At 53.7% G+C, this 193,741-nt stretch carries 160 protein-coding genes, 3 tRNA genes, 1 other RNA gene and 1 pseudogene (1 of these 165 cut by a window edge); 80 read left to right on the top strand and 85 right to left on the bottom strand.

The features are described 5' to 3' along the window. Positions 1-11,570 (bottom strand): LEPR-XLL domain-containing protein (locus BR04_RS02695; protein WP_496354439.1); only part of this gene is annotated, 11,570 nt, incomplete at its 3' end. A gap of 510 nt (positions 11,571-12,080) precedes the next feature. Between BR04_RS02695 and BR04_RS02690 the strand changes: the two genes are divergently transcribed. The 5 genes from BR04_RS02690 to BR04_RS02670 are packed head-to-tail and all read left to right on the top strand — an operon-like array spanning position 12,081 to position 21,092. Next, positions 12,081-14,231, top strand: coding sequence for an SH3 domain-containing protein (locus BR04_RS02690; RefSeq protein WP_496354438.1), 2,151 nt, complete (start codon positions 12,081-12,083; stop codon positions 14,229-14,231). Further along, on the top strand, positions 14,215-15,057 hold the full coding sequence (locus BR04_RS02685; protein WP_496354437.1) for an efflux RND transporter periplasmic adaptor subunit: 843 nt from the start codon (positions 14,215-14,217) through the stop codon (positions 15,055-15,057). The genes BR04_RS02690 and BR04_RS02685 overlap by 17 nt, the downstream gene beginning before the upstream one ends. Next, a complete protein-coding gene (locus BR04_RS02680; RefSeq protein WP_496354436.1) occupies positions 15,057-16,886 on the top strand; it encodes an efflux RND transporter periplasmic adaptor subunit in 1,830 nt (609 codons plus the stop codon). The genes BR04_RS02685 and BR04_RS02680 overlap by 1 nt, the downstream gene beginning before the upstream one ends. A gap of 12 nt (positions 16,887-16,898) precedes the next feature. Continuing rightward, positions 16,899-19,067: a hypothetical protein gene (locus tag BR04_RS02675; protein WP_496354435.1), complete on the top strand. Its 2,169-nt coding sequence runs from the start codon at positions 16,899-16,901 to the stop codon at positions 19,065-19,067. 18 nt (positions 19,068-19,085) lie between these two features. Next, positions 19,086-21,092 (top strand): preprotein translocase subunit SecA, encoded by a 2,007-nt coding sequence (locus tag BR04_RS02670; RefSeq protein ID WP_496354434.1) that lies wholly within the window; start codon positions 19,086-19,088, stop codon positions 21,090-21,092. A gap of 17 nt (positions 21,093-21,109) precedes the next feature. Here the strand turns inward: BR04_RS02670 and BR04_RS02665 are convergent, their stop codons facing one another. Both BR04_RS02665 and BR04_RS02660 read right to left on the bottom strand, forming a co-directional pair. Further along, a complete protein-coding gene (locus BR04_RS02665) occupies positions 21,110-21,865 on the bottom strand; it encodes a DNA alkylation repair protein (protein ID WP_496354433.1) in 756 nt (251 codons plus the stop codon). Then, on the bottom strand, positions 21,862-22,554 hold the full coding sequence (locus BR04_RS02660; protein WP_496354432.1) for a GNAT family N-acetyltransferase: 693 nt from the start codon (positions 22,552-22,554) through the stop codon (positions 21,862-21,864). The genes BR04_RS02665 and BR04_RS02660 overlap by 4 nt, the downstream gene beginning before the upstream one ends. Positions 22,555-22,660: 106 nt before the next feature. Here BR04_RS02660 and BR04_RS02655 point away from each other — a divergent pair, with 106 nt between their 5' ends. The 3 genes from BR04_RS02655 to BR04_RS02645 are packed head-to-tail and all read left to right on the top strand — an operon-like array spanning position 22,661 to position 24,782. Further along, the gene (locus BR04_RS02655; RefSeq protein ID WP_496354431.1) at positions 22,661-23,017 is read left to right on the top strand and encodes a translation initiation factor Sui1; all 357 of its coding nucleotides are present in this window, start codon (positions 22,661-22,663) and stop codon (positions 23,015-23,017) included. An 8-nt stretch (positions 23,018-23,025) separates the two neighbouring features. Further along, positions 23,026-23,949 (top strand): cation diffusion facilitator family transporter, encoded by a 924-nt coding sequence (locus BR04_RS02650; protein ID WP_496354430.1) that lies wholly within the window; start codon positions 23,026-23,028, stop codon positions 23,947-23,949. Then, positions 23,946-24,782 carry a M55 family metallopeptidase gene (locus BR04_RS02645; RefSeq protein WP_496354429.1) on the top strand — a complete coding sequence of 279 codons (837 nt, stop codon included), beginning with the start codon at positions 23,946-23,948 and terminating at the stop codon, positions 24,780-24,782. The genes BR04_RS02650 and BR04_RS02645 overlap by 4 nt, the downstream gene beginning before the upstream one ends. A 73-nt stretch (positions 24,783-24,855) precedes the next feature. Here the strand turns inward: BR04_RS02645 and BR04_RS02640 are convergent, their stop codons facing one another. The 3 genes from BR04_RS02640 to BR04_RS02630 form a co-directional block, all read right to left on the bottom strand. Then, positions 24,856-25,386 carry a hypothetical protein gene (locus BR04_RS02640; RefSeq protein WP_496354428.1) on the bottom strand — a complete coding sequence of 177 codons (531 nt, stop codon included), beginning with the start codon at positions 25,384-25,386 and terminating at the stop codon, positions 24,856-24,858. A gap of 347 nt (positions 25,387-25,733) precedes the next feature. Further along, positions 25,734-29,309: a bifunctional proline dehydrogenase/L-glutamate gamma-semialdehyde dehydrogenase gene (locus tag BR04_RS02635; RefSeq protein WP_496354447.1), complete on the bottom strand. Its 3,576-nt coding sequence runs from the start codon at positions 29,307-29,309 to the stop codon at positions 25,734-25,736. Further along, complete coding sequence (locus BR04_RS02630) at positions 29,209-30,114, bottom strand: FadR/GntR family transcriptional regulator (RefSeq protein ID WP_496354427.1); 906 nt, start codon at positions 30,112-30,114, stop codon at positions 29,209-29,211. The genes BR04_RS02635 and BR04_RS02630 overlap by 101 nt, the downstream gene beginning before the upstream one ends. A 489-nt stretch (positions 30,115-30,603) precedes the next feature. Between BR04_RS02630 and BR04_RS02625 the strand changes: the two genes are divergently transcribed. The 3 genes from BR04_RS02625 (at position 30,604) to BR04_RS02615 (ending at position 37,465) form a co-directional block, all read left to right on the top strand. Then, entirely contained in the window at positions 30,604-31,929 is a 1,326-nt protein-coding gene (locus BR04_RS02625; RefSeq protein WP_496354426.1) for a M23 family metallopeptidase, read from the top strand. Positions 31,930-32,182: 253 nt separating this feature from the next. After that, positions 32,183-34,333 (top strand): ATP-binding protein, encoded by a 2,151-nt coding sequence (locus tag BR04_RS02620; protein WP_496354425.1) that lies wholly within the window; start codon positions 32,183-32,185, stop codon positions 34,331-34,333. A 63-nt stretch (positions 34,334-34,396) separates the two neighbouring features. Next, the gene (locus BR04_RS02615) at positions 34,397-37,465 is read left to right on the top strand and encodes a PAS domain S-box protein (RefSeq protein ID WP_496354424.1); all 3,069 of its coding nucleotides are present in this window, start codon (positions 34,397-34,399) and stop codon (positions 37,463-37,465) included. 52 nt (positions 37,466-37,517) lie between these two features. Here the strand turns inward: BR04_RS02615 and ilvY are convergent, their stop codons facing one another. Next, positions 37,518-38,417 carry an HTH-type transcriptional activator IlvY gene (gene ilvY / locus BR04_RS02610; RefSeq protein WP_496354422.1) on the bottom strand — a complete coding sequence of 300 codons (900 nt, stop codon included), beginning with the start codon at positions 38,415-38,417 and terminating at the stop codon, positions 37,518-37,520. Between the two features lie 152 nt (positions 38,418-38,569). Between ilvY and ilvC the strand changes: the two genes are divergently transcribed. Then, the gene (gene ilvC / locus BR04_RS02605; protein ID WP_496354421.1) at positions 38,570-40,033 is read left to right on the top strand and encodes a ketol-acid reductoisomerase; all 1,464 of its coding nucleotides are present in this window, start codon (positions 38,570-38,572) and stop codon (positions 40,031-40,033) included. 226 nt (positions 40,034-40,259) lie between these two features. Here the strand turns inward: ilvC and BR04_RS02600 are convergent, their stop codons facing one another. The 6 genes from BR04_RS02600 to BR04_RS02575 form a co-directional block, all read right to left on the bottom strand. Further along, positions 40,260-41,954 carry a potassium channel family protein gene (locus tag BR04_RS02600; protein WP_496354420.1) on the bottom strand — a complete coding sequence of 565 codons (1,695 nt, stop codon included), beginning with the start codon at positions 41,952-41,954 and terminating at the stop codon, positions 40,260-40,262. A gap of 51 nt (positions 41,955-42,005) precedes the next feature. Next, on the bottom strand, positions 42,006-43,040 hold the full coding sequence (locus BR04_RS02595; RefSeq protein WP_496354419.1) for an extracellular solute-binding protein: 1,035 nt from the start codon (positions 43,038-43,040) through the stop codon (positions 42,006-42,008). Continuing rightward, positions 43,037-43,819 (bottom strand): spermidine/putrescine ABC transporter permease PotC, encoded by a 783-nt coding sequence (gene potC / locus BR04_RS02590; protein ID WP_496354418.1) that lies wholly within the window; start codon positions 43,817-43,819, stop codon positions 43,037-43,039. Before potC ends, BR04_RS02595 begins: the two co-directional genes overlap by 4 nt. Before the next feature lie 15 nt (positions 43,820-43,834). After that, positions 43,835-44,692 carry a spermidine/putrescine ABC transporter permease PotB gene (gene potB / locus BR04_RS02585; RefSeq protein WP_496354417.1) on the bottom strand — a complete coding sequence of 286 codons (858 nt, stop codon included), beginning with the start codon at positions 44,690-44,692 and terminating at the stop codon, positions 43,835-43,837. Beyond that, positions 44,682-45,776: a spermidine/putrescine ABC transporter ATP-binding protein PotA gene (gene potA / locus BR04_RS02580; RefSeq protein WP_496354416.1), complete on the bottom strand. Its 1,095-nt coding sequence runs from the start codon at positions 45,774-45,776 to the stop codon at positions 44,682-44,684. The genes potB and potA overlap by 11 nt, the downstream gene beginning before the upstream one ends. 220 nt (positions 45,777-45,996) lie before the next feature. Then, a complete protein-coding gene (locus BR04_RS02575; RefSeq protein WP_496354415.1) occupies positions 45,997-46,998 on the bottom strand; it encodes a tRNA dihydrouridine synthase in 1,002 nt (333 codons plus the stop codon). 161 nt (positions 46,999-47,159) lie between these two features. Between BR04_RS02575 and BR04_RS02570 the strand changes: the two genes are divergently transcribed. After that, complete coding sequence (locus tag BR04_RS02570) at positions 47,160-48,872, top strand: acyl-CoA dehydrogenase family protein (RefSeq protein ID WP_496354414.1); 1,713 nt, start codon at positions 47,160-47,162, stop codon at positions 48,870-48,872. A 191-nt stretch (positions 48,873-49,063) separates the two neighbouring features. Further along, a complete protein-coding gene (locus BR04_RS02565; RefSeq protein ID WP_496354413.1) occupies positions 49,064-49,588 on the top strand; it encodes a peptidylprolyl isomerase in 525 nt (174 codons plus the stop codon). A gap of 144 nt (positions 49,589-49,732) precedes the next feature. Here the strand turns inward: BR04_RS02565 and BR04_RS02560 are convergent, their stop codons facing one another. Beyond that, positions 49,733-51,388, bottom strand: a complete 1,656-nt coding sequence (locus BR04_RS02560) for a Na/Pi cotransporter family protein (RefSeq protein WP_496354412.1) — start codon at positions 51,386-51,388, stop codon at positions 49,733-49,735. A gap of 364 nt (positions 51,389-51,752) precedes the next feature. Between BR04_RS02560 and BR04_RS02555 the strand changes: the two genes are divergently transcribed. The 4 genes from BR04_RS02555 to BR04_RS02540 all read left to right on the top strand — a co-directional run bounded on the left by BR04_RS02555 (position 51,753) and on the right by BR04_RS02540 (position 55,360). Next, entirely contained in the window at positions 51,753-52,451 is a 699-nt protein-coding gene (locus BR04_RS02555; protein WP_496354411.1) for a hypothetical protein, read from the top strand. Between the two features lie 301 nt (positions 52,452-52,752). Next, positions 52,753-53,643 (top strand): LysR family transcriptional regulator, encoded by an 891-nt coding sequence (locus BR04_RS02550; RefSeq protein ID WP_496354410.1) that lies wholly within the window; start codon positions 52,753-52,755, stop codon positions 53,641-53,643. Beyond that, positions 53,640-54,350 (top strand): RluA family pseudouridine synthase, encoded by a 711-nt coding sequence (locus tag BR04_RS02545; protein ID WP_496354409.1) that lies wholly within the window; start codon positions 53,640-53,642, stop codon positions 54,348-54,350. The genes BR04_RS02550 and BR04_RS02545 overlap by 4 nt, the downstream gene beginning before the upstream one ends. Then, complete coding sequence (locus BR04_RS02540; RefSeq protein ID WP_496354408.1) at positions 54,347-55,360, top strand: MBL fold metallo-hydrolase; 1,014 nt, start codon at positions 54,347-54,349, stop codon at positions 55,358-55,360. The genes BR04_RS02545 and BR04_RS02540 overlap by 4 nt, the downstream gene beginning before the upstream one ends. On the opposite strand, the gene BR04_RS02535 is transcribed toward BR04_RS02540, so the two are convergent. Both BR04_RS02535 and BR04_RS02530 read right to left on the bottom strand, forming a co-directional pair. Next, complete coding sequence (locus BR04_RS02535) at positions 55,323-55,655, bottom strand: hypothetical protein (protein WP_496354407.1); 333 nt, start codon at positions 55,653-55,655, stop codon at positions 55,323-55,325. The genes BR04_RS02540 and BR04_RS02535 overlap by 38 nt on opposite strands. A 226-nt stretch (positions 55,656-55,881) precedes the next feature. Further along, entirely contained in the window at positions 55,882-56,040 is a 159-nt protein-coding gene (locus BR04_RS02530) for a hypothetical protein (protein ID WP_496354406.1), read from the bottom strand. A 215-nt stretch (positions 56,041-56,255) separates the two neighbouring features. Between BR04_RS02530 and BR04_RS02525 the strand changes: the two genes are divergently transcribed. The 14 genes from BR04_RS02525 to BR04_RS02460 all read left to right on the top strand — a co-directional run bounded on the left by BR04_RS02525 (position 56,256) and on the right by BR04_RS02460 (position 74,482). Continuing rightward, positions 56,256-58,331, top strand: coding sequence for a methyl-accepting chemotaxis protein (locus BR04_RS02525; protein ID WP_496354405.1), 2,076 nt, complete (start codon positions 56,256-56,258; stop codon positions 58,329-58,331). 145 nt (positions 58,332-58,476) lie between these two features. Then, a complete protein-coding gene (locus BR04_RS02520; RefSeq protein WP_496354404.1) occupies positions 58,477-59,262 on the top strand; it encodes a substrate-binding periplasmic protein in 786 nt (261 codons plus the stop codon). A 102-nt stretch (positions 59,263-59,364) separates the two neighbouring features. Beyond that, positions 59,365-62,385 (top strand): ATP-binding protein, encoded by a 3,021-nt coding sequence (locus BR04_RS02515; protein WP_496354402.1) that lies wholly within the window; start codon positions 59,365-59,367, stop codon positions 62,383-62,385. Then, positions 62,375-64,762 (top strand): ATP-binding protein, encoded by a 2,388-nt coding sequence (locus BR04_RS02510; protein ID WP_496354401.1) that lies wholly within the window; start codon positions 62,375-62,377, stop codon positions 64,760-64,762. Before BR04_RS02515 ends, BR04_RS02510 begins: the two co-directional genes overlap by 11 nt. Next, positions 64,759-65,148 carry a response regulator gene (locus BR04_RS02505; RefSeq protein ID WP_496354400.1) on the top strand — a complete coding sequence of 130 codons (390 nt, stop codon included), beginning with the start codon at positions 64,759-64,761 and terminating at the stop codon, positions 65,146-65,148. Before BR04_RS02510 ends, BR04_RS02505 begins: the two co-directional genes overlap by 4 nt. After that, positions 65,138-66,805, top strand: coding sequence for a diguanylate cyclase (locus BR04_RS02500; protein WP_496354399.1), 1,668 nt, complete (start codon positions 65,138-65,140; stop codon positions 66,803-66,805). Before BR04_RS02505 ends, BR04_RS02500 begins: the two co-directional genes overlap by 11 nt. A gap of 18 nt (positions 66,806-66,823) precedes the next feature. Then, positions 66,824-67,168, top strand: a complete 345-nt coding sequence (locus BR04_RS02495; RefSeq protein WP_496354398.1) for a DUF4160 domain-containing protein — start codon at positions 66,824-66,826, stop codon at positions 67,166-67,168. Next, on the top strand, positions 67,158-67,409 hold the full coding sequence (locus BR04_RS02490; RefSeq protein WP_496354397.1) for a DUF2442 domain-containing protein: 252 nt from the start codon (positions 67,158-67,160) through the stop codon (positions 67,407-67,409). The genes BR04_RS02495 and BR04_RS02490 overlap by 11 nt, the downstream gene beginning before the upstream one ends. A gap of 69 nt (positions 67,410-67,478) precedes the next feature. Continuing rightward, complete coding sequence (locus BR04_RS02485) at positions 67,479-69,023, top strand: acetolactate synthase large subunit (protein ID WP_496354396.1); 1,545 nt, start codon at positions 67,479-67,481, stop codon at positions 69,021-69,023. A 123-nt stretch (positions 69,024-69,146) separates the two neighbouring features. After that, a complete protein-coding gene (locus BR04_RS02480) occupies positions 69,147-70,034 on the top strand; it encodes a lysophospholipid acyltransferase family protein (RefSeq protein WP_496354395.1) in 888 nt (295 codons plus the stop codon). Between the two features lie 30 nt (positions 70,035-70,064). Next, on the top strand, positions 70,065-70,832 hold the full coding sequence (locus BR04_RS02475) for a M90 family metallopeptidase (protein ID WP_496354394.1): 768 nt from the start codon (positions 70,065-70,067) through the stop codon (positions 70,830-70,832). 128 nt (positions 70,833-70,960) lie between these two features. After that, the gene (locus tag BR04_RS02470; RefSeq protein ID WP_496354393.1) at positions 70,961-71,590 is read left to right on the top strand and encodes a hypothetical protein; all 630 of its coding nucleotides are present in this window, start codon (positions 70,961-70,963) and stop codon (positions 71,588-71,590) included. Positions 71,591-71,878: 288 nt separating this feature from the next. Further along, the gene (locus BR04_RS02465) at positions 71,879-72,529 is read left to right on the top strand and encodes a LysE family translocator (protein ID WP_496354392.1); all 651 of its coding nucleotides are present in this window, start codon (positions 71,879-71,881) and stop codon (positions 72,527-72,529) included. A gap of 246 nt (positions 72,530-72,775) precedes the next feature. Further along, on the top strand, positions 72,776-74,482 hold the full coding sequence (locus BR04_RS02460) for a cation:proton antiporter domain-containing protein (RefSeq protein WP_496354391.1): 1,707 nt from the start codon (positions 72,776-72,778) through the stop codon (positions 74,480-74,482). Between the two features lie 40 nt (positions 74,483-74,522). On the opposite strand, the gene BR04_RS02455 is transcribed toward BR04_RS02460, so the two are convergent. Genes BR04_RS02455 through lptF form a run of 6 tightly spaced genes read right to left on the bottom strand, consistent with a single transcriptional unit; the run spans position 74,523 to position 81,237 of the window. After that, positions 74,523-75,641: a glycosyltransferase family 4 protein gene (locus tag BR04_RS02455; protein WP_496354390.1), complete on the bottom strand. Its 1,119-nt coding sequence runs from the start codon at positions 75,639-75,641 to the stop codon at positions 74,523-74,525. Further along, positions 75,623-76,591 (bottom strand): ELM1/GtrOC1 family putative glycosyltransferase, encoded by a 969-nt coding sequence (locus BR04_RS02450; RefSeq protein ID WP_496354389.1) that lies wholly within the window; start codon positions 76,589-76,591, stop codon positions 75,623-75,625. The genes BR04_RS02455 and BR04_RS02450 overlap by 19 nt, the downstream gene beginning before the upstream one ends. Then, complete coding sequence (gene lpxK, locus BR04_RS02445) at positions 76,588-77,670, bottom strand: tetraacyldisaccharide 4'-kinase (RefSeq protein WP_496354388.1); 1,083 nt, start codon at positions 77,668-77,670, stop codon at positions 76,588-76,590. Before lpxK ends, BR04_RS02450 begins: the two co-directional genes overlap by 4 nt. Continuing rightward, positions 77,667-78,953, bottom strand: a complete 1,287-nt coding sequence (locus tag BR04_RS02440) for a 3-deoxy-D-manno-octulosonic acid transferase (protein ID WP_496354387.1) — start codon at positions 78,951-78,953, stop codon at positions 77,667-77,669. The genes lpxK and BR04_RS02440 overlap by 4 nt, the downstream gene beginning before the upstream one ends. 53 nt (positions 78,954-79,006) lie before the next feature. Then, positions 79,007-80,086, bottom strand: coding sequence for an LPS export ABC transporter permease LptG (lptG, locus tag BR04_RS02435; protein WP_496354386.1), 1,080 nt, complete (start codon positions 80,084-80,086; stop codon positions 79,007-79,009). Beyond that, a complete protein-coding gene (gene lptF, locus BR04_RS02430) occupies positions 80,083-81,237 on the bottom strand; it encodes an LPS export ABC transporter permease LptF (RefSeq protein WP_496354385.1) in 1,155 nt (384 codons plus the stop codon). The genes lptG and lptF overlap by 4 nt, the downstream gene beginning before the upstream one ends. A gap of 224 nt (positions 81,238-81,461) precedes the next feature. Between lptF and BR04_RS02425 the strand changes: the two genes are divergently transcribed. Both BR04_RS02425 and BR04_RS02420 read left to right on the top strand, forming a co-directional pair. Next, positions 81,462-82,163 (top strand): TetR/AcrR family transcriptional regulator, encoded by a 702-nt coding sequence (locus BR04_RS02425; protein ID WP_496354384.1) that lies wholly within the window; start codon positions 81,462-81,464, stop codon positions 82,161-82,163. Positions 82,164-82,268: 105 nt separating this feature from the next. Then, positions 82,269-83,078, top strand: coding sequence for a S1 family peptidase (locus BR04_RS02420; protein ID WP_496354383.1), 810 nt, complete (start codon positions 82,269-82,271; stop codon positions 83,076-83,078). A gap of 18 nt (positions 83,079-83,096) precedes the next feature. Here BR04_RS02420 and BR04_RS02415 read toward each other — a convergent pair whose 3' ends face one another. The 3 genes from BR04_RS02415 to BR04_RS02405 all read right to left on the bottom strand — a co-directional run bounded on the left by BR04_RS02415 (position 83,097) and on the right by BR04_RS02405 (position 86,324). Next, positions 83,097-84,665 (bottom strand): Na+/H+ antiporter NhaC family protein, encoded by a 1,569-nt coding sequence (locus BR04_RS02415; RefSeq protein ID WP_496354382.1) that lies wholly within the window; start codon positions 84,663-84,665, stop codon positions 83,097-83,099. 106 nt (positions 84,666-84,771) lie between these two features. Continuing rightward, complete coding sequence (locus tag BR04_RS02410; RefSeq protein ID WP_496354381.1) at positions 84,772-85,446, bottom strand: amino acid ABC transporter permease; 675 nt, start codon at positions 85,444-85,446, stop codon at positions 84,772-84,774. Positions 85,447-85,574: 128 nt separating this feature from the next. Then, the gene (locus BR04_RS02405; RefSeq protein ID WP_496354380.1) at positions 85,575-86,324 is read right to left on the bottom strand and encodes a basic amino acid ABC transporter substrate-binding protein; all 750 of its coding nucleotides are present in this window, start codon (positions 86,322-86,324) and stop codon (positions 85,575-85,577) included. Positions 86,325-86,672: 348 nt separating this feature from the next. Here BR04_RS02405 and BR04_RS02400 point away from each other — a divergent pair, with 348 nt between their 5' ends. From BR04_RS02400 to moaA, 4 genes are all read left to right on the top strand, one after another. After that, positions 86,673-87,227: a hypothetical protein gene (locus BR04_RS02400; protein WP_496354379.1), complete on the top strand. Its 555-nt coding sequence runs from the start codon at positions 86,673-86,675 to the stop codon at positions 87,225-87,227. 79 nt (positions 87,228-87,306) lie between these two features. Beyond that, the gene (locus BR04_RS02395) at positions 87,307-87,681 is read left to right on the top strand and encodes a molybdenum cofactor biosynthesis protein MoaE (protein ID WP_496354378.1); all 375 of its coding nucleotides are present in this window, start codon (positions 87,307-87,309) and stop codon (positions 87,679-87,681) included. Continuing rightward, a complete protein-coding gene (gene moaC / locus BR04_RS02390; protein WP_496354377.1) occupies positions 87,678-88,160 on the top strand; it encodes a cyclic pyranopterin monophosphate synthase MoaC in 483 nt (160 codons plus the stop codon). The genes BR04_RS02395 and moaC overlap by 4 nt, the downstream gene beginning before the upstream one ends. Further along, on the top strand, positions 88,157-89,146 hold the full coding sequence (moaA, locus tag BR04_RS02385; RefSeq protein ID WP_496354376.1) for a GTP 3',8-cyclase MoaA: 990 nt from the start codon (positions 88,157-88,159) through the stop codon (positions 89,144-89,146). The genes moaC and moaA overlap by 4 nt, the downstream gene beginning before the upstream one ends. Positions 89,147-89,171: 25 nt before the next feature. Here the strand turns inward: moaA and BR04_RS02380 are convergent, their stop codons facing one another. Then, complete coding sequence (locus BR04_RS02380; protein WP_496354375.1) at positions 89,172-89,828, bottom strand: endonuclease III domain-containing protein; 657 nt, start codon at positions 89,826-89,828, stop codon at positions 89,172-89,174. A gap of 57 nt (positions 89,829-89,885) precedes the next feature. Between BR04_RS02380 and BR04_RS02375 the strand changes: the two genes are divergently transcribed. Next, entirely contained in the window at positions 89,886-90,131 is a 246-nt protein-coding gene (locus BR04_RS02375; RefSeq protein ID WP_496354374.1) for a hypothetical protein, read from the top strand. 210 nt (positions 90,132-90,341) lie between these two features. Here the strand turns inward: BR04_RS02375 and BR04_RS02370 are convergent. Beyond that, positions 90,342-90,418: transfer RNA gene (locus BR04_RS02370), tRNA-Arg, on the bottom strand. A 14-nt stretch (positions 90,419-90,432) separates the two neighbouring features. Continuing rightward, positions 90,433-90,508, bottom strand: a tRNA-His gene (locus BR04_RS02365). A 215-nt stretch (positions 90,509-90,723) separates the two neighbouring features. On the opposite strand from BR04_RS02365, the gene selB reads away from it, so the two are divergent. Further along, positions 90,724-92,664 carry a selenocysteine-specific translation elongation factor gene (selB, locus tag BR04_RS02360; protein WP_496354373.1) on the top strand — a complete coding sequence of 647 codons (1,941 nt, stop codon included), beginning with the start codon at positions 90,724-90,726 and terminating at the stop codon, positions 92,662-92,664. 39 nt (positions 92,665-92,703) lie between these two features. After that, complete coding sequence (locus BR04_RS02355; protein WP_496354372.1) at positions 92,704-93,885, top strand: DUF2333 family protein; 1,182 nt, start codon at positions 92,704-92,706, stop codon at positions 93,883-93,885. 81 nt (positions 93,886-93,966) lie between these two features. On the opposite strand, the gene hemW is transcribed toward BR04_RS02355, so the two are convergent. Both hemW and BR04_RS02345 read right to left on the bottom strand, forming a co-directional pair. After that, the gene (gene hemW / locus BR04_RS02350) at positions 93,967-95,106 is read right to left on the bottom strand and encodes a radical SAM family heme chaperone HemW (RefSeq protein WP_496354371.1); all 1,140 of its coding nucleotides are present in this window, start codon (positions 95,104-95,106) and stop codon (positions 93,967-93,969) included. Beyond that, entirely contained in the window at positions 95,106-96,329 is a 1,224-nt protein-coding gene (locus tag BR04_RS02345) for a radical SAM protein (RefSeq protein WP_496354370.1), read from the bottom strand. The genes hemW and BR04_RS02345 overlap by 1 nt, the downstream gene beginning before the upstream one ends. Before the next feature lie 160 nt (positions 96,330-96,489). Here BR04_RS02345 and mltG point away from each other — a divergent pair, with 160 nt between their 5' ends. From mltG to BR04_RS02330, 3 genes are read left to right on the top strand one after another with little or no spacing between them, the layout of a single operon-like run. Then, on the top strand, positions 96,490-97,512 hold the full coding sequence (gene mltG / locus BR04_RS02340; RefSeq protein ID WP_496354369.1) for an endolytic transglycosylase MltG: 1,023 nt from the start codon (positions 96,490-96,492) through the stop codon (positions 97,510-97,512). 4 nt (positions 97,513-97,516) lie between these two features. Then, positions 97,517-97,957 (top strand): hypothetical protein, encoded by a 441-nt coding sequence (locus tag BR04_RS02335; protein ID WP_496354368.1) that lies wholly within the window; start codon positions 97,517-97,519, stop codon positions 97,955-97,957. 14 nt (positions 97,958-97,971) lie between these two features. Further along, complete coding sequence (locus tag BR04_RS02330) at positions 97,972-98,982, top strand: glycoside hydrolase family 3 N-terminal domain-containing protein (protein ID WP_496354367.1); 1,011 nt, start codon at positions 97,972-97,974, stop codon at positions 98,980-98,982. Positions 98,983-99,113: 131 nt separating this feature from the next. Here the strand turns inward: BR04_RS02330 and BR04_RS02325 are convergent, their stop codons facing one another. From BR04_RS02325 to argC, 18 genes are all read right to left on the bottom strand, one after another. After that, positions 99,114-99,545, bottom strand: a complete 432-nt coding sequence (locus tag BR04_RS02325; protein ID WP_496354366.1) for an ACT domain-containing protein — start codon at positions 99,543-99,545, stop codon at positions 99,114-99,116. A 58-nt stretch (positions 99,546-99,603) separates the two neighbouring features. Next, on the bottom strand, positions 99,604-100,905 hold the full coding sequence (locus BR04_RS02320; RefSeq protein WP_496354365.1) for a phenylacetate--CoA ligase family protein: 1,302 nt from the start codon (positions 100,903-100,905) through the stop codon (positions 99,604-99,606). A 339-nt stretch (positions 100,906-101,244) separates the two neighbouring features. Continuing rightward, a complete protein-coding gene (locus tag BR04_RS02315) occupies positions 101,245-102,036 on the bottom strand; it encodes an enoyl-CoA hydratase/isomerase family protein (RefSeq protein ID WP_496354364.1) in 792 nt (263 codons plus the stop codon). A gap of 155 nt (positions 102,037-102,191) precedes the next feature. Then, on the bottom strand, positions 102,192-103,223 hold the full coding sequence (locus tag BR04_RS02310) for a glycosyltransferase family protein (RefSeq protein WP_496354363.1): 1,032 nt from the start codon (positions 103,221-103,223) through the stop codon (positions 102,192-102,194). Further along, complete coding sequence (gene wecB / locus BR04_RS02305; RefSeq protein WP_496354362.1) at positions 103,220-104,362, bottom strand: non-hydrolyzing UDP-N-acetylglucosamine 2-epimerase; 1,143 nt, start codon at positions 104,360-104,362, stop codon at positions 103,220-103,222. The genes BR04_RS02310 and wecB overlap by 4 nt, the downstream gene beginning before the upstream one ends. A gap of 1 nt (position 104,363) precedes the next feature. After that, positions 104,364-105,455: a glycosyltransferase family 4 protein gene (locus BR04_RS02300; RefSeq protein WP_496354361.1), complete on the bottom strand. Its 1,092-nt coding sequence runs from the start codon at positions 105,453-105,455 to the stop codon at positions 104,364-104,366. Positions 105,456-105,464: 9 nt separating this feature from the next. Beyond that, entirely contained in the window at positions 105,465-106,664 is a 1,200-nt protein-coding gene (locus BR04_RS02295; protein WP_496354360.1) for an O-antigen ligase family protein, read from the bottom strand. Between the two features lie 213 nt (positions 106,665-106,877). After that, positions 106,878-107,738 (bottom strand): alpha/beta fold hydrolase, encoded by an 861-nt coding sequence (locus BR04_RS02290; RefSeq protein WP_496354359.1) that lies wholly within the window; start codon positions 107,736-107,738, stop codon positions 106,878-106,880. Between the two features lie 187 nt (positions 107,739-107,925). Beyond that, on the bottom strand, positions 107,926-108,627 hold the full coding sequence (locus tag BR04_RS02285) for a transglutaminase-like domain-containing protein (RefSeq protein WP_496354358.1): 702 nt from the start codon (positions 108,625-108,627) through the stop codon (positions 107,926-107,928). Positions 108,628-108,638: 11 nt separating this feature from the next. Then, the gene (locus BR04_RS02280) at positions 108,639-110,066 is read right to left on the bottom strand and encodes an exonuclease domain-containing protein (protein ID WP_496354357.1); all 1,428 of its coding nucleotides are present in this window, start codon (positions 110,064-110,066) and stop codon (positions 108,639-108,641) included. A gap of 9 nt (positions 110,067-110,075) precedes the next feature. Next, the gene (gene aat / locus BR04_RS02275) at positions 110,076-110,792 is read right to left on the bottom strand and encodes a leucyl/phenylalanyl-tRNA--protein transferase (protein ID WP_496354356.1); all 717 of its coding nucleotides are present in this window, start codon (positions 110,790-110,792) and stop codon (positions 110,076-110,078) included. A gap of 4 nt (positions 110,793-110,796) precedes the next feature. Beyond that, entirely contained in the window at positions 110,797-113,061 is a 2,265-nt protein-coding gene (gene clpA, locus BR04_RS02270) for an ATP-dependent Clp protease ATP-binding subunit ClpA (protein ID WP_496354355.1), read from the bottom strand. Next, positions 113,061-113,381, bottom strand: a complete 321-nt coding sequence (locus BR04_RS02265; RefSeq protein WP_496354354.1) for an ATP-dependent Clp protease adaptor ClpS — start codon at positions 113,379-113,381, stop codon at positions 113,061-113,063. Before BR04_RS02265 ends, clpA begins: the two co-directional genes overlap by 1 nt. Positions 113,382-113,526: 145 nt before the next feature. Further along, a complete protein-coding gene (secA, locus tag BR04_RS02260; protein WP_496354353.1) occupies positions 113,527-116,052 on the bottom strand; it encodes a preprotein translocase subunit SecA in 2,526 nt (841 codons plus the stop codon). Positions 116,053-116,496: 444 nt separating this feature from the next. Then, positions 116,497-117,420, bottom strand: a complete 924-nt coding sequence (locus BR04_RS02255) for a M23 family metallopeptidase (RefSeq protein WP_496354352.1) — start codon at positions 117,418-117,420, stop codon at positions 116,497-116,499. A 341-nt stretch (positions 117,421-117,761) separates the two neighbouring features. Further along, entirely contained in the window at positions 117,762-118,676 is a 915-nt protein-coding gene (folD, locus tag BR04_RS02250; protein WP_496354351.1) for a bifunctional methylenetetrahydrofolate dehydrogenase/methenyltetrahydrofolate cyclohydrolase FolD, read from the bottom strand. Positions 118,677-118,764: 88 nt separating this feature from the next. Then, positions 118,765-120,216, bottom strand: coding sequence for a sodium:solute symporter family protein (locus BR04_RS02245; protein ID WP_496354350.1), 1,452 nt, complete (start codon positions 120,214-120,216; stop codon positions 118,765-118,767). Between the two features lie 27 nt (positions 120,217-120,243). After that, on the bottom strand, positions 120,244-121,281 hold the full coding sequence (gene argC, locus BR04_RS02240; protein ID WP_496354349.1) for an N-acetyl-gamma-glutamyl-phosphate reductase: 1,038 nt from the start codon (positions 121,279-121,281) through the stop codon (positions 120,244-120,246). Positions 121,282-121,663: 382 nt separating this feature from the next. On the opposite strand from argC, the gene BR04_RS02235 reads away from it, so the two are divergent. From BR04_RS02235 to BR04_RS02225, 3 genes are all read left to right on the top strand, one after another. After that, a complete protein-coding gene (locus BR04_RS02235; protein ID WP_496354348.1) occupies positions 121,664-121,972 on the top strand; it encodes a hypothetical protein in 309 nt (102 codons plus the stop codon). 148 nt (positions 121,973-122,120) lie between these two features. Beyond that, positions 122,121-122,384 carry a hypothetical protein gene (locus BR04_RS02230; RefSeq protein WP_496354347.1) on the top strand — a complete coding sequence of 88 codons (264 nt, stop codon included), beginning with the start codon at positions 122,121-122,123 and terminating at the stop codon, positions 122,382-122,384. 294 nt (positions 122,385-122,678) lie between these two features. Beyond that, positions 122,679-123,155 (top strand): hypothetical protein, encoded by a 477-nt coding sequence (locus BR04_RS02225; RefSeq protein ID WP_496354346.1) that lies wholly within the window; start codon positions 122,679-122,681, stop codon positions 123,153-123,155. A gap of 157 nt (positions 123,156-123,312) precedes the next feature. Here the strand turns inward: BR04_RS02225 and ispD are convergent, their stop codons facing one another. The 5 genes from ispD to BR04_RS02200 all read right to left on the bottom strand — a co-directional run bounded on the left by ispD (position 123,313) and on the right by BR04_RS02200 (position 127,979). Continuing rightward, positions 123,313-124,014, bottom strand: a complete 702-nt coding sequence (ispD, locus tag BR04_RS02220; protein WP_496354345.1) for a 2-C-methyl-D-erythritol 4-phosphate cytidylyltransferase — start codon at positions 124,012-124,014, stop codon at positions 123,313-123,315. Positions 124,015-124,216: 202 nt separating this feature from the next. Next, entirely contained in the window at positions 124,217-125,404 is a 1,188-nt protein-coding gene (locus BR04_RS02215) for an HPr family phosphocarrier protein (protein ID WP_496354344.1), read from the bottom strand. A 271-nt stretch (positions 125,405-125,675) separates the two neighbouring features. Further along, positions 125,676-126,051: RNase P RNA component class A (gene rnpB, locus BR04_RS02210), an RNA gene on the bottom strand. A 94-nt stretch (positions 126,052-126,145) separates the two neighbouring features. Then, a complete protein-coding gene (locus tag BR04_RS02205; RefSeq protein ID WP_496354343.1) occupies positions 126,146-126,865 on the bottom strand; it encodes a zinc ribbon domain-containing protein in 720 nt (239 codons plus the stop codon). A 76-nt stretch (positions 126,866-126,941) separates the two neighbouring features. Next, positions 126,942-127,979: a Nif3-like dinuclear metal center hexameric protein gene (locus BR04_RS02200; RefSeq protein ID WP_496354342.1), complete on the bottom strand. Its 1,038-nt coding sequence runs from the start codon at positions 127,977-127,979 to the stop codon at positions 126,942-126,944. Positions 127,980-128,895: 916 nt separating this feature from the next. Between BR04_RS02200 and BR04_RS02195 the strand changes: the two genes are divergently transcribed. Both BR04_RS02195 and BR04_RS02190 read left to right on the top strand, forming a co-directional pair. Beyond that, positions 128,896-129,810: a tetratricopeptide repeat protein gene (locus BR04_RS02195; RefSeq protein ID WP_496354341.1), complete on the top strand. Its 915-nt coding sequence runs from the start codon at positions 128,896-128,898 to the stop codon at positions 129,808-129,810. 57 nt (positions 129,811-129,867) lie between these two features. Further along, positions 129,868-131,058, top strand: a complete 1,191-nt coding sequence (locus BR04_RS02190) for a TraB/GumN family protein (RefSeq protein ID WP_496354340.1) — start codon at positions 129,868-129,870, stop codon at positions 131,056-131,058. Positions 131,059-131,061: 3 nt separating this feature from the next. Here BR04_RS02190 and purN read toward each other — a convergent pair whose 3' ends face one another. After that, positions 131,062-131,877 (bottom strand): phosphoribosylglycinamide formyltransferase, encoded by an 816-nt coding sequence (purN, locus tag BR04_RS02185; protein ID WP_496354339.1) that lies wholly within the window; start codon positions 131,875-131,877, stop codon positions 131,062-131,064. Between the two features lie 224 nt (positions 131,878-132,101). Here purN and BR04_RS02180 point away from each other — a divergent pair, with 224 nt between their 5' ends. The 5 genes from BR04_RS02180 (at position 132,102) to rpmB (ending at position 135,944) form a co-directional block, all read left to right on the top strand. Beyond that, complete coding sequence (locus tag BR04_RS02180; RefSeq protein WP_496354338.1) at positions 132,102-133,313, top strand: EAL and HDOD domain-containing protein; 1,212 nt, start codon at positions 132,102-132,104, stop codon at positions 133,311-133,313. 237 nt (positions 133,314-133,550) lie between these two features. After that, the gene (gene trxA / locus BR04_RS02175; RefSeq protein ID WP_496354337.1) at positions 133,551-133,880 is read left to right on the top strand and encodes a thioredoxin; all 330 of its coding nucleotides are present in this window, start codon (positions 133,551-133,553) and stop codon (positions 133,878-133,880) included. A gap of 7 nt (positions 133,881-133,887) precedes the next feature. Next, positions 133,888-134,814 carry a thioredoxin-disulfide reductase gene (gene trxB / locus BR04_RS02170; RefSeq protein WP_496354336.1) on the top strand — a complete coding sequence of 309 codons (927 nt, stop codon included), beginning with the start codon at positions 133,888-133,890 and terminating at the stop codon, positions 134,812-134,814. Between the two features lie 152 nt (positions 134,815-134,966). Further along, positions 134,967-135,614 carry an outer membrane protein assembly factor BamD gene (gene bamD / locus BR04_RS02165; RefSeq protein ID WP_496354335.1) on the top strand — a complete coding sequence of 216 codons (648 nt, stop codon included), beginning with the start codon at positions 134,967-134,969 and terminating at the stop codon, positions 135,612-135,614. A 138-nt stretch (positions 135,615-135,752) separates the two neighbouring features. Then, the gene (rpmB, locus tag BR04_RS02160; RefSeq protein WP_496354334.1) at positions 135,753-135,944 is read left to right on the top strand and encodes a 50S ribosomal protein L28; all 192 of its coding nucleotides are present in this window, start codon (positions 135,753-135,755) and stop codon (positions 135,942-135,944) included. A gap of 169 nt (positions 135,945-136,113) precedes the next feature. On the opposite strand, the gene BR04_RS02155 is transcribed toward rpmB, so the two are convergent. From BR04_RS02155 to ispG, 3 genes are all read right to left on the bottom strand, one after another. Further along, positions 136,114-138,264 carry a RelA/SpoT family protein gene (locus BR04_RS02155; protein ID WP_496354333.1) on the bottom strand — a complete coding sequence of 717 codons (2,151 nt, stop codon included), beginning with the start codon at positions 138,262-138,264 and terminating at the stop codon, positions 136,114-136,116. A gap of 85 nt (positions 138,265-138,349) precedes the next feature. Continuing rightward, positions 138,350-139,861 carry a proline--tRNA ligase gene (gene proS / locus BR04_RS02150; RefSeq protein WP_496354332.1) on the bottom strand — a complete coding sequence of 504 codons (1,512 nt, stop codon included), beginning with the start codon at positions 139,859-139,861 and terminating at the stop codon, positions 138,350-138,352. Further along, complete coding sequence (ispG, locus tag BR04_RS02145; RefSeq protein ID WP_496354446.1) at positions 139,848-140,960, bottom strand: flavodoxin-dependent (E)-4-hydroxy-3-methylbut-2-enyl-diphosphate synthase; 1,113 nt, start codon at positions 140,958-140,960, stop codon at positions 139,848-139,850. Before ispG ends, proS begins: the two co-directional genes overlap by 14 nt. A gap of 286 nt (positions 140,961-141,246) precedes the next feature. Here ispG and mltF point away from each other — a divergent pair, with 286 nt between their 5' ends. Both mltF and BR04_RS02135 read left to right on the top strand, forming a co-directional pair. Continuing rightward, positions 141,247-142,647 carry a membrane-bound lytic murein transglycosylase MltF gene (mltF, locus tag BR04_RS02140; protein ID WP_496354331.1) on the top strand — a complete coding sequence of 467 codons (1,401 nt, stop codon included), beginning with the start codon at positions 141,247-141,249 and terminating at the stop codon, positions 142,645-142,647. Between the two features lie 92 nt (positions 142,648-142,739). Further along, the gene (locus BR04_RS02135) at positions 142,740-142,862 is read left to right on the top strand and encodes a hypothetical protein (RefSeq protein WP_496354330.1); all 123 of its coding nucleotides are present in this window, start codon (positions 142,740-142,742) and stop codon (positions 142,860-142,862) included. 19 nt (positions 142,863-142,881) lie between these two features. Here BR04_RS02135 and BR04_RS02130 read toward each other — a convergent pair whose 3' ends face one another. From BR04_RS02130 to rpmF, 13 genes are all read right to left on the bottom strand, one after another. After that, complete coding sequence (locus BR04_RS02130) at positions 142,882-143,508, bottom strand: MBL fold metallo-hydrolase (RefSeq protein WP_496354329.1); 627 nt, start codon at positions 143,506-143,508, stop codon at positions 142,882-142,884. A gap of 59 nt (positions 143,509-143,567) precedes the next feature. Continuing rightward, the gene (nusB, locus tag BR04_RS02125; RefSeq protein WP_496354328.1) at positions 143,568-144,011 is read right to left on the bottom strand and encodes a transcription antitermination factor NusB; all 444 of its coding nucleotides are present in this window, start codon (positions 144,009-144,011) and stop codon (positions 143,568-143,570) included. Continuing rightward, complete coding sequence (gene ribH / locus BR04_RS02120) at positions 144,011-144,484, bottom strand: 6,7-dimethyl-8-ribityllumazine synthase (RefSeq protein ID WP_496354327.1); 474 nt, start codon at positions 144,482-144,484, stop codon at positions 144,011-144,013. The genes nusB and ribH overlap by 1 nt, the downstream gene beginning before the upstream one ends. Before the next feature lie 68 nt (positions 144,485-144,552). Beyond that, the gene (locus BR04_RS02115; protein ID WP_496354326.1) at positions 144,553-145,770 is read right to left on the bottom strand and encodes a bifunctional 3,4-dihydroxy-2-butanone-4-phosphate synthase/GTP cyclohydrolase II; all 1,218 of its coding nucleotides are present in this window, start codon (positions 145,768-145,770) and stop codon (positions 144,553-144,555) included. A 58-nt stretch (positions 145,771-145,828) separates the two neighbouring features. Further along, entirely contained in the window at positions 145,829-146,494 is a 666-nt protein-coding gene (locus BR04_RS02110) for a riboflavin synthase (RefSeq protein ID WP_496354325.1), read from the bottom strand. 32 nt (positions 146,495-146,526) lie between these two features. Next, entirely contained in the window at positions 146,527-147,633 is a 1,107-nt protein-coding gene (ribD, locus tag BR04_RS02105) for a bifunctional diaminohydroxyphosphoribosylaminopyrimidine deaminase/5-amino-6-(5-phosphoribosylamino)uracil reductase RibD (protein ID WP_496354324.1), read from the bottom strand. Beyond that, positions 147,630-148,094, bottom strand: coding sequence for a transcriptional regulator NrdR (gene nrdR / locus BR04_RS02100; RefSeq protein ID WP_496354323.1), 465 nt, complete (start codon positions 148,092-148,094; stop codon positions 147,630-147,632). The genes ribD and nrdR overlap by 4 nt, the downstream gene beginning before the upstream one ends. Continuing rightward, the gene (locus BR04_RS02095) at positions 148,094-148,633 is read right to left on the bottom strand and encodes a deoxycytidylate deaminase (RefSeq protein ID WP_496354322.1); all 540 of its coding nucleotides are present in this window, start codon (positions 148,631-148,633) and stop codon (positions 148,094-148,096) included. The genes nrdR and BR04_RS02095 overlap by 1 nt, the downstream gene beginning before the upstream one ends. 36 nt (positions 148,634-148,669) lie before the next feature. Beyond that, on the bottom strand, positions 148,670-149,914 hold the full coding sequence (glyA, locus tag BR04_RS02090; protein ID WP_496354321.1) for a serine hydroxymethyltransferase: 1,245 nt from the start codon (positions 149,912-149,914) through the stop codon (positions 148,670-148,672). 27 nt (positions 149,915-149,941) lie between these two features. After that, on the bottom strand, positions 149,942-150,388 hold the full coding sequence (gene rpiB / locus BR04_RS02085) for a ribose 5-phosphate isomerase B (RefSeq protein WP_496354320.1): 447 nt from the start codon (positions 150,386-150,388) through the stop codon (positions 149,942-149,944). Next, entirely contained in the window at positions 150,385-151,653 is a 1,269-nt protein-coding gene (fabF, locus tag BR04_RS02080) for a beta-ketoacyl-ACP synthase II (protein ID WP_496354319.1), read from the bottom strand. The genes rpiB and fabF overlap by 4 nt, the downstream gene beginning before the upstream one ends. Before the next feature lie 20 nt (positions 151,654-151,673). Further along, positions 151,674-151,901, bottom strand: coding sequence for an acyl carrier protein (gene acpP, locus BR04_RS02075; protein WP_496354318.1), 228 nt, complete (start codon positions 151,899-151,901; stop codon positions 151,674-151,676). Between the two features lie 143 nt (positions 151,902-152,044). Further along, a complete protein-coding gene (gene rpmF, locus BR04_RS02070) occupies positions 152,045-152,227 on the bottom strand; it encodes a 50S ribosomal protein L32 (protein ID WP_496354317.1) in 183 nt (60 codons plus the stop codon). 332 nt (positions 152,228-152,559) lie between these two features. On the opposite strand from rpmF, the gene gltX reads away from it, so the two are divergent. From gltX to BR04_RS02035, 7 genes are all read left to right on the top strand, one after another. Continuing rightward, positions 152,560-153,981: a glutamate--tRNA ligase gene (gene gltX / locus BR04_RS02065; RefSeq protein ID WP_496354316.1), complete on the top strand. Its 1,422-nt coding sequence runs from the start codon at positions 152,560-152,562 to the stop codon at positions 153,979-153,981. A gap of 72 nt (positions 153,982-154,053) precedes the next feature. After that, a tRNA-Gln gene (locus BR04_RS02060) sits at positions 154,054-154,127 on the top strand. Positions 154,128-155,148: 1,021 nt separating this feature from the next. After that, the gene (locus tag BR04_RS02055; protein WP_496354315.1) at positions 155,149-155,715 is read left to right on the top strand and encodes a porin family protein; all 567 of its coding nucleotides are present in this window, start codon (positions 155,149-155,151) and stop codon (positions 155,713-155,715) included. A 277-nt stretch (positions 155,716-155,992) separates the two neighbouring features. After that, positions 155,993-156,418, top strand: a complete 426-nt coding sequence (locus BR04_RS02050) for a MarR family winged helix-turn-helix transcriptional regulator (RefSeq protein WP_496354314.1) — start codon at positions 155,993-155,995, stop codon at positions 156,416-156,418. Positions 156,419-156,492: 74 nt separating this feature from the next. Then, complete coding sequence (locus BR04_RS02045) at positions 156,493-157,146, top strand: YkgJ family cysteine cluster protein (RefSeq protein ID WP_496354313.1); 654 nt, start codon at positions 156,493-156,495, stop codon at positions 157,144-157,146. A gap of 114 nt (positions 157,147-157,260) precedes the next feature. Beyond that, complete coding sequence (gene recJ, locus BR04_RS02040; RefSeq protein ID WP_496354312.1) at positions 157,261-159,027, top strand: single-stranded-DNA-specific exonuclease RecJ; 1,767 nt, start codon at positions 157,261-157,263, stop codon at positions 159,025-159,027. 220 nt (positions 159,028-159,247) lie between these two features. After that, complete coding sequence (locus BR04_RS02035) at positions 159,248-159,586, top strand: Rossmann-fold NAD(P)-binding domain-containing protein (protein ID WP_496354311.1); 339 nt, start codon at positions 159,248-159,250, stop codon at positions 159,584-159,586. Positions 159,587-159,681: 95 nt separating this feature from the next. Here the strand turns inward: BR04_RS02035 and BR04_RS02030 are convergent, their stop codons facing one another. Next, positions 159,682-161,037, bottom strand: a complete 1,356-nt coding sequence (locus BR04_RS02030) for a KamA family radical SAM protein (protein ID WP_496354310.1) — start codon at positions 161,035-161,037, stop codon at positions 159,682-159,684. 677 nt (positions 161,038-161,714) lie between these two features. After that, the gene (locus BR04_RS02025; protein WP_496354309.1) at positions 161,715-164,327 is read right to left on the bottom strand and encodes a PEP/pyruvate-binding domain-containing protein; all 2,613 of its coding nucleotides are present in this window, start codon (positions 164,325-164,327) and stop codon (positions 161,715-161,717) included. Positions 164,328-164,526: 199 nt separating this feature from the next. Between BR04_RS02025 and BR04_RS02020 the strand changes: the two genes are divergently transcribed. The 6 genes from BR04_RS02020 to xerD all read left to right on the top strand — a co-directional run bounded on the left by BR04_RS02020 (position 164,527) and on the right by xerD (position 171,584). Then, positions 164,527-165,684 carry a hypothetical protein gene (locus tag BR04_RS02020; RefSeq protein ID WP_496354308.1) on the top strand — a complete coding sequence of 386 codons (1,158 nt, stop codon included), beginning with the start codon at positions 164,527-164,529 and terminating at the stop codon, positions 165,682-165,684. Continuing rightward, positions 165,681-167,090, top strand: coding sequence for a vWA domain-containing protein (locus BR04_RS02015; RefSeq protein ID WP_496354307.1), 1,410 nt, complete (start codon positions 165,681-165,683; stop codon positions 167,088-167,090). The genes BR04_RS02020 and BR04_RS02015 overlap by 4 nt, the downstream gene beginning before the upstream one ends. Before the next feature lie 26 nt (positions 167,091-167,116). Next, on the top strand, positions 167,117-167,941 hold the full coding sequence (locus BR04_RS02010; RefSeq protein ID WP_496354306.1) for a hypothetical protein: 825 nt from the start codon (positions 167,117-167,119) through the stop codon (positions 167,939-167,941). A 159-nt stretch (positions 167,942-168,100) separates the two neighbouring features. Beyond that, entirely contained in the window at positions 168,101-169,381 is a 1,281-nt protein-coding gene (locus BR04_RS02005) for a hypothetical protein (RefSeq protein ID WP_496354305.1), read from the top strand. Positions 169,382-169,515: 134 nt separating this feature from the next. Then, positions 169,516-170,628: an aminopeptidase P family protein gene (locus BR04_RS02000; RefSeq protein ID WP_496354304.1), complete on the top strand. Its 1,113-nt coding sequence runs from the start codon at positions 169,516-169,518 to the stop codon at positions 170,626-170,628. After that, positions 170,625-171,584 carry a site-specific tyrosine recombinase XerD gene (xerD, locus tag BR04_RS01995; protein WP_496354303.1) on the top strand — a complete coding sequence of 320 codons (960 nt, stop codon included), beginning with the start codon at positions 170,625-170,627 and terminating at the stop codon, positions 171,582-171,584. The genes BR04_RS02000 and xerD overlap by 4 nt, the downstream gene beginning before the upstream one ends. Positions 171,585-171,593: 9 nt before the next feature. Here xerD and BR04_RS01990 read toward each other — a convergent pair whose 3' ends face one another. Genes BR04_RS01990 through map form a run of 4 tightly spaced genes read right to left on the bottom strand, consistent with a single transcriptional unit; the run spans position 171,594 to position 174,177 of the window. After that, a complete protein-coding gene (locus tag BR04_RS01990) occupies positions 171,594-171,845 on the bottom strand; it encodes a YHS domain-containing protein (protein ID WP_496354302.1) in 252 nt (83 codons plus the stop codon). 26 nt (positions 171,846-171,871) lie between these two features. Next, positions 171,872-172,756, bottom strand: a complete 885-nt coding sequence (locus tag BR04_RS01985) for a 1,4-dihydroxy-6-naphtoate synthase (protein ID WP_496354301.1) — start codon at positions 172,754-172,756, stop codon at positions 171,872-171,874. Beyond that, entirely contained in the window at positions 172,746-173,246 is a 501-nt protein-coding gene (locus BR04_RS01980) for a YchJ family protein (protein WP_496354300.1), read from the bottom strand. Before BR04_RS01980 ends, BR04_RS01985 begins: the two co-directional genes overlap by 11 nt. Positions 173,247-173,256: 10 nt before the next feature. Further along, on the bottom strand, positions 173,257-174,177 hold the full coding sequence (gene map / locus BR04_RS01975) for a type I methionyl aminopeptidase (protein ID WP_496354299.1): 921 nt from the start codon (positions 174,175-174,177) through the stop codon (positions 173,257-173,259). A gap of 153 nt (positions 174,178-174,330) precedes the next feature. On the opposite strand from map, the gene BR04_RS01970 reads away from it, so the two are divergent. From BR04_RS01970 to BR04_RS01920, 11 genes and pseudogenes are all read left to right on the top strand, one after another. After that, positions 174,331-175,338, top strand: a complete 1,008-nt coding sequence (locus BR04_RS01970; protein ID WP_496354298.1) for a phosphotransferase enzyme family protein — start codon at positions 174,331-174,333, stop codon at positions 175,336-175,338. A 187-nt stretch (positions 175,339-175,525) separates the two neighbouring features. Continuing rightward, entirely contained in the window at positions 175,526-176,074 is a 549-nt protein-coding gene (locus BR04_RS01965) for a nitroreductase family protein (RefSeq protein WP_496354297.1), read from the top strand. Beyond that, positions 176,059-176,925: a prolipoprotein diacylglyceryl transferase gene (gene lgt, locus BR04_RS01960; protein WP_496354296.1), complete on the top strand. Its 867-nt coding sequence runs from the start codon at positions 176,059-176,061 to the stop codon at positions 176,923-176,925. Before BR04_RS01965 ends, lgt begins: the two co-directional genes overlap by 16 nt. 51 nt (positions 176,926-176,976) lie before the next feature. Continuing rightward, positions 176,977-177,450 carry a hypothetical protein gene (locus tag BR04_RS01955; protein WP_496354295.1) on the top strand — a complete coding sequence of 158 codons (474 nt, stop codon included), beginning with the start codon at positions 176,977-176,979 and terminating at the stop codon, positions 177,448-177,450. A gap of 332 nt (positions 177,451-177,782) precedes the next feature. Continuing rightward, positions 177,783-177,879, top strand: a pseudogene (locus BR04_RS01950) (pilin); the annotation flags it as partial. 166 nt (positions 177,880-178,045) lie between these two features. Next, positions 178,046-178,387 (top strand): hypothetical protein, encoded by a 342-nt coding sequence (locus BR04_RS01945; RefSeq protein ID WP_496354294.1) that lies wholly within the window; start codon positions 178,046-178,048, stop codon positions 178,385-178,387. 483 nt (positions 178,388-178,870) lie between these two features. Beyond that, positions 178,871-180,310, top strand: coding sequence for an O-antigen ligase family protein (locus BR04_RS01940; RefSeq protein WP_496354293.1), 1,440 nt, complete (start codon positions 178,871-178,873; stop codon positions 180,308-180,310). Continuing rightward, positions 180,307-181,227, top strand: coding sequence for an ABC transporter ATP-binding protein (locus BR04_RS01935; RefSeq protein WP_496354292.1), 921 nt, complete (start codon positions 180,307-180,309; stop codon positions 181,225-181,227). Before BR04_RS01940 ends, BR04_RS01935 begins: the two co-directional genes overlap by 4 nt. Further along, entirely contained in the window at positions 181,228-182,028 is an 801-nt protein-coding gene (locus BR04_RS01930) for an ABC transporter permease subunit (RefSeq protein WP_496354291.1), read from the top strand. Continuing rightward, on the top strand, positions 182,025-182,876 hold the full coding sequence (locus BR04_RS01925) for a tetratricopeptide repeat protein (protein ID WP_496354290.1): 852 nt from the start codon (positions 182,025-182,027) through the stop codon (positions 182,874-182,876). Before BR04_RS01930 ends, BR04_RS01925 begins: the two co-directional genes overlap by 4 nt. Before the next feature lie 236 nt (positions 182,877-183,112). Then, on the top strand, positions 183,113-184,183 hold the full coding sequence (locus tag BR04_RS01920; RefSeq protein WP_496354289.1) for a DUF933 domain-containing protein: 1,071 nt from the start codon (positions 183,113-183,115) through the stop codon (positions 184,181-184,183). A gap of 419 nt (positions 184,184-184,602) precedes the next feature. Here BR04_RS01920 and BR04_RS01915 read toward each other — a convergent pair whose 3' ends face one another. The 9 genes from BR04_RS01915 to uvrC form a co-directional block, all read right to left on the bottom strand. Continuing rightward, positions 184,603-185,730 (bottom strand): Rpn family recombination-promoting nuclease/putative transposase, encoded by a 1,128-nt coding sequence (locus BR04_RS01915; RefSeq protein ID WP_496354288.1) that lies wholly within the window; start codon positions 185,728-185,730, stop codon positions 184,603-184,605. 483 nt (positions 185,731-186,213) lie between these two features. Beyond that, positions 186,214-187,461, bottom strand: coding sequence for an acyl-CoA dehydrogenase family protein (locus BR04_RS01910; RefSeq protein WP_496354287.1), 1,248 nt, complete (start codon positions 187,459-187,461; stop codon positions 186,214-186,216). Positions 187,462-187,475: 14 nt separating this feature from the next. Further along, positions 187,476-187,892: a MerR family transcriptional regulator gene (locus tag BR04_RS01905; protein WP_496354286.1), complete on the bottom strand. Its 417-nt coding sequence runs from the start codon at positions 187,890-187,892 to the stop codon at positions 187,476-187,478. Between the two features lie 113 nt (positions 187,893-188,005). Further along, on the bottom strand, positions 188,006-188,893 hold the full coding sequence (locus BR04_RS01900) for a MinD/ParA family ATP-binding protein (protein WP_496354285.1): 888 nt from the start codon (positions 188,891-188,893) through the stop codon (positions 188,006-188,008). Between the two features lie 25 nt (positions 188,894-188,918). Further along, a complete protein-coding gene (locus BR04_RS01895) occupies positions 188,919-189,680 on the bottom strand; it encodes a hypothetical protein (RefSeq protein ID WP_496354284.1) in 762 nt (253 codons plus the stop codon). A 59-nt stretch (positions 189,681-189,739) separates the two neighbouring features. Next, on the bottom strand, positions 189,740-190,225 hold the full coding sequence (locus tag BR04_RS01890) for a hypothetical protein (protein WP_496354283.1): 486 nt from the start codon (positions 190,223-190,225) through the stop codon (positions 189,740-189,742). Then, positions 190,222-191,088, bottom strand: coding sequence for a substrate-binding periplasmic protein (locus BR04_RS01885; protein ID WP_496354282.1), 867 nt, complete (start codon positions 191,086-191,088; stop codon positions 190,222-190,224). Before BR04_RS01885 ends, BR04_RS01890 begins: the two co-directional genes overlap by 4 nt. Positions 191,089-191,105: 17 nt before the next feature. Next, on the bottom strand, positions 191,106-191,894 hold the full coding sequence (locus BR04_RS01880; RefSeq protein WP_496354281.1) for a substrate-binding periplasmic protein: 789 nt from the start codon (positions 191,892-191,894) through the stop codon (positions 191,106-191,108). Positions 191,895-191,990: 96 nt separating this feature from the next. Further along, positions 191,991-193,741, bottom strand: the 3' portion of a protein-coding gene (gene uvrC, locus BR04_RS01875; protein ID WP_496354280.1) for an excinuclease ABC subunit UvrC. The gene runs 154 nt beyond the window's last position; the window shows 1,751 of its 1,905 coding nt (coding positions 155-1,905); its start codon lies beyond the right edge, outside the window; its stop codon occupies positions 191,991-191,993.

Below are 193,741 nucleotides of genomic sequence, written 5' to 3'. Positions count from 1 at the left end.
ATCACTTCCTGGGCGCTGATACCGGCAAGCCCTTCAATCCCCGCCGCAAAACTGCCGTTTTTCAGCTCAAAGGCCGTCTTGCCGCTTCCTGCGATGAGACCGAAATCCGCATCATCGAGACGCACATACACTGGCCCTGCCTCAAGGCCTGCGCTCACATTGTTGCCCACGGCAACGATGTCCGCCCCCACCTTCTTGAAGCCAAGATCTCCGCTTAAACTCACAAAGTCCGCAACATTCGCGGCAAAGCCCTTCACACCGAAGGCCACCGTATTGGCGGCTATAGCCTGCGCAAAGGTGTAGTCCACACCCAGAACCGACACTGTGGTACCTGCAAGAACCGAAGTCCTGGCATTGGTGTACTGAACCAGCACTTCTTCCGCCCCAAAACCGGCCAGTCCGCTGATTCCCGCAGAAAAGACCCCATGGGACAGTTCAAAGGCAAAATCCCCCTCACTGTTACCAAACAGACCAAAGCGGGCATCACTGAGGCTCACATGAACCGCATCCCCCGCAGCCAGACGGGCGGTGACGGCACTGCCCACTCCCACAAACTGCTCCTCAGCTCCCTGCTTCTGTGTACTGAACCCGAACCTACCGGAAAGCTGCACAAAGCCCGCAACATCAATGGTGAGATCCCCCCGGACTTCAAGGAGTTCTCCACGAGTTCCGTCCATGGTGAGGGTGAAGACATCGGTCTCCAGCGCTCCGTTACGGACATGAAGCTCTGTGGCCCCTTCGCTGTAATCCACCACCAGGGTGCGTTCGGGCAGGGCTTCCTTGATATGGGTAAAGCCTTCAACAAGCTGCACCACTTCCGGCGTGAAGGTGCGCGAAACAGGGGTGACTGTAAAGGAAGGCAGATCCTGTCCCAGGAGGCTGCCCCCAAAACGCAGCTGCACTTCCTTGCCGCTCCAGAACAGCACTTCCGCCGTTGCGCCCTCAAAGGAGGCCATGGCCGCATCCACAATAGCCTGCACCTCGGAGCGGGTCATGGTGGTGGCAATCTCCGCCGTTACAGCGGTTTTGCCGTTGTGGGTCAGAGAAAGGGTGTAGGAGGCCTCACGGGCTGCCGTGCTCACCACAATACGCTGCACCTCACCGGTCCGGCCTTCGCCCTGCACCACATTGAACGGCCGTACCACGCCAAGGCTGAGATCTCCGAAATGGCTGGTCACATTGGCCACATCCGTATGCGAGAGATCCCCGGTGAAGGTAAGAAGGAAGGTGGATCTGCGGCCACTGCTTTCTTCCGCATCCAGACTCACCAGCACATTGCCCGCACCAAAGAGACCGTCCATGGCCGTCTGAAGACTGTTTCGCAGAACGGCCTTGTCCGTGCTGTAGGCAATGGGCGTGGAAAGCACCCCGTCCACAGAAATACGGAAGCTGCCTTCCGGCAGTTCCGGATTCACATCCACACGGCTGACCCTTAAGGCCTCAGCACTCACATCCCCAAGCCCGCCGCCAAAACTCACTGTGTAGCGATCCACGGATCCGCCAATGGTCAGAGTCCCCACACTGTCCAGACGGCTGCCGTCTCCGGCCTTTGCCGCCTGAAGGGCTGCCTGAAGGGCGGCTGTGCTGGCTCCGAAGGCAATGGCTTCCGTGGTGTACAGTTTGCCATTGTGGCTGAGACTCAGGACAAAGGTTCCCTGGGTATCCTGGGCCCGGTCCACCACCAGCTGCTGCACGGGATCCACGGTAGCGGCTCCGTTTTTCACGGTGCGCAGGGACAGGCTGGCATTTTCGAGGAGATTCTGGCTGAAGGTGATGGCCGCCACATTCTGGTTGGCAAGCGTCCCTTTAAAAAGGATATCCAGACCGATCTGGGAACCGTTGGACTGGGCCGCATTGTAGAGAACCGCCACATTACCGGTACCAATGTTGCTCAGCCCTGACAGGGCCGTCTGCACCCGCTGGGCCAGAACCGCACCGTCCTTGCTGTAGGCGATGGAACCTGTAGTCTGGCCACCAAAACTTAAGGTAAAGCTGCCCGCAGGTGCCGCCTGGGCACTGGTCAGCCCCACCTGAAGGGCGGCAAGATTCTCACCGGAGAGACCACCGCCAAAGGTGATGACATAGGTTCCGGACTGGCTGCTCGTCACCTCCACCGAACCGGCCTGTCCGAAAGCGGCATTCAGGGCATAACGCACCGTCGCCGCACTGGCTCCGAACTGCATGGCCGTTGTGGTATAGGTCTGACCGCCATGGGCAAGGCTCAGGGTGAAGGAGCCTGCACCCGTATTCCGGATCTCCACCTTCTGCATTTCATTCTGCCCGCTTCTGCCCTGGCGGGTATTGACATTGCTGAAGGTGCCGGATTCGGAACGCATCCCAATGGCCTTCACATCCACACCGGCAAGGCTGCCCACAAACTCGACTTTGTAGCGGTTGCCCTGACCCGTGTAAGTATTGTCCCGCACCACCTGGATATCGTCCTTGGTGACCGTGCGGCCTTCATACCCGTTGAGGAGCTTGGCGTAGGCCGTTTTCAGTTCATCAATGGTTTTGGTCACATCTTCGGCATAATTGTGGCGATAGGTAACGGGCAGAATGCCGTCGGACACGAAGTAGAGCTTAAAGCCCTGATAGCCGAAGCGCTGGGTAAAGGTGAGGAGATACCCCTCATTCCGGGAGGCACCGCCACCGTCCGCAAGGCCGGTGACCGTAGCCGTGGCCGTAGCAGGCTGGGCTGTGGTGTCTCCGGTCACAACAAGCCGCTGCACCTCACTGACACCCGCAGCACCGCTTCCGATGCTTTCTGTGGTGACGGTTACAGGATCCGGCTCAGACCTCAGGGCCTGCACCACGATCTCTTTGATCTCGTTCACACCGGGATTGGCGGCCTCCCGCTCCTGCACCTCCACATCCACAGCCGTCCAGATAAACTCCGCTGTAATGTCATGCACGGAGACACCGGCAAGGCTTCCTGCAAATTCAAGAATATAGCCATCAAAGCGGTTACCGCTGATCTGTACATCCCCTGCTTCAATCCCCTCAAGGGACTCAAGCGCCGTCTTCAGCTTCGCCATCACCTGGGCATTGGTATCCCCCGCAGCAATCTCAAAGGAAGCGCTGCTGGCCGGATGCTGCTGGTCTCCCGTACCGGCTGCCCGGTTCAGGATCAGGGTACCCACCAGATCCATGGGAAGATGCAGCCCAAGCTCCGTGTTCACACGGGTGATCACTTCCGGTTCGGCAGCCAGGGTGATCCCCTGGTTGAGATTGACCACAAGCTCTTCCACCTGCACGGTCAGACCGTCAATGCCCACAAACCCCGCAGTGGAGGCCGTGGCCTGAAGGCTTGTAAACTGACGCGCCGCATTGTCCGGATCCTGGATCAGGGCCAGACCAAAATCCAGCTCCCCAAGGGCAAGCCCCACCTGATCCGCAGTGCCCCCGTTAATCCCGGCAAAGGCATCCACCCCGCTGCCGCCAATGGTGATGAGCTGGGCCTGATCCACGGTGGAGCCATCGGAAAGGGTCACCGTCTGACTGCGCTGTTCTATGCCAAAACCGCCAGCAACCCTCATGAAGCCAAAGAGATCGATTTCAAGAGTACCCGCAGCTTTGAGGGTTTCTCCCTCGGAACCGGCAAGGCTCAGGGTAAACGCCTCCGCACCCGTGGCAACGCTGAGTTCCGTGGCCCCTTCTCCGGCATACGTGACAACGCTGTCCCCCTCCTTTGCCGCCTGGTTGATGGCAATGGAAAGATCCGTAGCTGAAGCCGTAAGGCCCTCCATACCCACAAAACCCAGCTGGCTGGCGCTGGCCTGCATACTCGTCCATTTGCGGCTGCCGTCCGTGCGGTCGGTGAGCAGGGCCAGACCAAAGGTGGTATCCTCCAGCGCAAAACCGATACGGTCTGCCTCCATGCCGTTGATGCCCACAAAGGCACTCACCTCACTGCCGCCCAGGGCCAGAAGGCTGGCCTGCACTTCCTCACCGCTCGCAAGAACAATGGTGGTGGAAGACTGCTCAAAGGCCAGATAGCCGTCCAGAGTGACAAAACCAAACACATTCACCAGCATGTTGCCCGAAGCGCGGGTCAGATTCCCCAGAGCACCGTCACTGTCGAGACTCACCCAGGTATCCGGCCCGGCCAGCACCTCAAACTGCCGGAAACTGTGATCCAGCACCACGTCCAGAGCACCGTCCATACCGGCGATCCCCCGGTTGATCTCCACCCTGAAATCCGTGGCCTGAACGGCAAAGCCCTCAAGACCCACAAAGCCCACAGAATCCGCACGGGCGGAGAGAGTGGTGAACTGACGCAGGGCCTGTCCTTCAGCTCCAAGCTCACTCACCAGAGCCAGACCAAAATCCACCCCTTCAAGGGCCAGACCCATGGCATGGGCTGTGCCGCCATGCATCCCTGCAAAGGCATCCACCCCGCTGCCGCCGATGGTCAGAACACGGGCATCGATACGCGTGGCGGGACGGGCAGTCTCCGGCTGATTCTCATCCGCCAGCACTCCGTCGTTCAGGTAAAAGTCCGCTGTACGGCTTTCAACGGCAAAACCGCCGGATACCTGGAAGAAACCGAAAACGTCCAGAGCCAGATTGCCTGAAGCCCGCAGCAGTGCCCCTTCCTCCCCCTTCATGCTCAGCTCAAGGCTGCTCTCCGGGCCGGTGGCCAGGGTAAGGGAGGTTCTGCGCTCCGTGTCACTGCCGGACTGCAGGCCGTAGTCCACCACAGCATCCCCGTCCCGGCCTGCCTGATTCACCTCAATGGACAGGGTATCGCCCATGAGGGTCAGCCCCTCAACCCCCACAAAGCCCGCACTGGAAGCCGTGGCCTGAAGGCTGGTCCAGCTCCGGGTCTCCGTCGCCGTATCGCTCAGAAGGGCAAGACCGAAACTGACTCCCGAAAGCTCAAGGCCAATGGCCTTGTCCGTGCCGCCATGCATCCCGGCAAAGGCCCGCACATTGGAAGCCCCCAGAAGCAGGGCCTGGGCCTCTGCCGTACTGCCGTCGGACAGGGTGAGGCTGACGGGCGCTTCGGCTTTTTCCAGGGCAAATCCACCGGATACCTGCACAAAACCGAACACATCCAGCGTCATATTGCCCGCAACCTGCATGAGTCCGCCCTTGCCGCCGTCCATGCTGAACTTCAGCTGGCTGGCCGGCCCGGTCAGTACGGAAAGATCCGTGGCCCCTTCACTGTAATCCACCACCGTACCGTCTGCGGCACTGCGGTTGATGGCCACATCCAGGGTGTCCACACCTAAGGTAAAGCCGTCCACCCCCACAAAGCCCGCAGCCCCCACAGAAGCCTCAAGGCTGGTCCACTTCCGGGCCGTGGCTCCGCTGTTTAAGGCTTCCGCACTCAGTTTTTCTCCCTGAAGGGCCAGGGCAAACTGCACATCCTCTAAATTCAGACCTAAGGCATTGGCCCTGCCGCCGTTAATACCGGCAAAGGCGGAAAGCCCTGCACCACCGATGAGAAGCTGATCCACCGCAACAGTACTGGCTTCTGTGACAACAAGACCGTCTGCATCCAGAACGGCATCATTGAGCACCACATCCCCGGTTTTTTTCTCCAGCCCCAGATCTCCGGAAACCTGGAAAAATCCGAAGACATCCAGTTCCATGGAGCCGGTCACACGTAAGAGCTCCCCTTCACTGCCGTCCATGCCCAGCGTGAGGGAGGCCGGTGCTTCCTGGGTACCGGTAAAGACCGTCATGCTCCGGGCTTTGTAATCCACCAGGCTGCCGTCCGAAGCCGCACGGTTGATCTCAACACTTAAGGTGTCTGCGGAAAGACTGACACCTTCCACACCCACAAGACCAACAGTACCCGTTGTGGCCTGAAGGGATGTCCAGCTCCGGCTCGTATCCTGAGCATCGGAGAGCAGGGCCAGGGCCAGGTTCACCTGTTGCAACCCGAGGCCCACAGCCCCCGCAGCAAGGCTGCCGTCTTCATTCAGGGCACCCTGCATTCCTGCAAAGGCCGTGAGGTTATGGGCCCCCAGAAGAAGGGCCTCTGTCTGCACCACCTCTCCCGTATCCAGCACCAGCTCTTCAAGGGAACGGGTGACACTCAGCCCGCCACTTGCAAGGAAGAAACCGCTCACATCCAGATGGATCTCACCATAGGCCTCCAGCAGATCCCCGCGATCCGCCGCCATGTTGAGGGTGGTTTCCAGACCAGGGCCAATGCCCAGGGTCAGGGCCTTGTCACCTGAAAAATCCACAAGGGAACCATCCGCCGCACTCCGGTTGAGGGTCAGGGCAAGGTTTTCTCCGGAAAGAGCCAGGGCATCCACACCCTCCAGCCCAAGATAATTGGCCACGCCCTGAAGGGATGTCCACTGCCGGGCTTCAGCCCCTTGCGCAGTTCCGCGCTCAGAGAAAAAGGCCAGTACAAAATCCAGCTCTTCCAGGTTCAGTCCCGTCTGATCCGCCGTGCCACCGTCAACGCCCATGAAGGCATCAATGCCCGCACCGCCCACAACAAGCCTGTCCACGGCCACATCCTGCTCCTGACCGTCAGCTGCCCGTACCGTCACCGTGTCAACGGATTTTTCAACACTGAAGGCTCCGTCCACACTGAGGAATCCGAACACATCCAGAGCCATGCTACCGCTGATGCGGGTGAGAGCCCCCTGAAGCCCGTCCATATCCAGCGTAAAGGCGGTTCCCGATCCCGTCAGCACTTCGAGATTCCGTACTCCGAAATCCACCACAAGGTCAGGATCCACATCGGCAATGAGATCCGGAAGCACCACACGCTCACCCTGCTGCATTACCGTAAACCCTGCGGCAGGGGCTTCAGGCCGGGTTGCAATTTCAAAAGAGGCCACATCCTGGGCACCAAGGCTTCCCCCAAAACGGATGTCCCATACCCCGGCACTCCGGGAGATCACCTCAAAAACCGCTCCGGTACCTTCAAAGGCAGCATCCAGCACAGCTTTCACTTCAGCAGCACTGGCATCAAAGGCAAAAAATGCCGTTTCAAAGGTCTGGCCACCATGATCCAGCTTCAGACTCAGGCTGCCCTGACCCTCAGAAACAACAGCAACCCGCTGCACTTCATGGATACCCGGTGCCGTGACCGTCACCGCTTCACTGCGGGTTTCCCCCCGTTGCAGCACAAAAAGCCCCGCAGTGGCATCCACAGGTGTGGCCTGAAGAGAAAGAAGGGCCAGATCCTGACCTGTAAGGCTGCCCTGGAAGGTCACCAGCCAGGAACCCGCACTGCCCGAAACCACAACACTGGCTCCTGAGATGGAAGACAGGGCCTGATTCAGGGCTGCCTGCACCTGGGAAGCACTGGCCGTGAAGGCAAGGGCGGATGTGGTATGGGTCAGGCCGCCATGGCGCAGGGAAAGGGTAAAACTGCCTTGAGTATCGCTTTCCAGCCGTACCCGCTGCTGCTCCGCCACCTTTTCCACAAGGGCCGTACGCACAAGCCCGCTTCCCTGTTTCTGGGTGGTGATGGTAAGCCCCACATTCTGGGCGGCAAGTACGGTAAGCTGAGGCACATCCTGATAGGCCAGATTTTTCGTGAAGGTGATGGTGTAACGGGGATCCTTTGCCGTGGATTTCTGATCAAACACCACCTGGGCATTGCCCTTGCCCAGCATCTGATCCAGGGCATCCTGAAGTACTGTGGCGTTGTAGCCGGGGCTGCTGTTGGAAAAATCTAAATTCCCCGTGCTTTTTGCCCCAAAGCCCAGACGGTAATGCACGTTGGTTTTGAAGGAAGATCCGGCAAACTGGATGACCTGTACTTCCTTGATATTACTTCCCGTCTGGGAATACCCCGTAATCTGCTCTGAACCCTTTTCCACCTCCGTCACGCCCTGAAAAAGGGCGGAAGGGGTGAGGCTCACGCCAAGATCGCTGAAATCCCTGCCTGCGGCACTTCCCCCGAAGACGAGAACAAAACCGGAAGCCCGGCTGCCCGTTACCGTGACATCACCGCTTCCAAGGCTGCTGAATCCCTCAAGAAGGGCCTTCAAGGCCAGAGCGAGAGCCGCATCGCCTGTAGCGGTATCCACCTCCAGACTGCGCGTTTCACCCCGGAGGGTAAAATTCAGGGTTCCCGCGTCCAGATTCATGCCAAGGCGCAGTTCCGTATTCCGGGATACGGGTTCAAAGGTGACATTGTCTTTTGCGGGCAGCCCGCTGCGGACTTCCGTGACACGAACCTGAACCTCAGGACTTAAGGCCTGTACCTGAAGGGTGCTGAAATCAAGACCCGCCAGATCTCCACCAAAATTTAAGGTAAATCCCTCCTCACGGGTACCCGTGATCCGCACATTTCCAGCCGCATTGGTATGACCCGCTTCCAGCAGCAGAGCCTCAATCTGCTCCGTGAGCGCCCTGCGCCAGTCCGCATTGCTGCGGCCCTGAGAAAGACTCAGGGTCGCCTGATGGGCCCCGAAGGTAAACACAAGGGCACCCGCCACCAGATCCGTTTCCAGATGCAGCACCGTTTCCACAAGACGATCCTCTTGAGGAAGAGCATCGCCCTGGGTGCTGAGATTGCGATTGATTTCAAGATTTAAGGTTTCCACAGAGGCGGTGAAGCCGTCAATTCCCGAAAAGGAGGCTCCGGCCACCGTACTCTGCAAAGCCAGCCACTTGCGGGAGGCATTGTCCACATCGCTCATCAGGGCCAGGGCAAAATCCATATCCTCCAGATTGAAGCCCAGGGCATCGGCTGTACCGCCCTTCAGACCGGCAAAGGCAGTCACCTGGGAAGCCCCCAGGGTCATGAGGTCGACCTTCACTTCCTGACCATTGGAAAGCATCACCTCCGCAAGGGACTTTTCAAAACCAAAGGAACCCTGAATCCGGAAGAAGCCCGCAACCTCCAGAATCAGATCCCCGGCCGCCCGGACAAGCTGGCCTTTGGCAGGATCAAAATCCATGGAAATGACCAGGTCTCCGCCCGTTGCCACGTCCAGAGGGCTTGCGGCAAAATCGATGAGAAGGGCCCCTTCGGAAGCAAAATTGATTTCAAGGAGAATGCGCTGGGTACTTAAGCTCAGTTCCGGAATACCCGTAAGACTCACCTCTTCCGCACTGCCCTTCAGGGCCAGCCAGGAATGCCCGCTGCTGCCCTGATCCGCCAGCATCACCATGCCGAAGGTCAGATCTCCCAGTACAAGCCCCATCCTCTGGGAAGCCACGTCCCCCATGCCCGCAAAACCGGAAAGACCGCTGCCGCCAAAGATCAGGCCTGCAACGGAAACACTGCCACCACCGGACAGGGGAAGATCTCCGGCATAATCCCGGATGGACAGGCTGCCCTCAATCTCCACAAAGCCCTGCACCGTGAGGCGGGCATCCGTAAGGGATATGCCCCGGGTATCATTTGCGGAAAGTTTTTCGTAGGTATAGCTGAGGTCTCCGGCCACAAGGCTTTCACCCGCAAGGCCTGTCCCCCTGTCGTTGTAATAGGCATGGGCTCCTGCGGCAGAAAGACCCACAGCGCCACCCAGATCCGCAAAGAAGCCCCCCCGCAGTTCAAGGGCAAGGCCCTTTTCATCCGCAACCAGTCCCAGAAGACCATTCTCAATCCCCACAGCAAAGGAACCTGTCCCCATGCGGGCCGTGGCATCCCTTGCAATGGCCACAATGCGGTCTCCCAGCTTGTCAAAACCAAAGAAACCCTGAATCTCAAAAAGATCTCCGATGTGCAGGTCGAGAAGACCGGAAATGCTGAACCCCAGATCCTTCAGATTGAGATCCAAATCAAGATCCGGGGTGGAAAGCCTCAGCTCGGGAAGCTCAAATTCCGGAAAATTCAGATCCAGAGAGCCAGGATCCAGTCCGGAAAGACTCAGATCCAGATAAGGAAAAGCCCCAAGAGCCAGAGAGATGTCCGGAAGGGAAAGATCCACATCCATTCCGAGATCAAAGAGATTGAAGGCAAAGGGAAAATCCTGGGGCAGGAGATCCAGGCCGGGTACAAGGGGCGTGATGCCATCCCGCTCCGTCAGGGCCACGGTTCCCACCTTCAGCATACCGGCAGCCCCTTCCTTGCCAGCAATATTGCCGATGAAGGCAGCCCCCTGCATCCCCCCGAGGGTCAGCATGGCGCCTGCATCCGGACTGCCAGCGGCCAGAGAGGTTTTGCCCCTGTCCACCGTCAGAAGGATGCCCTTCAGATCCGCACCGCCATCGGGAGACGTCACGGTCGTATGGGAAAAGGTAAAATCACCAGACAGGGCATAGGCCATTCCGGCAACACTTACCCCCAGATCCAGATCCCCCCTGAGGGTGAAAAAATCGTGGTAAAGGTCGGAGGAAAAATCAAAATAGGTGGAACCGGCAAGCCCCTGCACAGCCCGGCCCGTGGTGTTGAAGGCCAGCTTGAGATCCCGGATTTCCCCGATCTCAAGACCGGGGATGGGATCTCCGGAAGCCCCCTTCAGAGCGAGACTGCCCACCTCCAGCACACCGGCCATACCATCGCTGCTCAGAAGAAAGGCACCTTCAATGCCGCCTGCGTGGAGACCAAGACCCGAAGCCTCCCCTCCGGCCATGAGGGAAAGACTGCCTTCCCGAACTTCAAGGGTGATGGCCTCCAGCGGTTCCTCGGGAAGGGTCAGGCGGATCTGGCCGGTGAGGGTGCTGCCTGCAAGATCGAGAGATCCATCAATATCCAGGGTAATGAGGCCGGATGCTGGGACATAGGCAAGTTCCAGATCCCCTGCAATGCTGACCCCACCAAGATCCAGACTGCCACTGAACCCCAGAATATCCGGAGGCCCGAAGTACTCAAAATTGAGGAACTCCCCCAGCAGATCTCCCGTACCGGCCGAAATTGCCTCCGGGGAAAGAAAAAGCCCTGCTCCCAGTCCGGGAGCCAGCTCACGGGTGACAAGGCGCAGACTGCCCTCCCCCTGGAGAATCTCGAAATAAAAGCCCCCGTCCGTGCTGAACAGCCCCGAACCTGTGGCAAAGCGGCCTTCCACATCCCCATAGGTCAGAATCTCAAAGACGTCCCCCTCCTTTGGGGTAAAGTCGTTGATGAGGGAAACTTCAAGGCCGCCATCCAGACGGGCAAGGTTTTCCACCTGAATCTGATCATAGCCTGTACCGGGTGCATACCCGCCGATCTCGATTTCCAGGGTACCCGTGTCCGTCTGGACAAAAGACTCCACATGCTGCATACCGGGTGAATAGCCGGGGCTGACCTTACCCTGATTGAGGAGAATCACGTTGAGGCTGCCGCTGCCGCCAAGGGTTTCGTCAGGCGCCACGGTAAAGGCATTGTCCATAAAGCCCTGACGCTGCTCCAGCACCGCCATGTCAAAGGCGGCCCCATCCACGGAAAAAGCCGGGGGCAGAGATTCTATTCCCACATGCTGGGCGCTCTGCTGCAGGGCTGCGGGTCGGGTCTGCTGGAACACAGCGTTGAAGTGCTGCCTTTCGGAATGATGCAGGGCGTAGAGGTCATCCTGGTTATGCAGCATCAGGGCCTGGGCCGTACCCAGGGCACCATCCGCAGAAAGCAGAATACGAGGCTCCAGGGCTTCCAACCGGAAAAGAGAACGCATGGATCGGCTGACTTTATCTTTCAGTTTTCTGGTCACGTTACGTCTCATGATGGAACCTCCCGCTATGGTCATCCCGAAAATTCAAGAATATAGATCGTTATCTGAAAAAACAGCGTTTATATATACTATATAATACTATTGACCCGCAAGGTAAAATAGCGCATATACTGGATTAAATACTGAAAGCAGACAGCCTGCCTGACCCGTAACAAAAAACAAACACACAAGACCTTATGGCCTCACAAAAATCCAGAATCATCAGCACAATCAAAAAGATACAGTATACCTGCGACCGTATCCCCCTGGAGGGGGGGGGGGGGGGGGACAGACATCCGAGAGCGTTTCCATATCTTTTTCTTTAGATATTCATGTAAATATATTTTCATGGATTTTTTATCTTAAAAAAATATTAGAAGCTAAAGCCGGAATAGATTTCACAGGGCTTGCCACTCGGTGTCAGATTCTTGCTCCGGATATTCCAGAATCCCCTTAACACAAATATGCATCCAAACTGATTCCACATGGCTTTCAGTAACCCCACGCAAAGGGAGCCTTCAGATGAAATTTTTCCAGAAAACTTCCCTGGCCTTCTGCCTTTCGGCACTTACAGCCCTCAGCTTTTCACCCCATCCATGGGCAGACGAATCCCTTCTTCTTCCCCAAGATCTTGTCCTTGATACCAACGCAACAGGATCCGTTGAAGAAACGAGGATCGTAGACGTAGAAGCTGATGCGACGGAATCCCGCGAAGAAACCATGCCCGTCAGCAATTCCGCAAGCGTGGAGGCAGGCCGTTTAAATGTACGCAGTGCGCCGGGACAAAATGCTCCTGTTGTCATGATCCTGTCCAGAGGGGACAAGGTGCAGGTTCTGGACGAGGTGGATGGATGGGTGAAGGTTACATTCGGAAACCGTGAAGGGTATCTGAGGGACAGACCTGTTTATATCAAAAGATTATCCGCTCAGGATGAAGATGTCGATACGGTAGAAACAGATACAGAATCCATGACTGTGGAAGAAGCCATCGTTGTGGAAGATGCAGCCCAGGAAGCCTCTGAAGAAGTCATCGCTGCGGAAGATGCAGCCCAGGAAGCCTCTGAAGAGGCCGTCGTTGTGGAAGATGCTGCACAGGAAGCCTCTGAAGAAGGCATCGTTGTGGAAGATGCAGCCCAGGAAGCCTCTGAAGAAGTCATCGTTGTGGAAGATGCAGAACCAGAGTCCCCTGTGGAAGCCGTCCTGCCATCCCTTCCCTTGCAGGGAAGCCATACCCTCTTTCCCAGAGACCTCGCCCAGCTTGCGGTAAAAACCAATGCTGAAGCTCTTTACGCAAAATTACAGGGGCAGGCCGCAGCGCAGCAATTTGCTGCCGACTCCGTGATCTACCAGCCCTTTCTCTTCGGCAACCTCATGTACGAAGATAACTTAAGAAAACGCAGCGCAGAAGAAACCATCTATTATCCCACCCTCAATGAAAACCGGGAAAAAACAGAAAGTGCCGAACTGGGCGTACGCAGCAAAATTCCCGGAGGGGGAGAGCTGTCCCTGGGATACAATCTGAAGGGCTTGAGCAGTGATCTCATTGAATTCTCCACAGGAAAAAAGGAGGATTCGGAATATACGGGCAAACTCACCCTTTCCCTCAAGCAGCCCCTTCTCAAAGGACGGGGAAAACAAGCCACGGAAATTGAAAAACGCACCGCAGAAATTGACTACAAAATCAGTCTTGAACAGTATAAAGATCAGTTACAGAAACTTGCAGGAGAGGCCACGCGGGCCTTCTGGATGCATTACCGGGCCTGGCAGCTCCTCACGATCCGCAAAGATGCCATGGAAAAATCCGCTGAACTGCTCCGGGATATTGAGCAGCGTGTGGAACGGGGGCGTCTTCCCGCCACCGAGGCTCTGGAGGCCTCCATTGCCCTTGCATCCCGGGAAGCCGACCTGATCCGTGCCCGTCAGGGGCTTTCTGAAACCGATGCCGCCATCAAAACCCTCCTGGATCTCTCCGGAACACAGTACAGCGCACTTTCCTTCATACCGGGCGAAGAGGATACCCCCCTGTATGCCGACCAGGATGCTCAGATGGCCATCTCTGTTGCGGAACGCTATGAACGGGCCATACAGACATGGCCAGCCTACCGTATTGCCCTGCTGCGACGGGAAGCGGGGATGGAAAAACGGGATTTCGCCCGGAATCAGAAACTCCCCCAGCTGGATATGCTCCTGGGCTACAGCCAGAACACCCTGGATCGCAGCCTGGATGATGCCGCCACACGAACCTTTGAAAACGAATATTCCGGCTGGTATGTGGGGCTGAATGTGGAAATGCCCATCGGACAGAGCAAATCCAATGCCAAGATTGCCGTGGAACAGACCCGCATCGCCCAGGCCGATGTGGAGATCCGCAACATTGCCAACGGTCTGGCAACGGCTCTGCAAAGTCGTACCGATCAGCTCTGGCAGGCCTATCAGGAAGTGTATAAACTCGAGAAAACCGTTCAGCTCAGGGACATGCTGCTGCATGGGGATCTGGAACAGTATCATCTTGGAAAAGTGCGCCTCTTTCAGCTCATCCAGCGTGAAGATGACCTGATTGAAGCCAGACAGCGCTACATTGAAGGCCTTGTACGCCTCGAAATGGCCAAAACAGCACTGAAAATGGCCGATGGATCTTTACTTCAGGAGTATGGTATTGAGATGGATATGTAAAAGGGGCTGCGGCTTTTATCATGCCGCAGGACTGCTGCTGATACTGCTTTTTCCGGGATTCGCAGCCCAGGCTCTGACCGAAGACTACATGGGGGTTCTGGAACCCCTGCATGAGCTTAACCTCAGCGTTGGGATTGGCGGTATTGTCTCCCACCTGCCCTTTCAACCCGGCGATACGGTTCAGAAAGGCGATCTCCTGCTTCAGCTTGAAGATACCCTGCAACATCTGGAAGCGGAAAGACGTCGGCTTATCTTTGAAAATGAAACGGATCTCCGTGTGATCCGGGAAAATATCCGCATTCTGGATATCCTCGTGGGCGACGCTAAAATTCTCTTTGAACAGAGCCGTTCCATCAGCCGGGACGATCTCATGAAACTTGAAATGGAACTGGCCACAGCCCGTGGAACCCTGGACAACCTCATCATCCAGAAACAAAGGGAAAAGCTGGAATACCAGATCAGCGAAAAAGAAAAATCCATGCGGCGCATCACAGCCCCCATCAGCGGGGTGATCACACAACTGGAAATTGAGGAAGGTGAATGGGCCCAGCCCGGTGAACCCGTCTTGCAAATGATTGATGCCTCCATCTGCGTATTGCGGATCAACGTCCCGGAACGTTTTGCCCGTACCCTGCAATCCGGGCAACGCATCCCTGTCCATCTTGATGACTTTGACCAGCCCTTTCAAGGCCATATCCGCTATATTGCCCCCATAGCGGATCGCGGCAGCGGTCTTGTGGAAGTGAAGATCGAAATTTCCAACAGCGATCTTGGCATACGGCCAGGCATCAAAGGTATCCTCCATCCCCCTGCAACGGACTTCTAGTGGACGCCCAGAACCTTATCCAGTCATTGCATGCCCTGCGCCATGAAACCCAGCATACCCGGGAGTACTGGCAACGCATGGCCGATGCCTTTGCCCTGCTCACCCGGGCCACATCCGCCCTCCTGCTGGCCTTTTCAGAGGAAAACAGGGGCTGGTTCCTGCTCAACGAAGAGCCGGAAGACCTGTGGCTGCAAACCAGCTGGCCGGAACGCATCCGGGAGATGGCAGAACGCACCCAGGCCCGGGGTTTTGCCATGGAGCCTCTGCGGGATACCCTGGGCAGGGGGCATCTTTTTGCCTGTATCCGTATACAGCACCCCTCCTTCCCGATCCTGCTGCTCCTCGATATCCCTGATCGGGAAAGAAGTCATTTCAATGAGCTGGTTCTGCGGGCCCAGCTTCTCTCCGATCTTCCCCTCAGCAGCCAGTCCCCCTCCCCTGCAGCACAGGATTCCGGCGACCACTTCCTGCCGGAGATGCTCGAAATGATCGTGCGTGTCATGCAGGAAAAGCATTTCGGCGCAGCAGCCCTCACCCTGGTCAATCATCTTGTGGCCGATACCCATGCCGCCCAGGTGACCCTGGGCTGGACGGAAGGCGTGTATGTACGCTGCAAGGCCATCAGCCATCTGGATCGTTTTGAAAACTACAGTGACAATGTCCGGCTTCTTGAAGCCGCCCTTGAGGAAGCGGCAGATCAGGAGACGGCCATTGACTACCCGGCGGATGCCGAAAACCATACGGGCATCATCACCCTCGCCCATGAAAAACTCTGTCAGGCCCTGGGCTACCGTCAGGTGTATACCCTCCCCATACGTCCGGGGACGGAAAAACCCCTTGCCGTCCTGCTTCTGGCCGTATCCGGTCAGGAAAACCTGAATCCTCAGCAGCTTCAGGCCCTCTCCATTGCCGCAGGCCTTCTCCTGCCCTGGCTTGGGGAACGCTATGCGAATGACCGCTGGTTCGGTGCCCGCCTCTGGCACAGAAGCCGTAAAACCCTGGAAGATTTTCTCGGCCCCCACCATCTTCTCCAGAAACTGCTGGCCCTCGGCGTCTCCCTTCTGACCGCCTATATCCTGCTGGGCACCTGGCCCTACAGGGTCAATGCAACGGGACACCTGGTCACGGACAGTGTGCGGGTCATCAGTGCTCCCTTTGAGGGGTATCTGGATCATGTCTACGTCAATGCGGGAGATGAAATCCGCGAAGAAACGCCCATGGCCCTCCTGGGACGTGAGGAACTGCTGCTCCAGGAATCTGAAATCCGCTCCGAAATCCGGCGTTACCAGTCCGAAGCGGACAAGGCCCGTGCCGCCTACAATGCAGCGGACGTTGAAATTTCACGGGCCATGCTCAGTCAGGCCCAGGCCCGTCTGGAACGGGTTTTATACCGGCTGGACAAAGCGGAAATCCGGGCTCCCTTTTCCGGTGTGGTGGTGGAAGGGGAAAAAATGGAGCTTCTCGGTGCGCCCGTGACTCTGGGTCAGGGCCTTTTCAGACTGGCCCGCATTGAAGGCCTGTATGTGGAACTCCATATCCCTGAAAATGACATCCACCTGGTTCATGCGGGCAGTACGGGAGAAATGGCCCTTGTCAGCCAGCCGGACAAAGCTTTTGCCTTTACCATCGAAGCCATCATTCCCCAGGCAAAGGTCAAGGGAACGGCGGGCAACCATTTTGTGGCAAAGGCCCGCCTTCTGGAAAATGCGGCAGACTGGTGGCGGCCGGGAATGAGCGGGGTCACCCGCATTGATGTGGGAGACAAGCCCATCTACTGGATTCTGGGACGCCGCACCCTGGATGCCCTGCATCTGAAATTCTGGTGGTGAGGGGATGCAGGCATGACAGGATCCACGTTCAGTGAAAGCTGGCACAGAATTTCCGGGGCAAAAGTCGGCCTGCTGCCCACGGTGGAGGTACACAAGCAGGATTTCCGCAATGAACCCTGGTATGTGCTCAAGGATACCTACAGCCAGCGTTTCTACCGTATCAGCCCCGCAGCCTATGCCTTCATCGCCCGCCTGCGTCCGGATCGGACCGTTCATGAGGCCTGGGAGGAATGTCTGAATGCCCATCCGGACAGCACACCGGGACAGGAAGATGTGGTACAGCTTCTCGCCCAGCTGCATCAGGCCAACATGCTCTACTTCCGCAGCCATCCGGACAGTGCCTCCATCTTCAAACGCTACCGCAGCCAGAAGCAGAAAGAGTTCCGGGGAAAACTCCTCTCCTTTCTCTATATCCGTATCCCCCTGTGGGATCCCGATGACTGGCTGAACACCCAGAAACCCCTCATCCGCCTGCTCACTTCTCCCTTCATGGGATTTCTCTGGCTCATCATCGTGCTGACCGGTGCCACGGCGGTTTTCCAGTCTCTGGATGCCCTCAGGGATCAGACCCAGGGGTTTCTCTCCATGGGCAACCTTCCCTGGCTCTACCTCTGCATGATTTTTCTCAAAATCGCCCACGAATTCAGCCACGCCTTCATGTGCAAACGCTTTGGAGGTGAGGTTCACAGCCTCGGACTGATGTTTCTTGTGTTCATGCCCCTCCCCTATGTCGATGCCACAGCCACATGGGGCTTCAGGGAAAGAAAAAAACGGGCTTTAACCGGTGCTGCGGGCATGATCGCAGAAGTCTTTCTTGCCGCCCTGGCTGCCCTGATCTGGCGGTACACAGGGACGGGGCTTCTCAACAGCCTCGCCTTCAATGTCATGCTCATCGGCTCCGTTTCCAGCCTGCTTTTCAATGGCAACCCCCTCCTGCGTTTTGATGCCTACTATATCCTCAGCGATCTTGTCGATATCCCCAACCTCTACCAGAAAGCCAACCAGCAGTGGCTTCATTTTGCCGATAAATACCTTCTGGGAACCCAGCTCAGTGAAAGCCCTGCACAGGATTCCCATGACTGGTGGTGGATGACCCTCTACGGTTTTTTGAGTTTTTTCTACCGTTTCATCATCATGATGGGCATCCTGCTCTATATCAGCAGCCAGTGGTTCATGCTGGGAGTCGTTTTTGCCCTGGTGTCCGTGTACATCTGGCTCCTCGTACCCATAAAAAAGCTCTGCAGCCACCTCATTTCCCCCGGACTTTACCGCAACCGTAAAAGGGCCATCCTCGTCACCCTCTGTATCGCCGTCAGCCTCTCAGGCTTCATTCTGTTTCTTCCCCTTCCCCATTCCCTGAAAGCACCCGGTGTCCTGGAAGCAGAACAGGTCTCCACCCTGCATGTCAGTAGCGAAGGGGAGCTGGAGGCACTGTTCCCCAAAAACGGAACCTGGGTGGAAAAGGGCGATCTCCTTGCCGTTTTTCACAACCAGGAACTGCTGTACCAGATGCGTATCGCCCAGGGACAGATCGCAGAAACCCGCATCAGCCTGAGGCAGGCCGCCCACAAATCCCCTGCGGATCTTGCCCCCCTGCAGCGCCGCCTGGAAGTTCTGATCAACCATATGGAAGAACTCAGACGCCGCCAGCTCCTGCTCAGCATCCGTGCACCCCACCCTGGCTACTGGATCATGGAAGCCCCCCTTCACGAGCGGCTGGGAACCTGGTTTACACGCGGAGAAACCTTAGGCCAGATCATTGATACCCGCAGCTATCACTTTACCGCCGTTGTTCAGCAGCATCAGGCCAGCATCCTTTTCCAGGAATCTCCCGGAACCAGCCATGTCCGGCTCAGGGGACAGGCCCATCATTCCCTGCAACTCCTTGAATTCAGCCTTATTCCCTACTATCGCCAGAAACTGGCTTCCCCCGTACTGGGCTGGGCCGGAGGGGGGGACATCGCCATCCGTCAGGATCAGAAGGGAGAAGAGATGGCTGCGGAAGGGTTTTACGAATTCAAGGCCGCCGTTCTCCCGCCATCGGATCCGGAGTCCGCCGCATCCATCCGGCTGCTCCACGGTCTTTCCGGAAAACTGCGCATCCCGCTGAAACCCGAGCCCCTTTTCTGGCAAATCAAACGCAGGGTACAGCAGGAACTCCAGAAGCGTTACACCCTTTGACCCCGCAGGTGACAGACCATGCCGGAAGCACCCTGGTATCCGCCCAAAAACCCTGAAATCCCCATGTACAAGGGGTGGGCAGGGCTTCACCGTCAGACCCTGCATCTCGGAAGCGTCTGGCAACGACGCCAGAAGCTTGAGGTTCATGCAGCCCTTGTCCGTTTCCAGGAACTTCGCAGCCTTCCGGATGCGGATCTGGAACTGAAGCTGCGCCAGTGTCAGGGACTTTTCCGCTGCAACGGTCATATCGCCCAGGGCCAGACAAAAGACCTCCGCCATGTACGGGAGGAAGCCCTGGCTCTCATCGCCATCGCCCTGGAACGCAGCCTCTCCATGACTCCCTATCCCGTACAGATGCAGGCTGCCCTTGCCATGTACGATGGCTTCATCGTTCAGATGGCTCCGGGAGAGGGAAAAACCCTGAGTATCGCCATGGCTGCCGTACTCTACGGATGGAGCGGACACCCCGTACACATCATGACGGCAAACGACTATCTGGCCCGGAGGGATGCGGAACAGATGTCTCCCATGTACCAGTTCTGCGGCCTTTCTGCGGGTTTTCTCCTGCCGGAAATGGATCCGGCTGAACTGACAAGACAATACGGCAGCGCCATTGTCTATGCCACGGGCAAGCAGGTGCTGGCGGATTATCTCAGGGATCAGCTGATTCTGCTGGGGGCCAATGATCCCCTGAGGCGACAGTTGTGGCTCCTCAGACAAAAGGGCCTGGCAAAACGAACCCCGGTGATGCGGGGGCTGTATACCGCCCTTGTGGATGAGGCGGACAGCGTTTTAATTGACGAAGCCACCACGCCACTGATCATTTCCGCACCGGAAAAAAACCCCATGCTCACGGATGCGGTGACCATTGCCCGCTCCCTGGTGGATGCCCTGGAAAAGGGCAGGGATTATCTCGATCCGGAACACACGCGGGACGTCCGCTTTACGGAAGAGGGAGAAAAAAAGCTGGCTGCTCTGACCCCTAAGCTTCCCCCCCTCTGGCGGGTTCGGGAACGCTGCCACGATCTTCTGGCCCAGGCCATCATGGCAAGGGACGTTTTTCAGCGGGATCGGCATTACGTCATTGATGAGGACAAGGTGGTGATCATCGACGAGAATACCGGCCGCATGATGCCCGGACGCTCCTGGAGTTACGGACTGCACCAGGCCATTGAAGCCAGAGAGGGGGTGGAGATCACCCACCCTTCCCAGACCCTGGCCCGCATGAGCTTCCAAAGATTTTTCTGCCATTATCACCGCCTTGCCGGAGCCAGCGGTACCCTTCAGGGCATCGAACGGGAACTCTGGCGCACCTATGGCCTGCTCACCCTCCGCATTCCCCACCGACTGCCTTCACGCCTTCGGGTAAAGCCCTATCGCCACTTTCCGGGACGTAGCGCAAAGCTTGCCGCAGTGCTGGAAGAGACCCGCAGGCTGCATGACAGCAAGCTCCCCGTGCTGCTGGGGACACGCCGCATATCCGACAGTGAAATCCTTGCGGAATGCCTCCGGGATCAGGGGCTTCACTGCGATGTGCTCAATGCCAAGGAACATCTGAAAGAAGCGGAAATCATCGCCATGGCAGGACAGGCGGGAAGAATCACGGTGGCAACCAATATGGCGGGCCGGGGAACGGACATCCATGTCCTCGCGGATATGGCCCGGAAGGGAGGCTTGCAGGTTCTCATGCTGGAACCCCACGAGTCCGCACGGGTGGACTGGCAGCTCTTTGGCCGTGCGGGCCGACAGGGTGCCCCGGGATGCGCCCAGCCCTTCGTTGCCCTGGACGATGACCTGCTGCGCCGTCATCTGCCCTTCTGGCTGAAGCCCCTGTACTGGCTGGCCGATATTCCCATCTTCAGGGGGGCCTGCATCCGTCTGCTGCTGCCCCTGGCCCAGCAGCAGGCCCAGTGGCAGGCCTGGTTCATGCGCAAACAGATCATGAAAAGGGAAAAACTCTTAAATGAGCAGCTTTCCTTTGCCGGGGAGGAGGATCTTGCCGCAGACCTGCTCCTGAAGAGATAAGGGGTCTCCGCCTGTTGTCATGCCCCCCCGCCAGACGACGGTTTTCCAGCAAGGTAGGCCCTGCGTTCTTCTTCCGGGAAATGTTCCAGGCTGTAACGGAGAAGCACCCTGGGCAGGCTCCGGCAGCGGGGAGCCAGAAAGGCCCGAAGAACAAAGGGATTCTGTTTTCCCACTTCCCGCAGCATCCAGCCTGCGGCCTTGTGCATGAGGGGTTCTTTGTCGCCCGCGGCCAGATCCGCAAGGTGCAGGATCTCCTCAAATTCCCCTTTTCGGATGAAGGCCAGGGTAGAAACCATGGCAATGCGGCGATCCCAGAGAAGATCCGAGGCCGCCAGCCGGTACAAGTCTCCCCTGTCACGGGTCAGCAGGTGGGTTCCCACAATGGCCGCTGCGGAAACATCCACAAGATCCCAGTTGTTGATCCGCTCCGTGTGGGCAAGATAGGCGGAAAAAATACCCTCCCGCCGGGCTTCATCCCCTCTCCTGTAACGCTGCACCCAGAGCAGAAGAGCAAACATGCGCACCTCATGCCAGTCCGAGGCCAGAAGCTTCGGGATCTCCTCCTCCGGGAGATTTTTGCAGAAACCCAGATGCCTGCGCAGTTGAGGCACCCGGATACCGAGAAAACAATCCCCGTATCCGTAGCTTCCGGGCTCGGTTTTAAAAAAACGGAGGAGGCTTCGGGCATAGGTCTCATCCTGAAGTCCGCACAAACCGGAGATCACCGCGTCTGCATGGGGCCACAGCCCTTCCTCCCTTTCCATTTCCTTCATGGCAGTTCCTTTCCAAAACTCTGACGGTACAGAGCCTCCAGCATTCCGGGGTTCAGACCGTTCACTCTCTGGTATTTTTCCCTGTACAGGGCAGCAACCACGGCCTCAGAAGAAAGCGAAGTTTTCCCGTCCGTCAGGAGCCGCATGGGCAGGATATGCGTATCCGGAGACAACGCCGGTTGCAGATACCCGTCATACAAAGGCGTCAATCCGGATTTCTCAAAAAAACGCAGCCGCTTTTCCCGGACAATCCGGTTTTCTTCCGTTTCTGCAAGATCCGGATGCTCCACTTCCAAAACCCTGCACACGGGCCTGGGAAGACCGGCTGCGGCAAAAACCCCTGCATCCGTAACCGCCGCCAGCAGGCTGGAACCCAGCCCCTGCCCCCGAACCCCCGCATCCAGGGCCAGATACACGATAAAGGCCGCAGCGATGGAAGGGAGCACCTGAAGGGTGCAGAACCCGACGGTTTCCGGTTTTCGCCCCGGAAGCCAGGGCCTGCGGAATGTCAGCGCAAGGCCAAGGGGATCTTCTGCCGTAGCCAGAATCACCTCCTCAGGCTCCCTCTCCTCAATGGGAAAGGAGGCCTGATAAATACGCCAGAAAGCCCCATCCTCTTTAAGGCTTCCGGAATCCTCCGAAGGCAGCCAGACACCATCTTCTCTCTGCAACAAAACAAGGGCAGCCATTTTCCTTCTTCTCCTGCATGGAAATCCATGCTGATATGGGCTATGCTGTTTTCCGTTGTTCCACGCTTCCCCTCTGAAACCATCCCCGGACAGGAAAGCCGTATCCATGAAAGACCGGAAAAACAATCATCAGGCCGTCTATTCTTCTGAATATGGGCGTCTTTGTCCAGCCTGTGAAAGGCCGGAAAAAAACTGCATCTGCAAACAACAGCAAAGCCGTCCCGCAGGAGACGGTATCCTCCGTGTCAGCCGGGAAACCAAGGGACGCAAGGGCAAAGGGGTCACCCTGGTCAGTGGCGTTCCGGATGCCCTTCTTCCTTCCCTTGCAAAGGAAATGAAACAGCGCTGCGGCAGCGGGGGAACGGTGAAGGAGGGACTCATCGAAATTCAGGGGGATCACAGAGACATCCTTCTGAGCTGGCTGCTCGAAAAAGGCTACAAGGCCAAAAAGGCGGGAGGATAGCAAAGCCCATGTCCGAAGACGCCTTCAAGCGCATCCGTCGCATCACCCTTGTCGGGCTTGTCATCAACCTCATCCTGGTAGGCGTAAAATACGGGGCTGGCTGGTGGGGCAACAGTGAGGCCCTCATGGCCGATGCCGTCCATTCCGCAACGGATGCGGTCACAGACCTTGCCGTCATTGCCGGGGCAGCCATCTGGACAAGGCCTCCGGACGCGGATCACCCCTATGGACACCAGCGCATGGAAACCCTGGTCACCCTTTTCATCGGAGGCCTGCTGCTGGTGGCGGGCATCGGTATCGGTGTGGAAGCGGCCAGAAACCTTCTGGCCGGTCAGCGCTGTCAGCCCCTGCCCCTGGCCGCCTACGCCGCAGCCCTTTCCATCTTTGTCAAGGAAGCGCTCTACCGCTGGACCCAGAGGCTGGGCCGTCACCTTGCAAGTCCTGCGGTAATGGCCAATGCCTGGCATCACCGCCTTGACGCCTTAAGCTCCATACCCGCCTTTCTTGCGGTCTCCGCGGCCATTTTATTCCCGAATCTGCTGTTTCTGGACAGTATCGGCGCTCTTGTGGTATCGGTTTTCATCGCCCAGGCCGCGACCCGCATCCTCTGGCCCAACCTTCAGGAACTCATGGCCACGGGCGCATCCCCGGAAACCTGCCGCCGTATCGCTGGTCAGGCCTGCGCCCATCCCGCCGTACTGGATGCCCACCACATCCGGACCCGTTACCTCGGAACACGGATTTTTGCGGATATCCATCTTGTACTGGACGGGGATCTCACGGTACGGGAAGCCCATAAAATCGCAGAAGACGTCCGCCAGATGCTGATGCACTGCAACAGCAATATGGAAGACGTGGTCATCCACATTGAACCCCCAGATCCCCTGATCCCTCCCCACCATCCCCTCAACCCGAAAGGAGATCCTCCATGACCCCTTCCCCGAAAACCGCCCTGATCCTTGCGGACATTGAGGGCATCACCGGCGTCTTTGAAAAATGTCAGTGTAAACCCCTGAGTCCGGAATGGAAGGAAGCCCGCCACCTCATCACGGCCGATGTCAGTGCAGCCATTGCAGGACTCAAGGATGGGGGGGTGGATACCATCCACATCCGGGACATGCACGGAACAGGCTTCAATCTCCTGCCCCATCTTCTCCCCGAAGACCACATCCACCTTTCCCAGGGCCATCGCTGGTACCCCATTCCCCTGCTCGGCGAACTTCCCGAAGCGGATGTTGCCCTCATGATCGGCTGGCACGGTGCGCCGGATCAGATCGATGCCTTCAGCCCCCATATCTTCCACCGGGATATCGACTGGGTTCGTCTGGATGAAAAAGCTGTGACCGAGGTGGAAATCATGGCTGCGGTTCTGGCGGAAGCCGATATTCCCGTTGCCATGGTCACGGCGGATCATGCGGCATGCAGGCGGATTCTTGCCAACCTGCCCTGGCTTCTCTCTGTCGAAATTCCCAAACGGGCTGTCCCTGCAAAGGAAATGGCCAACATCCACCGCCGTATCCGGGACAATGCCAGAAAAGCGGGCAAAGGAAGCCGTACTTTCCCCCTGTATAAAAAAGGCCCCTGGCTGCTGGAAAGCAGCATCCGGGGCAAGGTGCGCAAGGGCTATTTTCCTTCAGCCCAGGCCGTACTGGGAACCCTTTTGCGGCAAAGTGTCTTCAGGGGGATCCCGGCCACCATGATTCCCTCCATTCTCCATGGATACCGCTGGATGGGATTCTGGCAGAATCTTCTGAATTTTCCCTGACACTCCAAAAAGCAGGGGGCCTTCTCACCGAAAGCCCCCCCACAAAAAAAAACCTGCTCATCCTGATCCGATATCAGAGACTCTGATCCCTGAACCCTTCCCGGATCACCCGGAATGCCCCGGTTTCCGTATTCAGGTCATAGATATTGAAGTTTGTACGGATATCAAAACCCTCGTAATGCACGGCGAGGTTCAGGGAAGCGGAGCCCTTTTCCCCGCTGCGGATTCTGTGAAACACGTTCACAGGCCAGACCAGCATGGCGCCACCTTCATACAGAACCTGACCATTTTTAAGAATTCTGTCCGGCGTTACCACAAAGGTCTCCACCCTGCCATGGGCAACGGAATAAATATCCACCGTTCTCTCACCAAAAAAAACCATGAGATTGTCCGCCTGATGGGGGTGCATGTACCAGGGTCTGTCCACGTCTCCGACAGGCCCCGGCGATACGGCCCCTCCCTGATGCAATACCCTGTCCATGGAATGGATATCGGGCATGGCCTCATGGGGAAGAATATCAAAACGTACCCCTGGGGTCTGCCTGAAGGCTTTCAAAGCGATAATCTGATACAATCCCGGAACTTCTTCCACAATATGGCCCATTGTACTTTCCCTTTCCAGTTACCGGTTCATCCTGAGCACGGGCTTAAAATTCCCGTTAACCCGCCCTGACCCCATCCTGTCCGGCCTGCCTGTCATGCAGGCGGGACAGGGGGAAAACGGACTCATACGATAACGCATGAAAATACATACAACCATCTTTTTTTCCCGATCCAATTCTACAGTCAGGCTCTCAAGCGTTCACCTGGAAACTCTTTCACGGAGTATCCCTTTGCTTCCGCTATGGTTTTTTATCGTTTCCATACGCCAGTGCCGGGATCATCGCTTATCCGCTCTTTTCGAAGGGGCCTGACCCAAAATGCCAGCCCCCTCTTTAAAGCCTGAACGCCCTACAAAAGCCCCCGCTCCCCCAGGTTACCGTAGCGGTGATAATTGTGGCAGATGCTCTGTTCTTTCAGATATTGCAGAAGCTCTATGCGGCCTTCCATGAAAACCGGAGTCCGCGCCACATAGAATCCCGTTTCCGCAGCCTTTTCCAGCAGGGCAGACGGCACCCGCTCTTCCCCGGCATAGCGGATGCGGTCCACGCAACCCATGCGGGCCATGAGGGCCTTGTCCGTCTCCAGGCTGACACGCCCCTCTCCCAGAAGCTCCTTGCCCCAGTGGCCCGCCAGAAAATCCCACGCCCGGTTCCGGCAGGAAGGATCCATGCTGAGCTCAAAGGATGCGCCCGTAATCCGGCAGGCGGCAATGCGGGCCAGCACCTCAAAGAGGCTGTCTTTTTCATGGATACGGATCAGCACCCGGCCCACGGGCCTGTAGCGCACAAGGTTGTCCTGCCCCCTCAGGCGGAAAGCGTCTTTTTCCTTTGAAAATTCCTCCTGCCACCAAAAGAGATAGCTTTCCACGGCACGGGCAAAGCGCAGGATATCCTCCTGATCCTCCCCGAAAAGGCCCCATCTGGCCCTGGACTCCAGATCCTGGGCCAGACGGAGGACGGCATGATCCGAAGCCAGAGGCCCGGCAGCAGGCCAGCCCTTTTCCTCAAAGGTCATGAACTGGCTCACATAGTTAGGCCCCCCCGCCTTGATGCCGCAGCCCAAAGCCGATTTTCCCATGCCGCCAAAGGGCTGCCGCAGAACAATGGCACCGGTGCTGCCCCGGTTGATGTAGAGATTGCCCGCCCGAAGGGTCTCCTTCCAGCGCTTCTGCTCCCGCACATCCAGGCTTTCCAGGGCAGAGGTAAGGCCATAGCCCGTGGCGTTCACGATGGAAATGGCATGCTCCAGATTCTCCGCCCGCATGACGCAGAGAACGGGCCCGAAAAATTCCGTCATGTGGGAATAACTTCCCTCCTGCGTGCCGTATTTGATGCCGGGCGTCCAGAGATAGGGGTTGTCACCCACCTGTTTTGGCTGAAGAATCCATTCCTCCCCAGGCTCCAGGGTGGTCAGGGCACGGAGAAGATCTCCGGAAGGGGGCCGCACCAGAGGCCCCATTTTGGAACGAAAATCCCAGGGACTGCCCACATGCCAGCTTCTGGCCGCATCCACGAGCTGCTGGCGGAATTTTTCATCCTCGTACACATCCTTTTCGAGAATGAGCAGGGAGGTGGCGGAACACTTCTGCCCCGTATTGCTGAAAGCCGAATGGATGACATTGGAGATGGCCGCATCCCGATCGCTCATGGAAGAAACGATGGTGCCGTTCTTCCCGCCCGTTTCCGCACAGAGGAAAAGGCCGGGCCTGTCCTTTAAAATCCGCAGCCCCGTTTCCGTGCCCCCCGTCAGGATCACAAAATCCACATCCGGATGGGTGACAAGACCTGCGCCCACCTTTGATCCGGAACCGGGAAGAAACTGGAGGGTATTGCGGGAAATCCCCGCCTTCCAGAAGGCCTGACAGAGTATCCATGCAGAAAGCACGGCATCGCTGGCGGGTTTGAAAATCACCGTGTTGCCTGCGGCAAGGGAAGCCACAAGCCCGCCACAGGGAATGGCCACGGGAAAGTTCCAGGGAGAAACCACAACGCCGACCCCCTTGCCCCGCACCGCGACACCGGGCAGACGGGTGAAGGCTTCCGCAGACCAGGGATAATATTCGGCAAAATCAATGGCTTCACTGATCTCAGGATCGGCCTCGGAAAAGAGTTTTCCCGTGTTGGCGGCCGCAGCCCCCATGAGATCTCCCCTTAAGGCCCGGAGTTCGGCGGCCACACGGGAGAGTTTTTCATGACGCTCCCCAAAGGAAAGGCTGCGCCAGCCGTCGGGATCCGCCTTCGCAATCCGCACGGCCTTTTCCACATCCTCCGTTGTGCCCAGGGCAAAAAGGGCGGCCACACGCCGACGGTCTCCCTGAGCGCTGGCCTGAGCGCTGGAAGGATCTTCCTGCTTTTCAAGGCTTCTGCCTTCAAGAATTTCCTCACCGCCAATGACAAGGGGAATGCGCAGCGCCTCTTTTCCTTCCCGCACCTCCCATTTTTCCCGAACGGCCTCGGCCCACCTGCGGTTGGCTTCCAGGGAAAAATCCGTATCCGCCTCGTTAACAAAACGCTTCTCGTGGAAAGTTCCCTTCGGAAGGCCTGCATCCTCGGTATTGCGGTTCTGGCTGCGGTGGGTGAGAACCGCAGGTGCTTCTTTTTCCCGGCAGGAGGCAAGGTACTGGCCTTCGAGGAATTTCCATTCCTCTGAGGCTGTGGAAAGCCTGCAGGCATAGCGCAGGAAGTTTTCCGGCCCCGTATTTTCATCCAGCCTGCGGATCAGGTAGGCAATGGCATTGATAAACTGTTCTTTTCCCGCCACAGGGGCGTAGTACAGCACTCCGCCCGTCATCTCCTGGATGGCCCGGCGTACATGGTCGGCCATGCCTTCAAGCATCTCAAACCCGATGAAGTCCGTTACCCCGTTGGCGCTGGCCCGCTCCCAGGCATAGGCCAGTTCAAAAAGGTTGTGGGAGGCGATGCCAAGCCGGACGGCCTGCATGTTTTCAGGCCTCATGCCGTAGTCCACCATGCGCTTGTAGTTGGCATCCACGGAAAGCTTGTTGTCATAGGGCGCAAGGGGCCAGTTGTGGAGAGCGGCATCCACCTGTTCCATTTCCATGTTGGCCCCTTTGACAATGCGGATCTTGATGGCCGCCCCACCTGCTTCCACCCGCTTTTTCGCCCAGTCCGTAAGCTGGTTCTGCATGGGCCAGGCATCGGGCAGATAGGCCTGAAGTACAATGCCCGCCTCCAGATGGAAAAAGGCCTCCTGCTCCAGGGTACGGCAGAAAGCCGCCGCCGTGATGGAAAGATCCCGGTATTCCTCCATATCGAGGTTCACGAACTTGGTGCTGCGCCGTCCGTCCGGATGACGGTAGAAGTGAGTGGCGGCGGTACGGTAAAGAAGGGAAAGCCTTTCCACCAGAACGGCCACGGTCTCCTCAAAGGCCAGGGAATTGATCTGGGAATAGATGGTGGAAATCTTGACGGAAATGTACTCAATATCCGGATCTTTTAAGTCTTCCACATAGGTCTTGAGCCGCTCCTGACATTCGGCCTCGCCCAGAACGGCCTCGCCCAGGTGGTTGATGTTCATGCGGACCCCTTCCGCCCTGCGCCGCGCCAGATGGCTGCGGAAGGCCCCGGCTTCTCCGGGCACAATGGCCCGCCCGCTCTGTTTGCGGATGGCATCCACCAGCTTCGGGACGGACACGCCCGGCACATGGCGGCCCGCCAGGGTGAAGAGCAGGGCCAGCATCTTTTCCGGAAGGCTGAAGAAACGGGGAATGCCGTCCGTATCGAGAATGCGCGCCACCTGATCCGCCACCCGGGCGCAGTCCGAAGACCGGAAACTCCGGTCAATGAGCTTGGTCAGAATGACCTTATCTTCCGGACGGTTCAGAAGGGCTGCCATCTGGTTCTGGATGCGCCGCTCTTCCGCCGTCAGGAGGCTGTTTGCGCGGTTTTGCCACCGTGCGGCCAGGGCTGCGGCCCGGTGAATGACCAGATCCCCTTGTTTTTTTTCCATATTTTTCTCCCGTACTTTGCATGGATCCGGCGGAGGGGGTTTCCTGCCCCCCTTCACCGGCCTCTTCAATATAAAGGTCATACCGCGCCAGATGGGCCTGCATGGCCTCACTGGCCCCTGTCTCGTTTCTTGAGGCCACGGCCTCCACCACCCGGCAGAGATCCTGATAATTGCCCTCCAGGGTGGCCTTGTCCCTGGGAACATAGCGGTCAAAATAGGGATGGATATTGGCATGGATGGTGGCCTGAATGGTGCGGTACACCGCATTGCCCGCCATCTCTCCAAGGCTTAGGTGCACCCGGTTGTCCGCAGCGATCACGGCCTCCCAGTCAAAGGGATCTTCCAGCGCTTCGGCCATATCCCGCAGAAACTCCCGCAAAAGGGCAAGATCCTCTTCGCAGACCCGTCTTGCCGCGAGGGCCGCGATACCGCCTTCCAGATCCTTTCTGAATTCCGCAAGCTCCCGTGCGGATACCCGGTGCCTGCGGAGAAGAAGCCCTAAGCCTTCGGTTACAGGCCCCGTGGCCACTTCCCGGACAAAGGCCCCGCCGCCCACACCAAGGCGGATTTCAATCAGCCCCTTTTGCTCCAGCACCCTCAGGGCTTCCCTCAGGGTTCCCCGGCTGACCTGGAAGGTTTCCTTCAGCTCCCGTTCCGGCGGCAGCTTGTCGCCCTGGCCCATGCGGCCTTCCAGAATGGCATCCTGAATCTGATCCACCACATCCTGAAACATCCTGTTCTGCTTGGCTTTTTCAAACATTGTTCCCTACCTGCATCCCCTTGCCCTTTTCCATGTCCGGAAAAGATGTAATGGTTAGACCTTTATACAGATCCTGGGTGACCCTCGTCAATCCCGGATTTTCAAAACAGCTCACCAGAGGTTCTTTTTCAATCGGATACCCCCCTTGCTTCATCTGTCCCTCCCATGTTTAAGGCGTGGGAAGGACGGGGTCAATGCTGTATGGGTAACATGCACGCGCATTCTCTCCTTTCAGGGGAAGGGCATGAAAGCAAAGGAACTCCTGAAACGGCATGGCTGAGTCAGGATAGAAATCAGATTTTTTTTTTCACAAGAGAACCGCATCATTCAAAGAAATCTTTCCCGAAACAAAAAAGAGCGCCGAAAGAACTTTGACAGTCCCCTCTCCCCATGTTAGAGAGCTTTTTCAGCACTGTTTTTCATCGCGATTTAAAAATGCGAAAGTTTTTTATCTCAAAACGACAGAAAAGAAAAATTAAATATAACATAATGAAAAAATTTATCATTCCCATCAGCCTTCTCCTCACTGGCCTTTTTCTGCTCCATTCCGGTCTCTCATCCAATGCGGACTCCAGCATCCTGAAAAACCAGAATCCCCCCCCTGCCAGTTCCGGGAATGAAGAAAAGCTTGAAGCCACAGACCCCGAATTCAGCGAGCATCTGGTAAGCCCTCTGCCCCCTCTGCCCGAAGAAGAAATCCATACCCATACAATCCGTCCCGGCGACACGGCAAGCCGTATCCTCAGTCCCTGGCTGACACCGGCCCAGATCCATGAACTGTCCCGTACCTGCAAGCCCGTCTTTGACCTCAGAAAACTGCGCACAGGACGGGATTACCAGGTCATCACCGAAAACGGCACCTTCTCCAGCTTCGAATACACCGTGGACGCTACCCGCGTTCTCCGTATTGATGCGGATGAAGAAGGATTTCAGGCAAATATCCATGCCATCCGCCATGATATTGAAATCGCCCATCTGCACGGCAGCATCCGCAGCAGCCTTTCCGAAGCCATGAAAACCCCGGAAGACATGGTTCTTGCTGTAAAACTGGGAAATATCTTTGGCTGGGAAATTGACTTTCTGCGGGATCTGCGCCAGGGAGACACCTTTTCCGTTCTGGTAGAAAAGCGTTTTCACCACGGTGCCTTTCAGGGATACGGCAATATTCTCGCCGCAGAATTCCATGTTCAGGGCAAATGCTTTGATGCCTACCGATTTGAAAACAGCGATGGCAGTGCCGATTATTACACGGCATCGGGCGAAAACCTGAACCGTATGTTCCTCAAAAGTCCCGTCGCCTTTGCACGCATCACATCGGGCTTTTCCCTGCGGCGCTACCATCCCGTCCTCAAAAAGTATCTGCCCCACTATGGTGTGGACTATGCCGCTCCCGTCGGCACCCCCATCTATGCCGCAGGGGATGGCACCCTGGTTCTTGCTGCCAAAAATGCCAGCTCTGGCCGGTATATCCGTATCCAGCATGGCAATGGCTATGAAACGGCTTACCTCCATATGTCCGGATTCGCACGGGGGATGCGGACCGGCAGAAAAGTCAAGCAGGGAGAGGTGATCGGCTATGTGGGCCAGTCCGGTTTTGCCACAGGCCCCCATGTCTGTTTCCGCATGCGAAAGGATGGTCAGCCCGTGGATCCCACCGGCATTGAAGCGCCCAAGGCCAACCCTCTGCATGAAGATCGCAGGCAGGAATTTGCCGCCCTTGTGGCCAGCCTCCAGCCCCGGCTGGATATCCGCTATGCGAAAACTTCCGGATCTCAAAAAGAAAAACCTGAAGAACGCAAAAAGGGTGCCCTCTGACACCAGAACGCCGTATCGCCCAGGCAACTGGCCTGACTGGCATCGGTATGACACCCCCTAAAACAAACGCCCCAAAAATCCTGTCAAATCCATCTATTCCATAAATATTATTGCGATTTCACGCCTGATACGGTACATATACTCGTTCCTTGCCGGTCTCTGCCTGCTCCGCAAAAGTACCTGTTCCCATACAGATCCTCAAAAAAAATATCCTGATATCTTTTAAAACGAATCCGTAAAGAAGGAAAAAACCATGCCTTCTGAAAACCCTCGCTCTCGGAATTCTCCGGATTCCCATCAGGAAAAATCCGAACTCCAGAATATGCTGAAAAAACTTAAAAAAAGTGAAAAAATCTACAGGGAGCTTTTTGAAAAAGCCCCCATCGGCATTTTCCGTACCAGCTCCAGCGGAAAGCTTCTCTTTGCCAATGCGTCCATGGCAAGCATTCTGGGGTTTCCATCGGTTCAGGAACTCATGACCCATTACCCCGCTCTCGCCTCCGAGCAGTATCTCCACAGTGAAGGACGACAGGCTTTTCTGCATCTTTTGCAGGAAAAACGGGCAGTGGAAAATTTTGAATACGAGACGAAGACCCTGGATGGAAGACCCCTCTGGCTGCGTATGAACGCCCGCATACTGGAGGATGAAACGGGCAACACCTTCTGCATTGAAGGCTTCACCACAGACATCACGGCCCAAAAAAAAACGGAAAAAGCCCTGTTCCATCAGTCCCGCCTGCAACAGCTTCTCATGGAAATCGCCTCCCGCTGCATCAATTTGCCCCTGGAAGAGATGGATACCGTTATCCAGCAATCCATGGAAGACATGGCCTGTTTCGTGGATGCGGACAGGGCCTATATCTTCACCTATGATTTCCAAAAACAGATCTGCACCAACACCCATGAATGGTGCAGGAAGGGCATCGCAGCCCAGATAGACCACCTCCAGGCGGTTCCCTTTTCCGCCATGGAAGACTGGATTGAGGCCCACACGGAAGGCAGAAGGGTGTATATCCCCGATGTCTCCACCCTGCCCTGCGGGGGTGTCCGGGATGTACTGGAACCCCAGAATATCCGGAGTCTGCTTACCGTTCCCATGATGCACAAGGCAGCGTGCCTCGGTTTTATCGGCTTTGACTCCGTCCGGTATCAGCACACCTATTCCGATACAGAGCAACAGCTTCTCACCCTGTTTGCCCAGATGCTGGTCAATGTCAGCCTGAGAAAGGAGGGGGAGGAAGCACAGCAGAAATTGCAGGCCCAGCTCATGCAGGCCCAGAAAATGGAATCCGTGGGACGTCTTGCGGGTGGGGTCGCCCACGACTTCAACAATATGCTCAGCGTCATCATCGGACATGCGGAGCTGGCCCTGGAAGACCTGGGAGCCGACCATCCCATCGCCATGGATCTCCAGCAGATTCATCAGGCTGCCCAGCGCTCCGCAGATCTGACCCGCCAGCTCCTCGCCTTTGCCCGCAAGCAGACCGCCATGCCCAGGATACTGGATCTCAATCAGACCATAGGCGGTATGCTCAAAATGCTTCAGAGACTGATCGGAGAGGACATCCTGCTGTCCTGGCTGCCGGGTGAGGCGCTCTGGCCCGTTATGCTGGATCCGGGGCAGATTGACCAGATCCTTGCCAATCTCTGCATCAATGCACGGGATGCCATTGAAGGCACAGGCGAAATCCGCATCCGGACACAAATGGGCTCCTACGGCACGGAGTACACCCGGGATCACAAGGGCTTCATTCCCGGTGACTATCTGGTCTTTTCCGTTGAAGATACGGGACATGGCATGGACGCGGAGGTGATGTCCCGGCTGTTTGAACCCTTTTTTACCACCAAGGCCCTGGGAAAAGGAACAGGACTGGGACTCGCGACGGTATATGGTATTGTCAAACAAAATGGCGGCTATATTCATGCAGAAAGCATAAGGGGCCAGGGATCCCGCTTCACCGTTTATCTGCCACGCCACCAGAGTCCCCTCCCGGAAGCTCCCCAGGATTCCCAGGAAACGGTCTCCGGAAAAGCCCATGAGACCATTCTTGTCGCAGAAGATGAACCTGCCATCCTGCAAATGGCAAAGAGAATGCTGGAAAACCTTGGGTATGGCGTGCTGGGTGCCTCTTCTCCGGAAGCCGCCCTGCACCTGGCACACACCCATGCCGGAAAACTGCATCTTCTCATAACGGATGTCATCATGCCCGGCATGAACGGAAAGGATCTTGCCCATGCCGTCACAGCCCTCCATCCGGATATCAAAAAACTGTTCACATCGGGCTATACGGCGGATGTCATTGACAGGCATGGCGTCCTGAACCCGGGTGTACACTTCATACAAAAACCCTTCAGCCGCAAGGCACTTTCCCAAAAAGTCCGGGAAGCACTGGATGCACCCTGAAAAAAAATCCGTCCATGCCCCATCTTCAAAAAAACATTCCGGCCAGCCATCAGGGATCGTCATATGAAAAAATTCCTTCAAAAAATCCTGCGGGTTCCTCCCATGATCCCGCTTCTCCTCATGATGACCGTTACCATTTTCGGGACAGGAATTGTCTATCATTATAAAACCCTGGATACCATCCACGAGGTCATGGCCCAGCTTTCCGCAGAAACCAGTCTCCGGATCACCGATCACCTCAAAAACTTTCTCTTTCTTCCCAAACTGGTCAATGAAATCAATGCCGATGCCCTGAGCCGGGGCCTGCTTCCCGTTCTGGATCAGGAAAGCCTGGAAAAACATTTTTTCAGACAGCTCCCCCTTTTTCCGGAACTCAGCAGTATCTATTTCGGCAACACCCGGGGCGGGCTTGCCCACAGCGGCCGGGAACATACCAGTCCAGCCACCTATTTTATCGCCACAGATCAGTTCGAAGCGGGCTTTTTCACAAGGTTCATGGCAACGGAAGACGCCCGGAGGGGAGAGGTACAGCTGCGCCTTCCGGGATTTGACAGCCGCAAACGGCCCTGGTACAGCAAGGCCATCCTCGAAAACAAAACCGTATGGAGCGCTATCTACCTGCTCTTCAGCACGGATAAAATGGCCATTTCTGCCAGCAGGCCCGTATGGACCCCGGAAAAGGAGCTTCTGGGTGTCGTCTCCGTGGATGTTTTTCTGGGCCACATCGAAAAATTCTTAAAAAGTATGCCCATCGCGAAAAGCGGCACCGCCTTTATCATGGAAAAATCCGGCTTTCTCGTTGCCTCTTCCTGCCCCATGGATGAAAAAACCCTGATGGATGAACGGGGAAACCCCAGAAGAATCCTGGCAAGCGAAAGCCTCTCCAAAAGAACCCGGCAAGCCAGCCTTGCCCTCCTTGGCCAGACGGGAGAGCTTGAAAAACTGGAGGGTATCAGGACACTCCGCTTCCGTACGGAAGAAGAAAACCTGATCCTGCACGCCTCTTCCCTTCAGGATGACGGCGGCATTGACTGGGTGATCTGTGTACTCATTCCGGAAGCAGACTTTACGGATGAAATTCTCAAAGCCCAGCGCAACACCTTTTTCATCATCGCCACAGCCCTGCTCCTCTCCCTTGTGGCAAGCCGGCTCATCCGTGGAAGAGAAAGTAATTTCCGAAGTTTCTTCGACAGTTTCACCGATCCCGTGGCCGTCACACGACCCCGTGGCCGTATTCTCTTTACCAACAGGGCCTTGCAGAAAAACCTTGGCTACAGCCCCAAAGAATGTCACGGCATGTCCATTGTGGATCTCTATGAAAAAGAAAAACAAAAAGAAGTCATCCACCATCTGGAGGCCACCCTGGAAGGCAGGGAAGACTGCTGCCGTCTGCCCCTCGTTCAAAAAAATGGAGGCCTTATTCCCACGGAAACACGTCTCTTTCGGGGAGAATGGAACGGGAGGGAATGTGTTTTCGGCATTGGCAAGGATATCCGTACGGAAGTGGAGGCCCAGCAGCGTTTTGAGGGCATCTTCCGCAACAATCCGGCCCTCATGACCCTCTCTTCCCTTCCGGACTACCGTCTGCGGGATATCAACGAAACCTTCCTGGAAAACCTCGGCTACAGCCGAGAGGAAATTCTTGGAAAAACGCCTGAGGAAATAGGACTTTTCCGGGAAAAAAACCAGCTGAACAGGCTTGTGAAAATCTTTTTAAAAGAAAACAGAATCCGCAATATGGAAATCCAGCTGCAAACCCGGGATGGACTGATACGTCATGGCATCTATTCCGGAGAAATCATCCAGAGCCACAATGAAAACTACCTGCTCAGCGTCATGGTGGATATCACCGAGCGCAAGGAAACGGAAACCGCCCTGCACCATTCCAGGGAAGCCCTCAAGGAAACCAACAGGGCGCTGGAAGAATCCATAGACCGGGCACAGGAAATGGCGCTTCAGGCAGAAAAGGCCAACAGGGCCAAAAGTGAGTTCCTGGCCCACATGAGCCACGAAATCCGCACCCCCATGAACGGGGTCATGGGCATGACGGATCTGCTTCTGAAAACAGACCTGAAGGAAAAACAGCGCCATTATGCGGAAACCATCCACAGCAGTGCAGAAGCCCTGCTTGACATCATCAATGATATTCTCGATCTCTCCAGGGTGGAAACGGGAAAACTGACGCTGGAAAATCTGAACTTCAACCTGGATCAGCTTCTGGACACCCTTACCCGGGTGATGTCCATACAGGCCCAGACCAAGGGGCTGGACTTCGCCTGCATACGCCATCCTTCGGTACCTGTTTTCCTCAAGGGAGACCCCGGACGGCTGCGTCAGATTCTCACCAACCTGACGGGCAATGCCATCAAATTCACTCCCAGGGGCCGGATTGACATCAGCGTCACCCTGGTTTCCCAGGAGAAAACACAGGCTCTGCTGCTCTTTTCGGTGCAGGATACGGGAATTGGTATTCCTGAAGACAAACGCGATCTCATCTTCGACAGCTTCACCCAGGCCGATGTCTCCACCACAAGGCAATACGGCGGCACGGGTCTCGGGCTGGCCATAGCCAGACAGCTCACCCTGCTCATGGGCGGAGAGATCGGAGTCAGCAGTCAGGAAGGCCATGGCTCGGAGTTCTGGTTCACGGCCACATTTGAAAAGCAGAACCGGACGACCACGTCAGCCCCTTCCCCTCCTCCCAGGGAAGGCAGCAGGGAAGAGATGGCTGCCCAGGCGGGTGCCCGTATCCTTCTTGCGGAAGACAATGCCATCAACCAGCTGGTTGCCGTGGAGTTTCTTCAGTCTGTGGGACTGGAAGCCCATGCGGTATCCAATGGTCTGGAAGCCCTGACCGCCCTGCAAAATACGGACTATGACCTTGTACTCATGGATGTGCAGATGCCCCTTATGGACGGACTGGAAGCCACAAAAAGACTTCGTGATCCGGCCTCCGGTGTGCGCAACCCAAGGATTCCCGTTATCGCCATGACGGGATACGCCATGGAGGAGGACAGAAAAAAATGCCTTGATGCCGGTATGAATGCCTATGTGACCAAACCCCTTGATCCCGGAGCACTCTGTGCGGCACTGCTGCAATGGTTGCCGTCTGCGGAGAAAAACTGTGAATGAAAATGCCTGAGCATCCGTACGGCATCCACACCGCTGTCCCTTCGTCAAAAAATCAGACGCTGCCTCCCCTGCCCTGATGCAGGGAATATGTCCGTGCCGTTTCCCAGAAAGCCCTGGTCACAGCGTTGCCAAGGCTTTTTTTGTTGATGCAGATACCGATGACATAGGGCTTCAGGGGCGGACTCACGTCCATGGTGGTGATGGTGTGGATGACCGGGCTTTTTTCCAGCACCATCTCCGGCACAAGACCGATACCGCAGCCCAGATGCACCATGGCAATGATGGCCTCGTTCCCCGTCACCTGGGCATAGATTTTCGGCTGAATCCGCATTTCCTTACGCCAGCGGTCAAAACGCATCCTGGCGATCCCCTGCTTGGGCAGAATCAGCGGGGTTTCCTGCCAGTCGATGTCCGGAAGGGCGCAGGCCTCATTTTTGATGGAACGAATCCAGACCAGAGGCGTCTTCGCCACCTGCATGGCATCCATATGATCCGGCATCTGCTCCGGAATGGCGGCAATGACGATATCCGTATCCCCTTTCTGAAGCTGTTCCAGAGCACTTTCCGCATCTCCGGTACGCAGTTTGATATGCACCTGGGGATAGGCCCTCCGGAAACCGTCCAGAATTTCAGGCAAAATACCATAGGCTGCGGTGACGGAGCAATAAATGGCCAGCTCTCCGGAAATCAGCCCTTTTTCAAGGGAGAGGGCCTGCCTGCTCTCCTTCCAGATTTTCAGCATCTGCTCGGCGTAGGAGCGAAACACAAGCCCCGAAGGGGTCAGGGAAACACTGCGGTTGCTGCGCTCAAAAAGGGGCTCTCCCACCTGATTTTCCATGCGCTGAATGGCACGGGAAAGTGCCGATGGGCTGATATTGCTCTGGACGCTGGCCTTCTGGAAGTGCCGTGTCCGGGCAAGGGTCAGAAAAAGCTCCAGTTCCTCGATGTGCATATTTCCCTCATCCTCCGGCCAGTTGTTGCGTAAAATGCAATTTATACTTTCCCTTAATTCACTTTACGCAATGTGGCAAATGGAATACAGTGCCCTGCATATTGGATGCAGACCTTTGAATACAATCCCCTATCCCAAGCAGGAGCCAGACAATGAATTATTTTTCTTCCCTGACTTTCCGTGAAAAAATCAAACAGCTTGGCCAGTGCCGCTTCATGGCCCCCTCCGAGTTCAATGGCGTTGAAAAGCTCAAAGGTAAAAAGATCGTCATCGTGGGCTGCGGCGCCCAGGGCTTTCACCAGGGCCTCAACTTGAGAGACAGCGGTCTTGATGTCACCTACGCCCTTCGGGATGAGGAAATCTCCCAGAAGCTGCTTCCCTGGAAACTGGCCTCGGAAAACAACTTCGCCTACGGCACCTATGAGGAAACCATCCCCAAGGGCGACCTTGTCCTGAACCTCACCCCGGACAAATACCACACCCCCGTGGTGTCACGGGTCATGCCCCTCATGAAAAAAGGCGCCTGTCTTTCCTACTCCCACGGCTTCAACATCGTGGAAGAAGGCATGAAAATCCGTGAAGACCTCACCGTCATCATGGTGGCTCCCAAGTCTCCCGGCTCCGAGGTGCGGGCCGAGTATGTCCGTGGCTTTGGCGTGCCCACCCTCATTGCCGTGCATACGGAAAACGATCCCAACGGAGACGGCCTTGAAATCGCCAAAGCCTACTGCGCCGGTACGGGCGGTGACCGCGCAGGCGTGCTGCACTCCTCCTTCATCGCGGAAGTGAAGTCCGACCTCATGGGCGAGCAGACCATCCTCTGCGGCATGCTCCAGACCGGCTCCCTCCTCTGCTTTGACAAGATGGTGGAAAAAGGCATCGACAAGGCCTATGCGGCCAAGCTGGTTCAGAAGGGCTGGGAGGTCACCACCGAAGCCCTGAAGCACGGCGGCATCACCAACATGATGGATCGCCTCACCAACCCCGCCAAGGTGAAGGCCTTTGAACTGGCCGAAGAACTGAAGACCCTCATGCGTCCTTTGTACGAAAAGCACATGGATGACATCCTGGAAGGCGTTTTCTCCGAAACCATGATGAAGGACTGGGCGGACAACGACAAAAATCTTCTCACATGGCGTGCGGAAACCGGAGAAACAGCCTTTGAGAAGTGCCCCATCCAGGAAGCCCCCATTCCCGAGCAGGAATACTTCGATAACGGCATCCTCATGATCGCCATGGTCAAGGCCGGTGTGGAGCTGGCCTTTGAAATCATGACCGAAGCCGGTATGCAGCCCGAATCCGCCTACTACGAATCCCTGCATGAAACCCCCCTCATCGCCAACACCATCGCCCGCAACAAGCTCTATGAGATGAACGTGGTGATTTCCGACACGGCGGAATACGGCAACTACCTTTTCACCCAGGCCTGTGTTCCCCTGCTCAAAGACTTCATGGCAAAAATTGACACGGACGTGATCGGCAAGGGCATGACCTTCACCAGCAACGGCGTGGACAACAAAAAACTCATTGCCATCAATGAGGCCATCCGCAACCATCCCGTGGAAAAAATTGGCCAGACCCTGCGTCACTACATGACCAGCATGAAAGCCATCTAAAAGTCTTCCCGAAAAAGCAGGGGTATCCGCTGATAAAAAAAATCCCGCTGTGAGCCATTCAGGTCACAGCGGGATTTTTTTCAAAACGCACTCTGACTTCACCACTTTGCTTCAGCCATCGTTCCCATACTCCAGCGTGGGAAGGATGGAGTCAATGCGGCATGGACAAAATCTGCGAGTGCATGGGGATAAGTCAGGGGAGAAATCAGATTTCTTATTTACCGGTTCAGTTTTTTTCCGGATAACGTCGTCTGTACGTGCTTTCCGCCTCGAAATTTCCCATAAGAATCAGTTCTGTATCCTTTTCTATATGTTTAAACGGATCCGGACTGATCTCCATCTCCCCGCCCGTGACCATGGCAATGACATTGCACCCCGTATCCTTTCGTATACCGCTTTCCATCAGGCTTTTTCCCCAAAGGCTTTTATGACTGTGAATACGGAAGATATTCAGACCTTCGGTGAGCATCAGCACCTTGCCGGGGCTTAAAAGGTTGAAAAGGGTGTTGCCCGCCAGGGCAGCATAGGACATGACCAGATCCGCACCTGCGGTATGGAGAATACTGATGTTGCGATCCAGGGTAGCCCGACTGATGATCTGAATATCCGGCCTCAGTTTTCGGCAGTAGAGGGTAAGGTAAATATTCATGTCATCGGAGTGGGTGGTGATGAAAACGGAAGGGGCACGCTGGATACCCGCATCCAGCAGTACATCAAGATCCGCCGCACTGCCCAGAACCATGTGGGGGGTCCGGGAAGCCATCTTGGGGTTTTTCTCCACAATACGATAAGCAACCCCCCGTGATTCCAGAATATTCGCAGCCGCCTGCCCTACCCGGCCTCCACCCAGAATCAGCACAGGATCCGAAGGGGCTTCCAGTTTTCCCACAAAACGTTCATACACAAGAACCTGTTCCATGGAACCCACCAGAACCAGAACGGTTTCCGATTGAATCCGGCTTTCCGGCCTGGGCAGGGCAAAAACCCCCCTTTCCCAAAGTCCCACCACCGTCATGCCCGTAGCCTGACGCAGGCCAGATTCCAGCAGAGTTTTTCCCACAAGGGGCGTACGCATGGCAGGGGCTTCCACAATCACCAGTTTCTCAAAACGGCCAATGACGGCGGATTGCAATCCTGCCCCCACAATGCGGCGTGCCAGAAAGCCCCCCAGCATCTTCCGGAACTGGAATACATGGCTGGCCCCGGCAAGACGGAGAATATCCACAGAATCATCATTTTCCGCAGTCACCACAATGGGGATGTCCCTGGAAAGCTCCCGGAGTGTAAAGGCGATGTTGGTATTTTTCATGTCATCGGTAAGTGCCAGCACCATGACAGCGTTTTCAATACGGAGACGGCGGTAGGTATCCGGATCGTCCAGCTCGCCTGCAAGTGCCTTGTAGCCCTGATCCCGCAAGGCAAGAGCCTCCGGTACTTCCGGCACCAGGAGAACATAGTCCCGTCCATATTTGGCAAGCCTTGCGATAAGGCTGGTCGCCACAGGGTCAAAGCCTGCAATAATCACATGGTCTTTCACATCCTCCGGCAGACTCTGACGGGCACGGGACTGGGTTTCCGCCTCCAGCCAGGGGGCATAGAAAAACTGGATGAAGGTAAAGGGCAGCATAACCAGAAGAAAAACAATACCGGAAAGCAGCACCACAATGGAAAAAATCCGGCCCAGATCGCTCTGAAAGGTAATGTCGCCAAACCCAAGGGTGGACATGACCGTGAGCGTCCAGTACACGCCTGTGGCCCAGGAGTGCTCCTGGCCTTCCATCAGCATAAAGGCATGGAACAGAATACTGTACAGGGCGATAATGACAAGCAGCAGCAAAATGAAACGAGAAAGAAGACGGATATTGCGCCGTGCCCTGCGATCCTGCATGAGAAACATGAGCTGGGAAGAAATGAATTTCACAAGCGGCTTCTCCCTGGAAATTTATGGGTGTGCTGCTTCCGTCACTTCCTTTCAGCGTCCGGTCTTCAACCTTTCCCAGTAGCGCTGGTAAATCAGAATGGCATCGCCCACATCATTCTGAAACTCACCATTCTGAACCAGCTCCGCATCCGGATACACCGTGGGATTGGAAGCCACCTCAGGAAGAAGCAGGGCTTTTGCCGCCCTGTTGGGAGTGGCATAACCGATTTCTTCGGTAATCATCTTTGCAATTTCCGGTCTCAGAATAAAATCGATGAACCGGTGGGCACCTTCCGGGTTGGCGGCCCCCTTGGGAATGGCCATGGAGTCCACCCAGAAAACAGCCCCTTCTTTGGGATAGACATAGCGGATATCCGGGTTCTCCTCCGCTGCCATATAGGCCTCACCATTCCAGATGGCCCCGATCACCGCCTCACCACTGAGCAGCACCTGCTTCTGATTTTCTGCGGCAAAAAGCCGGAGGTTGGGCATCAGCTCCCGGAGTTTTTCATAGGCGGCAGCAATTTCCGTTTCCTGGATGCTGTTGCCCGAATACCCCAGAACATGCAGGGCCAGACCAAACACCTCGCGCATGTCGTTGGTGAGCATGACCTGTCCCTTGTACTCGGGTTTCCAGAAATCGGCAAAGGCCGTTACCTTTGTGGCATCCACCATACCTGCATGGACACCAATGGCCGTGGATCCCCAGAGATAGGGAATGGAATACCGGTTTTCCGGATCATAGGATTTGTTGAGAAGGGAGGCGTCAAGCTTGTCCATCCCCGGCAGAAGGCTTTTGTCCAGAGGCAGCAGCAGCCCTTCTTTTCGCATCTTGTCCACATAATAGGTGGAGGGAAAAATCAGGTCATAGCCTTTGCCATCCAGGAGTTTCACCCGGGCATACATGGCTTCATTGGCGTCAAAGGTGGTGTAAACCACCTTGATACCCGTCTCCTTTTCAAACAGAGCAATCACCGCTTCGGGCATATACTCCGACCAGTTGTACACAAAAAGGCTCTCTTTTGCCTGGGCAGAACCCGCCAGCAGACACAGCCCGGCAACCAGGGCCACCAATCCTTTTCTCATTCTTTTTTCTCCTTGATCATCCATTGGGAAACCAGCACGGAAACCAGCGTGATGGCAAACATCAGGGTGGAAAGGGCATTCACTTCCGGTTTCACCCCAAGACGTACCATGGAATAAATACGCAGCGGCAGAATTTCATAGGCAGGGCCTGTCACAAAAAAACTTACAATCACATCATCCACGGAAAGGGTGAAGGACAAAAGCCAGCCGGAAAGTACCGCAGGCATGATCATGGGCAGAATCACCCGCCGGAAAGTCTGGAATTCGTCAGCTCCCAGATCTTTGGCCGCCTCAATGACATTGCGGTCAAACCCGGAAATCCTTGCATAGACCGTCACGACCACAAAGGGCAGACAGAAGGTGACATGGGCGATGACCAGGGTGACAAAGCCCACGGGCAGCCCCAGGAGAATAAAAAGGATGAGAAGGGAAATCCCCATCACAATATCAGGGCTCATCATGACAATATACACCAGGGTATAAAGCACCTTGCGCCCCACAAAACGGTAGCGGTAAAAGGCCAGGGCCGCAAGGGTTCCGATGAGGGTGGCAATGCAGCTGGAGATCAGCGCCACCTCCACCGTATGAAAGGCCGCTTCCAGAAGCCTCGGATTGTTCACAAGGCTTTTATACCAGCCCAGGGTAAAACCCGTCCAGGCGCTGCCGTAGCGGGCTGCATTGAAGGAATAGACGATAAGAATCACAAGGGGCGTATACAAAAAGCCATACACCAGCCCCATATACAGGCTCCGGCCAAGGCGTTTTTCCCGTTTTGCCATGCACCCTCTCCCCTATCAGCGGATAATGCTTTCGTTGAAACGTTTCATGCTGCGCCAGTAGGCCAGCAGCAGCAGGGCCATGACCAGGGTGAGCACCACGCTGGCCGCCGCACCAAAGGGCCAGTTTCTTGCGGTGAGGAACTGATCCCGGATGAGGTTGCCCACCAGCATGCTGCGGGAACCGCCCAGAATGTCCGGGATATAAAAAAGCCCCATGGCGGGAAGAAAAACCAGAATGGAACCGGCAATGATGCCGGGAAGGGTCAGGGGCAGCACCACCCGCGTAAAACGCTGGAAACGGTTGGCTCCCAGATCCTCTGCGGCCTCCAGCAGTTTTGGATCCATTTTTTCAATGGCGGCATAGAGGGGCAGAATCATAAAGGGCAGAAGGTTGTAGACAAGCCCGAAAAGCACAGCCCCTTCGGTATAGAGCATGGTAAAGGGTCTTTCGATCAGGCCCAGATCCAGAAGCCAGGTATTAAGAAGACCATTGGCCCGCATCAGCATCATAAGGGAATAGGTACGCACCAGAGAGCTGGTCCAGAAGGGAATGATCACCAGAACCAGGAGAAAACGCCGCCATCTGCGGGGCGCGCGGGCAATGCCATAGCTGAAGGGATAGGCAGCCACAAGGCAGACCAGGGTCACGGTGAGGGAAATCCGGAAAGAGGCCAGAAAAATGCTTAAGAATACCGGATCGAAAAGGGTTTTGTACGCTTCCAGAGAAAGGTGGGAACTGACAAAATGGGCGGCATCCCGCTCCAGAAAGCTTGTGATCAGCACCAGGATGTTGGGCATGAACACAAAAATGCCCAGCCAGAAGCAGACCAGCAGGATCACGCCGTTTTTGAAAAGGCTTCTTTCATTCTGCATGGGAAAAAACCACCTCCCATCCTTCGATCCAGCTGACACAGACCTTCTCACCTTCGGCATAAAAAATGTGCTCGGCATCCTCATTGAAAAATTCTGTGACAAAGATCTGTTCTCCGGAATCCAGACGGATCACAAGATCCACAGTGGATCCTTTGTAGAGAAGTTCCTCCACCACGCCAGGCAGATAAGGCGGGGCACAGCCATCGGAAAGACGTTCAATCTTGAGGTCTTCAGGCCGCAGCAGAATCCGGACATCCGCGTTTTCCTCAAAGATTTTTTTCGTGCTCAGGGGAAAATCCATCTTCCCCATACGGCAGAGATACCCGCCCCCTTCCCGGGCCTTGACGATACGGCCTTCGAACACGTTGATCTGCCCCACAAACCGGGCCACAAACATGTTGACGGGTTCCTCGTAGATCTCCTGGGGCCGTCCCATCTGCTCAATCCGGCCACCGTTCATCACCACCACCCGATCGCTCATGAACAGGGCTTCTTCCTGATCGTGGGTCACAAAGATGAAGGTGATCCCCAGATGCCGCTGCAACCGTTTCAATTCTAGCTGCATGGTCTTTCTCAGCTGGTAATCCAGGGCGGAAAGGGGCTCATCCAGAAGCAGCACCAGAGGACGGTTGACAATGGCACGGGCCATGGCCACACGCTGCTGCTGCCCGCCGGAAAGCTGATGCACCCTGCGGTGGGCATATTCCGCAAGCTTGACCATGGAAAGGGCTTCCTGAACCCGCTCCTGAATCTCCTTTTTCGCTGTTTTTTTGAGCTTGAGGCTGAAAGCCACATTGTCGAACACGCTCATATGGGGAAAAAGGGCGTAGGACTGAAAGACCGTATTCACGTCCCTGCGGTTGGGCGGTACCTGATTCACGCAGCGTCCGGCCAGAATCACCTCCCCTTCCGAGGGCTGCTCAAACCCTGCCAGAAGACGGAGCACCGTGGTCTTGCCACAACCGGAAGGCCCCAGAAGGGTCAGAAACTCTCCGGGGTAAACATCCAGACTGAAATCCACCACTGCGGTTTCATCGTGAAAACGTTTGCTGACATTCTTAAGCTGAATCACCGGCTGTGTCATAGGGCATGGGGCCCTCCTTTCGGACATGATATCGACAAAACAAAGGGGGAAAAACTCCCCATCCCGGGAAGGCTTCCTCCAGGGCCGAAAAGCAGGACGCCAAAAGCCTTTATCCCAAAAGCTTTTGGCGCAGCCGTCATATAAAAAACAAGGACAAGGCTGTCAATGATAACAAGCATTTTCATAAAAAAGCCCAGCTAACGCCCTGTCCTCAAAGGGTTTATTCCCAAGGCTTTTCCACCCCCTCCTCCACCCAGCCTCCGGTTTGCAAAGGCTGCCACTGCGGTCTCTGATCCCAGAAAGCCTGAACAGCACCCCGGAAGGCTTCGATATTTTCTATTTTCCTGATTTTTTTAAAAAACGCATCGCCGCCCGCAAAGCTCTGGTGAAAACAGGCCCACCAGCCCTTCATACGGGCAAGAAGATGGGAAGGCCCGGAAAGCCTTTCCGCGTAGGCCGCCTCAAGATCCGCATAAAACGCCAGAAAACGTGCAAGAGCACTCCCCTCTCCGGATACAAAAAGCCCCCGAATCCGTTCCGGAAGAAAAGGATCTGCCAGAAGCCCCCTGCCCAGCATCCAGGAAGAGACTCCGGGATACCGCTTTGAAAGGGCCATAAAATCTTCTTCAGACCAGATATCTCCATTGTAGACCACAGGATGACGGCAGGCCGCAAGAAAACGGGTAAAGGCCGCAAGATCCGGTCTGCCGGTATACATCTGGGTACCGATGCGGGGATGCACCACCACCCGGCTCAGGGGATAGCGGTTCAGAACAGGAAGAATGGCCTCCATTTCCTCCCTGCGCTGACGTCCCAGCCGGATTTTGACGGAAACCGCCAGGGGAGCGGAGGCACAGACCCGTTCCAGAAAGGCATCCACCCGGTCCGGATGGCAGAGAAGACCCGACCCCCGGGCTTTTTTGGCGACCATGGGAAAGGGACATCCGAGATTCCAGTTCAGCTCCCCGTAGCCCTGATCCGCAAGCAGGGCAGCAAGGTCAATGAAGGCATCGGGCTGATTCCCCAGCATCTGGGGGGTCACCGGTAAAGGGGAAGGGCTTCGGGGGACGAGATCCCCAAGTGTCTTCAGGGAAACCTCGGAGGCCTTGTGCAGGGAAATAAAAGGGGCCATGGCCTCATCCAGTCCCCTGAAATGCCGACCCCATACTGCCCGGTAAATGGTGTCCGTGTACCCCCGCATCGGCGCCATAATTACATACATAAGCATCCTTTTTCTATGGAAATTCATTCAAAATGAAACACTTCTGAAATTTTATCTTGTATACAAAGTAATAAACCGTTATGCTCTCTGCGTCTTTCCCTGAACCGGCAAAGACCGCATTATCCTTAAACCCTATTGTTATGATCCGCAAAGGAGGCCCCATGGTGCTGTTCAATCCCAAAAACTACAAAGACCGCAATTACCCGGATGCACGATCTGCGGAAATTATGAAAAAGACCATCGATTTTTTTGAGACCAAAGGTCTTGCCAAACTGAAAGAAGATTTCCACAGCCGGGAATTCACCTACGATTTTGCGGAATTTGTCAAAAAAGAGCGGATCTTTGAAACCCTTTTCCTGCCCAAAGGCTACGGGGAAGATCCCAACCAGTACTACTCCACCTACCGCATGTTCGAGTTTTCCGAAATCCTTGGTTTCTATGGCTCTGCCTACTGGTATATGTTCCATGTATCCACCCTGGGCCTTGACCCTGTCCTTCTGGGGGACAACGAGGAAGCCAAACACAAGGCTGCCGCCAAACTCAAGGAAAACCCCCTCTGCGCCTTTGGCCTTTCCGAGCGGGCCCATGGTGCGGACATCTACTCCAGTGAAATGAAGCTTTACCCCCAGGCCGATGGCACCTACCTCGCACGGGGTTCCAAATACTATATCGGTAACGGCAACCTTGCGGGCAGCGTCACCGTATTCGCCAAAATGGCGGATACCGATGAATACGTCTTTTTCGTGGTGGATTCCAGCCATGAAAAATATGAGTGCATCAAGAACGTCATTGCCCAGAACCAGATGTATGTGGCGGAATTCGCCCTCCATGACTATCCCATCACGGAAGCCGAAATCCTCTCCCGTGGCCAGAAAGCCTGGGATGACATGCTGAACACCATCAACATCTGTAAGTTCAACATCGGCTCCGCCTCCATCGGCCTTTGTGAGCACTCCCTCTACGAGACCCTGAACCATGCCGCCAAGCGCAACCTTTTTGGCAAGTATGTTACGGATTTCGCCCACATCCAGCAGCTCTTCTTTGACTCCTGGTGCCGCATCGTGGGCATGAAACTCTTTGGTCTGCGGGCCACGGACTATCTGCGGGCCGCCAATGCCGAAGACCGCCGCTACCTCCTCTTCAACCCCCTCATGAAAATGAAGGTGGCCACCCAGGGTGAGCTGGTCATGGAACTGCTCTGGGACATTCTGGCAGCCCGCGGCTTTGAAAAGGACATGTTCTTTGAGCAGGCCGCCGTGGAAATCAAGGGTATGCCCAAGCTTGAAGGTACCAAGCATGTGAACATGGCCCTCATCGCCAAGCTCATCCCCAACTACATCTTCAACCCCAAGGCCTACCCCGAAGTGCCCCGTATGAATGGTGGTCAGAACGACGACTTCCTCTTCAACCAGGGACCCACCAAGGGCTACGGCAAGATTCAGTTCCACGACTACATGCCCACCTTCAAGGCTCTCTCCCACCTGCCCAACGTGGCCGTCTTCATGGAGCAGATCGAAGCCTTCAAGGAATTCCTCATGGGTTCCGGCATGGATCTCATGGAGCAGATGAAGAACTTCGACTTCCTCTATGCCCTGGGCGAATGTTTTTCCGTGGTGCCCTACGCCCAGCTCATCTGTGAGTCCGCAAAGATTGAAGGTCTCTCGGATGACACCCTGGACTCCCTCTTTGACGTCTTTGTACGGGATATGTCCACCTATGCCATGAACCTGGCCATGAAGCAGGCCACCAGCGACAAACAGCAGGAACTGTGCACCAAAATGTACAGAAAACCTGTTGTGAATCTGGAGCGTTACAAGCGCATCATCGAAAATGAAATCTACAGCCTTGTGGATGCCTACCACATGAACCCCTGAAAAAGGACTCCCTGAAAGGCTCAGACTCCGGCGTCCTTCTGTCTGGGCCTTTCACGCCGGTTCCCACAGCTCCCCGGATTCCGGGGAGCTTTTTTTCTTTTCAGCTTCATGACGAACTGCTACAAGGCCTTGAAACGAAAAGCCGATTCCATCGGCATTCTGCGAACCCATCCTTCCATCAAGGAGAAACAATGCTGAAAAAATCCGACTACAAAGAAGATGTTGCCGGTCTCACCGCCCTTTTTGAAACCAGCATGGGAAATTTTGAAATCCAGCTTTTTGTCAAGGAAGCACCGGAAACGGTGTGGAACTTTGTCAATCTTGCCGAAGGTCGGCAGCGTACCCTGCGTCAGGGGAATTTTTACGATGGTCTCATCTTCCACCGGATCATTGATGATTTCATGATCCAGGGCGGCTGCCCCATGGGAACAGGCACGGGAGATCCCGGCTACCGCTTCAAAGATGAGTTTCACAAGGATCTCAAGCACAATGCCCCCGGCATCCTTTCCATGGCCAATGCCGGCCCCGGTACCAACGGCAGCCAGTTTTTCATCACCCTGGCTCCCACTCCCCACCTGAACAACCGTCATACGGTTTTCGGCATGGTCACCAAGGGTCTGGATGTGGTGCAGACCATCGGCAAGGTCAAAACAAACAGCCAGGACAAACCCCTGGAACCCGTTGTCATCCAGAAGGTGACCATTCAGCGTTCCTGAAAATCCTGTGGAAAATCCCGTGATGTGATCAGCGCCAGAAACACGACAGGCGGTCTCCCCGTAGCAGGGGAGAACCGCCTGTTCTTCTGGCAATTCAGCCGTTTCCCTGTCTCCACCCCATCCGGGGCAGATCCCTGGTCTTCCTTACCCCAGTTCCCGCTGCACCAGCACCTGGGCAATGTTAAAGGCGTTGTCTCCCACCTTTTCCAGTTTGTTCAGAATATCCACAAAAAGCATCCCCATGGTCACACTGCACACTCCGGAACTGAGACGATCCATGTGATTGTTCTTGAACTGGATTTTCATCTGGTCGAGCAGATTCTCATCCGCCGTATCCACCCAGATGCCATATTTTCCCGTATTGTAGCCATCAAACACATGGGTACAGAAACGGATGGCCACATCAAAGATTTCAGCCATTTCTTCCCGGGCCCCATCGGAAAAAGTCATCTTTTCCTGAATCATCTTTTCCGCGTACCGGGCAATGGACTCGCTGTAATCCCCTATTTTTTCAATATCGTGCAGCACATGCATCATACTGTTGATATATCTTGAATTTCTTTCCGTCATGGGCGTCTGGTAAAGCTTGACAAGGTAGGTACCAATTTCCTTTTCCATGCGATCCACCTTGCTTTCCAGCTCATAGATCCGGTTGATGATCTTGAGATCCCGCTCAAAAAAAGCCTTTTTCGCCAGCATCAGCATTTCCAGCGCAGTGCGGCTCATGCGCTCCACCTCTTTGCGTGCCTGACGCACAGCCATGTCCGGCGTTTCAATCAGGCTGTCGTCAAGAACCGTGGTACGGATATCCGGGGCATCCACACCCGGAATGAGGCGTTCGCAGAGCAGGGCTAGAAAACCGATCATGGGCAGGAAAACCAGAATATTGATGACATTGAAAAGGGTGTGCACGTTGGCGATGTGGCGGGCCACATAGGGATGGAAGCCATCCGCATTGACAAAATTGGCTTCTCCGGGTGTGATGGCATCCACAAACTCCGTGAAATAGGTCAGGAGAACCAGCATGTACGCCACACCAATGGCGTTAAAGAGAAAGTGTCCCAGAGCCGCCCGTTTGGCGGTTTTGTTGGCACCAATGGCCGCAATATTGGCAGTGATGGTGGTTCCGATATTTTCCCCCAGCACAAAGGCGGAAGCAGCATAAAAATCAATGAGTCCCGTACTCGCCAGAGCGATGGTGATCCCCATGGTGGCGGAGCTGCTCTGTACCAGCATGGTGAGGATGGCACCCGCAAAAGCGGCAGCAACGGGATTCACGGAAAAGTAAACAAAGGCCTCCCGGAACATGGGACTCTGACGCAGGGGAACAAAGCTCTTGGTCATAACTTCAAGGCCAAGGAAGAGCAGACCAAAACCGACAATGACCTCTCCCCAGTACTGCAATTTGGGAACCCGTGAAAAAAGACGTAAAAAAACTCCCACGCCAATGGCGGGGAGTGCGACTGCTGAAATTTTGAAAGCAATAAGCTGGGCCGTCACCGTTGTGCCCACATTGGCGCCGAGCACCACACTCAGGGCCTGGGTGAGGTTCATCAGCCCCGCATTCACAAAACCTACCACCATCACCGTTGTGGCGGAACTGCTCTGGATCATAGCCGTCACCACAATCCCGACCATGGCTCCGATCACCCGGTTGGAAGTGAGCTTTTCCAGAATGCTGCGTAAAGAATCTCCGGCGGATTTTTGCAGACCATCGGACATCATGCGCATACCCAGCAAAAAAAGTCCCAGTCCGCCGAGAAGCTGAAAAGTAAAGGTTATCCAGTTGATATCATGCATTATTATCTCCCTCTCGCCCCTGTTTTCCTGCCTGCATGCGGACGCACGTCCACCCTTCCAGGCGTCAGATCAGGTTTTTTCCCGTCAACGTGCCGGATTCCCCCTCCAAAAAAACAGACAGATACCTTCTCCCCTGTATAAGGTACGGCTTTCCAAAACCGCGTCTGTCAATCGGGGTTTTTATACACGACATCCCCCTGCTGTCAATGCGAATGGTCATCCAATGGTCATCCATTGCTGACACCGGACTTGATTCCTGTCCGCCAATGGTGGTATTGCCTGCATTCTACAGGAGAAAAGGGAGCGCATCTTTTTTTCAAGCCCCCTTTCAGCCCTACAGAATACCCCAAAACTGGACAGCACCATGCACTTTCCCGGAATGAATTTTTTCATCGAAAACCCCTTCAGCCAGACACGCCACCTGACAGCCCTTCTCAGGGAATGCGCCTTTGCCTTTCAGCAGGCCATGGAATGTATCATCTCCAAAAAAATGGAAATGGCTCTTCCCTTTAAGAATGATGTGTTCCGCCTGCGCCAGGAAATTCAGCGCCTGGAAGGGGATGGGGTACTGAAACCCCGATTTTTCCGCAGACTCACCATCCGGCCCACCCTCTGTCACCTGTATATCCGTGCCCATGGCCGCATTGCCCTGCACATGGAAAAGGTGCTGGAATGGGTACTTGTGCGGGAGGACGCCGTTGTGGATCCCCTGGAGACGGAACTCTTTCTTCTGGCGGATGCTGCGGGTGAAACGGTGGAGGCCTTGGAAAAACTCTCCCTGGCCGCAGGTTTCTGGATGAAGAAACCCCAGGCCAGAAACAAGAAAAAAGCCCTGGCCGCCGCCCAGGAAATTCTGGATAAAACGGACAAGGCCCAGACCATTGCCCGGAGAACCAAACGGAAAATTCTGGAAAGCGGTACCAGCACGCCATCCATGATTCACCTCATGGAACTTGCCAGCCTTGTGGAAAGAATCACGGAAGATTCCGATGAAAGCACACGCGTCGTGGTCTTTATTCTGAACTCCCTGTTTCAACCCCTCCTATCCGGTAAAAGCACATAAAGGAAACGCCGGACTTTGTCCGGCGTTTCCTTAAGGGGAAGGTATTGCTTCTGATGGAGGTAGGGATGTGTGCCACGTAAGCGGGCATATCCGGAAAATTCAGGGAGTCCCTTCGTGTCAGAGGAAATTTCCGGATAACCCCATACGTTTTTAAAAGGTATAGCGTTCAAAAGATGAAAAAACAAATTGATAATTCTGGACAAACTCATAAAATTTTTTTATTGGTTTTCTCCGTAAACCTGTTTCACCTGAAATACCGCCTGGCCGAAAAAAACAAAACGGTACACCTTACGGAGATCCCATGACCTTTCGCCAACTGGAACTCTTCCTTGCCCTGTCCCTCACCCCCCATGTCCGAAAAGTAGCCGAACAGCACTACCTTACCCAGGCCGCCGTCTCCAGTGCCCTGAAGGAACTGGAAAATGAGGTGGGGGTTCCCCTCTTTGACCGTCTGAACCGCCGTCTGGTTCTCAATGAAAATGGCCGGGCACTTTCCGAGCGGCTGGCTCCCCTCATGCAGCAGTTCCATGACACCATCGGTCTCTTCAAGGGAGAGCGCATGAGCGGGCATATGCACATCGGTGCCTCCGCCACCATCGCCGACTACGTGCTCCCCCATATTCTTTACCGCTTCAGGGATCTGTATCCCGATGTCTCCATCACCACCACCTCGGCCAACTCAAGTGAGATCACCCAGAGTGTGGAAAATGGAAAACTGGATATGGGCTTTGTGGAAGGCGAAGTACAGAGTGCTGTGGTCATGTCCGCACCGATCGGGGAAGAGGAAATGATTGTGGTCTCCTCCAATCAGGACTTTGCCCGCAAAGGTCCCTATACCATGGACTCCCTTCTCCGCCACCGATGGCTGCTGCGGGAACCGGGATCCGGCACCCGGGATACCTTTCTCCAGGGGCTTGGCGATCAGGCCGTCCATCTCCATGTGTTTTTAGAGTTTGACCACACGGAATCCGTCAAAAAAGTACTGCAAAATCCCGATACCCTGAGCTGCATGTCCCCCTATGCCATTGAGCCGGAAATTCAGCAGGGAAAACTTTTCCCCGTAGCCCTCAGCAATATGCGTTTTCCCAGAAAATTCTACAGGCTGCTCCACCGGGACAAATACGAAACCCGCCCCATGGAGACCTTTTCTTCCATGGTCAGCACAGTCCTCCGCAGGGGGGGAAAAAAATGACCCGTTCTCCCCTTCTCACCGCTTCGGGTGTCGGATGGCTGGTAATGGAAAAACCCTGCGGCATGAGTGTGCACAACCAGCCCGGGAAGGATCTCCTCTCCCTTTCCCTGGCCCTTGTCCAGTCCGCGCCAGAGAATGCCTTTCAGGGCTGGGATCCGGATTTCGGTGTGCACCCTGTGCACCGGCTGGATGCTGAAACCAGCGGCCTTGTGCTTCTGGCCCTGAATGCCGGGGTTTTTCACAGTCTCAGCCAGCAGTTTGAAGAAAAAACGATCCAGAAAGAATACCTTGCTCTGGTGCATGGTTCCATGCCGGAACGGGAAGGACTCTGGAAAACGCCCCTTTCCACCAAAGCAGAAGGCCGCCAGAACCCCCAGGGGGCAGCACCGCTCGTCGATTGTGAGACCCGCTATGCCGTCTCCGCATCCTCGGCCCGGTATACCCTGCTGCGCTGTTTTCCCCTTACGGGCCGTACCCATCAGATCCGCCGCCATGCGGCCCTGTCCGGTCATCCTCTGGTGGGAGACCGGCGCTATGCTCCTGCCCGTGCCCTGCGTTTTCTGGAAAAAAACTGGCCGGAAATGCGTCTGGGACTGCATGCCACAACCCTGTCCTTCCAGCCACCGGAAGGCAGCACCTTTCTTTCCGTGGAAAGCCGATGTACACCTGAAGCCTTTGACAGACTCATGGAAAGGGATCGCCCATGATTCAGGAAGTGGAAAAAAATCTTTTCCGGATTCAGCTGGCATCCAGGATTCCTCTTCTGAAACCGCCGGTGAATCTCTACCTCTTTGCGGGCGAAGACGGACTGCTCTGGGATGCGGGATATGGTACAAGGTGGGATATCCGGCGGGTTGCGGAAGACCTGAAAAGAATCCAAAGCATCATGGCCCATCGGGGAGAGACATGCCGTATCCGCCACATCCTCATCAGCCATGGTCATGGAGATCATTTTGCCGGTGCCCGCAGCCTGCGCACCCTCACCGGCGGACGCATCCTCCTGACAGCGCAGATGGCCGAAAAAATCGCCTCTGCCGAGCACTACCGCAGGGCCTGGCAGGAAGGGCCGGAAGCCCTCAGGCCCATGGCTCCTGCCCTGCTGCGCCTGATCCTGCCCTTTCTTGAATGGATGCAGAACCAACTTTTTGGCATGCACTGGATACCGGATCCGGATCTCCTGATTCCCGAAACCGGTACGATCAGGGCGGGAAACCGGATCCTGCACCATTTTCCCCTGCCCGGACACGCGGAAGACCACCTGGGACTGTACTGCCCGGCGGAAGGTTTTCTCCTGTCCGGAGATCATGTCCTCCGCCGCATCACTCCCTGGATGGGCCCCCCGCGCAGCAGCATCGACGCCTATGAAGCCAGCCTCGAAAAACTGCTGTCCATGTCCCCTCTGAACCGGATCTTCCCTGCCCACGGCTCCCCCGTGGAAGAGCCCGTAAGCCACCTTGAAGCGGCCCTGAACCATTCCCGTAAACGAACCCTGCGTGTCCTCCAGGCCGTCCGTGAAGCGGGAGACAGGGGAATCTCCTTTTATGCCCTGCTGCGGCAGCTCTATCCCTCAGCCCCTTCCGTCACACGGATCAGCGCGGAAGGCTGGGTACTCCTCACCCTGCGTATGCTCATGGAGAAAGGGCTGATCCATAGCCGGAGGGAAAGGGGGAAATGGCGGTTCAGGGCTGTGTCCCCTGCTCCTTCAGCCCTTCCCTGACCCCCATGTCGTGGAAGGGCGGCCCGCCCCTGCGCATCAGGGTGGCATTGCGGACATAAAGCAGCAGATCACAGACCACCATGCCACCGTTCAGCACATACAGCCAGATGACGGCATCATACTGATAAAAAACCTTGTGCAGAATCCCCGCCACATAGCCCACACAGACAATCACGAGAAAAACGGGGCTTTTTCCCCCGTTGGTTCTGGAATGCCAGGATTTCCAGATAGAAACGGGCCAGGCAAACCCAAAACACAGCAGCATCATCACTTCAAAAACACTCAGATCCGGCATCAGGACTCCTCAGCACTCCACGCTTCATGGAAAAAGAACAAAAAAACAGTAAAAAAACAAAAATCCCAGACGCTCTTTACGCCTTTCGAAAAAAAGCTTCAATACCAGGCCATGTACCTTTCTCCTGAGGGCCAGAAAAAACGGCACCGTTTCGCCCGGCAGCATTGATCCCCCCACGTGGAAACCATGGCTGAGGTAAGGTGATAATCAGAAAAAAAATTTCCAATCAATTTTTAACACCTTTCCAATCCCTGCCCAACAGAGTCATGGTGATATGGGTTCCCAGATCCGGAGCGCTCTCTCCCGCACGGTTCCGGATCTTCTCTCCCTCTGCGGTATCCGGGAACTCCCCATTCCGTATACCGCGCCCCATCTCCAGCAACATGACCGTTCTCCCTCCTCCGAAGGTTTTTCCGGATACTCCGGTATCCGGAAAAACCCTCCCAACCCCAGCGTATGGATCGCATACAAAAAATGTTTTTATAAAAGGGCTTCATGCTTTATAGTACACAATATCTTCCCCACAGGGAGCCATCCCCCATGCAGCTCCCTTATTCCCCACCCGAACCGTCAACATTTATTCCCCTGATGAGGTTTCCCATGCTGAACCACATGCGCCTTAAAACCAAAATGCTCCTTGCCGTATGCAGTGTGGCCTTTCTGGCCTTTGCCATCACCATCTTCAGTATCGGACAGATGGCTGCCGAGCAGCTACAGCAGAATGCGGAAACCCTGGCTGCGGAAGCGGCCCACCGCCACGGCGGAGAGGTTCGGGCCAAAATGGAAGAGCCTCTGGACGCAGCCCGCACCATGGCCCAGATGCTGGGAAGTGCCATGGCTTCCGGCGAAAAACCTTCCCGCGCCATGGTAGCGAGCCTCATGCGGGGGGTTCTTGCAGACAATCCGGAATACTGGGGAGCCTGGGCCGTGTGGCACCCGAACGCCTTTGACGGTCAGGACAAGAACTTCATCAGTACACCGGGCAGCGATGACAAGGGCCAGTTCATGCCCTACTGGCACAGGAGCAACGGCGCTCCGGAACTGGATATCACCGGTGCTTACGGAGAAAATGATCCGAATGGTACATGGTACTGGAAACCCTACCGCAGCGGTAAAGAATTCATCACCCCTCCCACGGAATACGAGATTGCAGGCAAAAAAACCATGCTGGTTTCCGGCTGTGTGCCCATCAAGGTCAATGGCAGAACCGTAGGGGTTGCGGGCGCAGACATTTCCATGGATCGCATGGCCAGCATCATCGCCCAGGTCACACCCTTTGGCAAGGAACACAGCTATGGCTTTCTCTTATCCAACGGAGGCATCGGCGTGGCCCACCCCATGGCAAAGGCCATTGGTGCCCACATGCGTGATTTCGGTATCGGAGAAGACATCATCCGGGCCGTCAAAGAAGGCCGCAGCACCATGGAATATGGCCGTTCCGCCCTGCTCGGAGGCAAAAGCTTCACCGTCTATGCCCCCATTCAGATTGGCAGAAGTGATGCCCCCTGGAGCCTCGCCGTGGCCGTCTCCATGGACAAGGTGCTGGAAGGCTCCAGACATCTTCGCAATGTGAGCATGGGCATCGGCGGCATCTCCATCCTCCTGCTCTTTGCCGTGGTCTATCTCATTGCGGAACGCATGATTGTCCGGCCTATCCGGAACGTGGCCGAAAATCTCAAGGAAATTTCCGAAGGGGAAGGAGATCTGACCAGCCGCCTGCCCGTCAGCGGAAGGGATGAAATTGCCCTGCTCAGTCTGCGTTTCAATACCTTCATGGAAAAGCTCCAGACCATGGTGTCCCAGATTCAGACCAACGCCCAGGCTCTGGGAAAATCCTCTTCCGGACTGAATACCATCGCAACACGTATGGCCGGAGAAACCGAAGGCACGGCCCAGAATGCAGGCCGTGTGGCAGCAGCGGCCCATGAAATGAGCATCAGCGTCCAGGCTGTGGCATCCGCCATGGAAGAGGCCAGCACCAACATCAATATGGTGGCTACCGCAACGGAAGAAATGACCTCCACCATCACGGAAATTGCCCTGCATTCGGAAAAGGCCCGGAGCATTTCGGAAAAAGCGGTTCAGACCGGTAAAACCGTATCGGAACGCATGAAGGCCCTGGAAGGAGCCGCCCGTCAGATTTCGACGGTCACCGAAACCATCACGGAAATTTCTGAACAGACCAACCTTCTGGCCTTAAACGCCACCATTGAAGCGGCACGGGCGGGCGATGCGGGCAAGGGCTTTGCCGTTGTGGCCGGAGAAATCAAGGAGCTTTCCCGCCAGACCAGCAGCGCCACCCAGGAAATCCGCAAAAGCATTGAAGGGGTACAGCACCTTACGGCGGAAACCATCCAGGCCATTTCCGAGGTGGTACGGGTGATTGGCGACATTTCCGACATCAACGCCACCATTGCCACAGCCGTGGAAGAACAGAGTGTGGCCACGCGGGAGATTGCAGGCAACATCTCCCAGGCCTCCGCAGGTACCCAGGAGGTCAACAGCAATGTCAACCAGCTTTCTTCCGTTTCTTCCGAAATTTCCGAAGACATTTCCGGAGTGAACAGCAAAACCGAAAGCCTGAAAAAGGAAGGCGGTGCGGTCATGGCCAGTGCTGCGGAACTGGCCCGGCTGGGCAGTTCCCTCAGCGATCTTGTGGGACGGTTCCGGGTATAAAAATTCATAAGCCCATAAACTATTCTGATTCCCCCCCTTAATCAGTTCAGCTATCGTTCCCATGCTGGAGCGTGGGAACGATGGGTTCAATGCTGTATGGGTCAAATGAACGGCTGTTTTCCTCCCTCAAATGAAAGGAATTGCCATGCAGACACTCCGTTTTCTCACCGTATTCCTTCTTCTCCTCTCCACAACGGTATGGGCCAAAACCCCTGTCACCGTGTACGGGGATCACAACTATCCTCCCTATGCCTACCTTGAAGGCAAGGAGGCAAAGGGGATTTATACGGAAATCCTCAGAAAAGCCTTTTCGAGAATGCCGGACTACGCCGTCACCATCGAACTGGTACCCTGGGCCAGAGGCCTGAACTTCATTGAAACCGGAGAAGGCTTTGCCATCTTCCCTCCCTACCACCATCCCGCAGCCAGACCCTGGATCAAGCCCTATTCCGTTCCCATTCTGGAGGAAAGCGTGGTGGTCTTCTGCACCCAGGATACCCTGCCCAAATCCGGAAACCGCTGGCCTGAGGACTACTATGGCCTGACCATCGGTCTCAACCTCGGCTTCAAGCTGGGGGGAGACACGTTCTGGAAGGCCGTGGAGGAAAGAAAGATCCGGCTTGAAGAGGCCACGGGAAGCCGTCCCAATATCCTCAAGCTTGGCGCAAACCGCATTGACTGCTACATGAACGACAGACTTTCCGTGCTCTTTGAGCTGGACAGATTGAAAAAAAGCGGAGAATACAAGGGGGCAGCCTTTGTGGAAGGTGCCCTGGTTTCTTCCGAAAAGGGCTACCTTGGCTTCACGGACATGGATAAGGGGAAATTTCCCTTCAAGGAGGACTTTGTAAAAAAATTCAATGCAGAAATCCTCAGGATGCAGGCTTCCGGAGAACTCCAGAGCATTATTGACAGCCATATCAGCCGTTAAGGGATTCCGTTTTTCACCTGATCAGAAATTCAACACCGCAGGCCATCCTTAATTCGCCTTTCTAGGGATGTGCCTGCTCTATCTTTTTTCAAGGTGCTGACCATGCAAACACAACGCCGCCGGTTCCGAACCTCCCCAAGCCTCACCCGCAGAATCCTTTTCATTACGGCGGGCAGCCTTTTTACGGCCATGGTGCTGCTGACCCTTCTCACGGCAAGGATTCTGCTGGACGAATTGGAAAAAAGCCTCGTGCAGCAGCAGGAGGAGCGGGTGGACATGGTGGCAAGACGCATGGACAACGAACTCAGAACCCGGGCCAGCACTCTGGAAGGCTTTTCCCGCCATATCCATGATGGCGGGAAACTCTTTGCCACCCCGGACATTGAAAGGCTTCTTTCCACCCGCGTTCGCCTCCTCGAATATTTCAACGGCGGCATCGTGGTGGCGGATCAGAATGCCGTGGTCATCGCAGAAAGCATTTTTGTACCAGGCCGCATCGGTACAGGCTACAATGACAGGTCCCATGTGCAGGAAGCCAGGACAAATAAAAAAAGCATCTTCACACGGCCCTACATGGGAAAAGTCACAAAAACCCCCTTAAGCACCATCACCGTCCCCATCCTCTCCAGATCCGGCGAGGTTCTCGGCTTTCTCTTCGGCAATACCCTCCTTGCAGAAGACAACCTGTTCAGGGACATCAGTGAGGAAACCCTCGGACAGAGGGGAAAAACCCTGATTATTGATGCGAAACTGGGTCTTGTGGTCACGGCCTCGGACACGTCCATGGCCATGCAGCCTTTGCCCGAAAAAGGGGCTTCCGCCGTTCTTGATGCCGTTCTTTCCGGTGCTTCTGCCGGAAAGATCCGCGAACATACGGGAGACTCCCTGCTTTATGCCACAGCCCCCCTCGACAAAATGGGCTGGCAGGTCATTCAGATGCTCCCGGCAGAGGGAACCCTGGGGAAAGGGGCTTCCCTGATTTTTAAAATTTCCCTTCTGATCACATCCACCATGGTGCTGATTTCCCTCCTCATTCTTTTGTATCTCCGGAAAGAGCTTTTCCCCCTCAGAAAAGCGGCGGATACCATCAACGCCATGGCCGAAGGCCGGATGCCCGCCCAGCCCCTTCCCCTTGTCCGCATGGATGAGGTGGGAAAACTCTGCCTGGCCTTCAACCGCCTCCACACCCTGAGGGAGGAAAAGGTTCAGGAGCTGAAGGAGGAACGGGATTTTCTCAAAAGCCAGTTTCTCCAGTCTTCCGACGGCATTGCCCTTCTCGATCCGGAAACCTTCCATATTCTGGAATCCAACCCAAGGCTTTCGGAAATTCTGGGACTTCCCCATGCCTCCCTCAGGGATCAGTCCGTACTCACCCTGCTTGATACGGACAGACAGAGCCTGGAGCAGCACTTCAAGAAAGTTTCCAGCCTTCCGGACAGCGCGCCTGTGGAATACAGCATCCTCAACCCCGAAGGCCACAGCATCCATGTGATGATCAGCGCCACACGGGTACGCAAGGGGGAGCTGACCTGCATCATGGCCAATGTCCGCGACATCACGGAACAAAAGCAGAGCCTTCTGATGAAAAACGAATTTGTCTCCACGGTCAGCCACGAGCTGCGCACCCCGCTCACCGCCATCAGCGGGGCCCTGGGCCTGCTCATGGGGGGTGCCCTGGGAACGCTTCCCGAAAAGGCCGAAGGCATTCTTAAAATTGCCCACAGCAACTGCCGTCGCCTGTCCATGCTCATCAACGATCTTCTGGACATGGAAAAACTGAGTGCCGGCAAGCTGCGTTTTGATTTTTCGGAAGTGGATCTTCTCCTCCTTGTGAAAAAGTCCCTCGAAGAGAATACCGCCTATGCGGAAAAATTCGGGGTCACCCTGAGACTGGAAGGCCCTCCGAACCCCATCCCTGTGTATGTGGATCCCCAGCGTCTTCTTCAGGTACTGGCCAACCTCCTCTCCAATGCCATCAAATTTTCCCCCAAAGGCGAAGAGGTACGGATCCAGATCAGCCATCCGGACGGCCTCAGGGTGCGCCTTGCCGTTGAAGACCGGGGAGAAGGCATTCCGGAAAAATTCCGGCCCAGAATTTTTGAAAAATTCAGCCAGCTTGATGCCACGGACAGACGCAGCAGGGAAGGTACGGGGCTTGGTCTTGCCATCTCCAAGGCTCTGGTGGAAACCATGAAGGGCTGCATCGACTTTACCTCCGAAGAAGGAAAGGGCAGTATTTTTTATTTTGACCTTCCCCTTCTTACGGAAAAAGAAGCACCCATGGACTGCCTGCCTCCGGAAACCCTTTTCTCATCCTTCCCTTTGATGGACAGAAATGAAGCGATACGCCTGTCTTTGCAGAAAGAGGAACCGACAAAAAAACCCCGTCTCCTTGTGGCCGAAGAGGACAGGGATGTGGCCCTCCTGCTCCAGGATTTCCTGGAAAGAGCGGGCTATGCCGTCCATCGGGTCACGGATCACACAGAAATCAGAAAAGAACTGAAGAAGGGCTCTTATGCAGCCCTCATCCAGGATCTTCTCCTTCCCGACGGAAAGGGCCTGGATCTGATCCGCCAGCTCCGCTCCGACCCTGAAACCCGCGCCATCCCCATTGTGGGCATATCCGCCTCCGTGGAAGAGGGACGCCTTGTGCTGCGCGGGGCCTTCAACACCATCGACTGGCTGGAAAAACCCTTTGATCCGGAAAAGCTTCTGAAAATTGTGGAAAAGGCCATCCGGCAACATAAGGGGATCAAACCCCGTATCCTCCATGTGGAAGACGACCCGGATCTTGCCCAGATCCTTGCCACCATCGGTGAGGATCTGGCCGTCTTTGACCTGGCCCCAAGTCTTGCCCAAGCCAGGGAAAAACTGGGCCAGCAGTCCTATACCCTCATCATCCTGGATATTGCCCTGCCCGATGGTTCCGGATGGGAGCTGCTTCCCCTCCTGAAAACGCTTCAGCCCGTTCCGCCCGTGGTTCTGCTCTCTTCTTCTGAACCGGGGCACAGCCAGTCCCAGGCCGTGGAAGCTGTCCTGACCAAGGGCAAGGTCAGCAACACGGACATTCTCGAAACCCTGAAAGCCATCCTGAAAAATCCGGAGTCTTCCCATGAGAGCTGAGGGCTTTTCCCTGCGTGTCACCCTTCTTATCCCCCTGCTGCTGCTCACGGGCCTTACCATTGCAGGTGCATGGCCCATCTACCATTTCGGGGCCAGCGCATCCGTTGAAAAGGCCGCAAAACAGCTCCAGGCGGAACTCTCCACACGAATCTCCACCCATCTGCGCCATTTTCTCTCTCTGCCCCAGCGCATCAATGCTTCCAACGCCTCCCTTCTCATGGACGGCCTGCTGCCTCCGGAAAACCAGAGAATACTGGAAAGACATTTTGCCAGTCAGGTTCAGGAATTTCCCGAAGTGAGCAGCATCTATTTCGGCAATACGGAAGGTGGCCTTGCCAACAGCGGCAGGGAGCATGAGGGCGACGGAAGATATTTCATTGCCACAGATCATTTTCAGGCAGGCCCCTTCACCAAATTTGCCATGGCAGAAGACAGACAGCGGGGAGCTGTCCTGCTCCGCCTGCCCGGATTCGACAGCCGCATACGGCCCTGGTACACCAAGGCCGAAAATACGGGCAAAGCCACATGGAGTGACATCTATTTTCTTTTTAAAACGGAACAGATGGCCATTTCCGCCAGCAGACCCGTCTGGGCCCATGAGAATCAATTTTTAGGGGTTGTGGCCGTGGATCTTTTTCTCTCCCACATTCATGCCTTTCTGAAAGACCTTCACATCGGGAAAAAGGGCCATGCCTTTATCATGGAGCGCTCCGGACGCATGATCGCCTCCTCCCATCATGAAAATGATCTCTTCTATGATGAAAACAAGGTGCCCCAGAGGGTGGCAGCCATCCACAGCCCCTGTCCCGTGACCCGGGCCATCGCCCGCTTTGTCAGTGACAGAACGGAAGGCTTTCGGAATATCCCGGATGAAGGCCTGAAGATGAGCTTCACCCTGGAAAGGGAAAAACTGTACCTTTCCTTCACGCCCTTAAAGGATGCCTTTGGCATCGACTGGCTCATCTGCGTGGTGCTTCCGGAAAAGGACTTCATGGAAGAAATTGAAAAGGCCCGTAAGACCACCTTTGTCTTCGTCTGTATCGTGTTTTTTGCTGCCCTTCTCTTCACACTGACCCTCACGGAAAAAATATCCCGCCCCATTCTGAAGCTCCATGACTCCGCAGCCCACCTTGCGGAAGGAAAGGAACCTGAACCCTTCAGCCTGAAAAAAGCCCCCCGCGAAATCCGGGAACTGGCCCTGGCCTTTCTTCACATGGATACGTCCTTACGCCGCCATATGCAGGATCTCACCCATGAGATCCACGAAAGAAAAAATGCCGAAGAGACCTTACGGGAAAACGCCCGGCACACCCAGGCCATCCTGGACAATGCCCTGGACGCCATTATCACCATGGACAGTTTCGGCAACGTGGCTTCCTTCAACAAAGCTGCCACAAAAATTTTCGGGTATGAGGCCGATGAGGTGATCCACCACAACATCAAAATGCTCATGCCCGAACCCTACCACAGCGAACACGACGGCTACCTCGCCCGCTACCGGAACACCCGGATTCCAAAGGTGATCGGCATTGGCCGGGAGGTTTCGGGAAAACGCAAAAACGGGGAAACCTTTCCCCTGGATCTTGCCGTATCCGTTCTGGAAAGAAAAAATTCCCTGCTTTTTATCGGGATTCTGCGGGATATCACGGAAAGAAAGCGCATGGAAAACATGAAAGATGCCTTTGTCTCCACGGTGAGCCATGAACTCCGAACTCCCCTCACCTCCATCCGGGGAGCCTTGGGCCTGGTTACGGGCGGCGCCCTGGGGGCACTGCCCGACCCTGTGCAGCGCCTGTTGAGCATTGCCCTCAGCAACACCACCAAACTCACCCTGCTCATCAACGATCTCCTTGACATGGAAAAGCTCATTGCAGGGGAAATACACTTTGATCTCCAGACCCAGCCCCTGCTGCCCCTGGTGAAAAAATCCCTGGAAGACAACCAGAGCTATGGGGAAAAACATGGGGTTTCCTTTGTACTCCACGCAGACAGGGAGGATGTTCAGGTCCGTACCGATACGCTGAGGCTCCAGCAGGTGCTGGCCAACTTCCTGTCCAATGCGGCCAAATTTTCCCCGGAAGGCAAAAAGGTGGAAGTCTTTGTTCAGACCGAAGAGGATGAGCGGGTGCGGATTTCCGTAAAGGATGAGGGGCCGGGTATCCCGGAAGATTTCCGGTCTAAAATCTTTGAAAAATTTACCCAGGCCGATGCCTCGGACGAAAGACAGAAGGGTGGAACGGGTCTTGGTCTTGCCATCAGCCGGGAGATTGTGGCACATTTGGGGGGCGAAATCGGATTTGAATCCACGGAAGGCGAGGGAGCCACATTTTACGTCTCCCTTCCCCTTGTGAAAGAAAGAACGGAGACCCCGGTATGACGGCTTTGAAACGCATTGCCTATGTGGAAGATGAACCGGACATCCAGGAAGTGGCCCGTCTGGCCCTGGAGCTGGTGGGCGGTTTTACCGTAGCCCTGTTCTCCTCGGGCCAGGAGGCCCTGGACGGCATGGCGGCCTTCAGGCCCCAGCTCATTCTTCTCGATGTCATGATGCCCGGCATGGACGGGCCGTCCACCCTGATCCGCCTGCGGGAACAGGAAACCCTGAAGGAGGTCCCCGCGGTTTTCATGACCGCCAAGGTACAGACCCATGAGGTGGCCCATTACAAAGACCTTGGAGCCGTATCCGTCATTGCCAAGCCCTTTGACCCCATGACCCTTGCGGAAGAATTGCGTACCCTCTGGGAGCGATGTCATGAACCATGAAGATCAGGCCCTTTTTGCCAGGGAAATGGAGCTTCTGCGTCAGGGATACCGGGAAAAGCTTGTCACCCAGCTGAAGGATCTGGAAGCCCTGGCCGCAGACCTTCCCTTCAATCCGGAGGCTGCGCTACTGCTGGAAAAGCTCATCAGTGGTCTGCATAAAATTGCAGGGGGGGCGGGAATTTTCGGTATGCCCGAACTGGGGAAAAAGGCAAAAATCCTGGAAATTCAGGTGAAGGGAATGCGGGATCGCATGCTGCATTCTGCCCAGTGTACCCCGCCCGCTGGGGAGCTTCTCAGCGCCATCCAGACCCTCACCCTCCAGGATGTTCACCCCATAATCCCACAGGAGGAGACTTCAGACCCGCCCATGAAAAATCCTTCCCCCATTGCCGGAAGCACAGCTTCCCCTGACCCCCATGTCCTCATTCTGGATGCCAACACCCGTTCCGCAAAGGAGCTGGGACTCTCCTTAAGAAATTTCGGTTACATTCCCAGATACATGCGCACCCTCTCCCTTGAGAGGGAAGACGCTTCCGGCAAAGAACCCGCCGCCGTTCTCCTTGCCATGGAAGGGGATGGAAGCAGGGAGGGGGAGGAAATCCGATCCCTTTTTCAAGGCACCCCCCCCCTCATCGCCATAGCCGACAGTGCGGATTTCTCCCTGCGCCTTGCCGCTGCACGGGCCGGAGCCAAGGGCTTTTTCACCCGTCCCCTGGATGTGCCTAAGATTGTGGACTGTCTGGAACACCTCATCCGCAAAGAAGAAGCTGTTCCCTACCGGGTGCTCATTGTGGATGACGATCTTCTGCTGGCGGAGCACTTCCGCCTTGTCCTGAAAGCTGCGGGCATGGAAGTCCATACGGAATCCCAGCCGGAAAAGGTACTGGACAGGCTTTCCACCGCAAGGCCTGAGATCCTTCTCATGGATGTGCACATGGAAGGCTGTTCCGGGCCGGAGCTTGCCAACATTATCCGCATGGAGGAAGAGTGGGTGGGCATTCCCATCCTCTATATTTCCGGAGAAAAGGACATGAACGCCCAGATCCGGGCACTGGAAAGCGGAGGGGATGATTTCATCACCAAACCCGTGGAGGATGCCTACCTTGCAGCCACGGTTTCCGCCCATGTCTCCAGGGCCCGCAGGCTTTCCGAACTCATGGCCAAAGACAGCCTCACAGGCCTTTTAAAGCACATCCGCATCAAGGAAGCCCTGGAAGTGGAGATGAGCCGCTGCAACCGGGATGGCTCCTCCCTCTGTGTCATCATGCTGGATCTCGATCACTTCAAAAGGGTGAATGACACCTGGGGGCACAGCACGGGAGACCGGGTGATCAAAGCCCTGGCCCATCTTTTAACCCGCAGGCTGAGGCGAAGTGACAGCATTGGCCGCTACGGCGGTGAGGAATTCATGGCCGTACTGCCGGGATGCGGAACGGAAAAGGCAGAAGCTCTGATGGAAGAAATCCGCCTGAATCTGAAAAACATCCCCTTTCAGGCCAAGGGGGAAAACTTTACGGTGACGTGCAGCATCGGCATGGCCTGCTCCTGTCTTGGAGTTTCTGCGGAAGAACTTCTCCAGGCCGCAGACAAGGCCCTCTATCAGGCCAAGGAAGAAGGCCGGGATCGTATCTGCATCGCGCCCATGTTCTGCGCCTGAGGGCTTTTGTATGCTGACATGACTATCCCGCGCTTTTGGAAAATCATCAGGAATCGTCTTCTAAATATCCATAATATTAACAGAGATTTTAAAATGCCTGTTTTATCAATCTTTTTCGGTATTATTATCAGGATGAGGCACGATGATCACCCGCCTCCCCACATCCATGCAGCCTATCAGGGCTTTGAAGCCCTGGTAGAAATCAGAACCGGAATGATCATCAATGGCGATCTTCCCAAAAAAGCCGCAAAAATCGTTAAAGATTGGTGCCTTACACATCAGAACGAACTGCTGGATAACTGGGAGAGGGCGCAGCGTTTTGAACCCTTGGAACGCATACAAGGAGCTGACTATGATGATTAAAATTACAGAAGCAAAATATATTGGCGACTATCAGATAGAACTCTCTTTTTCCGATGGTGTGAAAGGTCTTTTTGATGGAAAAACCCTTATTCAAAAAAAGGGTTCCTTATTGGAGCCGTTAAAAGATCTTATTTTTTTTCAACGGTTTTTCATAGATTCTGGAGCACTCAGCTGGCCCCACGGCCTGGAACTGTCACCGACAAAACTTTATCAAAGCTGCAAACAGCATGAAGCTGCATGACTGTGATAAAGAAAATAGTCTAAGCTCGGAAGCCAAAAGATACAGTTCAAAAAATGGGGAAAACAATCCATGAATGTTTCGGAATTTCTGCTGCAAAGTTTTTCAAAAGCAGGCACAAGCCTTTGCTACGCCAATCCCGGCACCACGGAAATGCCCCTTGTGGCAGCCTTTGACAAATCCCAGGGGATGCGGCCCGTACTCTGCCTCTTTGAAGGGGTGGCCACGGGCGCTGCGGACGGCTTTTCCCGTATGTCCGGAAAACCCGGTCTGACCCTTCTCCATCTGGGGCCGGGATTTGCCAACGGCATTGCCAACCTCCACAACGCCAGACGGGCCAAAAGCCCTGTCATCAATCTTATCGGCGATCATGCCACCTGGCACAGGGGAGCCAATGCCCCCCTCACCATGCCCATTGAAGATCTGGCCGCCTCCCTCCCCGGATGGGTACGCCATGTCCACAGCCCGGAAACCCTGGCCCAGGATGCCACAGATGCCTGGGAAGCAGCCCTTTCCGGTCAGATCGCAAGCCTTGTCCTGCCCCACGATGTACAGGCCATGGAGATGACCGGAACCCAGATTTCCCTCTCCTCCCCTTCCCCTGCCCGCACCCACACCAGCCTTCTCGAAAATGTGGCAAGCTGCCTGAACAAGGCGGCAAAGCCCGCCCTCATTCTGGGAGGCAGGGCACTCAGTGCGCGGGGCCTTCTGGCAGCGGCAGCCATCTGTGCCAAAACCGGGGCCAGTCTTTTCATGGAAACCTTTCCCTCCCGGCTGGAAAGGGGGCAGAACCTGCCCGCACCGGAACGTATTCCCTATTTTCCTGAAGCGGCCATTGAAAGGCTCAGGAATTTTGACACCTTTCTCCTGGCGGACACCCCTGCGCCCGTAGCCTTTTTCGGTTATCCCGGCATCCCCGGAGAAATCCTGCAAGCGGATCAGAAACGGATTTTTCTTTCCGATTCCGGAGAAGACCCGGTTTTTGCCCTGGAAATGCTGCAAAAAATCCTGGAAGCCCCAAGGGAAGACATCCTCCTGCCCCATTCCCCCCTCAAAGGTGCAGAACCGGGGGACAAACTGGATATGGTTTCTCTGGGACTTCTCCTTGCAGCCAGCCAGCCTGAAAATGCCATTGTGGTGGATGAGGGCATCAGTTCGGGATTCTTCTATAATTTTTATGCCTCAGGTGCTCCCAGACATACGGCCCTCTCCATTACCGGAGGCGCCATCGGTTTTGGCCTTCCCTGTGCCATCGGTGCGGCCATGGCCTGCCCGGATCGCCCCGTCATCGGGCTTCAGGCCGACGGCAGCGCCATGTACACCTTTCAGGCACTCTGGACCCAGGCCCGAGAAAAACTGCCCATCACCACCATCCTCTGTGAAAATGGCGGCTACAATATTCTGGACATTGAAATGGCCCGTGCCGGTATGGCACATGGCCCCATGGCAGCCAGTCTCACAACCCTGAAAAATCCCGGTATCGGCTGGATGGGCCTTGCGGAAAGCCTGGGCGTTCCGGCCATGGAAGTCCGGACACCGGAGCAGCTCCAGAAAGCCCTGTCCGAAAGAAATTATATGGATGGCCCCCTCGTCATTGTGGCAAGGCTTTCTTCATGATAAGCAAAAAATGTGCGTGCCTGAGGGGTTTTAAATGATACAGACCTCCCTGTATCCGGTCTTTCCCGGGGAAGACCCATAAAAAAAGCACCTGTTTCCATTCCCATGAAAAAAGGATTTCCCATGAATTTTCAGGAAAAACTCATCTACCACCTGATCTATGGTCTTATGTGGATTCTGGGAGGATTCCCAAAATCCTGGCGTTTTGGAATGGCGGATGCCATTGGCCGCATCTGGTACAAGCTGGACAAAAGGCACCGCAGTCTGGCTCACAGAAACCTTGCCATGGTTTTTCCGGAAAAATCCGAAAAAGAAATCCGAACCATGGTGCTGCACACCTTCCAGCACTGGGGCCGCATGTTCTTTGACATCGGCTGGGGGCTGCACCTGGATGCCCGGAACATCTACCAGTACCTGGATATCGAAGGCATGGACAACTTCAGTACGGCCTACCGAAAAAGAAAGGGGATGATTCTCATTACAGGCCACATCGGCACCTGGGAAATCCTGCCCGCCTGCCTGGAACGTATCCGCCTTGCCAACAACACCATTTACCGCGTCATGGATTTCAAACCCCTGGATGCCTTCTTCCTCCGTGCCCGGACACGTCTCGGAGCCAACATGATCCCCCTGCGGAACTCCATCCCGGAAATCCATGCCAAACTGGCTGAAGGCGAAAGTATTGCCATTTTCATTGATCAGAACGCCAATACCCGAAACGGAGTTTTCATTGACTTCATGGGCCGCGATGCCTGCGCCTCCAAAGGCCCGGCCCTCCTCTCCCTTGCCACGGAAGCCGCTGTGGTTCCCGCCCTCATCGCCAGGGAGCAGGATCGCTACAAGATGATCTTTTATCCCGAAATTTCCCTGATCCGTACCGGTAATCCGGAAGAGGACATCCGTATCAACACCCAGCGTTACAACCAGGCCATTGAACAAATGGTTCTCCGGTATCCGGAACAGTGGCTCTGGGTACATGACCGCTGGAAAACCCAAAGACAGGTCGCCTGAAAACAGATTCCCGGGGAAAAAGGAAAGGCCATGTGGACAAAAATTCGGGAATGGCACAGAAAACGCATTCTGGAAAAGGTGCGCATGGATCGGGATCTTTGGGAAAGTGTGCGTACGGATCTTCCCATACTGGACACCATGGATCCGGATACCGCCTCAAAACTCCGGGATATGGCCTCCCTTTTCTGTCATGAAAAAAATTTTGAGGGCATCCACGGTCTTGAAGTGGATGCCTTCATGCGGGTCTATGTGGCCACGCTGGCCTGTCTGCCTGTCCTGACGCTGGGACTGTCCCACCTGGATACCCTGACCTCCGTCATCCTCTATCCGGCGGAATTCATCCCCAACCGTGAAGAGCAGGACGCCTCCGGTCTGGTTCATCAGCACAGAAATGTTCTTGCCGGAGAAGCCTGGAAGAACGGCCCCGTCGTTCTGTCCTGGGAAGATGTCCATGCTTCGGGCCAGGGAAGTGGATACAATGTGGTCATTCACGAAATCGCCCATATCCTCGATATGGAAAATGGCGAAGCCAATGGCTTTCCTCCCCTGCACCGTTCCATGGATGCCCGTGTCTGGACCCAGACCTTTCAGGCTGCCTGGCAGGATATCCACCAGCGGATCAAAAAAAATCTTCCCCTTGCCATCTCAGCCTATGCCGCCGAATCTCCAGGAGAATTCTTTGCTGTGTGCTGCGAATACTTCTTTGAGTGCCCCGCCCTCTTAAAAAGCCATTGGCCCGGTGTCCTGGAACAGCTCAGCCTTTTCTTTCATCCGCCCCTGAATGACAAACTCCATTAGGGAAGCGGAGAGATACCCATTGCCAAAAAAAATATTCTGACGTATTTCAGACAAGTTTCCCTTTTTTGGTGTGCCGTGTTCCAAAGACCGGCTTGATGGAATGGTGCTTATTTTTTAAGGAGAAGGTCATGAAAAAATGTGTTTATGGGCCTGTAGTCGCGTTCTGTCTTGTCCTGCTTTTCACATCTGTTCCCATGATGGCCAGAGCCGACGATGTGCTCGACAGCATCAAGGAAGCTGTGGACTTCTACAAAGAGGGCAGCTATTCCGAAGCCGTATCCAGCCTGAACTATGCAAGCCAGCTCATTTCCCAAAAAAAGGCCGGGGTTCTGGAAGGTCTTCTCCCTGCTCCCCTGGATGGATGGATCCGTGAAAATACGGAATCCCAGGCCGTAAGCAGCTCCATGTTTGGCGGCGGTATCGGTGCCAATGCCAACTATGCAAAAAAAACAGGACAGGATGATGAATACGATTTCCCAAGGGTTCAGATCAAAATCGCCGCAGACTCCCCCGTACTCCAGGGCATGATGGCCATGATGAGCAACCCCATGTTCATGGGGAGCGATGGTGGCAAGCTGGAACGTATCAAAGGCCAGCAGGCCGTTGTCAAGTATGATGCCCAGAATCTCTCCGGGGATATCAACATCACCGTTTCCCAGCGTTTCCTCGTTACCCTGGAAGGCAACAATGTCACCAAGGAAGACCTCATGGCCTATGCCAATTCCATAGACTACAAAAAACTGGCAACCCTGCCCTGATTTTACAGATCCGCAAACAGGGGACAGACACGCAGAAACTCCTCCCCTACAGAATCCGGGCAGAATCCGGCCTGGTTCCCGCAGGGGAGGATGTGGACAAACTGAGGTGCAGGGCGTATCTCCATCTTCTGCCTCACGGCAGTTTGTCTTTTACGGATTACCATCCTGCTTCAGTGATCGTTCCCATGCTCCAGCGTGGAAACGATGGGATCAATGCTGCATCAGCAAAATCTGCAACTGCATGGCTGAGTCAGGGGGATAATCAAATTTCTTTTTACGGAAAAAGTCATGGCTGACACATCCCTTCTCACCTGTCTGTTTGCTCTGCTCCTCCTCACCCTGGCTCCCGGAGCGGATACCCTCCTTGTCATCCGCAACACCCTCAGGGGAGGCTGGCGGGAGGGAGACGTCACCTCTCTGGGAGTCTGCTGCGGCCTTTTTGTCCATGCAGGACTTTCGGCCTGTGGCATTTCCCTCATTCTCCTGCGTTCGGCCAACGCTTTTTTCCTGCTGAAAACCCTGGGTGCCCTCTATCTCATCTGGCTTGGGCTGAAAAGCCTGTGCACCGCCCTGAAAAAAGAAAATATTTCCCCCCCCATCCGTTCTGAAAAAAAACAGAGTGTTGCTTTCGCCCCTCCGCTGAAGGCCTTTCAGGAAGGATTTCTGTCCAATGTTCTCAATCCCAAAACCGGGGTCTTTTACATGGCCTTCCTGCCCCAGTTCATCCGCTCCGAAGATCCCGTCCTCAGTCAGTCCCTCTTTCTGGCAGGCCTGCATTTTATCATGGCCCTTTCCTGGCTTTGCCTTGTGGCCCATGGGCTGCATCACCTCCGCCGTTTTTTTCAGAATCCCGCCTGCACGCGCTGGATGGAAGGCGTCAGTGGCGGACTTCTTGTCGGACTGGGGCTCCGTCTGGGGTTGGGGAAAATACTGCACTAAAGAACTGAAGCCCCTCTGTCCTGCCCGACCTTTTTTGGCTCTCAGACAAAACGCAAAAAAAATTTTGCTTTGCAACAAAAAAAAGCTGAACTGTCTGTGCTTTTGTTCTAAGATCCACCTCAGGTTTCTGTAATCAGGGGTCCAGACAGACAGCCGGTTTCACCTTTAAAGTTCTCATGCCCTGCAACCGGTAACGGTTTCCCACATGCCATGCCCTATTGACGCCTCTTGCCAGGAAAAAATGCCATGGAAACCCTCTCCGCCCACAATGTTCTCGTTATGCTGCTTTCCCTGGGAACACTTCTGGCCGCAGCCAGAATTCTGGGAGAACTGGCCCAGCGTTTCCGCCAGCCTGCGGTTCTGGGGGAACTGCTGGCCGGTGTGCTGCTGGGGCCGACCATACTGGGTTCCCTTGCACCGGAACTCAGCCTTCTTCTCTTTCCTCCCACAGGTCCCAATGCCATCGCCCTGGACACCATTGCGACCCTGGCCATCATCCTTTTTCTCATGGTCGCGGGGATTGAGGTGGATCTGTCCACCATATGGAAACAGGGCAGTACGGGCATCCGTGTAGGAATCATGAGCCTCTGCATCCCCTTTGTGCTGGGTTTTGCCGCTGCGTGGTTACTGCCTGGAACGCTGGGGTGCGAAGAAGGGGCCTCTTTCCTTGTTTTCGGTCTCTTTTTTGCCATCGGAATTTCCATTTCCGCCCTGCCCATCATTGCCAAGACTTTGATGGACATGGATCTTTACCGCAGCGATCTCGGCATGATTGTGGTCAGTGCCGCCATTTTCAATGATCTTGTGGGCTGGATGATCTTTGCCATTATCCTGGGACTGCTGGACACCACCACCCTGCGGACCGCATCCATCGCCATGACCATCTTCATGACCCTCACCTTCTCCATCACCATGCTGACCCTGGGCCGAACCCTCATTCACAGAATGCTTCCCTTTGTACAGGCCTATACCCGGTGGCCCGGTGGGGAACTGAGTTTTGCCCTGGTACTTGCCCTGCTGGGAGCCGCCTTCAGTGAATGGATCGGAATCCATGCCATGTTCGGTGCCTTTCTGGTGGGAGCCGCTTTAGGAGACTCCGCTCACCTGCGGGAACGTACCCGCTTTACCATCGACCACTTTGTTTCCTATATTTTTGCACCGGTATTTTTTGCCAGCATTGGTCTCAAGGTCAACTTTCTGGCCCATTTTGATCTGAAACTGGTTCTCATCGTGCTGAGCCTGGCCTGCTGCTGCAAAATCACAGGGGGCTACATCGGGGCCCGATGGGGGGGGATGCCTCCCAGAGAATCCTGGGCTGTAGGCTCTGCCATGGTTTCCGTCGGAGCCATGGGAATCATTGTCGGCGTACTGGCCCTGAATGCCGGTATCATTGAAGAGCGTCTCTTTGTCGCTCTGGTGATCATGGCCATGCTCACCTCCATGATCAGCGGGCCCATGATCCGCGGCATCCTCCAGTATCCCCACAGAATCCGCCTGCCCGATATGCTGATTTCCCGTTTTTTTCTTCAGAGTCTGAGCGCGACAGATCGCAGAATGGCCATACGTGAAATGCTTTTACCCCTCTCCCAGAGCCAGGGGCTGGATGCCCTTCTTCTGGAAGCTGCGGTATGGGAAAGGGAAGAGGCTCTCAGTACGGGGATCGGCAAGGGAATTGCCATTCCCCATGCCCGTATTGAGGGCCTGAAGCAGAGCCTCGTTGTGGTGGGAATTTCCTCTGGAGGCATAGACTTTGATGCACCGGACGACAAACTCGCCCATATCCTTTTTCTGATCCTGACCCCTGCTTCGGATCCTGGCGCACAGCTTTCCATTGCTTCGGAAATAGCAGGAATTTTTCGCAGGGAAAATATGCTGGAACGGGCCTTGAAAACAAAAAATTTCACGGATTTTCTGGCCTTGATGAGTACCTCTTCGGGAAAAGTTCACACCTGACAAGGCTTCAGAAATCAGGGCATCCATCCACCTTCTTCCATCACCTGCAATGCGCCCTGTAAAGTTCCAGGGTTCTTTCACACATCACCTCTGTGGTGAAATGGGTCAGCATACGGTGTCGTCCCATGAGGCCCATACGCTGCCGCAGCTCCGGGTTTTCCAGAAGTATCCGGAGCTTTGCCGCAAGATCCTGTCTGTCCTCCGGTATAAAAAAGAGCCCTGTTTCCCCTTCCACCACAATTTCAAGACTGCCCCCATGGGCAGAGGCCAGCACAGGTTTTCCCATCATCCCTGCTTCAGCCAGAATACGGCCAAAGGATTCGGGTTTCCGGGAAGGAGAAACCAAAAAATCCGAAGCTGCCAGAAGTTCCGGCATGTCCTTCCGGTACCCGGCAAAAATCACCCGGTTCCCGAAGGGGGTCGCCTGGGACTGAAGACTTTGGGCATAATCGGGATTTTCCGCAGGATCCCCCACAAAAATCAGCTTCCATGGAAGATGCTGCACGCTTTCCAGGGCGTCAAGCAGCAGATCCTGGCCCTTGATGCGGGAAAAACGGCCAGGCATCAGAATCAGCGGGGTGTCCGGGTCACATCCCCAGGCCCTGCGCAGATTCTCCCGTGTTCCGGGAAGAAGGGCTTCGGGGTCAAAACGTCTGCTGTCCGCGCCTCTTGGGATACAGACCAGCCGGTCGGGATCCATGGCATAATTCTCCAGAATATGGTTTTTTATGCTCTCGGATACCGCAATCACCCGCTCGCCACGGGTCATGATGGCACTGTAGGCATTGACGGAATAGACCCCATGAAAGGTTGTCACCAGAAGGGGACGTTTCTTTTCCGGAAGACTCTTCCAGGCCAGATACCCGGCCCAGGCCGGAACCCGGGAACGCAGATGCAGCACGTCCGCATCCTGAAAAAGACGGCGCAGGGCCGGAAGATGAAAAAGGGGCCTTGGCGATTTTTCTCCGATGAAGGCCATGGGAATGTGGGTGCTTCCCCCGGTTTCCAGATCCTTCACCATGCGGCCTCCCCTTGAAATCACAAGGGATCTGTGGCCATGGGCCACAAGATAGTTGCCCAGCTCCAGGGTTCCCTGCTCCACACCGCCGGTTTCAAGATCCGGCAGCATCTGCACCACGTTCAACGTTCTCTCCACCATCGTTGCACGGCCTCCCTTGCCGCACGGCCTGCCTCATCCAGCAGCACCTTTTTTTCGGTTCCCTCTTCCCCCGGATAAAAAATCCAGCCCTCCCTGTGCAAAAGCTCAAGGCTTTTTTCAAACTTGTTGCCGGGCCGCTTCCAGTTCACGGGCAAGACCCCCACCCGGCATCCGGCACTTAAGGCTTCATAGACCATGGACATGCTGTCTGCGGAAATCCAGGCCTCTGCACTTCTGGCATAGGCCGCTTCCACCCATCCCGGAGCGGTTTCCGAAAACGGAAAAAAAGAAGCATGGGGAAAGGCTGTCACAAGCGTCTTCAGGGCAGCTTCCGTCTCCTTCGGTGTCCTCGGGGAAGAACTGATCTCCCAGAAGGCCCTTCTGCCGCTCTCCAGCAGGCTGCGGATCTGGACAAGAAGTCTGTCGCTGTCCCAGACATGGCTGGAAGCATCCAGACCGCCCACAAGAATCAAACCAAGCTCCTTGCGCCGCTCACCTCCCAGACCCTGTCTGCAGGGTGGCCCCAGGGTTCCCAGCACATTTCCACCGGATACCCTGCCATCGTGGAGGGGGGAAAGCACCAGATCCACATGATGCCGCACCCAGAGATCCGGCGTCATGCAGACAAGGCTTCTTGCCCCGAAATGCCGGGCAAAAAGCAGAAGCGCCCCGTGGGTGTGGCTGCCCGCAGCCATGATCAGATGAGGGTAAAAATCCTCTGCCTCCCATCCCCATTTCCGGAGAAGACCCCGCCTCTGAAAAGGAAAAATCCGGGTATACCCTTCCTGAAACCGTGAAAAAAAAGCAAAAGCTCTGCCTTCCGGAACCCGGAACCAGCAGCTTTCCACTTCTGCCATGCGGCCAAAGGCCTCCACCATGGCTAAAGTCTGCTTTTCGTGACCGGGTCTGCCGTCTCCGATGCAGAGAATACGAAGGGGCTGGGGTATCATGATGTCCTTTCCGCTGCACCGGCAGCCAGAAAACCAAGCTTCTCCTTCAGCCAGGAGTCAAAGGCTTTTCCGAAAAAAACCATATCCACATCCAGCACATGGAGTTTCAGGGGCCAGAGGGACGCATCGGGCAGCTTCACCGCATCCTTGGCCGTGGTGACAAGGGCCTCTGCTCCTGCCTTCCGTGCCGTCTCCACCAGGATGCGCATATCCCCGGAGCGGTAGGAATGATGATCCGGAAAGGCAAGGGATGTGGCAAGCCTCCATCCGGATCGGCTCAGGCCCTGGGCAAAGCCTTCTGGATCTGCAATACCGGAAAAGGCCAGTACCCTTTCCGGGGGAATGCTTCCCCCGTCTGCCCGGGGCCAGGCAACACTCCGCCGGGCACTACGGAATACGGGAAGGTGTCCGGAAAAAAGGGATGCCGGAAGGTCGCCTGGCCCGTTCTCCTCCTCCGGACAGTGGGTCAGAATCAGGCCATGGGCACGCAGCAGGGCAGACGGTTCTTCCCGCAGGCTTCCTCTCGGCAGCAGGCGGCCATTTCCCAACGGACGGCGGGTGTCCAGAAGCACAAGATCCAGATCCCTGTAGAGTTTTCTATGCTGAAAACCATCATCGAGCAGCACAATCCCCGCCCCTTCCGCCACAGCCCGGAGGCCGCTCCGGTAACGATCCGAACCGACATAGACCGATGCCGTCGTGGTTTTTGCCAGCAGAAAAGGCTCGTCTCCCGCCTGTTCCGGGCCAAGGAACAGATTTTTTCCGTCGGAAACCCGTCCTCCCCGTTTTTCCAGCGCACCGCCATATCCCCGGCTCAGGATGGCCACATGAAGACCTTCTGCCCCGAGCATCCGGGCGAGAAAACGCACAAAGGGGGTTTTGCCTGTCCCCCCTGCCACGATATTGCCCACGGAAATCACGGGAACCGGAAGACGCTCCGGGATCCTCTCATCAAAACGGCGGTTTCTGTAACGGATGGCGCCTCTGTACCCCTTCTCCAGAAGACTCAGCAGGCTATCCAAGCCGTCGGCATCCCTGCCCGATCGCAACAGGCGTTTCGTCATTTTATCGCGAATCATCGCTTCTCCAGATTTTCCAAAACAAAGGAAACAGCCCGTGCCACAGCCCCCTTCCCTTCCAGAACAAAGGCCTTACCGCAGTCTCCCGCCCTCTGTCTGGCCCCGGCATGTCGCATCCAGTAAAGAAGCTGGTCTGCCATACCTGTGGCATCCCGTATCTCAAAGGCGGCTCCCCGGTCACAGAGTCCCCGCCAGCTTTCCGTGAAATCCTCCGTATGCGGCCCCATGAGTACGGGAATCCCGGCCATGGCAGGCTCCAGGGGATTGTGCCCCCGAAGGGGAACCAGACTGCCCCCCACAAAGGCGGCATCTCCCAGAGCATAGAGATCCGCAAGCAGGCCCATCTGATCCACAAGGATGAGGGAAGCCGCTTCCGGAGGGTGTGCGGAAAAAATAAAGGCCTCCTGTCCTCCTGCGGCAAACCCCTTTTCAAGCAGAAGACTTTTATCCGGATGCCTTGGCACCACAAGGGTCAACAGATTCTCATTTTTGAGAAGCCCAAGGGTTTGCGCCACAATCCCTTCTTCTCCGGGATGGAGGCTGCCGCAGATCCATATGAAGTCGGCCCTTCTTTTTTCTATGAAACACCGCAGCTCCGAAAGATCCGGATTTCTGGGATCGGGCAGTGCCCTGTCATGCTTGGCATTGCCCCAGGGCAAAATCCGGGACGGGGGAAGGCCCAGACAGGAAAGCCGTCTGGCATCCTCGGGACTCTGGGGCATCACGGCCCGAAACCGGGCCATGGCTGGATACATGAGAGAGGAAAACCGGGCATACCCTGTCAGGGTTTTGTCCGATATTCTGACATTCATCCAGAGAGAAGGAATGCCTTTTCGCCCGAGACGGTACATGAAAAAAGGCCAGAGATCCGTTTCCACCAGCACAAAAAAATCTGGAGAAAGATCCCGCAGTATCCGGGAGACGGCCAAGGGATGATCCAGGGGAAAATACCGCAGGGCCTCAACCTTTCCGGAAAGCGCCCGGGTGGCGGCCTCCATCCCGCTGCGGGTGGAAACCGTCATCACAAGACGCAGACCGCGGACGGTATGCAGCGCCTCCATGAGGGGAAGGGCGGAAAGAACCTCACCAAGGGAAAGGGCATGTACCCAGACAAGAGCGCCCTCTTTCGGGTGCAGGGGCTGGGAAACGGGCCAGAAACGCTGTCGGAAACGGGGGGGCAGAGAAAAACAGAGAGACAAACAGAAAAAAAAAGGAAGAAGAACAAGGGCAAGCGATCCCGCAAGAAGGGCATACAGCATCAAGCAAAGGAAGGTACCGCACATCTTCATACTCCACGCCTTTCCCAACGCGTCAGCCACCACCCCGTAAACCCTGTCTAGTCAAGATCCAGCAGGCCATATACCCCGAGACTGCCAAACAGCAGGTTGGGCATCCAGGCGGCGAATACCGGGGGCAGAATACCACCGTAGCCCAGAGACATGCTGAAGCTGTAACATATCCAGTAGAGGAAGGCGATACCCAGCCCGTATCCCAGACCGATGGCCATGTTTTTTTTCATGGAAGGCCGCAGGGCCACGGCCATGGCCAGTGCAGCCAGCACAAAGGCGGCAAAGGGGAAGGCAATTTTACCAAAAAAATCTACCCGGTAGGGTGTGCTGTCATAGCCCTCCCTCTGGATCTTCCGGATGTAATGCCAGAGGGCACGGATACCCATCTCATGGGCGGCGTCACGGGTACGCTCAAAATCCGAGGTATCCAGATCTACCTTCAGCATCCACAAGGGATAAAAACGGCTGGAAAACGCCCCTGTTGCCCCATCATAATCCTGCACCAAAGCCCCTTCCAGCATCCAGCCGCCGGGAACAAAGGATGCTTTTTCGGCAAGAACACGACGTCTGGGAACAAAGCCCTTCTCCCCAAGCTCAAGAATACGGATACCGTATACCGCCTCATTGTCCACATCGACTTCGCGGATATGAATAAAAAGGGCATCCTGACGAATTCGGATATTTTCCCTCTGACTGGTGCGCACAGCGCTGGGATTCAGCTCCCCATAGCGGATACGGTTCACCTCCCTCACGGAAAAGGGCGCAATGATTTCGACAAAAAGCAGACCAAGCGCACAGACAAACACCGCACTCAACATGACGGAACGCAGCAAAATACCCGGCCCGATCCCTCCCCCCTTGATGGCCACAAGCTCATTGGAACGGTTCACCATCCCGAGGGCTGTCAGAATACTGAGCAACAGGCAAAGCGGCAGCAGCTGGGCCATCTCCTTGGGAAGCCTCAGAACCACATACATCAGTGCCCTCTGAAAGGGCAGCCCTGCCGCAAAAAATTTATCCGCATTGCTCAGGTAGTCCACCACAACAAAAATAACGACAATCAGGAGCAGAATAATGAAAAAATACCGGAGAATCTCCCCGCTCATATAACGATCCAGGCGGGTCATTGTACGCGTCTCCTTCGCCCGTAATCCGGAAAAATACGGGGCATCAGGGGTTTTTCCCCGGCCCTCCTCATCAGCAGCCAGCATGCCAGAACACCGACGACCCCATTGGGTGTCCACATGGCAAGCCCTGGTGGAAGCACTCCGCTTTCCCCAAAGGACCAGCCCATGGTGAGCAGCATGTAATAAATGAGAAAATATAAGAGGCCGCTGCCCAGTCCTGAGGCGCGACGTCTTTCAAGGGGCCGGATGCCAAGAGGAAAAGCCAGAAGCCCCAGAACAAGGCAAGCGGTGGGCAGGGAAAATTTCTCATGAAACTTCATTACAGCGGCATTATACGCTTTTGTTTTCTCAGGAAGTTGGCGAATATACTCCCGCAGTTCATGAAAAGACATTTCTTCCTTGTCCTTTCCCTTCCGCATCAGGGCGTGTTCCTTTTCACGGGCAAGATCCAGACTGAGATCATAGTCCTCAAAAGAAATGGCATGTACTTCCGAATCCCGGGCACTTCCCCGCAGAATCATCCCCTCGGAAAGATGGAGGTGGGCAAGGCCTGCCGCCACATCCATGCGCAGTGTCCCTTCGGGAGCCAGCACCGTTCCCATCCCTTCCGGCCTGTGATCCTCAATGAAAATATCCTTTATTTTTCCCGTATTCCGGTCAATTTCCCCCACATAAAGGGTCACGTCCGCAAACATTTCGTTGAAAACCATGGGCTTCAGAGCCATACTGCCATGCTGCATGGCAAGCTCCGTAATCAGTCGCCTTGATTCCTGTTTTCCCCAGGGCAGCCCATAAAAGGTCATTCCCATCGTGAGACAGGCACCGAGACCACAGAAAATAAAAACCGGTGGCAGAAGACGCAGGATACTGTACCCCCCTGCCGTGAGGGCGAGAAGTTCCCGGTCTCCGGAAAGTCGGAGAAAGGTCACCAGCACGGTCACCATCACGGCCATGGGAACGGTAAACTGAAGAAAAAAGGGAGCGGCACAGATCAGAAGCCTCCCTACGGAAGCCAGCCCTACCCGATAATTCACCACCAGATCCGCTATCTCCAGCAACTGACTGACAAGAAACATGAAGGTAAAAAAAAGAATATTGAGAACAAAGGGAAAAAGCATCTGCAAAAAAAGATATCTGTCAATTCTGTGCATAGGCCCCTGTCCTTTCCAGATGCGCATTGCGTCCTGAAACCATCTCTGTTTCCGGGTGGTTTTTCCTTAGCGGATTTCCTGTCCGTATACAAGAAAAGACTCTCCTCTTCTCCCCCGCCATCCCCGCAAAAAAACAGCGTTCAAAACATAGAATTGACAAACGTATAAAATACGTGTTGTATAGAGAGAAACAAGGTACCCATAAACCAGCGGAGATTCTGACCATGCCCGCCATTTCCTCCTCCCTTTCCCGTAAAGAACGGGAATTCATCCAGCGTCGCGAATCCATCCTGAATACCGCCCTGCATCTTTTTGCCGAAAAGGGCTTTCACAAGGTCTCCATGAGCGAGATCGCCAGGGATTCCGAATTTTCCGTAGGCTCACTCTACAATTTTTTCCCCAACAAGGAAGCCCTTTACAAGGCCATGATCCTTGAAAAAACAGGAGAACTCTGTCGCCACCTGGACAGGGTGCTGCATTCTGACTGCGATGAAGTCAGTAAAATCTGTCAGTGGGTGGCAAGAAAAGTGGATCTTTACAGGGAAAACATCGGCATTTTCCGACTTTTCTTCTCGGAAACCATGGGAATCAATGCCATCGCCCGCACACGGATATCCAGTCTTCTCAAGGAAAAACAAAAAAAACTCCGCGTGGATCTTTCCTCCCTTTTTGCCACAGCCATGCAGAAAAAACTGCTCCCCCCCATGGGAGATCCCATGGTACTGGCAACGGCCCTCGACGGTATCTGCAATGCCCTGCTCAATGCCGAAGAAGAAAAGGATTTCAAAGATCCCATCACCGCAGACACCATCCTCAACATCTTCTTCGCCCAGGTTTCCCTGCCACAGGACAGATTCCAGAATAAAAGAACATCCGCCTCCGTCAGCAGAAAAAAAATTCTTCCATCCCCTTCCATCAGCCCTTAATCCTTTACCTGTGGCCTGTTTCAAGGTTAAATTCATGGGCGATGGAAATCCGGCTGTCCAAGATCAAATGCCGGGCAGGATGTTTCCCCCAGCCTCTGGAGAACCATGACCCTACAGGAACACTATCCCTTTATCCGACCTGCCATTTTCGCCTTTGTCCCTAAATACAGCCCATCCGAAACCAGAAACAGCCTGCCCCCTGTACTGGGAACCGGTTTCTTTGTCCGGGAAGATGGTCTGGCCATGACCAATGCCCATGTCATAGCAGCTTTCCGGGATGTATTTCGTCCTGAGGGGACAGAGGAGAAGGACTGGGCTGTCCAGGGACTCTTTTTTGTGCCCGAAGGGGAAAAAATCATAAGCATACGCATTGATGTCCTGGCCGTTATCCAGCCAGGAACTTTTCTGCTGGGCTCTTCCTCGCCACTGTCCGCAGCACCGGACATCGGTCTTGTGCAGATGGATGTCTCTGCCGCCCCCTTTCTTCCCCTTGCGGAGGAAGATACGGTGAAGGAAGGTATGGATGTTGCCACATCAGGCTTTCCTTCGGGACGTAGAGCCCTGGAGAGTCCTGGAGGTATACAGTTCGGGCCAACCCTGCAAAGGGGAATCGTCAGCGCCATCCTCCCCTTTCCCATGTCGAGACCCCGTGCCTTTGCCATCAACATCATGACCCATGGAGGCGCCAGTGGTTCTCCCGTCTTTGACCCTGAAAACGGAAAAACTCTGGGCCTGCTCTTTTCCAGCCTTCAGGATGTGGGAATCCTCGACCATGGCGCAGATACCTATGCCATGCCCACAAGCATCACCTACGCCCTTCCCCATCACTATCTGAAAAAGGTACTGAAAATGGCCCCGCAGCATACCGCCACAGGGCCATCCTTTACAGAGCATATCGCAAGACATCGGGGCTGAAAAACCGGATGTCCTGTTTCAATTTGCCAGCGTCCCGCCTGCCCTGCGTATCCACAGAGCACCGCTCAGGCCAAAAAGCAGGCTTCCCGCAAGAAGCCCCATGGCCACACTGCCCGTAAGCCCCAGCACAAGATAGGAGACAGCCGAAATAAAGGCTGCCGCCATGGCATAGGGCAACTGGGTCATTACGTGATCCATGTGGTGACAGGCGGCACCTGTGGAACTGAGAATGGTGGTATCGGAAATGGGAGAGCAATGATCTCCCAGAACGGCTCCGGCCAGTACTGCGGCCAGTATGGGCAGAAGAAGCTCAGGAGCAACCTTTGCCGCAATGTCACCGGCTATGGGAAGCATAATGCCGAAGGTGCCCCAGCTGGTTCCTGTGGCAAAGGCCATGATGCCGGAAATAAGAAACACCAGCACGGGAATCAGGGCAATGGGGACGTTGCCATCCATGAGACCTGCCAGAAAAATCCCTGTTTTCATGGCCTTGATGATGACAATAATTGTCCAGGCAAAAAGCAGGATACAAATGGCCGGCAGCATGGCCCGCGTCCCCCCCAGAAGGGCTTCTCCATATACTCTGGCAGGATGCCCCGCTACCAGCATACGCCCAAAGGTGAGGGCAAGACCGGCAAGTCCGCCATAAACAAGGGACTTGGCCACATCCGTATTTTCAAAGGCCCCGAGAAGGGTAAAGGGAGCATCCCCAAGTGCTTCGGCCCCCGTCCAGATCATGGCCGCCGTGGTGGCTACAATGAGCAGGACAATGGGCTGAATCAGATCCTGAACCGAACCCCGGCCATGATCCTCCTCAGTCTCAAGACCTCCTCCAATGGGAGGACGATCCGGGTTGTAAAGTTCCCCCTTAGCCGCCCTCACCTCGTGCGTCCGCATGGGGCCGAAATCAAGACCTGTCCAGGAAATGAAAAAAACCAGCATCAGAGAAAAAATGGCATAGTAATTCATGGGAATCATGGACATGAACGTTCCCAGAGGCGTGTGGGGAACCACAAAGGCATGGGCTGTGAGCACACCGCCGATAAGGGCGATGATGTAGGCCCCCCAGCTGGAGACGGGAGAAATGACACAGACAGGAGCTGCCGTGGAATCCAGCAGATAGGCGAGCTTGGCCCGGGATACCCCATGCCGATCCGTTACAGGTCTGGAAATGGAGCCTACGGCGAGGCTGTTAAAATAATCATCAATAAAAATGAAAATACCCAGAAATGCCGTGAGCATACGGGCTCCACGGGGGGATCCCACCCTTGCCATGGCCCAGTCTCCAAAAGCCCGGCTACCACCGGAAAGGGCGATGCAGCGTGTCATGATTCCCAGAAGAATCAGGAAAAAAATGATAAACACATTCCAGGTGTTCAGTGCCCCCTCATCCCAGATCAGGGAAAAAACAACTCCCCACAGATAACCCAGGGTCTCCGCCGGAGAAAAATTACAGAGCATGAAAGCCCCCACCACAATGCCAAGCCCCAGGGAAATCAGAACCCTGCGGGTCAGAACGGCCAGCAGAATAGCAATGCCAGGCGGCAGGAGCGACCAGGCCGAAGTATCATAACTAAGAAGTTCCATAAAGAAATCCTGAACCGCCCGGAGCGGCTGCGTTTTTCCATTCTATTAAGGTATGGATGTTGATTGAAATCACGATGGGTGTACAACAGGATATGGCTATGCCCTGCTACGCCACCTTCACTTTACGCTCCAGCCGAGCCAGAAGTCTTGAAATCACAAAGGTCAGCAGGAGATAAATCAGGGCCGCCCCCACCAGAAACTGTACATAATCGTAATAGCGGGCTCCCATCACCCTGGCCGAATACATGAGCTCGCCCGCACCGATGACGGAAACAAGGGAAGAGTCTTTAAGAAGGATAATAATTTCATTCCCAAGGGGGGGAATGATCCTCCGGAAAGCCTGGGGTAGAATGATATGGCGCATGGCCTGTCCATGGGTCATCCCCAGGGAGCGGGCAGCTTCCATCTGTCCCCTGGCAATCCCTTCAATGCCGGAACGGACGATTTCGGCCACATAGGCTCCGGAATTGAGTCCCAGGGCTATCACCCCGGCAACAAGAGGATCCGGTGTCATGCTGTTGCCCGTAAGTGCCATATAGATCTGGGGAACACCAAAATATACAAAAAAAATCTGCAACAGCATGGGCGTGCCCCGCAGAACATAGACATAAATCCCGCTGATGCCCCGGACAATACCATTTCTGGAAACCCTGCCAATACCGGCAAGGCAGCCCAGCACAAAACCCAGCAGAACGGCTCCCAGAGTAAGCTGAACCGTTACAAGCGCCCCCTTGACCAGAAACATACGATGCTGCCAGAGCAGCGCGAAATCCAGCTCCATCCTCTGTTTACACCCCTCTTATGACTTGAACACAACCTTCTGAAGAGACCGGAACCCGTCAGAAAACCCTGCCGGTTCAGAAAAAAAACTCCCCGATTTCCGGCAGGGCCGCATTTCTCCCAAAAAAATCAGACGCCCCACTTCTTACGAAGCTCTTCCACTTTTCCCGAAGCCAGAATCTTTCCAAAGGCTACGTTCAGAGCAGCCAGAAATTCAGGACAGTCCTTGCGTACAACCGCAGCCACTTCTTCGTAGTTCAGGGGTTCGTCCAGCTGGGCAAAACCAAATTTTGTCACATAATTTTCCGCAATAGCCACATCAAGAACCGCACCCTGGGCGGCCTTGTTCCGCAGCATCATGACAGCAGTACTGGCATCATCCACAATGCGGGCCGTAGCCCCCTCAATGGCCTGGGCTGCATCGGCGCTGGTGGAACCAATCTGGGCTGACACCACCTTGCCTTTGAGATCTGCCACCGTGCGGATACCGGAATCCGGGTTCACAATAACCACCTGACCGCTCTTGTAATAGGGAATGGTAAAGTCCACACTCTGTTTGCGCTCTTCCGTGACGGAAAAACTGGACATCCCCAGATGCACCTGGCCACTGCGCACAGCAATCAGGATAGAATCAAACCCCATACCCTGAAAACGGACATCAAGACCCATTTCTGTGGCAACCGCCCGGATCAGATCAACGTCAAAGCCAACGATATTCCCCTTGTCATCAATGCTTTCAAAGGGAGGATAATCCGGGCTTGTGCCCACAGTAAAAAATCCGGCCTCCTGAATCTGCTGCCAGGCCCGACAATCCGCCATGGCCGCACTTGTCCATGCCAGAACCACCCATACGGCCATCACCACCATTTTTTTTGTCATGTCATCTCCTTTTTGTGCAGGGGAAGCAAAGACGGCCTCCCATCCTCTTGAATCCTTACGTTTTTTCCATTTGCCTTTTTTATCCATAAAAGGCCTTAACTAAGCGCAGCACAGGGACTTGTCAAGCCACTTTCGATGCATATACCAAAGTATCGGGGAAAAGGTCTAACCTTTTTAAAAGCCTCCAGCCCTGTAGGCGTCAGGTGTATCCGAATGTTTTATTTTTCACTCCCCTCCAAATTGATTCTTGATTTTTTTCTCCCTGCCCGTACACTTCTAGCCTGAAATGTCCGTCCCCGGCCCAGGGGACTCCCGCCCCGTTTTCCTTCTCACACCCATGGAGGTTCCATGCAGACTCAATCCCAGAATGTTCTTTACACCAGCGGTTACCAGGGTACGGAAAGTGAATTTGGCCGTATTGCAGCAAGTTACGGTATCCAGGAAGTCCATTTTTCCTGGACAGGCCGGGAAATTGAACGCAGTCATGCCATACAGATCCTCAATGCGGAAACCCTGGCCAAAGGCGATGTCAGCATGGAAATTGTGTCCAAACGCATGGGCAGAAGCTATTCCAAGGTGGATACCATCCGCAAGGTCATGCAGCTGCTTTTCCACACCATCAACAATGGGCATCAGGTCTTTGCCGTAGGCTGGATACAGGAGGATGGCACAGTCAAGGGCGGCACGGGCTGGGGTGTAGAGCTGGCCAAATTCTTCAACCGCCCTCTTTCCGTCTATGACCAGAAAACCATGTCCTGGTACACCTGGAAACAGATGAAATGGGAACAGGACACCCCCGTCATCAGCCATGCCACCTTTGCCGCCACAGGTACCCGTAACCTTACGGAAGAAGGCAGAACCGCCATCGCGGATCTCTTTGCCCGCTCCTTTAAAAATACCTGAACCCCCGGAGTTCAAAACTCTCCCTGCCATTCTGCCCTCCCCTTTTTGAATGGGGGAGGGATAAATCCGTGAGGCAATCATGTTCCAGACCCTTGAAGCACTGATGCACAGTGTTAAAACCCATCCTGATTTTCCCCGGGCCGGTATGCTTCTCTGCCACAATGGTGTTGTGCGGGAAAGCAGCCGCAATGGCCGCAGGGTGCGGGGGCTGCGGATTTCCGTAAATCATGACCGCCTCTCGGAAATCCTCCTCAGAACAAGGCAGATGCCCGGCATCGTGGATATTCAGGTCTCTATCCAGGAAGAAAAGGATCTTTGCATTGGTGAGGATGTGATGTTCCTTGTGGTGGCCGGAGATATCCGGGAGCATGTGATCGCTGCCCTTTCCAGAGCCCTTGACGCCATCAAATCCGAAGCTACACAAAAAACGGAATTTTTTGAGGACAGCCCATGAACAGACTGACCCATCTGGACGGGGAAGGACGGGTGCGTATGGTGGATGTCTCCGCCAAAGAGACAAGTCAGCGCCGTGCCCTGGCCACAGGCCGGATACACATGACACCCGATACCCTGATGCAGATCCTTCAGGGGCAGGGCAAAAAGGGCAATGCCCTGGAAACCGCCCGTATTGCCGGAATCATGGCCGCCAAACGCACAGCCGACCTGATTCCCCTGTGTCATCCCCTCATGCTCACATCGGTACAGGTGGATTTTACACCCGACATGGTCGGCAACAGCATCCACATCACAGCGGAAGTACGAACCTCGGGCAAGACCGGGGTAGAAATGGAAGCCCTGACCGCCGTAACCGTGGCGGCCCTCACCCTTTATGACATGGCAAAAGCACTGGACAAAACCATGGAAATTTCTGAAATCCGGCTGATGGAAAAGGAAGGCGGCAAGTCCGGGGGCTTTGTCCGGGAATCCATTTGAACGATCCGCTTACGGACGGATGTGGCCGCCCTGTCAGTTATATGCGCGTTTCGGTGACAGACCACTGCAATTTTTCCTGCTGCTACTGCACACCAGCGAGACCGGAACCCAAACTCTGCCATGATGATATTCTCCGCTTTGAGGAGATCCTTGTTCTTGTCCGCACAGGGATTTCCCTTGGCATAAAAAAAATACGCATTACCGGTGGAGAACCCCTGATGCGGAGGGGACTTTTCCCCTTTCTCGATCAACTGGGGCACCTCCCCGGGCTGGAACGTCTGGCCCTTACCACCAACGGCCTGTTGCTACAGAAGGCTCTCCCCTTTCTTAAAAAAGCCGGAGTGCAGCAGCTCAACATCAGTCTCGACACACTCAATCCGGAAAAATTTCATAAAATCACAGGGGTAAACGCTTTTCACACCGTATGGCATGCCATAGAGACCGCCCTGGATATGGGGGGCTTTACCATCAAACTCAATGCCGTTGCCCTTCGGGGAAACAATGAAGAAGATCTTCTGCCTCTGGCCCGTCTCGCTGAAAGCTGGCCCGTCAGTGTCCGTTTTATTGAAGAAATGCCCATTGGACACGGGCGTAAAAACGGCACCCCCCCTCTGCTCATGCCGGAAATCCGTGAGCGACTGGCTTCCCTCGGCCCCCTCATCCCCCTCAATGGTGAAGAGATGGACGGCCCGGCCCAGCGTTTCTCCTTTCCTGGAGCAAATGGCGAGCTGGGCTTCATTCCTGCCCTGAGCCGCCATTTCTGCAAAACCTGCAACCGGTTGCGCCTCACAGCTCATGGCAGGCTGAGACCCTGTCTTCTTTCGGATGACAGCACGGACATCAAAACGGCTCTGCGTAACGGTGCGGATAGGGAAGAACTCCGGGAAATCTTCAGACTCAGTTTAAAATGCAAGGGAGCGGAACATACCTTCGATCCGGGAAGCGAGGGACAGGTGGATACGGCCATGGCCCGCATCGGCGGATGAAAAGGCTGACGCCCTTTCCCCATCTTCAGCGGGAACGCCCCACACCGATACGGGGGCACATTACGGCCACGGGACAGCGACTGCACCAGGGGGACAGAGGACGGCACAGTACCTGCCCGAAAGCAACCAGCATTTCATTGTAAGAGGCCCAGTACTCCAGGGGCAAGGTGGCTCTCAGAACCATTTCAGTCTGTTCCGGGGTCTGGGTACGGACATACCCCAGACGGTTGGAAATACGATGCACGTGGGTATCCACACAAATGGCGGGGATACCATAGCCTTCCACCAGAACCAGGTTGGCGGTTTTTCGGCCAACGCCGGGAAGTTCCAGAAGGGCGTCCAGAGAATCAGGGACTCTTCCCTGATATTTTTCCAGAAGCAGGATACAGATCTCCACAAGACGCCGGGCCTTGGTCGGATAAAATCCAACGGGAAAAATCAGCTCCCGTATGGCATCTTCCCCAAGAAGCAGCATGGCTTCCGGCGTATCTGCCCTGGCCAGAAGCCTTCGGGCCGCGACTTCCGTGACTTCATCCTTGGTTCTCAAGGATAACAGTGTGGCCACCAGCACCCCGAAGGGGGTCGCTCCCGTTGCCGCCATAAGCGTAATGACAGGCGCATTCCATTTCGGGTAGGCCTCTTTCAGGATCTTTATGAACCGATGAATACAGAATGCAGACATTGCGGGCACCTCATCCAGAATATAAAAAATAACACCCAGACCCCAGAAAAGAACGTCATGAACCTCCCCGCCCTTTCCGGTATCCGGATTTTTTACGGCCTTCTCAGCCTGGTTTCCTTTGCCTTCACCCTTTTTGGTGTACATGTGCTGCGCATGGCCTATTACCTGGAAGAACCGGGCTATTTCATCCTTTTTTTCTTTGCCGCCAATTTTATCATTCTTTTCAGTCTGACCTTTGCTCTGATCTTTATTTTCCGCATGCGGGGGCAAAATTCCCCAAGTGACACCGATAAAGAAGAATAAATTCAAAACCCATCTGTTCCGGATCCATCTATTCCGGTCAATACAAAAACGAATGCCCCCGTTGCTTCAACTGTCCTTCCCATGCTCCAGTGCAGGAATGACGGGGGGAATTACGTTTGGTCTCAGCTCTCAGGTGAGGAGAGTTATCAGAATACAAAAAGCCGCAAGACAAGGGAGTTCCCTTTCCTGCGGCTTCTGATGTTTGATAGCTGGCGCGCCCGGAGGGATTCGAACCCCCGGCCTGCGGATTCGAAGTCCGATGCTCTATCCAGCTGAGCTACGGGCGCAGCAAATTTTTTTATGGGGTGAGTAGAGGGGCTCGAACCCTCGGCCCCAAGGACCACAACCTTGTGCTCTGCCAACTGAGCTATACCCACCATAAAAACGAGACTGCTTTTATCAACACGCTCCTCAAAATGCAAGTTTTTTTTTCGTATGCAACAAAAAAAAGAAAAGGACTGAAAGGAAATGTTGACCCCGAAGGCCTTATGCACTAATTCTTAGCGGATCATCACGGCAAAGGAAGGCTTCCTGCGCCAACAAAACATCTGAAAACAGGAGTTCCGGCTTATATACGGAATTTCCGGGAGTCATGGCTATCTTGAAAGAAATTATTCTGGGTACAGCCGGTCACATTGACCATGGTAAGACAAGCCTGGTACGTGCCCTCACGGGAACGGATACGGACAGGCTTAAAGAAGAAAAAAAGCGTGGAATCACCATAGAGCTGGGATTTGCCGCCCTGGATCTTCCCGATGGAAAAAGACTGGGCGTGGTGGATGTTCCCGGCCATGAAAAATTTGTCAAGAATATGGTGGCGGGGGCTACGGGAATTGATATTGTCGCCATGGTGATCGCCGCAGATGAGGGCATCATGCCCCAGACCCGTGAACATCTTGAAATCTGCTCCCTCCTTGGCATCCGCCACGGTCTGGTGGTACTCACCAAAAAAGACATGGTGGATGCCGAATGGCTGGAAATGGTCACGGAAGATGTCCGGGATTTTCTTTCTGAGAGCTTTCTGTCCGAAGCCCCCATCATCCCCGTATCTTCTCATACCGGTGAAGGCATGGAAGCCCTGGTTTCCGCCATTTCCGACATGACGGCCAAGATTCCAGACATTCGGAATACAACGGTTTTCCGGCTTCCTGTGGATCGGGTTTTCACCATGAAAGGTTTTGGAACGGTCATTACCGGTACGCTGGTTTCCGGCTCCGTCAATACCGGAGATACCGTCATGGTCTACCCTTCCCTGACCCAGTCCCGGGTTCGGGGTCTCCAGGTTCACAACCAGAGCGTACAGACAGCGGTATGCGGTCAGAGAACAGCCATGAACTTTCAGGGACTGGATCTCTCGGAGGTACAGAGGGGAGATGTCATTGCCCCGCCGGATGCCCTGAAAACAACCTTTATGGTGGATACGGATTTTCACTACCTTGCCAGCAATGACAAGCCCCTGAAAAACCGTACCCGCGTACGTTTTCACACAGGTACCAGTGAAATTACCGCCCTGGCCATCCTTCTGGACAGGGACAGTATGACTCCCGGGGAAAAGGCCCCCGTACAGTTCCGTTTCGATACCCCCATGGTCTGTGTCCGGGATGACCGTTACGTGGTGCGCTCCTATTCTCCTGTGCGTACCATTGGTGGCGGTGCCATTCTCAATCCCGTACCCCAGAAGCATAAACGGTTTCAGGAAAAAATTATCGCAGGCATCACCCATCTCAGTGAAGCAGGGAGCGAAGAGGCCGCAGCCTTCCACCTGCTCCAGGCTGGCCCTGCGGGTGCCAGCATGGCCGATCTCAGGCTGGTCACAAATCTTTCGGAAAAACAGCTTGCCGTTATTGTGCAGAAACTTCTTTCCAGCAAAACCCTCCTGGTAACGGACAAGGAAGCCAGATCCTACATCCACTGGGATGTTTTTGCCCAGCTGTGCAGCTTTGCCACAGACTACCTTTCAGACTACCACAGAAGCAATCCCCTGAAGGAAGGTCTCTCCAAGGAAGAGCTGAAAAGCAAGTTTCCCGCCTATATCCAGGGACGTCTCCTGAATCAGGTGCTGAACCAGCTTGTCAAAGACGGTGAAATGGTGCAAGAAGGGGATCTTGTACGTCTCAGCACCCATAAGGTGGCCCTTCAGGTGGATCAGGAAGCCCTGCGCAGGCAGATTCTTGATGTCTACGAAAATGCAGGTATTACGCCTCCCTATTTCCGGGAGATTATCCGGAATCTGGATCGGGGACAGGCCCTGGCGGCTCCGGATGTCATGCAGCTTCTGATCCGGGAAAAAGAAATGGTACGGGTCAAGGAAGATCTCTTTTTCCACCGCCCTGCCCTGGATGCCCTCCAGAAAACCATCACGGATTTTCTTTTGCAAAACGAAGAAATGAACCCGACACAGTTCAAGGAAATCTGCGGCGGTATTGCCCGTAAATACGTGATACCGCTTATGGAATATTTTGACGGTATCCAGCTGACCATACGCATCGGCGATACCCGTAAACTCCGAAAACGGGATATTCGGGAAACCTGACCCGTCTGCCCCGAAACCACCATCCATAAGGACTTGCCCATGCACCCAGAAAATAAAGAAGAAATCCCGGAATGCAGGCCCTCAGACACCCAGAAAACATCGCGGTACAAACTCGGCATGGCCTTTTTCACAACGCTCTTCTGTATATGGCTTGTGGTCACCCTCATTGGCCTGCTCTCTCCTGATCCGGAAACCCTGCACACTCTCCAGAAAACTGCAGACCCCGGACTCAAGGCAGAGGCGGAGCAGACCATCCGGCCGGGCGAGGACGGGCATGTCAAAATTGTAGCCCCTGCAGAGGAAAGTGCTCCCGCCAAAATACCTGCTGCTGCCAAACCCCATGCCTCTGCCACCAAGGAACACGCTGAACCGGTACCGACGGCCTCCTCCCATGGTGCCGCCGTGGAGCCTCCCGCATCCGCGGTCAAAGTTCAAAAAGAAAAGGCTGAACCGCCCAAGGAATATCCCCATATTGTAGGATGGAGCTTTGTCCGTGCCGCCATGAAACCCATGCACCATGAACTTTACGAACGCTTCTGGGGATGGCAGCCCAATGATCTCCTGAGACCTACGGACAACGTCAACAATTTCCAGCTGGGTGTTCTCGAAGTCACGCGGCGTACCGCCGTAAAACTGGCTGAAGATATCTCCCGTACAGGTAGCACGGCCTCCTTTGACCCCAACCTGGAACAGGCCATGAACTGGTTTATGATCCGGCCTGAAAAATTCTGGTTCCCGTCTGCGGAATCCAAATACAAGGCAGGCCTTCAGGAACTTTCGAAATATCAGGAAAAACTGATCCAGAAAAAAGGAAGCTTTTACAACCGTTCCGACAATCTCATTCCCCTGCTCATCGCCTATAAAAATCTTTTGGGAAGCTGTGATGAAAACCTTGTAAAGGCCTATGAAAATGATGGCACCAAAGTAAGCTTTTTCAAAGCGGATGATTATTTCTACTATGCCCAGGGAGTTGCCAGTGCCATGGCAACCATCCTTGAAGCCGTAGAACATGATTTTCATCCCATCCTGCAAAGCCGTAACGGTCTGGATGTACTGCACCATGCCATCAAGTCCTGCCAGAAGGCCAAAAAACTGGATCCCATCATCATCCTTAACAGCGATCTGAACGGTCTTCTGGCCAACCACCGGGCCAACCTTGCCACCCATATTTCCCATGCCCGCTTCTACATCGGTGTGCTCATCACCACCCTTTCCACCTGATCCACACCCTGCACCCCTGCATGAAAAAGGGGCGGCCCGATCCGGGCTGCCCCTGTAAATTCAAGTTTGGCCTTCCTTTTTTTAAAAAAGCGCCACAAAATCTGCGGTAATGGCATCCAGAAAGACCATGCCTTCCTCCGTCAGGCGGCAGTAGCCCCCTTCAAGGCAGAGAAAGCCCTGATGTACGTACCGTGACAGCAGGTTTTCACAGGTTTTCACGAAATCCCCCCCCGTCTGATGGTCAAAGGCCGCCACATCCACCCCCCTGCGGGTTCTGAAGCCCAGATAAAGGGCCTCGGTGCGAGCCGCCTCCAGATCAATCACTTCTTCCATCTCCCTGGCCGGACAAGCGTTCCCCATACTGCGGATATACGTATCCAGATCCCTTGTATTGGCGTAACGGAGAGGGGGAAGATAACCATGGGCTCCCGGCCCCAGACCGAGCCAGGGCCTGCCCTCCCAATATCTGCGATTGTGCCGGGACTGAAAATCCGGATGTTTTGCAAAATTGGACACCTCATACCAGGGATAGCCCGCTTTTTCCGTAAAAGCGAAGGTGAAACGCAGAAGATCGGCCACCCCGCCGTCATCGGGAGCTTCCATGTGGCCTGATGCAAGATCTCTTCCCATGGGGGTGCCCTCCTCAATACTGAGCATGTAAAGGGAAAGATGCTCAGGTGCGAGATGAAAGGCCCTTTCCAGATCCTTGCCCCAGCTTTTTCTGTCCTGACCCGGAAGGCCATAGATGAGATCAAGGCCCATGTTGGTAAATCCGGCTGCCCTACCCCCCTCCCAGGCCCGGAGGGCTTCTTCCACCGTGTGTCCCCTTCCAAGAAAAATGAGATTGCGATCATCCAGACTCTGTACCCCAAGGCTCAGGCGGTTCACCCCAAGGCTCCGGAGAGCCTTCAAACTTTCCCGGTTCACGGTTCCGGGATTGGCCTCCAGGGTGATTTCCGCATCCTTTTCAAGACCATAGTGCTGATCCAGGGTATGGAGAATGCGGCCCACATCCTCCGGAGCCAGCAGGGAAGGGGTTCCCCCTCCAAAATACACGGTGTCCAGAGATGCTCCCCGGCAGGGACTGAAAGTAATTTCCCTTTCCAGAGCCTCCACATAGTCACGGATCCGGGCTTCCTCCAGAGTGGAATAAAAATCACAGTAACGGCAGCGACTCCGGCAGAAGGGCACATGCACATACACGCCAAGGGAAGTCTCCATCAGATAAAACGCCGCATGAGGTCATCCATCACCTGTTCCAGATTATCCGGACGCACCTCATAACGCATACAGGCCTCCTCCACCCGTCTGCGGCGGGAAGGATCCTGGAAATCCCCCATGCCCCGGTAAAGCCCCATGCGCCGCCCTACCTGATAAAACATGCGTTCCTTCTCCGGAAGGTCGAGAAAGGACTGGATTTCTGCAACCATCTGGGGCTTGGCTTCGGGAAGTCTCCCGGATACGGTCTCAAAAAGATTGAGGATGTGGTCGCTGGTCACAGTGCTGGTAATGCCCTCAAGTGCCAGAATGAAGCCAAGGGTCTCCCGCGCCACATCTTCCCCGGTGCAGGGTGTAAAGAGTCCCGCCTGCCAGTCTTCATAAAGCTCCGTATGCCGGGGCAGGGCCAGGGTTCTCAGGCGAATAAAATCCGGATTGATCTGATTCAGGGCATCCGCCGTGTCCAGGGCATGGGCCTCGGACAGCTCCTTTCCCCCAAGGCCGGGCATCACGTATTCGGAAAGGGACATCCCCGCAGCCTTCACCTTCTGGCCAGCAAGGATATGCACGTCCCGGGTGACCCCCTTTTTCACCCTCTCCAGCACCGCATCACAGCCCGACTCCATGCCCACATGGATACGATTCAGTCCTGCATCCGCCATCTTCTTAAGGTTGATATCGGAAATACCTTTGAGGGTCTGAGATCTGGCATAGGACGTGATCCGCTGAATCCAGGGAAAACGTTTTCTGAGATGACCGAGAACCCGGAGCAGCTCTTCGGGTTTCATGATGAGAGTGTTGGCGTCCTGGAGAAAAACGGATTCCATGCCATGGGCCATCCAGTTCAGAGCCGCATGCAGGGCGTCAAGATCCGGCCTGGAAAGTCCTTCTCCTGCCCGCACCACCATCTCCCGTGTGAGAGGCCCGCCTGCGGCATCTGACTGAAGGCGCTGGACATGTCCATGCACCGCATCAATGTCCGCCAGCACATGGTCAAGGGGCCTTAAGGAAAAACGCTCCCCCTTGTACACCGGGCAGAAACGGCAGCGGTTCCAGGGGCAGTTGCGGGTCACACGGATAAGAAGACTCGCCGCTTCGCTGGGTGGGCGGATGGGCCCCTGTTCAAAACCGGCATAGACAGGGAACACTTTCCCGGCTCTGGAAACCGCCCCCTCACCGTCCTCCAGAGGAGCCATACGCCCATCCTTCTTTTTTTCTTCCATCATGTTTCCTCCTTATGACACCGGCCTGTCTGACCGGCAGTGGCTTTTCAAAATAGGGATCTTCCCGCAGATGGCAAGTCCATCGAACGGGTTCCTCTTTTGACAGCGCTTTTCAATCAGGCTATAGAAAAGTGCCAGATGACCGTCATGGAGATTTCTTTTGATGAAAGTTTCATTTTTTTCCGTTTTTTTCCTCATCTTTTTTCTCTTCATTGCCACAGGACTGGTTCTGCGGGACGGACTGCGCCACTATGCCTGCACGCCAATGGACGCCGGTGGGCAGGAAAAAATTATCACGATCCAGCCGGGAGAAGGCTTCCGGAACATCGCTGAGCGCATGGAAAAGGAAGGTATTATCGAAAAGGCCCTTTTGCTGCGTATCCTTGCCCGTCTCCAGAAAAGGGACACCCGCGTCCACTCCGGGGAATACCCCATGTCCCCGGCCCTCAGTCCCCAAGCCCTTCTGGACATGATGGTGGAAGGCAGGGTCAGGCGCTACCGCCTCACACTGCCCGAAGGACTGCGCATCACAGAGATTGCCCGACGCGCGACCGAAACGGGTCTCGTGACGGAAGAGGCCTTTCTTGCCATCGCCCTGGATCCGGAATTTGCAAAAACCTTAGGGATTCCCTCAGCAAACCTCGAGGGGTATCTGTTTCCGGACACCTATTTCTTCACCAAAACGGACAATGCCCGTTCCATGATACGTACCATGGTACAGCACTTTCAGCATGTTTTTGATGCAAAAAAAAAACAGCGGGCACAGGACATCGGCCTGTCCCTCCATGAGGTGGTGACCCTGGCCTCCCTCATTGAAAAGGAAACAGGACATCCCGATGAAAGACCCCTCATCGCATCGGTATTTCACAACCGTCTGGCACGGGGAATGCGCCTGGAAACGGATCCCACCGTCATCTACGGCATCCCGGACTATGATGGCAGAATCACCCGCACCCACCTGCGCACAGCTACCCCCTACAACACTTACAGAATCAAGGGACTGCCGCCCGGCCCCATTGCCTCACCGGGAAAGGCTTCCCTGGAAGCCGCCCTCTGGCCCGCAGACACCCCCTATCTGTTTTTCGTTTCCAAAAATAACGGCTCCCACCATTTTTCAAAAACTCTCACGGAACATAACCGCGCCGTCAACCACTACCAGCGTAACAGGGGAACGGTGAACCGATAAGGTGATGGATCAATCTCTCCTCTATCAGTCCATGTGCCGGAAAGCCCGGGAAGTTCAGGAACAATGGTCTCCCGCAAGGGGAGACGTGTATCTTCTCACCGGAGACAACCGGATACATTTCTGGCTTCATGAAACAGGATCCCAAACTTTCAAAAAAGGATTTGCCATTCTCCATGAAAAAAATATCATCCGCCTGGAAGCCCGGATCTGGTTACCCCGGCAAAACCAGCTCATGGATCTGGCCCTGACTCCAGGTGTCCGCTTTCAGGACATGGGGTTTCGTTTCCACAGCTTTGCCGGAACCCCATCGGATCGGGATAAGGATCCTGAGCTACGCCGCTTCTCCACCCTGGAACAGCTGTGGCTGGCCTTCGTCATGTGCAGCCGTTTCGGTAAACGCTGGGACAACCACAACTGGGTTCCCATCACCAATCCAACCCCATGATCAAGAAAGCCTCCATGTCCCTGTTTTCTCCCGAATCCTGGAATCCGGAAACCCTTGCCGGTCAACGTCTGATGCTGGGCTTTGAAGGCCCCGTATGCCATGGAGGGATCCGCAGCACCCTGGCCCGCATCCGGCCCGCAGGCATTGTTCTTTTTGCCACCAATATCCGTAACAGAGATCAGCTCGGCCAGCTGACCGCCGATCTTCAGGCCGCAGCCAGGGCCGAAGGGCTGCCCCCCCTCATTATGGCCATTGACCAGGAAGGTGGCCCTGTCGCCCGGCTGCGGGCACCGGCCTTCACGGAACTTCCCGGTATCACCACCCTGCAAAACTCCGAAGAAGCTGTTTCCCATGCCGATGCCATGGCCAAAGAACTCCTCCCCCTGGGAATCACCATGAACCTCGCGCCTGTACTGGATGTGGCAACCCCCCATCCGGACAGCATCATGAAAAACCGGGCCTTCCAGGGAAACGCCGTCCAGGTGAGCGCCATGGGTCTTGCCATGATCCGGGCTTACCAAAAAAGGGGTATTGCCACTGTAGCCAAACATTTTCCCGGTATTGGCCGTACGGTGCTGGACTCCCACCATGTACTCCCTCTGCTGGATACGCCAAAAGAGCTGCTGATTCAAAGCGACCTGCTTCCCTTTCGGGCAGCCATGGATGCAGGGGTGGAAGGCATAATGATTTCCCATATCCTGTATCAGATGCTGGATGCAAAATGGCCTGCCAGCCTGTCCACCATCATATCCAAAGACCTTCTGCGGCGGGAAATGGGCTATGAAGGCCTTGTCATGAGCGATGACCTGGACATGAAGGCCATCCGGCTTCCCATGCCCCTTGTCATGGAACGTCTTGTGGAAGCCGAGGTGGATCTGGGGCTGATCTGCCATGAAGGCCCTGCCATTCAGCACGCCTTTGAGGTTCTGCTGCGTATGGCAAAACATCCGGAAAAACGGGCTCTTTTTATCCGATCCGCCTACCGGACACTTGCATTGAAATCCAGGGGCAATCCCGCCGGGTAAGGATTCTGAAAACGGGCGATCACAGGATAAGCCTGCACACGGATAAAATGGGAAGGATCAAAAAACAAAAAACTCCGTTCTTTCCAAAAAGAAAAAACGGAGTCCTGTCTGCACAATTATGGAGACTGAGATCAGAGGGAATAAAGGCGTTTCCCGGAAACAATCACCATTCCCCTTGCAGAAAGCTGGGTAATGGCGGCATCCACGTCATCAAACCTGAAAATCATCACGGCCCTGTCTCCGCTCTGCTGCACAAAGGCGTACATGTATTCCACATTGATGTTTTTTTCCCGCAGCACTTCAAGGATATCATGCAGACCGCCGGGGCTGTCCATGACCTCCACAGCCACCACCTCAGTTTTTCCCACGGTAAATCCGGCATTTTTCAGGGCAAGATCGGCCTTTTGCGTATCATTGACAATCATACGCAACACACCAAAATCCGCCGTATCCGCAAGGGAAAGTGCCCGTATGTTCACGCCGGATTCCTTGAGGATCGCCGTTACTTCCGCAAGACGTCCGGCCTTGTTCTCCATAAAAATCGAAATCTGTTCCACCTTCATCAGCACTCCTCCTTGTCACCGTCGTGAATGATCATGAAACCCGGAGGCCATACTAACGTCATATGCGCCGCCGATCAATAACCCGCACCGCCTTTCCTTCACTCCTGGCAATGCTTTTGGGTTCCACAAGGCGGACTTTGGCTGAAATTCCAAGATATTCCTTAATATTCTTCGCAATCATGCGCTCCAGGTTCTGAAGCCCCCTCACCTCATCGGTAAAGAGTTTCTGACTGATCTCCACCTTGACGGTCAGAATATCCAGGCTGTCCTCCCGATCCACTTCCAGCTGATAATGAGGCTCCACCTCAGAAATCATCATGAGAACAGACTCAATCTGGGAGGGAAAAACGTTTACCCCCCGAATAATGAGCATGTCATCCGTACGTCCGGAAACCCGCTCCATACGGATCATGGTTCGGCCACAGACACAGGGCTCTGCCATGAGTCTTGTAATATCCCGGGTTCTGTAGCGGATCACCGGGAAGGCTTCCTTGGTGATGGAGGTAAAGACCAGCTCCCCCACCTCTCCCAGGGGCAGACGTTTTCCCGTCTCCGGATCAATGATTTCAGGAATAAAATGATCCTCAAAAATATGCAGTCCGGCCTTTGCCTCATGGCATTCCACGGCTACCCCAGGCCCCATAACCTCGCTCAAGCCATAGATATCCACTGCGGAAAGCCCCAGATCCCCTTCTATCTGACGCCGCATGGCCTCGCTCCAGGGCTCCGCCCCGAAAATCCCATGACGGAAATTCAGATCCTTGAAATCCACACCCATCTCCCTGGCCACTTCGGCAAGGTGCAGGGTATAGGAAGGTGTCGCCGTCAGAATGGAAGGCCCGAAGTCCTTCATGATGGTGATCTGACGTTTGGTGTTGCCGCCGGAAACGGGAATCACCGTTGCGCCAAGCTTTTCGGCTCCGTAATGCACTCCGAGACCACCGGTGAAAAGGCCATAGCCATAGGCGTTGTGGATAATGTCCCCTCGCCGTGCACCTCCTGCGGAGAGAGCTCTCGCCATGAGACTGGCCCAGGTTTCAATGTCTCGTGCCGTGTACCCCACCACCGTGGGTTTACCCGTAGTACCGGAGGAAGCGTGGATACGCACCACATTCTCTTTGGGAACGGCAAAAAGCCCGAAGGGATAATTGTCCCTTAAATCCTGTTTGACAAGAAAGGGCAGCTTTTCCATATCATCCAGACTACGGATGTCCGTCGGCAGAACCCCATATTCCCGGAAACGATCCCTGTAAAAGGGAACCGTGGCATAGGCCCGTTGCAGTGTGGCCTGAAGACGTTTCAACTGTATGGCTTCCAGAGCCTCCCTGGGCAGGGTCTCAAACTCCATGTCATAAATCATGAACATCTCTCCTTTGGTCCTAATCCCGGGCAGGATTCGCCCCATACAAAAAAAGCTGCGGGAGCGATCCTCCCACAGCTTATGGTTACTCAGGTTCCATGGGCGGTATCGACGGGGTACGTCTGCCCATGGGAAGATGGCCGGATTCTTATAATCCGAGATCCGCTTCGTTATGGGCAGACTTACAAAACATAAAAGCTGCCCGATAATATATGCGACCCTGCACCTTGCGCCTCCCCCATAGATTCGAGGGCGAATGTAGCCGCAGGCAGCCCCCTTGTCAAGCCCATTTCCCGAGTCCATTTTCTGACAGACTCCGGCATGGCGGGTCTGAACACCCTAGCCCTTCAGACCCGCCGTGAAGCTGGGCTTGCGTTTCTCGAGAAAAGCCGTCGTCCCTTCCTTGGCGTCGGGACTTGCCATGCACAGGGCAAAGGCATCGATTTCCATGCGGCAGGCCGTGGCCAGATCCACATCCATGCCCGCATTGACCACAGACTTTGCCGCACGCAGGGAAACCCGGCCCTTGGCCGCAATGCCCTTGGCCGTCTTCCGTACGGCATCCATCAGTTCTTCGGGCTTGCAGACTTTATTCACCATGCCAATGGCAAGGGCCTCTCCTGCGGAAAGCATCTTGCCGGTGAAGATCATCTCCTTGGCCATGTTTTTCCCCACAAGCCGGGGCAGACGCTGAGTACCGCCAAAACCGGGAATGATACCGAGGGTAATTTCCGGCAGACCGAACATGGCGGCTTCCGAGGCATAGATGAAGTCACAGGCCAGAGCCATCTCGCTCCCCCCGCCCAAGGCAAAGCCATTGACTGCGGCAATGACGGGAATGGAGAGGGCCTGGAGTTTTCCGATGGCATCATGGCCCAGCTGGCAGAAAAACTTGGCATCCAGAGACCCCAGGGTAGCCAGCTCGGAAATATCCGCACCAGCCACAAAAGCCTTGTCGCCACTACCTGTCAGGATAAGGACGCGCACATTCTCATCCTGGTCGATGGCATCCAGACACTGGGCAAACTCCTTCAGAAGTGCCGCGTTCAGGGCATTCAGGGCCTTGGGCCGGTTGAAGGTCAGGGTTGCGATACCATCCGCGCATTCATAAACAATGTTCTCGTAGTGCATGTTTACCTCCATATGGACATAAAAAAACCCGTTTCAATTGGGATACCCGATCCAAAACCATAAATGATGATGGTCTCAGCGTTATCCCAAAGAAAGGGGCTTGTCAAATCCTATATGCGGCGTTGCGACAAAAATGAGGGAGGACAGAACCGGCTTCAGTACATTTCTGAAATCCACTCATAGGGAGAACTCCAAGGCTGCCCCCAGATGGCTTCCAGCATGAATCGGGTCACACGGGCCGCATTGTAAGCCCCATGAACCCTCTCCCAGCCCTTCCGGGCAATCTGGCATCGCAGGTCATCCTCGCGGGCATAGAAAAAAATTTTCTCAATAAGGTCTTCATCATTTTCATAGTAAACCAGCTCTTCTCCGGTAAAAAGCCGATCCATCCCCGGAGTTTTCGGACAAAAGGTCAGAAGACCGCAGCCCGTCAGCTGGGCGATACGGTCTGAACTGTAAAACGGGATGTCCTCCCTGTGGCTGAGGTTCAGACCACAAGCCGCTTCGGAAAGCTTTTCATAGTAAGCCTGCCCCGTGAGAGCCGGACGGCCGAGGCACCCCCAGACTTCATGGCGTATTGCCCCCATCTTTGAACAAAGGATCGCAAGACGGGCTGTACGCTCCGGACTGTACCCCCGACCGCAATAAAGAAAATCAAGGGAAAGCGCCTCCCGTGAGCGCTCAAAATTGCGGCTGGCCTCCATGGAAAACTCTGCAATATTGGGAAAAAATGCCACCCGGTTTTCCTGGGTTTTCAGTTTTTTCAGCACATCCCCGCCCGTTGTGGTGAAGACCCAGTCCATCCGCGCAGCCCGTTCCCGAAGCTGCCGTTCCTTATCCGGAAAAACATAGCTGTCCACATACCACATGGCAAAACGCAGCTCCGGAAAACGCCTGCGAAGACCATCAAGGGTGGCAAGATCCACGGTCTCACTGTGCCCGAAAAGCAGCAGTTCCGGCTGAAAAATATCGATGGCGTCCTGAAGGCGTCGGTTCATACGCCCCTTGCCCATGCGGGAAGTACGGAAAAAATTCTCCCAGCGGCTGATCTCCCGATAACTGAATTCCAAAGCCATATGACCGTTCTGCACAAGGCCATTATGAATCTTTCTGTCCATGGCATAAAAAGAAGTTCCGTAACGGAAAAAATTGAAATTGGCCACATGGAGAATACGTTTTGGCATCATGCGTTCACCCTGTCCGCAAGAAATTCAGCGATACGCAGCGCCGCCCTTCCATCTCCATAGGGGTTGGGACGTTCCGCCATCTCCCGGTAAAATCCGCTGTCCTGAAGCAGACGATCCACGGACATAAAAATCCGATCCGGATCCGTGCCTGAAAGCAGGACAGTTCCGGCCTCAAGGGCCTCAATGCGCTCCGTTTCCTGACGCATGACGATGGTGGGTTTTCCAAGGGAAGGCGCTTCCTCCTGTATGCCACCGCTGTCTGTCAGAATCAGATGACTTTCCATCATCAGAAGCACAAAGGCGGGATACCCCAGAGGCCGTATGCAGTACACGTTTTCAAGGCCTCCCAGAGCTGCATGCACGGGCCCCTGGACGCTGGGGTTGAGATGTACCGGATACACCAGATCAAAGCCGGGGTACGCTTCCCCGATCCTGCGGACCGCTTTGCAGATATCCACAAAACCCTGTCCGAAATTTTCCCGCCTGTGGCCTGTGATGAGGATAAAGGGGCGGCTTTTATCCCTCTTTTCCCAGCCTGCCGCCACAATTTCCCGCCTCGCAGCCGCCCGCACATCCGCGTTGCACACAAGACGTTCCTTCATCCACAAAAGGGCATCCACAACCGTGTTCCCCGTCACCACAATCCGCTCTCCGGGAACCCCTTCGCCAATAAGGGCTGCACGGTTTTTATCCGTGGGAGCAAAATGACAGTCGGCAATTCTTGAGATCATCTGACGGTTCAGCTCTTCCGGGTAGGGCGAACGGATATTACCCGTTCTCAGACCCGCCTCCACATGCCCCACGGGGATCTGCATATAAAAGGCGGCAAGGGCTGTGGCAAAAGCCGTGGTCGTATCCCCGTGAACCAGCACAAGATCCGGCCTTTCCCCTTCGAGCACCCCCTTCATGCCCGACAGAATTCCCGCCGTTAGCCCGGAAAGATCCTGTCCCGGCCGCATGAGATCCAGATCCTGATCCGGTGCTATCCCAAAAACCGCCAGCACCTGATCCAGCATTTCCCGATGCTGAGCCGTTACGCAGACCCGAACCTCCAGCAGCTTTTTTTCTCCAAGGGCATGCACAAGGGGGGCCATTTTGATGGCTTCCGGTCGCGTGCCAAATACCACAAGAATCCGCACCTCAGACCTCCTTGTATGCGGCAAGGGTCTTTTCCCCGATGCGCAGCCAGTCAAATTCCTCTTCCACCCGCCTGCGTCCTGCCATGCCCATGGTTCTCATATCCAGGGTCTGAAGACGCAAAATCGCCTGTGCCAGACTCTCAGGATCGGCAGGTTCACACAGCAGCCCTGTTCTGCCCTCTTCAATCAGATCCGGGATTCCCCCCACACGGGTGCCCACCAGAGGGAGACCAAAAGCCATAGCCTCAAGGCCGCTGATGCTGGTGGCCTCCATAAGGGAAGGCAGCACCGCGAAATCCGCTGCAGAATAATAGGGAAGAATTTCTTCATGGCGAAGGCTTCCCGTCATGACAAAACGGCCCTCAAAAAATCGGGTAAGAAGGGTGCGTACCCGGTCTGCTTCGGATCCGTCTCCCACAAGGATAAAACGCAGCCCCTCATCAGTCCGCAGCTGTTCGCAGGCCTCGGCAAAATAGGCCACACCATTCTTCTCCACCATACGGCGGGTAAGAATCCCCACACGGTGCTCCGGCTGAAACCCGAGATCCCGGCGCACTCGCTCCCGGTCTTTTGCATCAAACCGGTAACGTTCGCTGGCCACGCCATTGGGGATATAGCGCAAGAGTCCCGGCACAGGAAAAGGAATCTCAAGCAACTCGCGGCTTGGCGCCAGAATCAGATCGGGTTTTCTCAAATGTCTCCGAAGAAAAAACATCCGGCGCAGCCCGCCTTTGCGAATACGGGCAAGGTACCCGGAGGTATGGTTGGTGTACACAAGGGGCAGGGAAAGGGGTCGCAGCCATTCCAGCGGAGCCATGCCATGAATATGCACAAGATCCGGACAAAAACTGTCCGCCAGACGACGGATGGCCCTGTCCGTGGACAGGCCGTAAAAGGGAGCAGCCCCGAAAAGCCCGATACGACGGATCTGCATCCCCAAAATCTGCTCCGCTTCGGCAAAACCTTCCACCTTACGGGTTAAGACCATAACCTCATGACCAAGGCGCACCATGGCCCTGGAAAGTTCATGGACATGGGCTGCAATCCCCCCCACCGTGGGAGGAAAATCCAGAGAAACCATCAAGATCCGCATAAAAAACCCCTAAGAAAAAGACTTTCCCACGGCTCCCGGATGGGCCCAGACAAGGGCCACAAGGAGATACCAGCAGGAAAGATAAATTTTGTCGGTGACCATGGTGCTGCCGAACTGCCCGTATACCAGAAAAACGGTAAAAATCCCCAGAAAAACAGGACGAAACCTTTGGTTTTCAGGAAAATAAAGAATTCGCCAGATTATCAGGCCAAAAAAGAAAAGGTAAGAGAGCAGTCCAAGAACCCCCAGCTCCAGCAGGATAGAAATAAAAATATTATGGGGAGAACTTATATCCGCATAAACCCGCTCCATCCGGGCATAAGCCCCAATACCATGCCCCCACAGCGGACTTTGCAGGAAATATCTCCAGCACTCCTGCCAGACCTCTGCCCGATAGCTGGTATTTCCAGCGAGCATGGCCAGCATACGTTCCTGAAAAAGGGCATTGGTTCTGAAAAGAAGCCCGAGAAAACCGGAAAAGAGAAGCGCAGAAATCAGGGTGCTTTTGCGCCACCAGAAACCGGGGATACAGCATCCGGCCAGCATCAGCCCCCCCACAGCTCCCAGCCAGGCCCCCCGGGATCCACTCTGCAGCAGCGTCCAGAAAGCGAGAATAAAAAAGCCCCCATAAAATACCTGCACCCATGGGGATGCTTTCGAGTCTGCCGACCGTTTGTCCCCCCCCAGGGCAAAGGCCATCACCACACCAAGGGCCATGAGAAACCCATAAAGATTGGAGTTATATACAGCTCCCCTGAGACGATCCTCCCCCCAGGCCACTTCCAGAGGAGGACGACCGAAAAGATCAAAGCCCCAGAAAAACTGCACTATACCGTTGGCCGCATGAAAAAAAAGGGCAAGCGTGATCACCTTTCCCAAAAAATCTGCTGAAACCCATTTTTTTCTTGAAAAATAAATCGTTGCCAATAAAAAAGGCCAAAAGCGTGCCACGTGTTTGGCCATTTCTTCCCAGCCTTCCCTGCCGCTGATACCCAAAGCACTGGAAATTCCCATGGAGCAAAACAATCCTGCCAGAGCCACAGGCAGCCAGGCCAGGTTTTTCAAAAAAAGAATCCCCTCCTTACGACGCACTATGACAAACAGAAAAACAAGATTGATCAGGCCAATGGAAAGCTGAAAGACAACATTTTTAAAGGGGATGGAAAACAAAAAAATGGCATAGAGTGCCATTAAAATCTTCTGCAGCATGACAGACCTTCTCTCTGGAAAACACTTTTGGGAAAGGATTTACTTTAGTAATCCTCCATTGTTTTCGTACGACACTCCGCATGTCCATTTTTGAAACACTGGCGACAGCATAAAAAAAGCTGTCGCCAGTTCGGTTGAAATTTTTCAACGGTTGCACTGTTACCGTTTGGAGTATGACCTATCCAAAATGTTCCCGACACAGCAATCATTGCTTCAAATCTGATCGGACGGCATAAAAACGCCTTGAATCTCTACCAATATCCACTGTTTATTAAGAGAAAATGAAGATTTCAGAATTTTAAACACTGCAAATTTGGAAAGGTGCTCAAGAAAAGGATAATGACTGACATCATCAATCAGAATCAATGTTCCGGGTTTAAAATTTTTAGCAAAGTATGCAAAAGCCAAACTTCTTCCATTACCATGAGGCCCATCAACGACGAGTACATCAATCAGGCCATCAGCATCAGGAAGGTTATTTTTTCCTATAAGATCATAAAAAGAATTATGAATACGGGTTCGGTTAACATCTTTCCCGACAACAGTATTTTTTTCCGAGTTCCGCAGATTTTCTGCAAGTATCTGTAAGCTATCCGAAAAAAAGATCCTGTCCCAATCATCATCAGAAACAGTAACAAGATCAAATTGTTGAACAGAGATATTTGGACTGGTAATCTTCTCTTTCAATGAAACTGTAAAAACAGGGTCATGCTCTATGGTCGTTACATAAAAAGCAAAATCCTTACAAAAAGCGGAAAGCCTGTCCCAAAAAAGAGTTGATTTCCCTCCTCCAAGCTCAACAATTTTAAAGTTATCTCTGGAGCTAAGATGCAACATATGGTACACAAGATACCTTAAAGCACTTCTGGTTAAGGCCCATTTCCCAAAATCATTGTTCAGCTCATCAAAAACCGCCCCCATTATTCTATCAAGTGCTACATTCTTTTCCTGTAAAAATTGAATCGATTGGAGATCCTCTGCGTGATCCCCAGTGATATCAAAGTCAAACTCCAGAAAATCGGGCTTGAAAAAATATCTTCTGAATTGTTTTTTTGCTTTCTGCATAAAGGTCATAAAATTTCCTTTTCCAATAATGCCTGCTCATAAAAATATTTGAGGATGACGGCCTTGACCGCAGAAACGCCCGATGCTGTGTCTCCAGCCCTGAAGCAGGGAAACACCAACTGAAACAAGGTGGCAATCAGATATTTTTTAAATCATTATTTTTAATAAGAATCTGTAGGGTTTGCAAAAAAATATCTCAACCCATTCTCCCTGCCTCTTCCTGGAAATCCCCTTCCACCCCACCCTTTGCAAGAGAAGCCATCATCTTGGGATAGGCCTTCAGGGATGCCGTCACAATGGCATTCACGGGAAGATCCTGAAACAGCCCATGATCCCTTTCATAACTCATGTGCTGCTTGCCCTCCGCATCAAAGGGATGCAGGAGGGCATCGGTCTTTCCATCAAAATCCAAAGGAAGAATGCCAAAGCGCTCACACAGCTCCCGGTTAAAGGTGGGCGTGGCCTTCACCCACTTTCCCTCAAGAAAAAGTGCTGAATACCCATGGTAAACAAAAAGATCCGTGCCCATGACCTCCCGCAGCCTCTCCGTGGACAGGTGGTTACGCACATCAGCAAAGCCCAGACGGGCGGGAATGCCTGCGGCCCTCGCAAGGGTGGCCAGCAGTACGGCCTTGGCCACACAGTAACCATAGCCCTGCCTGAGAGTGGTCGAGGCTTTCATCCCATGAGCGGAAAAATCTATCCTGTAGGGATCGTAGCGGATTTCATCCCGCACCGCCGTGTATAAGGCAATAGCTGTTCCCCTCGGATCACCGGATTTTGCATATCTATCGCAAAAAGCCTGGATATCTGGATGCTCGGTATCCATAAAGGCTGTGGGAGCAAGATCCTGGGGATGGGGCGGTACATCGGCCCCCATGGCGTACTGGGAAGGCATGGCTTCTCCTTTCATGCTGGGGAAAAAAAACGACGCTGTACATCCTTTTCCAGGACATTCAGAAGCTGCATCTGTTCTGCATCCAGCCCCCCCTGTTCCCGCAGTTCAGCGATTTCCTTCACAACACTGGCTGCGGTTCTGCGCGGATTCCCTCGCCAGTCTCTGGGGATACGCTCTTCTTCCTGGATCAGCAGGTTCTGGATCTGTGCCGCTGCCACTTCCCGCACCAGAGCATTTTCTTCTCCCAGGCCATTGCGGTACAGAAGACGTGCAGCCAGCACCCGGAGAGATGGGGGAAACTCCGTCAGCATTGCCACCTTTTCCGGGGTATCTCCTCCGTGAAAACGACGACAGAGGAGTTCTTCCGCCTTTGACGGAAAACCGTTCTGGTAAAGAGCGGCATCGGGATCCAGACCTTCTATGTCCGGATAGCGGTAATTCCGGTAATAATGCCCCAGAGCTTCCAGAACATCGGGCCGGGACTTAAGCCAGCCCATATTTTCTTCGGCAAGTTGACGCTTCTCCTCCCCCGGCTTCTCCCAGAAACGGGCGGCAGGAGGCAGGATAAAGGGCGATTCCCCGTTTCTTTTGCGCACCACAAAGCTTGTTGCTTCCGGATTCAGAGGATCCGTTTTCTGCAAGTCCTCCCCGTCAAGCCGCAACCAGAGGGTCTGATTCCCATAAGGGACGGAACGCCCCAGGCCCAGAACCGGAGCGAGATACCCGGAACGCGACCGCATCTCCGGCCCGCAGAGCAGACCGTAGGGATGGATCCCCAGAGAAGAACGGAAGGCCTCGGGCAATTTTTCCAGACGCAGACCATCGCTTTTTTTGTCAAAACCCGCCAGAAGATAGGCCCACATTTCCTTTTCCGATACCAGCATACGGGACAAAGCCAGGGTCGCTTCCACATCCACCATGGCATCATGGGCCATCCCCTCGGCCAGATGGTTTTCCCTGCTCAGATTTTCCAGCTTGAGACTTACGCGACCCTCCACCTCAGGCCAGCGCAGCACTTCCGGTCGAAAAAGATGAAAAAAAACGGTGAGGGGAAAAATATCCATGCGGGAACAGCCAGCGGCAAACTGGTGGGTATAGGCGGGCAGCAGATTTCTGAAAAAGGAAAATCGTAAAAAAATATCATCAAAATTAAGACTGTTATATCCAAGGGAAACGGTACCCGGTGTGTTCAGAAGGGCATGGATACGGCAGATGGCCCCGTATTCCCCTTCCCCGTGCAAAAGGCTGTCAGGCTCTATCCTGTGGGTAATGAGGGCACCGGGAGACATCAGGACATCGGGACGCAGGCGGATACGGATTTCATGACGCTCAGTCTCTCGGAAAGAACAATCCGTGCGGATGGCGGCAAATTGCAATACCTGATCAAAGGCGGGGTTCAGGCCGCTGGTTTCAAGATCATAAAACAGATAGCTCTGCATGAAATTCCTTCACGTCCGATCCGCCCCGGAAGTCAGGGAAGCATCCAGGATCCAGGGGCCTTTGAGGGTGGGATGGCTGAGACTTTCTTTCAGGATTGCCAGGAAACGCCGCCGGTTCATGGACACGGCTCCCATGGAAAGAAGATGGGCCGTTGCCACCTGACAGTCAATGAGATCAAATGCCCAGAGGTCAAGCTGTCTTACCAGTGCTACCAGTGCCACCTTGGAGGCATCGGAAACCCGGGTAAACATACTTTCACCAAAAAAGACCCTGCCAAGACTGACGCCGTAAAGGCCACCGCAAAGACGCCCCTCCCTGTCCCAGGTTTCGACGGAATGGGCATACCCTGCCTCGTGCAGTTTCTGATAAGCCCTTGCCATTTCCGGCAGGAGCCAGGTTCCCTCCCCCTTTTCCGTACGCACCCCTGCACACTGGTTCAGAACTTCAGAAAAGGCTTGATCCATGGTCACGGAAAAATCCCCACGACGCAAACGTTTTTCAAGACTCCTGGATACATGCAGGGCTTCCGGGTAAAGCACCAGCCTTGGATCCGGAGACCACCAGAGGATGGGATCCCCCTTGCTGTACCAGGGAAAAATTCCCTCTCTGTAGGCCAGCAGCAGGCGGGGGAGGCTAAGGTCTCCCCCCACGGCAAGCAGACCGCTGGCATCGGCATAGGTGACAGGAGGAAACTGGAGGGCCCGGCCCAGCTGAAAAACAGGCATGGGATCAGGCGTCCACAGATCCGGTGGCTTTAAAACGAAAACTTAAGGCATCTTGTTTGACACCAATGGAAACCGTTCCACCGGAAACCAGTTCTCCAAAAAGAAGGGCATCGGCCAGCTTATCCTTCACCTCCACCTGAATCAGACGATCCAGTGGACGGGCACCGAACTTGGGATCATACCCCTTTTTCGCCAGCCATTCCCGGGCTTTGGCGCTGAGCCTCAAACTCACCTTGCGTTCGGCAAGCTGGGATCGTAAAAGCCCTATGAATTTTTCCACCACCTGTTCCATCACCTTCTGATCCAAAGGCAAAAAAGCCAGGGTCGCATCCAGACGATTACGGAATTCCGGAGAAAACATGCGGTTCACGGCATCCTTCCCCTTGCCCGCATCATCCCTGCCGGAGGCACTGAAACCAATGGTAGCCGTGGCCATTTCCCTTGCCCCCACGTTGGAGGTCATGATGAGAATCACATTTCTGAAATCTGCATGTTTGCCGTTGTTGTCCGTGAGCCGTGCATAGTCCATGACCTGAAGCAGAATATTGAACACATCAGGATGGGCTTTTTCAATCTCATCAAGAAGCAGCACCGCATGGGGATGCTTGCGGATTTCATCCGTGAGAAGACCGCCCTGCTCAAAACCGACATAGCCCGGAGGCGCACCGATAAGACGGGAAACGGCATGCTTTTCCATGTATTCACTCATGTCATAACGGACAAAATGTACCCCTAAAGTTGCAGCAAGCTGGCGGGCCACTTCGGTCTTGCCCACACCCGTAGGCCCTGTAAAGAGAAAGGAACCCACCGGCTTTTCCGGATTTCCAAGACCGGAACGGGAACGCTTGATGGCTGTGGCCAGCGTCGTGATGGCCGTATCCTGACCAAAAACCACTTCCCTCAGGTTTTCCTCAAGACGGGCAAGACGCTTCCTGTCAGAGCTGGAAACACTTCTTGCCGGAATCTTGGCCATACGCGCCACCACATCCTCCACGTCCTTTTCCGTAATCACCGCCTTCATGACACGGCCTTCGGAACGTTTAAGGGTATGCAGGGCACCGGCTTCATCCATGACATCAATGGCCTTATCCGGAAGAAAACGGTCATTCAGATAGCGTGTGGAAAGTTTAACCGCAGCCACAAGGGCATCCGGCTCGTAGGAAATACCATGGTGGGCCTCGTAATGCGCCTTCAGACCTTCCAGTATGGCAACACAGGCCTCTTCAGAGGGTTCTGCAATCTCAATCTTTTCAAAACGCCTGGACAGAGCCCTGTCCTTTTCAAAATGGCTTTTGAATTCCTCATAGGTCGTGGATCCGATACAACGGAAATCTCCGGATCCAAGGGCGGGTTTCAGAATATTGGAGGCATCCAGAGAACCGGAACTGGTAGCTCCGGCTCCCACAATGGTGTGGATTTCATCAATAAACAGAATGGCATTTTTATGCTCTTTGAGAGCCTCAATCACCTTTTTCAGACGCAGCTCAAAATCCCCGCGGAATTTGGTTCCTGCCAGCAGACTGCCCATATCCAGGGAAAAAATCCGGCAATGCCGCAAAAGAGGAGGCACTTCTCCAAAGGCAATTTTCTGGGCCAGACCTTCTGCAAGGGCGGTTTTCCCCACACCGGGATCTCCCACAAAAACCGGATTGTTTTTGCGCCTTCTGCAAAGCACCTGAAGGGTACGCTCCAACTCGGCCTGACGCCCCACCACAGGATCCATACGCCCCTGGGAAGCCCTTGCAACAAGATCTGTCGTATAACTTGCCAGGGGATCTTCCTTGACCCCCTCTCCCGGAGCCGTTTTGATATCCCCGTCGGCTCCTTTGCGGCCCGTCTCCGTTCCCATACCATGGGAAATATAGGTCAGCACCTCAAGCCGGGTAATACCCTCCTTCTGGAGATAAAAAGCCGCGTGGGAATCCTTTTCCTGAAAAATCACAGCCAGAATATCGCCCACACTGACCTCGTTTTTCTCCGCGCTCCGGGCATGGTTTACCGCCCTCTGAATCATCCGCTGAAAACCTACGGTCTGCTGCAGAACATATTCCGTATTTTCCGGAAGACTTTCCATTCGTTCCCGGAAAAACCCCTCCAGCCGTGTTTTCAGTTTATGCACATCTCCGCCGCAGGCTTCCAGAATTTCAATACCCAGAGCGTCGTGAAGAATGGCAAAGAGCACATGCTCCACACAAACATACTCATGCCGCCGTTTTTTGGCTTCCCGCACGGCAAATCCAAGGGTGGCGCTGAGTTCTTTGCTGATCATTATTCTCTCTCCATTGAAGCCTTAAGGGGAAAACCATGAGCCTTGGCATGCACCGTGACAGCTTCCACCTTGCTTTCCGCAATCTCATGTGGATAGAGACCGCACAATCCAACCCCCATCCGATGCACATTCAGCATGATCCGGGTGGCCTCTTCCATTGTTTTGTGAAAAACCGAAACAAGAATCTCCACCACAAATTCCATGGTGGTATAATCATCGTTATGCAGCAATACCTTATACAGGGGAGGTTCATCGTTTTGGCTGTCCTCACCCAGCAAGTTGGCCAGCGACTCCTCAAACTCCGTATGCGCCCCTCCCATACACCCCTCATATCCATCCACCTGAATTCCCAATAAAGGACATCCAGAATATAGTTTAGACTAATGCTTCTTCAGGCAAGGTCAAGCACAAAAATACACCATAGAGAATGCCATCACGGTCATTGAGTCCCCATCCAAAAAGCGATCATTTTCCACAGCATTTCTTATATTTTTTTCTGCTACCACAGGAACAAAGATCATTGCGGCCAATCTTCTCCTCCTTCCTGCGAATGGGTTCACGGTTTTCCTCTTCTTTGCCATGGGAAAAAATCAATTTCTGCTGTTTCGGTTCGGGGAGGGGTTCCAGCTCTGTTTCACGCCGGATCTGCACACGAAAAAGAATACCCACCACATCATCTTTCACACGCTGAATCATATCCTGGAACATGGCAAAACCCTCTTTTTTATAAACAATCAAAGGATTTTGCTGGGCATAGCCCCTCAGACCAATGCCGTCTTTCAGGTGATCCATACTGAGAAGATGACTCTTCCAGTAGGTATCTACTGTCTGAAGTATGATAAAGCGTTCCAGTTGCCGCATATCTCTTTCACCGACGAGGGCTTCTTTTTCTTCATAAGCCCGGAAAGCCGCATCACGTATGGCTGCAGCCAGGGTATCGGGCTTCATGTCTGCCACCGGTTCCTCGGGCTTTTCCAAAGAAAAGAAAAAACGACGCTCCACAGCCTCGCTTACGGTTTCCCAGGTCAGAGAAAGTTCATTTTTCTGATGCTGCCCGGCAAAGGAATACGCCACATCCTCTGCAACTTCTTCAATCATTTCAAGAACAACAGACTTAAGGGATTCGCTGGCCAGAGCCTCACGCCGCTGACGATAGATGACCTCCCTCTGCTGATTCATCACATCATCATATTCAAGAATATGCTTGCGGATATCGAAGTTATGTCCTTCCACCTTTTTCTGGGAATTTTCAATGGCTCTGGAAATCAGACGATGCTCAATGGGTTCTCCCTCTTCCAGCCCCAGACGATCCATAATTTTTGCAATACGCTCCCCGCCAAAAATACGCAGCAGGTCATCTTCAAGGGAAAGATAAAAACGGGAGGAACCCGGATCGCCCTGACGACCGGAACGTCCCCGGAGCTGGTTGTCGATACGCCGGGATTCATGGCGCTCCGTACCGAGGATGTGAAGACCTCCCAGCTCCCGAACTCCCTCACCCAGTACAATGTCCGTCCCCCTGCCCGCCATGTTGGTGGCAATGGTGACATGCCCTTTCTGCCCCGCCATGGCAATAATTTCTGCTTCTTTTTTATGGTTCTTGGCATTCAAGACCTCATGGGGAACCCCCTTTTTGGCCAGCAGCCGACTCAGGTACTCGGAAACGTCAATATTGATGGTACCTACCAGAACCGGCTGCCCTTTCCTATGCAGGTCGACAATTTCTTCAATGGCGGCCTGGTACTTCTCTTTTTTGGTTTTATAAATCACATCCGGATAATCCTCACGGATCATCATCCTGTGCGTTGGAATGCACAATACATCAAGATTATAGATTTTTTTAAATTCAACGGCTTCCGTTTCCGCCGTACCCGTCATACCCGAAAGTTTTCTGTACATGCGGAAATAATTCTGAAAGGTGATGGAAGCCAGGGTCTGGTTCTCATTTTCAATTTCAACACCTTCCTTGGCTTCCAGAGCCTGATGCAGGCCCTCGCTGTAACGCCTGCCCGCCATCAGGCGGCCCGTAAATTCATCTACAATCACAACCTTGCCATCCTGAACGATGTAATCCGCATCCCTCTTAAACAGGGCATGGGCCTTCAAAGCCTGGTTCACATGGTGCAGGATCTCTATATTCGCAGGTTCATAAATATTCGGAGTTTTCAGAAGTTCTTCTACCCGTACGACCCCCTCTTCTGTCAGGGATACACTGCGGGCTTTTTCATCCACAAGGTAATCCCTTTCCAGCTGAAGTGCCGGCATAATGGCATTAACCGCATAGTAGAGGTGGGTGGATTTTTCCGCAGGCCCGGAAATAATCAACGGTGTTCTGGCCTCATCAATGAGAATGCTGTCGACCTCATCCACAATGGCAAAATTAAGATCCCGCTGGGCAAGACTTTCCCTGTGAAACTTCATATTGTCACGGAGGTAGTCAAAACCGAACTCATTGTTGGTACCATAGGTAATGTCCGCATTGTAGGCCACACGGCGCTCTTCATCATCCATACCATGAACGATCACGCCAACAGACAGCCCGAGGAAGGTATACAGACGGCCCATCCACTCCGAGTCCCTATGGGCCAGATAATCGTTCACCGTCACCACATGAACCCCCTTACCTGTGATGGCATTAAGGTATGCCGCCAAGGTAGCTACAAGGGTTTTTCCTTCGCCCGTTTTCATTTCAGCAATATTGCCCTCATGCAGGGCCACGCCACCGATGAGCTGGCAATCAAAGTGCCGCATCCCAAGAACCCTGCGGGAAGCTTCCCGCACCACAGCAAAAGCTTCCGGAAGAAGGGACTCCAGGGACTCACCGGAGGCAAAACGCTCCCTGAAGATTTCCGTTCTCGCTGCCAGAGTACCGTCGTCAAGGATTTCCATTTCCGGTTCAAAACGATTGGTGGCATCCACATAGCTCTGAATACGGCGTAACTCTCTTTGGTTTTTGCTGCCAAAAACACGGGTAAGCAAACGTGCGATCATAATTAACCTTCCTGATTTAAATAGAATTCTTCCTGAAAATCTCTAAAGACACCAAGACTTATGGAAGAGAGGCGTATGAGATTTCCTTAACATAGAAATACGACACGAAAAGATACGGACGTTGAAGGCGGGTTAAAAAATATCAGCACACCACAGCCCCCTGTACATGTCAGCTTACGCGGCCCCAAAAAATAAAAACCCGGGCAAGCCCAGCCTGCCCGGTTCTGATCCTAAACAGTCTTTTCTGTTCCGCACAAGAACTCCATCCAGAGAGCAGAGAAACCGAATTCAAAGCAATCCTTTCATTCAGGTCATTGTATCAGGACAACCTGAACCGTATCGTTCACCCCGTCGATTTGAGGCTGAAGGGATAAAATCTTCGCCATCCAACAGCGGCAGGTATCAAGACAGACGTCACTTGAAACGTATTTTTTTTAAGCAGTCTTAATCCAGAATATATTTGGCTGGGTTTACGGGGAGACCATTCAAACGAACTTCATAATGCACATGAGGCCCCGTACTGCGCCCCGTATTTCCCAGCTTCCCAATGATGTCACCACGACGTACGGTCTGCCCTGGTTTCACAAGGGTTTTCTGCAGATGCCCGTACCGGGTCACCAGCCCATGTCCATGGTCAATATTCACCACAATACCAATCGCCCCTCTGTCTCCGGAGAAACTGACCACACCATCGGCTGTTGCTACAATAGGGGTTCCCGTACGGTTGGCAATATCCAGTCCGCTATGAAACTCCCGTTTTCCCGTAAAGGGTGAAGTCCGGTACCCAAAATGGGAGGTTACCCAGCCATCGGCAGGCCGGATGGCGGGGGTTACGGCCAGAAGATTCCGCTGGTTTTCAAGGGATTTCAGAAGGGACTCAAAACCATCAATCTGATCCAGTGACCCTTTCTCCAAATGCACAACACGGTCATGCATTTCCCGGACAAGGCTGGCATGGCTTTCGGACAATTCCAGACGTGTATCCAGATCCTCCACGTGGGATCCCCCAAGACCAAAAATACCTCCGTCTTCAGACCCCTTGATATTGGCAATGGTTCGGATTTTCTGTTCAAACTCGGCAAGGGTCATTACCCTGCTCTTCAACAGATTCAATTCTTTGGCAAACAACTGAATCTGCTGTCGCTGAAGATCCCGATCCTCCTCACTGCGCAATAACTCCGAGCGTAACAGAGGAACTTCCGATGCCAGGGAAAAAAGCCTTGAATAATCATACACAATCCATCCGCCACCCAAAAACAGCATCCCTAAACACAAAACCAAAAAGCACGTTACGCTCCTGGATACGGTGATCTCGCGCATCCTTGCACCGGAGTGGCTCATGATATAAAGGGTTGTCTTCTTTTTCATATCTGCACCTTTATATGTTGAAGCAAGGGTGGAAAGTCAGTATTTTACTCAGCGGACGTATAGGTATTTTTAGCATATGAAAAAAAACTGTCAAGCAAGTCAAACAATACAACACTGGAGACTGCCTTTTTTCCCGATTATGAACAATTGCTCCAAACCCGTGTATAAAAAAATATTCTATAGTCAAAAAAACACATTCATTTCTATCATTCGTCAAACATTCAGACACAAAGGGGAACTCTTCTTGACAGAACTTCATCTTCAGCTTTTTAGGGTTGTGCTGAAATGGCAAAAGGAGCGATACAGAAGATAAAAAAACAGCATCCTGCCCAAAAGACCTTCTACAAAGCCTGTTCACGGATCCGAAGCCGCATGGCCTTCACCGTATTTTTCATCAGCATGGCGATGGTCATGGGCCCCACACCTCCGGGAACAGGAGTAATCCAGCCCGCAATCTCCAAAGCAGCCTGATAATCCACATCACCACGCAAAACAGCTATGGGTTTTCCGGTTTTCTCACTGATCGCTTCCCCCACCCGGTTCACCCCGACATCAATGACACAGGCACCGGGTTTGATCCATTCCGGTTTCACAAGATTGGGTACACCTGCGGCAACAATAAGGATATCTGCCCGTCTGCAATGGGAAGCCAGATCTTTTGTACCCGTATGCACCACCGTAACGGTACCATTGCCTGCCTGCCCCTTTTGCAGCAGGAGATTGGCAATGGGTTTTCCCACAATATTTGAACGCCCCACCACCACCACTTCGGCACCGGCAACATCCACTCCCGACCGAATCAGCATTTCCTGAATACCCGCAGGCGTACAGGGAAGAAAGGGGGCAGCTCCGCCTTCCAGCATGAGACGCCCTGCATTCACCGGATGAAAAGCATCCACATCCTTTGCCGGATCAATGGCATAAATAACTCTGGACTCATTAATATGCTTCGGCAATGGCAACTGAACCAAAATTCCATCAATGGTATCATCCTGATTATACTGTTCAATAAGATTCAAAAGTGCAGATTCTGAAATATCAGCAGGAAGATTTTCCTGCACTTCCTTGAATCCCACCCTGTGTGCAGTTTTAATTTTCAAAGACACATAGGAAAGGGACGCCGGATTTTCTCCCACAAGAATGGTCACCAGCCCGGGCGGCCTGCCATGGTTCGACCGAAGCATTTCAACATCCGCAGCTACCTCTTCCAGAATAACTTCCCTGAGTTCGGTTCCCCGAATCACCTTTGCACCCATGACTTCTCCTTATCAGCACTGCGCCACATGGCTGTGACATGCTCTTTTGCACATTTCTGTTTTTTAAATATATCACCGACCCGTACGACTATCCCTGCACAGTTCCGGGTTTTGCAACCAGAACGGAAACCCAGGTCACAAGAGGCGCAAGGGACAAAGAAGTCAACATCCCGATGGTTCCCGCTTCAGGAGAACTGATGCCCATAAAATATAAAGCAAGACAAGTGCCAAGCCCACCAAAAGCGGATGTCATGGCTGCAGCACGATTGGTTTTCTCATAAAAAAGCCCCCAGATAAAGGGGCCAAGAAAGGCGGATCCGATGGCTCCCCATGAAATTCCCAAAATCATGACGATGGAAGCAGGTCTGGAATAGGCCAGCAGAACAGAAAGAAAAATGAAAAAGAAACTGGCGTAACGCATCAAGACCGTCAGTTGAAGATCCGAAACATCCTTTCTGACAAATCCCGCATAAAAATCCTTCACCATGGCGGAACTTGAAATCAGGACAAGCGCCGCCAAAGTGGACATGGAAGCGGAAAGCACCAGGAGCAAAATAATAACGGAGAGAGAATCAGGAATGATGTTGGCCAAAAGTTCCGGCATCAGAGCGTCAAAAACAGGACGGCCTTCCGAGAAGGCTCCGGGAGTGGATTCCGGATTTAAAAAAAGCCGGGTAGTGGAACCAATAAAATAAGCCACACCACTGATCAGAATAGCAAAAAGAGTAGACGCCAGAGTACCGATGCGTATAGCCCGCTGATCCCGGATCGCGTAAAATTTCTGCACCAGCTGGGGCATGGCAAAGGGGGCCACACTGGTCAGAAAAACCAGACAAAAAAGAGGCCACCAACCCGGAGGCCCCACAAAAGCGGCAAGATCCGGATTGATAGCCCGCAGGTCGGTTACCATACGCGCCAGTCCGCCTCCTTTATTCAGCGTAAACCCAAGCAGCATCAGCACACCTACCACCATCACCATACCGAAAAAGACATCCACAAGAGCCATGGAACGGTAGCCACCGAGAATCATGTACAGAGCAGTTGCACTCCCCATGATGGCAAGCGCCAAGCCGTAATCCATACCAAAATTAGACTGAAACAGATAGGAAAGCCCCATGAAAACGGCACTGGTGTAGGGAATAAAAAATACAAAAATAGCAAGAGCCGCAAAAAGCTTCAGGCCGGGACTGTCATACCGTTTCTGAAAAAACTCAGCCATGGTATGCACCTCGTATTTCATGGACATCTTTTTGATCGCAGGCCCCATTACCAGCCATACAGCCAGAACGCCCAGCATGGCATTACCAAACGCTATCCACAAGCCCGAAAGTCCAAAACCCCACCCAACTCTCCCTGCAAAACCAATGAACAGGACAGCTGAAAAATACGCCGTCGCATAGGTAAAGGCACTCATCCACGGCCCGATATTTCCGCCACCAAGGAAAAAATCCGAAAAAGAACGTGTGCGTTTCAGGCCCGCAAACCCTGCCCATAAAATGACCAAAAAATACAAAGCCACCACAATACTCTTGATCAGCATACAGCGTTCCTCTCTTCCGCAGCCTGCCTAAACCACCGGCGGCAACGCTTCAAGTCCTGAGGTTTCGTCAAGGTTCCACATGATATTCATATTCTGAACAGCCTGCCCCGCAGCACCCTTTACCAGGTTATCAATGGCGGATACCAGAATAAGAGTATCCGTTTCCGGATCCAGCCGCACAGCAATGTCACAGCAGTTGGAGCCACGGACAAAGGACAGATCCGGAAAACGCCCCCTGGGAAGCAGGCGGACAAAGGAGCGCCCCTGATATGCGGCGGCAATACAGTCCCGAATCTCTCCTTCTTCCCGTTTTTCTTTAAGCTTGACATAGGTTGTGGTCAGCATTCCCCGTATAGTGGGAACAAGATGGGGTACAAAGGTCACCTGGGCCTCTCCCCCCCCCACTGCACTCAAAATAGCTGCAATTTCAGGCCTGTGACGATGTTCCCCTACTTTGTAGGCTTTGAAACCCTGGGCAATTTCACAGTAATGGGTTGCAAGGGAGACCTCGCGACCCGCACCGCTGACACCGGATTTGGCATCACAGACCACATGGGATAAATCCACCCAACCCTTCCGAACAAGGGGGAGAAGAGGTAGCAGAATGGAAGTCGGATAGCATCCTGGATTGCCCACGAGACGTGCCGAAGAAATACGATCCGCAAACACCTCGCTCAGGCCGTATACAGCTTCACGGCAAAGCTCCGGAGCTTGATGCGTATCGTAAACCTTTTCATAGGCAAGGGGATCTGAAAAACGAAAATCTGCTGAAAGGTCCACGACCCGGCATCCCGCATCCAGAAGACCAGGAATCATGGACATGGGAAGCTTATGCGGCAAAGCCATAAAAACCACATCGGACACCGACGCAAGCTTTCCCGGATCATAGGTTTCCAGTACATGATCCATACGTTGAAAAAATGCGGGAAAAACATCAGAAAAACGCTGTCCTGCATACTGGCGCGACGTCAGCATGGTTACTTCAACGTTCGGATGGCGACTGAGAATACGCAATAATTCCGCCCCTGCATAGCCTGTAGCCCCCACAATGGCAACGCGGATCATAACTTTCCCCCTGAAAAAGACATTCAACCCCAAAAACATCAGGATTATAAAATTATTAAAACACAACATGTACAAATAGTTATAATCTTAAGACTGCTTTCCAGGCTGTAAATGGCACCCCGGATCAGAAGAATTTAGCCTCTTATCAGACCCCCCGGTTCTTGGCAAGTAGACAGCTTCTGACGCACATAGAGCATCTGCGCACAAAGGAAGGCTACGCCAAGTCACATTAAGTCTTTTTTCTATGAAAAACCTGAATATTCGTCCTATTTTTCCCGCCCAAACGATCTGTTGCGATGCAATATTTTTTCTTGACAAAGAGTCTCATCCGCTCCATATTGGTCACAGCAAAACACCAACCTACCCCAAAAAGGAGAACAACATGAAGACCTTCGAACCCAGCAAACTTGTACAGCAGATGATTGATTTTCAGAAAACTGCTTTTGACAATACCTTCAACGCCATCCTGATGATTCAGGGCCAGACGGAAAAAATGACCGAGGCCATGCTCACCAAAAACAGCATGATCCCCGAAGAAGGCCAGAAAATGCTTCAGGAATGGACTTTGGCCTTTAAAAAAGGACAGGAAGACTTCAAAAAGAATATTGACGAAAACTTTAAAAAATTTGAATCTTTCATTGCAGAGTCCGCAAGCAAGGTTGAAAAAGCCACCGGAAAAACAACCAAGTAACGCCTGAAAAAACTCTATTCCAACGTATCTGAAACAGACAGGGCGAGGATTTTAATCTTAAAAAATACACTTAACGTATTCTTTTAAGTATTAAAATCCTCGAAATTTATATGAACATCTTATTCCTGAAAAGAAAGGTCTTACTCTTATGGATCAGAAAGATTTTATTAAATCCATCCTTACTTACAATAAAACCGCCTTTGATCAGTTCCTGACAACATCCACCATGGCCCAGGAACAAATGGAAAAACTTGCTGAAACTCTTTTTCTTCAGGAATCCACACCGGAAGAAGGTAAAAAAATGATACGAGAATGGCTGGACAGCATCCGTCAGGGGCGTAAAGACATTCAGGAATCCCTGGAAAATTCATTCCGTCAGCTCGAAACCTATATGTTATCCCTCATTCCCTGATATCTTAAAAAACATGGCAGATCTGCTTTACCATGAAAAATATTCATCCCTTATCCGGAAGGATGGATTCCCTCATTGCTATCATTGCTAAATATGTACCAGAAAAATTGAAAAAAAATTAGAAAAATACAGGAAAACAGCCCTCAGAAGGGCTAATCCTTCTGAGTCACTATAAGTTACTCTACGGCAAGACGCCGCAACGTGCGTACGCTGCTTTTCAAAACAACAACTTTACCCATGATGCGTTGAGCGGAATACGTCCAGACCCTACAAATCTTACAGAAGGATTCTTCCATGAGTACTTCCGATAGCAAGCAGACCACTGGCTGGTTCCAGTTTCCCGATTTTGATATCACCAGTTTCTTTACACCCAACACCACACTTGCACCTTTCCAGGACTGGTTCAAAGATCAGAAATTCATCCATACATCATCTCCCTGGACACCTTTTACCTTCCCGGACTTCAATAAAACCAGTATGAACTGGTACACTCTGGCAGCGGAACAAATACAAACAGCTTTTGACGAATACTGGAAAATGCTGGGCCTTGTTCCTCAAACGGAATATGACAGACTGCTCCAGCAGTACAACACCATCAAGCGTAAGCTTGAGGAGGATGAGCAGAAAAAAAATGAAAAGAATGCCCAGGACAACGCCAAGATCCAAGAAACTCAGGAGGCCCTTAAAGCCGCTGAGGCCCAGATTGAAAAACTTGAAAATGACCTGAAAAAGACAGGCCGTCAGACAGAAACAAAAAAAGAAAAGGTCTGAATCGGAAGCCTTTCCTCTTAAAGATGCTATTTTCTCCCTTATGGCAAGGGTTTTTCACTCTACTCCCTTTGCCATTTCAGGGAGAAAGGCCTTAAAAAAAATATTGGAAACCCCTCCCCTTCTGTACGTGATTCTAGTTTCTGCCAGACTCTGAAACTTAAAGCAAAAAAGACTTTTCCTCCCTTAAAAACATTTCCGCCAAGCGATAGTCTTCTGGTCTTGTTACCTTCATATTTCTAGAACTTCCTGCTACAAACGCAATATCGTATCCCATAGCCGCCACAAGTCCGGCGTCATCGGTTCCTTCCCACCCCTTGGAAAGGGCCATTTCATGGGCTTCCCGTAAAAGATCACTGCGAAAAACCTGGGGCGTTTGTATGGCCACAACATTTTCCCTGGCCAACGCTTCACTACCACCACAAGGCAATTTAAGACGCAGCGTATCCACCATATCCACAGCAAGTGTAGCTGCACCATGGACTTTCGCAGCCATAAAAGTATCACGAATATGAGACATCTTAATAAAGGGCCTGACAGCATCGTGAACTAAAATATATTCCACATCTGCATCTATCTGGGCAAGACCTGAAAATACTGAAGCCTGACGGCTTTTTCCACCCGATGCCAGACGGATACTTTTAGTAAGGTTAAAAATGGGCAGCAGTTGTTCATGGATCATCGACAAATCCTCAGCAGGAGCCACAAGGACAAGGCTCTTTACTTCAGGGCTTGCATCCAGGGTGCTCAGGGAATGTCCCATCATGGGAATCCCCCCCAAAGGAAGGTACTGTTTACGCAAATCCCCCCCCATACGCATGCCTTTCCCACCTGCCACCACAATCGCAACCAGAGAGGACACCTTGACTCCTTTTACTTTTGATTTCCAGTATTTAAACAGTAAATATCACTACAAATATTTGATTTTATAAAAAATATTTTATATCCATAGACATCAACAGGTTTATACGCTACACGGTCAGCAGTGTGACTCAGCCATGCAGTCCCAGGTCTTCCCCTTATTTCCATGCCATTCCGCTGAAAAGTGAGAGCAGCCGTACATTCTACCGCAGATAAGCCAGCTCCTTTGGCAAAGCAATCCCCTTGCCCATGGTATCCTCTCCATAATTGACACTGGCCAGAACCTGTATATCCTTCAAAGCACGCACATCGCCCCGAAAACAGACATCCTGTATACCTTCCTTTTGAATTTTTCCTCCCGCCCACTGAATATCCAAAACACTGGAGGCATCAAAATGGGCATCCCCCACACAGAGCTCTACCTTTCCCCCATAATGTTGGACAATTTTTGCCACCATAAGGCTGGGACGACTGTGAAAACCCAGCTTAACGGGAATGCCAACACGAATACTCCCCTGCTCCACATGGGCATTCAGAAGTTCCTTGGCAAGCTGCGTCCCCGTGTGCAAATAGTGGTTCACATAATAAAGGGCATAGTTGACCGTTCTGTCGAGCAGTCTTTCAGGATCTACATACTCACATAAAAGTTCCTGTACACGCTTGTAGGTATCTTTGAAACCTCTTACCCGGAGATGGCGCTCGTAGTAGTGCAGAAGACGGTTCACGATCTGAAGAAGATGAAAAGAAACGGAAAAATGGGAACGCAGCTGTCGGAGTTTTTCATTGCCAAAACGATAACCGCCATGAATAACATAGGTATCGAAGGAAGATTGGAGATTATGGGTCAGTACCTGAAAACGACGCATTTCTGCCTCGTTGATCTTTTCCGGTATCAGCTCCAAAATTTCCGAGTATGCATAGGGTTCATAAAATCCAAACTGCTCAAAATTTTTGGCTGTTGTGATAAATTCACTGGCAATTTTAACAATATAGTGATTTTGAAAAGGAATGGCACCGCCGTCGTCATCGATATTATGTTCCAACATTTCCGATGTAATCACACCCGGAAAATCCTGGGGCTCAAAGGATTGCCCTGGAATGGCAATTCCCAGCTTTGCTGCTTCCTCAAGTATCACCGGTGCAATACGAATCAGTATACCATTCAGAAATTCCAGAGTTTCTTCCCCCTCCCTGCGAAAAAGCTGGGAATCCTCCAGAGCATAAAATTCCATCCGGTTCAGGATATGCTGCTGGGTATAGCAGCCAAGGCTTACATGCCGTACCGTTGCTGCCAGCTCTCGATAAAAATACCAGAAACGATTATTTTTAGCCCCATGGAAATCGAGAAAATCCTCCAGCAGGTTCGAAGTGGCAATCAGCTTCGCATACATTCGCTTTGTAAAATAATGCCGTGGTTCCAGAAACTTTGTTATATAGATACAGCACTTAAGGTAGTCTTCCGAATAAATATTAACCTTTTCAGAAAAAGTAATCTTACAGCAAAGTTCTTCCACAATTCCCCTCCACCAGCTTAGAAAATAAAACAAAAGACAAGAGGAATCTGCCACGGGACAGGCTCCATCGTTCAGTTTTTCTTTAAAAGCAGGAAAAACAACCGCCAGAGATCACAATAGCAGGATCACTGGCGGTTATAATGCAAACGGTCAGAGCAAGCCGTAAGCCGAATTCTGTTCCTATTCCCCGTTACCCGGAAACAGGCGACGATCATTCATCTAGGATCACCGTTACCGATGACCTCAAGCGACCTACCCGGAAGCATGGACGGGCCACCCTACACTTCCCTATTTGGTCTTGCACCGGATGGGGTTTACCCAGCTACTCCGGTCACCCGGAATACTGGTGCGCTCTTACCGCACCCTTTCACCCTTACCTTCCGCCGAAGCAAAAGGCGGTCTACTCTCTGTTGCACTTGCCTTCGCGTTGCCACGACTCCACGTTATGGAGCATCCTGCCCTGTGGTGTTCGGACTTTCCTCCCGGACATATAAAAATATCCCGGCGATCATCTGGCTCACTCTCACCGTTTGCATTTTTTATCATAGTGCCCTTTTCAAAAAAAGTCCAGGTAAGGAATCCAAGGGTGGATTCAAGTACCTTGCAGAAAAAACCCTATCAGATATCATTCCAGTAAACAATACGGTTACAACGAGGGCAGCGGTTAATGGCATTACACCGCTGCAATTCAATGCAAAACTGGGGTGGCAAGGTCATAAAACACCCCTTACAGGTATTGCCACTAACATAGGAAACGCCCACACCGTTCCCAAGTCTGACTGCCTGCTCAAACAGCTTGATCAGACGAACCGGTGCATCGGCACCAATGGTTCTACGTTCATTTTCAATCTGCTCAAGGCTAGCCCGTTCTCTGGAACAGGAACTCAGAAGCTCTTCTCTTTCCTGCGCTACCCGTGCCACCTCAGCATCAACACGTGCCTGCGCCTCTCCCAGTGCCTTCTCCATGCCCTCTATTTGATCCAGCAACCCCAGCATGGCTTCCTGAATTCTGCCATTCACCTTACGGTTATCATCCATTTCCCGAAGCAATACCTGGTAGTCCCGGTTATTGGTAACAGCGCGTAAGGTCTGCTCACTTTTTTTCAGACGTTCTTCGTTATAGCGCAGATCGTCCTCAAATCCCTTGTACTGCTTGCGGAGTTTCTCCAGAGCCCCTGATTTTTCCTCAAGGATCAGACGTTCACGCTCAAGCTCCTTCTCAAGATCTTCCTGCCGTGCCGTAACATCCTTAAGAATGATACGCAGATCATGGGCACGGGTTTCCGTCTCCTGAAGACGGATCAGAATATCTATTTCCTGCCTTACCACTGGATTCATAAATACCCACCCCATGGGCTGACGACCCCAAAACGCCTGCGATCAGCCCTTTTCGCAGACAAGCCTGTTTAAGAGGCTACACCATAAAAAACGGATCTTTACAGGAAGACAAAGGCACAAGGGAAAGTCCCGATATCTTCCGTTCCCTTAAAATTCTGGACAAACGGTTCATCAGCAAATCAACCACACCATACTCCGTTCCAAAATGCCCTGCATCCACAAGACCAATTCCCTCTTCCAAGGCCGCCGTGGCTTCGTGGTACTTTATATCCCCCGTGACCAGAACATCTGCACCCCAAACCCGGGCTGCGGATATAAAACCGGCACCACTTCCCGAGCAGACGGCGACACGCCGAACAGGACGCATGGGATCCCCCACCATTCTGACCTGGGAAAGTCCAAGATCCTGTTTCACTTTACGGGAAAAATCTACCATAGAAAGGGAGGAAGAAAGAATTCCCGTTCTGCCCAGTCCAGCGCCCAAAGAACCTTCACCAGCGGGGATGGCATCCAGAACAGCCTCTGAACAAAGTGCTCTGAGTTTGCCCTTGAGCTCGGACAGCCTGTACGCTGCCAAACGGCACCGCCCGATGACACGTCCTTCCGGCCCATCAATACCATGCCACCAGGAGACCTCACAGCTCAAACTTGAAAAAAGATCAGACACCCGATTTCTCATGGCAACCGGTATCTCCACATGCAGAAGTTTTTCAGGGCATGTTTTTACATTTCCGAGAATCTGAATTTCTTCCAGCCCCAGCTTTGCACAAAGCTGGTCATTCAGCCCCCCTGCCACACTGTCCAGATTGGTATGAGCCGCATAAATACTCAGGTTACCCTGAATCGCCATGGCTATAATCTGCCCCATGGGGGTATCCAAACACAGCTGCTTCAGAGGTCTGAAAAAAAGCGGGTGGTGCACGACAAGAAATCCGACACCTTTCTGAACAGCCTCCGACACGACCTCAAAGGTTGCATCCAGGGCCACCCCCATATGTCGTACGGGTTGACCGGGGTCTCCTACCTGAAGCCCCACAGAATCCCAGGATTCCGCAAGATCCGGTGGGGCGATTTCCGTCATGAACGCAATGCAGTCTTCAACACGATAAACCATCCACCCTCCCCTGAGCCAAATAAAAAGGGCGGTGCAGGAGAATCCCCGCACCGCCCTTCCTTAATGTTCTTCTCCCTGCTGCACTCCCGTTTCCGGGAAAGAATCCGGTCTTTTCACCGGAATTTCCGTCAGGCTTTCCGGAAGAATCCCCTTATCAGTCCATTCTAAAGGACGCAAAATCATTCTCAAGGAAATAAAACCCCTTTTTCAGACCGTATCTTTTACAGAAAGGGAACCCGGAATCCTTTCCGAACCAAATTACAAACCTTAACACCTTAAAAAACTGGCAAACCACCTGTTTTTGAATTGACCACTATACCCTGAGAATGAAAAAACTTTTCCAGCAGGCTTTTTTCAAATTGCTTATTTATTATTTTTAAAAAAAGAAACTATCTTTATTGAGGCTACTGTCAGTCCCCTTGTTTCAGCCCGTCATCCAAATGATCCAGGAGGTGCTGAAATGTATCTTTTTGGAGTATAAATCCCGGTACGGTTCTTTACCGCAATCTAAAAATACTACCCAGCCCCGGAAGGAATGTCAAGACTCGGACGTATAATGCGCAGGGTGAACGCATGTAAGTTTCACTTCAAAATTACGGCTATGTAAAATCAGAGTGTTACAAATATCAAAAACTGAACAGCTTTGATTGTTAATGCTATAACCTATTGAAATTACATTCCGCCAAATCTACATGCGTTCACCCTGGTATAATGCGTATTTCCTGATCCCTGCATCCGGAATTTGCCCTGCGGTTTACCCGTCATGCTGCTTTTTAATGACATTCTGCACCACATTTCGGGTTTCAATCCCAGAAATCTAAAATGATCCTTTAAGGGAAGACAGGTCTTTGATACACATACAGGCTGTGATGTGATCTCTACGCGCTATTCCCAAAGATTTTCCAGGAGAATCCCCATGAAACGCCCCCTGCTTGTGCTTCTTGGTATAGGCCTTCTCTGCTGTTTTCCCGCCTGCGGCGCCAAAAAAACGGCTGCACCTCTCCCCCCCCCCTGGGAGATACCGGCCCAGCGGGCCATCCGTCAGGGAAACGCCAGTTACCTCAAAGGCTGCCACAGCCTTGCCCTGCAGCAGTATCAGGCAGCCCTTGAAGGCTATACCGCTGCGGACAACACTTCAGGTACGGCTTTAAGCCTCAACAACATGGGCAATGCCTACCGCATGATACGCCGCTACGAAGATGCTCTGGCCTGCTACAAGGAAGCCGCTCACAGGGCCGGTCTTCTGGGAGAAAAGGCTTTACAGGATCAGGCCCGCATCAATGAAATTGCCCTTTTCCTTGAAACAGGCCATGTACAGGAAGCAGCGGAACGCATGGCTGACATGGATCCCCCGGATACCCTGCCCGCCCTGATCCGGCCAAAAGCAAGACTGCTTTTTCTCGAAGGCAGATCGGAAGAAGCCAAAAAACTTCTGGAAGAAGCCCTCCTGCGAACAGATGACAGCAGCAGAGCAGGCCTTCTCTTTTCCCTTGGAGAAATCCTTCTTGACACCAAAGAGCCCGAAGCCGCGAGACCCCTTCTGCTGGAAGCCCTCCATCTGGACAGGCAGTCGGGAAAATTCGCAGCCACGGCCGCAGACCTCATGGCCCTGGCCCGCTGCGAGGCCCTTCTGGAAAACCATGGCCCTGCCGCAGATTACGCCCGCAGGGCCATGGAAATCTGGGCCCTCACCGGAGATGCCTCCCGTCTTGCCGAGCATGAAAAGTTCTTCCTTGAACTGGCGGAAACAAGCCGTATGGACATGACCCTGCCCCGTCATTTTATCCCGGTCTGGACTGAGGGCAGGGCTGTAGCCGGGCCCTGTGACTGATCCTTATGCGTCCCCATTCCACCCGATACAACCTTAAAAGAACTGGAAAAGCATCCCATGAATGCAGCAGAACCCGCCCTTGACCTGACACCAGATGACAACGTCACCCGCCTTACCTGCGGAGAAAAAACCATCTTTCTTGTAGGTACAGCCCATGTTTCAAGACAAAGTGCTGAAGAAGTGGAAAACCTGATCCGGGAAATCCGGCCCCATACCGTGGCCATTGAACTCTGCCCTCCCCGTTACGAATCCATCCAGGATCCGGATCGCTGGAAAAATATGGATATTCTCAAAGTGGTACGGGAAAAAAAATCCTTTCTCCTTCTTTCCAACCTTCTCCTTGCCGCTTTTCAGAAACGCATTGCCGACCGCATGGAAATCCGCCCCGGAGAAGAAATGCTCCGGGCCATTGCGGCGGCCGGGGAAACCGGGGCCAGCCTGCATCTTGCGGATCGGGAAGTGCGCATCACCCTGGCCCGCATCTGGCGCAAAATGGGCTTTCTCGCCAAGACCAAAATGCTGGTGCAGCTTCTGGGGTCGGGTTTTGAAGCGGATGACATTAAAGAGGAGGAAATTGAGAGGCTGAAAAATCAGGATGCCATGGCCTCCCTCATGCAGGAGATGGCCGGAGCCCATCCCGTGCTTCAGGAAGTGCTCATTGACGAGAGGGATCGTTACCTTGCGGAAAAAATACGCACAGCCCCCGGAGACTCCATCGTGGCTGTGGTGGGAGCCGGTCATGTGCCGGGTATTCTCCGCTACTGGGAGTCTCCCGTGGATCTCGCAGCATTGGAAACCCTGCCTCCTGCCGGAAAAACGGGAACGATTCTGAAGTGGGGGCTTCCAGCCCTCATTCTGATCCTCTTTGCCGCAGGCTTCTTCTTTGGCGGCAAGGGATCCGGGATGGACATGATTGCTTTCTGGATTGCCGCGAACGCTCTTTTTGCAGGCCTTGGCGCAGCCGCCTCCCTGGCCCATCCCCTGACCATCCTCACGGCCATGGTGGCAGCCCCCATCACCTCCCTCAACCCCATGGTGGCCGCAGGCTGGGTAGCCGGTCTTGCGGAAGTCTTTCTGCGAAAACCCCGGGTATCGGATCTTCAGTCCTTAAGCGAAGACATCACCAGTATGGGCGGATTCTGGAGAAACAAGGCCACACGCATCCTTCTTGTGGTGGTTTTCACCAACCTCGGAAGCTCGGTGGGCACCTTTGTGGCCCTTCCTCTCATGCTCCGGGTGCTGGGATAAGACTCAGGAAAACGCCACAGCACTTCCAGGAAGTATCCGCACCACCCGGCGGATACTTCCATCCCGCTGGGGCCGGTCTTCCAGCACCAGCCTGCCTTCGGCATAAAGCTGAATACAGGCTGGGTAGAGTTTCCACTCCTCCTCCAGCCCTTTGCGCTTCACATCCTCCAGGGTATCTCCCGGCAGGATGGGAAAGGCAGCCTGCCCCACAATGGGCCCTGAATCTTCTCCGTAATCCACAAAATGCACCGTACAGCCCCCCACCCGGCAGCCATGACGGAAAGTATCGCCGTATCCGTCCACACCGGCAAAGGCAGGCAGGAGGGCCGGATGGATGTTCATGATTCTGGGAAGTCCCCCGTTGCAAAGACCGTTTTTAGGCTGCATATGATCCAGAAAATAGGGGGTAAGGGTTCGCATGAACCCGGCCAGTACCAGAAGATCAATGTCATAGGGCAGGAGGGCCTCCAGCAAAAGACGCTCCGCCGCAGCCCTGCGGGCAATGAAGGATCGGATCTTTTGCCCGTCTTCCGCAGGAGAAAACAGGGCCTGTCTGGCGCAGACCCCGTCAAGATCCAGATCCCCTGGCAGAAAATCTTCGGGTCGATCCCCTGCCTGCTTCAGGATGGTTTTATAATCCACCACAAAATGATCCACACCCATGGCGGCTGCCCGGCTGAGTCCTCCCGCGTCCAGACGATCCGCGCCGACCACCCGTACCTCGGCATCCAGACTTCCCCGCTTACAGGCATCCATAATGGCCTGGGCATTGCTGCCGCTGCCCGAAAGCAAGATGGCGATTCCCAAAGGCTTTTTCATATTGACCTTTCCCCAGACCATCCCCTGCTCGGAAAAAACAGGCAAGAACAGCCTTGCTATATTTTTCAAAATATGAAGAAATCCTGACCATACATTCCGTTTTCTCGGAACGCCCCTGATATCCGTCAGGATAAGGAGGCATGCAAAACAACCATGACTGGCTTATAGCCTGCATTTTCCCTGGACTCAAGCCAGGTTTTTCAAATATTAAAGACGGGATCACCATGGAAACCTTTGTCGCAAGACAACCCATTTTCAATCAGAAAAAAGAGATTGTGGCCTTTGAACTCCTCTTCCGCAACGGCATGCACAACGCCATGCCGGACATGGACGGGGATGAGGCCTCCGTCCAGCTTTTATCCAATACCTTTCTCAGCATCGGCATCCAGACCCTCACCGAGGGGAAAAAAGCCTTCATCAATTTTACGGAAAACCTCCTTCTCCAGAAAATTCCTCTCATGCTCCCCATTAAGGAAACGGTAATAGAAATCCTGGAAACCGTTAATCCCACGCAGGAAATCATCACCGCCTGTCAGGAGATGTCCCGGAAAGGCTATGTCCTGGCCCTGGATGATTTCATCTACAGCCCCCCCTGGCAGGAAGTGATGCAGTCCGCCCGCATCATCAAGATTGATTTCCGGATCAGCTCCGAAGAAAAAATCCGGGAATGCATGGCCGTTAAAACCTCAAGACCCCTCATCTTCCTTGCGGAAAAGGTGGAAACCTACGAAGAATTCCGCAAGGCCGTGGACATGGGTTTTTCCCTCTTCCAGGGCTATTTTTTCTGCAAACCGGAAATCATCAAGGGAAAGGAAATCCAGGGCCAGACCCTGAACCTTCTGCAAATCACGGCGGAAAGCGCCAAACCCGACATGGACTTCGACCGCATGGAAGCCCTCATCCACAGGGACGTGGGTATTGCTTACACCCTTCTGCGCTACATCAATTCCGCCTTTTTCAAACGCATCCGGGAGATCACCTCCATCCGTCAGGCGCTGGTACTCATGGGCACGGACGAAATCCGCCGTTTCATCGCCATCATCACCCTCAGCAAGATCTGCTCAGACAAACCGGAAGCCCTGCTCAAGGCCTCCTGCATCCGGGGAAAATTCTGCGAACGCCTCGGAGCTGAAACCGGTAAAACGGGACTGTCCAACGAACTGTTCACCCTGGGGATGTTCTCCCTTCTCGATGCCATCTTAGATGAACCCATGGAAATCATCTTAAAAAAACTATCCCTTTCCCGGAACATCACCGAGGCCCTCCTCCATGCCAAGGGGATGCTCTGGCCCTACCTCCAGCTTGCCGTGGCCTACGAACAGGGAGACTGGGATACTGTTCCCCAGACCCTTTCCGCCATCGGCATACCGGAAGAACGGGTGCCAGGTCTCTATCTCGATGCCTGCGAATGGAGCCGTAACCTGCCTTCTTCCTGAAACAGGGGAGCGGCTTCCAGCCCCAAAGCCTTAAGGATAAAAAGTGGTACCCTGTAACCTTTCCTTCCTTTTCCGCCTCTGGAATATACAACCAGGGTTTCAGGAAATCAGAAGACGGAGAGCGGCAGGCTGATTGACAAGGCGGAACCTGACCCCTATAGTGATTTCTGATTTTTTGAAACCAGGCCGGATGTCCGGCGAATTTATACGTTCACTCCCATGAGAAAGGATACATCCATGGCGGAAGGTGTTCTTGAAATCGGTGATGCCGATTTTGAAAAGGAAGTACTCCAGTCAGACATTCCCGTACTCATCGACTTCTGGGCTCCCTGGTGCGGTCCCTGCCGGGCCATGACCCCCATCATTGAAGACCTCGGGAAAAAATTTGCGGGCAAGGCCAAAATCGTCAAGTTCAATGTGGACGACAACCCCATCACTCCGGGCCGCTTCGGCGTAAAAGCCATTCCCACACTGATTTTCTTTAAAAATGGTACCCTCGTGGAGCAGGTCACGGGCATGATGGCCAAGCCCAAAATCGAAGAGCTTCTGAACGAAATGATTGGATAAACGATCCATGGATTCCCAAGTTTACGACCTTATCATCATCGGGGGTGGCCCGGCTGGTTTAACGGCCGGCCTTTACGCATGCAGAGCACGTCTGAAAACCCTGCTCATTGAAAAAATGGTGCCGGGCGGACAGATCATGATCACAGACTGGGTAGAAAACTATCCCGGCTTTCCCGAAGGTATCTCCGGTGCCGAACTGGCCGAACGCATGACCCGTCAGGCCGATGCCTTTGGTCTGGAAACGGCCTATGAAGAGGTGGTGGCCATCCGCCCTGAAGGAGACGTGAAGGAAGTCGTTCTCACGGATAAAAGTCTTTTTGCAAAAACCCTCATCATTGCTACCGGGGCCTTTGCCAGAAAACTGAATATCCCCGGAGAGGATGCCTTTTACGGAAGGGGGGTTTCCTTCTGTGGTACCTGTGACGGCCCCTTTTTCAAAGGAAAAACCGTAGTGGCCATCGGCGGTGGCGATACGGCCGTACAGGAATCCATCTACCTTACCAAATTTGTGGACAAGGTCTTTCTCGTACACCGCAGAGATCAGCTCAGGGCTACCCGGATTCTCCAGGAAAGGGCTTTTTCCAATCCCAAAATCACCATGGTATGGGATTCTGTTCCGGAAGCCATACTGGGGGGTGATACGGGACTTTCTGCGGTTCGGATACGCAATGTCAAAACCGGTCACATCCAGGATCTTGCCGCTGATGGCTGTTTTGTCTGGATTGGCATCACCCCCCATGCCACCTTCATCAAGGATACCCTGGCAAGGGACGCCCAGGGCTTCATCATGGTCAATGAACGCATGGAAACCTCGGTTCCCGGCGTTTTTGCCTGCGGTGACATCCGCAACACCCCCCTGAGACAGGTAGCCACCGCTGTGGGGGATGCGGCCATTGCTGCGGTATCCGCCGAACATTACCTGACTGCACTCTGATCCCTGAAACAGGACGCCATCGGTTCCGCTGCGTTTTACCTGTCCTGACAGGACAAAAAAACACAGCGGAACCGCTTTTTCCTGTCAGGCTGTCTTTTCCTGTTCCAGCGTACAGGATCAACCCCCATACGGATGGATTTTTTCAGGTCATCATGAAATCAAAATATGTCTCCATCTTTCTTCTTCTCCTGCTATGTCTCTGTGTCACTGCCTGTGCCACAAAAAAACCGGAAAAAACAGCACCGGAGCTTCTGGTGGAAGGCAGGGATGCCTTTGAAAATGAAAAATACCGAAGTTCCCTGGAAGCTTTCCGGCAACTCCGGGACTGGTACCCCTTCAGCCAGCACGCCACGGAAGCGACCATCCGCATTGCAGACGCCCACTACGCCCTCAAGGAATATGCCGAGGCTGCCGTAGTCTATGCGGAATTTGAACGTCTCCATCCCACAAATACGGAAACCCCCAGAGCCGTCTTCCAGCTGGGTATGTGCCATTTTGAGCGTATAGACAGTGAAGACAGAGATCAGACCCCGGCAAAAAACGCCCTGTATATTTTTCTTAAATTACAGGAAAACTATACCGGTACACCCTATGCGGCCCAGGCGGATGAAAAAATACGGTTATGCAGGGAAAGTCTTGCCCGTTCCGAACTCTATGTGGCCCAGTACTACTTTCGTACCAAAGCCTTTATTGCGGCAAAGAGCCGTGTAGAAAATCTCCTGACCGCCTATCCTCAGACACCCCAGGCAGCAGAAGGCCGTATCCTGCTGGAAAAAATAAACCTGGCACTGCAACCCTAAAAAAATTCCGGATTTTAAAAATTTGTTCCCTTTACTTCAGGTCATCTTTGGTGTATTGGGTTATGGTTTTGGTACGATTCATGATTTTCTTGCGGTTTTTTCATACCGCATTTTCCATCAGCAGGGAGACCCTAAATTATGTCCAAAGAATGTGCTATCTGTGGCAAAAAACCCATGGTCGGAAACAACGTCAGCCACGCCCACAATGTCACCAAGCGTCGCTTCAATCCCAACCTTCAGAGTGTCCGGAGCCTTCAGAATGGTGCGATAAAACGCATCAAGGTCTGTACCCAGTGCATTAAATCCGGTCGCGTGGTCAAAGCAGGCTGAAAACGGCTTGCCGCAGACATAAAAGAACCGGCACTACCCAAATGCCAAAAAAGGATCCTGGAATAATTTCCAAGGATCCTTTTTCATGTTCTGACATTCTCGAAATTTTCAAAAGCCCTGTTTGTCCATACAGCATGTAGCATTTTTCGCAAGGGCCTAACCTTCCCCATCAAAATTCGATTCGCCGCACTTCCTCCACATCCCGAATACGTCTTAAGGCCGATTGCACCCTTTCCAGAAGCTCCCGTCCCGTCACACCCACGGTGAAAAAGGTATCCACCTCAAGATCTTCCCGTGTCGCCGTATGTGCCGACAGGATATTGGCACCTGTCTTGGTAATGGCTGAAGCCATATCCGCAAGAAGTCCCAAACGGTCATGGGAATGCACCCGGAGGCGCACGGGATAAAACTCGCTGCTGTCATGGGCCCAGTCCACATCAATATGGCGTTCCGCATCCAGTCTCTTGATGCTGGGACAATTCTCGTGATGCACGCTCACACCCTGGCCCTGGGTGATATACCCCACAATGGGATCTCCGGGAACGGGCTGGCAGCATTTGCCAAAACGCACCAGAATATCATCCATCCCCTTGACCACCACCCCGTCCCCTCTGGGTTTTTTCCGATTGCCGGTTCCAATGAGTCTTTGCAAGATGGAAGGCGGTTTTCTTTCCGCTTCGGATGCGGGGGCAAACCGTCTCAGTACCTGCAAGGGAGTCACCTTGCCATACCCCACACTGGCAACAAGATCTTCCACGGTCTTGAAATTGAAAAACTGGGCGACCTCCTGCATGGTCTCCGTATTGACAAGAGCGCTGAAATTCAGTTTCTGCTTACGGAAAGCCTTTTCACAGAGTTCCCGGCCCAGGGAAAGGGAACGTTCCCTCTCCTGATTTCTCACCCACTGACGGATGCGGTTTTTGGCCCGAACCGTTTTGACAAAACTCAACCAGTCCTTGCTGGGCGTATGTTCCTTGGAGGTGATGATCTCCATAATGTCCCCGTTGCGCATCTCATAGCTCAGGGGTACCATACGGCCATTGGCCTTGGCTCCGGCACACTGCCCTCCCACCTCGGTGTGGATCATGTAGGCAAAATCCACAGGTGTGGCACCCTTGGGCAGGTTTTTCACCTCACCAGTGGGCGTGAACACATAAACCTCATCCGGAAAAAGATCGATGCGTACATTTTCCATGAACTCCTGGGGATCCCGGGATTCCTCCTGGTTTTCCACAAGATTCTGAATCCAGGCAAAGGCCCTCGCGATATTGGGATCGGCATTCTTGCCTTCCTTGTAGCTCCAGTGAGCCGCAATACCACTTTTTGCAACCCTGTCCATCTCCCAGGTTCGGATCTGTACCTCCATGCGTTCCCCATAGGGGCCCACCACCGTGGTGTGCAGACTCTGGTACATATTGGGCTTGGGCATACCGATATAGTCCTTGAACTTCTTCGGAATCGGACGCCACAGGGCATGTACCACCCCCAGAGCTTCATAACACTGGGATACGGAATTCAGGATAATGCGGAAAGCCGTAAGATCATAAATTTCAGAGAGACTCAGTTTCTGCTGCACCATTTTCTGGTAGATGCTGGGAATCTGCTTGTAACGCCCCATGACACTGGCGGACAGTCCTGCATCTGTCATGCGCTTTTCAAGAATTCCCCGCACCTCTTCCACATAGCGGGCCCGCTCTTCCCTGTCCTTGGCAATACCCGCTTCAATTTCGGCATAGGCTTCCGCCTTCAGGTAGCGGAAGGCCAGATCGTCCAGCTCGTTTTTGAGCTGGTACATACCGAGACGGGCCGCAATGGGGGAATAGATATCCCAGGTTTCCTGGGATATCTTCATCACCTTATCCATTTTTTTATGGAAGCCCAGGGTGCGCATATTGTGCAGACGATCCGCCAGCTTGATGAGAATCACACGGATATCATCGGCCATGGCCAGAATCATCTTGCGGATGCTTTCCGCCTGCCGGTGCTCGGATGTCTGAAAAGGCAGCTTGCTGATCTTGGTGACACCCGCCACAATATGCCCCACATCCACCCCGAACATCTCGCGGATCTCCTCTTCCGTGGCGTGGGTGTCCTCCACCACGTCATGGAGCAGACCGGCGGCAATACTCACCGTATCCAGCCTCAGATCCGACAGGATACCCGCCACCTCCAGGGGATGGGTAAGATAAGGCTCACCCGAAAGCCGTACCTGCCCGTCATGAACCCGGGCCGAATAAATATAGGCCCTTTCCACAAGGTCAATATCTGCTTCCGGATCGTATTCCAGAATCCGGTCTATGATGTCGGTAATACGAATCATCAGAACCCGTTCTCCCCCTGTCCCCGATGTTCCCGCAACCAGGCATGGCCGAAGCGCACTGCATCAGATCCACCAGCATCCGCTCTCAATAGGACTTCGCAAAAACCACCCGCCTCGGACTTTTTTCTCCACAGAAAATACAGAGTCCCTCTTCTTCTTCCGCATCCAGGGGAATACAGCGAATGGTGACAGAAAGATCCTGCTTGATTTTTGCCTCGCAGGCCGCATCTCCGCACCAGTGGGCCAGGGCAAAGCCCCCATGGATTTCCGGTTTTTCCGGATTGGCCGCCGTAAACCAGGCATAAAAGGCCTCTTTGTCATCCAGCTCCCGGGTATGGGCCTTTTGAAAGGCCAAGGCTTGATCATACATATTTTTCTGGATGGCATCCAGTGTTTCCTTCACCACACGGCCCAGATCGGCCCGCTTCACCACACTGCGCTCCCCCGTGTCTCTGCGGAACATGAACACCGCATCCTCGGCCATGTCCCTCGGCCCCATCTCCAGACGAATGGGTACCCCCTTCTTGATCCATTCCCAGTTGCGTCCCGCCATGTCCCGACTGTCGATTTCCACGGCAAGCTTCCTGTCGGCATAGGTCTCTTTACGCAGGAGGGCCGCCGTGTCCCGGGTATAGGCCAGGATGGCCTCGGGATCGGCATCTTTACGGAAAACCGGCAGGAGCACCACATGGGCCGGTGCCACCTTCGGAGGCATCATGACACCGTCGTCATCCCCATGGGTCATGATGAGTCCACCGATCATGCGCGTGGAAGCCCCCCAGGAGGTCGTCCAGGCATGGGTGTCCTGACCGTCCGGCCCCTGGAAACGGATATCCGAGGCTTTGGCAAAATTCTGGCCCAGAAAATGGGAGGTTCCTGCCTGAAGAGCCTTTCTGTCCTGCATCATGGCTTCAATGCAGAAGGTTTCCACAGCACCGGGAAAACGCTCCGACGGGGTTTTCACTCCCCGCAGAACGGGCATGGCCAGCCAGTTTTCCACAAAATCCGCATAGATATGCAGCATCATGCGGGTACGCTCCAGAGCTTCGGCCTCACTGGCATGGGCCGTGTGCCCCTCCTGCCAGAGGAACTCACTGGTTCGCAGAAAGGTACGGGTACGCATTTCCCAGCGCACCACATTGGCCCACTGGTTGATGAGGAGGGGAAGATCCCTGTAGCTCGTTACCCATTTGGAAAAAGAATCCCCGATGATGGTTTCCGATGTGGGACGGACAATCAGGGGTTCCGCAAGCGGGCCTGCGGGAACAAGGCCACCTTCCGGCCCCGCTTCCAGACGGTGATGGGTCACCACAGCGCATTCCTTGGCAAAACCGTCCACATGTTCCGCTTCTTTTTCAAGAAAACTTAAAGGTATGAAAAGGGGAAAATAGGCATTTTTTACCCCCGTTTCCTTGAACATGCCATCCAGAACCGCCACCATCTGCTCCCAGAGAGCATAGCCCCAGGGCTTGATCACCATGCACCCCCGGACAGGAGAGTTCTCTGCCATGTCCGAAGCCTTCACCACCTGCTGATACCATTCCGGATAATCTTCCAAACGCGTCGGCGTAATTGCCGTTTTCTTATTCTGTGCCATATGTCATTCCGTCCTTTAAGGCTTTGTGCCATTCTTCTTCCAGGATCGCCACCTCAGCCATGAGAACATCCACCAGTTCCTCCTCACGGCATGTGCGAACCACCTCCCCTTTACGAAACAAGATCCCCTTACCAAGCCCTCCGGCAATGCCCACGTCCGCCTCTCTGGCTTCACCCGGCCCATTCACCACACAGCCCATAATCGCCACCTTGATGGGAGCCCTGACCGTGAGCAACCGCTTTTCCACGGCATCCAGGATGGCAAAAAGATCAATCCGGGTTCGGCCACAGGTAGGACAGGATACGATGTCCGGCCCCCGCTGCCGCAACCCGAGGCTTTTTAAAATCTCATAGCCCACCCGAATCTCCTCCACAGGGTCACGGGTCAGGGAAACCCGCAAGGTGTCCCCGATACCTTCAGCCAGCAGCATGCCAATCCCAAGAGCACTCTTCACCACACCGGGAAAAAGCCCGCCCGCCTCCGTAACGCCCACATGCAAAGGATAATCACAGCGGTCTGCCAGAAGACGGTAAGCTGCCACGGTACGGGGCACATCCGAGGCTTTGAGGGAAATCTTGATGGCATCAAAACCCAGGTTCTCCAGAATCCCCACATGGGACAAAGCACTTTCCACCATGGCCTCGGGCCTTGCACCACCATAGCGGGCAAGCAGTTCCTTCTCAAGGGATCCGGCATTGACACCGATACGGATGGGAAGTCCCTTGTCCCGGGCCGCAGCCACCACTTCCCGTACATGAGCTTCGGAACCGATGTTTCCGGGATTGATGCGCAGGGCATCACACCCCGAATCTGCTGCGGCAAGAGCCAGACGATAATCAAAATGAATATCTGCCACAAGGGGGAGAGAAATTTCTTTTTTAATGGCTCGAATCGCTCTGGCTGCGGCCATGTCCGGAACTGCCACCCGAACAATCTCGCAACCGGCCTCTCCAAGCCTCTGAATCTGGGACACAGTAGCTTCCACATTGTCCGTGGGTGTATTGGTCATGGACTGCACACGGACAGGAGCCATACCGCCCACCTCAAGACCACCGAGAAAAAGACTGTGCCGTACCCTGCGTTTTGCAGGAATGGCCATACACGGAGTTGAAGAATGGGTTTCCAAAACAGTACTCCCTGATAAGGATTTTTGCATGACAACAATTCCCGGTCATAACAGAGACCATGATGAACTGCAAGAAAAGCCATGGAAACGGTAGCTTCAGATGGCTTGCCTATGCTCCCGTAGCAGTATATGGTGAAGGGTCTCAACTGGCAGAGCATCCCTTCTGCCCCGGTCGAACATGATGGGCCGCATCCCTGCCATCTCTCCCGGAAATGCTTTTTTCAGCCTTGGCGGCCCGCACGGCCGGGAAAGGAAATCAGTGCGTCTTTTTTTCTTTACTTTGCGCTGCATCCTTGAATTTCTGGCACTCCTTCTCATCTGTCTCAGCCTGAAGATTGCCTGGCACCTGCACACCCGTCCCGCCCCCGCCCCCGCCCCCCTGCAAGAAATTCTTGACGAAGGCGTGCTGCGCGTTGTCACCCGGAACGCCCTCCACACCTATTCCCTTTACAATGGCATGCCCATGGGCTTTGAATACGATCTGGTCAAAACCTTTACAGAAGAGATGAACCTCAAACTGGAAGTTCTTCTCGCAGACAGCATCCCCGCCATGGAAAAACTTCTGGATGAGGGAAAGGCCCATATCGCCATCCCCGGCATGCCTGTCAGCGGAGAAAGTCGGGCCATCTTTTCCCAGCCCTACATGCATATGGAGTATGTCTGTGTTGTTCACCGCAGCAACAACCAGTTCCGGACAATCCAGGATCTTGAGGGAATGCGGGTACACCTTCCCGCACAGGCCCGTATTCTTCCCCTGTTACGGGATCTTCAGGATGGGGGGATGACCATGGAAATCATCGAAGAAAAACTGCACAGCGAAGAGCTTTTCCAGAAAGTCAGCACACGGGAAATAGATCTCGCCATCATCCCCGATCACATGGCCCGCCGCTACCAGAGGTACTATCCCCAGGCCAGTCCTGCCCTGATACTGGGGAACCCGGCCCCCCTTGTCTGGATGCTGCCAGTGAATGCCCATAAACTGCGGTATCATGTGAACCGCTTCCTGGCCAAAGCAAAGGCAGAGGGTCTGCTGGAAGCCCTCCGGAAACACCATTACGGCAACCTCGATCTTTTTGACTATGTGGATCTCATGCGCTTTCACAAGCGTATACAGACTCGCCTTCCCCGCTACCAGGCTCTCTTTGAAAAACATGCCGCTTCCCATGGCTTTGACTGGCGGCTCATCGCAGCCCAATCCTATCAGGAATCCCATCTGAATCCCTGGGCCCGCAGCCGCGCCAATGCCCGGGGCCTTATGCAGCTCATGGGAAGAACGGCCCGCAGCCTTGGGGTAAGCAATATTCACGACCCCAGCCAAAACATTGAAGCTGGTATGCGTTATCTGAAAAAACTGCACGCACTCTTTGATCAGGCCGAAGAACCCCATCGCAGTTACATTGCTCTGGGTGCCTATAATGTGGGCCAGGGTCACATGCTGGATGCCCGTAATCTGGCCCGCCGCATGAATCTCGATCCGGATCGCTGGTACAATCTGGAAAAGACCCTACCCCTGCTGGAAAAGAAAAAATATTATAAGGATGCCATCTACGGATACTGCCGGGGTTCAGAACCCGTTCTCTATCTGCGCAAAATCCTTTTATACTATGACATTCTCCGCCATAAAAGTCTGCTCAAGTCCGCAAACCTGCCCCCCGAGTAAGGCACATCCCACTCTGGTTGCCACCTTACTTCAGTTATCGTTCCCATACTCCGACGTGGAAAGGTGGGATCAATGCTGTATGGATCAAATGTATGGCTGTTCTCGCCTCTCAGGGAAAGGACATGAAGGCAAGGGGAAGACCTGAAACGGCACGGCTGAGTCAGGGCAACCATCAGACAAACAAAAGGGCAGGGGAAATTCCCCTGCCCCTCTGACCTTCATGGTGATAGGCTTTCAGGCTCCGCCCACAAAGGGATTGAATCGTTTTTCATTGCCGATGGTGGTTTCCGGCCCATGACCGCAGTACACCCTGATACCATCCCCAAGGGGAAAAAGCCGTTCCCGGATGCTGGCAATAAGGGTTCCGTAATCCCCTCCCGGCAGATCTGTCCTGCCGATGGAACCGGCAAACAGGGTGTCCCCCACAAAGACTACGCCCTTTCCGGCAAAAGAAAGCCCCCCCCGGGAATGCCCCGGTGTATGGATCACCTTCAGCACTTCTTCACCGAAACGAATTTCCTCTCCCCCCTTAAGGGGCAGATCACAGGGAGGGGAGTTTTCCGAACGCAGGCCAAAGGCCATGGCCATGGTGGCAAGCTGCCCCAGCATGGAGGCATCTTCAGGATGGATACAGATCTCCGCACCCGTTACCTCTTTTAAACGCCGGTTGGCTGCCACATGGTCAAAATGGCCGTGGGTGTTGAGAATATACTTTACCGTAAGTTTCTCTTTGCCAAGAGCCATGAGAATACGATCCCCTTCATCACCCGGATCAATGACAACGGCTTCCCGGGTTTTCTCACAACCGACAATGAAACAATTGGCCATAATGGGACCTACGGCCAGGGATTTGATGAGCATGGTTTTCCTCCATCCAGGGCCATCCGACAAGGCAGGCTTGACCGGACAGGCTCCTGTTATCAATCTGCCGTCTCTTCAGAAGAGGCTTGCTGAGCCTGACTCTCCCTGTCCTTCCGGACACTGTCCAGAATACCGTTGACAAACCCACCGGAATCCCGTGTACCAAATTTCTTGGCAAGATCAATGGCCTCATTGATGGAAACCTTGAAGGGGATATCCTTCATATACACAATCTCAAAAACCGCCATCCGCAACACATTGCGATCCACACGGCCCATGCGGGGGATACGCCAGTTACTGGAAAAGGTCTCAATAATACGATCAAGCACTTCAATATGATCCACCACCCCCTGCACCAGTGTTTCAAACAGGGTAAGGGTGGCATCTTCAGGAATAAAGACATGACAGAACAGGGCTTTCACCTGATTCGAATAATCTCCCCGAAGATCCATGGAGAACAGAAGTTGCAAGGCCTGTTCCCGCGCCCTACGCCGGTATCCCATCAGGCTTTATCCACCACATCCATGAGGTTGGCCATTTCAAGGGCGACAACGGCGGCATCAAAACCCTTGTTCCCCGCCTTGGTTCCGGCACGCTCAATGGCCTGCTCAATGGTGTCTGTGGTCAGAATACCGAAAATCACGGGAACCCCCGTTTCCAGCATCACCTGGGCAATCCCCTTGGCCGCCTCACCCGCCACATAATCAAAGTGGGGAGTGGCACCACGGATCACAGCACCCAGACAGATCACCGCATCATAGCTTCCTTTGGCCGCCACCTTTTTGGCCATCAGCGGTACCTCATAGGCACCGGGAACTTTCACAATATCAATGGCTTCCTCGGAAGCACCATGGCGTACCAGGCCGTCAATGGCCCCGCCGACAAGACGCTCCGTGATAAAATCATTGAAACGTGTGCATACGATGGCAAAGCGCTTACCATCAGCCCGCAACGGGGCTTCTAGAATCCTTGGCATTTCTTGTTTCTCCTTATCCGGTCAAAGAGCAAAGACGTTTTAGATGTCTGGGAATTCAAAAATAAGCGTTACGCATCTTTATCCATCAGAGTGAGAAGATGGCCCATCTTGAGTTTCTTGCATTCCAGATAGCAGCGGTTCACATCATTGGATTCAATCTCAATGGGCACCTGATCCACAATACGCAGACCATAGCCTTCCAGTCCCACCATTTTTTTGGGGTTGTTGGTGATCAGCCGCATCTCCCGAATACCGAGATCTACCAGAATCTGAGCACCGATACCATAATCCCGCATATCCGGTTTAAACCCAAGCTTCACATTGGCTTCCACCGTATCAAAGCCCTCATCCTGAAGATTATAGGCCTTCAGTTTGTTTACAAGACCGATTCCACGGCCTTCCTGGCGGATATACAGCAGAACACCGCAACCCTCTTCTTCCATCATCTGCATGGCTTTTCTCAGCTGATCCCCGCAGTCACAGCGGAGAGATCCGAAGATATCCCCCGTCAGGCATTCGGAGTGCACCCGAACCAGAACGGGTTTGGCCGGGTCAATCTCCCCCTTGATAAAAGCAATATGCTGATAATCATCAATGGCATTCTCATAGACCACCGTTCGGAAATCTCCGGCAAAGGAGGTGGGAATCCGGGCTTCCACCTGACGCTGGACAAAACTTTCCGTACGCAGGCGATAGGCGATCAGATCCGCCACCGTACAGATACCGATGCCGTGTTCCTCACTGAAACGTTCCATGGAAGGCATGCGGGCCATGGTACCATCATCATCCATAATCTCACAGATCACCCCCGCAGGTTTCAGGCCCGCAAGACGGGCCAGATCCACGGAACCTTCGGTCTGACCGGAGCGCACGATCACGCCTCCGTCCTTGGCACGCAAAGGGAAAATATGGCCGGGACGCACCAGATCTCTGGGTTTTGCCCCATCTTTCACAGCCGCCAGAATGGTGGTGGCCCGGTCTGCTGCGGAGATCCCCGTGGTAACCCCTTCCCTGGCCTCAATGGACACGGTAAATCCCGTACCAAAGGGGGAGGTGTTGTTGGTGACCATCATGGGCAGATCCAGAGCGTCGCATTTTTCCGCAGTCAGGGAAAGGCAGATCAGTCCTCTGCCGAATTTTGCCATAAAGTTGATGGCTTCCGGCGTTACCTTTTCCGCAGCCATGGTGAGATCGCCTTCATTTTCCCGATCCTCGTCATCGGCCAGAATAACCATTTTTCCGGCCCGGATATCTTCAATGGCCTGTTCTATTGTGATCTTCGGCATGAAACCTTCCTAAACCTCTCCATGTAAGTTCCAGACCCTGCAAACGGCAGAGTCTGGCTTACAAAAACCCGTTTTTCGCCAGAAAGGAAAGATCCAGACCTCCGGATACCGGAGGCCGGTCTTCCCCCGCCCCGGAGGGCATGGTGATCAGACGTTCAATATATTTACCCACAATATCCGTTTCTATGTTGACACTCTCCCCCACAGCCCGGTTTCCCACGGTGGAAAGCCCTGCGGTATGGGGAATGATGGAAACGGAAAAGCGGTCACTTCCGCAGGTGTTCACCGTAAGACTGGTACCGTCCACGGCAACCGATCCCTTGGGAATCAGATAGCGGGCCAGGGAAGACGGGATGCCGATGGTGATGATGATGGCATTGCTCCGGGTTTCCCTGGAAAGAATGCGGCCTTCACCATCCACATGACCGGTAACGATGTGCCCGTCCAGGCGGGAAGAAAGGGTCAGAGCCCGTTCCAGATTCACGCGCTCCCCCACCCGGGCGATCTTGAACCGGGATCTTGCCACGGTCTCTGGTGCCACATCCACGGTGAAACGCCGCCCCTGAAGCCTTACCGCCGTCAGGCAGGCTCCGTTCACCGCAATGCTGTCACCGATACGGGTACCCGTGAGATCAAAATCCGCCTCAACGCTCATTTTCCGCCCCTCACCCGCAGGCAGCAACTCCCGGATGGTACCCATTCCTTCAATAATTCCCGTAAACATCCCTCAGAAAACTCCCATCCTGTCCCGTAAGCTCATGCCAGGTTCGGCAGCACCGGACGTCCCTCGACCCGGATGTCCATGCCTGTACGAAAAATATCCATTTTCTCCAGAACCATGCTCTCAGCCATACGCAACGGCCCCGGCCCGTCCAGTACCGGGATACCATCCCCTCCCAGAATCTTGGCCGCGTAGAAAAAAACCACATGATCCACAATGCCGCTTTGAAGCGCCGAAGCCGCCACACGGCCTCCGCCTTCAATGAGCAGACTCTGCACTCCCCGCTTTGCCAGAAGGGGCAGAAGGGCCTTCAGATCCAGCCCGCCGTTTTTGCGGGGAACTTCCAGAATTTCAGTTCCCCCTGCAAGAAAAGGAGCCTTCTTCTCCGCAGCCGTTCCTTCGGCGCAGACAAGAACCGTAGCAGAATCACTTTTCTGACGCAACACCTGGGCATCTTCGGGAATTTCCAGGGTGGAGGCCAGTACAATGCGCAGAGGATCCCGGCCTCCGCCTTCAGGAAGGCGGCAGGTAAGGCTGGGGTTATCGGCCCGTACCGTGGCACTGCCCACCAGAATGGCATCCAGACGCTGACGCAGGTGACGGTGGCACCACTCCCTGGAGGCAGACCCCGTCACCCATTTGGAATCCCCACTGCGGGTGGCCACACGGCCATCCAGGGTCATGGCGCATTTCAGCACCACGTAGGGAAGCCCCGTCTCCACCATCTTCAAAAAAGGAGCGTTCAGCGCTCTGGCCTTGTCCTCACAAAGCCCCGTCTCCACCGTAAGCCCCGCAGCCCGAAGCTTTTCCTGGCCGCCTGCGGCCTTGGGATTGGGATCCGCCATGGCCATGACCACCCGGTGGATACCGGCCTTCAGGATGGCCTCCGTGCAGGGCGGGGTCTTGCCGTAATGGTTGCAGGGCTCCAGGGTCACATAAATCGTCGCCCCCCTTGCCGCCTCCCCTGCAGCAGCAAGGGCATGGATTTCCGCATGGGGGCCGCCATAGGCCATATGCCAGCCCTCACCCACCACCTTTCCGTCCTTGACCACAAGAGCCCCCACCAGGGGATTGGGAGAGGTACGACCGCTGCCCCTTTCGGCCAGTTCCAAAGCCCTTTCCATGAAAACGACGTCGTTCATGCGTCCTTTTCCCGAATGAGAAGAGATTTCAGTTCTTCCACAAAATCGTTCACATCCTTGAACTCCCGGTAAACCGAAGCAAAACGCACATAGGCAATGGGGTCGAGAGCATGGAGCCAGGTCATCACCCTTTCCCCCAGAGTACGGGACGCGATTTCCTTTTCTCCGGATTCCCGCAGATCCCGTTCCAGCTCATCCATAAAATTTTCGATGGTGTGCATGCTCACATTCCGCTTTTCACAGGCCCGGAGAATGCCACTGCGCAGTTTTTCCCGGTTGAATTTTTCCCGGCGACCGTCCTTTTTGACAATCATCATGGGGATTTCTTCAATCTGCTCATAGGTCGTGAAGCGACGGGAACAGAACAGACACTCCCGCCGCCTGCGGATCATGTTACCTTCCTTGCTCAGGCGGGAATCAATAACCTTGTTATCCCCTTCCCCGCAAAACGGACATTTCATCAGGACTCCTTAGGGATATTCCCCTGTAGACACAAACAATCCGTCTTTTTCCAATCCCTCGTTTTCCAATCAGGTGAAATCCGTCCTTCATTCCCTATTTTTTCAAGGGGAATCCCCGCCTCTTCCAGCATCTGAAGGCTTAAGGGATCAGCGTACCCTTCCTGATAGCAGATATGTACAATACCGGCATTGATCAGCATACGGGCACAGATGGAACAGGGCTGGGTCGTGCAGTACAGAGTGGCGCCCATGATACTGACACCATGTCGGGCCGCCTGAATGATGGCATTCTGCTCCGCATGAATACCGCGGCAAAGCTCATGGCGCTGCCCCGAGGGTACACCCATCTGCTCCCGCAGGCAGCCCGTCTCATTGCAATGCCGTACCCCGCTGGGTGCCCCGTTGTAGCCTGTGGACAAAACCCGCCTGTCCTTGACCAGAATGGCACCTACAGCCCGACGCAGACAGGTGGATCTGCGGGCCACAAGGGTGGTGATATCCATGAAATAGGCATCCCAGGATGGCCGGTCTTCCTTCATCATCCTCCCCTTTTTTTGTGAAACCCGCAGCAGATTTTAATACTGGAACAAAGGGAACCGCGCCGTCAAGGCCGTGACTTCCGCCCGTATGGTGGCAATTTTGGCCGTATCCCCAGGATTTTTTACACATTCTGCAATCCAGGCCGCAATGGCCTGCATCTCAGGAAGGCCCATACCCCGTGTGCTCAGGGCTGCCGTGCCGATGCGGATGCCGGAAGTGACAAAGGGGCTGCGGGTTTCAAAGGGTACGGTATTCTTGTTCACCGTGATACCCGCCTGACCCAGCACCGCTTCCGCTTCCTTGCCCGTGATACCAATATTGGTGAGATCCACCAGCATGAGATGGTTGTCCGTGCCGCCGGAAACAAGGTTCAGGCCCGCATCCATGAGGGCTGTGGCAAGAGCTGCCGCATTGTCCACCACCCGCTTCTGATAGGCCTTAAATTCCGGTGACAGGGCTTCTCTGAAGGCAACGGCCTTGGCGGCAATGACATGCATGAGGGGCCCCCCCTGAATGCCGGGAAAAATCTGCTTGTTGAAGGTGGCTGTCATGTCCGTTCCGGCAAGAATCAGCCCGCCCCTGGGTCCTCTCAGGGTCTTGTGGGTGGTACTGGTCACAACCGTGGCATGGGGAAGGGGGGAAGGATGCAGTCCGGCAGCCACAAGGCCTGCGATATGGGCCATATCCACCATGAGAAAAGCATTGACGGAAGCGGCAATGGCGGCAAAACGCTCAAAATCAAGAATTCTGGGATAGGCACTGGCTCCTGCCACAATCATGCGGGGACGCAGCTCCTCCGCCTGACGCTGGAGGGCATCATAATCAATGCGCCCCGTTTCCCGGGCCACGCCATAATGACTGAACTGATACAATCTTCCGGAAAAATTCACGGGCGAGCCATGGGTCAGGTGTCCGCCATGGGAAAGATCCATACCCAGAACCCTGTCTCCCGGCTCAATGAGGCCGAAGTAACAGGCCATATTGGCCTGAGAACCGGAATGGGGCTGGACATTGGCATACACCGCACCAAAAAGTTCTCTGGCCCGGTTCAGGGCAAGGGTTTCCGCCTCATCCACAAACTCACATCCGCCATAGTACCGCTTGGCAGGATAGCCTTCGGCGTACTTGTTGGTCATGATGCTGCCCTGAGCCGCCATCACCGCAGGACTTACGATATTTTCCGAAGCGATCAGCTCCAGGCCCCCCTGCTGCCGGGCCATTTCCCTGTCCATAGTGGCGGCAATTTCAGGATCCACCGCACGAATGCTTTCCATATCCACCGTATTGCTCCTTAAAAAGAAAGGGCTCTAAACGCCCCCATTGAAATGATCCAGCCGCACCTGATGCCGCCCGCCTTCAAAGGGCGTATCCAGCCAGGCATCCACAATGGCACAGGCCAGCACATCCCCCAGAACCCGTCCCCCCAGTACAAGGACGTTGGCGTTGTTGTGGCGTCGGCTCATGCCTGCGGAAAAAAGATCGTTGCACAGGGCAGCCCGCACATGGGGAAAACGGTTGGCCACCATACTCATTCCCAGGCCCGTTCCACAGAGCAGAATCCCCCTCTCCGCACGACCTTCCGAAACGGCACGGGCCACCCTCATGCCATACACCGTATAGTCCACGGATTCCCGGCCATGGGTGCCCAGATCCTCCACGGAAAGTCCTCTGGAACGCAGATGTTCCGCCACAATGTTTTTCAGATCCACAGCCCCGTGGTCACTGGCCAGCAGGATGCTTGTCCTGTCCGTCATGATTGATCTCTTTCACTGCCGGAACCCGCAGTCATCAAAAGAGAGGCATTGGTACCACCAAAACCAAAGGCATTGGTCACTGCCGCCCCGACGGCGCACTCCCGGGCTTTTTTCGGAATATAGTCAAGGTCACATGCGGGATCCGGATGTTCCAGATTCCGGGTAGGCGGTAAAATTCCATGGAAAAGCCCCAGGGCACTGACTCCTGCGGCAAAAGCCCCCGCAGCTCCCAGAAGATGACCGGTCATGCTTTTTACTGCGGATATGGCCAGTTTTTCCGCATGATCACCGAATACCTGACGGATGGCCCGCGTTTCACAGACATCGTTCAAAGGAGTTCCCGTGCCATGGGCATTCACCCAGCCCACCCTCTCCACCGGGCAGTTTCCATCGGCCAGAGCGGCGGTCATACAGGCTGCCATGCCCGCACCTTCCGGCTCCGGAGCCGTGATATGATAAGCATCGCACCCGGAACCATAACCCTCGATCCGGGCATAGATCCGTGCTCCCCGCTCCCTGGCCTTCTCAAGATTTTCCAGCACGAGAAAGCAGGATCCTTCTCCCACCACAAAACCATCCCTGTCCTTGTCAAAGGGACGGCTGGCCGCCTCCGGTTCGTGATTTCGGGTGGAAAGAGCCTTCATCGCGGCAAAACCCGCAAGGCAGGTTCGGGTAATCACCGCCTCACTGCCTCCGGCCAGCATGACATCGGCATAGCCATCCCGGATACGGCGGAAAGCCTCTCCCACGGCATGGGCGCCTGCGGCACAGGCTGTGGCAAAGGTCAGGTTGGATCCCCTCAGCCCCAGATGCATGGCCACCATACCACCGGCCATGTTTCCGATAAAATGGGGAATCAAAAAAGGACTGACCCTTCCCGGCCCCCGCTCCGCCATCACCCGGAAGTTCTCCTCCATCACCTCAAGACCACCAATCCCGCACCCCACATACACACCGGTACGACCATCCCTGGAAAGATCCGCAGCCACCAGTGTGGCATCCTCCAGAGCCATACGGGCCGCAGCCACGGCATAGGCCATGAACAAGGGGGTTCTCCGGGCTTCCTTGCGGGGCAGATACGCTTCCGCGCAAAACCCCTTCACTTCCCCTGCAATGGTCGCGGCAAGGCCTGTGGTGTCAAAACGGGTGATGGAACCGATACCCGACTGTCCGGAAAGGAGGCCTTCCCAGGTTTGGGCAAGATTCAATCCCAGAGGGGACACCATACCAATTCCTGTCACGGCAACACCCTGAAGGGGGCGCATGGGAAAGGCCTCCGCTGACATCAGAGGGATTCCAGAAAATCAATGACGTTTTTTACCGTGCGCAGCTTTTCCGCCTGCTCATCGGAGATGTCCACATCAAAAATGTCTTCCATGCTCATCATGAGTTCCACGAGATCCAGGGAATCCGCACCCAGATCCTCCACCAGGGAGGCTTCGGGAACCACCTCATCAATATCCACGTCCAGCTTTTCCGCAATCACCTTCCGAACCTTATCCTCTATGGACATGAAAAACATTCCTTTCTCAAAAAGGAAGGATCTGCAATCCTCCTCAAAAAAATAAAAAAGGGGTCAAGCATTCCCCTTACGGGGAAAAATACTCCGTACCCCTCCTTTCTCCGCCCCTGCCCAGACCTTGCGGTCATTGGGCATCAGGCCTCCATACCCGTCAGAACCGTGCGTCCTTTGTATACACCACAGCTCTTGCAGGCAGTATGGGACATTTTTGCTTCACCACATTCCGGGCAGGCCGCAACATTGGCTGCAGCTGTTTTTTTATGCGTCCGGCGCTTGTCTCTTCTGGACTTGGATGTTCTTCTCTTGGGTACAGCCATATCAATCTCCTGAAATAATTTACATTTTTGAAAAAACAGCCCGTTTTCCAACAAAACCGCGACATAATAGCCGCTTTCCTATGGGAATTCAACGGATGCTGTCAAGTTTTTTCCTCTTCCCCCCTTGTCCGGAGCCGAGGGCTTATGCTAACTCTGTTTTTTCATGCACGCCTTCTCGTGCTTTGTCCGTATGCTTTGCATGGAAGGAATCCTTTTCCCGCATCCCTATAAAGCCAGGATCCGAATTCCCGTCCCCGCAAATCCATAAAAAAAGCAGACAAAGCACCAGAGCAAGGGACATTTTCAGCATAACCGCAAAACCGAGGTTCATTGTGAGCGATACCATCATCACCCGTTTTCCGCCGAGTCCTACGGGCTATCTCCATGTGGGCGGTGCCCGAACTGCCCTCTTCAACTGGCTTTACGCCCGAAAAACAGGCGGAAAATTCATCCTCCGCATTGAAGACACGGATATCCAGCGTTCCACCCAGGAATCCGTCAATGCCATTTTCGAAGGTCTCAACTGGCTGGGCATCGACTGGGACGCCGGGCCTTTCTACCAGACCCAACGTTTTGATATTTACCAGAGCTACCTGGATCGCCTTGTGGCTGAAGACAAGGCCTACTACTGCACCTGCTCACCGGAAACCGTAGAGGCCATGCGGGAAAAAGCCAGGGCCGAAGGCCGCAACCCCATGTACGACGGTTCCTGCCGGTACAAAAAACATGCTCCCCAGGCGGGTGCCGTTGTGAGACTTCGCACCCCGGATACGGGCAGCACCCGCATTGAGGATATCGTTAAGGGCTGCATTGCCATCCCCAATACGGAAATCGACGACTTTATACTCCGTCGAAGTGACGGCGTCTATACCTATAACTTTGCCGTAGTCATTGATGACCTCACCATGGACGTCACCCACATTATCCGCGGGGATGACCATGTCAGCAACACGCCAAAACAGATTCTTCTCTACGAGGCTCTGGGAGCATCCATTCCGAAATTTGGCCATGTCCCCATGGTTCTGGGGCCGGATCGCACCCGCCTTTCCAAGCGTCATGGCGCCATGGGGGTGATGGAATACCAGAAAATGGGTTTCCTCCCTGAAGCCCTGCTCAACTACCTGGTACGCTTAGGCTGGTCCTGCGGTGATCAGGAATTTTTCACCATAGAAGATATGAAAACCCTTTTCAGTCTGGAATCCATCGGCAGATCTCCCGGCGTCTTTGACATGGACAAACTCACAGCCCTCAATGCCGAGCACATTCAGAAAAGCAGCCCGGAAAAACTCAAACCCCTCCTTCTGGAACAGATGCAGCTTCTGGGTATTCCCCATGACCCTGAAGACCCCCGGCTGGCCGCACTCATCTCCCTTCTGCAACCCAGAAGCAAAACCCTCGTGGACATGGCCCAGCAGGCCGAAGTTTTTTTTGTAGCCCCTTCAGCTTATTGTGAAGTTGCGGCCAAAAAGAATTTCAAGGCAGAAAGTCTCGAGGTTCTCAAGAAAGTGCGGGAAAAACTCCTGCTGGTTACAGACAGTTCTGAAAGTACCATGGAAAACCTGCTCCACAGCGTGTGTGAGGAGATGGATCTGAAACTCGGCAAAGTCGGCGGCCCCCTGCGTGTTGCCCTCACGGGCAAGGGACAAAGTCCTGGCATGGGAGAAACCCTGGCCCTTCTGGGAAAAGAACGCAGCCTGCCCCGTCTGGATACGGCCATCGCCTACCTGGAAGAAAAAAAGCTGTCCCTGTCCTAGCACATTTTTTACATTCTCTTCATTTTGTGCTTGACACCCGGGCCGTTTTTCTCTAGTTTAAGCGGCGTTTGCAGAGAGGTCGTCTAATGGTAAGACTACGGACTCTGACTCCGTCTATCGGGGTTCGAATCCCTGCCTCTCTGCCACTTCCTAAAAATTTGTGCTGTAAGATCCGTCACTAAAAAAGTGAACGCAAATGGATACTTCAGTCTGGTATCCAGGGGAACAGACGATACCCCCAGATAGTACAGCATAGGAAATTTAGAAACGGGAGATGGCTTTATGCCACCTCCCGTTTTCTTTAATACTCCTCTTCCCTTCCCTTCCCTGAACCTCCAGCTCCGGCATGACCCGCCACCCCTCTCCTGTGAAATCTGTGATGTTATCGTTTTCATACTTCCGCATGGAAAGCTCGTACCGGATATTCCTGCACCCACCAGAGCTATCTTCGGGAATCCATTCCATCGGCTCCGACTCTCCGTGAAATTTGGCGCACTTCAAGGGTAGACACCAGAGACATGGACATTGCAACGGTACAGACAGATATGAGGCCAGTCCTTTCCAGAGACGCCTACAGGCTTTTAAGCTATGCAGCACAGCCGGTTCAAGATACCGGAAAACGATCAGGGCATGGGGGCCATCCCTGAGGGGGTGAGGAAGTGGACAGCAGTTTGCCATAAAACAACGGTTACGGCTTGAATACCCTGGATTTAAGTCAATATTATGTTCATAAAATTATATGCATATCCAGCCTGTTATTCAGATAAAAATTTTATTTTATCCCTCATTTATGCCTTGAAAACCATAAAAACACCCTTAGTATACCTCCAGCCTATTTGATATTATCCGTATTTGATTTTTGCTCATTAATTGCATGGATAAAAAAATGGACAGATAAGACGGTGCCATCGATACAAGGTGCCAATAAAACGGACACCCCCCTTCAACACCAACCGTCTTTACATGTCTGCATCCTGTCCTCTGACGCCGAATACCCGAAAGCGGACTTACCACAATACCGGTGCTTTCCCAGGAGGATAAGGGTTTCAGCCCTGAAAAATGAATAAAAGTTCAAAAATGGTATCCGCATTGCATTATCAGAAAACAGCTCCCGGCTTCACACCAAAGGAGCATTGCATATCACCCCATCATCAGTAAGGAGGCCCCATGCGCCATCGGATTCTCATGTTCTCCATTCTCACCTTCTGCGGTCTCAGCCTTGCCTTTACCGCCGGTGCGACAGAAGTCAAAAAACCCTTTACCGTGGGAGCCGCCATCGGCTATGCCGTGGAAAATTTCAACGTGGATCCCAATCAGGACAACACCTTTTCCGGCCATGTCAACGTGGGCTACCGCTGGATGGACGCCCTGGCCACGGAACTCCAGTTTGACCACATGAGAAAATTTGATGTGGAAAACCCTTTTTCAAAAGACAGCCTGGACATCAACACCTATATCCTCATGGTCAAATACTATCCTCCCTTTGGAGATGTCACCCGGGCCTACCTGGGAATGGGTATCGGTCTCATGGATGTCACGGTCAATTTCAAGGCCGGTGAAGTGGGAACGGTAGAGAACCGCACCCGGGCCTGCGGCAGACTGGGTTTCGGCCTTGAACGGAGCCTCACGGAAAACTGGATTCTGGAAGGTGCCGCAGGGTATGTGGGCGGTCATGACGGCCTGGATGATATTGATTATTTCACCTGGCACGCTGGTCTGAAATACCGCTTCTGATTTTTCCCGAACCAGCCTCCCTTTCGGGTATGGGAAAACTTCTCCCATACCCGGAAGCCTCCCTGAATCCATAAAAAAACCTTTCAAGCCCATCAAAAAAAAACAAACCATACCAAAAACTTATGCCTGAAAAATTCATACGGAAACAAGCCGGCAGGCATGGACTGTCTTGACAGATGGCCCGTATCTTCCTAAATCTCTGCGCACATAAGGAAAGGATTCTCTTTTCCATCTAACCTCTCTCAGCCGGATATCCGGCGAAAACGCCGGGAACATTATGTCAAGTTATCAGCATTTCATCGTTTTCCTCCTTGCCAAAGCCAACCAGAAGGCCCAGGGCATTCTGAAACGCTATCTGAAACCCTACGGGCTGACACCCGTACAGGGACTTGTCCTTGAAGCCCTGTACAACCAGGATCCCCTCACTGCCGGTGAAATCGGAAAATGCCTGCTTCTCGACAATGCCACCGTTTCCGGTGTACTGGATCGTCTCACCGAGGCTGGCTGGATTCATAAAACCGGAGATACGGAAGATCGCCGTGTCATTCGTGTTTCCCTTTCGGAAATGGCTCTGGCACATCGAAAAATTCTGCATACGGAAAGGGAAAAGGTAACCCAGGAAATTCTCTCCCCCTTTTCCCCGGAAGAACGCATTCTCCTGAAACGGCTCCTTCGGGATCTTTACCTGGATACGGAACGCTGAAAAGCCTTCGTCCCAGGCAGCCCCCATGCGGCCCCCCCTTCACTCCGGGCCCGGCAAACAGCATAAGGAATACCATGGCCAAGAAACGGATCAGTCTCTCCCTTGCCCCCTCCATCAAAAGACTGTCTTTTCCCGAAGCAGAGCAGCAGCATTCCTGGCTTCCCATGCTTCTCGACGCCTATCACGTCGCAGACCAGGGGGTTACCGCAGCCATACGGAGGGAAGAGACAAAGGGCAGAAAGCTGGCCTGTGCCAGAGGGTGTTCCGCCTGCTGTGTCACCCACCGGTCCATACCCGTTTATCCCATTGAGCTGGTGGGTATCACCTGGTATGCCACAGAAAAACTGGAAGAGCCCCTGCGTAGCCGCCTGCTCGCATGTCTTGAGGAAAACCATCCCGGAGACCCCTGTGTTTTTCTTGTGGATGGTATCTGTGCCATCCATCCCATGCGTCCCCTTGCCTGTCGCCACTTCAATGTCTTTTCCACCCCCTGTGCCGAAGGGGAAGACGCCTATTTCACACGGAAAAAGGATGTACTCATTCCCATTCAGGACTATATGGACGAAGCCTTTTTTCATATGCTGCCCTTCTATGGTGTATCCAAGGCAGGAGATCGCAGGAAAATTCTTAAAAAAGGTCTGCAGCATGATGCCGCCAAGGAATTGCAGAGTCTGCGCTGGGCAGAACTGGCGCGCAAAATGAAAGTCTACCACCGCCAGGACGCCTGATTTCCTGAAAAAACAAGACATCTTTCTGCGCTTGGAATCCCTGTGCCGGATCTCGCTGCAAGCGGGTTCCCGAAAAGACCCATGGGATTTTGACGAGGCGAACCGATCCTGACCATGCAAAAATCTCCCGTTCCATTGGCTCAGATCCGGAACAGAACAGCCCGCCCCCTGATCTGGCGTCTGCGTTCCGCAGATGAAGAACTCACAGAACGCCTGCACAGCACCATGGGATGCCTGCCCGTTACGGCAAGGGTTCTCGCTGCCAGGGGACTCACGTCCATTTCTTCCCTGAGAAAGTTTCTGCATCCCAGCATCCAGAACCTTCCCCATCCCGACAGTCTTCAGGATCTCTCCCTGGCTGCACACCGGATTGTTCAGGCCCTCATGCAACGGGAAACCATCCTGATTTTTGGCGATTATGATGCCGACGGCGTAACAGCCACAACGCTGATGCATAGCTTTCTTTCCCGTTTCAGCCCCCATATCCGTTTTCACCTGCCCCACAGGGAAAGGGAAGGCTACGGCTTAAAACCCCAGCATATCCAGGCCTTCGTCCAGTCCGGAACAGGTCTTGTCATTACCGTGGACTGCGGTATTTCCAGCCATGAGGCCATTCGTGAAGCCAGAAAAGCCGGGCTGGACGTCATTGTCACAGACCATCACAGGCCCGGAGACACGCTGCCCGATGCCCTGGCCGTGGTGGATCCCCTGCGCCAGGACTGCACCTCCGGTCTGGGCAGCATGGCAGGGGTGGGGCTGGCCTTCTACCTTGTCATGGCCATACGCAGACATCTCAGGGACAGGGGCTACTGGAAAACGTTTCCGGAGCCTGCTCTGCTTCCGGAAACAGATCTTGTGGCCCTGGGAACGGTAGCAGACCTTGTCCCCCTGACCGGTGTCAACCGCATTCTGGTACAGGCAGGCATTGCCTGTATTCAGAAAACTCCTAGACCCGGTGTGGAAGCCCTCTGCCGGGTTGCGGGTGTCGCTCACACCGATGTGGACAGCGAAGCCATCGCCTTCCGTCTGGCTCCCCGCATCAATGCTGCGGGCCGTATGGCCCACCCGGAACTTGCCCTGCAACTGCTTTCTGCCCCTTCCGTGGAAGCCGCCATGCCCCTGGCCCTGGAACTGGACAGACTGAACAGCGCAAGACAGGCGGAAGAAAACCGCATCCTCGTCCCGATCGAGGCCAGACTGGAACAAGCAGCCACTTCCCCTCAGAAATCGGCCCTTGTACTCCATGAAAAGGACTGGCCCCTTGGTGTTATTGGTATTGTGGCATCCCGCCTGGTACGGCGTCACCATGTCCCCACCGTCCTCATTGCCATAGAAAACGACATGGGACAGGCTTCTGCCCGCAGTGTTCCAGGCTTTGATCTTTACGCTGCCCTGAGTGCATGCAGTCCCCTGCTGGAACAGTACGGGGGACATGCCATGGCGGCGGGTTTCCGCATTCTGAGCCGGAATATTCCTGCTTTTCAAAATCACTTCTGTGCCGTGGCAGCCCAGCATGCCCATCTCTGGGACAGCCCTCCGCCTCTCATGGTCGATGCCATTGTGGATCTGGACTCCCTCAGCCTGAAGCTCCTTGCCGAGCTGGACGCTCTCGGCCCCTTTGGCATGGCCAATCCTTCCCCCCTGCTTGCAGCGCGTCATCTTGAGGTTGTCCGCTCCTTTCCCATGGGCAACCAGGGAGCCCACCGCCGGCTTATCCTGCGCCAGCCCACGAGTCTCCGCACCCGACAGGTTTCCGCCGTGGCCTTTGGTGTGGGAAAGGATATCCCATTTCCACAACATATGGACGTATGTCTTTTCAGAATACGCAAGGGATGGCTCAAGGATGAAGAAATTCAATTGCACATTGAAGGCTGGGCCTGAAAAAAAACAAAGGTTTTTCTTGCGTCGGAACAAGGCTTTCCCTATGATACGCGGTAATTGATACAGGGCATGCGGCGGGTTCCGCACAGCCCCTACCTTCCACATCACAACCCGCAGAGGTCATGCAATGGCAAAGGTTTTCCGCCCGAGTAACCGTGAATCAAAAATCCTCTCCAGGATAGAATCTTCCAAGGAACGGGAGCGGGGGCAGGCCTTGCACATGGTGCGAAATCATGCCGACATGCTGAGCAACACCGTCTCCATGAAACTTGTGGAAAATGAGATTGTCGAAACCACAAACAAGAACGGTCTCCAGGCTCAGATTCTCAAAGCCCTTGAAGGCCTTGGTCACATGGAAGATTTTGATCTCGATTATAAAATCGCCCCCTATCGCCAGGTTGCCGCCAATCCCAATGTTGTCACCCTTTACCTGACCGCCTTTGTCATTGAAGATCTCATCAAAAACAGGGATATTGTGGATGTCTATGGTTCAGATGAAGATATCTATCACTGCATCCATCCCCAGGTAGAACGCTTCATGGCACTGGAAAAACCCTGAATTCAGAACAAAACCGTCTTTATTTAAACACGTATCCCTTCAGCCAACAAAGTGCCTGAAGGGATACATGTTTATGACGGTTTTTCATAGGAAAATCAGGCAGCCTCCCCCCCCCGCTGCTGGCGAAGATGTTCCTGAATCCGCAGATATTCCATTTCATAAAAGAAATGCTTTTTACCCATGGCGGGTTTCAGATCATCAATCCAGTGGGCTTCAGGGTCATAGGCGGCAAAAAAGACCTGGTTCACCCAGTCCGGATTACGACCCTGAATAAATTTCAGCACCATCACCCTTTCCCCCCCAATCTCTGCCAGACCATCCATAAGAATTTTACCCGGGCCTGCCGACATGGAGGGACCCCGAACCGTCCGGCACAAGCCTGAAACCTTTCTGTAGGCCTCCGTAAAAATCCCGTAAGCCTTTACCAGAGGGACATTAAAATACCCCACAGGCCCCGTATCCCGCTCCATGAACATATAATAAGGTACCGCTCCCAAGGCAACCTGACGCTTCCACATACGGGCCCAGACTTCCGCATCATCATTGATGTGACGGATCAGGGGTGCCTGACAGCGAATCTGGGCTCCTGTCCCCCGTATTCTCGACATGGCCTGCTCAACGGCAGGAGTAGACAGTTCTCTGTCGTGGCTGAAATGAGCCATCACGGAAAGATGGTAACCTGCGGCAACAATATCTTCAAAAAGACGCAGAATATCGTCTGAATCCTTATCGCTGATATAACGATACGGCCAGTAGGCAAGGGTTTTGGTGCCAAAACGGATGCTGTCCAGATGTCCGGGTTTTCTTTGGAGAAGGGGATCCAGATATTTACGCAGCAGTTTGGCATGCATTACCAATGGATCCCCTCCCGTAAACAGCACATCCGTCACCTCAGGATGTTCCGCCAGATATCGTGGCAGAAGATTTTCATCATTGCTGGCAAAACGAAAAGCCGTATCCAGCCCCACAAACTGGGGCCAGCGGAAACAGTAGGTGCAATAGGAATGGCAGGTCTGACCCTGGGTCGGGAAAAACAGAACTGTTTCTGGGTATTTATGCTGCATTCCCGTAAGCATCTGCCCATCAAGCATGGGAACGTTCAAGTCCATCTGCCCGGCAGGGTGAGGATTCATGCGCTGATGCACCTTGCGCACAAGGGCAGAAAAGGCTTCCCGATACCCTTCCCGGTCATAGTGCCGCAAACGCACCAGATCCTTTTCCGGTATCATCTCAGACTGGGGAAAGGTGAGCTGGAAGATGGGATCTTCAGGGATCCGATCCCAGTCAATCAGCTGATCCACCACATAATTGCTTACCCTGAAGGGAAGGATGCGGGAAACCAGCTTCATGGATCGGACTCGATCGGTGGGTATCTTGTCCAGTTGGGGCAGGGTATGAAAATTATCAAGGGTATAGGGGTGGTAGCGGGGTCTTGTGCTGTCTTTTTCCATGGCCTCCATCCTTTCCGGTTCCTGGAACAGGGGCTGGGCTACTTTCCTCCCGTGTTTCCGCACCGAAAACCCGAATTTGCAGCCCGCCATCAAACTATCTGGATCGGAAAAAAGGCCCTCATCAATTTAAATATCGACCTGCCTTTCAGATTCCGGGAACCGTTTTCCGAAATCATTCGTATACATCTGACTTTCCGATCCATATCTTTTTTTACAACAATAAAAATAGTTCCTTAGTAGTTTTATGTCAAGTGCAAGAGAACAAAAGCCACAAAACACTTTTTAAAACAAACTTTACGCTGAAAATCTTCAATTTTCTCATTTTTTCTTTAAAATATGAATGGCAATTTTTTTTATTGTTCCATTGTGAAATACGTAAACATTGATCTTCATGCAAATATTTTCCCGATTGCTGGCCTGAGCCAGTCCCGGTGTTCCTCCCCTGAGATGGGGGAACAGGCGCAGAATTGCCCCCCCGTTCCCACACCTGGGCAATCTGGCGCTCTCCGGGATGGGTGCTGTTCATGGTCAGGTGGTCGGATTTTCACGGACAAGCGGGGCGGGTGGCATGGAGTGGATTTTTGAGAAAAGACGGCATTGGGCGCAAAAGTACCCAATGCCGCGTTCCCATGCGAAAAACATGGGAACGTTGGCTGAAACAGCGCGATAATCCGTCTTTATCCTTCTCCGTCCCCGATAGACCGCTTATCGAGAAAAGCCAGCACCCGCTGTTCCACAGCATCGGCCATGAGGGTGATGCGGGTATCCTGGGGCATCACTTCTGCAAGATCCACCACCCGCACCATGTCCGTCCATTTTTCCGCTCCGGGGACAAGGCGGGTCAGATGGTTAGGGGCTCCGAGAATCAGGGACTCCTTCAGACTGTTGCCTTCTCCTTCGGGGAAAAGGGCCAGGTAGAGCATGTTCATCTCCACAAGTTCATTGAGAAAATGGGTGCCCAGGGAAACGTCAGGAATAAGGTTTTCCCGCATGGTCACGATCTCGCAAAGCACCCGGACCCGGTCAATTTCGGAAAAATGGGTGGGAATCCCCAGCTCCGGGCTGCTGGTGCCCCATCTGCCTGGCCCCATGATCATGAGATTGCAGGTGTCCATGTCCGTCAGACGGTTGATCTGACCGATGAGCCGGGCCACCTCATAGCGCTGCCGGATGGGAAGCTCTCCGTAAAGTCTTGGCACCACATAAACGATGCGGTCGATGGTGAGAATCCGGCTTCTGCCCACCACAGCCCCCCTGGCTTCAAGGATGCGGTTTTCCGGCGCAATCTCCACCTCCGGCAGGGCCACCTCATCCACACCTTCCACCTGAAGGGGCCTGCACTGGAGAAGGTTGATCCGGTAAGACTGATCTTCCATGAAGTTTAAGGAAAACTCGATATCCACAGGATGCTCATAGGCCGCTTCCAGGGTTTCGAGGATTTCCCGCATATCCGCCACAAAGGGGGTATCCCGCAGAAAACGGTCAAAGGTCACAATCCAGTGTTTAGGCCCCGGCCCCATAGGTTCTGTGGTGGCGGGAGAGGCCACAAGGGGCATGGGAAGTTCCCTGTTTTTCGCCCCTACTTTGGCAAACTCACCGGAAACCAGCTTGTTGGCCGCAAGATCCAGATAGTCCATGCGCTTCTGGGAATACTCACAGACCTCGTCGAAATTGGCCTCCGGCCTCCGCATGGGCGCATTGAGGGCCACCACACGGGTGTAATCATCATCCGCCCGATCCACGGCCCGTGTGCCGAGACCGAATACAAGGCGGATCACCCCTGCTTTGGGATCAATGTCCTTGCTCCATACATAGGGATTGTAGGAAAAACCCACCCCTGCGGCATGGGGATAGAAGGCATTTTCCGCAGGCTGGCCCGATACCCGCATGATGAGGAGCGCCATCTGCTCGTCCTGATCCAGAAGCCCCCTGTGACTCCGGTAACGGAGGGCCCTTTCACTCATGGCGCTGGCATAGACACAGCGGATGGCACTGAGGAGCATCTCCAGCCGGGCTTCCCTCGACCCCTGATTTACACAGAAAATGCTGTCATATTTCCCTGCAAAGGCATTGCCGTAGTTGTCCTCAAGAAGGGAGCTTGAGCGGACAATGTAGGGAGACTCACCGAAATAATCGATGATCTTCATGAACTGTTCCATGTGATGGGGGGTGAAGCGTCCCTGCTTGATGCGGGTCTGGGCTTCGGCGATGTCCGCAAGGAAGGTCTCCGGCTGACGCTGCTTCTGGCGAATCCACCAGATACCGTTGATCACAAGGAAGGTATAGAAAACATCGGAGCCGATATAAAAGGAATCGTGGGTTTCAAGAAGGCTCTGAAACCTCGGATTCTTTTTTTCGAGAATGGCACGTGCCACCAGCATGCCCACGGCCTTGCCGCCGATATACCCGATGCCGACCATGCGATCCCGCACGTTCATGACATCCTCAAGGCCAAGGTATTTCCGGACAAGCTCCAGCATGCGCTCATCCCGTGAGAGCATCATGCGGGCAAGGCGCATGAAGAGGTTCATCTCCTTTTCCTGGGGACACAGTCCGGCCCTGGCTTCCGCAAGAATTCTCGGTGCCTCGCTGAACATACGTCGCCAGAAGCCCATGCGCCTGTCCGTATGCAGGCCCGGCCAGCGGGCCGAAGCGAGGATTTCCGCAATGAGGGCGCTGCGGGTGACAGGGGGGAAGCTTTCAGGGGTCTCCCAGAAATGGATGGTGTTCATGGAGGAGGTGGAGCGGTACTGCACCTTGATGGGCCGGATGTAGAGGCGGCTGTTGTACTGAAAAATATCCAGAAGATACTGGGTCGTTTCCGTGATGGGTTCCGTGGCAAAGGAGGAATGGGCATTGCGCTGGAGGGCGAAATAGGTGACGGTCTCCAGCTCATAGAGTCTTGGGCAGGTAAGCATGAAAAAATTACCGAGCATCTGATCCGACTTCCAGGCCCCCGCCAGCCCGGAAAGACAGTCGAACACATAGGCCGCCCCGTGCCCCGCATCCTCAATCACCTCATGGATCCGGGTAACAAAGCCTTCGAAACCCAGATTGGGATCCAGACGGTGTATTTCTGCCGGGCTGTCTTTGGACAGAAGGGGTCTGTGGGAGGCAAACCGGAAGTAGATCATTCTCCGTCTCTGGCTGGCGGCAGCTTCGGTAAAGGGCAGCACAAGGGCCTCGTAATCCTCAATGCTGTCGATCTGCCAGACGATGTTATCACCCGGCATGACGCCTTTAAAAACCTTGTCCAGGCCCGGAAGACCGGAAGTAAAGGGGAGGGACATGGGTATCTTCTCCTGTATAAGGATCCTTTCCATGATGGGCAGAGAAGCCTCCTGCCATCGATACGTACTTTTTTCCGCAGTTTTCAAGGTATCTCATCCCACCCCGGCTTACAAGTTTACCCCTGCCATGACAGATTTCCCTTGCCTTTTTTGTGTTGCGTCCTATCCTTTCAATTTTTGAAATATGAGGGGGGATAGCATGAAAAAAGAAGCCGTTGAAACCCATATCCGGGAACTGGAAGAGATTCTGGATCGTTACCTCAATGCGGCAGGTCAGCTCAACTACGCCGTGAAGATCCTGGGACATCCCGGTATCGGCAAAAGCTCTGTGGTGCGTCAGGCCGCAGAACGCAGCAATTTTCTCTTCATCGACACAAGGCTGGCCTTCAAGGAAAACATCGACCTTGGCGGCTATCCCGTTCCGGATCATGAAAACCAGCGCATGATCTATTTCCGGCCCCGCTTCATTCCGCCGGAAACGGTTCCCGAAACCTACAATGGCGTGCTCTGGTTCCTTGATGAGGCCAACCGCGCCCATCCCACGGTGATCCAGACCCTCTTTCAGATCATCACCGAGGGCCGTTGCGGCGAGCACCCCCTGCCGGAAAAAACCGCCATCGTCCTGGCGGGAAACCTCGGAGAGGAGGACAGCACCTTTATCACCGATTTTGACGATGCCGCCCTGGATGGCCGTCTGGCCCTCTTTCATCTGAAACCCAGAGCAAAGGACTGGCTGCGCTGGGCCGCAGGAGACCATGTCCATCCCTCCGTGCTGCGCTACATCGCTCTCTTTCCCGAAAAACTCTGGGATGAACAGCGTATTCACCCCAATCCCAGGGGCTGGCACCAGGTTTCCCAGGCCCTTTCCCTTGCCTATGGTCTGAAAAACGAAGAAACTTTGGTGACTTTCCTCAAGGAAAAACCCGGTTCCAGTCTGGAAAAGCTCATCCTTTCCCTGATAGGGGAGCTGGCCGCCTTTGACTTCATCCGCCAGCTCACCCACCCGAGAGAAATCCATACCCTGGATATTCTGGAAGGCAACCCGGAAAAACTGCGGGCTGCGCAGGAGGAAAGCCTTCCCACGGAAGATCTGCTCTGGGCCATGACAGGGGCACTCTCCCAGCTCCGTGAAACCCTTGTCCTGCAAAACGGTATGCTGGAAGATGCCGGACTGACCCGGCTCGGCCACATACTTTCCTTTATCGCAGCCTGCCGCAGTGACAGCCGTCTTGCCTTTTTCCACCTGCTCCTCCGGGAATGCGGCCTGCTCACCCTCATTCCCCAGGCCATGGCAGGCATGAAAGATCCGGAAGTCGTCCGGAAAGTCCGCCTTTCCATGGAGACCCTGCTCTCATGAAAGCCCCTCTGCACCCCGTCTGGCGGCCCGTACTGGAGGATCTCTGGCGGCAAAGCCGCTTCACCTCCTATTTCTATCAGAGTGTGCAGTTCACAGAGAGCCTCGGCGTACCCACCCTGGCTCTGAGCGTTGCAGGCATGCGGCCCGTCCTCCTCTTTCATCCGGACTTTGTGGCGGGTCAGTCCCCCGAAAATCTCAAAGCCCTGCTGGTGCATGAACTGCTCCATATCGTCCATGGCCATGAGCACAGACACCTGAAAGACCATGAACCCCATCTCCAGAACCTAGCCCAGGATATGGTGATCAATTCCTTTCTTCGCAGTCAGGCGGACAGCTTTTTTTCCGGTGCAGACGGCAACCGAACCCGCCTGGAGCTACCGCCGGAGCTGCCGGGCATCCCCGATGCCTTTTTTGAGGAAACCGGGGAAAAAGACCCGTCGTGGGAAAGACTTTACCACTGGTTTGGCAGACGGGGGCCCGAAGCCCTGCGCCTTTTCAGTGATGCCGTTCGGGATATGTTCCGGGATCTGAAAAAGCCCCCCCGAAAAAAAGCCCGTGAAAAAGATACCGCTCTGTTTACAGAAGACTGCGATACGGAAGAAGACGACAGGGAGACCCTGCCCATGGAGGGACTCTGTCTTGTCGATCAGAAGGGAGAAGCCCTGCCCACAGGTGCCCATATTTTTCTGGGAACCCTGGAAAAACGTCAGCTTCAAAGTCAGGTACGCAGGATCATGGATCTGGCCCAGGGCGATCCCCTCACACCCCAGGATCGGGTCTTTGAGGCCCTGAGCCGCATGATTCAGGAAATTATCCCTTTCCGGAATCCCCCCTGGGAAGGCCGGCTGCGCAGCATTCTGGATCAGAACATTCCTTCCAGTGAATGGCTGTACAGCCGCAGCCGCTTCAACCGCCGCTATCTGCCCCATGGCATTTACAGCTCCGGTCGCATGTTCCGGGAAAAAGAAAGGCTGACGGTCTGTGTGGATGTCTCCTCTTCCATGACCACCACGCCCGGGGAGATGGCCAGGGCCTTCGGTGTGATCGAAAGCCTTCTTGACCGCTTCCGGGTCAACCTGCTCTGCGTGGATGAAAGGGTTTTTGTCCCCCGCATCCGCAACGGCACCCTGGAAAGACAGGGAGATCTCACACGGCCCTATTTCTACAGAAAAGGGGACTGGAAACATCTGGAAACGGGAAACTCCGGCACCACTTTTTTCGCGCCTCTGTTCAATGCCTACATGAAAAACCACAGGGAACTGCTTCTGGTTCTCACCGATGGCCACATCCATGACCTGGGCAGACTTGCGGTCTACACGCCCACCCTCTGGCTGATTGCATCGGGCAGGAAGGAGCCTTTTGTCCCCCCCTTCGGCACCGCCCTTGTGATGCCGGTTCAGGGATAACCCTTAAGACAGGAAAAGCCCGGATCATGCGCTTCAAAACTTCCCATGCACAGCCCGAGACCCCGGCAATCCCGCCCTCAGATCCCTATCTTGCGGTCATGGAAGGACGGCTTTCCCAGGAAAGCGCCTTACAGGAGCTGTGCCGGTATCCCCATGCAGAAAGCCTTTTTCTGGCAGGGCGGAACTGGCAGAATCCGGATCATGAAAAACTTCTGGAACTGCTCATTGCTGCGCGGGATCCCCATTTTCTGTATCAGGCGGGTCTGCACTGGCCCAGCCTTGACCGCAAACGGGCGGAAGCCGCCCTTCTTGCCCTGAAAGATCCGGAAAGCCTGTACCGGGCAGGACGGGCCTGGAAAGGCTTTGACACAAAAACCGCCCTGACCCTTCTTCTGAAACAAAAAGACAGCCGCCGTATCTACTATGCGGGCAATGACTGGAAAACCTTCGATTTCAAGGCGGGGCAGAAAGCCCTTTCCCTTCTGGGCGACGGAGAATTTCTTTTTTATGCGGGCTGTCACTGGCAGGAATTTGATTTCAAAAAAGGTATGGAGGCCCTGCTGGCAACGGGCAATCTCAAGTTTCTCTTCCAGGCAGGCAGACGCTGGCCTGTTTTTAACCATGATGCCGCCTGGGATCTTTTCGAAAAAAAGGTGACACACGGGGCCGTATGGCGGGCCAGCGCTCTGGAGGACAAAAGGTGGAAAAAAGCCCTGCTGCGCCGTTTCCAGAATTTATGTGGCATGGAATTCAGGCAGGAAGGAAAAGAAGCCTCCCCCCAGCGCGGACCTGGCCGCTGGGAAATCCATTTTGGTTCTCCGCAAGAGCCTCCCCTTTCCCGGAAAGGATGACCAGACCAGCCCCTTTTCCAGACCTGTCCACAAATCTTGACAGCGCTTTCATTTGTCCGCAGAGTGCCAGACAGGTACAAGGTTTTCCAGGTTCCCATGCTGCGTCCTTTCCCCTTTCACCCCATACCCGTCACAACATTTTCGGCAAAGGAGTTTTCCATGTACAGGAGAAAAAAGAGCCCCCTGATCGTGATCGCCTGCCTCCTCGTCTTCTCCATGGGATGCGGCGACAGCAGCAGTACCAGCAGCAGTCCCTCTCCAGCCCCCACACCTGCGGCCCCTCAGGGAAAAGTTGTCCAGAACTACGTCAATGGTGCAACGGTATGGGCGGATCGCATCGTACAGGACGGAATCGGAGATGCCATCCTTGAGGCAGAAGAAGAAGCAACGGCAACATTCTCCGATATGCTGGGACAGTTCCAGCTGAAGGCCACTCCCGCCTATGACTATGTGCTGGTCTCCACGGGCGGAAGGGACAGTCTCCTGGGAACCACGGCCCTGCCCATGCTGGCTCCCAAAGAGGCCACCCACATCACCCCTCTCACGACCCTGGTGACCCTGGAACCCAGCCTGAAAATCCTTCTGGGAGGCAAGGGGTTTTATGATGCGGATATCGCTTCCCCGGACGGGACAGATCCCGATCTGCTTAAGATTGCCAAAATTGCGGAACTGCTCGCAGCCACCCACTCTTCAACCCAGGATCAGCTGAAAATCATGAAGTCCCTGGCCAGCGCCCTGAAACAGGCCGCCAATCTGCCAACGGCAGCGGACGAAAATTTTCTCCTGAATATTCTCACTTCCCTTGCCCCTGCCACAAAAACCAGAGCCGAAGCCTATATCAAAGCCATTGGTGAAAAAACCATGGCGGGCAAGGTGATTGAGTCCAGGGTGGTCAAAGGAATGGAAACCTTTCGGGCAGACCTGTCAGCCTTTCACATGGATCAGGAAAAAATACTGCCCGGAGGTCTTCTCACCCTCAAACAAGGAGCCTTCTCCCAGCTCCAGAAAATTGGACTGGAGCTGACACTCAATGCAGGGACTGCCGATACAGCATGGCCCCATACCACCCTTGTCATTGAAGCTAAAAAAACGGAAAGGAACGCCGCCTTTCAAACAAAAATTTCCTTTTTGGACATCCAGGCTGCAAAGGACGGTAAAGCACTTGTCATCCAGGCTCCCCAGCCTTTTACCCTTTTCACCCACTCCATGATTGTGAGTGCAGATGGACAGAGTTCATGGGGTGGGGACGCCACAACGGTGTTCCCCGTCAATGAACTGGCCAGGGTGCTGAACATAACGGAGACTACCATTTTTCTCGAGGCTTCAAAAATACTCTCCAGCAGCTTCTTTACCCCGGGCGAATACATCCTGCGGTTTTCCATATGGAATGCCCCCGGCCTGATGGCATCGGAACAGATCCGCATCCTTGTCCAGGAATGAGCAGCTCAGCATTCACGCTACAGCGGGATTCATATTAAAGCACGGTGTTGCTCCATCCCGGTATCTGCGCTAAAGAAAACCGGGATGGATTCCCCTCCCCCCCCTTTTTATACCTGCACAAGGAGATCCAGAACGTGACAGCCCTCCATTCCCTGCGCATTGAGGCCCTGCGTAAACACATGAAGCCCCTGAACCTCGACGCCATGATGGTTCTTGTGGCGGAAAACCGCCGCTACCTCAGCGGCTTCACGGGTGAAGACAACGGATTTGATGAGTCCGCAGGCGCACTTTTCATTACCCAGAAAAAACTTCTCCTGGCCACGGACTCCCGCTTTGTCTTCCAGGCGGAAACGGAAGCCCCGGATTTTGAAGTCTATTGCTACAGAAAGGGACTTGCCGCTGAACTCCCCGATATTCTGGCAAAACTGAATGTCCGCACCCTGGGGTTTGAGCCTGCCCGCCTCTCCTTCAAAGAACATCAGCGTATGGAAATTTCCCTGAAGGAAGCCGGGTCTTTTGCAGCCCTCCTGCCCGTCAGCGATCTTGTGGAATCCCTGCGCGTCATCAAGGATGAGTCGGAAATTGACATCATGCGCACGGCCCTGGGCATCACCGAAAGGGCGCTTCAAAACCTCCTGCCCCGTATCCTTCCGGGAATGCACGAAAAAGACGCTGCCTGGATGCTGGAAAAAGAACTCCGGGAACTGGGAGCCGAAGGCCTTTCCTTTCCCAGCATTGTGGCGGGAGGAATCAATGCGGCCAAACCCCACGCCCACCCTTCCGACAATCCCTTCACCACAAAAGCCCCCGTACTCTTTGACTGGGGAATCAAACTCAAGGGCTACTGTTCGGACATCACCCGCACCTTTTTTCTGGAAAAGGCTGATGAGCGTTTCATGGAACTCTTCACTGTGGTGAAAACGGCTCAGGAAAGGGCTACGGCGGCCATTCGGGACGGTATCAGCACCAAAGAAATTGATGCCCTGGCCAGGGAAGTCATCACGGAAAAAGGGTACGGAGAATTCTTTGGACACGGACTGGGGCACGGTGTGGGGCTGGCTATCCATGAAGCCCCCAGACTCAGCCCCCTCCAGGATATTCCTTTAAAAAGCGGTATGGTGGTGACCGTGGAACCGGGGATCTATCTGCCCGAATGGGGCGGTATCCGCCTGGAAAATATGGTGGTGGTACGGCAGGATGGCCCGGAAATTCTCAACACCACAGGGGTGGAAGATTTTCTGCCATGACCCCCATGGAAAAAACAGTGGAAGAAAAAAAAGACCTCCAGGAGTCCCCTCCCCTGCTGGACGCCTATCTGCGTCATCTGCTGGTGGAAAAGGGGCTGGCTGAACTGACCCTCAGCGCCTACAGCGAAGATCTCGGTCGTTTTTTCTCCTACCTGAAGACAAGGGGGCTGGATGCGGAAGATCTGGCTCCCATGGATCTGCTGGCCTACCTTGTCCTCCTGGAAAAAGAAGGGCTGGCCCCCCGGAGCCGGGCACGACATCTGGTGAGTATCCGGGGATTTTTCACCTTTCTTGCGGAAACCGAGGATCTGGAGAAGGATCCATCCCGCATTGTCCGCCTGCCCCGTATGGGTCGCAAACTGCCCGACGTGCCTTCCTTAAAGGAAATGGAAGCCCTTCTTGCGGCTCCGGCTCCGGATACGGCCTTAGGACTCCGGGATCGGGCCATGCTGGAACTTCTCTATGCCACAGGACTGCGGGTGTCCGAACTCATGGGGCTGAAAATAACGGATTTACGGATGGATGCGGGATTTCTGAGGGTTCGGGGCAAGGGCAGCCGGGAAAGGGCCGTTCCCTTTCATATGCAGGCGAGACTCTGTCTGGATCTGTACATCAGGGAAGGACGTCCCCGTATCCTCAAAACCCGCAGCAGCGATTATCTCTTTGTGAGCGGTACGGGGAAACCCCTCACCCGTCAGGCCTTCTGGAAAAATCTTAAAACCCATACCCTGAAGGCCGGCATCCTGCGTCCCCTCACTCCCCACAGCCTGCGCCATGCCTTTGCCACCCATCTGCTCGAAGGTGGAGCGGATCTGCGGGTGGTGCAGGCCCTTCTCGGCCATGCGGACATCGCTACCACCCAGATCTACACCCATGTCAACCGTAAGGGGCTGAAGGATGTCCATGCGAAATACCATCCAAGAAGCGGTAAAAACGGAAACACAATGCGGGACTGACTACAGAAATCAGGGGTTTTCCTCTGTATGACTCCCTTTCTCCTTTTCAAGGAAAAAGGTTGTTTTACACTTCTCGCTGCAAAAATGAAGCAGCACACCGTCTTTTCTGACCTTCAGGGCTTCACTTTCCGGCAGGTAAAGTCCACAGACAGGATCCTGTACCAGCTCTTCCTGCGCCGCTTCCCGGGATTCACTGGAAGATCCCACAATAAGCCGCCAGAAAATATAAATCAGCAGCAGGGTTACAATGATGCCGGGCATGGTCTTCCTTTCAGGATACAAAATGTTCAGCGCAGATCCTTCGCAACGCGCTCTGCCATGAAGTCCCCGGAAAAAGGGGGAAAAGCCCCAGAAGCCTCTCCTGTTTCAAAGAAGAAGGAAAGGGCCTTTTCTCCTTCTTCTCCCAGATTCACAGAAAAATCATTGACATACAGCTCAATATGGCTGCGGATCACCGCCCTTTCCATTTCCTGGGCATGGCATTCGATATAGGGCAGGGAAATATCGGGAAAACGCCGGGCATACAGAATACTTTCCCGGATGGCACGGTTCAGCATCGGTGCAAGAAACAGCATATCCCGACGGAGGGCGATGCCTCCCAGAGGGATGGGATAGCCCGTCCTCTCCTCCCAGAAAAGCCCCAGATCCTGAAGGCATTCCAGACCATAGGCCTTAAAAACAAAACGCCCCTCATGAATCACCAGACCGGCATCCACCCTGCCATCCCGGACAGCGGGCAGGATGGTCTCAAAGGGCATGGGAACAAGGCAAAGATCCGCATCCTTTTCCATAAAAGAGCCCATAAAATACCGGAAAAGAAAGGTAGCCGTGGTGTCCATGCCGGGAACGGCAATGCGGCCCTTTGCCAGGGCCTCAGGAGAGAGCCGCTTCCGCCCCACCAAAAGAGGCCCGCAGCCCCGCCCCAGGGCTGCGCCGCTGCTTAAAAGGGCATAGCTGGAACGGAGGCGGCCCAACGCAGCAAAGGAAAGTTTGGTAACAGGATGACAGCCCTGAAAAGCCCACTGGTTCAGAGTTTCCACATCCGCAAGAAGGGGGCTGGGACAAAACCCGGGAAGCAGAACCCTTTCATGCACCAGAGCTTCAAAGATAAAGGTGTCGTTGGGGCAGGGAGAAAAGGCCAGGCGCAGCCTGGCCCTGGAATCATGCGGCATTGTCCATGCAGCATTTCTTGTACTTTTTACCGGAACCACAGGGACAGGGTTCATTGCGTCCCACCTTGGGGCTTTCCCTGCGGACAGTTACCGGTGTGACGGGCTGGCCATCGTAAAAATACCAGCGGCTGTCCTCCCCCTTACGGAAAGTAGCCCTTTCGTGGTGCAGAAAACGTTTCCCGTCCTGGGAAAAATGGGCCACAAATTCTACCCGGCCCTCGGTATCGGTTTCGCTTCCCCCATCCCTGGCCAGAACTTCCAGGCCATGCCATTCGGAGGATTCTGCCCACTGCCTGGCACCCGGTGCATCATAGTCATCCCGCTGATCGGGGTGGGTGGTTTCCAGAACATAGTCCATGGCAACCTGAACATAGGCGGTATAGCGGGAGCGCATCAAAGCTTCCGCCGTAGGGGCAAGAACTGCACCCGTGATATAGGGTTCACAGCAGGCTCCGTAGGGGAGACCTGATCCGCAGGGACACTGTTCCATTCTTTTCTCCTTAAATATGTTCTGTTTCCCCGGTCTGGATCACGCCATGCAGGGAAAAGGGGGTCAGGCTTTCATAGCCCGTTTCCGTCACAACAATGGTCTGCTCAAACTGCGCGGAAAGGCTGCCGTCGCGGGTTACGGCCGTCCAGTTGTCTTCCAGGACAAAAAGCTCCTTTTTACCAAGATTGATCATGGGTTCCACCGTAAAGGTCATCCCCGGAACCAGAGGAATCCCCGTTCCTTTTTTACCAAAATGCAAAATCTGGGGCGCTTCATGAAAATCCAGCCCCACACCATGTCCCACAAACTCCCGCACCACAGAAAACCCCTCTCCTTCGGCATAGCGCTGGATAGCCCAGCCGATGTCACCTGTGGTGTTGCCGGGCTTCACCATTTCAAGTCCTCTCCGGAGACTTTCCAGGGTAACGGCCACCAGCCTGCGGGCTTCGGAAGAAGGATTCCCCACAAAATAGGTGTAATTGGCATCTGCATAATACCCATCCAGGATGGTGGTGATATCCACATTCACAATATCACCGTCCTGAAGCACCTGCTTTCCGGGAATGCCATGGCAGATCACCTCGTTGGGGGAAATACACACGCTTTTGGGGAAGCCCCTGTAGTTCAGAGGCGCAGGAATCCCCCCATGTTTCAGGGTAAAACGGTGTACCAGATCATTGAGTTCCTCCGTCTGGATACCGGGCTTCAGATGCCCGGCCACCATGGCATGGGTTTCCATGACAAGACGACCGGCCCTGCGGATCCCCTCAATTTCCTCAGGAGTTTTGAGGCGGATATCGTAGGTACGCAGATAATAAGCCCCCACATCCACAGGGAGAGGCTCTTTACGCAACGAACAACATTTCTTATACTTCTTGCCGGAACCGCAGGGACAGGGATCATTGCGTCCCACCTTGAGAAGGAGCTGCATATGGAATTCCTTTGCATGCATGACCACAGATCTCCACGAACAGGGCGCAGGACTTTCCTCTCCCCAGAATTTCAGGACGCCTGTGGTGTAAAAATACAGGAAGCAACCTGCAAGCCAAGAAAAATATAAAAGAATGTCAGGCAAGTCAACCGTATGAATGCAAGATTCCCCACCCCCTGCTCCCTTACCCCGGATATGCTGGAAACTCTCTGCCTCCGCATGGGCCTGCACCATGCCGTTTCCATGCCGGACATCCCCCTGGCAGGAAGTCCGGAACGCAGCCGGGATCGTATGGTGATCCGTACGGATCAGGGCTGTTTTGTGCTGGAAGCCTTTTCTCCGGATCAGATTTCACACAAGCAGGCAATGGCCTCCATCCTTTTCCACCTCCACGATCTGGGACTTCAGCCGCTTCTGCTTCCCCTCAAGACCGCTGAAAACCATCTGCTGCTTAAACAGAACGGCTTCTTTTTTCAGATCACCCCCTACCGTCCCGGAGAGGATCTGCCCAGACCCGCCTGGGTGCAGGATGCCTGGCGGGGCAAGGCCTTTGCCACAGTTATTCTGGATCTTCTTGAAAAAAGAAAAGCCATGGACGCCTTTCTTGCCGGAAAGCCAAAAACTTTTTTTGCAAGACAGCCCTTTAACATCCTGGCCTATATCTCTACCCTCATGCATACCCTGAAAACCAACAATCCCACCCTTTACAGGGAACTGCTTCCCGTTCAGATCTGGACAGAAGCCATCCTTTCTCCGAGGCTAGCCGACATCCCCGTCGCTTTCTGCCACGGGGATCTTCACCCCATGAACGTGCTCTGGGGAAAAAAGGAAATCACCCATGTCATTGACTGGGAATTCTGTGGTATCAAACCGGAAATCCACGATCTTGCCAATCTCCTCGGCTGCCTTGGCAGCGAAGACCCCATGGCCCTTCAGGATGCCCTCGCCGAGACCCTTCTCACCTCCCTGGTGGATGCCAGAAAAATTTCTCCGGAAGGCTGGGAAGCCCTGGTTCCCATGGTGGTGGCCATCCGTTTCTGCTGGCTTTCCGAATGGCTGCGCAAGGAAGATCTTTCCATGATTGCCCTGGAATCCCATTATCTCAGGCTGCTGGTTTCCCATTCCCAGGATCTCCATCGGCTCTGGCACTCGCTTTTCTGAACAGCGTCTCCCTGCAGCAGTGCCCCCATCGTTCCCAGACTGGAACATGGAGGCACCCCTTACCTCAAAAGCTGTCTTGACAAAAAGCCCGCAGATTTCCTACACCCTTGGGCGGAAACTCCAAAGCCGCCACAAGACTCCCATCCCGTCGGCTCCCTGTGTCCCCCTAAAAATATGGAGAAGCCCCATGTTCATGGATCTCATACGCAAACGCCGCAGTGTCCGTAAATTCCTTGATCAGCCCATAGAAGCGGAAAAAATCCGTCTGCTTCAGGAAGCCGCCCTGCGCAGTCCTTCCTCCCGCAACCTCAATCCCTGGGAATTTATTTTTGTAAGCGATCCCACCCTTCTGGCTAAGTTGTCCCGCGTCAAACCCCATGGTGCCTCCTTTCTGAAAGGTGCCCCTCTGGGGATCGTTGTGATTGCAGATCCGGAACGCTGTGATGTCTGGGTGGAAGACTGTTCCATCGCCATGATTTTCATGCAGCTTGCCGCAGAGTCCATGGGACTGAAAAGCTGCTGGGTGCAGGTAAGAAAACGCATGTTCAGCGACAACATCAGCTCTGAAGAGGAAACCCGCAGGCTCCTTGGCATTCCCGAACGTATGAAGGTGCTGGCCATCCTGGCCACAGGCTACGGGACGGAGCCCCTGAAGGGACACCCGGACAACAGCCTGATGCGGGAAAAAATTCACAGCAACACCTATGGAGACACCTTCCCTTGCCAACACCCATAATCTGGAGCGCAGACCCCGTTCTTTTCAGCTTTGGCCCCTTGAGTATCCGCTGGTACGGTCTTTTTTTCGCTTCAGCCTTCATCTGCGGCATGACCTGGATGCAGTATGTTTTTACACAGGAAGGCAAGGATGCCGAGGCGCTGGAACCCCTGCTGTACCGCATTATGGCAGGGGTGATCATCGGTGCCAGACTGGGGCACTGCCTCTTTTACGACCCGGTCTTTTACCTGAGCAACCCACTGGAATTTCTAAAAATATGGGAGGGAGGACTTGGCAGCCACGGGGGGATTCTCGGGCTTTTCCTCGCTCTCTACCTCCACAGCCGAAAGAACAGGGAAACGCCCTTTTCCTGGCTTTCCGATCACCTTATGGTGGCAGGCTGCATGGGAGCAGCCTGTATCCGCCTGGGAAACTTCTTCAATTCCGAACTGGTGGGCATCCCCATTGCATCCGGCTGGGGGGTGGTTTTTACCCGTGTGGATCTCCTTCCCAGGCATCCTGTACAGCTTTATGAATCCCTGGCCTATGCGGGATGCAGCCTTCTGCTTTTTGTCGCATGGAAAAAAGGGGCTGGCAAAATCCCCTGGCGGCTCACATCCTTTGCCCTCATGGCTGCGGCCATCGCCAGAATTTTCCTTGAGATCTTCAAAACCCGGCAGACGGCCTTTGACCTTCCCGTACACATGGGACAACTCCTCAGCCTGCCCTTTCTTGTCAGTGGTATCCTGCTCTTTCTCTATTCCCGAAACCAGGCCTTCTCTGCACCCACAGTGCCAGAAACAAGCCCCAGACCTGAAGCAACGGCAAAGCAGAAAGCCCCAAAAAAACTGAAAGGACAGGCACCACGATAACAAGGGAACCAAAGAGGCCCATCCGGCAATCATTTCAAATAGATACGGACTATGAATGTTCACGAAGAACTGCGTACCTGCCTTGCGGAATACATGAAGATAGAAGAAAGACTCAAGGTGCTGAACGATGAAAGGGAAGCCCTGCGCACAAAAATGCGGGGGCTGCTCATGGAATCCAGGGTCTCCGGCTGCAATGTTCTGCTGGAAAAGACCCTTCTCAACGTCCGTCTCACCCACAATACCACCATTACCTACGACGAACCCCTCCTTCGGGAAAGGCTCAAGGAAAACTACCCAAAGATCCTGAAACCGGACATCAAAAAAATCCGGAGCCATATGGCGGAAATTGAACCCCTCCTGAAGCCTCTGCTGGAGACCATCGGCTCTCCCTCACGGACACGCATCAAAGAAAAAATCGAATCCGGAGAACTGCGTATGGAGGACTTCAAAAATGCCTTTCAGAAAACAGAAAAAAGCACCCTGTATGTGAGAAAAATGCAGCATCAGGAAGATCCTTTCTTTTGATTTTCTGCCAGCAGCTCCCCTGCATCCTGATGGCCTTTATCGGCAGGCTGCCATTTTTGGGCAGATCACCGGGCCATAAACTGACTTTTTTTGTCAAAATCCCTGTCCCGAAAACGCAAGCCCTGTCCTGCCCAGACCACAAAAAAAAAGCTGAAGGCCTGTCATGCAAAAGACTTCACACATCCTTGCAGCTTTATATAAATTCTGGCACGCAAGATGCATTAACACCTGATCAAGCAACAAAACCCCAAAGGGTTCGTTCAGGACTGAAATTCAGTCCCATCCTCAAACCGGCTTCATGAAAGGAGTTTCCTATGCTCAGTAAAATCCGCATGAGAAGAAACCAGAAGGGTTTCACCCTGATCGAGCTGATGATTGTTATTGCCATCATCGGTATCCTGGCCGCAGTGGCCATTCCGCAGTTTGCCAAGTACCGTCAGAATGCCTTCAATGCATCCGCACAGAGTGACCTGAGAAATGCAAAATCCTCCCTGGAAGCATATTTTTCTGAAAATTTTGTTTATCCATAACTGGTCTAAAATTATTAAAAATAAGTCATGTGATTTTTCAATCCTGAAAATATTTGGAGGTTTTTATGAAAAAAATTATACTCTCCGTCTTAGCCGGATCACTTATGCTGGGGACTTCAGTTTTTGCAGCAGCAATAACTACATCAACTTCTTTAAATGCAATTACCACTGTCACAATTGGCCTTTCAAACGGGGTTATCGGTTATTATGTTCCAGATACCGCTACAAATAATGGAGCTTACATAATAACTACTGGACATGCGAGAGGTGATAAGGTTTATGGTACAGGTAGCTTCTCAACAGAAATTTATTACAAATCTGGCACTTCTGGCAACATAGTTTCAACGGACGTTCAAATCTCCACTTTCGCAAGTAATGCTTTTGCAACTGGTTGGGAAAAAAATTAGTAACGCAGAATTTAAAAGAAGAAGTTTCTTTTCATGAATATTAACAATAAAAAAAGAATCCTTAACCTATTCAAGTGGAAACTTCTTTCATTCTGTAAACAAAAGCCCTTCCTTCAGGAAGGGCTTTTGTCTGTAATTTTTTTAACTGCTCTAGCAGTACACAATTTTCAATTCCCCTTCTTTTATAAATCAGCCCATGTATTCGCAAAAACAGGTTTGTTTTTATGGCTTTTTTTTACCCTGATTTATTTGTTTGCTATGCATCAACGCCCCTTACAAAAATTCCATCTTCCTGACCTGTTCCTTCTCTCCGCTCTGCTTACAATCGCTATTCTCCCCATCAATTTTTCTGTTCTGCCCCTAATTCTGCTTTATTATGGTAGCTATCTTCTGGCCAAACACCTATCCCACCTGCTCCTTCTGTATATGCTTGCCCTTTCCGCCTTTTTTGCCCTTACCATGGGACTTGCAGAATTTCATATTATGCAGCTCAAAGAATACACGCTGCTGAATTCTATCCGCTATTTTGTAGGGCTTAAATCCAGCTACTCCATGACAAGCTTTGGGAGCTATGCCCAGGCCAATCTTTTTCCTGTGCTGCTCATCACAGGTTTTTATGCCTACCTGAATATTCTGATCCTCAAAAAAGAGAACTTTCAAATCCCTGCTTTTTTCCTATCCCTGCCCCTCACCCTTTTTGCCTTTGCCATTTTCCTGACCCGCTCCAGAAGCGCTTTTCTGGCATTCAGCATCACCCTGCTTATCACCTTCCTCATCATGAACCGGCGCTCATTCTTAAATAAAAAAGAGCTGGGATATTACCTGGCTTTCCCGCCACTGGCAGGTTTTTTCCTTGCATGGCTGAACAAGTTTTCTGCTCTGACAAAAATCGGCTCCGGTTTTCAGAATATTGACCCCAGCACCTACACCCGCTTCAATTATTGGCTCAGTGCCATCCGTATGTGGCTGGACGCCCCCTTTTTCGGACACGGAATTGGCAGCTACAAAGTTCTCTTAGGGGATTATGCCATAGAGACGGCTGAAATCTTCAAGCTTGGATACGACACCGCAGGGGCAACCCTGTGGGCGCATAACAATTTTCTGCATATCCTTGCGGAAAATGGCATTTTTACCCTCATTTTTTTTTGCCTTGCCTTGGGTTGTATCCTTTTTTACGGATTCAAAAAAGCCCATACTCAAAGTTTTCCCCTATTAATGGCTTTTTCTGCCTTTCTCATTGCCATGTGCTTCACCCGGCCTTTCTCCCACCCAGGGCTTGTCTTCTGCCTTGCTTTGATGGCAGGTAGCCTCGTCAGAAACTGCCCTGTGGCTTTTCATATCCGACCCAGACTTTTCATTCCAATCATCGTAACAATATTTGCTATCAGCGGCGCGTGGGTCTTTGAACATGCCCGTACCATGCACATGGCCCATGAAATTCAGCAGGATCTTTTTTCCAAAAAACAAAATTATTCAGCCTCTGATTTTTTGCTTACAGAAAACAAACTTGACCATCTGGCGGCCCATCCTGTTTACTCCTTTGAGTTTCAGCACTATTATTACCAACACCTTACAGGACTGGCCTTTCGTAAAAGAGATAAAGATCTTGCCGCAATTCTTTTAAAAAAGCTGGATACGTATGGTAAATTGAATCGTTTTGCCCATACAAGCTACCTCAAAGCCCGTCTCTGCTATGTGCTGGGTGACTATGAACAAAGCTATATTCATATCTGGCAGGCTTACAACAAAGAAATGCACCACGCCGAATATTCTAATTTTATCCGTATCGTTAATATCCTGCGTCTTTCAAAGGCAAACGGGATTCCGGTAAAAAACCTGGCCGGAGAAGAACTGTACGAAACACTTCTGAAATTAAATCTCTTGCAGGAGGATCAGATGTCAGAAGATGGAGTTGCCCTATGATGAATACACCTGAAAAACTGCTGCAACTGGATGGCCTTTGCAAAAGTATTCGGACAAAAACACTGCGTTCTAAAAATATCCCCGTGTTGCAGGATATTTCCTTTGATGTCCGGATGGGAGAGATTGTCGGTATTATTGGTGTCAACGGGGCAGGCAAATCCACCCTGCTCAAAACCATCATGGGCTTTCTGGCCCCAAGCTCGGGGAACATGAAACTCGCCACCAGCGTACGCATTGGCTATCTTCCTGAAAATCCCTATTATTACGATTACCTTACCCTGAAAGAACTGCTCTGGTTTGCCGCACGGGCTTCGGGCATGTCTTCAGCTGCCTTTCGGGAAACATTTCCGGAAATTGTCCGAAGAGTTGGCCTTTCCGGAAAGGAATCCGGTCGCCTGCGTACCTTTTCCAAAGGCATGACCCAACGGGCAGGCCTTGCTGCGGCCATCATCCACAATCCGGATCTTGTCATTCTGGATGAACCCATGAGTGGCCTCGATCCCATTGGCCGCAAGCTTTTTTTTGATCTGATCCTTGATTTAAAAAATATGGGGAAAACCATCCTTTTCTGTTCCCACATCCTCACGGATGTGGAACGGCTCTGTGACCATGTTCTGGTGATGCATCAGGGCCGGATACAAGAGCATATCCATAAAACAGATCTGGAAATGACCGGGCATCTTCAGGTTCTTCTGGAACCCTCACAACAGGCATCGGATTGGCTGGCCTCCCTTCCCCCAGCTATCCATGTTCTGCCTGAAAAAAACGGTTTTTATTGCCTGCTTTCTGATCTGGACAGGATCTTGAAGGAATTCGCGCAAAAACACATCCGTATTAAAAGCATGGAAGCCCCGAAACAGTCCCTTGAAGACCTTTTCTGGCAGATTACCCGAAGTGCGGAAACAGGAGGTGTATGAATGTGGCCCGTTGCAGCCATTACCTTTCTTGAAGGTATCCGGAGCCGTGTTTTGTACGGCATTTTTATTTTTGCATGCAGCGTTATTCTTTTGAGCTTTGTCTTTGCCCATTTTTTCATGCAGGATCTTGGCAAGGTTGCAGTCGATTTCAATCTGGCGGCCTTATCCCTTGCAGGCCTTCTCATGTCCCTTTCCATCTCCGTGGATCTCATTGGAAAGGATCTGGACAAAAAAACCATCTATTTTGTCTTAAGCAAGCCCATCTCCAGAAATGCCTATATTCTTGGAAAATATTCAGGGATTCTTCTTATCTCCCTCATGGCCTACCTCATCATTGCCCTCCTTACCTGTTTTGCCCTCATCCTGCTGCAATCCTTCCATGCCGATTATTTTAAAAGTTTTGCCTGGCTTCCCTACATGCAGGCGGTTTTTCTGGATTACATCAAGATTTCCCTTTTCAATGCCCTCATCCTTTTTTTCGGCTCCTTTTCCACCAGCAGCTTTCTCAATATGATGTTTTCCCTCTGTATCTATATTGCAGGACAGAGTTACAGCGATGTCATCCGTTTTCTCTCCGTACAGCACCACGGAGAACAGATCAGCCCAGTGGTGCATTATGTCATTCAAACATCAAAATATATTGTTCCCAATTTTGAACTCTTTGACATGAAAATCCTTGCAGCCCATGGCCGTCTTATGGCCTTTTCTGATCTTATTCCCATCATGGGATATGGCTTTGCCTATATTGCCCTTCTTGTGGGACTTTCCATGATCATTTTCAGGAAAAAGGAATTCTTATGAAACGAATCCTGCCCTTGGGGATATGCCTTGGTCTCATGGGAATGATTCTTTTTTTCTATCCCCTTTCCTTTGCAACCAAAGAAAAATACCTTCGGGAAGAAGGGCTGCAACCAACGGTACTTCCTTCGGAAATCACAGGTATTGCGGCTCTGGATTTCAAAGGACTGGCTGCGGATTTTCAATTATTGCAGGCCATATTTTTTATAGGCCAGAAAATAGACCGCAGTGAAATGATCACCGTTGAAGACTGGCAACGGTTCATCCGCATGATCCATGCGGTAATTGATCTGGATCCCTACTTTTTTGATCCCTACTATTTTGCCGGTGCCCTGCTGGCATGGGGGCCGGGGATGTATGAAGATGCCATTGGTATTTTAAAACGGGCTCTCGACTACAGACCTGATGATGCTTTCATTCTCTTCAGAATCGGTTTTGTCTATTACTATTTTCTCAATGATTTTGAAAATGGTGCCCGCTATATTGCCGCTGCAGCCCAAAAACCCAATGCCCCTGATTTTTATGCTCCCCTCGCAGCCAGGCTTTCCTATTATGCGGGCGATACGGACTTTTCCCTTCTGCTGTTAAAATCCATGCTCAAAGATACCCGAAGTCCCGAAATCCGCAAATATTATGAAAAACGGATTCTTGCCCTGGAAGGTATGCAGATTCTTGAAAATGCTGTCCGCAGATTTCAAGAAAAACGGCAAGATAGTCCCAAAAATCTTGAAGAACTTGTGGATGCAGGTTTTCTGGAAACCATCCCCGAAGATCCCTATGGTGGCAATTTTTATCTGATGCCTACGGGGCGTATCTATACCACCAGTAAGCTCGTGGAACTGAAAAAATAAGACGAAAGCAAGAAAAAGAGGCTAAGTTTTTTTTCTGCTCCATAGACTGATGGGCCGCTCCCTTGCCCCCCGCTTTTCCATTGTAATAAGCGCTAAATCTGCTTATACCACGAAGGTGGTGCCCTTCATCAGCCATCTGTTATCGGCACGGAATTTTTGGGATCAGGCTTTGTTCCTGCCCGTCTTAACCAACCATGAGGAAAAAGGGGGCTTCCCCCTTTTTGTTGTGAGGAAACATGAAAGTTGGCATTATCGGCCTGCCGCAGAGCGGCAAAAAAACCCTCTTCACTGTACTGACCGGTGCAAGAATTCAGGAGGGAGCACAGCTCTCAAAACCCCTTCCCGGAACGGCAAATATCCTGGATCCGAGATTTGACCGGCTCGTAAGCCTGTATGAACCCAAAAAAAATCAGCCTGCCCGCATTGATTTTGTGCTTTTGCCAAGACTTGAAAAGGAAACCATCTCCAAAGGTGTCATTTTTCAGGACATTGCGGATATGGATGCAATCTGTCTTGTGGTGCGGGCCTTTGAGGATGAGGCCATCTTCCATGTGGATGGGGATGTCGATGCAGGGCGGGATGTGGACATGGTATGCGGTGAGCTCCTGATCCATGACCAGATTTTTGTGGAAAAACGCCTGGAACGCCTGGAACTCAGCCTGAAAAAAATCAAGGATGAGGATCAGAAAAAGGAATTTGCCCTTCTCCAGCGGATGCAGGCCCATCTGGAAGCCGAAAATCCCCTGCGCCTTTTTGAGATCAATGATGAAGAAGAAGCCCTGATCCGCAGTTATCCCCTCATCACCCGCAAGCAGATGCTGGTGGTGGTGAACACGGGAGAGGACGCCATCGGACAGAATGCTGTGTCCCCTGCCATTGAAGCCCGTTCCCGGAGGGATCGTATGGCCGTCATTCAGGTCTGCGCTGGCATGGAGGCGGAAATCGCCCTCCTGGAAGATGCCGAGGAAAAATCCGCCTTCCTTCAGGATCTGGGGATCCACGAACCTGCCCTCGGGCTGCTCACCCGTACAGCCCTGGAAGCCCTGGGCCGCATCAGCTTTTTCACCGTTGGCAAGGATGAGGTGCGTCAGTGGCTGGTACGAAAAGATGCTCCTGCACCCAAAGCCGCAGGGGTGATCCATTCGGATCTGGAACGGGGATTTATCCGTGCTGAGGTCATCAAGTATGCGGAACTCATCGCCCTGGGCAGTGAGGCGGAAGTGAAAAAAGCGGGCAAGCTCTACGTGAATGGCAAGGATTACCGGGTTGAGGACGGGGATATCCTCAACATACGCTTCAAAGTCTGATCTGATTGCTACCCTGACTCAGCCATGCCGTCTCAGGTCTTGTCTCTGCCTCCGTGCATTTCCCCTGAGATGTGAGAACGGGCGCAAAATTTACCTTTATCCATTCATCATTCCCACGCTCCAGCGTGGGAATGCATCTAAAGACGCTCCAGCGTCTTGAACCCACGGAAGCTGTCATGGCCCCAAAAAAACTGGTTGACGCCCAGAAACCGGTACGCCCAATATTCTGGTCTGGATGGTTCCGGTGCTTCGTCAATACCCAGTTTCCAAAGAAAAAAATTCGCGAGGACGCTGGCCTTGGGCGCAGGAGCACCCGGCAGTGCGTTCCCACGCTGGAGCATGGGAACGATAACTCAAGTAGGATGGTGATCAATTTTCTTACAAAAAAGAAGAACAGAACCCTTTTAGAGGAATCCAGGTTAGAAATCATCCTCCAGAGGAATTTTTTCCAAAGCTTTAAAGCCATACTTTAAAACGTCCTGCACGGTTTTTTCCGGTAGATTGGCTGCCATGGCGATGGAGGCTATGGGAAAATCCAATTTGTGGAGGCGCAGGATGGTTTTGTATTTTTCCCGGATCAGGCCTTTTTGTTCCCCAAGCATCAGACCTTTTTGTTCTCCAAGCATCAGACCTTTCTGTTCTCCAAGCATCAGACCTTTTTGTTCTCCAAGCATCAGACCTTTTTGTTCTCCAAGCATCAGACCTTTCTGTTCACCAAGAACAAGACCTTTGGCCATGCCTTCCTCAATCCATTTTTGAGCCAGTGTGGGCATAAGAACCTCCATGTATCCGCTGTTTTCAAGGGCCTTTTCAAGGATGGCCTCATCAATGTCCTGGCTTGCCGATATGGCGTAACGCAGAAATATTTCGATGTATTCCAGTGTGGTTTTGCCAGGCTCCATCATCTCGCTCAGCGCCCGGATCAGATCTGGCAGGTCATCCCGGATTTCCGGGCCCATTACAGAACCCAGAATCTTAAAAAAAACCTTTAGCACAATATTGTTCTGAAGGGTATGGGGGTCAAGGGTGCTGACATCGCAGAACAGGGTATCAAACTGTGGCGTGAAGGGCCGGAAAATCTCGGGATAACCTCCATCCAGCAGATCCACAATGTTTCTTGTGCACCAGTCTTCCTTTCCGTGATAGACGACCAGAGGAAGGATGGGAGGCAAAAGTTTCTCCGGCGTATTTCTGTGGAAGCTTTCCCATACAGCACTCATATATTTGAGTATCTGGAGGATGTACCAGACATCGGGCTGACTTTTGTGTTCAATGAGGGTGTAAAGGAAGGCCCTTGTCTGGCTGTTTTTCAGTTTCACGCTGAAAATCAGATCACTGAAGGCATTGCGGAGTTTTGGGCTGACAAAGCTGTCTTTTTCCGCCTTAAGGGTTTGCATATCGAGAAGGGCAACCACCTTTTCCGGCAGCATGACCGTGAAAAAATCCACGGCATGGATTTTTTCACCCAGAATTCTTTTAACGAGGGCATCATGGGGATTGCTCTTTGAAAGATCTTCCAGAAAATTGTCCTGTTTTTTCTTTTTCATGCAAGTCACAATAGCAGGTGGTTTGAAGGATGAAAAGGGGAGACTGGGGTATCATCCACATTGAAATTCAGGCAGACCGGAAAAGTATATTTTGATTATCCCCTATCTCAGCCATGCAGTCGTAAATTTTGCCCATACAGCATTGAACCCATCGTTCCCACGCTCCAGCGTGGGAATGCATCTTGAGACGCTCCAGCGTCTTGAGTCCCGGAACACTGCCATATCCCAAAAGCCTGTAGGACGTCCAGAAACCGGATACGCGCCATATTCTGGTCTGGATCGTCCCTGAGCTTCGTCAATTCATATTTCCCAGAGAAGGGATTGCCGGGGATACTGGCCCTGGGCGCAGGAGCGCCCGGTATGGCGTTCCCACACTGGAGCATGGGAACGATAGCTGAAGCAAAATGGTAAGCAGAAAGTCTGATCCGTTACGCCGAGGAGCCAGGCCCCCCCCGGCTCCCTCCGATTCTCTCTTCCCCCGGATTATTCGTAAATTTTTTCTTCCGCTGCAAAAGCTTCGGCGGCATCATTCTCACAGTCACGGGTCTGGCCCGCAGCCCTCTCCTCCATGTATTTTCGGTACCACTCACTGGCAATGATGAGGCTCATCACCTCATTGGTTCCTGTCCAGATGGAGGCCAGACGCACATCCCGGAAAATCCTTTCCACAGGAAAAACATTGGTATAACCAATACCGCCCATCACCTGCATACTGTTGTGTACCACCTTCTGACAGGATTCTGTGATGAATTTCTTGCTTTCCGAAACCAGCCTGCGGATCTCATTTTCCGGAACAGTCCCCGCATCCACGGCCCGACTGGTCGTATAGGCCATGCTCCGGCAGGCATCCAGCAACATGGCCGCTTCAGCCACCTGGAACCCAACGCCCTGAAATTTTGCGATTTCCTGACCAAAGGCCTTGCGCCGTGTGCTGTAGCCCGTAGCCACTTCCAGGGCAGGCCGGGCCGCACCGATGGTCATGGCGGCGGTTCCCAGCCTTTCGGGAATCATCATGGTATTGAACACCGCATAGCCATCGTTCAGCCTGCCGACAATGTTTTCCTTCGGTACCTTCACATCCCTGAACACAATACGGGCAGCACCGCCCCCCCGGCATCCCATCAGGCCGTAAAGGTATTCCACCCGTACCCCCTCACTGCGATCCACAATAAAACAGGTCAGGGCCTTATGCCCTCGGGCATCGGGATCGGTTTTTGCGTATACGAGAAAATAATCCGCCCCCTCACCGCCCACAATAAAACGCTTCTGCCCATTGAGAACAAAGTACTCCCCCTTGTCTTCCGCCGTTGTGCTGGTACCAAAAAAATCCGATCCGCCCCTGGGTTCCGTCAGACATTCTGCGGCAAATATTTCACCTTTTAAGAGAGGTTTCACATACTTTTCCTTCTGGGCATCCGTTCCGTGACGAATGATGGCATCACAGACCAGCTCCGCACCCACGCCAAATACGCAGGCCATGATGTAACCCAGGGTACCGATTTCCTCCATCACCATCACTGTGCTGACCCAGTCCAGCCCCCTGCCCCCCCATTCTCTGGGATAACGGCAGCCCATGAGATTGCGGCGACCCGCTTCAGCAAGAAATTCCTTTGGAAACTGTACCTTGTCCGCATCCATATCGAGAAGAAGCTGTCTCGGAACGGTCTTGACAAATTCCCGGACTTCTGTCCGCAGGGCAAGGGCTTGGGGGGAAAGCAGAAAATCGTACATGGAAACTCCTGTTGTCATGGGGTAGATAGGGGGGTGTCCGACCTTTCCTTCAGGGCTTTCAGCCTTTTTTCCAGGATGTCCTGCATGGCCAGGATATCCATTTCCAGAAGGGCCAGATCCTCTTTTTTCCGTGCAATCTCGGCAAGCTTTTCCCTGCCGAAGGCAAGGCTCCTGCAGATCTGTTCTTCCTCGTGAAGGGGAATATCTGCATATCCGATCATTTCCGCGATCTCAGCAAGGGAGAAGCCGAAACGCTTGCCCCGGAGAATGAGTTTGAGCCGGGCTTTGTGCTGCTTTGCATACAGACGCTGGTTTCCTGCGCTGCGATCGGGCTGTATCAGTCCCTTGTCCTCATAAAAACGGATGGTGGATGGGCTGATTTCCAGCTCCCCTGCCAGTTCGGATATGGAATACATTTTCTCTGAATGCATTTGTAGATCTCCATAAAGTTAAAGTCAACTTTAATTTCAAGGGTACGGTAAGACCAGAATCTCCAGGATTCTTCCGGGGAAAGGTTCCATCAGAATCTGCCGCATCCAGCAGCTCAGGGCACAAGAAGCTGACGGGCCAGTCCCATCACCTGCCGGGTAATGGCATGGGTACGGTGATGCCGCAAAAAAGGTTCCCGCCTCATGATGCTTTCTCCCACAGCCTCCTCATGAACAACTACGGCTCCAAGGGAAAAAACGGGCCCAAAAAACTGCGGATAAAAACCCATGAGCTGGGCGGCAACCTGGGCATCCAGGGTTCTGCGAACCTGATTGAGCAGAAGATAAAAACGGAGTCTGCCAAGATCCTCAGCAAGACGCAGCCCTGCATCTGCATTCCGGGATGTCAGGGCCATGACCAGATCCTGTGGTCTTACGGAAGATGCCGATCTGGTCGCAAGACAGATGCGGCTGAGTTCCCTCAGCCCGGATTCCCCGGTATGGGCCTGGATTTTCCGTAAAAAAGCTCTGTGAACAAAACGAAAAAGATTCTCAACGGCTGTGGGTTCCGGTGTACAGACCAGAATCCCCCGCGAAGCTGCAAGAAAAAAATCAAGGTTGCTCCGGTAGCTGCCTGCCCCAAGATCCAGCAGGATAAAATCATGGGAAAGATGACGCAGTGCCAGAATGAGACGCTGGGTGGACGCAGCGGGCAGATCCGCACCGTGAGCCGAACAGCCCTTGGCGGATAAAAGAAAAAGGCGGGGTATCGCTGTTTCGAGAAGACAGGCCTCAAGATCCGGAACGCGGCCTTCCAGAAAATCTCCCAGCCCCGGACGGGATGTGGAAATACCGAAAAAGGAATGGAGATTGGCAGCTCCAAGATCCAGATCTGCCAGTACAACCCGCTTACCCGCAGCAGCAAGGAGGCTTCCCGTAAGAGATGTGATAAAACTCTTACCACTGCCCCCCTTACCGCCTCCAAAGGCAATGAGTTCTCCCATGCCCACGTCCTTTCTTTTCCTGTTTTCAGCTTGAAACAAGGCGCAGGCGACAGGTTTTTCTCAGATGATCGAGCAGAGCATCCAGAAGAATCTCCACAGCCACCTGTTCTTCCATTTCTTCGACTGCCAGCCCCCCCCTTCGGGCGCAGTCCGCAAGAAGGGCCTCATTGGGTGGCCAGAGATAGTGCCCCAGAATGTAAACCGCCAGAGCCGAATCCGCCACTGACGGAAACTCTCCGTCCAAATGTGCCAGAGTCACCTTATCCCTCAGGGGGAGACGCAGATCAAGATCCGCCAGCACCGAGGCCACATCCGGGTAAGGACTGTCTTCCTGTAAGAGCGGTCTGGATTTCAGTGCGTCCTGCAAACGATCAGGCCGGGTGCGGAGAAGGCACATGGCAAAACAGGCCTTCAGAATGTCCCCGCATACAGACAAACGGGAAAATCCGATATCACAAGCAAGTTGCATGGATCCGATACCCTTCCCATGAATCCAGTCCCGTGTACGGGCCGCGAGGGTATGGACGGCATCTTCATCCGGAGGCAGACAGAGCCAGGGTTTCTGGCAGTTGCCTGCAAGGGTGCGCAGCGCATTCACCGTGTCCGTATCCGGATCTTCCGTAAAAAAGAGAATCCCCTCCGCCCGTTTGTCCAGATGCCAGGAAGTCTCCATGCTGTCTGTGGTTTCACATGTTTCCAGAAGAAGAATGCCATAGCTTCGGGCGATATCCGTCACCATCTGCCTGAAGCCCTCATTTTCACAGCCCACAAGTATGGATTCTATCATCAGCATATCCTCATCCACCTGACCGGTCAGGACGCACGGCTCCTGCCTTCCGCAGGTTTTCATTCAAAAACAAATTCCTGACGGGTGACAAGTCCCCACGCAGGGTCTTCCACAAGCTGCTCCGTATACCGCCCCTGTACCAGATGATCCAGCACCCTGCGCCAGAACAGCAAAGCCCTGTCCGCACCCTGAATCTGACGAATCTGCCAGGAACCGGGATACCGTCCGAAAATTTCCCCAGCCAGATACAGCCCCAGGCCCTGCCTTCGCCTTGCGGGAAGAATATAGCATTCGGAGACATCCCTGGGGGTTCCTGTAAAAACCACCATAAATCCAATGGGCGCCTCCCCTTCCATCAACAGAAAACCGTCATGGCAGGCATCCGGGGGGGTCTGTATGCCATACCACCCGGAAGAATCGGGCAGCAGACCGGTCAGCGCGGAAAACTCCGCTTCATAGGCCTGGGAAAGGTTGCCATACAACTCCAGACTCCGTCGATCTTCCATGGGAACCACCCGCCTGACGGGTAGCGTTTTTTCTGTCATTGCTCCTTTTTCTCCTTCAAATCCTCCTCGGGTTGCATCGCCCCCTCAAGCCCCTGCTCTTCCACGGGAACGCCTCCCTCTTTCAGGATCTCCCCATACCGTCCCGTTCTCCTGAGGGTTTTCAGTCCTTCATTAAAGGCTTCCATCAGAACATCATGACCCTCCACCTTCTTTGACAGAAGAAGATGCAGGGGTTCCCTGCGCAGGGGATGGGGATGCCGGGTGATGCGACTCCGCTCCGCCTCACTGAATTCACGTTTCAGCAGGGCGTAACCCGCAAAGGTATTCATGGGAAAAATCTGGATACGGTTCAGAAGCAGTTTCTTAAAATTGCTGCTGTCCCTGGATACCCAGTCCACCTTCAGTGTTCCCGCCTTCTCCGCTTCCATGAAGGCTTGCCCGTAGTCATAGCCCAGGGTGCCGCCGATCCGAAGCCCCTTGAGATCTTCCACGGTTGTCCAGTCAAAGGACAGGGTCTTGAGATGAAAAAAGGACTGGCTGTCCTTCACCAGGGGATCAGATACATAAAAAGCGGCCCGTCTCTCCGGGGTGGCAAACCAGGCCGGTGTGCCATCCAGAAAATCCCCGGCTTCCGCACTCACAAGGGCCCGCTTCCAGGGTACAAACACAAAACGCACACCAATACCTGAAAGGGCAAAGCTTTCGGATATGATCCGGCACATAAGCCCCTGACCGGGAAGCTCTTCCGAAATATAAGGGGGAAACTCATCCACGCCCAGCCTCAGGGTGCGCTGCTGGCTCCAGCCCGGAACGGGAACACAGAAAAGGAGGAGAACCAGTCCTGCCGCCATTGCTTTCCACGCGCTTTCCAGCATTCCTGCCTCCCGGCTTTTTCTGTCCATGTCCGCTCCTCCTGGGTTCAGGGTATTCTCACATCCTCGGGTACACGCCCTTTTCCGTAGTAGTCTTCAAGAATGGCCAGATCCCCGCCCCTGGCCTTGAAGGCCTGAAAGGCTTCTTCAAATTTTCCAAGAAAAGCCATTCCCTCACCACCACGCCGGGCCAGAAGCTCAATGACAAAATAGGGCCGGTGTTCCCAAAAACCAAAGCCCGCATCCCTGCCGGGAAACTGCCTTGCAATCATCTCCAGGGCCGTGATGTCTACGGTATGCCAGAAATCCACACGTCCGGCCATGAGTTTTCTCAGGTTGTTGTCCATCTTGGATTCCTCCACCACCATGCCCTTCTCCCGGAAAATCCCCGAAAAATGGCTGCCCAGGGAAGAAGCGATGCGGTACCCCTTAAAATCTTCCAGATCCGATGCGGAAAAATCCGGAAAAGCTGCTCTGCGGTAGGCCATCACCATTCTGGCCTTCAAGAGGGGAATGGCTGCCACCTGTCCGGCAAGTTCAGGAAAATAACGGCTTTCTCCCAGAAAAAGCAAATCCCCCTGCCCTTCTTTCAGAAACATCTGCAAAGCCCTTTTTCTGGGATACACGCGGAATACTGGCTGAGGCAACTTTCCTCCCCCGGCTTCCCGTATCATGCGGGGAAGAATCCCCGTACCATCCTCCTCCATGTAAGGAGAATAGGCAAAGGTGAGAATCTCCACAGGACGATTTTCTTCTGCCAGAGTCTGGACGGGATTCCAGGTCAGCAGCAACATCAGACCTGCCATAAGTAAACCGCCGCACTTTAAACACTTCATGGTCTTTTCCTTCCTCTATCAAGGCTGCTCTCTACCGCGCTGTTCAGAGAGCCTCTTTCCATGGGGACACTATACCTCGAAAAAAAATTTTCCCCCTTATAGTTTCGAGGCCGGATCCTCTCCCAAAAAATCACTGCTGTGCAGAAAGGCATGGAGCCGTCCTGCGCTTTCCATGCTGAACCCCGCCACCCCGGCAATCTCACCTGGGGAAGCCTCCATCAGCCTGCGAAAAGATCCAAAGTGCCCAAGGAGGGCCGCCTTTTTTTTCGGGCCCACACCAGGCGCACCATCGAGGCGGGATTTCAGCCCCGTCTGAATTCTCTGTTTTCTGTGAAAGGTGACGGCGGTTTTATGGGTCTCGTCCCGCACCCGCATGAGCAGAAAAAGGGGCTCCGGATCTTTGCCGAAGTTCACGGGATTCATGCGGCCGGGAATGAAAATCTTGTCTTCGGTCTCGCCCTTTTCCGCATCCATCTTGGCGATGGCCGCAACGCCGAAAGCACCGAAAAGCCCCATGGCTTTCAGCACATCCACCGCCACATTGAGCTGCCCCTTGCCCCCGTCCACCAGCAGCAGGTCCGGCAGGGGGCCGTCCAGCTTTTCCGGCGCAAACCGGCGGCGCAGGGTTTCTTCCATGTAGGCGTAATCGTCCTGCTCCGGCACATGACGGATCTTGTAACGGCGGTAGAGGGAACGCTCCGGCCGGCCTTCCATGAAAACCACCATGCCGGTGACGGGATTCTGGCCCGAGATGTTGGCGTTGTCAAAACACTCGATGCGCAGGGGCGGTCTGTCCATCCCCAGACGGGCCCCGAGACGCTTCAGAAGATCCTCATCCCCCTTCCGCAAGGTGAGCCGCTCTTCCAGCTCCTTTTCCGCATTGCTTTTCGCCCATTCAAGGAGCTTCACCTTTTCCCCGCGTAAGGGTTTTGTGATGCGCACGCCCTTTCCCGTCCACTGGCGCAGGGCTTCGGAAAGGGTTTCCAGATCTTCCGGCTCTTCGGGAACGAGGATTTCGCGGGGAGACTGGGGCTGCTCCGGATAATACTGACGGATAAAGGAGGCCACCTGTTCCCTGGGATCGGCCAGGGTCTCCCGGAAGGCAAAATGGCGGGTGTCCGCAAGAAGCCCGGCCCGCACCCGCATGAGGGTGAAAATGCCCATGCCGGGGGCCTCGGCCCGTCCGAGGATGTCCCGGTCCACCAGATCCGTGGCCACCACCACCTGGGTTTCCCGGGTGCGCTCCAGGGCAAAAAGCTTGTCCCGGATTTCCGCAGCCTTTTCAAAATCCTGCATCTCCGCCGCCCGTTTCATCTCCCTGCGGAGCTTGGTCAGCAGCACCGGGGTTTTGCCTTTGAGCACCAGCACGGCTTCGCGCACGTTTCTGCGATAGGCCGCCGCATCCACCTCCAGGCAGCAGGCGCCGATGCAGACCCCCATCTGATAGTTGAGGCAGGGCCGGGTGCGGGTACGCATCACCGTGTCCTTGCAGGTGCGCAGACGGAAGGTTCTGTTCACCAGCTTCAGGGTTTCCCGGACGGCACCACCGGAGGAAAAGGGTCCGAAATACCGGGCCTGATCCCGGCTGATCTTCCGCACCACCGTAAGGCTTGGGAAGGGATGGGAGAGGTCGAGACGGAGAAAGGGATACTGTTTGTCGTCTTTGAGAATGACATTGTAGCGGGGACGGTGACGCTTGATGAGGGTGGACTCAAGAAGAAGGGCCTCGTTCTCACTCTCCGTGAGAATCGTGTCAAAGTCCGCGATCTTTGCCACCAGCACCCCGGTCTTTACGGGATGGCGGTCCATGCGCTGGAAATAGGAGGCCAGTCTGCGCCGCAGGTTCT

The organism is Desulfobotulus sapovorans DSM 2055 (genome assembly GCF_059569355.1).
This window is presented reverse-complemented; position numbering and strand designations above follow the sequence as displayed.

Bases quoted from the DNA above. Each gene is read 5' to 3' on its own strand.
- BR04_RS02690 (WP_496354438.1), top strand. From the start codon at position 12,081: ATGAAATTTTTCCAGAAAACTTCCCTGGCCTTCTGCCTTTCGGCACTT.
- BR04_RS02675 (WP_496354435.1), top strand. From the start codon at position 16,899: ATGACAGGATCCACGTTCAGTGAAAGCTGGCACAGAATTTCCGGGGCA.
- BR04_RS02670 (WP_496354434.1), top strand. From the start codon at position 19,086: ATGCCGGAAGCACCCTGGTATCCGCCCAAAAACCCTGAAATCCCCATG.
- BR04_RS02665 (WP_496354433.1), bottom strand. From the start codon at position 21,865: ATGAAGGAAATGGAAAGGGAGGAAGGGCTGTGGCCCCATGCAGACGCG.
- BR04_RS02660 (WP_496354432.1), bottom strand. From the start codon at position 22,554: ATGGCTGCCCTTGTTTTGTTGCAGAGAGAAGATGGTGTCTGGCTGCCT.
- BR04_RS02655 (WP_496354431.1), top strand. From the start codon at position 22,661: ATGAAAGACCGGAAAAACAATCATCAGGCCGTCTATTCTTCTGAATAT.
- BR04_RS02650 (WP_496354430.1), top strand. From the start codon at position 23,026: ATGTCCGAAGACGCCTTCAAGCGCATCCGTCGCATCACCCTTGTCGGG.
- BR04_RS02645 (WP_496354429.1), top strand. From the start codon at position 23,946: ATGACCCCTTCCCCGAAAACCGCCCTGATCCTTGCGGACATTGAGGGC.
- BR04_RS02640 (WP_496354428.1), bottom strand. From the start codon at position 25,386: ATGGGCCATATTGTGGAAGAAGTTCCGGGATTGTATCAGATTATCGCT.
- BR04_RS02630 (WP_496354427.1), bottom strand. From the start codon at position 30,114: ATGTTTGAAAAAGCCAAGCAGAACAGGATGTTTCAGGATGTGGTGGAT.
- BR04_RS02625 (WP_496354426.1), top strand. From the start codon at position 30,604: ATGAAAAAATTTATCATTCCCATCAGCCTTCTCCTCACTGGCCTTTTT.
- BR04_RS02620 (WP_496354425.1), top strand. From the start codon at position 32,183: ATGCCTTCTGAAAACCCTCGCTCTCGGAATTCTCCGGATTCCCATCAG.
- BR04_RS02615 (WP_496354424.1), top strand. From the start codon at position 34,397: ATGAAAAAATTCCTTCAAAAAATCCTGCGGGTTCCTCCCATGATCCCG.
- ilvY (WP_496354422.1), bottom strand. From the start codon at position 38,417: ATGCACATCGAGGAACTGGAGCTTTTTCTGACCCTTGCCCGGACACGG.
- ilvC (WP_496354421.1), top strand. From the start codon at position 38,570: ATGAATTATTTTTCTTCCCTGACTTTCCGTGAAAAAATCAAACAGCTT.
- BR04_RS02595 (WP_496354419.1), bottom strand. From the start codon at position 43,040: ATGAGAAAAGGATTGGTGGCCCTGGTTGCCGGGCTGTGTCTGCTGGCG.
- potC (WP_496354418.1), bottom strand. From the start codon at position 43,819: ATGGCAAAACGGGAAAAACGCCTTGGCCGGAGCCTGTATATGGGGCTG.
- potB (WP_496354417.1), bottom strand. From the start codon at position 44,692: ATGCAGAATGAAAGAAGCCTTTTCAAAAACGGCGTGATCCTGCTGGTC.
- potA (WP_496354416.1), bottom strand. From the start codon at position 45,776: ATGACACAGCCGGTGATTCAGCTTAAGAATGTCAGCAAACGTTTTCAC.
- BR04_RS02575 (WP_496354415.1), bottom strand. From the start codon at position 46,998: ATGTATGTAATTATGGCGCCGATGCGGGGGTACACGGACACCATTTAC.
- BR04_RS02570 (WP_496354414.1), top strand. From the start codon at position 47,160: ATGGTGCTGTTCAATCCCAAAAACTACAAAGACCGCAATTACCCGGAT.
- BR04_RS02565 (WP_496354413.1), top strand. From the start codon at position 49,064: ATGCTGAAAAAATCCGACTACAAAGAAGATGTTGCCGGTCTCACCGCC.
- BR04_RS02560 (WP_496354412.1), bottom strand. From the start codon at position 51,388: ATGCATGATATCAACTGGATAACCTTTACTTTTCAGCTTCTCGGCGGA.
- BR04_RS02555 (WP_496354411.1), top strand. From the start codon at position 51,753: ATGCACTTTCCCGGAATGAATTTTTTCATCGAAAACCCCTTCAGCCAG.
- BR04_RS02550 (WP_496354410.1), top strand. From the start codon at position 52,753: ATGACCTTTCGCCAACTGGAACTCTTCCTTGCCCTGTCCCTCACCCCC.
- BR04_RS02545 (WP_496354409.1), top strand. From the start codon at position 53,640: ATGACCCGTTCTCCCCTTCTCACCGCTTCGGGTGTCGGATGGCTGGTA.
- BR04_RS02540 (WP_496354408.1), top strand. From the start codon at position 54,347: ATGATTCAGGAAGTGGAAAAAAATCTTTTCCGGATTCAGCTGGCATCC.
- BR04_RS02535 (WP_496354407.1), bottom strand. From the start codon at position 55,655: ATGCCGGATCTGAGTGTTTTTGAAGTGATGATGCTGCTGTGTTTTGGG.
- BR04_RS02530 (WP_496354406.1), bottom strand. From the start codon at position 56,040: ATGTTGCTGGAGATGGGGCGCGGTATACGGAATGGGGAGTTCCCGGAT.
- BR04_RS02525 (WP_496354405.1), top strand. From the start codon at position 56,256: ATGCTGAACCACATGCGCCTTAAAACCAAAATGCTCCTTGCCGTATGC.
- BR04_RS02520 (WP_496354404.1), top strand. From the start codon at position 58,477: ATGCAGACACTCCGTTTTCTCACCGTATTCCTTCTTCTCCTCTCCACA.
- BR04_RS02515 (WP_496354402.1), top strand. From the start codon at position 59,365: ATGCAAACACAACGCCGCCGGTTCCGAACCTCCCCAAGCCTCACCCGC.
- BR04_RS02510 (WP_496354401.1), top strand. From the start codon at position 62,375: ATGAGAGCTGAGGGCTTTTCCCTGCGTGTCACCCTTCTTATCCCCCTG.
- BR04_RS02505 (WP_496354400.1), top strand. From the start codon at position 64,759: ATGACGGCTTTGAAACGCATTGCCTATGTGGAAGATGAACCGGACATC.
- BR04_RS02500 (WP_496354399.1), top strand. From the start codon at position 65,138: ATGAACCATGAAGATCAGGCCCTTTTTGCCAGGGAAATGGAGCTTCTG.
- BR04_RS02495 (WP_496354398.1), top strand. From the start codon at position 66,824: ATGACTATCCCGCGCTTTTGGAAAATCATCAGGAATCGTCTTCTAAAT.
- BR04_RS02490 (WP_496354397.1), top strand. From the start codon at position 67,158: ATGATGATTAAAATTACAGAAGCAAAATATATTGGCGACTATCAGATA.
- BR04_RS02485 (WP_496354396.1), top strand. From the start codon at position 67,479: ATGAATGTTTCGGAATTTCTGCTGCAAAGTTTTTCAAAAGCAGGCACA.
- BR04_RS02480 (WP_496354395.1), top strand. From the start codon at position 69,147: ATGAATTTTCAGGAAAAACTCATCTACCACCTGATCTATGGTCTTATG.
- BR04_RS02475 (WP_496354394.1), top strand. From the start codon at position 70,065: ATGTGGACAAAAATTCGGGAATGGCACAGAAAACGCATTCTGGAAAAG.
- BR04_RS02470 (WP_496354393.1), top strand. From the start codon at position 70,961: ATGAAAAAATGTGTTTATGGGCCTGTAGTCGCGTTCTGTCTTGTCCTG.
- BR04_RS02465 (WP_496354392.1), top strand. From the start codon at position 71,879: ATGGCTGACACATCCCTTCTCACCTGTCTGTTTGCTCTGCTCCTCCTC.
- BR04_RS02460 (WP_496354391.1), top strand. From the start codon at position 72,776: ATGGAAACCCTCTCCGCCCACAATGTTCTCGTTATGCTGCTTTCCCTG.
- BR04_RS02455 (WP_496354390.1), bottom strand. From the start codon at position 75,641: ATGGTGGAGAGAACGTTGAACGTGGTGCAGATGCTGCCGGATCTTGAA.
- BR04_RS02450 (WP_496354389.1), bottom strand. From the start codon at position 76,591: ATGATACCCCAGCCCCTTCGTATTCTCTGCATCGGAGACGGCAGACCC.
- lpxK (WP_496354388.1), bottom strand. From the start codon at position 77,670: ATGATTCGCGATAAAATGACGAAACGCCTGTTGCGATCGGGCAGGGAT.
- BR04_RS02440 (WP_496354387.1), bottom strand. From the start codon at position 78,953: ATGTGCGGTACCTTCCTTTGCTTGATGCTGTATGCCCTTCTTGCGGGA.
- lptG (WP_496354386.1), bottom strand. From the start codon at position 80,086: ATGACCCGCCTGGATCGTTATATGAGCGGGGAGATTCTCCGGTATTTT.
- lptF (WP_496354385.1), bottom strand. From the start codon at position 81,237: ATGCACAGAATTGACAGATATCTTTTTTTGCAGATGCTTTTTCCCTTT.
- BR04_RS02425 (WP_496354384.1), top strand. From the start codon at position 81,462: ATGCCCGCCATTTCCTCCTCCCTTTCCCGTAAAGAACGGGAATTCATC.
- BR04_RS02420 (WP_496354383.1), top strand. From the start codon at position 82,269: ATGACCCTACAGGAACACTATCCCTTTATCCGACCTGCCATTTTCGCC.
- BR04_RS02415 (WP_496354382.1), bottom strand. From the start codon at position 84,665: ATGGAACTTCTTAGTTATGATACTTCGGCCTGGTCGCTCCTGCCGCCT.
- BR04_RS02410 (WP_496354381.1), bottom strand. From the start codon at position 85,446: ATGGAGCTGGATTTCGCGCTGCTCTGGCAGCATCGTATGTTTCTGGTC.
- BR04_RS02405 (WP_496354380.1), bottom strand. From the start codon at position 86,324: ATGACAAAAAAAATGGTGGTGATGGCCGTATGGGTGGTTCTGGCATGG.
- BR04_RS02400 (WP_496354379.1), top strand. From the start codon at position 86,673: ATGCAGACTCAATCCCAGAATGTTCTTTACACCAGCGGTTACCAGGGT.
- BR04_RS02395 (WP_496354378.1), top strand. From the start codon at position 87,307: ATGTTCCAGACCCTTGAAGCACTGATGCACAGTGTTAAAACCCATCCT.
- moaC (WP_496354377.1), top strand. From the start codon at position 87,678: ATGAACAGACTGACCCATCTGGACGGGGAAGGACGGGTGCGTATGGTG.
- BR04_RS02380 (WP_496354375.1), bottom strand. From the start codon at position 89,828: ATGTCTGCATTCTGTATTCATCGGTTCATAAAGATCCTGAAAGAGGCC.
- BR04_RS02375 (WP_496354374.1), top strand. From the start codon at position 89,886: ATGAACCTCCCCGCCCTTTCCGGTATCCGGATTTTTTACGGCCTTCTC.
- selB (WP_496354373.1), top strand. From the start codon at position 90,724: ATGGCTATCTTGAAAGAAATTATTCTGGGTACAGCCGGTCACATTGAC.
- BR04_RS02355 (WP_496354372.1), top strand. From the start codon at position 92,704: ATGCACCCAGAAAATAAAGAAGAAATCCCGGAATGCAGGCCCTCAGAC.
- hemW (WP_496354371.1), bottom strand. From the start codon at position 95,106: ATGGAGACTTCCCTTGGCGTGTATGTGCATGTGCCCTTCTGCCGGAGT.
- BR04_RS02345 (WP_496354370.1), bottom strand. From the start codon at position 96,329: ATGATGGAAGAAAAAAAGAAGGATGGGCGTATGGCTCCTCTGGAGGAC.
- mltG (WP_496354369.1), top strand. From the start codon at position 96,490: ATGAAAGTTTCATTTTTTTCCGTTTTTTTCCTCATCTTTTTTCTCTTC.
- BR04_RS02335 (WP_496354368.1), top strand. From the start codon at position 97,517: ATGGATCAATCTCTCCTCTATCAGTCCATGTGCCGGAAAGCCCGGGAA.
- BR04_RS02330 (WP_496354367.1), top strand. From the start codon at position 97,972: ATGTCCCTGTTTTCTCCCGAATCCTGGAATCCGGAAACCCTTGCCGGT.
- BR04_RS02325 (WP_496354366.1), bottom strand. From the start codon at position 99,545: ATGAAGGTGGAACAGATTTCGATTTTTATGGAGAACAAGGCCGGACGT.
- BR04_RS02320 (WP_496354365.1), bottom strand. From the start codon at position 100,905: ATGATTTATGACATGGAGTTTGAGACCCTGCCCAGGGAGGCTCTGGAA.
- BR04_RS02315 (WP_496354364.1), bottom strand. From the start codon at position 102,036: ATGCACTACGAGAACATTGTTTATGAATGCGCGGATGGTATCGCAACC.
- BR04_RS02310 (WP_496354363.1), bottom strand. From the start codon at position 103,223: ATGATGCCAAAACGTATTCTCCATGTGGCCAATTTCAATTTTTTCCGT.
- BR04_RS02300 (WP_496354361.1), bottom strand. From the start codon at position 105,455: ATGCGGATCTTGATGGTTTCTCTGGATTTTCCTCCCACGGTGGGGGGG.
- BR04_RS02295 (WP_496354360.1), bottom strand. From the start codon at position 106,664: ATGCTGCAGAAGATTTTAATGGCACTCTATGCCATTTTTTTGTTTTCC.
- BR04_RS02290 (WP_496354359.1), bottom strand. From the start codon at position 107,738: ATGACCTTTATGCAGAAAGCAAAAAAACAATTCAGAAGATATTTTTTC.
- BR04_RS02285 (WP_496354358.1), bottom strand. From the start codon at position 108,627: ATGCCTTCCCAGTACGCCATGGGGGCCGATGTACCGCCCCATCCCCAG.
- BR04_RS02280 (WP_496354357.1), bottom strand. From the start codon at position 110,066: ATGCAGAGCTATCTGTTTTATGATCTTGAAACCAGCGGCCTGAACCCC.
- aat (WP_496354356.1), bottom strand. From the start codon at position 110,792: ATGCCTGTTTTTCAGCTGGGCCGGGCCCTCCAGTTTCCTCCTGTCACC.
- clpA (WP_496354355.1), bottom strand. From the start codon at position 113,061: ATGATCAGCAAAGAACTCAGCGCCACCCTTGGATTTGCCGTGCGGGAA.
- BR04_RS02265 (WP_496354354.1), bottom strand. From the start codon at position 113,381: ATGGGAGGGGCGCATACGGAGTTTGAGGAGTCGCTGGCCAACTTGCTG.
- secA (WP_496354353.1), bottom strand. From the start codon at position 116,052: ATGATCGCACGTTTGCTTACCCGTGTTTTTGGCAGCAAAAACCAAAGA.
- BR04_RS02255 (WP_496354352.1), bottom strand. From the start codon at position 117,420: ATGAAAAAGAAGACAACCCTTTATATCATGAGCCACTCCGGTGCAAGG.
- folD (WP_496354351.1), bottom strand. From the start codon at position 118,676: ATGGGTGCAAAGGTGATTCGGGGAACCGAACTCAGGGAAGTTATTCTG.
- BR04_RS02245 (WP_496354350.1), bottom strand. From the start codon at position 120,216: ATGCTGATCAAGAGTATTGTGGTGGCTTTGTATTTTTTGGTCATTTTA.
- argC (WP_496354349.1), bottom strand. From the start codon at position 121,281: ATGATCCGCGTTGCCATTGTGGGGGCTACAGGCTATGCAGGGGCGGAA.
- BR04_RS02235 (WP_496354348.1), top strand. From the start codon at position 121,664: ATGAAGACCTTCGAACCCAGCAAACTTGTACAGCAGATGATTGATTTT.
- BR04_RS02230 (WP_496354347.1), top strand. From the start codon at position 122,121: ATGGATCAGAAAGATTTTATTAAATCCATCCTTACTTACAATAAAACC.
- BR04_RS02225 (WP_496354346.1), top strand. From the start codon at position 122,679: ATGAGTACTTCCGATAGCAAGCAGACCACTGGCTGGTTCCAGTTTCCC.
- BR04_RS02215 (WP_496354344.1), bottom strand. From the start codon at position 125,404: ATGTATGCGAAGCTGATTGCCACTTCGAACCTGCTGGAGGATTTTCTC.
- BR04_RS02205 (WP_496354343.1), bottom strand. From the start codon at position 126,865: ATGAATCCAGTGGTAAGGCAGGAAATAGATATTCTGATCCGTCTTCAG.
- BR04_RS02200 (WP_496354342.1), bottom strand. From the start codon at position 127,979: ATGGTTTATCGTGTTGAAGACTGCATTGCGTTCATGACGGAAATCGCC.
- BR04_RS02195 (WP_496354341.1), top strand. From the start codon at position 128,896: ATGAAACGCCCCCTGCTTGTGCTTCTTGGTATAGGCCTTCTCTGCTGT.
- BR04_RS02190 (WP_496354340.1), top strand. From the start codon at position 129,868: ATGAATGCAGCAGAACCCGCCCTTGACCTGACACCAGATGACAACGTC.
- purN (WP_496354339.1), bottom strand. From the start codon at position 131,877: ATGAAAAAGCCTTTGGGAATCGCCATCTTGCTTTCGGGCAGCGGCAGC.
- BR04_RS02180 (WP_496354338.1), top strand. From the start codon at position 132,102: ATGGAAACCTTTGTCGCAAGACAACCCATTTTCAATCAGAAAAAAGAG.
- trxA (WP_496354337.1), top strand. From the start codon at position 133,551: ATGGCGGAAGGTGTTCTTGAAATCGGTGATGCCGATTTTGAAAAGGAA.
- trxB (WP_496354336.1), top strand. From the start codon at position 133,888: ATGGATTCCCAAGTTTACGACCTTATCATCATCGGGGGTGGCCCGGCT.
- bamD (WP_496354335.1), top strand. From the start codon at position 134,967: ATGAAATCAAAATATGTCTCCATCTTTCTTCTTCTCCTGCTATGTCTC.
- rpmB (WP_496354334.1), top strand. From the start codon at position 135,753: ATGTCCAAAGAATGTGCTATCTGTGGCAAAAAACCCATGGTCGGAAAC.
- BR04_RS02155 (WP_496354333.1), bottom strand. From the start codon at position 138,264: ATGATTCGTATTACCGACATCATAGACCGGATTCTGGAATACGATCCG.
- proS (WP_496354332.1), bottom strand. From the start codon at position 139,861: ATGGCACAGAATAAGAAAACGGCAATTACGCCGACGCGTTTGGAAGAT.
- ispG (WP_496354446.1), bottom strand. From the start codon at position 140,960: ATGGCCATTCCTGCAAAACGCAGGGTACGGCACAGTCTTTTTCTCGGT.
- BR04_RS02135 (WP_496354330.1), top strand. From the start codon at position 142,740: ATGGCTGTTCTCGCCTCTCAGGGAAAGGACATGAAGGCAAGGGGAAGA.
- BR04_RS02130 (WP_496354329.1), bottom strand. From the start codon at position 143,508: ATGCTCATCAAATCCCTGGCCGTAGGTCCCATTATGGCCAATTGTTTC.
- nusB (WP_496354328.1), bottom strand. From the start codon at position 144,011: ATGGGATACCGGCGTAGGGCGCGGGAACAGGCCTTGCAACTTCTGTTC.
- ribH (WP_496354327.1), bottom strand. From the start codon at position 144,484: ATGCCAAGGATTCTAGAAGCCCCGTTGCGGGCTGATGGTAAGCGCTTT.
- BR04_RS02115 (WP_496354326.1), bottom strand. From the start codon at position 145,770: ATGCCGAAGATCACAATAGAACAGGCCATTGAAGATATCCGGGCCGGA.
- BR04_RS02110 (WP_496354325.1), bottom strand. From the start codon at position 146,494: ATGTTTACGGGAATTATTGAAGGAATGGGTACCATCCGGGAGTTGCTG.
- ribD (WP_496354324.1), bottom strand. From the start codon at position 147,633: ATGAACGACGTCGTTTTCATGGAAAGGGCTTTGGAACTGGCCGAAAGG.
- nrdR (WP_496354323.1), bottom strand. From the start codon at position 148,094: ATGAAATGTCCGTTTTGCGGGGAAGGGGATAACAAGGTTATTGATTCC.
- BR04_RS02095 (WP_496354322.1), bottom strand. From the start codon at position 148,633: ATGAAGGAAGACCGGCCATCCTGGGATGCCTATTTCATGGATATCACC.
- rpiB (WP_496354320.1), bottom strand. From the start codon at position 150,388: ATGACGGACAGGACAAGCATCCTGCTGGCCAGTGACCACGGGGCTGTG.
- fabF (WP_496354319.1), bottom strand. From the start codon at position 151,653: ATGCGCCCCCTTCAGGGTGTTGCCGTGACAGGAATTGGTATGGTGTCC.
- acpP (WP_496354318.1), bottom strand. From the start codon at position 151,901: ATGTCCATAGAGGATAAGGTTCGGAAGGTGATTGCGGAAAAGCTGGAC.
- rpmF (WP_496354317.1), bottom strand. From the start codon at position 152,227: ATGGCTGTACCCAAGAGAAGAACATCCAAGTCCAGAAGAGACAAGCGC.
- BR04_RS02055 (WP_496354315.1), top strand. From the start codon at position 155,149: ATGCGCCATCGGATTCTCATGTTCTCCATTCTCACCTTCTGCGGTCTC.
- BR04_RS02050 (WP_496354314.1), top strand. From the start codon at position 155,993: ATGTCAAGTTATCAGCATTTCATCGTTTTCCTCCTTGCCAAAGCCAAC.
- BR04_RS02045 (WP_496354313.1), top strand. From the start codon at position 156,493: ATGGCCAAGAAACGGATCAGTCTCTCCCTTGCCCCCTCCATCAAAAGA.
- recJ (WP_496354312.1), top strand. From the start codon at position 157,261: ATGCAAAAATCTCCCGTTCCATTGGCTCAGATCCGGAACAGAACAGCC.
- BR04_RS02035 (WP_496354311.1), top strand. From the start codon at position 159,248: ATGGTGCGAAATCATGCCGACATGCTGAGCAACACCGTCTCCATGAAA.
- BR04_RS02030 (WP_496354310.1), bottom strand. From the start codon at position 161,037: ATGGAAAAAGACAGCACAAGACCCCGCTACCACCCCTATACCCTTGAT.
- BR04_RS02025 (WP_496354309.1), bottom strand. From the start codon at position 164,327: ATGTCCCTCCCCTTTACTTCCGGTCTTCCGGGCCTGGACAAGGTTTTT.
- BR04_RS02020 (WP_496354308.1), top strand. From the start codon at position 164,527: ATGAAAAAAGAAGCCGTTGAAACCCATATCCGGGAACTGGAAGAGATT.
- BR04_RS02015 (WP_496354307.1), top strand. From the start codon at position 165,681: ATGAAAGCCCCTCTGCACCCCGTCTGGCGGCCCGTACTGGAGGATCTC.
- BR04_RS02010 (WP_496354306.1), top strand. From the start codon at position 167,117: ATGCGCTTCAAAACTTCCCATGCACAGCCCGAGACCCCGGCAATCCCG.
- BR04_RS02005 (WP_496354305.1), top strand. From the start codon at position 168,101: ATGTACAGGAGAAAAAAGAGCCCCCTGATCGTGATCGCCTGCCTCCTC.
- xerD (WP_496354303.1), top strand. From the start codon at position 170,625: ATGACCCCCATGGAAAAAACAGTGGAAGAAAAAAAAGACCTCCAGGAG.
- BR04_RS01990 (WP_496354302.1), bottom strand. From the start codon at position 171,845: ATGCCCGGCATCATTGTAACCCTGCTGCTGATTTATATTTTCTGGCGG.
- BR04_RS01985 (WP_496354301.1), bottom strand. From the start codon at position 172,756: ATGCCGCATGATTCCAGGGCCAGGCTGCGCCTGGCCTTTTCTCCCTGC.
- BR04_RS01980 (WP_496354300.1), bottom strand. From the start codon at position 173,246: ATGGAACAGTGTCCCTGCGGATCAGGTCTCCCCTACGGAGCCTGCTGT.
- map (WP_496354299.1), bottom strand. From the start codon at position 174,177: ATGCAGCTCCTTCTCAAGGTGGGACGCAATGATCCCTGTCCCTGCGGT.
- BR04_RS01970 (WP_496354298.1), top strand. From the start codon at position 174,331: ATGAATGCAAGATTCCCCACCCCCTGCTCCCTTACCCCGGATATGCTG.
- BR04_RS01965 (WP_496354297.1), top strand. From the start codon at position 175,526: ATGTTCATGGATCTCATACGCAAACGCCGCAGTGTCCGTAAATTCCTT.
- BR04_RS01955 (WP_496354295.1), top strand. From the start codon at position 176,977: ATGAATGTTCACGAAGAACTGCGTACCTGCCTTGCGGAATACATGAAG.
- BR04_RS01945 (WP_496354294.1), top strand. From the start codon at position 178,046: ATGAAAAAAATTATACTCTCCGTCTTAGCCGGATCACTTATGCTGGGG.
- BR04_RS01940 (WP_496354293.1), top strand. From the start codon at position 178,871: ATGCAGCTCAAAGAATACACGCTGCTGAATTCTATCCGCTATTTTGTA.
- BR04_RS01935 (WP_496354292.1), top strand. From the start codon at position 180,307: ATGATGAATACACCTGAAAAACTGCTGCAACTGGATGGCCTTTGCAAA.
- BR04_RS01930 (WP_496354291.1), top strand. From the start codon at position 181,228: ATGTGGCCCGTTGCAGCCATTACCTTTCTTGAAGGTATCCGGAGCCGT.
- BR04_RS01925 (WP_496354290.1), top strand. From the start codon at position 182,025: ATGAAACGAATCCTGCCCTTGGGGATATGCCTTGGTCTCATGGGAATG.
- BR04_RS01920 (WP_496354289.1), top strand. From the start codon at position 183,113: ATGAAAGTTGGCATTATCGGCCTGCCGCAGAGCGGCAAAAAAACCCTC.
- BR04_RS01915 (WP_496354288.1), bottom strand. From the start codon at position 185,730: ATGAAAAAGAAAAAACAGGACAATTTTCTGGAAGATCTTTCAAAGAGC.
- BR04_RS01910 (WP_496354287.1), bottom strand. From the start codon at position 187,461: ATGTACGATTTTCTGCTTTCCCCCCAAGCCCTTGCCCTGCGGACAGAA.
- BR04_RS01905 (WP_496354286.1), bottom strand. From the start codon at position 187,892: ATGCATTCAGAGAAAATGTATTCCATATCCGAACTGGCAGGGGAGCTG.
- BR04_RS01900 (WP_496354285.1), bottom strand. From the start codon at position 188,893: ATGGGAGAACTCATTGCCTTTGGAGGCGGTAAGGGGGGCAGTGGTAAG.
- BR04_RS01895 (WP_496354284.1), bottom strand. From the start codon at position 189,680: ATGATAGAATCCATACTTGTGGGCTGTGAAAATGAGGGCTTCAGGCAG.
- BR04_RS01890 (WP_496354283.1), bottom strand. From the start codon at position 190,225: ATGACAGAAAAAACGCTACCCGTCAGGCGGGTGGTTCCCATGGAAGAT.
- BR04_RS01885 (WP_496354282.1), bottom strand. From the start codon at position 191,088: ATGGACAGAAAAAGCCGGGAGGCAGGAATGCTGGAAAGCGCGTGGAAA.
- BR04_RS01880 (WP_496354281.1), bottom strand. From the start codon at position 191,894: ATGAAGTGTTTAAAGTGCGGCGGTTTACTTATGGCAGGTCTGATGTTG.